Below are 230,686 nucleotides of genomic sequence, written 5' to 3' on the forward strand. Positions count from 1 at the left end.
ACATCCACTGCGAGTCGGCCGGGCTCAGATTGACGCAACCGTGCGAGACGTTCGCCGCGCCCTGCTGGCCCACCGACCAGGGCGCGGAGTGGACGAATTCGCCGTCGTTGGAGATGCGGAGGTCGTTGTAGACCGTCTCGCGGTAATAGCCGGGATCGCCCTGGCAGACGCCGTACGTGCAGGAGTCCATGATGGTCTGCGCCGCCTTCTCGGAGATCACGTGCGGGCCGTTGTGCGACGGGTTGTTGGGCTCACCGAGGCTCATCGGCATCTGTCGGACCTGCTGCCCGTTGTGGAAGACGGTCAGCAGCTCGGTGGCGCCGTCGGCCTTCGCGATCCACGAGTCGTGGACGGTGTAGTCCATCGCGGTGTCCTCGGCGCCGTAGACGCCGTCGCCCAGATCGACGCCGTAGATGTCGGCCTCGATGTGGATCTTGGTGCCCGGCTTCCAGTAGTCCGGACCGCGGTAGTGGATGTTCTGATCGTCGATCCAGTACCAGGCGCCCGGCTGCGCGGGAGTGGTCGTGATCTTGAGGTGCTTCAACACCTCCGACTTGTTGCTCACCGGTGCGGTGAACTGGAAGACCATCGGTTGTCCGACACCGATGCCGACGCCGCTCACCACGTCCGGCGCCGGGATCACGTTCGCGTAGGCGGTGGACGCCGGCGCAATGGTGGTGACGGTGAAGGTCTTGACGGTCGGCACCTTGTCCTTGTTCACCGCGGTCGCCTTGACGGTGTACGTGCCGCCGTAGCCGAGGTCCTCGGCGGTCGACCAGGTCTTGCCCTTGTCACCGGCCTTGGCCTTCACCTCTTTGCCCTCGGCGTTGGTGACGGCGACAGATGTCAGCGTTCCGCCGTGGGCGTCGACGACGATCGGTGTCGTCGGGTTGATCGCGGTGCCGTTCGCGACCGGAACGGCGATCGTCGCGAGCGGAGCGGGTGGAACGGCGTCATCGCCGCCCGAGCAGGCCGTGAGCACCAATGCCACGGCGAACAGACACGACACCAATGCGGTGATCTTCGAACGACTCACTGTTCTCCCTAGTGATCTCGGCGGCACCAGTCGCCACAGGTCAATTGTCCACCCCGGCAGCCGTCTTCGCCCCTATCGGTTTCCTGTGATTCACCTGGGGGACGACCCGACCACCGCCTCCTCACCCATCACGACCTGCGCATATATCGTCCACACCGAAAGATGTGACGTTCCGAACTCGTCGCGGCGCATCAACGACAAAACCGCCGTACTCACCACAGAATTGCGCGGGACTGTCCAGAAACTAGAACACGTTCTATCGTGGTGGGCATGGACGTTACCTACGAGGCAACCAGACGCGAGATCACCACGGACCAGGGAGTCATTCGCTACCACGAGGCAGGCGCACAGAACGACGCCGTCCTGCTGCTCCTGCACGGCTCGGGACCGGGCGTCAACGGCTGGCGCAACTTCCGCGGCAACCTCGAGTTCTTCGCGCAGACCCATCACACCTACATCATCGAGTTCCCGGGCTTCGGCGTCTCCGACCCCGTCGAAGGCCATCCCGTCCTCACGGCGGGAGCCTCGGTGATCCGCTTCATGGACGCCCTGAAAATCCCGTCGGCCGCGATGATCGGCAACTCGATGGGCGGCGTCGTCGGCATCAACCTGGCGATCAAGCACCCCGACCGCGTCGAGAAGTTGGTGACGATCGGCGGCGTGGGCCCCAACCTGTTCAGCTCCAGCCCGTCGGAGGGCATCCGCCTCCTGCAGGAGTTCACCGACTCCCCCGACCGCGACAAGCTGCTGCGCTGGCTCAACTCGATGGTCTACGACCCCGCCGTCATCACCGACGAACTCATCGAGGAACGCTGGGAGGCCGCGAACGATCCGGCCGCGCAGAAGACCGCCGCCATGATGTACGGCTCCAAGGCCTTCGCGATGATGCAGCAGTTCATGGCGAACTCCGACACCCCGCCCTACTGGGCGATGATGCACAAGGTGAAGTGCCCGACTCTGCTGACGTGGGGGCGCGACGACCGCGTCAGCCCGCCGGACATGTCGCTCGCGCCGATGCGACTGATCCCGGACGCCGAGCTGCACATCTTCCCGAAGTCGGGTCACTGGGTGATGATCGAGGCGAAGGACGCCTTCGAGGCGACGGTCCGCGCGTTCCTGACCCGCTGACAGATCAGGCGCGGGCGGCGATGACCGCGGGGGCCAGCACGGAGGCGAGGTCGTCGGCCACGTCGGAGTCGCCGTCCGCGCCCGGCGGCATCGCGACGTAGCTGAGTGCCATGCGGGCGATCATCCGCGCGATGCGCCCGGCCGTGGCCTCGTCGACCGCGATCCACGATTCGACGAGCATCACCTCCAGGTTGGCGCTGGCCGAGGTGATGATGGGTGCAGCGTCGGTGGTGATGAGTTTGAGCAGGTCGGGCTTCGCCTCACCCGAGAGCAGCGACTGGATCAGCGGATCGTCGGCGGCACCGGCGAAGAAGCGGGTGAATCCGGAGCGGAGGGCGCCTTCGACGTCGTCGACGTTCTCGTCGACGGCGCCCGCGATCTCCGCGGTGAACTCGTCGGCCAGCCGCAGCGCATACGCCTGCGAGAGTCCTGCGCGCGAAGAGAACTCGTTGTAGACGGTCTGCCTGCTGACGCCTGCCTGACGGGCGACGTCGGCCATGGTCACGCGTGCCCAGTCCTTCTCCCGGAGCAGGGTGCGCAGACCGTCGAGCAGCGTGCAGCGCAACAGGTGCTTGCTGGCCTCGGCGAAACTGGTCGGCCGGGCGGTGGTCGGGGCGCTCACACTCTCGAGCCTAGCGCCGTCGCGATTTGCGAGCGGCACTCACGAGCCGCGGCCGCACGTCCGACGGCCACCGCACCGATCACGGAGCCGTCGTCGCCGTGCGTGGTGACCAGCGCATCGCCGTCGGCGAGGGAGCCCTCCACACGGACGTCGTCGGACGCGGTGGGCCAGCCGACCATCTGCACGTTGACGCCGTACTGGATGGTCCAGGCGCGCGGAACCTCGGTGAACGACGGCGCGGGCGTTCCGGCGAAGTCGGCGAGGACCGACTTCGCCACGGCCTTCCCCTGGTCGGTGGCACCGAACCAGTGCTCGCCGCGGCAGGGCTCCCCGGTGCGGAGGTCGGGCAGGGCGGCCACGTCACCCGCGGCGTAGACGCCGGGGACTCCGGTGGCGAGGGATGCGTTCACGACGACGCCGTGCGCGCAGACCTCCGCGCCCGCCGCCTCGGCCAGAGCCGTATCCGGTCGCGCGCCAATCGCCGCGACGACGGTGCCGACCAGCTGGGCGCCGTCGGCCAGTTGGACGCGGCGCGCGTTCGCCGAGTCGGCCGCCGACGAGGTGCGCAGCCACACGCCGTTGTCCAGGTGGAGCTGTGCCAGGTAGTCGGAGACCGCCTGCGGCACCACGCGTCCGACAACGCGGTCGGACGCCTCGACGACCGTCGCGTTCATGCCGTGGGCGGCGGCCGAGGCGGCCAACTCCAGCCCGATGAGGCCACCGCCGATGACGACGAGCCGCTGCGACTGGTTGAGGTCGTCACGGATCGCGAACGCGTCCTCGCGGGTGCGGAGGGTCGGGACCGACGGGTCGAGCCAGCCCGGTCGAATCGGCTGCCCGCCGGTCGCGAGGATCAGTGCCCGGTAGGTGATGGTGGAGCCGTCGTCGAGGGTGACCGTCTGCGCGTCGGCGTCGATGTCGGCGACGCGGACACCGCCGCGGACGTCGATCTGCTTGGTCTCCCAGAAATCCGGCTTCTGCAGGGAGATCCGACCTTCGGTGAGGTCGGCCGCCAGGAGGTCCTTGGAGAGGGCCGTGCGGCGGTACGGCAGACCGGGCTCGGCGCCGATCAGCGTCACAGGTCCGTCGTACCCCTCGGCCCGCAGCGTGGCCGCCGCGGTGACGCCGGCGGTGCCTGCTCCGACGATGACGACGCCGGGTCCGGTCTGCGTGCTCATGAGCGGGCGACCTCGACCATCGTGAAGTCGGCCTTGGCGGCGCCGCAGTCGGGGCAGCTCCAGTCGTCGGGGATGTCGTCCCAGCGGGTGCCGGGCTCGATGCCGTCCTCGGGCCAGCCCTCGGCCTCGTCATACTCGAAGCCGCACTGCTCGCAGCGGAAGAGTTTGAAGTTCATGTCATTCTCCAATCAATTCGAAGTCGACCTTGTCGCGAACCCCGCAGTCGGGGCAGGTCCAGTCGTCGGGGATGGCACTGAACGGGGTGCCTGCCGGGAAGCCTTCGCGCGGTGCGCCCTTGGCCTCGTCGTAGATGTAGTCGCAGACCTCGCACTTGTAGGCGCTCATGCCGAGACCTTTCCGTACTTCGCCATCACCTTGGCCTCCTTGCCGGGTTGGATGTTGATCTTGCTGAGGTCGCCGTCGTAGTGGTCGAGGACGCGGTGGTCCATCACCTTGCGCCAGATCGGCGGGAAGTAGGCGAGGGTGATCATGCTGGCGTAACCGCTGGGCAGGTTCGGCGCCTCGTCGAAGCTGCGGAGCGTCTGGTAGCGACGCGTCGGGTTGGCGTGATGGTCGCTGTGGCGCTGCAGGTGGTACAGGAAGATGTTGGTGCAGATGTGGTCGCTGTTCCAGCTGTGCTGCGGGGTGCAGCGGACGTAACGGCCGCGCTCGTTCTTCTGCCGCAACAGACCGTAGTGCTCGAGGTAGTTGACGGTCTCCAGGAGCGAGAAGCCGTAGACGGCCTGGATGGCGACGAAGGGCAGGATCTGCCAGCCGAAGATCGCGGTCAGCGCGCCCCACAGGACGATCGACATGGCCCACGCGTTGAGGACGTCGTTGCTCGGATGGAAGACCGACTTGTCCTGGCGCTTGAGGCGAGTGGCCTCCAGCTCCCACGCGGACTTGAGGCTGCCGTACACGCTGCGCGGCAGGAACGTCCAGAAGTTCTCACCGAACCGCGAGCTCGCCGGATCCTCCGGGGTCGCGACGCGGACGTGGTGGCCGCGGTTGTGCTCGATGTAGAAGTGACCGTAGAAGGTCTGCGCGAGGGTGATCTTCGAGAGCCAGCGTTCCAGGGAGACCTTCTTGTGGCCCAGTTCGTGGGCGGTGTTGATGCCGATGCCGCCCATGGCACCGATCGAGAAGGCCAGGCCGATCTTCGAAGCCAGGCCGAGGCCGCCCTCGATCCCGAGCCAGCTGAGGTCGCTCGCCGTCCAGAGGTAGCAGGCGAAGACGATGCTGAGCATCTGGAACGGGATGTACACGTAGGTGCAGTAGCGGTAGTACTTGTCGTTCTCGAGCTGCTCCATCAGCTCCTCGGGCGGGTTCTGCCCGTCGGGCCCGAAGAAGATGTCGAGGATCGGCAGCAGGACATAGATCAGGATCGGACCGATCCACCACCACACCGGCGAGACGGTGGCGAGCCAGCCGGCGTCGAGTTGATCGGACGCCCAGTTGAACAGTGCGACGAAGCCGGCCGCGAGGAAGACCGCGGTGGGCGGAACCAGGCCGAGCAGCCACAGGTGGCGCTTCTTGTCACGCCATTCCGCAGCCGGGACGGCCGTGCCTTCGTCGATCGTGGGGTTCGCCATGTCAGTCCTCCTAGTCCGGCGAGCTCTTGCTGAACTTGACAGTAGACCGTTGTAAGTCTCTTGTCTATACATTTGAGTTGATTTGTACAGAGTCGCAGGTCACAGCGTCGTCTGGGCGCGTCCTATAATCACTTCCATGCGTTACTCACGATTCGTCGCGATCGGCGACTCGCAGACGGAGGGCATCGGCGACGGAGACGACGAACACGGCTACCGGGGCTGGGCCGACCGCCTCGCCGAACGACTGGCGTCGGACGACCCCGACTTCGGCTACGCCAACCTCGCGATCCGAGGCAAGAACACCCGCAACGTGCTCGAAGAGCAGTTGGAACCGGCGCTCGCCCTGTCACCCGACCTGATCGCCGCGCCGCTCGGCATGAACGATGTCATCGGGCGGGCCGATCTCGACGCCGTGCACGACGACCTCGACCGCATCTACCGGGCCCTCGCCGAATCGGGCGCGACGACCATCGTCTCGACGTTCCCCGACATCTCGGAGATCAATCCCCTGGGCCGGATCTTCCAGGATCGCCTACTGGACATGAACGGAATGATGCGCGACTTCGCCCGCGACTACGGTTTCGTCCTCGTCGACCTGTACGCGGCCCCGGTCCTCCGCGACCGACGGTCGTGGTCGTCCGACCGCCTGCACGCATCACCGTCGGGCCACGCACGGTTCGCGGCCGGCGCCGCTTTTGCGCTCGGGCTTCCCGAATCGTCCGCAGACTGGGGCGACGGCCTCCCACCGCTACCCGAACCGGGCCTCGCGACTCACGTCGTCGACGACGCCCGCTGGTTGGCACAGTGGTTCACGCCCTGGATCGTCCGCAAGATGCGCGGCCGGTCACTCGGCGACGGCCGTCTGCCGAAGCGGCCGACGGTCGAGCCGATCGGCCCGCTCACTCAGCCGACCGAGTAGGCGAAGCGGTGGCCTACGCCGGCAGGCGCCCTTCCGCGACGTCGATCACCCATTGATCCGGCTCCTTGCCGAGTCGCCGCTGCGCGGTCATCAAGGCCATCGCTGCGTAACGTCTCGCACGCGGTGTGTCACCGGCGAGCCGGTAGGCGGCCTTTCGCCGCGCTTCGGCACTCTCCTCCGATCGAGTCATCAGTGCCGCCTCCCGTCAGGTGCCTCAGGTTCACCGACCATCGTACTCGTCGCCTCGATGATCTCGATCTCGCTCGGAGTGATCAACGTCGACGTCGAAAGGGAGAAGAGCAGCGCATATCCTCGCTACTGAGCCTTGGGGCTCCGACTGTCCGACTGCTCCACCGCCCACTGATAACGCTTCCACCACTCGACGCGAGCCTCGTGCTGCAGTCGATGGAATCGGTCGGTCGCCTCCGACCGCTGTCGTTGCCACAGCGTCCCGACGACACCTGCGGTGGCGAGCAGTCCGACGACGAGCGCGACCCATGTCTGGGCCGTCATCGAAGTCGGCACTCAATGAGGTCCGCCGCCTCACCGGCGTCCTGGATATTGCGCAACAACTCCTCTTCCGCCGTCCCGATCGCCCGTTCACAATCCGCGACGGTGCGCAGCAGCGTCGGCACGGTCACCAGGGTCATCGGTGCGGCATCCCGCTGACGGAGTGCATCGCTCAACCATCCGAGCGCGGCGCGCACCTCACCGGCGGCCTCCAGAATCTCCTCGTCGCACAGTCGCGGCGAGAAGCCACCGCGTCCATCGCACCGATCCGGCCAGGCGTTCGGCTGCATCCGATGGCTTCGACTCCGCCCACAGCCACCAGTTCCACACCGGGAGCTCCGCTGCCGCCTTCGTGGCCAGCCTGCAGCGCTCCGTCTCGTCGTCCCGTTTCCGTCCGCTGTGTCTGCGTGACATCCCGTACCTCCCCCTGTCCGGTCCGGCCATCATGGCCCGACCGTGCCGCGGCGGCCAGCACGCAATCCACAGGCTCCGGCATCGCGGCGGATTTCATCCACAGGACGAGTACCGAATGCGTCCACCGTTGATCGGGCCCCGCTGCGGGGCCCGATCAACGGTGGAGAGAAGACCCGCGCAGCGTCACATCGCCAGTGTCAGCGCGAACAGCGGGATCAGGAACAGGAAGGGCACCAGCAGCATCACCAGCATGAGTCCCATGCCGGTGTACTGCTGCGGAGCGGGCCCCATCGCACCGTCGCTGAAAGCCCATGCGGGCGCGCAATACTCCAGTGCCACCGTCGATCCCGGCGCGATGGACACGGTCGCATCGGCCCGGCCCACCTTCGACGGCACCAGATACGGCACGTGAACGTGCACGTGATGTTGTCCGGGAGCCAGCGGGATCCGGTTCGCGCCCCACGCGGCGGACACGCGCTGCCCGTCCACTTCCACCACCGGCTTCAGAAAGTAGAAGAAGAAGCCCAGGGGGAAGAACTTGGTCGTGAGCTCGAGGCCTTCGACGCCGCCGTGCGCAGCCGGAGCACCGTGGACGACTGCGCCCGACACCTCGTCGTCCGCTGCGCTGGAGGCTGGACGCGAGACGGCCGCGACGACGAGCGTCACGACTCCTGCGACGAGAACCGCTGCCAGAAGGGAGATCGTCATCGGCGTCAACCACCAACGGATCATGCCCAATTCGGTGAGTTTCGAATACCCGATGGCGTACCACAGCGACATGAGCACCACACCCGCGAGAGCCGCGAGGCCGGTGACGACGGCGGGTCCTCTCGATCTCCGCGCGACGATCGCCACGACCGCGGAAACCAGGAGAACCGTGCCCGCAATCACTGTCGCCGTCCCGGGCTGGCTCACGAACCTCGACATCGGCACACCGCTGTGGCCGGTCGGCAGCCAGAAGCGGCCACCCCACATGGTCGGCGGCGCGAAGGCGAGGGCGAGAAGCACCACCGCCACCACCGCATCGACGACGAGCACCGCCGTGAGGCTCGCCGACCGTCCCCGATGGTCCGGGAGCTGCGGCGGCGGAAAGCCGGGAGGAAAACCTCCCACCGGCTGCGGCACCATCGCGGGCGGTGCCATCGGCACCGGTTGCGCCGTCCCCCGCTCCACCGCCTGCCGCAGGGCGGCAGCGAAAGCAAGACTCGACGAAAATCGCTGGGTCGGGTCCTTCGCGAGCGCCTGGAAGAACACCTGATCCACAGCGGGCGACAACTCGCGCCGCCGACCACTCGCCGCGGGAATCCGGTCCTGCGCGTGTGCGATCGCGATCGACGCCGGCGTGATCCCGTTGTACGGCTGCGTCCCGGTCAGCGCCGCAAAAGCCACGCACGCCAGCGAGTACTGGTCCGACCGCGGGTCGGCGCTGCCGCCACGCAACTGCTCCGGCGTCGAGAAACTGACCGAATCGAAGGTCACCGCTGCCGGCTGCTCCGCCGCGCCGACCACGACGGTCGCGTCCAGGTCCACCGGGGCGCCGTCGACGTCGGCCAGAACGGCGCGGCCATCGTTCAATCGAACCGTGGCAGGGCTCAACGTCCCGTGAGCCCGCCCCCGCGCCGCGCCCTCGTCCAGGGCGCCTGCGAGATCGTCCACCATCCGCAGCACCTGCGCCGACGGCAACGGACCGCGCGCGAGGACCTCAACCAAACCGACAGAACTCACATCCACTGCCTCATCTAACCAGCAAGCCCCGACGAACCTTTCGGTCCATCGGGGCTTGTCAGTCGAACAGCAGAGTCAGATCACTTCTTGACGAGGTTCTCGTTCGTCAGCTTCTCCACGCCCGCCTCGGCCTTCTCGACCAGCGAGGCCGGCGGCTCGAAGTGAGCGCCGTACTTCGAGGCCAGGTCGCGCGAACGCGCGACGAAGCCCTTCAGGCCGCCCTCGTACTGGTTGATGTACTGGACGACGCCGCCGGTCCAGGCCGGGAAGCCGATACCGAAGATCGAACCGATGTTGGCGTCCTCGACGGAGGTGAGCACACCCTCGTCGAAGCACTTCACGGTCTCGAGGGCCTCGGCGAAGAGCATGCGCTCCTTCATGTCCTCGAACGGGATCTCGGTGGAGCCCGAGTTGAAGTTCTCGCGGACGCCCGGCCAGATGAGGCCGCGCTTGCCGTCGACGTAGTCGTAGAAGCCCGCGCCGTCCTTCTTGGCGGTGCGACCCAGCTCGACCATCTTGTCGATGACCGCGTACGAACCGTGCTGCGGCGGCTCCTGACCGGCGGCGCGGATCGCGTCCTCGGTCTCCTTGCGGATCTTCTGCGGCAGGGTCAGCGTCAGCTCGTCCATCAGCTGCAGCGGCGGGGCCGGGTATCCGGCCTGGCTGCCCGCGTGCTCGATGAACGCCGGCTCGACGCCTTCACCGACGGCCGCGACGGCCTCGTTGATGAAGGTGCCGATGACGCGCGAGGTGAAGAAGCCGCGGCTGTCGTTGACGACGATCGGGGTCTTGCGGATCTGCAGGGTGTAGTCGATGACCTTGGCGAGGACCTCGTCGCTGGTCTTCTCACCGCAGATGATCTCCACCAGCGGCATCTTGTCGACGGGCGAGAAGAAGTGGATGCCGATGAAGTCCTCGGGACGGTTGACGCCCTCGGCCAGGATGGTGATCGGCAGAGTCGACGTGTTGGAGCCGAGAACTGCGTTCGGCTCGACGATGTCCTGGATCTCCTGGAAGACCTTCTCCTTAACCTCGACCGACTCGAAAGCGGCCTCGATCACGAAGTCGACGCCCGCGAAGTCCTTCGGGTCGACGGTCGGGGTGATGCGGGCGAGCAGAGCGTCGCTCTTCTCCTGCGTGGTCTTGCCGCGCGAGAGCGCCTTCTCCTCGAGCTTCTCCGAGTAACCCTTGCCGCGCTTGGCGGCCTCGATGTCGATGTCCTTGAGGACGACCTCGATGCCGGCCTTGGCCGAGACGTATGCGATGGCAGCGCCCATCATGCCTGCGCCGATGACGCCGACCTTCTTGGCCTGGTACTTCTCGAAACCGTCGGGACGCGAGCCGCCGCCGTTGATGTGGTTCAGGTCGAAGAAGAACGCCTTGATCATGTTCTGCGCCACCTGGCCGGTGACCAGCGACACGAAGTAGCGGGTCTCGACCTCGTCGGCGGTGTCGACGTCGACGTACGCGCCCTCGATGGCAGCGGCCAGGATGGCGCGCGGTGCCGGCATGTTGGTGCCCTTGATCTGCTTGCGCAGCAGTGCCGGGAAGGCGGGCAGGTTGGCGGCCACGGCCGGGTTGGTGACGGCGCCGCCGGGCAGCTTGTAGCCCTTGACGTCGAACGGCTGCTGCGCCTCCGGGTTGGCGGCGATCCAGGCCTTGGCGGCCGGGAGCAGCTCGTCGACGGTGCCGACGACCTCGTTGATGAGGCCCATCTCCTTGGCCTTGGCCGGCTTCAGACGCGGGCCCTGCAGCAGGACGCCCATGAGTGCCTGCTGGAAGCCGAGCAGGCGCACGGTGCGGACCACGCCGCCACCGCCGGGGAGCAGGCCGAGGGTGACCTCGGGGAGGCCGAGCTGGTTGCCCTTGACGTCGGCAGCGACGCGGTAGTGGCAGTGCAGCGCGATCTCCAGGCCGCCACCGAGAGCCGCGCCGTTGATGGCCGCGACGACCGGCTTGCCCAGGGTCTCCAGGCGACGCATGACCTTCTTGAGGCCGCGCGAACGCTCGGTGATCTCCTCGGCGATCTCCGCCTTGGTCTTGTCCTTCGGCTGGTTGGTCATGTCCTTGAGGTCGCCGCCGGCGAAGAAGGTCTTCTTCGCCGAGGTGACGACGACACCGGTTATGTCGTCCTTCTCGGCCTCGAGGCGGTCGACGGTCGCGGCCAGCGAGTCGATGAACAGCGAGTTCATCGTGTTGGCGCCCTGGTTCGGGTCGTCCATCGTCAGGATGACGACGCCGTCGGCGTCCTTCTCCCACGCAATCATGTTGTCAGTCATGAGGTAAGTCTTTTCCTTCGTTCCGAGGCGAATCAGAGGCGTTCGATGATGGTCGCGACACCCATGCCGCCGCCGATGCAGAGGCAGGCCAGGCCGTAGCGGCCGCCGGTGCGCTCGAGCTCGTCGAGGACGGTGCCCAGGATCATGGCACCGGTGGCGCCGAGCGGGTGGCCGAGTGCGATGGCGCCGCCGTGGATGTTGGTCTTCTCGTGGGGAACGTTGAGGTCCTTCATCCACTTCATGACGACGGCCGCGAAGGCCTCGTTCAGCTCGAAGACGTCGATGTCGTCGATGGTCAGGCCGGCGCGCTTGAGGGCGAGCTCGGTCGACGGGGTGGGGCCGGTGAGCATGATCGAGGGCTCGGAGCCGATCTCACCGTAGGAGACGATGCGGCCGCGCGGGGTCAGGCCGTTGCGCTTGCCCGCCTCCTCGGTGCCGACCAGGACGAGGCCGGAGCCGTCGACGATGCCGGAGCTGTTACCACCGGTGTGGACGTGGTTGACCTTCTCCACGCTCGGGTACTTCTGCATGACGACGTCGTCGAAGCCCGCCATGTCGGCCAGGCCCTGGAAGGCCGGCTTCAGCTTGCCGAGGCCCTCGACGGTGGTGCCGGGGCGACGGTGCTCGTCGTTGTCGAGCAGGGTGACACCGTTGATGTCCTTGACCGGGATGACGGACTTCGAGAAGTAGCCCTTGTCCCAGGCCTCGGCCGCGCGGCGCTGCGACTCGGCGGCGTAGGCGTCGACGTCGTCACGCGAGAAGCCCTCGATGGTGGCGATCAGGTCGGCACCGATGCCCTGCGGGGCGATGTAGTTGTCGTACGCGGTAGCGGGGTCCATGAAGAGTGCGCCGCCGTCGCTGCCCATCGGCACGCGCGACATCGACTCGACGCCGCCGGCCAGCACCAGGTCGTCGAAGCCCGACTTGACCTTGGCTGCGGCCAGGTTGACCGACTCCAGGCCCGAGGCGCAGAAGCGGTTGATCTGGGTGCCGGGGACGGTCTCGCCCAGGCCCGAGGTCAGTGCGGCGGTGCGCGCGATGACGGCGCCCTGCTCGCCGACCGGGGAGACGACGCCGAGGATCAAGTCGTTGATCTGCTTCGGGTCGAGGTTTTCGTGACGGGCCAGGAGGCCGTCGATCAGACCGGAGACGAGGTCGATCGGCTTGACGCTGTGCAGCGAGCCGCCGCGCTGCTTGCCACGGGGCGTACGGACCGCCTCGTAGATGAATGCTTCGTCGGACACCAGTGTTCCTTTCACACGAACCGAGTATCGAGTACCCCGGAATACTTACACTCCGTAGGCTAACCCGCAATAACGTCTTTGACCATACCTCAAGGTCAAGTTGTTAAATTTTAAACTCCTTTGGGCTATGGTCGGTTCATCATGACAGCCACCCGATCGACGCGACGCACACGGTCACTGGACCGTCGCCGACAGCTCATCGACGCAGCTACGCTGCTGTTCGCCGAGCGCGGCTACCCCCACGTGTCCGTCGCGGACATCGCGCGGAAGGCCGGGGTCAGCGCCCCGACCGTCTACCGCCACTTCGCCGACAAGCAGACCCTGCTGTTCGACGCCGTGCAGACGCGCGTCGACGAGTTGGAGGCGAGCACCGACCGCGCTCAGCTGGAGAGCAGCGAGCATCCGACGGAGGCACTCGCGGTGAGCGTCACCGAGATGTGCATCGCGAACCCGCACGCCACGTCACTGTGGCGGTGGTCCGGCCAGCATCTCTCGGCCGACGAGAACGCCGAGGTGGTCCGCCGCACGCGGACCGCGCTGCGTCGCTGGGCGGCGGCCATCCGCGCCGACCGTCCCGAGCTCACCGAACGCGAGTCGATGTACCTGGCCGGCGCCGTCCTCAGCGTGGTCGGCAGCGGCGCCGGACGCGCCGTCCGCGGCAACGTCGGCGACGTCGAGGCGATTGTCCTGGAACTCGTCCGTCGCACCGCCGCACTCCACCCCGCCGACGCCCTCCCGCCGCACGAGATCCTCGGCCTGCACGACGACGCCCCCACCCGCCGCGACGAGATCCTCGACGCCGCCGCCCGGCTGTTCGGCGAGCACGGCTTCGCGGGCGCAGGCATGGACGAGATCGGAGCGGCCGTCGGCATCACCGGCCCCAGCGTCTACAAGCACTTCCCGTCGAAGATCGCGATCCTGGTGGCCATCAGCCAACGCAGCGCCATGCGACTCGAAGCCGGAGTGATGGCGGCCTATGCGGTGTCGGGCGACCCGGCCGCGCGACTGACCGCCCTGGTGGACCACTACGTCGACGCCGTGACATCGACGCCCGACCTGCTCGTCGGCTTCACCAGCGCCTATGTGCTCGCCGGCGACCCGCAGGCCGCCGAGCTGCTCGCCGTGCAACGTCGCTACGTGGCACGCTGGGTGCACCTGCTGGTCGAGATCGACGCGCGCAGTACCGAGTCCGCCACCCTCGCGGTGCACGCCGCGCTGGCGATCGTGAACGACGCCGTCCGCCTCCCGCGCAGCACACCGCGACCGGAGTTCGCCGCCCGAATGGCGTATCTGATGAAGGGCGTGATGGGCGTTTGAACGACGGCCCTACCTGCTGCGCGACTCGTCGGTCTTGACGCCGATGAGCCCGAACATCGGAGTCGTCACCTTCTCGAGCGCGGCGACGGTCTCGGCCTGACGCTGTGCGAACTCGGCGACGATCAACGACAGCTCCGACTGCGCCTCCGCGAACTTCGCGATGGTCTCAGCCAGTTTGCGCTGCTGAACGATGAAGTCGTGCATCGGCTCGGCGACGACGCCGGCCAGTCCCGTCGCACTGCCCGCCAGTCCGGTGACCGCGCTGCTGAGCTCGGCGACCTGTTTCAGCAGTTCATCGGGGGCGTTGCCGCCTGCGGTCGCGACGGCGCGCACACGGTTGAGGGTCTCACTCGCGACGCGCAGCGCCTGCTCCTGCGATCGCGCGAACAAGCCCACCGGATCGTCGCTCTGCTGCCGAGAACCCTGCTGTCCCGACTTGTTCCGCTCAGCCATGGCAGCAGCGTAACCCGCTGGGGCAGTGCGCGTCCGCGAGTCAGGCGGTCCGAGCCAGCGCTTCCAGCGGATCGGCGTAGATGGCGTCGAGTGCGACGGCGCCTGCAGCCTTCTGCTGGACGGTGATCGCCGACCGGGCGACGCGGACGTCGCGCTGGGTGATGACCGTGGTGGCGCGCAGCGCCTTGCTGACGGCCGGGAGCGCCTCCGGGTAGTCGGTGAAGGCCTGACCGCCCAGGATGACATGATCGGGATTGAAGATGTCCGCGATCAGCGCCACCGTGCGGCCGAGCACCTCGCCGCGCTCGGTGAGGATGGCGTTGGCGACGGTGTTGCCGGTGCGGGCGGCGGCGCGCAGTTCGTCGAGCGAGTGCACGTCGACGCCGGCCTTCTGTGCGGCGTAGAGGATGCCCGAGTCGCTGACCGTCTGCTCCAGACGGCCGGTGTTGTCGGGATCCAGCAGCGTGGTGGGTCCGGTCGGGAAGTGTCCGATGGTGGGCGGACCCGCAGCGGGGGTGTGCACGGCGCCGTCGACGCTGAAGGCGATGCCGACCATCTCGCGGGCGTAGAAGTACAGGAAGTTCTGGTTCTGGTCGCCCGGGTTCACGACCTGCTCGGCGGCGGCCATGGCCTCGACATGCGACGCGACCGACACCGGAAGCTCCAGCGCCTCGGCGATCAAGCGGCCGACGGGCACACCCTGCCAACCCAGACGCGGATGGTCGACGACGCCGCCCTCGGCCACGCGGCCACCGATGGCGACACCGGCCCACAGGAGTCGTTTGCCGACCCAGCGGTCGGCGAACCGGCGAGCGCTGGCACCGACCTGCGCGACGACCTCTTCGGGCGTCGCGGCCTGCGGCGTCGGGATCGAGATGGCACCGGCGACGCGATGCTGCAGGTCGTGGGTGGTGATCGATGTGGCCTGGTAGCCGATGTGGATGCCGACGGTGAGGAAGCCGTCGGTGTTGACCTCGAACGGCACGCGCGGACGACCGACCGCTCCGGGCGGGGTCAGGTCGGCACGCTCACGGATCAGACCGGCCTTCAGCAGGGCGCTGACCTGACGGTTGACCGTGGAGATGGAGAGGCCGGTGATGGCGGCCGCGTCGTCGCGGAACACCGGGCCGGAGACGCGGGCCGCGCGCAGGACCAGGGCCGCCGCCTTGGTGGAGAACTGCAGGCTGGCGGTGGTCACGTGCAGGGGCGCGGGAGTGCGCGTCTTCGTGGCGGCTGCCGCGCGGGCGGCCGGACGAACCGCGCCGATCTTGGCGGTCTTCGACAGAATGGGGAGGTCAAGCGTGGAAGTCATGATATTCGGGTGTCCTGTTGCCTGGGCGTGGCCGCACGGTGGGGCCGCCGCTCGAATGGGCTCGCGCAGATCTGCGTGAGTCGGAGCTGGGTCAGCGCATTCGACGACAACAGAGGACCCGAGCCAGCGGCAGGCGACATCCCAGAGCGGTGGTCACATAGGTGACCTCCGGGACGGCGGAGAGCTGGTTGGTCATAACTACCGAAGTTAGCAAGCACCCTCGGGCGTGGCAAGCTCACCGCAACCGATAGCGTGGAAATGTGACGCCCGCCTCTGCCCTCAACAGTGGTGCGAGCGAACCGGATTCACCTGTCCCGCACGGGCGGCGACACTGCGGAGAGGCACGACGTGGGAGTTCTGTACATCGTCCGGCACGGTCAGGCGCCGTCACACGCCTACGGCCCCGACGCGGCCGCCATCGGCGGCCCCGGCCTCACTGACCTCGGCTTCGCGCAGGCGCGAGCCGCCGGGCAGGCACTGGCGCGCCGCGTGCCGTCGTTCCACGCCGCGTTCTGCGGCGACCTCCCCCGCCAGCGTGCGACCCTCGCCGGAGTCCTCGAGGCCTACCCGGACGCGCCGACGCCGATCGTCGACCCCGACTGGAACGAGTACACGACCCCCGAACTCCCCGAGTCCGACGACATCTATCGCGGGGGCGGCAAACCCTTCCAGGACGCCATCACCCGGGCGCTCGGCGAGTGGATCGACGGCGCCGACACCGGCCCGGAGACCTACGCGACCTATGCGGCGCGCACCCGCGCCGCCGCCGAGCGTGCCGCTGCGGCAGCCGGTTCGGGACAGAACGTGCTGGTGGTGTCGTCGGCCGGTTCGATAACTCAGTTGATCGCGCAGCTGTGGGGCGTCCCCGATCAGGGCTGGCCGGCGATGTCGCGCACGTTCGTCAACACCTCGATCACCAAGATCCTCGTGGGGCGACGCGGCATGACCCTCGTGTCGTTCAACGAGCACGCGCACGTCGCAGGCGAGGAGCTGTTCTCGTATCGGTAGGGCGCCCCGTCAGCTGATCGCGCGCAACCCGGCCGCGATGAAGGCGCCCGTGGCCTCCGCGGCACGTTCGGCACCGGCCGATCCGGACGACCCGCCGGCCAGCGCGCGGTGGGTGATGCCCTCGGCGATCACCCCGAGCTTCAGGTTCGCCAGGCCCAGGTAGAAAGCCCAGTCGCCGAGGTCGGCGCCGGTGGCGTCCACGTACCGCTGGGCGAGGCCGTCGGCATCCGGGTAGCGGTCGCTGGTCCACGCGGCCTCGAAGCCGAGGACCGCGGAGAACACCGGTTCCCGGTACACGCACATCAGGGCGACGTCGGTGAGCGGGTCGCCGAGCGCGGCCATCTCCCAGTCGACGACGGCCGCGACGGAACCGGCGTCGCCCGGAGCGAGGATGGTGTTGTCGATGCGGAAGTCACCGTGCACGATCGAACTCCGGGCCTGCTCGGGCACTCGTTCGGCGAGGGCGGCTGCGAGCCTCTCGACGTCGTCCATCTCGCGGGTCTTGACGATCCCCCACTGCCGCGCCCACAGCTTCACCTGTCGCGCCGCGAAGCCCTCCGGCCTGCCGAACTCGCCGAGGCCGACGGCCGTGTAGTCGACGGAATGCAGGTCGGCGAGGGTCTTCACGAGCGCGTCCGCGCTCGCGGTCACCTCGTCGTCGGAGAGGGCGGCGAGATCATCGACCGACCGGATCACCTGGCCGTCGACGAACTCGACCACGGTGCAAGGCGCGCCGATGTACTGGCCGTCGCGGTCGATCGCGACGGTCCGCGGCACCGGAACGGGGGTGTCGACCAAGGCAGAGGTGACATCCCATTCGCGGTTCATGTCGTGCGCCGACGGTGTGAGGCCGCCCATCGGCGGGCGCCGCGCCACCCAGTGGTGGACGTCGTCGCGGACGTCGAAGGTCAGATTGGATCGGCCGCCGCTGATGAGGTCGATCCGCAGGTCGCCGACCACCTCGACACCGGCGGAGTCCAGCAGTCGTCGCAGATCCGCGTTCGTGAGCCCGGACTGTTCGTTCATCGAATCCTCTCGCATCCCTCAGGCCTCACGCGCTCGACGAGCGCGTCCGACGGCGCGTTTCGCGATGGCCCACCGGTGGACCTCGCTCGGGCCGTCGTAGATGCGGAACGGTCGAAGCTCGTTCGCCAGGCGGGCGAGCGGCAGGTCCTCGGAGACACCGAGTCCGCCGCACATCTGGATCGCCCGGTCGGCGACGCGGGAGAAGGCCTCGGCGCCGAAGGTCTTGGCGATGGACGTCGAATCGGAGGCGTGTTCGCCGAGGTCGAGCTCGTAGCAGGCGCGGACCAGCAGTGCACGGGCCGCGGCGAGATCGATCTCGTTGTCGGCGATCATCTGCTGAATCATCCCGAGGTCGGCCAGACGTCCGCCGAAGCCTTCGCGCCGCTCCACGTAGTCGACGGCGATCCGATGCGCGCGGACCGCGCTGCCCATCCATCGCATCACGTGGGTCATGCGGGCCGGTCCGAGCCGGACCTGCGCGTACCGGTAGCCCTCGTGCGGTGCGCCCAGGACGTCCTCGTCGGGGACGAAGACGTCGGTGAGTCGGACCTCGCAGTGCCCGCCGATCATCGCCTTGTCGGTGGTGTGGACGTGGCGTTCGACGACGATGCCCTCCGTCTCGGCGGGGGCCAGGAACATGGTCACTCCGCCGCGATCGCCGCGCTGCCCCACCGTGCGGGCCATGATGATGAAGAAGGCGGCACCGTCGGCGCCGGTGATGAACCGCTTGAAGCCGTTGATCTTCCAGCCGCCGTCCACCTTGACCGCCGTCGTCGACAGCCCGTTGGGGTCGGCCCCCGCACCGGGGGCGGGTTCGGTCATCGCGAACGCGCTGCGCACGTCGCCGGCGGCGAGCGGAGCGAGGTACTTGACCTTCTGCTCGTCGGTCGCGATGTGCGCCAGCATGTGGATGTTGCCCTCGTCGGGTGCACCGATGTGGAGTGCGATGGGACCGAAGGTCGATGCTCCCGCCGCTTCGAAGACCGGCACGCGGTCGGACATGTTCAGCCCGAGGCCGCCGAACTCGACCGGCGCATGAGGCGCGAAGATGCCTGCGGCCTTGGCCTTGGCATTGAGCTCGCGCCGAATCGTGTCGCCGCCCGCGGCGGTGATGTCGCCCGCGAACTCCTCCTCGACGGGCAGCACCTCGTCGGCGATGAACGTCGCGGTGCGCGCCACCAGGTCCTGCACCTGTGCGCTGTAGGCAAGATCGACAGCCATGAACCCTCCAAGATCGGTACCGAACGAGCGCTCGGTCAGCGCTAGCGTGTCATGTTCGGGCGAAGACCGTCAAGGGTTCGGGGAAATCGTGTGGGTGCGACGCGTTCAGCGGGGACGGTAGTCGACGATCGACCGCGCGAACTCCAGGTTCTGCTTGATCAGCTCGTCGGCACTCATCGGGCCGTCGACCCGGTACCAGGTGGAGACACCGACGCACATGGTCGCGACGGCGCGCGCCGCGCCTTTCGGGGCGGGGGTCATGAACGAGCCGTCGGCCACGCCCGCGGCGACGACGTCGTCGACCATCCGCTGCTGCTTGATGCGGTGCCCGATGTAGACCTCGTGGTACTCGGGGTCCAGGCTGCGGAGTTCGGTGGAGCCGACGAAGGCCTGCTCGCGGCGGTACATGTGAAAGCGCAGCAGCGATTCGACGACGGCGTCGAACCGGTCGACGGGACTGTCCCCCGCTTCGATCAACGCCTCCTCCGACCTGCGGAGGAGATCCTGCATCGTCAGTTCCAGCAGCCCCTGCAGGAGCGACTGCTTGGACGGGAAGTGGTGGTAGAGCCCGGGGACCGAGAGCCCCGCCCGCGCCGCGATGTCGCGGACCGACGTGCCGTGGTACCCGTGCTCGACGAAGGCGTCCAACGCCGCGGCAAGCGGCACCGGCAGGTCGCTTGCGCCGTAGTCGCGCCAGTTCGTCATACAGCTAACTTAGCTTCGGACCCGACGGATCGACGGTCCGACTCTCGGGAAGAAGCATCTGAACGCAGATGCCGACCAGTTCGGCGCGGTCCAGATCGATCAGCCCTTCGGTCCACGATGCGAGCACTCGACCGAGGCCGCCGACCTGAAAATGCGCTGCGGCGAGGGTCTCCTGACCACCGCTGACCTTGGCCACCGCCGGTGCGCTCTGGAAGGTCAGATTGGTGAAGAGGGCGATCATCTCGGCGCGCTTGGCGGCGATCACCGGGCTGCGCAGCGTGTCGGAGAAGATGACGCGCCCCTTGCGCGGGTCGCTCTCGATCACGTCGACGATCGCCTCGACGGCGCCGACGACTTTGCCGCGCGGACTGGATCCCGCGTCGAAGCCGGCGAGAGCACGCTCGGCGATCTGGCCGATGATCAGGTCGTAGGTCTCGGCGACCAGAACGTCGGCGTTGGCGAAGCTCTCGTAGAAGTACCTCGGGGTCAGCGCGGCTCGTGCGCAGATGCCGCGGACGGTCACCGAGCCCGGCTCCGGTTCGGCGAGCATGTCGAGCGCGGCGTCGATCAACGCAGTGCGTCGTCGTGCCACGCGTGCGTCGCCCGACTCGCCGCCGTAGGCGCGCAGGCTCGCCGCATCATCGGAGTTGCTCACACCAGACATCTTGACACCTCGGCCCTCCCGGCGTTCAATCAAAGGGGAAACGAGCGTTATCACTTGTCGAACGGGGAAGTCCGATGACCGCCGAAGCGATCGATCCGCCACCGAGTCACGCGGCATCGCGCCGCACCGAGCTCGACGAGCAGACGGTTCCCGATCTGGACATGATCGGACTGGCCCTCCTCGGCGGGCCGGCCAACGTGATCATGCAGCTCGCGGTGCCCGCGGTCGGCTACGGCGTCTTCGAGAGCAAGGTCGATTCCGGCAACCTGTTCAAGGTGCCGATCAAGCGCACCCGAACCACGCTCGCCTACCTCGCGGTGGCCGCGATGGGCAGCGCCGAGGACCGTCGCCGGTACCGGCAGGCCGTCAACAGGGCGCACACCCGCGTGCGGTCCGACGCCGACAGCCCGGTGAAGTACAACGCCTTCGACCCGAAACTCCAGCTCTGGGTGGCCGCATGCCTCTATCGCGGGTGGGAGGATTCGCAGCGCTTCTTCGGCGACCCGTCGAGGATCACCGAGGAGGCCTACCGCCAGGGCGCCGTCATGGGCACCACCCTGCAGATGGCCCCGGAGATGTGGCCGGCCACGCGCGCCGACTTCCAGAAGTACTGGACCGAGACGGTGGAGGGCCTCGAGATCGACGACACCATCCGCGACTATCTCCTGCGGATCGTGCGCATGGACTTCATGCCCAGACCCGTCGCGCTGGCGATGGGCTGGTTCTCGGAGACCATGACGATCGGCTTCCTGCCGGAGGAGTTCCGCGACAAGATGGGCATCCACCCGTCACCGATGCAGGATCGGGTCTTCCAGGCGCACAACGCGATCGCCCGTCGGGCGCTGCGGGTCCTCCCCCGCCCGCTCAAGCAGTTCCCGTTCAACCTGCTGCTGGCCGACGTCCGGTGGCGGATGCGGACGGGGCGCCCACTGGTCTGAGTGCTCCCACTCACCCCAGCCGCTTCAGCGCGCTCCGGTTGAGGTCGTTGACGTCGCGGTGGCCCGAAAGCCCCAGCGTCAGGTCGAGTTCGCCGATGATGTTCGCGACCGCGTCGCGGGCGCCGTCGGTGCCGTCGAGCGCGAGACCGTACATGTGCGGGCGGCCGATGCAGACGGCGTCGGCGCCTAGCGCGAGGCCTTTGAAGACGTCGGACCCGGTGTAGAAGCCGGAGTCGACGAGGATCTTCATCCCGCGGTCGGATTTCCGCCCGCTCGCTCTGCTCCCGGCGCGGCCGCCGACGGCGTCGACGATGTCGACCAGGGCGTCGGTGGATGAGATGGAACCGTCGATCTGCCGTCCGCCGTGGTTGGAGACGATGATGCCGTCGATCCCCGCCTCGAGGGCGAGGAGGGCGTCGTCGGGGTGCAGGATGCCTTTGAGGACGATCGGCAGCGACGTGCGGTCGCGGAGAGTGGCGATGTCGTCCCAGTTCAGCGACGGCCGCGAGTAGATGTCGAGGAAGGTCTGGACCGCTGCGCGCGGTTCGGGCTTGGTGAGGTTCTCGCGCAGGTCGCCGGGCACGTTGCGCGCGATCGAGAACAGCGTCTTGATGGCGCCGAGCGAGACCTCCGGCTTCTCCGCTGTCGCCGCCTTGAGCCGCTCGCCGACGATCTCCCAGAACGACGGGTCCGACGTGTACTGGCTGATGCCCTCGGCTCGCGCGAAGGGGAGCGAACCCAGGTTCAGGTCCTGCGGCCGCCAGCCGAGCATCGTGGTGTCGAGGGTGACGACGAGCGCCGCGGCGCCCATCTTCTCCGCACGGTTGATCAGACTGGTGACGAGGCGGTCGTCGGTGGACCAGTACAGCTGGAACCACCGCGGCGCGCCGGGCTTCACCGCGTCCATCGCGGCGGCGACGTCCTCCATCGGCGCGCAGCCCTGGTTGGAGAAGATGTACGGGACGCCGAGCTGTGCGGCCGCCTCGCCGATGTGGACGTCGGCGTTCGGGTGCGCGAGGGCACCGGCACCGACCGGCGAGAAGAGCACGGGCGCGTCGAGCTTCTGCCCGAAGAGTTCGGTCTCAAGGTTGCGCTGGGAGGTATCGCGCAGCATGCGCGGAACGATCGCCCAGCGATCGAGCGCGTCGCGGTTGGCGTCCATGGTCCGCCCCTCGCCCGCACCGCCTGCGATGTACGCCCAGCCGCGGCGGCTCATCACCGCTCGCGCGCGGCGTTCGAGTTCCGCGAAGTCCGCAGGCACCGTGGGTTTACGCCCATGGATCCCCGAGGTGTAGATGTCGTTCTGCCGAGCTCTGCCGAAGGCGATCGAAACCATGGTGCCCATTGTGGCCCAGAGCACCGCCGGCACTCCCGTCGGCCGCCGGAATCGGACAGCTGTGGACCCCACGGATCAACGAGTCTGAGAATTGCCTTAACCTAACCTAATTATGATTAGCCTCACCATCATCGCAGCCGAGGCCGGCGGCACGATCCCTCCTGTCCGCCAGATCTTGACCGTGTTCGCCTACTTCGTCGCCCTCGCCCTGAGCATCGGACTCACCCTGACGTTGGCCTTCCTTCTGCCCGGTTACGCGAGAAACAGCCGCGTCGACGCCCGCCTCCGGTCGTTCGCGACACCCATCGGTGTCCTCGCCCTGGTAGCCGGCTACTTCCAGTACGTGCAGCGCATCGTCAAGGCCGACCTCGGCTACTCGTGGACGCAGGCGGTGGTGCCGACCCACGCGCTGGAGTTCCTGCAGATCCCGCGCGCCGAAGGCACCTGGGTGTCGGCCGGCATCATGGGCACCGTCCAACTGTTCGCCTTCGTCGCCCTCGCCGTCATCCTGGTCGGGATCTCCCGCACCACCGGCCGCGCGCTGCCGGTCGCCGGGTTCGCGGTCGCCGTCTTCGCCGCAGCGTGCCCGAGCCTGACCATCGCGACGCTCGAACTCGACGCCCTCGCCAACCGCGAACTCAAGCTCGCGCACATCCTCGGCGGGATGATCTGGGTCGGCGGCATCCTCGTCCTCGCCGCGGCCAGCCTCATGGGGCTGCGCGGTGAGCGGTCCGACGATGACGACGCTTCCACCGCCGGCGCGTGGGACCGGATGTGGTCGCGGTTCAGTCACTGGGCGATGGGCGCGGTGATCGCCGTGACCGTCTCCGGGCTCTGGATGACGTGGACGCACCTCGGCTCGTTCAGCCAGTTCGTCACCACGACGTACGGCCGGTTCCTTCTGGTCAAGCTGCCGCTCGTGGCGTTCATGGTGGCCGCGGGCGCCTACAACGCGCTGGTCCTGATCCCCGGGCTGCGTCGCGCACGACTGTCCGGCGATCAGCGCTCGTATGCACAGCTGGCGCTGGAGCGCTTCCCGCGCGTCGTGATCGGTGAGGCCGTCGCCGCGGGCACGGTCCTGGTGATCGTTCCGTTCCTGACCGGTTCCGCTCGAAAGCAGGCGGGCGGCGCAGCTGCCGGCCCGTTCGACTGGGGAACCTTCGGCATCGGAGCACTCCTGCTCGCGCTCGCCGTCGTGAGCTTCACGACGACGGTCCGGAGTCTGGAGCGCCGCGACCGACGGCTGGTCGGCGTGGCCGCCTGAGTCAACGCGAACTTCGTCCCCCTGAGGAGGGTTGCCGGACATATCGTCGGGGAACCCGGTTCAGGGGGACGAAGTTTTCAACAGCGGGGTTCGGGCGGCGACTGGTGACCGCCCGCGACGTCACTCCTTGACGAGGAAGAAGTAGAAGTGCCGGTCGCGGACGAGCGAGGTCTTACCGTTCATGATGCCCATGAGGGTGACGTCGTCGACGCGCTTGAAGTGGTCGATCACCGGCTGGCCGTCGTAGACCATCGACGCCGTCGACTCGCCGCGGAACTCCACCATCCACGCACTGGCCTCACCTTTACCGATCTCGGTGTTGGAGTAGAGGTTCCCGTCGTCGTCGACGCAGACCATCGGCTTCACGTCGTGCCAGGAGTCGAAGCGTTTGCCGTGCCACTTCACGACGGCCAGCTGCCCGTCCATCGGATGGCCGGACGGGAGTTCACCGCCGCGCCACGCCCCGATGAGTTCGTCCACGCGAACGGTCGGGAGCGCCGCCCAGATCGCATCGAGGTCGGCGGGGTCGCTAACCTCCTGCGACTGCGCACGGCGGAAGAAGTCGGCGACGGCGTCGTCGCGAGTCAGTTGAGACATATGGCCACACTACGTCTCAACCGGCCGGTCGGGTAGCCCTCGCGAGTCGACGATCAGGCGAAGATCATCTCCTCGTCGACCTGGTACTTGCGGGAGTCGATCGCATCGAGGATCAGGTTGTGGCGGACCTGCCACGGCGCGCGGTCGCCGGCTTTCGGCAGTCGGTTCCCCGCGCGCTTCACATAGCCCGAATCCAGTTCCAGCAACGGGTGCGTCTTCGGCGTCGCACCGTTCAACGACGGCATCGCGCGGGTGTAGCCGTTCTCGCGCATGTGCTTGAGGAGTTCGGCGACGGCCTGCGCGGTGAGGTCGATGCGGAGTGTCCACGACGCGTTGGTGTAGCCGACCGCCCACGCGAAGTTGGGGACGTCGTTGAGCATGTACCCGCGGTACGCGTACTTGTCGCCGGGCTGGAAGCTCACCCCGTCGACCGACAGCGACGCGCCGCCCAGCGCCACCAGGTCGAGTCCGGTGGCGGTGACGATGATGTCGGCTTCCAGGTGCCGGCCGGACTCGAGGTCGATCCCGGTCGGCGTGATCTGCTTGATCGTGTCGGTCGCGACGTCGGCCGTGCCCGCCTTGACGGCGCGGTAGAAGTCGCCGTCGGGAATCACGCACAACCGCTGGTCCCACGGCTCGTACCGCGGCTTGAAGTGGGTGTCGACGTCGAATCCCTTGGGCAGCATGCTCATCGCGATGCGACGGAACATCCGGCGTGACAGCTTCGGGAAGGCTCGGCAGAACAGGTACAGCATCATCGTCGCGAGTGCGTTCCGGTATCGCGTGATGTTGTGCGAGACCTGCGGCGGAAGCACTCGCTGGAAGAGCTTGGTGAGACCGTCCTCCCAGGGCAGCGGCATCATGTACGTCGGCGATCGCTGCAGCATGGTGACGCTGCCCGCGGTCGGCGCCATCGACGGGATCAGCGTGACGGCGGTGGCGCCGGAGCCGATCACGACGACGTTCTTGCCTGCATAGTCGAGGTCTTCGGGCCAGAACTGCGGGTGGACGAACGTGCCCTGGAAGTCCTTCTCGCCGGGGAACTCGGGTCGGTAGCCGGCCTCGTATCGGTAGTAGCCGGTGCACATGTAGAGGAAGCGGGTGACGAAGACGGTGGGCTCGCCGTTGACGAGGGCGTCGACGGTCCACAGGTCGACGCTGGTGTCGAAGTCTGCGGAGGTCACGTCGACGTCGAAGACGATGTGCTCCTCGATCCCGAAGTCGTGCGCGGTCTGCTCCAGGTAGTCGCGGATCTCGGCGCCCTGCGCGACGGTCCGCTTCCCGCGCCAGGGGTTCCACGGGAAGCTGAGGGTGAAGATGTCGGAGTCGGAGCGGACGCCCGGGTATCGAAACAGGTCCCAGGTGCCGCCGATCCTGCTGCGGCGCTCCACGATTCGGTAATTCAGTCCCGGGTTCCGCTCGCGCAACCGGTACGCCGTGTCGATTCCGGACAGTCCGGCGCCGACGATCAGGACGTCGAGCGGATCCTGCCTGGTACCACGCTGCTGCACATCACTCATCTCCGCTGGGCCTCCCCTGGCATCGCCTCTTCACTATAATGCGGATCACTCTACAAGTTCGACGGCCCGGCGGGCCGGGGTGCGACTCACCCCGCCGCGCGGCGCGGCGCGGCCTTCTTGGCAGTCGTCTTCTCGGCCCCCGTACTCTTCGCGGCCGTCTTCTTCGCCCCGGTCTTCTTCGCCCCGGTCTTCTTGGCGGCAGACTTCTTCGCTGGTGTCTTCTTCGAGGGCGTCTTCTTGGTCGTCGACTTCGGTTCGGGCTCGGCGGGTTCCTCGTCGACGTCGCGCCCGCGACTCTTGACGGAGGCACGGAGAGCCGCGAGCAGGTCTGCGACCTCGGAGTCGTCGTCGCCCTCGGGCTCGTCGGTCTCCGGGAAGGCCTCACCGCCGCCGGCGCGCGCCTCGATCAGCTTGGCGAGCTCCACCTGGTAGGTGTCCTCGAACTGGCTGGGATCGAAGTCGGAGGCCATGGTCTCGATGAGCGACGCCGCCATGTCGAGCTCCTGGTCACGGATCTCGATGTCGGAGTTCAGGAAGTCGAAGTCGGGGACGCGGACCTCGTCGGGCCAGAGCAGCGTCTGCAGTGTCATGACGCCGTCGATCACCCGCAGCGCCGCCAGCCGCGTCTTGTTGCGGAGGGTGAAGTTGGCGATCGCGAGGCGCTCGGTGGTCTCCAGCGCCTTCGCCAGGAGCACGTACGCCTTCGGCGACTTGGACGACGGCTCCAGGTAGTACGGCTTGTCGAAGTAGATGGGATCCACCTGGTCGATCGGCACGAACTCCAGGATCTCGATCTCGGGACTCTTGCTGACCGGCAGCGACGCGAGGTCGTCCTTGGTGAGGATCACGCGGTCGCCGGACTCGGATTCGTACGCGTTCGCGATCTTCGAGAACTCGACTTCGGTGTCGGTGCCCTCGCGCACGCGGCGGTACCGGATCCGGGCGCCGTCGGCCGCGTCGACCTGGTGCGAGGTCCGGTCGTGACTCTCCGTGGCGGAGTACACCTTGACCGGTACGTTGACCAGGCCAAAGCTCAGATCGCCTCTCCAGATCGAGCGCATGTCGGCCATTGTGCCAGCACCGAGGGAACAATGGCGTGCATGACTCGTTCACAACTCGAGGTCGACGGTCGTCGGATCGCGCTCTCCAACCTCGAGAAGGTGCTGTACCCGGAGACCGGCACCCGCAAGTTCGACGTCGTCGACTACTGCATCCGCATCGCCGACGCGATGCTGCCGCACTTGGCGTCGCGGCCCGTGACCCGCAAACGGTGGCCGGGCGGCACCGAGTCGGCACCCTTCTTCGAGAAGACCCTGCCCGCGGGGACACCCGAGTGGATCGCGCGGTTCACCATCGAGCACTCCGAACGCAAGACCGGCTACCCCGTGGTCCGGTCGGCGGCCGACCTGGTGTGGCTGGCGCAGGTCGCGGCCCTGGAACTGCATGTCCCGCAGTGGCGGATCGACCTGTCGGACGACATCGACCGCCGCACCGACCGGATCGTGCTGGACCTCGACCCGGGACCCGACGTGAGTCTCGACGAATGCGCGCGCGTGGCCGTCGACATCCGCGATCTGCTCGACGACGCGGGGCTGTCGTCGTTCCCGGTCACCAGCGGCAGCAAGGGGATTCACGTGTACGCGCGGCTCTCGACGCTGGTGAAGTCCGAGTCGGCGCGGGCCGTCGCGAAGCAGATCGCGACTGCGATGGCGCAGGCCGCACCGAGGACGGTGACCGCGACGATGGCGAAGGCGCAGCGTGAAGGGCGGGTGTTCATCGATTGGAGTCAGAACACCGCGGCCAAGACGACCCTCGCACCGTACTCGCTGCGCGGGCAGCCGAGACCGTACGCCGCGGCTCCGCGGACGTGGGACGAGCTCGCCGAACCAGGACTGTCGCAGCTTGAGTTCACCGAGGTGCTGGACCGCTACGACGAGGTCGGCGATCTCCTCGCGGGCTTGTCGGGCGAGGTCGCCGCAGTCGCGGTCGACCACGCGGCAGGCGGTAGCGACGTCATCGATCTCGGCGAGTACCGAAAGAAGAAGTCGTCGCGCCGGGCGTCGTCGAAGCCGACACCCGCGCCGCCTGGTCCCACCGAACGGCAGCCCATTCCCTCCGGACTGACGGAACTGCGGCCGATGCTGGCCACCGACGATCCGATCGACGGCCTGGACGACGACTGGGCCTACGAGGGCAAGTGGGACGGCTTCCGCGCGCTGGTCCGGGTGGTGGGTGGTCGCGCCCGGTTGATCTCGCGGTCGGGCAACGACCTGACCGGCGACTTCCCCGAGCTCTCGGTGATCGCCGACTGCCTGGTCCGCGACGGGAAGCCGGTCGACGCCGTGCTCGACGGCGAGATCGTCGCGCTCAACGCCGCGGGCATCTCCGACTTCTCACTCCTCGTCTCCCGCAAGCGCACGTCGGAACCGTACGAGCTCCGCCTGCACCTGTTCGACGTCCTCTATCTCGACGGCGTGGACCTGACCGAGCAGCCGTGGGAGGTGCGGCGCGAGATCCTCGACGCGCTGACCTACTTCGACGGCGAGTCCGTCATCGACATCCCGCCCCTGCTGCCCGGCCCCGCCGAAACCGCCGTCGCCGTCGCCCGGGAACGTGGATGGGAGGGCGTCGTCGCGAAACGGCGTGCGGCCCGGTACGTCAGCGGCCGCCGCAGCCCGGACTGGCGGAAGCAGAAGAACTGGAACAGCGTCGAAGTGGTGATCGGCGGCTATCGTCCCGGCCGAGGATCGGAGTCGAAGATCGGATCACTGCTGGTGGGGGTGCCCGCCGAACGCGGACTGCGGTACCTGGGCCGAGTCGGCACCGGGTTCACCGATGCCGAACTCGACGCCCTGTTGGAGGAGTTGCGGCCGCTCCGGATCAGCATGTGCCCGTTCGTGGACGACATCGACAAGCCCGTCGCAGGCAGTGCCACCTGGGTGCTGCCGAAACTCGTCGCCGACGTCGCCTTCATGGACTGGACGTCCACCGGGCACCTGCGGCACCCCACGTGGCGCGGAATCCGGCGCGACAAACTGCCGGGTGATCTGTAGCGCTCGCTGCGGGCGATCATGCTCCGACGAGAGTCCGGACGTCCTTCGCGGTGGCGTCATCCGTCACTGCTGTGACTGCGACTCCTGTTCGGTGAAGTGCCACGTAGTCGATGAAGGTGTCGATCAGCGCACCTTCCCCCGGAGCGTCGATACCGCTCAGATCATCGCCCGGCTCACCAAGGGCACACTCTTCGCGTACGACTGCAATGAATCGAACTCTTCCGCCAGGTGAAGACACGAAGACGTTCGCAGTGCCTCCAACCTCGCGCAGTCGATCGAACAGCGTCGTGAGAAGTTCATCTCCAAGTGCCACGACGACCTCGACGTGACCGTCATCCGATCGTACAAGGCTGTCATCAAGGTCTCGTTCCCAAGCCGCCACCGAGGACCGCAGTTCAGCCAGGCGCCTATTACGCGTGGCGACGTCCGCAAGAACCTGATGAACCCGCTGGTAGGAGATCCCCAGGGCAGCTGCAATGTCGCGCATCGCAGCTCCGGCGTTCCGCAGAGCAGACACCGCCACCCGTTGTGCCTCGCGAGCTGCGGCGTCGGCATCCTCTGCTGCCGATCGAGCCTTCACCAGATTATCGATCGCGGTGGACAAGTCCTTGGGAAGTTGAATGACGACGGTGATCTCATCGATGGGCCGATCAGTCATCACCTGAACGAGATCTCGTGCCATCTCCTCCACGTCTCGCAGGTGAGGAGTCCAGGTATGACGGTCGACCGCAGGGACGTAGATGGACCAGCCATCGTCGTCTTGATCAACGACAGCAACGTAATCCGTCACTTTTTCCACCAGTCCTTTCCCAGCTTGGGCTCGGCTTCCTTATAGATGTCCTCCGCGTGACGGTTCGGAATCTCTGTGTGACGTCCGACCGGCACACGCAAGCCATCGAGCGAGACGATCGTGTGGCGCCCACCTTCGGTTATTCGGCAGTCGACTCCCGCTTCTTTCGCAGCCTGCCTTAGCGCCTTAATGACGTCCCGCTATTTTGTCACCAAACTAGTCTATCGTTGATTGACTTTTCAAGTCAATCAACGATAGACTGCCGATTCACTCCAGGACGAACACCGGAATCACGCGCGTGGTCTTCTCCTGGTACTCGGCGTAGGGCGGGTACGCGGCGACGGCCAGCTCCCACCAGTGGTCGCGCTCGGCACCCATGGGCAGCTCACGGGCGGTCATCGTCTTGACGGTGTCGCCGTCCTGCACGTCGACCTGCGGGTTGGCCTTGACGTTGAAGTACCACAGCGGGTGCTTCGGCGCACCACCGCGCGAGGCGACCATCGCGTACTTGCCGTTCTCTTCCACGCGCATCAGCGGGGTGTACCGCTTCTTGCCGGACTTGGCACCGGTGGTCGTGAAGAGCACGATCTTCATGCCCATCAGTTCGACGGCGTCGGTGGTGCCTGCCTCGAGGACCTTCTCGGTCTGCTCGCGGACCCAGTCGGTGGGGCTCAGTTCGGGAGTTTCGCTCATGCCGTCGATCGTATGACCGATCGGAAGTCGGTGTCGGGGATCCGCAATCGCTACTGTGGCGATCATGCCTCCGAAACGTCGCAACCTCGGCATCGCGCTCGCGGTAGTGGTGCTTCTGCTCTGTGGCGCGACGGTCGTCGCGGTGCAGGCGGGCGGCGTGAACTTCGTGACGACCTGGTGGAACAACCGCGACCGCGCCTATCCCGACCTCGACACCGCGACGATGAGTCCGACGCAGCGGAAGATCGTCGACGTGACGCGCGCCGAGTTCGACGCCCAACCCGACGGCACCCGCTTCTCCGAGGGCGTCGAGGAGAACTGGTGCGCGGACTTCGTCAGCTGGGTGATGCGTGAGGCGGGCGTCCCGTTCGAGAACCCGCACTCCGGGCACTGGCGGATCCCCGGCGTCTACACGTTGACCGAGTACTACCAGGCTCAGGGCCGGTTCAAGGCCGCCGACTCCGGCTACACACCCAAACCAGGTGACGTGATGCTCTACAAGAAGGGCAGCGCCTTCGGGCAGCACACCAACATCGTCCTCACCTACTCCGACGGCCGCGTCACGACCGTCGGAGGCAACGAGTGGGGCGGGCACGTGACGGTCAACGAGTTCGAGATCCGCGGATATGTGGGGCTGGTCGGCTACGGGGTGCTGCCGTAGCGCAACCACGAACGCCTCATCCAAAACGCCCCAGGCGTCGAGGTTCGCGCAGACTTGAAGTCTGGGCGAAGATCTACGCCTGGGGCGTTCTCGTCGGGAGGGGACCGACGAAGCGGGGGTGATCTCGGGTCAGCTCAAGTGGTGCACCTCCTGCAGTCCGTAGACCGGAGTGTCGAGGCCCTCGAAGCGGGCCTTGAGCTGGAGCGCCAAGTACAGCGAGTAGTGGCGCGACTGGTGCAGGTTGCCGCCGTGGAACCAGAGGCCGGGCTGCTGGGTGGGCTTCCACATGTTGCGCTGCTCGCCCTCCCACGGCCCCGGATCCTTGGTGGTGTCCGAGCCGAGGCCCCACACCTTGCCGACGCGGTCGGCGACCTCCTGGCCCATCAGGTCGGCGGCCCACCCGTTCATCGAGCCGTAGCCGGTGGCGTAGACGACGACGTCGGCCGGGAGCTCGGTGCCGTCGGACAGGACCACCGAGTTCTCCGTCAGGTGGTCGACGCCGCCGTGGGCCAGCTTGATGGTGCCGTCGGCGACGAGCTCGCAGGCGCCGACGTCGATGTAGTAGCCCGAGCCGCGGCGCAGGTACTTCATGAAGAGGCCGGAGTCGTCGTCGCCGAAGTCGAGGTCGAAGCCGGCCTTCTCGAGGCGGTCGTAGTAGTCCTTGTCCTGCTCGCGGATCTGGTCGTACAGCGGGATCTGGAACTGGTGCATGATCTTGTACGGCAGCGACGCGAAGGTCATGTCGGCCTTCTTCGTGGTCATGCCCGACGCCACGGCCTCCTCGCTGTACAGCCCGCCGAGCGCGATCTTCATCAGCGACGCCGACTTCACCACGTGCGTCGACGACCGCTGCACCATCGTGGTGTCGATGCCGTTCTCGACGAGGGCCTTGCAGATGTCGTGCGCCGAGTTGTTGGCGCCGATGACGACGACCTTCTTGCCGACGTAGCCGTCCGGACCGGGGTGCCGGCTGGAATGGTGCTGGTCGCCGGCGAAGACGTCCTGCCCCGGGAAGGTCGGGACGTTGGCCTTGCCGGACATGCCGGTGGCGAGCACCAACTGCGTCGGATGCAGGGTCATCTTCTCGCCCTCGCGGACCACCTCGACGGTCCACTTGCCTGTGGCCTCGTCGTACGACGCCGAGGTGCACTCGGTCTTGCTCCAGTACGGCACCTCCATCACCTTGGTGTAGAACTCGAGCCAGTCGCCGATCTTGTCCTTCGGTGCGAACACCGGCCAGTTGGCCGGGAACGGCAGGTACGGCAGGTGGTCGTACCAGACCGGATCGTGCAGGCAGAGGGTCTTGTACCGGCCGCGCCACTGGTCGCCGGGGCGGTCGGACTTGTCGATGACGATCGACGGGACCCCGAGCTGACGGAGGCGGGCGCCGAGCGCGATGCCGCCCTGACCGCCGCCGATGACGAGGACGTACGGCTGCACGGCCCGGCCGAGCTCGGCCTCCTCGTCCTCCCGCTTCTCCGCCCACGACCGCGGGTCCGGATCGCTGCCGTGCACCGCGCCCATCGGTCGCGAGAAGCCGTTCCGCTCCTCGTGGCCCTTGAGCTCCTGCAGCGTGGTGAGCAGCGTCCACGCGCGGTCGATGCCGTCGTCGTCCTCGCGGATGCGCAGGTGCCCGTCGCCGCGACCGACCGCGGTCTCGAACTCGATGAACGCCTCCGCGACACCGTCGGCGTCGGTCGCATCCTCGGTGCGGGCGAAGCCGCCGGCCGCGGTCTCCTGCTGCCGTTCAGCGAGCATCGCGGTGATCTGCTCGTGACCCTCGACGGTCTTCAGGTTCCAGGTGAACGCGACCAGGTCGCGCCAGTACGAGTCTTCGACGAACAGCGCGGCGACAGCCGCGGGCTCACCCGACGCGAGTGCCGTGTTGAAGCGTTCAAGCCAGGCGTCGACGCGTTCGCTGGGGGTCTTCTCCCCGGTCCCGGCCGGCCGGTCGATGGTCTGCGTCATGGGAGTGTCCTTTCACTGCCGTTGAACAATTGCTGTGACACACAGCACACTCCGACCGGAAGGTGGCAGCAACGGTTGCAGGGGGTTGCAACATCCTTGACCGAACCGACGCGGCGACCGACGCTGGACGCAACACTATGACGCACGACACAGTGAGGGAGATCGGCGATGCATCTGGAAACCGTGGAGCCCGCGATCACCTCCGCCGACGATCCGCGCGAGTTCGCCGCCACGCTGTCGGCCATGTACGACGCGAAGATGTCCGGCAGCCGGATGCCCGCGCACCCGCGCACGGTGATCAGCGAATCGTGGGCGCGCGCCGCCGACGCCGGCGTCGATCCCGACTGCGGCTCCGACGACGATCCCCTGAGCTTCACCGCCGTGCAGCAGCGTCGCGCCGACTCCGGCCTGGCCGGCAGCCTCGACACGATCGTCGGCGGGCTCGGAGCGCTCATCACCGACAGCGACAACCTCGTCATCGTCGCCGACGCGAGCGGCCACGTGCTGTGGCGAGCGGGCGAACATCGCGCGCTGCGCCGCGCCGACCGGCTCAAGTTCTCCGAGGGCGCGTCGTGGGCGGAGAGGCAGGTCGGGACCAATGCGATCGGCACCGCCCTCGCCGCGCGCCGACCGGTGCAGGTGTTCTCCGCCGAGCACTTCGTCCGCTCGCATCACGCCTGGACGTGCACCGCCGCGCCCATCCGCGATCCCCGCACCGGCGAGCTCCTCGGCGTCGTCGACGTCAGCGGTCCCGCGCCGTCGATCCACCCCGCGACCCTCGCGCTGGTCAACTCCGTCGCGCTGCTCACCGAGGCGCGACTGCGGGAGGACCACCGCTCGCAGTTGGACCTCCTGCGCAGCGTCGGTGCCCCGATCGTCAGCCGGGTGGGGCAACCCGCGATGGTGGTCGATCAGCACGGCTGGGTGGCCGCGGTTAATCAGCTGCCCGCCGTCCAGCGGATCGCGGTCACGCGCCCGTTCGCGGCCGGTCGGTCCGTCATCGGCACCTTGGGGCTCTGCGACGTGGAACCGCTGCCGGGCGGATGGCTGCTCCGGACCGCGGACGACGGTCCGCGCGAGCGGAAGGTCGTCGTCTCGGTGACCACCGCGCCCGACGGCACGGCGTCGGTCCACGTCGACTCGGGGGCCGCGGCATGGACCTTCCGCCCGTCGCCTCGGCATCTGCAGATCATCGGCCTGCTCGCCGAGCACCCCGGCGGGCTGACGGCCGCCGAACTCGCGACCAACCTGTTCGGATCCCCCGATCAGACGGTCTCCGCGCGCGCGGAGATGTCACGCCTGCGACGACACCTGCGGGAACTGCTCGCGAGCTCCCCCTACCGCTTCATCGACGCCGTGGAAGTACGCCTGCCGACCCCGTGACACCGCGGCCGGAGTCGACGATTCGGTGACGTGCCGCTGAACACAGCAACACCTCGGACACGATCTGACCTCAGATCGTGTCGTGGTCTAGTGTCGTCACGAGCAGGCGGCGCTAGCCTAGATCAGGAAACGGCCGATGCCCTGAAGGAGTCGCATGTTCGTCGTCGCGCAGATCAGCGACCTCCATTTCAATGGGACCGCTGACCATCGCAAGCGCGTTGCCGCGGTGATGGACTATCTCAACGGTCGGTGCGGCGGCCCGCGGAACATCGACGCCCTCCTGGTCACCGGCGACATCGCCGACGAGGGCCTCCCCGAGGAGTACCGCGAGGCGGCGGATGCGCTCGGCACCGACATTCCCACGCTGATGACCCTCGGCAATCATGACGACCGCACGGCGTTCAACTCCGTCGCGCACGACGCCGAGTGCAGCGAACCGGTGAATTCTGCCCTCAAGCTCGACGGGCTCCTGGTCCTGGCGCTCGACTCCTCGATCCCCGGCCGGTCCGACGGCTACCTGGCGCGCGGAACCCTGGACTGGGCGCGCACGCAGATCGTCGAGGTCGACGCCGGCACGCCGGTCCTCGTCGGTTTCCACCACCCCGCGCTGACCGTCGGCATTCCGTTCATCGACGACCGCTGCCAGCTCGATCCGGCCCTGCTCGCCGAGTTCGTCGCCGAGCATCCGAACATCGTCGGCACCGTCGCCGGACACGCGCACACCCCGGCCGTCACGACGTTCGCGGGCCGCCCGCACGCGATCGCCCCCGGCGTCGCGTCCACACTGAACCTGCCCTTCGAGGGCACGGACGTCGTCAACACGGTGCAGCGGCCCGGCGTGGCCTTCCACCTGATCGACGAGGGGCGGCTGACGACGCACTTCCGCGGCGTTCCGTCGTAACGGCCTCGGTCAGCCGTTCCGCTGCTCCCACGCCGCACGGATCGCCTTTGGTATCCGCCCGCGCTCGGGAACGTCGAGTCCCTGGGTCGTCGCCCACTCCCGGATCTGCTTCGGCGACGCTTCGGGCCCCTCGGCCATGGTCGCGACCACCGCGTCGGTCCCCTTTCGCTGCCCGTACTCGTGCAGCGCGGCGCCCAGCCACCGGTACGACCACTCCTGGGCCAGGCTGCGGTTGTCGCAGAAGACGATGGGGACGTTCGGGAAGCGGATCTGCGCTTCGGCGACGGCTTCCGCGAGCGACGCGCCGCTCGCGTGCTCCTGTTTGAACGCCTGGCTGTACGGCGCCTCCACCACGACCGCCGCGCGGAACAGCTCGGACATCTCGGCGAGGCCGTAGTTCAGTTTTCCGGACAGGAGGCTCGACGCGAGGTCGCCCATGCTCTTGCGTTCGATGCTCGCGATCAGCTCGTCGCCGTCGAACACCCCGTAGTCGCCAACCTTCAGCTTGCGCTTCTCGACGTTGGCCTGCTGGTGGCCGAAGTTCCAGGCGTAGCGCTCGCCGGTGTCGACGACGATGTCGAGGACCGAGCCGTGGGCGCGCGCCGTCGGCAGCGCGACATTCGGTCGGGCCTGTTTCGCGGTCTGGCGCGACTGCCAGAAGATCATCTCTCGTCCGCGCGCCTGCGTGATGACGAACTGTGAGCGGGACTTGCGGGCGCGGTCGACGACGAGGTCGATGGCCGCCCCGCGCTTGCTGACAGACTTCACCGGCAGGGTCTCGACGATCTCCGGATCCGCCGGCCACTCGTCGGCGCGGTGGCAGTAGACCTTGGTCGCTCCGGGCCAGGTGTCGCGCACCTTGAGTACGATGCCTCGCGGCCCGATGGGAATGCGCACCAGGTACGGCAGCGTCGATCCCTCTTCGGGGTTCCGTGCGATCAGGAAATCGTCGGGCACACCGTGAGCCTATCCGCTCACTCCCGTCGACGCGTCTGACGGAACGGTGACACACCACCCTTGCGTTGCGCGAGAATGCAGGTCACGGCGAGCGCTCGGGAGGCTTGAATGCAATCGTGGTCGGAGATCGTTGCTGACTTCGGTCGGAACTGGCCCATCTATGCCACGATGCCCGTGATCGCCGCCCTCATCGGTTGGGGCACCAAGATCGTCGCGATCAAGATGATGTTCCGTCCGCACAAGTTCCGCGGCCTCGGCGTCCTCGGTTGGCAGGGCATCATCCCCAAGCGCGCACCGGAGATGGTCGCCGTCCTGCGCGAGACGCTCACCGGCAGACTCATCTCGTCGTCGGAGATCGTGGCGAGGGTCGACGGCCCCGAGCTGGCGGCGCTGATCGAACGTCCGCTGCGCGCGCAGGTGTCCACGATCGTCCGATCCGTGGCACCGGAGTATCAGCCTGCCGCATGGAATCTCCTGCCCGGACCCGTGCGCGACGCGGTGGTCGAACGCGCGCAGCGCGCCTCGCTCGACGTGGTGGTGGAGATGACGGATGCGCTGACCGAGCACATCGACGACGTCTTCGACCTCCAGGAGATGGTGACGAAGGAGTTCCTCGCCGATCCGGAGACCCTGGAGAAGATGTTCCTGGAGGTCGGTCGCCGCGAGTTCGCCTTCATCCGGCGCAGCGGTCTCGTGTTCGGCTTCCTGATCGGCCTGGTGCAGGTGGCGGTCTGGGCGCTGTTCCACAATCCGTGGGTCATGCCGTTCTTCGGCCTCTTCACCGGTTGGTTCACCGACTGGGCCGCGCTGCGGCTGATCTTCAACCCCAAGGAGCCGACGAAGTACTTCGGACTCATCACCTGGCAGGGCCTGTTCCTCAAGCATCGCATCCCGGTCTCCGAGGAATACGCCGCCCTCATCGCGAACCGCGTGCTGACCTCCGACCGACTGGTGCGGGGACTCTTCGAGGGGCCGCACCGCGACCAGGTGGTCGATCTGGTCGCCGAGGTGATCGAGGACTCAGTGCGCGAGCACCTGGGAAGTATGGAACAGATCGTCCGCGCCGAGGTCGGCGATCTCGGGGGCGTCGACAAGCTCGGGGTCGGCGGACTCACTCTCGGAAATCTGCTCGGCGTCGCATCGGGAACGCTGAGCGGCCCACTCAAGGGGGTCACGGGCATCGGCCTCGATGCCATTCAGGTGGGACCGATGTGCCAGGCTGCGGCGTCCGACCTCGTCGACGCTCTTCCCCGAGTCCTCGAGCCGGCGCAGGACTACCTGGAGAGGGCCCTCGACATCGCGGCGATCCTCGACGAGAAGATGAAGGCCATGACGCCGGAGGAGTTCGAGGGCGTCCTGCGACCGGCCTTCCAAGCCGACGAGCGGACCCTGATCATGGTCGGCGCGATCCTCGGCTTCCTCGTCGGCGAACTCCAAGTACTCCTCGTCGAACACTTCAGTGTCTGACCCGCATCGAATGTTATCTACATCACTACGCATTGCGTAACGATGATGCGATGCGTAATACTTTTATTACGCAACCGCGAACACCTCTCCAGAACCGAAGGAGGCCGTCATGGCCAAGGCAACCACCCCCGCGAAGACCGCCACCAAGTCCACCGTCGCTCCCGAAACGCAGATCACCGACTTCCTCAGTTCCGTCGTCGACTCCACTCGCACCCTGGTCGATGGGCTGCTCGAGTCCGCAGGCGACGTCGAGCGGACCGTCCGCGAGCACGCCGACGATGCCATCGAGAAGCTGACGCCGTCCAGCGACGACATCGAGGCACTGCGCAAGCACGTGAAGAACCTCGCCGAACAGGTGGAGAAGCTCGCCAACCTCCGCGTCTCGACCGACAAGGCCGATGACTCGGCGGAGTAGCCGACGAACCACACCACTCCTCGTCCGGGCAGCAGCCGCTGTCCGGACGAGTCGCGTGCCCCGACCGACTGCGTAGGCTGAGTTCGCCGGACTGCAGTCCCACTCGCACGCCGATCCGCCACTTCCCGAAGGAGCACCCCCTCATGGCCGACGACGATCCGTACCTGATCAAGCGGTATTCCAACCGCAAGCTGTACGACTCCGTGCGCCGCAAGTTCACCACACTCGACGAGGTAGCCAAGCTCCTCGAGTCAGGCGTCCGCATCCTCATCAAAGACCACGACACCGGCGCCGATCGGACCGATGAGGTCCTCGCACAAGTCTTGCGCCGACGTGTTCAGAGCTCCCCCGGGTCGTCCAACCTGCTCGCCGACCTGCTGCGCGGATCGGCCGGCACCGCGGCCGCCGTGGTCGACGGCGCCGCCGGCGAGGTCCTCAGGGCCGCAGGCGTGACCTCGCAGGACACCGCCCGCTCCGCCGCTTCGTCCGAGCCCACCCCGGAACCGACACCGACCCAGACGCCGCCGCAGGCGCAGCCACCCGCCAACGACGCGGCCAACGAGCAGATCGAGCGACAGGAGGCGGAGATCCGCGAATTGCGCGATCAAGTCTCTCAGTTGACCCAGGCGGTGTCCGCGCTGATCGCACATCAGGTGGACGCGGCGGAGAAGAACGCTGACACCGAGTCGTAGCACCCCGGGGTCGCCGCTCAGGAGAGATCCAGATCACATTGATTACGCATTGCATAATTGTCTACGCGATGCGTAAATTCGGTATTACGCAATCGCGTAATGAGGAAACGGAGAATCCCATGAGCACCGCCGCCACCAAGACCACCACCAAGAACTCGGGCAAGACCACCAAGAAGACCGCGAGCAAGAAGACCGCAGCCAAGAAGGTCGCCGCCGCGAAGAGCACCGCTACGAAGAGCACTGTCGCCCGCCCGCGCTTCTCCAGGATCTTGGCGTCGCTGGCCGATGGCACCAAGGACGTCGTCGACTCCGTCATCGACTCGGCCACCGATCTGGAGAACGGCACCGTTCGTCGCGTCGAGCGCCTCCGCGACCGCGTTCTCCCGACCGACAGCGACGTCCAGTCCATCGCCGACACCGTCGTGGAGCAGGTCGAGCGCCTGCCTCTGGTGCGCAAGAGCGCCTGACGCCCCGCCCCCGAAAGCGCTTATGCGGTACTTCCGTCCCACATAGCGGGTCAGAAGTGCGGCCTGAGCGTGCACCGGCCGCCGCACCAGCGGAATCACGGCCGTCGACCGCGGATGGCCGAACCATGTGCCGGTGACCGGCAGCGACCTGTCCGCGGAGTCGTGGTCCATGACCGAACAGGTCCGAACCATCGCCCGCGATCGGATCCGCGGGCACGCGGGCGGCACCGACGCGACGACGCTCCGTGGCGTCCGCATCTGGATCCGAGATTTCCTCGACCTCTGACCGTCACCCGCTCGCACTACCAACGCGTACGACGGCCTGACACCCTCGAATGTCCGATTCTCGGCGCCTATGGGTGGTGGCTGTGCGAGAAACACGTCGGCCCCTCCTCCCGAGCGGGAGAAGGGGCCGATGTGCGGAGAACTACAGCGCGGCGATGATGTCCTCGACACGGTCCTTCGCGTCACCGAACAGCATCTGCGTGTTGTCGCGGAAGAACAGCGGGTTCTGGACGCCGGCGTAACCGGCGGCCATCGAACGCTTGAAGACGATGACGTCCTTGGCGTTCCAGACCTCGAGCACCGGCATGCCTGCGATCGGGGAGCCCGGATCCTCGGCGGCGGCCGGGTTCACCGTGTCGTTGGCACCGATGACCAGGACGACGTCGGTGTTCTCGAAGTCGTCGTTGATCTCGTCGAGCTCCAGCACGATGTCGTACGGCAGCTTGGCCTCGGCCAGCAGCACGTTCATGTGACCGGGCAGACGACCGGCGACCGGGTGGATGCCGAACCGGACGTCGATGCCCTTGGCGCGCAGCTTCGAGGTCAGGTCGGCCACCGGGTACTGCGCCTGGGCGACGGCCATGCCGTAGCCCGGCGTGATGACGACGCTCTTGGCGCTCGACAGCAGCTCGGCTGCGGCGTCGGCCTGGATCTCGCGATGCTCGCCGTAGTCGGTGTCGTCCGACTTCGGGGCCTCGATGCCGAAGCCGCCGGCGATGACGGAGATGAACGAGCGGTTCATCGCCTTGCACATGATGTACGACAGGTAGGCACCCGAGGAGCCGACCAGTGCACCGGTGACGATCAGGAGATCGTTGTTGAGCAGGAAGCCCGACGCGGCCGCGGCCCAACCGGAGTACGAGTTCAGCATCGAGATGACGACCGGCATGTCGCCGCCGCCGATCGATGCGACCAGGTGCCAGCCGAGGAACAGCGCGAGCGCGGTGATGACGGCCAGCAGGATGAAGCCGGTGGTGTCGTCCTTGGCGTCGCGGGCGACGTAGATGCCCGTGAGGACCGCGAAGACGACCAGCGAGCCGACGTTGATGAAGTTCTTGCCCGGCAGCATCAGCGGCGCGGACTTCATCTTGGCCGACAGCTTCAGGTTGGCGACGATCGAACCGGTGAGGGTCACGGCGCCGATGAAGATGCCGATCGCGACCTCGGCCGAGTGGATGCCGATGAGGGCACCGCGGTCGGCGTCGGCGACGCCTTCGAGGTGCGCACCCTGGATGGCGCCGTTCCAGCCGATCAGGACGGCGGCGAGGCCGACGAACGAGTGCAGCAGGGCGATGAGCTCGGGCATGCCGGTCATCTCGACGATCTTGGCCTGCCACAGACCGATGAGCGCACCGACGAGCATGGCGCCGAAGAGCAGCACCAGCGGCAGCCACTTCAGGTCGATCTCATCGAGGTCGAAGATCTTCTCGACGACCAGCGCGATGGTGGCGATCAGGGCGAACGCCATGCCGACGATGCCGTAGGTGAGTCCGCTCTTGGCCGACTCGTGCTTCGACAGTCCCGCGAGGGAGAGGACGAAGAGCAGTGACGCGATGACGTAGGTCGCGATGGAGACTGCAGTGATGGTCATTGGGTCACGCCCCCTTACTGAACATGGCGAGCATGCGGCGCGTGACCGCGAAACCACCGAAGACGTTGATGGAGGCCACCAGGATCGCGATCGTCGCCAGGACCATGACGGTCACGTTGTTCGTCGCGAGCTGCAGCAGCGCACCGACGATGACGACGCCCGAGATCGCATTGGTCACCGACATCAGCGGCGTGTGCAGCGCGTGCGCCACATTGCCGATCACGTAGTAACCGATGACGATCGCCAGCATCAGCACGGTGAAGTGCTCGGGCAGCGGCGCGGGCGCAAAGGCCACGACCACACCGAACAGGATGATGCCGATCAGAGCCAGGCCGACCTTCTTGGCCGGCGACATCGGCTCCTTCGGCTCCGCGACCGGCACCTCGACGGCGGCGGCCTTCGGAGCTGCGGACACCTGCACGGGCGGCGGCGGCCACATGCCCTCGCCGTCCCGGGTCACGGTGATGCCGCGCTGGACGATGTCGTCCATGTCGAGCGTCAGCTCGCCGTTCTTCTCCGGCGTCAGCAGCTTCAACAGGTTGACGATGTTGGTGCCGTACAGCTGCGAGGTCTGCGCGGCCAGACGACCGGCCAGGTCGGTGTAGCCGAGGATGGTCACACCGTTCTCGGTGACGACCTTCTCGTCGGCGACGGCGCCTGCGGCGTTGCCGCCGCTGGAGGCCGCCATGTCGACGATGACCGAACCGTGCTTCATGGCGGCGACAGTCTCCGCGGAGATCAGTCGCGGTGCCGGACGGCCCGGGATCTGCGCGGTCGTGATGACGATGTCGGCGCCTCGAGCCTCCTCGTCGTACATCGACGCCGTCGCAGCCTCCTGCTCGGCCGTCATCTCCTTGGCGTAGCCGTCTTCGGACTTCTCCGCCTCGAAATCGACCTGGACGAACTCGGCGCCCATCGACTGGACCTGCTCGGCCACCTCGGGACGCACGTCGAAGGCGCGGACGACCGCACCCATCGCCGATGCGGCGCCGATGGCGGCCAGACCGGCCACGCCGGCACCGACCACGAACACGCGGGCCGGCGGGATCTTGCCCGCGGCGGTCACCTGTCCGGTGAACATCCGGCCGAACTCGTGCGCAGCCTCGACGACGGCGCGGTAGCCGGCGACGTTGGCCATCGACGACAGCACGTCCATCGACTGGGCGCGCGAGATACGCGGCACCGCGTCCATGGCCAGCGCCGTGACGCCCGCGTTCTGCAGCTTCTCGAGCAGCTCGGGGTTGCGCCCCGGAGCCATCATCGAGATCAGCACGGCGCCGCGGCGCAGACGCGCGATCTCCTCGTCGGTCGGTGCATTCACCTTCACGACGATGTCGGCGCCCCACACCTCCTCGACCGTGCCGATTCGCGTGCCCGCATCGCTGAACGCCTTGTCGGGCTGTTCGGCGAGCTCGCCTGCACCGGCCTGGACGATGACGTCGTAGCCGAGCGTTTGTAGTTGTGCGACCGTCTTGCCGGTCGCGGCGACGAGAGTCTCGCCTGCCTTGGATTCCCGGGGGATGCCGATCAGCATGTCACTGCCTCTCCCACACTCATTGCCTCACCTTGTCTCACAGAACGCGGCACACAAGGATTCGACAACGCGCTGAAGGACACCAGGGCAGAACCCGCCGGGATGTACGGGCGTCATGCCTGAGGCCGGCCAGTGCTTCATCGAACTCGCGCGACACGCCGCAGGAGTCATTAGACCTAGCCTGCTGATGGAAAACGTGGCATGAACTTAGCACGCGGCACCATGCACCCCCGGTGTCGGTTAGCTAGGTCACTTACTCTGGAGTAAGTCGGTTCTAACCCTTGACAACCTGAGCAGCGTGACGGCCCGCGCGTCGTCCGAAGTATGACCCCTCGCCCAGCTGCGTGCCGCTGGAATAGCCTTTTCCGTCCTGCGCGAGGTTCGCCGCGCAGGCTCCCGCGGCATACAGGCCGGGCACCGGCGAGCCGTCTTCGGCGAGGACTTCACCGTCGACCGAGGTCGCCATGCCACCGACCGTAAAGCCTGCGTAGAGGGCTTTTCCGAGGGTCATGTCGAAGGCCGCCCACGGGCCTGTGTCCTGCGGGGCGAGGAAGTCGGCGCTCTTGTGGAAGTCGGGGTCCTCCCCCTTGGCCGCGTACTCGTTGTAACGGTCGAGGGTCGCGGCCAGCGCGGCCCGATCCAGACCGAGTCCGTCGGCCATCTCCTCGACCGTCTCCCAACCGTCGATGAACGGCGCCAACGGAAATTCCGGACGCTGCATGTGGGCTTCGTCGACGATCAGATACGCGGCGTGATCGGTCTGGTCCATCACGAATCCCGACGTGCGGGAGTGATAAGAATCCTCCGCGACGAACCGCTTCGCCTCCTTGTTGACCACCAATCCGGTGAGGAGAATCGACGGCGGATACACCGGCGCGGTGATGAACGCTTGATCCATGTGCTTCAGCTCCGCCCCGACGGAGGCGCCCAATCGGATGCCGAGGCCGTCGTCGAAGGTGTTGCCGAGAGTGAAGGGCTTCTCGGCGAGCTGCGGCACCCACCGGGCGACCATGTCGGGATTCATCACGAAGCCGCCCGCCGCGATCACGACCGACGACGCCTTGATGAACCCGTCCTCGGGGCCGTCCTTCCAGTAGACGCCCGCGACGGCGCCCGCGTCATCGACGACAAGCCGGCGCGCTCCTGTCTCGTACCGGATCTCGACGCCGAGGTCGGCGAGCCGTTTGACGAGCAGCTCGATGACCATGCCCGCGCCGCCCGTGTCGCCGGGGACGGGCACCTTGTGTCCGCGGGGTGCCGGAACGGCCTGTTCACAGAACGGCCACACCTTCTCATTGCCGGTGTACATCAGCCCCTGCGTCTGCGGCTGGATGACGGCCTTCTCCGGGTAGTAGGAGCGCTCGAACTGGAAGCCGAGACCTTCGAGCCAATTGAAATGGTCGACGCTGTCGTCGCAGTAGGCCTTGATCTTCTCCGGCTCGGGTTCCAGCGAGACCGCCGTGAGGTACTTGGCCATCTCCTCGGGGCTGTCGTCGTGGCCCGTCGCCTTCTGCACCGCGGTCCCGCCGCCCAGATAGAAGTGGCCGCCGGCCATGCACGTGGTGGCGCCCGCCGCAGCGGAGCGTTCCAGGACGAGGACGGAGGCACCGGCCGCAGCGGCTTCGGCGGCGGCGCAGCAACCACCGATCCCGGCGCCGATCACGAGCACGTCGACGGTGTCGCTGTAGCCGGTGACGTCGGAGGCGTTGACGATGTCGGGGAGATCGAGTCCACTCATGCCGACCAGCGTAGACCAGAACTAGAACGTGTTCTAGGAACTGAAGTGCAGCGGACCGGCGCACCGACGCCTTCAACTCGAGATTTATTACTTATGAGTCCAGTCCGATTCGTTGACTAACTTTTTATATTTATGAATAATGGCAATCGTGGACACAGCCGACCTCATCCGTTCAGGCGAGAGCTTGGCCGTAGAGTTCAAGCGGGACATCACCGACAAGGAGCTTGCGAAAGCTGTCGCATGCCTGGCCAACGGTAAGGGTGGCACACTACTGATCGGCGTCGATGACGACGGAACCCTGGTCGGCGCAAAACCTCGCCATCCTGGTGAAACTGACCCGAACCGCGTAGCGGCATACATACAGGCCGCCACGGAGCCTGCACTCGCAGTCGCAGTCCGAATCGACATGGTCGACGGGTTCTCCATCATCCGCATCGACGTACCTGTCGCCGATCCCGGCCCCATAGGCACGAAGCTCGGAGTGTTCACGCGGCGAACACTCGACCCCACGGGGCGTCCCGCATGTGTTCCGATGACCCCTCACGAAATCGTCAGCATGGGCATGCTGAGCCGCGGCCAGGATTTCGCGGGCTCGATCGCACTCGGAGCGACTGAACTCGACCTCGACCCGAACGAGTTCGACCGGTTTCGACGGTTCGCTGCGATCGCCGGCGACAGCATCGCCAACCTCACCGACAACGACATCCTGAGAGCACTCGGCTTGGTGCCGCTGACAGCGCCGATCAGCCTGGGTGCCATCCTCCTGTTCGGTACCGGCGAGGCGATATCGCGATGGATCCCCAACGCCGAATGCCTCTTTCAAGACCTTCGGGTCGGCATCGACACCGCAAACGTACGTATCGTCGAACCTCTACTGAAAGCGGCGGAACACATCCAAGCCCTCATCGACGAGCGGAACACCATCACCGAGCTGACTGTCGGCATTCATCGTGTGGAGATCCCACTGATCCCGTCAGTAACCCGTCGCGAAGCCATTGCCAACGCCCTCGTCCATCGTGATTACGCATCACTCGGGCCGATCACTGTTCAGATCACCGACAGCGAGTTCGTTGTCTCCAGCCCAGGAAGCTTTCCGCCAGGTGTCACAGCCACCAACATCCTTGACCAGTCCCGCCCTCGCAGCCCGATTCTCGCGGCCGCTCTGAAACGAGCAGGTGTGGTCGAGCGTCGAGGAAAGGGGGTCAACGACATGTTCGAGCAACAACTGCGGGCCGGCCGCAGCGCCCCCGACTATGCCCGAAGTACCGACGCAGGCGTCATCGTCTCCGTACCACTCGGAAATGCTGACCTCGATCTCGTCCGCTTTCTCCTCACTTGGGAAGATGATCAACAGCACCCGCTCAACCTGGACGAACTCCGGATCGTCCATGAAGTCAAGTCCTCCGGCTCTGCGACCAGCACCGAGGTCACCGAAGCGCTCAACGCGCCGAGCGTGGCCACCAAGACCAATCTTGGACGATTGGTTGAGAAAGGAATCCTGGAGTCACGAGGAACGGGTCGGAGTCGGAAGTACCACCTGACAGCAAGGTTCTACGACCTGGCCCAGGACCGAAACGCCTACGTTCGCGTCAAGGGTGCAGACCCGCTTCAGCAGGAGCGGATGATCCTCGATTATGTGAGCGCCTACAGTTCAATCTCGCGCGCCCAAGCTGCTGAGCTCTGCCAGATCACACCGCCGCAGGCGAGCCGAATACTCAAACAGCTCGCCACCGACGGGCGTCTCGCACTGCGAGGTGAACGGCGCGGCGCTCACTACGTTCTACCCGGCACGCCGCAATAGGACGACTAACGGCCCGCCGGAGTCAGACTCCGACGGGCCGCTTCTCGAGCTTCGACGATCAGGCGGGAACCGCAGCCAGCTCGGCGTCCATGCGCAGCAGGCCGGGCCCGTCCTCGTTGACCATCCTCAGGCGGCCGACCACCTCGCCGACGTTCGCCTCTTCCTCGACCTGCTCGGTGACGAACCAGTCGAGGGTCGGGCGCGACTCGATGTCGCCCTGCGCCTGCGCCGCGAGGTACAGGTTGCGGATCGACAGCGAGATCTCACGCTCAGCGTCGAGTGCGAACTCGAACAGTTCGGTGACGGTGTCGGCCTTGATCGACGGAACCGCGATGTCGCCGATCACCGGGCGGTTGTCGCGAGCGACCAGGTGGTCGATCAGACGGTCGGCGTGGGTCAGCTCCTCGGCCGAGTGCGCCCGCATCCACGAGGCCATTCCGGGAAGGTCACGCAATTCCAGTTCGACGGCCAGCTGGCGGTACAGCATCGCGGAACTGAATTCGCGGGTGATCTGCTTGCCGAATTCGACTTCGAGGTCTTCGTTCATCTTCATTGTTTCGCTCCCCTGGGTAAGAATCATCGGCGATCGCTTCGCCGTCATGACTCCACGGTAGGCATTCGAAACAGTTCTGACCAGCAAGGAAAGGGTCACCACAATAGAATTAGGTTGGGTGCGCCTAAGTTATGGAGACCTTTGTCGATGAGCTCCGTCACCATCTGAAACTCGAATTTTTCGGATGATGCGTGTCGCTATTCTTCTCATCAGTGCGCTGCCTCACCGGAATGGATCCGACAGCACCTGAAAGCCGTCTCGGCCCCGACAGTCGGAACTGCCGGGGCCGAGGATTCACTCCGATCAGCTTCGTCGCGAGCGGAACCCGCGCAGGCGCAGGCTGTTGGCCACGACGAAGACCGACGAGAAGGCCATCGCCAGACCCGCCATCATCGGGTTCAGCAGAGCCGCCGCGGCGAGCGGGAGCGCCGCCACGTTGTAGGCGAAGGCCCAGAACAGGTTGCCCTTGATCGTCGACAGCGTCTTGCGGGAGAGGGCGATCGCGTCGACGACGGCCCACAGGTCGCCGCTGACGAGGGTCAGGTCGCCCGCCTCGATCGCGACGTCGGTGCCGGTGCCCATCGCGAGACCGAGATCGGCGGAGGCCAGGGCCGCGGCGTCGTTGACGCCGTCGCCGACCATGGCGACCACGCGGCCGGACTCCTGCAGCGAGGCGATCGCGGTCACCTTTCCGTCGGGCGTCACGTCGGCGATCACCTCGTCGATCCCGACCTGTACGGCAACATGGCGGGCGGCGCCGTCGTTGTCGCCGGTCAGCAGGACCGGACGCAGGCCCATCCGCTTCAGTTCGGCGATCGCCTCCGCGGAGGTCGGCTTCACGGTGTCGGACACGACGATCACGCCCGCGACCGCATCGAGGTAGGTCACCACGACCGGGGTCGCACCGGCCGCCGCGGCGGCGTCGATCCGCTGCCGCATGCGGTCGTCGAGCGGGACGGGGACGTCGCGCGGGCCGGTGACCGTGACGCGGAGACCGTCGATGAAGGCGGTGACGCCCGCACCGGCCAGGTTGCGGAACTCGGCGGTCCCCGGAAGGTCGAGTCCCAGGTCGGCGGCGCGACGGACCACGGCCTTGCCGATCGGGTGCTCCGAGTTCGCCTCGACGGCGGCGGCCCGCGCCAACAGGTCTGCCTCGTCGACGCCGTCGGCGGGAATCAGCTCGGTCACGGCCATCTCGCCGGTCGTGACGGTGCCGGTCTTGTCGAGCGCGACGGTGTCGACCCGGCGGGTGGACTCCAGCACCTCGGGCCCCTTCAGCAGGATGCCGAGCTGTGCGCCGCGCCCGGTGCCGACCATCAGTGCGGTGGGGGTCGCGAGGCCGAGGGCGCACGGGCAGGCGATGACCAGGACCGAGACGGCCGCGGTCAGCGCGAGGGTCACTCCCCCGCCGACACCGAGCCAGAAGCCGAGCACTCCGACGGCGATCGCGATGACGACCGGGACGAAGTACGCGGAGATCCGGTCGGCCAGCCGCTGGACCTGCGCCTTGCCGGCCTGGGCATCGGCGACCATCTTGGCCATGTGGGCCAGCGCGGTGTCCGCGCCGACGGCCTTGGCCTCCACCTCCAGGCGACCGTGGGCATTGACGGTGCCGCCGACCACGGCGTCGCCCTCGGCGACCTCGACGGGGATCGACTCACCGGTGAGCATCGACTGGTCGACGGCGGACGCGCCGGCGACCACCTGACCGTCGGTGGCGATCTTCTCACCCGGCCGCACCACGAAACGCTCCCCGACCTTCAGGTCGGCGATCGGCACGGTGATCTCGCGGCCGTCGCGAACGACGGTCACGTCCTTGGCGCCGACCTCGGCGAGGGCGCGCAGCGCGTCGCCCGCACGGAGCTTGGAGCGCTTCTCGAAGTAGCGTCCGGCCAGCAGGAAGGTGGTGACGCCCGCTGCGGCCTCGAGGTAGATGTTCGACGACCCGTCGCCGCGGGAGGCGACGAGATCGAATCCGTGGGTCATGCCGGGCACGCCGGCGTCGCCCCAGAAGAGCGCGTAGACCGACCACCCGAAGGCGGCGAGGGTGCCGACCGAGATCAGCGTGTCCATGGTGGTGGTGCCGTGGCGCGCGGTCGCGAGCGCGGCGCGATGGAAGGGCAGGGCGCCCCACACCACCACGGGCGCGGCGAGCGTCAGGGACAACCACTGCCAGTAGGTGAACTGCCAGGCCGGAACCATCGCGAGGACGATGACCGGCACGGTCAGGACCGCGGACACGATGAGCCGCTGTCGCAGGGCGGCGAGTTCGGTCTCGGCGCGCGACGGCGCGGGTGCGTCGTCGTCGCCCACGGGTTCGGCGGACGGCGGGACCACCCGGGTCGCGTCGTAGCCCGCCGCGCGGACCGCGTCGATCAGCGAGTCCGGGGTCACCCCGTCCTCGTACTCGACGTGCGCCTGCTCGGTCGCGTAGTTGACGGTCGCGGTGACGCCGTCGAGTTTGTTGAGCTTGCGTTCGATCCGGTTGGCGCACGACGCGCAGGTCATGCCGATCAATTCCAGATCGACTTCGCGGTCGGCGATCGACTGCGTCATCAGTGCACTCCTTCCTGATCGTGCTGCATCACGGGAGAGTGCGACGGGGCGGGAGCGTCGTCCCAGGGGCCGACGGCCGCGCCGATCCCGAAGGCGGCGCCGAAGACCACCGCGAGTCCGGCGGCGAACGCGGCGATCCGCGCGCCGGGTCTCGCCGAGACGGTCACTGGACCTGGTAGCCGGCTTCGGCGACCGCAGCGCCGACGGCGGCCGGATCGAGCGGAGCGTCACTGGTGATGTCCACGCGGCCGCTGGCCACGTCGACGTCGACCTGCTGGACGCCGGCGATCTCGGAGATCTCTTCGCGGACCGATGCGGCGCAGTGTCCGCAGGTCATGCCGGTGACGGTGATGGTGGTGTTCGCGCTCATGATTCTGGACTCCTCGGTGATGGTGACGGTTCTGGGACGGATCAGGATTTGACGAGTCGGGTGATGGCCTTCATGGCCTCGTCGACTTTGGCCTCGGCGGCCTCGTCGCTCTCCCGCGCGGCTTCGACGACGCAGTGGTTCATATGGTCGTGCAGCAGGCCGAGTCCGACGGACTCGAGCGCCTTGGTCATCGCGGAGACCTGGGTGAGGATGTCGATGCAGTACGCCTCCTCCTCCACCATCCGCTGCAGTCCGCGGGCCTGCCCCTCGATCAGCTTGAGCCGCCTGATGAACTTGGCCTTCTCGGGCAGGTAGCCGTGACCGGCGTGATCGTGGCCCGCGTGATCGTGCGCCGCGGACTGTTCCTTGTCGGTCATCTCGCCTCCTTCGATACCCCCGTTGGGTATCTCGAAGACAGTTCTACTCCGAATTTCGACGCATGTCTACCCCTAGGGGGTATCAATCCTGCGGGTAGCGCGGACTCGGATCAGCGGTTGCGCAAGATGTCGGAGAGACGCGCAAGCGCCTGCCCGACATCCTGCAACGCGGCGGAGACCTCACCGTCTGCTTCCGGCAGCGCGCGGAGCCGATCGGCCGCGTCCTCCACCGCCGACGTCACCGACTCCAGGTCGTCTCCATCGACGGCCAGGCGGCGGCGCGCCGTGGGCACCCCCATCCGGACCGGATCGTCGTTCGAGGAGATCACCTGCACCATCGGCGTGGTCAGCACCGATGCGGCTCCGGGCCGGACCTCCATCCAGCACGAACCGGGCGGCACGTCCTCCGCGGCGGGATCCGGCTCGGCCTCGACGACCGCACCGTGGCGTCCGGTCGTCGGCTCAGTCGAGCGATCACGCTTCGCACGACGACGGCCGCGAGCCGGATCCGGGACCTCCTCGACGTCGATGATCTCGTCGTCCTGCGCTTCGGCGGGTTCGAACCGATCCGGACCAGAAACGACCACCTCGCGGTCGACCGGATTCGCGAGGTGGTGCTCCGCCACGTACTCGCCGCGCGAATCGGGCCACGACGGAGCGACGCTGCGGAAACTCCCCTCCGGGAACGCGAGGAGTTCGGTGTGCGGCAGGTCCTTCAGCGAGGGCATGCCCGCAAAGAGCGCGTCGAGCGACGCCACGCTGATCGACTCGTCCTCGGGAGGCAACGGCGGCAGGTGCGCCGGACCCGCATGGGGACGAGGCGCCGTCGCCCCGACCGGATTCGGCGAGGCGGGTCCGGCGGCGGGCATCCACGGGGGCGCGACGGGCCGAGGCTCCGGCGGAACCGCCTGCGACGGGATCGAGTCTCGTCCGCCATGGCGTCCGACACCATCCGGTCCGGACGGCCTCATCTCATGCCTCCCACTGTCCGCCTGCGCCGGAAACGGCGGTGCCGCGAAGGGCTGCGGCGACGGGTTCGCGGGGAAGTCCTCCCCGAGCGGAGCCGCGTAGCGGTGGTGCCCGCCGTGTCCCGCGAAGAACATGCAGGGAGCGCCGTCGAGCGCCTGCGCGGAGCACTCGAACTCGTCGGCGAGGTTCTGGGCGCCGCGAGCGTAGTCACCCCAGAGCAGCCAGCGTCGTCGACCCGCGTGCTGCTGCGCGCCGTCGGAGGCGTGGGCACCGTCGTGACCTGCCGGAAGCACGCAGGCGACGAGCCAGTCATGGGTCGGAGTCAGCCGCAGCGCGGCGCGTTCCTGCACGGTGGCGACAACCGAAGACCAGCAACCGCCACTGCGCATCGCAACATCACCTTTCCCGGGGAACCTCTGCTGCGACGAGTCTACGGACGACCTCCGACAGAGGCCACACCCTGGCACGTCTCCGATTCAGCCGATCGGAACGGCGGCCACCATCTCGTCGTCGACGAACCGGAAGCGCCGGGGAACGCCGACGGCGGCGGTGTCGGGGAAGTCCGCCCGGTAGTGGCAGCCGCGCGACTCCTCGCGGGCGCGCGCCGCGGCGACCACCGCGCGGGCGGTCAGCGTCAGATTCGCGTCCTCGGCATCGGCCGCCGTGTCCAGTCTCCGAACGGGGGCGGCCTCGAGCAGCGCCGCGACCTCGTCCAGACCGGCCGCCGAACGATCGAGTGCGACCTTCGACGACATCGCGTCTTGAAGGGCCGTGCGATCGCACGCGGGCAGGGCCGTGAGCGACGGGACGTCGCCGATCGGGACCGCGGGCTCGGCGGCCGAGGCGCGAGCCGTCGCCCGGCCCATCACCAAGCCCTCCAGCAGGCTGTTGGACGCCAGCCGGTTGGCACCGTGCAGACCGGTCCGCGCCACCTCGCCCGCCGCGTAGAGGCCGGGAACGCTGGTGCGGCCGTCGCCGTCGGTCACCACACCGCCGCACAGATAGTGGGCGCCGGGGACCACCGGCAACCGTCCGTCGTCGATGCCGAGACCCGACGCGTGGACGCCGGCGGTGACGGTCGGGAATCGCTTCTCGAACTCGGCGACCGGCGAGAGGTCCAGCCAGACGTGCGGGGCACCGGTGCGCAGCATGGCCGCCGTGACGGCGCGCGCCACCACGTCGCGCGGGGCCAGGTCACCGAGCGGGTGCACGCCCTCTGTCACCGAGCGGCCGTCGACGTCGACCAGGACGCCGCCTTCGCCGCGGACCGCCTCGCTGACGAGAGTCCGACGACCGCGCGCACCCGGCACGTACAGCATGGTCGGGTGGAACTGGACGAACTCCAGATCGGCCACCTGCGCGCCGGCCCGCAACGCGAGGGCGATGCCGTCGCCGGTGGAGCCCGACGGATTGGTGGTGGCGGAGTAGACGTGTCCGAGTCCGCCGGTGGCGAGCAGCACCGCCGATGCCGCCACCACACCGCGCACTCCGTCCGTCACGTATTCGACGCCGACGGCCCTCCCCTCGGCGAGCAGGATCTGCGTGGCGACGGCGTGATCGAGGACGCGGATCGGCGCCTCCGCGACCGCGGCGGCCAGCGCCTCCTGCACCCGCGCCCCGGTCGCATCGCCGCCTGCGTGGATGATGCGGCGGACGCTGTGTCCGCCTTCGCGGGTCCGCAGGAACCGGCCGTCCGCACCGCGATCGAACTCCGCGCCCCACCCGACGAGTTGCGCGATGGCCGCCCAGCCGTCGGCCAGGATCGGCTCGGTCTCGACCGGATCGGTGAGGCCCGCGCCCGCTGCGAGCGTATCGGCCAGGTGCAGCGCGACCGAGTCCTCGGCGTTGTCGGGCTCGACCACCGCGATGCCGCCCTGCGCGTAAAAGGTGGACGTCGAGTGTTCGACGCCCGACGGCTCCCACGCCCGCCCCTTCGTCAACACGGTCACCGACCGCCCTTCAGCGGCGGCGACGAGCGCGGCGGTCAATCCGGCGACGCCCGCGCCCACCACCACGAGGTCACTGCGATCAGGCTTCGCCATGTCCACTCCCAACGGTTATCGACTTACGATCGAAAACTTTGCGTCGAGAGTACGCCCTCCCCCTCCGGATACCCACCTCACATCGATCGCCGACACGCCGCTGGGTCACCCGGACGGCTGTCGTCGACCGGTGAAAACCGCCTGGTCCATTACAATCTCGAATGGTGATGACCAAGAACGACGAAGAAGGAGCGGCGGTCCGCGACCGTCTGCCCAGGGTGTCTGCGCTCTCGGAGGTCACCCGATTCGCACGGACCGCCGGCCACACCGCATTCGGAACCGGACGACTGGTGACCACGTCGGTCACCGACCTGCTGCACGGCCGTCGGCCCGGAACCGCCACCCTCGCCCACGAACTCCGCCGCACCTTCGAGCAGCTCGGCCCCACCTATGTGAAGCTCGGCCAGTTGATCGCCTCCAGCCCCGGAGTCTTCGGCGCCACCATGGCCGACGAGTTCGAGAGCCTCCTGGACCATGTCGCACCGGCCGACCCCGACGCGATCCGCCGCATCTTCGTCGAGGACCTGGGTGCCGAACCCGAAGAGGTCTTCGCCGAATTCGACATGACGCCGATCGCGTCCGCGTCGATCGCCCAGGTCCACACCGCGACTCTGAAGTCCGGCGACCAGGTCGTCGTCAAGATCCAACGGCCCGGCATCGCCGACCGCCTGGCACCCGACGTCGCGATCCTCGAACGCCTGGCCGGCGTCGTCGAGTTCTCCGAGTACGGCCGTATGCTCAGCGCCCGCTACGTGGTGGAGGACTTCGCCGACGGCCTCGACTCCGAGCTCGACTTCCGCAACGAGGCCGCCACCATGACCGAGTGGTTCGAGTGCCTGCAGCAGGGACCGTTCGGCGATCGCGTCCGCGTCCCGAAGGTGTACGACGAGCTCACCACCGCGCGCGTGATGACCATGGAGCGGATCTACGCCACCCGCATCGACGACGTCCGCGCGGTCCGCGCCGCCGGGCACGACGGCGAAGCGCTCTGCCGCAACCTGCTGCTGTCGCTGCTGGACTCCGCCTTCCACGGCGGCCTGTTCCACGGTGACCTCCACGCGGGCAACGTCCTGGTGGACGACGAAGGCAAGTTGGTGATGCTCGATTTCGGCATCGTCGGCCGGTTCGACGCCCGCACCCGCCGCATTCTGCGTCAGCTGGTCGTCGACCTGATCGTCAAACAGGACTACGACTCCGCCGGCCGCGCCATCTTCCTGCTCGGCGCCGTGCACAAGCCGGGCTCCACCGCCAAGGGCGGCGACGATCTGAAGAAGTTGACGACACCGCTTTCGACCACCGAGATGGCGTCGATGTCGTACACCGACCTGGGACGACAGCTCGCGGCGGTCGCGAAGGCGCACGACGCGCGCCTGCCCCGCGAGTTGGTGCTGGTCGGCAAACAGCTGTTGTATGTAGAGAAGTACATGAAGCTGCTGGCTCCGCGCTGGAAGGCGATCTCCGATCGGGAGATCTACGGCTACATGGCGGGGATCATGAAGGAAGCCGAACGTGATCGCCGCGCCCGAGGCACCGCCCCGCGCGGCACGCCGAGCAACTGACCGACCGCACGATCGCACACCGACCCCGACCTGACTAGGAGACCACCGGATATGAAACGCGCCGCGCTGGCACTGCTCGCCTTCCTCGGTGTCGCGTGCATCGCCGCAGCCATCGCCGTTCCGACGTATCTGGTGCCGAAGCTGAAGGTGGTCCCGCTCGACCTCGACATCACCTCGGTCGCCACCAGCGTTGCCGCCGACGGCGACGCGGGCAACCGCTTCCCGGCGACGATCCTCGACCGCTGCTCCGTCACCGCGAAGAAGGCGGCGACCCTCCAGGCGCATCTGACGCAGCAGCGTCGTTCGGTGATCGTCGACCCGTCCGACGCCGAGCAGGCCACCCTCCAGTCCGGGCAGACGCTGCAGATCGACCGCACGCGCGACGCCAAGGGCAAGGAGCGCGACGTCACGATGGCGCCGGGCGACACCGAGCGCAAATGCGACGACGGCCTCCTGAACGCCACGGTGGACCGCGTGTCGGTGAACCGCAAGAGCGCCGCACCGAACGGCAACGTCAGCTCGCTGCAGACCGACCAGGTCGCCGAGGGCGGCAACGTCGAGGACGCGTCGGTGAAGTTGGAGGACCGCAAGGGCTTCCAGTACAAGTTCGGTTTCGACGTCAAGAAGACCGACTATTACTACTACGACACCACCACGCGTCAGGACGCGATCGCCAAGTTCGTCGAGGAAAAGACGATCAACGGCGTCAAGACCTACCACTTCCGCGCCGAGGTCCCCGAGCGCGATCTGTCCGACCTGCCGAATCCGCAGGGCGAGGCGACGCTCGGCACCATCTTGAACATGCCCGCCAGCTGGTGGGGCATCCGCGGCAAGGGGGTCAAGTCCAAGGACCTCATCACCATGCACCGGTACGGCAAGGCCGTGCGCAACGTGTACGTGGAGCCGACGACCGGCACCATCATCTTCGGTGAGGAGGAGCAGGAGCAGTACTTCCGCTCCCCCGATGACAGCGGCGACCTTCCCAAGGCCGTGAGCGAGTACCGCCTGACCGCGATGCAGGGCAAGTTCGCCTGGAACGACGAGACCGTCGCCCAGCAGGCCGAGCGCGCCGACAAGTACCTCGGCCAGCTGCGGATGGGCGGCGTGATCGTGCCGATCATCCTCGCCGTGCTCGGCGTCCTCATGCTGCTGGCCTGGGCGCTGCTCGTGTGGCGCGGCCGTCGCGGCAAGAACGACGCCGACCCCGAGGCGGCTCCGGTCCCGGAGGGTGACGACGACGGCCAGTCCCAGGCGGCCCCGTCCGAGGAGACCACCGTCCTCCCGCCGACCGCGGCAGCCATGCCGTACGACGCCGCGGACGACGGTCAGACCACGGTCCTGCCGCCGCTGCCCGACGAGTCGTCGACCCAGGCGATCCCGACGGCCTACGACGCACCGACCGCCTACGACGCACAGCAGGACCCGCCGACCGAGGCGTTCCCGCCGTCGCCGTACGCGCGGCCGGAGCAGCAGGTTCAGAGTCCCGCCGACGTCACCGACACCGAGGCCTTCCGCGCACCGGAGGCGCCGTCGGACGGTTTCACGCCGTACACCGCGGAGCCGACCCGGCCGATGCCGGACTTCGACAGGTACAAGCGCGACGAGTAGGGCGGATCCCCGTCCCCTGCCAATCGAGTCATATGGTGACTCGACCAGCGTGTGGACCGCCCCTAGTTCTGCTGCGCCACCGCACGACCGGCCGCGCGACCGGAGAAGATGCAGCCGCCGAGGAAGGTTCCTTCGAGGGCGTTGTAGCCGTGGACGCCGCCGCCGCCGAAGCCCGCGACCTCGCCCGCGGCGTACAGGCCGTCGAAGACCGTGCCGTCGGGGCGCATCACCTGTGAGTCGAGGTTGGTCTCCAGCCCGCCGAGGGTCTTGCGGGTGAGGATGTTGAGGCGCACTGCGATCAGCGGGCCGTGCGCGGGGTCGAGCATCTTGTGCGGCTTGGCGACGCGGACCACCTTGTCGCCCAGGTAGGCGCGGGCGTTGTGGATCGCCATCATCTGCGCGTCCTTGCTGTAGGCGTTGTCCACCTGGCTGTCGCGCGCGGAGATGGTCCGCTCCAGCGACTGCAGGTCGATGTGGCCGCCGCGCCCCAGCTCGTTCATCCCGGCGACCAGGTCGGCGAGGTTGTCGCGGACCACGAAGTCGACGCCGTGCTCGGTGAACGCCGCCACCGGGCCGGGCATGCCCTTCGCGAGCCTGCTCTTGGCGGCGGTCTTCAACGACTTCTCGGTGATGTCGGGGTTCTGTTCGGAGCCCGACAGTGCGAACTCCTTCTCGATGATCGACTTGGTCAGCACGAACCACGAGTAGTCGTAGCCGGTGTCGAGGATCGCTTTCATGCTGGTGTTGGTGTCGAAGCCGGGAAAGTTGGGCGCGGGGAGCCGCTCACCGTTCGCGTCGAGCCACAGGGAGGACGGTCCGGGGATGATGCGGATGGCGTGGTCGGACCAGATGGGATCCCAGTTCTGGATGCCCTCGGTGTAGTGCCACATGCGGTCACGGTTGACGATGTTGCCGCCCGCAGCCTCGGTGATCTCCAGCATCCGGCCGTCCACGTAGTCGGGGACGCCGGCGATCATGAACTTCGGCGGCTCGCCCAGCCGGTCGACGGGCCAGTTCTTGCGCACCAGGTCGTGGTTGTGGCCGATGCCGCCGGAGGTGACGATCACCGCGCCGCCGCGGAGCTCGAAGTCCTTGATCTCGGTGCGCGACGACGGCACGCCGCGCGCCGTGTCGGTCGGCTCCAGGACCCGGCCGCGCACACCGACCGCGACGCCGTCCTCGACGATCAGATCGTCGACGCGGTGCCGGAAGGCGAAGGTCACCAGACCGCGCTTCTCGGCTTCGAGGACGGGTTCGGCGAAGACTCGCATCACCTCGGGCCCCGTGCCCCAGGTCAGGTGGAAGCGCGGGACCGAGTTGCCGTGGCCGTCGGCGAAGCCGCCGCCGCGTTCGGCCCACCCGACGACCGGGGTGAAGCGTAGCCCCAGGTCGTGGAGGTATTGCCGCTTGATGGTCGACGCGAACTCCACATACGCGCGCGCCCACTGGCGGGGCCAGTAATCTTCGTCGTCCCGGTCGAAGCCGGCCGACGCCATCCAGTCCTGCAGCGCCAGTTCGGGTGAGTCCTTGATCCCCAGACGACGCTGCTCGGGACTGTCGACCAGGAACAGCCCGCCGAGCGACCAGAACGCCTGGCCACCGAGGTTCTGCCGGTTCTCCTGGTCGACGACGATCACCGTGCGTCCGGCCTGCGTCAGCTCGTAGGTGGCGACGAGTCCCGCCAGTCCCGCTCCGACGACGATGGCGTCCGCCTGCACCTGCTCCGACATGCCCAGCCTCTCCGCGGACACCGTTGTCCGTCGAATCCGTTGTGGCCCACCCCACAGGCCATCTCACGCCAGAGGATACCCGCGGACACCGTCGCCGCGGAGCGACGGATCCACGAGTTCGGTCGCCGCCCGAACGTCGGGTCGTACCATGCAGGAATGCCCCCGTCCGATCACGCGACCGCCGCGCCGCGCCGCACGCAGGAGCAGCGGTCGTCGCAGACGCGCGCCAAGCTCCTCGACGCGACCATCGACTGCCTGGTCGAGTTCGGTTATGCGGGTACGACGACGCCGCGGATCGCGCAGCGCGCGGGCGTGACCCGGGGCGCCCAGGTGCACCACTTCGGTTCGCGCGACGACCTGATGATCGCCGCCGTGAACCGGCTCGCCGAACGCCAGGTGGTGCGGGCGCTCGCCGAGGTGGAGGAGCTCTCGTCGGAGAATCCGTACGACGCGCTGATGGACCTGCTGTGGGAGTTCCACCAGGGACCGCTGGCGATCGCCGTCACCGAGCTCTGGGTGGCCGGCCGCACCGATCCGCAGCTCGCGTCGGAGATGCGCCGCGTGGAGCCGGTCGTCAATCGAGCACTCTTCGAGGCGATCGCCCGCGTCGCCCCGAACGAGGTGCACCGCAAGGAGATCCGCGACTTCGCGTACACGGCGATGGACGCGCTCCGCGGACTCCAGGTGGCCGGTTACATCGCCGACGATCCGGCGCGGACGCGTCGTCGTTGGGAGCGCGCGGTGAACCAGTTGCGCACCGTCGCAGGCGAGTCCTTCTCCCTCTGACGCACCCGCTGAACTGCGTCTTCCTCGTAGGCCTTCACAACATACACACATGTATGTATGTTGTTCGCGAGGCGGGTTCCATTCCCGCGCAATGACTTCAGAGCCCTGCCACGGAAGGTGCGCGATGGCGAACAAGGTGTATGTGATCGGCGTCGGAATGACGAAGTTCGAGAAGCCCGGTCGGCGGACAAACGACGACGGCTCGCCGTGGGACTACCCCGACATGGCCCGGGAGTCCGGGACGGCGGCGCTGGCCGACGCGGGCATCGCCTACAGCGAGGTGCAGCAGGCGTACGTCGGCTACGTGTACGGCGAGTCGACGTCGGGGCAGCGCGCGCTCTACGAGCTCGACATGACCGGTATCCCGATCATCAACGTCAACAACAACTGCTCCACCGGATCCACCGCGATGTTCCTTGCGGCGCAGGCGATCCGCGGCGGCCTGGCCGACTGCGCCCTCGCCCTCGGCTTCGAGAAGATGCAGCCCGGTTCCCTCGGCACCGTCTGGGACGACCGCGAGCAGCCCCTCGCGAACCACCTCCAAGCGCTCGCCGAGATCTCCGAGGTGCTGTTCCCGCCGGCCCCGTGGATGTTCGGGGCGGCCGGACGCGAGCACATGAAGGAGTACGGCACCACCGCTGAGCACTTCGCGAAGATCGGCCTCAAGAACCACCGGCACTCGGTCAACAACGCGAACTCGCAGTTCCAGGACGAGTACACGCTCGACCAGATCTTGGACTCGCGGATGATCTACGACCCGCTCACCAAACTGCAGTGCTCGCCGACCTCCGACGGCTCGGCCGCCGTCGTCCTGGCGAGCGAGGACTTCGTGGACCGGCATCAACTCGCCGGGCAGGCCGTCGAGATCGTCGGGCAGGCGATGACCACCGACTTCCGCTCGTCGTTCGACGGCACCTGCAAGGGACTGATCGGCCACGACATGAACGTGCAGGCCGCGCGTCAGGTCTACGAGGAGTCCGGCCTGGGCGCCGACGACTTCCAGGTCATCGAGCTGCACGACTGCTTCTCCGCCAACGAGCTCCTGCTGTACGAGGCGCTCGGGCTGTGCGCGCCCGGCGAGGCGGGCCGACTCGTCGACGACGGCGCCACCACCTACGGGGGCAAGTGGGTCGTCAATCCGTCCGGCGGCCTCATCTCCAAGGGCCACCCTCTCGGCGCCACCGGCCTGGCCCAGTGCACCGAACTCACCTGGCAGCTCCGCGGCACCGCGGGCCCGCGCCAGGTGGACGGCGTCACCGCCGCCCTCCAGCACAACATCGGCCTCGGCGGCGCCGCCGTCGTCACGGCGCTCCAGCGCGCCGAACGCTGACCTCCCACCCGATTCCACCCTCTCCCGTCACCCTCAAGGAGCCGAAAGACCATGGGACGCATCGAATTCAGCAAGACCGTCAGCGCCGACCCGGCCGCCCTCTGGACGGTGATGGCCAACCCCGCCACGTGGAGCGACTGGTTCTCGATCCACGAACGCTGGATGGAGGAGCCGCCCGCCACGCTCGAAGCGGGCAGCAGGCTGACCGTCAAGATCCTCATGCTCGGCATGGCGAACAAGCTCGAATGGACGGTCGACGCCGTCGACGCGCCCACCTCCATGACGTTGTCCGGCACCGGCATGGCCGGCGTCAAGGTGCAGTTCGCGTTCACCGTCACCCCGGTCGACGGCTGCAGCGAGATCCAGATCTCCGGAGACTTCGAGGGCGCACTGATCAAGGGAGCCCTCGGCAAGGCCGTCGAGAAGGACGGGCGGAAGCAGCTGGAGAAGTCGGTCACGGCACTCGAGAACCTCGCGCTCGCATGACCGACGCCGCCACCGTCACCGAGTTCGACGACGCCGGCCTGAATGTCTGGAGCGACGACGAGTCCTTCGAGGTCACCGCCGAGCGCATCGCCGAGTACGCGGCCGCCACCAACGACCCGGTTCCGGCGCACCGTGCGGGCGAGGTCGCGCCCCCGGTGTTCGCGATCGTGCCGGTCTTCGACTCGATGCTCACCCCGGTCATCGACGTCGCGCCCGTCGAGATCTTCGGTCGCGTGGTGCACGGCGAGCAGGACTTCCGCTTCCACCGCCCGATCCGCCCCGGCGAGACGCTGGTCTCCCGCGCCCGGGCGATCGGCTACGCGGGAAAACCCAAGGGCAGCACCATCGCGGTGCACGTCGAGAGCCGCGATGCCGCGGGCGAGCTCGTCAACGAGCAGTACCTGACGGCCTACTTCCGCGGGATCGACGCGGGGAGGACGGTCGGCGAGCAGGCACCCGCGCACCGGGTCGACGACGCGGTCCGCTCCGGCGAGCCCGTCGCGGTGGTCGACCAGCACATCGACGACGACCAGACCTTCCGCTACGCCCCGGCGTCGGGTGATCCGGTGCCTCTGCATCTGGACGAGGAGGTCGCGAAGGACGCCGGACTGCCCGGCATCATCGCGCACGGCCTGTGCACCATGGCGTTCGCGTCGTGGGCCGTGCTCACCGAGACCGCTGGCTCGGACGTCGCGCGGATGCGGCGCCTGGCCGTGCGGTTCGCCGGGATGGTCTTTCCGGGCGACGACCTCCAGACCCGGATCTGGCGCACCGGCACCGCCGACGGCGTCACGTCGTACGCCTTCGAGACCGTCCGCGGCGACGACGTGGTGCTGTCCGACGGCGTCGCGGAGATCGCCGACGCCGCATCAGGTTTCGACACGCAGCTCGGCTAGCGCCTCGCCGCGGCTCAACCAGCAAAAACGCTGGTTGAACCGGTCCGGAGCGAAGCGGAGGACCGTGTCGAAACCGCCGCGGGCCGCGTCGAAACCACCCCGCACTTCACAACGAAAGGAACCCCACCCATGGGTGCATTGGACGGAAAGGTCGCCGTCATCACCGGCGCAGGCGGCCGCGAGCACGCGCTGCTCTTCGCCGCCGAGGGAGCGGCGGTGGTCGTGAACGACCGCGGCGGCAGCAACGCGGGCGAGGGCGACGACGTCGGGCCGGCGCAGCAGACGGTCGACGACATCGTCGCCGCGGGCGGTCGTGCGGTCGTCAACGGCAACGACATCAGTTCATGGAACGGCGCGAAGGAACTGGTCGAGCAGGCGATCTCCGAGTTCGGAGCCCTGGACGCCGTGGTGAACAACGCCGGCATCCTGCGCGACGGATTCATCGCCGGACTGTCCGAGTCCGACTGGGACTCGGTGATCGCGGTCCATCTGAAGGGCCACTTCAACGTGCTGCGTCATGCGGCCGAGTACTGGAAGGCGCAGTCGAAGGCCGGCGCCCAGCCGACCGCGGCAGTCGTGAACACGGCGTCGGCGTCGGGGACCACCCTGCCGAACGCCGGTCAGGTGAACTACGGTGCCGCCAAGGCGGCGATCGCGGCGATGACGCTGGTCGCGGCCGACGAGCTCGGCCGGTACGGGGTGCGGGCCAATGCGATCGCCCCGATCGCGCGCACCCGACTCACCCTGGCCACCCCGGGGATGGGCGCGATGATTGCCGCCGAGCACGAGGCGTTGGAGGAGGGCGAGTTCGACGCCTTCAGTCCCGCCAACATCTCGCCGCTCGTCGCCTATCTGGCCTCGGACGCCTGCACCATCACCGGCAAGGTCTTCGCGGTGCAGGGCGGTGCCATCTCCGAGCTGGCGGGCTGGCACGACGTCAAGACCATCGAGACCGAGGGACCGTGGGTGATCGACGACATCGCCGCGCGGCTGCCCTGATCCCCCGACAGACCGCAGGAGAGACATATATCAGTGGTCCGACACCGACCTGATGGTCCGGGACGCCGCCCGGGAGTTCATCGACAAGAACTTCCGACCGAAGGTCGACGAGCTGGAGCACGGAGACCTCCCGCCCTACGACCTGATGCGCGAGCTGTGGTCGCAGTTCGGCCTCGAGGCGATGGCCGGCGAGGCCGTCGACAAGCTCCTCGCCAAGAAGCGCGCCAAAGCGGAGCGGTCCGACGGGCAGGCCGACGCCGCCCGTGACAGGGCCGCCCGCGACACGAAGGAGAAGCGGTCCGGCTCGTCGAATCCGCTCGGCGCGCAGGCGTCGATGGGCGCGGTGCTGTTCAGCGAACTCGCCGGCGTCTCGCTCGGCTCGGTGGCGTCGATCGGCGTCAGCCTGGGCCTGGGCGCAGCGACCATCCTCTCCCGCGGCACCCTCGCTCAGCAGGAACGGTGGCTGCCCGACCTGATGACCCTGCGCACGATCGCGTCGTGGGCCATCACCGAGCCCGACTCCGGCTCCGACGCCTTCGGCGGGATGAAGACGTACGTCCGGCGCGACGGCGACGACTACATCCTCAACGGTCAGAAGACCTTCATCACCAACGGTCCGTACGCGGACGTGCTCGTCGTGTACGCCAAGCTCGACGAGGGCGACGGCGCCGACAAGCGCGACCGCAAGGTGCTGACCTTCGTCCTGGAGAAGGGCATGGAGGGCCTCACCCAGAGCGCGCCGATGCGGAAGATGGGCATGCACTCCTCGCCCACCGGCGAATTGTTCTTCAACGACGTCCGCCTGACGCCCGACCGGCTGCTCGGCGAGACCGAGGACCATCGCAGCGGCGACGGGCGCGACAGCGCGCGCAGTTCCTTCGTCATCGAACGCGTGGGGTGCGCGATCCTGTCGCTCGGCATCATCAACGAGTGCCGCCGCCTGTGCGTCGAGTACGCGACCACCCGGCAGCTGTGGGGGCAGGACATCGGCCGCTTCCAGTTGATCCAGTTGAAGTTGGCCCGGATGGAGGTGGCGCGCCTCAACGTCCAGAACATGGTCTTCAGTGCGCTGGAGCAGATGACGGACGGTCGCATCCCGACGCTCGCCGAGGCCTCCGCCATGAAGCTGTACTCCACCGAAGCGGCGACCGACGTCGCGATGGACGCCGTTCAGCTCTTCGGCGGCAACGGGTACATGTCGGAGTACCGCGTCGAGCAGCTGGCTCGTGACGCCAAGTCGCTGATGATCTACGCGGGCAGCAACGAAATCCAGGTCACGCACGTCGCGAAGGGACTGTTGAACTATTGACACACATCGCCGAATCCGTGTCAGGATGATCGTGTGACCTCCACCGCAGCGTCGTCCCCGTCCACCGCGCCCTCCGCCGAGACCATCACCTGGGGGTCGATGGCCCGCGGCGTCCTCGGCCTGGTCCGCGACCTCCCGCTCCTCGCCCGACAGCGCACATCCCTCCTGATGATCCGCGAGAACCGGCGCTGGAGCATCGGAGCGAAGTTCGCCGACACCGCGGCCCGCCACCCGGACAGCCCGTTCCTCCGCGTCGGCGCGGAGATCCACACCTACGCCGAGTGCAATCGTCGTGCCAACCGGTGGGCGGCGGCGCTGCGCGACCGCGGTGTCCGGCGCGGCGACGTCGTCGCCGTCATGGCGCACAACAGTCCCGAATGCGTCATCGCGATGCTCGCGATCGTGAAGCTGGGCGCCGTGACCGGGATGATCAACTACAACCAGCCCGGCGATGCGCTGAACCACAGCTTCGGCGTCTTGGTGGACGCCAACCGCGAAGCACCGCTGGTCGTGGTGCACGACGCCGAGTGCGGGGAGCTCCTCCCCGGCCTCGATCCCGGCATCGCGATCAACGCGGTCACCTTCGACGGCCTCGACGACGCCGGCGACACGCTCGCGGCGAGGGGACGCCCGGTGGACGAGAACCCGCGGGTGACGAACGAGATCCTCGCGAGCGATCCGGCCTTCTACATCTTCACCTCGGGAACCACGGGGTGGCCCAAGGCCAGCGTGATGAGCCATGGCCGCTGGCAGATTGCGATGAACGGATTCTCCCTGGGCCTGCGACTGCGGCCCGACGACGTCCTGTTCGTGACGCTGCCCTTCTATCACAACAACGCGCTGACGGTCTGCGTCGCGACCGCCATCTCCGCGGGGGCCTGCCTGGCGGTGAGTCCCAAGTTCTCGGCGTCGCGGTTCTGGGACGAGGCGATCGCGAACGAGGCGACGGCCTTCTGTTACATCGGCGAACTGTGCCGCTACCTCCTCGCGCAGCCGCCGAAGCCGACCGACCGCGCGCACTCCGTGCGCCTCGCCGCGGGAAACGGATTGCGACCGGAGATCTGGGACCAGTTCCAGGAGCGCTTCGGCATCGACCGGATCGTCGAGTTCTACGCGGCCAGCGAGTCGAACATCGGCTTCGTCAACATCTTCGATCAGCGCAAGACCGTCGGCTTCTGCCCGCTGCCCTATGTGATCGTCGAGGCCGACGACGACACCGGCCTACCGCGCCGCGGCGCCGACGGCCGCGTCACCAAGGTCGCGAAGGGCCGTCCGGGACTGCTGCTCGGCAAGATCAGTCCGATCGCGCGGATCGACGGCTACACCGATCCGTCGGCCACCGAGAAGAAGGTGGTGCGCGACGCGTTCAAGGACGGCGACCAGTACTTCAACACCGGCGACCTGGTGACCGACCTCGGCTTCCGCCACATCGCCTTCGTCGACCGGCTCGGCGACACCTTCCGTTGGAAGGGTGAGAACGTGGCGACCACCGAGGTGGAGGCCGCGCTCAACGGCACGGCGGGTGTCGTCGAATCGGTGGTCTACGGCGTCGCGGTGGCCGACGCGGACGGTCGTGCCGGGATGGCCGCGATCGTCGTCGACGACGACTTCGATCCGGTGCTGCTGGCCGCCGAACTGCGCAGCCGCCTCCCGGAGTACGCGGTGCCGCTGTACCTGCGGGTGGTCCCCGCACTGACGCAGACGTCCACCTTCAAGAATCAGCGGGTCACGCTCCGCAATCAGGGTTACTCCGACGTCGGCGACGATCCGGTCTACACGCTGATGGCCGACGGTTACACCGAGATGTCCTGATTGTGCCCGGCGCGACAAATTTCACAGCGAGCGGTCGACGGTTATGGATTCGTTACCTGACCGCTGCAAACAGGTCGCGAAACAGCCACGACCAGCATCGAGACCGTCGCGAGCCTTTGCGGCGATGTCCTGAGTCCGATAACCTCACCACTCGTGCGAGGGTACTTTCGGGCCGAACGGCCCGGACCACGCCGCGAGTTCACCCCCGGTGAGACGGGCACGACGAGAACGGGTCGCAGCACGCGGCCGACGAACCGAAGGATCTTTATGCTGAAGAGCGTTGGCAAGCGCTTGCTCGTGGGTGTCGCCGCCATGGCCACCCTCGCGAGCACCGCGGTCGCGGTCGCACCGCAGGCCCAGGCCGCCGGAACCACCGAGTACGTGTACTCGGCCTCGATGCACCGGAAGATTCCGGTGCGGATCATCGATGCGGCGGGCAACAACAACCCGACCCTGTACCTGCTCGACGGCCTGCGCGCCCCGAACAACACCAGCGGCTGGCTGCAGAACACCGACGTCGACCGCTTCATGCTCGGCAAGCGCACCAACGTCGCCATCCCGTTCGGCGGCGGCGGCAGCTTCTACACCAACTGGGAGCGTCGCGACCCGAAGCTCGGCGTCCAGAAGTGGGAGACCTTCCTGACCAAGGAACTCCCAGCGTACATGGCGAAGAACCACGGCAGTGACAACCGCCGCAACGGCATCGCCGGCCTGTCGATGTCCGGCACCGCCGCGCTGAACCTGGCCTCGCGCCACCCGGGCTTCTACAAGGCCGTCGCCTCATACAGCGGCTACCCGACCGTCACCATGCCGGGCTTCACCCAGGGCATCCAGCAGTCGGTGGCCGTCATGGGCGGCAACCCGACCAACATGTGGGGCTTCTACCCCGCCGGTGAGTGGTTCGCCAACGATCCGTTCCTGAGCGCGGGCAACCTCGCCGGGCACTACGTCTACGTCTCGTCGGGCACCGGAGTCGGCAGCAAGTACGACTCGAGCGTCACGCCGGGCAGCGGCAACTTCAACCCGACCAAGTTCGCCCAGATGGTGCCGCTGGAGGTCGCCGCGTCGACCAGCTCGCAGCTGTACATCGCCCGTATGGCGACCGTGCCGGGCGTCCACCTGACCACGCACATCAGCCCCGACGGTGTGCACTGGTGGGACTACTGGCAGGCCCGCTTCAAGCAGTCCTGGCAGACCACCTTCCGGCCCGCGTTCTTCTGATCGCACAGGCTCAGCCGAAGGCCGGCACCCGCTCGGGTGCCGGCCTTCGGCATTGCCGGAGGTCATGTCCCGGTCTATTCCGGGACTCTTCTAACAACGAAAATGTCCGTGCTCGACGCTAGGCTTGTCGTGTGGACTCCGGACAGAACATCCTCACCGACAAGACTCCCTCGGCCCTGTTCCTGGTGCTGACCATCAACCCGGGCGGGGAAGGCGCCGTCCGCGACGCACTCGAAGGCCTCGAAGGCCTCGTGACGACGGTGTCATCGCGGGCTCCGGAAGCCACCCTGACCGCGATCATCAGCATCGGTTCAGACGCCTGGGACCGCCTGTTCTCCGGCCCCCGGCCGGCCGAACTGCATCCGTTCGTCGAGTTGACCGGCGACACCCACACGGCGCCCGCGACGCCCGGCGATCTCCTGCTGCACATCAAGTCCAGCCGCCCCGACCTCGCCTTCGAGGTCGGCCGACTGTGGACCGCCACGCTCGGCGACGCCGTCACGACCGTCGACGAGACCCACGGCTTCCGATACTTCGATCTCCGCGACCTCACCGGCTTCGTCGACGGCACCGAGAACCCCGCGGGCGACGACGCCGTTCAGGTCATCACCGTCGACCCTGACGACGACCCAGAATTCGCGGGCGGCAGCTACGTCGCCGTCCAGAAGTACGTGACCGACTTCCCGTCATGGAACGCCCTCCCCGTCCCCGACCAGGAGAACACGTTCGGCCGGTCCAAACTCGAGAACGTCGAGATGGACGACGACACCAAGCCCTCCAACGCGCACACCGCGCTGACCAACCTGCCCGACGTCGACGGCCAGTCACAGGAGATCTTCCGCGACAACATGCCCTTCGGCGATATCGCAGGAGACGGCGAGAAGGGCACCTACTTCATCGCCTACTCCAAGACGCCGGCGATCACGGAGCTGATGCTGCGCAACATGTTCATCGGCGATCCGGTCGGCAACCACGACCGCCTGCTCGACTTCACCACCGCCGTCACCGGCACCCAGTTCTTCGCGCCGTCCACCGACTTCCTCGCCGACCTGCCCGAGGCGCCGACCGCGCCCTCGGAGGAGCCGACGGAGGATGCGAGCCCGTCCGACGGGTCTCTCGGCATCGGCGCGCTGAAGTAGATCGAACCACCCACCCGCACCAGAGACAGGATCACAACGATGAACAATCTGCATCGCGAGCTCGCTCCCATCTCCACCGCCGCGTGGAAGGAGATCGAGGAGGAGGCCTCCCGGTCCTTCAAGCGCAACGTGGCAGGCCGCCGCGTCGTCGACGTCAAGGGCCCGCTGGGTCTGGACGTCGACTCGGTGACCCGCGGACACCGCACCAAGATCGACTCCCCCGCCGACGGCATCCAGGCCTTCCTGCGGCACACCCAGCCGCTCGTGGAACTCAAGGTCCCATTCACCGTCACGCGCGAGGCCATCGACAACGTGGACCGCGGCGCCTCCGACTCGGACTGGGACTCGGTGGTCCACGCCGCGCGCGAGCTGGCCCTCGCCGAGGACCGCGCGGTCTTCGAGGGATACCAGGCCGCGCAGATCACCGGCATCAACGGGGAGTCCGGCGTCAACAGCATCGCACTGCCCGACGACGTCCGCGACTATCCGGAGGCCATCAGCCAGGCCATCAGCAAGCTGCGGCTGGCATCGGTCGACGGCCCGTACTCGCTGGTGCTCTCCGCCGAGCACTACACGCAGGTCAACGAGACCTCCGACCACGGCAACCCGATCCGCGAGCACCTGCAGCGCATCCTCGTGGACGGCGAGATCGTCTGGGCGCCCGCGGTCGACAGCGGCTTCCTGGTCAGCACGCGCGGCGGCGACTTCGAGCTCGCCATCGGCCAGGACGTGTCGATCGGGTACGACTCCCACGACGCCGACTCGGTGAACCTGTACTTCTTCGAGTCGTTCACGTACCTGACCTACTCCCCCGAGGCCGCCGTCGCCTTGACCTGACGAGACCGGAGTCCCGGCCCCCGGAAACTGCGTCGCGCACCACACTCGCCGCACGTATTCTGAGATCCGTGCTCACTCGCCTGCTGCGGACCTATGTCCTGCGCTATCGCGGCGCCGTCGCCGCGGTCGTCCTCCTGCAACTGGTGTCGACCGCGGCGATGCTGTACCTGCCCACCTTGAACGCCGACATCATCGACTTCGGCGTCGCCCGCGGCGACACCGACTACATCCTCTCCACCGGCGGATGGATGCTGGCGATCTCGTTCGCTCAGATCGTCTGCTCGGTGGCGGCGATGTACTTCGGTTCGCAGGCCGCCCTCGGCGGTGGACGCGACATCCGCCACGACCTTCTGCACCGCGTCAACGGGTTCTCCACCCGCGAGGTCGGCCGCTTCGGTGCGCCGTCGCTCATCACCCGCACCACCAACGACGTCCAGCAGGTCCAGTTGCTCGCCGTGATGGCGATGTCGATCCTGGTGGTCGCACCGATCATGGGTGTCGGCGGCATCGTCATGGGCGTCCGCGTGGCCGCCCCGATCTCCTGGGTCCTCGTGGTGGCGGTCCCCGTCCTCGGCATCGTGATGGGCCTGATCATCTCCCGGATGATCCCCGGCTTCCGCGCCATGCAGACCCGGATCGACGACGTGAACCGAGTGATGCGCGAGCAGATCACCGGCATCCGCGTGGTCCGCGCCTTCGTCCGCGAACGCCACGAAGCCAAGCGGTTCGACGTCGCCAACGATCTCCTGGCCGACGCCTCCCTGCGCGTGGGCCGCATGATGGCGCTGATGTTCCCGACCGTCATGCTCATCACCAACGTCACGCTGGTGGCAGTCCTCTGGTTCGGTGCGCACGCGGTGGACGCCGGCTCGGTGGAGATCGGTGCGCTGACCGCCATGCTCAGTTACGTCATGCAGATCATGATGTCGGTGATGATGGCGTCGTTCCTGGCGATGATGGCGCCGCGCGCCGGCGTCTGCGCCGATCGCATCTGCGAGGTCCTCGACACCGACACCACCGTCACGGCCCCGGCCGACCCGAAGCCCATCGCGGGCGACCCGGCGGTCGTCGCCCTGAACGACGTCGAGTTCCGGTACCCGGGCGCCGACGAGCCCGTCCTGTCCGGGATCTCGTTCACAACGCAGCCCGGCACCGTCACCGCGATCGTCGGCTCCACCGGCTCCGGCAAGACCACCCTGATCAACCTGCTGCCCCGCATGCTCGACGTGACCGGCGGCGCCATCACCCTCGGCGGCACCGACCTCCGCGAGGCCGACCCTGACCGGCTTCGACAGCACTTCGGGCTGGTCCCGCAGCGGCCGTACCTGTTCTCCGGCACCGTCGCCAGCAATCTCCGGCACGGCAAGGCCGACGCCACCGAAGCGGAGATGTGGGAGGCGTTGACCATCGCGCAGGCCGCCGACTTCGTCCGCGCGATGCCGGAGGGCCTGCAGACGGAGGTCGCGCAGGGCGGCACCACCGTCTCGGGCGGTCAGCGACAGCGCCTGGCGATCGCCCGCGCCCTGATCCGCAAGCCGGCGGTGTACCTGTTCGACGACTCGTTCTCCGCGCTCGACCTCGCCACCGACGCGCGCCTGCGCGAGGCGCTGGTACCCGCGACCCGCGAGTCCGCGATGATCGTCGTCGCACAGCGGATCTCCACGATCACGGCCGCCGACCAGATCGTGGTCCTCGACCGCGGCACCGTGGTCGGTCTCGGCACGCACGCGGAGCTGTTGGAGACCTGTCCCACCTACGCTGAGATCGCCGAATCCCAGCTGGCGATCGGAGCGGGCGCATGACGCGCGGCGGACCTCCCGGGGCCACGCCGACCCTGGAGAAGGCGAAGTCGTTCAAGCCGTCGTTGAAGCGACTCGTCGCGCAGCTCGGCGACTACCGCGGCATGATGCTGGTGGTCGTCGGCTCCATCGTCGGTTCGGTGGCACTGACTTCGTACGCCCCGCGCGTCCTCGGTGACGCCACCGACGAACTGTTCAACGGAGTCATCGGCTCGCAGCTGCCGGCGGGCATCACCAAGGACCAGGCCGTCGAAGGTCTCCGCGAGCACGGCCAGAACACCTTCGCCGACATGATCGCGTCGATGAACGTGACGCCCGGCCAGGGTGTCGACTTCGGCGCCGTCGGCCGCATCCTCCTCACCGTCCTGGCCCTGTACCTGGCGTCGGCGGTCCTCGGCTGGCTGGGCGCCTACCTGCTGAACATGGTGGTCGTCGGCACCGTCACCAAGCTCCGCGCGCAGGTGGAGGCCAAGATCCATCGCCTGCCGCTGTCGTTCTACGACGCGTCGGCCCGCGGCGACCTGCTGTCCCGCGTCACCAATGACCTCGACAACCTGTCGCAGTCGTTGCAGCAGACCATCAGCCAGCTGTTGAACTCCCTGCTGATGGTGATCGCGATCCTCATCATGATGTTCACCATCTCCCCGCTGCTGTCGGTGATCGCGCTCGCGACGATCCCGGTCGCCGCCGTCGCGACCGCGATGATCGCGAAACGGTCCAAGCCGCACTTCATCGGGCAGTGGACGTCCACCGGCGCCCTCAACGCGCAGATCGAGGAGGCGTTCACCGGGCACGAGCTGGTGACCGCGTTCGGCCGTCGCGAGCAGGTGGAGGCCGACTTCGACGAGCGCAACGAGAAGCTGTACGCGTCGAGCTGGCGCGCCCAGTTCATCTCCGGGATCGTGATGCCGACGATCATGTTCCTCGGCAACCTGAACTATGTCGCCGTCGCCGTGGTCGGCGGACTCCGCGTCGCCTCCGGTCAGCTCAGTCTCGGCGAGGTGCAGGCCTTCATCCAGTACTCGCGTCAGTTCACGCAGCCGCTCACCCAGATCGGCTCCATGTTCAACCTGATGCAGAGCGGTGTCGCCTCCGCCGAGCGGATCTTCGACATCCTCGACGAGACCGAGGAGGATCCCGATCCGGCGCAGCCCGTGAGCCCGTCGGACGACCGCGGGCACATCGTCTTCGACGACGTCTCGTTCCGCTACCGCGACGACCGCCCCCTCATCGAGAACCTCTCGCTGGAGGCGCAGCCGGGCGACATGATCGCGATCGTCGGCCCCACCGGCGCGGGCAAGACGACGCTGGTGAACCTGATCATGCGGTTCTACGAGGTCGACGAGGGCGCGATCTTCGTCGACGGCGTCGACGCCGCACAGATGACCCGCGACGACCTCCGCGAACGCACCGGAATGGTGCTGCAGGACTCGTGGCTGTTCGGCGGCACCATTTACGACAACATCGCCTACGGCGATCCGTCCGCGAGCCGCGAGGACGTGATGGAGGCCGCGTGGATCAGTCACGTCGACCACTTCGTCCGGACCCTGCCCGACGGCTACGACACGGTGATCGACGACGAGGGCGGCGGCGTCAGCGCGGGCGAACGTCAGCTCATCACCATCGCGCGCGCCTTCCTCGCCAAGCCGACGATCCTGATCCTCGACGAGGCCACCAGCTCGGTCGACACCCGCACCGAGCTGCTCATCGGCAAGGCGATGGCGAACCTCCGCAAGGACCGCACCAGCTTCGTCATCGCGCACCGCCTCTCGACCATCCGCAACGCCGACCTGATCGTCGTGATGGAGGAGGGACGCATCGTCGAGCAGGGGAACCACGACGACCTGCTCCGGAAGCAGGGCGCGTACTTCCGCCTGTACAACGCCCAGTTCACCGAGCCCGCAGAGGAACTCGACGCACCGGTCTGAGGCCGGCCGTTCCTGCGGCCCGCCCCAGGCTCTGGTCGGGTAGCCCCGGGACGAAGTCACGGAGCGTATCGAGGCCGACGCACGCTGGGTCTACCCGCCACCCGAGCGGAGTCAGTCCGCTCCGATACCCGTCGCGATCCGGAGTTCCTCCGCATCGCGACCGTTGGCGGCGTTCATGTCGCAGCGGACCGACCCGTAGCCGCACGGGAGACTGCCGCCGCAGCCGACGGTGCCGTCGGTGTACTGGTGGGCGATCATCTGCCGCCGCACGTCCTGGACGCCGGCGGGGAACCGCGGGGCGCGGCCGTAGCTCGGCACGATGAACCCGATGGACGGCCGGACCCGCCACAGCCCGCGGTCCGCGACGGGATTCCAATAGCCGATGACGCGGCGGGGACGGCCGTCGATGTGCGGGCCGCGCCAGTCGCTGATCCCCCACACCAGGCGGTTGACGCCCGCGGAGTGGTCGCCGACGATCTGCCCGCCCCACGATTCGACGTCGACCATCGACACCACGTCGGGGCGGTTCTCGCCCTGCATCGAGCGATGCACGTCCAGGCAGTCGCGCCAGTTGGGCCGGTAGACGACGTAGACGATCAGGCCGCGCAGCCGCCCGGAGTCGAGCCAGCGGCGCGCGGTGTCCCAGTTGCGGCTCCAGTTGCGGTCGCGGTAGGTGCCGTCGTTGCTGCGGATGGACAGCCACTCGTACGGGTACGAATCGTCGAGCGGCGGCTGCCACTCGGAGATGTCGGCGAAGAGGGTGTCGGTCACGCGCCGTCGCGCAGTTTCTTGGCCGCGCCGGTCGCGAGGGTGTCGGCGATCTCGTTGTACTTGTCGCCGGCGTGCCCCTTCACCCAGCGCCACTCCACCTTGTGCCGCTCCTCTGCCTCGAGGAGGTCTTTCCAGAGGTCTGCGTTCTTGACCGGCTGCTTGCTCGCGGTCTTCCAGCCATTGCGCTGCCAGCCGGAGATCCACTTGGTGATGCCGTTCCGGACGTAGCTGGAGTCGGTGTAGAGGATGACCGTCGACGGCCGCTTCAGCGCGTTGAGCGCCTGAATGGCGCCCATCAACTCCATGCGGTTGTTGGTGGTGTCGGGTTCGGCGCCGGACAGTTCCTTCTCCACGTCGCCGTAGCGGAGGATCGCTCCCCAGCCGCCGGGACCGGGGTTGCCCAGGCATGCCCCGTCGGTCGAGATCTCCACTACCTTCGAGGGGGTTCCGGCGTCGCTCATGACGTACAACGCTACCGGGTGAGGAGATCCCCGTGACCGCTGACCGCATCGTCCTGCTCCGTGCCGTCAACGTCGGCGGCGCCAAGCTGCCGATGGCCCGACTCCGCGAGATCGCCACCGGTCTCGGCGCCACCGACGTCTCCACGTACATCGCGTCCGGCAACCTGCTGTGCACCCCGCCCGACGACCCGGAGGCCTTCGACCGCGCCCTGGAGCAGGCGATCTCCGCCGAGTTCGGCTACTTCCGGGAGGCGATCGGCCGGACGCCCGAGCAGGTCGCCCAGGCCCTGGCCGACTACCCGTTCGGCGACGCCCCGCACGGCCACATCTACTTCCTGACCGGGACACCGGCCCCCGACGCGGCAGCCGCCTTCTGCGCGCAGGACTTCGGCGGCGGCGAACTCCTTCGGGTGATCGGCGCCAACCTGCACATCGACTACCCGGGCGGCGCGGGCGCCACCAAACTCACGCCGGCCAAGATCGCCAAGGGTCTCGGCGTGACCGGAACCGGTCGCAACCTCCGGACGACGGCGAAACTGATCGAACTGGCGCACTGAACTACCAGAATCCGTGGTCGAACAACCGGACATACAATTGTCGCGACTGCAGACGGCAGATTGACGATCACGAACCGCAGAACCGGAGAAGTGGAGTACGAACGATGACCCCCCTGAACCTGATCGTTCTCTACGTCGCGGACATCGACTCGTCCAGGAATTTCTACGCTGCACTCGGGCTGCCCTTCACACAGGAGAAGCACGGCGCAGGGCCCATTCACTATTCCACCGAGTTACCGGGCGGCGCAGTCCTCGAACTCTATCCGCGAGGCGGATCTGCCTCATCGCGGGCTCGACTCGGCTTCACGGTGACCGATCTACCCGCCGCGATCGCCGCACTTCAAGAAGTCACACCCGGAGCACTGCTCAGAGCGCCTGCCGATCTCGCCTACGGGCATGTCGCCGTCGTGAAAGATCCGGATGGCAACAAGATCGAGCTCGTCGCTGCCTGACCGGCAGGAACGCACCGGCCTGATCGAACTCGCCCGCTGAACGGATCTTCAGTGTTCGTTGTGACCACCCGCTGGTCACAACGAACACCGTTGATTCACCGCACGACGACCGCGCTCACACCTCGATGGGCGGGAACAGCTGGACCATCGTGTACTGCCGGTTCCGTCGGGCCGCCCACGAGCTGATCGCGAGGCAGACCGCGGAGATTCCGGCGAGCACCGCGACGGCGATCCACAGGCGCGAGTCGACGCCGCCGCTGATCAGTTGTCGCAGACCGGTGACCGCGTAACTCATCGGATCGTACGGGTGGAACCACTGTGCGGGTTTCGCCGTCGTCTCCACCGGATAGATGCCACCCGACGCGACGATCTGGACCATGAGGAAGGCCAGGGACACCACTCTGCCGACGGCCACCCCCAACACCGCGTTGAACATCTGTATCAACGCCACGAAAGTGCCGGATACCAACAGCATGAACCCGAGCATGCCGAGCGGATGCACCGCATCCAGGCCGACGGCGAAGTGCGCGACGCAGAACATCACGACCACCTGCGCGACGGCCAGCAGCACGGCCGGCCAGTACGACGCCAGCACCGAGCGCAGGCCGCCGAGACCGTTGATCACCGCGCGCGACTGCAGTGGCTTCAGCATCATCCAGATGATGATGGCGCCGATGAACATCGCGAGCGGCAGGAAGAAGGGCGCGAAACCGGTACCGAAGGTCGGCGCCTTGTTGTGGGTGAACGAGCTCAGTTCGACGGGCTGCGACAGGTTGGTCGCGGTGGCCTGCCGCTGCTTGTCGCTGCCGAAGTTCGGTAGCTGCTTCACGCCGTCGGCCAGCCCGGTGGCCAGCTCCTCGGCCCCGGCCGACAGCTGCGGGGTGCCCTGGGCGAGCTCGCCTGCGCCGGTCGCGAGGCGCTCGCTGCCGTCGGTGAGCTGGACCAGACCGCTGTGCAGTTGCGCCGCACCGGTCTGCAGCTGGTTGGCTCCGTCCTGGAGTTCGCCGACCTTACTGGCGAGTTGACCGTTCTCGAGCATGACGAGCGTGGACCGGAGCGGCGAGTTCTTGTCGCCGAGCTGCGCCGACAGCGCGTCGGACTGCTTGGCCAGTCGGTTCACCTCGGCGGTGGTCGACGGGTTCACCCCCTGCGTCTGCAGGAAGTCCTGAACGGGTGCGAGAGCGTTGGCCAGCGCCCGCGCGTTGGGATCGTTGCTGCGTCGGAGGCCTGCGATCACCTGCGACACCGACTGCGCGGCCTGCGACTGCCCGGCGCCGGCGGCACCGATGACGCCGAGGACGTCGGAGAGGTCGGACGAGAGCTTGGCGGCGTCGGCGGCGTACTGCGACGGCTTGAGGCCCGACGCCTGCACGTTGTTCAGCATGCTCTTGAGCGGGACGACGGCCGAGTTGATCCCGCTCGCCAGCTGCGCGGTGCCGTCGGCGAGCTGGGCCGAACCGTCGCGCGCGGTGACCATGTTGGTCGCGAGCTCCTTGGAGCCCGAAGCGAGTTGCTGGGCGCCATCGTCGGCCTTCTTCAGCCCGTCGGCCAACTGCGCGGATCCGTCGGCGGCCTTGTGCAGACCGTCGCCGGCGGTGGTGAGGCCCACCAGGACCTGATCGACGGCCTGACCGCCGATGTTGTCGTTCAGCGCCTGCGTCACCTGCGCGGCGGCGCTCTGGCCGATGACCCCGGCCAGGTAGTTGTTCGCGTCGTTGAACGTGAACTGGATCTTCGCCTTGTGCGGATCCGGGGTGAGCGCCGACGCGATCGACGACGAGAAGTCCTTGGGGATCGAGATCGTGAAGTAGTACTTCCCACTCGCGAGACCGTCCGCGGCCTCACGCGAGTCGACTGCGTGCAGGTCGAGTTCACCCGAGCTCAGCAACTCATCGCGGACCTGCTGTCCGGCGTTCAGCGTCTTCCCGTTGGCCTCCACCGGCTGGTCCTGGTTCACCAACGCGACGGGCACCTTGGCGACCTCGTCGAACGGATTCCAGAACACCCACAGGTACATGGCGCCGTAGAGCAGCGGCATCAGGATCACGGTGAGGATCGCGATGCGCGGCATCGCACCCTTCGAATAGCGTTTCAGCTCGGTGCCGAGCGACATTCCCGCCAGCATCAGTTCTCCCCCTGCACATCAGTGCGGACAATCGGTTCGGTGGCCGCCCCGGCGGGCAGCATCGACGGCACGTCGATCAGCGCGCGATAGCCGAGCGCCGGATCGACGGGATTCACCGTGGTGGTCAGGACGGTCTGGTTGCGGCCCAGTTCGACGAGCCGCGAGATGAGGATCCGATGGTTCTCGTCGCTGGTCACCTGGTCGACGTTGCCGACCACCAGGAACGGCAACGCCTTCGAGTTGGCGAGCGCGACGCGCAGCAGCAGGCCGTCGAGTTCGGACAGCTCCTCCACGTAATCACCGAGCGCGGGCAGCGGCAGGTCGCCGAAGACCGGGCGGCAGATCCGTTCCAGATCGGCTTCGGTCGCCTTGCCGATGATGCGGTACCAGCGGGCGTCCCAGCGGACCTTCTCGGTCAGCAGGTCGACGACGCGCACCGAGGCGTAGACGTCGTCGAGCGCGGACATGCCGGCGAGCGTCGAGACGGCGAAGATGTCCTTGGCCTTGGTGCGACCGAGGACGTCGAGGGTTCCGGCGTTCGGCTTCATGCGTCCGGCGAGGGTCATCTGCAACGCGGTGCGCCCCGCACCGGCCTCGGCGCGCAGGATCGTGAGTCCGCCGGCCGGGATATCCAGATCGAGCGGACCGTAAACCCGCCCCCAGGGGCCCTTCTGCGAGATTCCGCGTGCGACGACGGCCATGGCGTCAGGCGCTGCGTCGTGGTGATCGGTCATGATTCAGCAGCGTAGTCGGGGTGGCACGTCGGTCCCGAGTCGATTCGCCGAACAGTCTGCGAACACACGTTATCAGATTAAGAGTGTCGCCAGTCACCGCCGATGCCGCCGACGGCAGCCGTTCCACACAGATCAACGGTCCCGACCTTCCCATTCACCCTTGCATCGCAATGTTTAACCACTAAGATGTTTAGTGAACATCGATCCACTTGGAGGAAACCGTGACGACGAGCGTCTCGCCCCAGCACCCGTACAGCCCGGCCTTCCGCGCCGGCGACACCGTCTATGTCTCGGGCGCCCTGTCCGTCGATTCCGACTACCAGCCCGTCGACGGCCGCGACGAAGCGCTCGACGCGGCCATCGTCCGCATGACCGAACGCCTGGCCACGGCCGGAGCGGCACTGAACGACGTGGTTAAACTGACGTACTACGTGACTGACCTCTCACTTCGCGAGGAGGCCAACCGCCAGTACGAGCGACTCTTCGCAGTCCCCCGCCCGGCACGGACCTTCCTCGAAGTGAAGGCGCTTCCGTACGGCGCCACCGTGGAGATCGATGCGATCGCCCACGTCGGCCTCGACAAGTAACACGGTCACCGCACCTCGACGGTGCACAACGTTTGCAGGAAGGGGGCGCGCCATGAAGGCGAGCAACGATCAGGACGCCGTCGACGACATCATCGGACAGTGGGGGCAGGAACGTCCGGAGATGGACGTCTCGGCTCTCCATGTGTTCGGCCGACTCCACCGCGCCTACCTCCTCTATCAGTCGTCACTGTCGTCGCTCTTCTCCGAGTACGACCTCAACATGGCATCCTTCGACGTCCTCGCGTCGCTGCGTCGCAACGGCGCCCCGTATCGAATGACGTCGGGCGAGCTCGCCAAGACGATGCTGGTCACCACCGGCGGCGTCACCCTGCGCGTCGACCGACTGGAGAAGGCCGGCCTGGTGGAGCGCAAGCGCGACCCGGACGACCGCCGGATCGTCTACGTCTGCCTCACCACCAGCGGTTTGAGCCTGATCGATCAGACCGCGAGCGCGCACTTCTCCAATGAGTTGCGCCTGCTGCAGGACCTTGACGAGAACGACCAGCGGCAGCTGGCGGATCTGCTCCGTCGGCTGGAGAACTCGATCATCGACGCCGAGACCGATCACGAGGCACACTCGGCCTGACGCGGATCTGTCAGGAACAGTGCGACCGCGAGCCGCTCACAGCGGCTCGCGGTCGCACTGTTTCCACGTGGTCTGTGTCTGCCTGATTCATCTCTTCGTGGTTCATCTCTTCGTGGTTCATCTCTGCGTGGTTCACGACAGACGACTGCGCCCCGTCCTCTCGGACGGGGCGCAGTGATCGTATGCGGCGACCTTCTTCGGGTCAGGCCTCGGCGAGCGCCTTGGCCTGCTCCTCCGCCTGGGCACGGTACATGCGGCGCAGTCGGATCACGCCCAGATCGTGCTGGTACAGGTTCTCCGCCTGGTCCGCGTCGGGAGCCATGCCCTCGAGCATGGCGCGGTCCTGTTGGAGCACGGCCCAGTGCCGCTCCTCCAGCGTGGTCCGGTAGAGGAAGCGCCACACGTCGCGCTCCCAGCCGACCACGCGGCGGTACCGCCAGAAGAAGATCGACGTGGTGCCCTCGTCGATCGGCGTCGCCATGCCGACGATGCCGAACGGGCCGCCGGGGCCGGCGGTGGCCGGGTACGGGATCTCCAGATCCACCCAGTCGACACCGCTGCGGCTGAACTCCACCCAGTCGAAGTTGACGCCGCGCTGATTGGTCTTCTCGAAGAAGAAGCCGCGGTCGGTCTCCCGGATGCGGAAGCGCGCCGACTGCTCTCCGCCGAACATCGAGTGCGATTCGTGGTGCAGGAACGCGCCGTGCATCGGGTCCAGGAGGTTCTCCACGGCGAAGCGCCACGGGGCCTTCCATTCGGTGTAGCAGAGGAACTCCGAGACGCCTTCGTCCGCGAGGGGGTCGGGGACGACGAGAGGGGTGGGTTCGGTCTCGGTGTCGAGGCCGAACCACGCCAGGATCGCGCCGCCGACCTCCTGCACCGGCAGGGCGCGGACGAGTTTCTTGCCCTCGAGATTGCAGCCGGGCATGCCGGGGACCGACAGGACCGTGCCCTCGCCGTCGACCTGGACGCCGTGGTACTTGCAGGCGATGCGATCGCCGAGGTGCATGCCGTGCGACAGCGGAGCACCGCGGTGCGGGCAGCGGTCGGCCAGCATGCGGACGGTGCCGTCGGACTGGCGGTACAGGACCCAGTCCTCACCGAGACGCTTGAGCTTGCGGATGGCGCCGCGCTCCACCCAGCTCGACGGGCAGACGGCGTGCCACTGATCGCGGAGACCGGTTGCGAAAATCTCGTCGGCCGAGAGAGCTCCCGGCTTGTAGACGCGTGCCATTACTGGTCCCCCAATCGTGCGATTTCGGTGGTGAAGGACTCGGCGGTCCACGTCTTGCCGTCGGGCGCGAAGACGCCGGCGGAGTTGAGGCCCTCGACGAGGCCTTCCAGGCTGTGTTCACCCTCGCCGAACACCCCCTCAATGGCGGTTGCGAGCTGACGCTCGTAGGGAGTGGGATCGCCGGTCCGCGTTTGGATCGGCACCATGTACAGACTCATCGCTTTATCTCCTAGAGGTCCAGTACTAATTCGGCTGTTTTGGCTCGCGAAACGCAGATCATCATGGTTTCGCCTGACTCCTGCTCCGCGGAGGAGAGGACGTAGTCGCGGTGATCGGGCATGCCGCAGAGCACGCGGGTCTCACAGCTGCCGCACATGCCTTCGCGGCACGAGTTCGGCACGTCGACGCCCGCGTTCTCCAGGGCGTCGAGGATCGGGATGTCGGGACCCACTTCGACGGTGACGCCGGAGGTCTCGCAGCGGACGGAGATCGGCGAATCGGCCGGCTCCTCCTCGTTCTCGGCGCGGGTCTTGGGCTTGAAGCGCTCCAGGCGGACGGCCTCGCGGTCCCACGCGTCGCAGGTTCCTTCGACGGCGTTCAGCAGCCCCTCGGGACCGCAGGTGTAGACCAGCGTGTCCGGGCGGGGAGTGCCGAGGAGCGCCTTCAGGTCGATGACGCCCTCCTTGTCCTCACTGACCACCGACACGTGGTCGCCGTAGGCGGCGAGGTCGGCGAGGAAGGCCATGGTGTCGCGACTGCGACCGCCGTAGTGCAGCTCCCAGTCGGCGCCGGAGCGCTGTGCGGCCGAGATCATCGGGAGCATCGGCGTGATGCCGATGCCGCCGGCGATGAACACGTACTTGGCGGCGTCGAGGAACTCGAAGTTGTTCCGAGGCAGGCTCACCGACACCAGGTGTCCGGGCCGAAGGGTCTCATGGACGTACTTCGATCCGCCGCGGGTCGACGGGTCGCGCAGCACCGCGATGCGGTACGACGTCCGGTCGGTCGGGTCGCCGCACAGCGAGTACTGGCGGACGATCCCCTTGCCGAGGTGGATGTCGATGTGCGCGCCCGGCTGCCACGCGGGCAGCGTGGCGCCGGTCGACTCCTCGAGGCGAACGGCGATCACACCGTCGGCCTCCCAACGCATCTCCCGGACCACCAGTTCGTAGGTTCCGGTTTCGAGGTTCACGGGTCCTGCTTCGAGGCTCATCGCTCACACCCTCCCAGCCATACTCATTTGCTTTAGTAGTTAATAGTTTAGCACTCAGTTGTTATCGGTGTCACATGAATTCTGAAAAATTTCCTGCGTCACTTTTCTGGTGCTGCTACTTCGGCACGGACACCGGCGGGGTGAACGGCTTCGGCATGGGACCGAACGACGCGAGGTCCACCTCGACCACGACGGGCCCCTGCTTGGCGACGGCGGCGGCCAGCACCTCGTCGGCGTCGGCGATGCTGCCGATGCGCAGGTAGTCGAGACCGATCGCGGCGCTGAGCTGCTGGAAGTCCGGCGTCGCGAGGTCGACGGCGTAGGTGGGGCCGGTGGCGGCCTGCATGTTGCGGAGCACGCCGTAGCCTGCGTCGTTGAAGACCATCAGGACCAGCCAGGGCTTCTCCTGGGCAACCGTCAAGAGTTCACCCAGGTGGACGGCCAAGCCGCCGTCGCCGGCGATGCCGAGCGTCGGATGCGTCTCGTCGGCAAGGGCGGCGCCGATCGCCATGCCCAGGCCCTGACCGATGCCGCCGCCGCGCGGGAAGATGTTGGTCCGCGGATCGGAGAACGGCAGCAGTCGGTTGCCCCACGAGCTCGACGCGATGGTCACGTCGCGCGCGACGGGCGACGAGGCGGGGAACGCCCGGCGCACCGCGTCGCACAGCAGTGCGTGATCGCCGAGGCCCTCACGCTGCGTGGCGCGGACGGCGTTGCGGGTGTCGGTGGCGCGCTGGGTCCACTCCGGATCCACCTGGCCGTCGAACTCGACGGTCGCCAGCAGCGCACCCAGGACGGCGTCGACGTCGGCGACCACAGAGACGGTCGCGTCGAACACCCGGCCGGGAGCCGCGGGGTCCAGGTCCACCTGGACGTGCTGGGCGGGCACCGGGATCGAGTAGTCACCGGTCTCGTTGCTGCGGAAGTGGGTGCCGAGGGAGACCAGCAGGTCGGCGTCGGCGAGCAGTTCCCGACCGCCGGGGGTGGCGCCGTAGTTGCCGATGCAGAGGCGATGGTTCTCGTCGACGGCGCCGCGACCGGAGTTGCTGGTCAGCAGCGGGACGCCCCACCGTTCGATGAGCTCGGTGAGCTGCTTGCCCGCACGCCCGGCGCCGCCGCCCGCCCAGATCACCGGGCGACGCGCCGCGGCGATCGCCGCGCGGATCGCGTCCAGGTCGGTTTCGGAGGGAGTCGGGAGTTCGACGGCCGGCGGGTTCGTCGCCGGCAACACGTCCTGCGCGGCGTACTGCAGGTCGATCGGCCATTCGATGGAGACCGGGCCGCCGCGCGGGGTCAGCGCCCGGCGGACGCCGTCGCGCAGGATCTCCCCCGCCGACGCCGCGTCGGTGATCGTCGCGGCGTGCGCCGAGACGGCCTCGAGCATGCCCAGCTGGTCCTTGGTCTCATGGATGAAGCCGCGCCCGGAACCGAGGTACTGCACCTGGACCTGGCCGGTGATGTGCAGGACGGAGGTGTCGGCGGCCAGCGACTCGACGAGCGATCCGGCGGCGTTGCCCGCACCGGTGCCGGTGCTGGTCAGTGCGCAGCCCAGCCCGCCGGTCGCGCGCGCGTAGCCGTCGGCGGCGTTGACCGCGCCAGCCTCGTGCCGCACGGGGACGAACCGCAGGTGCTTGGCGACGGCCTCGACGAGGGGCAGGTTGTGGACGCTGACGATGCCGAAGACCGTGTCGACACCGGCTTCGCGTAGGACCTCGACGAGCAGATCGCCGCCGTTGGCCTGTGACTTCTGGTTCATGGGAATCTCCGGTGGGGCTGTAGGGCTGATGAAGCGGTTGGGCTGCAGGGTTTCAGTGGACGGGGGTCAGACGTACCGCGAGACGCCGCCGGCCACCTCGACGGTGGTGCCGGTGACGTACGACGACCGCGGCGACAGGAGCATCGCGACGATGCCCGCCACCTCGTCGGCGCGGCCGAACCGGCCGAGCGCGACGCCGCGGTCGGTCACGATGTCGTGCTCCCACTCGGCGAAGGGACGCGGATCCTCGGAGGCGGCGTAGCGCCGCTGCCACTGCCCGGTGTCGATGAGGCCGAGCAGGACCGAGTTGACTCGGACGCGCGGCGCCAGTTCGAAGGACAGGGACTTGCTCAGGTTCAGCAGGCCCGCGCGGGCGGCCGACGTCGCGATCAATCGCGTCTCCGGCTGCCGCGCGAGGACCGCGTTGATGTTGACGATCGACGCCGCGTCCGACCGCCCGAGGTGCTCGCGGGCTGCGTCGATCGTGTTGAGGACGCCGGCGAACTTCAGGTCGAACTCGTCGTGCCAGTCGTCCATGCTGGTCTCCCACAGGGGAGCCATCCGAGAGCCGCCCGCATTGTTGACCAGGCCGTCGAGCCCGCCGAAACGATCGACGGCCCCGCTGATCAGGGCGTCCACATCGGTGCGGCTGCGCACGTCGGCCGCGACGGCCAGGACTCGCTCGCCCGTGTCGGGAGCGACGTCGGAGATCGCGGCCGCCAGCCGGTCGGCATCGCGCGCACAGGTCGCGACGTTGGCGCCTTCGGCCAGCAGTTCGGCGACGGTCGCCAGGCCGACGCCCGAACTGCCGCCGGTGACGACGTAGGTGCGGCCGGAGAGGTGGAGGTCCATGACGGGCTGCTCTCTGTGATGGGGCTAGTGGAAGACGAATCCGCCGTCGATGACGAGTTCCTGGCCCGTGATGTAGGAGGCCTCGTCACCGAGGAGGAAGGCCACCGCGCCGACCAGGTCGGCCGGTTGCTGGGAGCGGGCCAGCGCACGGTTGCGGCGGTACAGGTCGTGCCGGTGCTCGGGCACCTTCTCGGCGGACTCCGATTCGGTGAGGCCGGGCGAGACGGTGTTGACGGTGATCCCGTACTCGCCGAGGTCACGGGCCATCGCGCGGGTCAGTGCCGACACCCCGCCCTTCGACGAGATGTAGTGGCACAGCTTGCCCGAGCCGTACAGCTGCGCGTCGGATCCGATCGTCACGATGCGGCCCTCGCCGGCGTCGATCAGGTGCGGAGCCACGGCCCGACTGACGAGGAACGTGCCGCGCAGGTTCACGTCCAGGACGCGGTCCCATTCCTCGATCGGGAGTTCGTGCACCGCACGACCGCCGACACCGTCGGCCAGGGCCGCGTTGTTGACGAGCCCGTAGACGGGTCCGTCCGCGGCGACGGCCGCGACCATGGCGTCCACCGACTCCGGGGAGCGCACGTCGAGTGCGCAGAACCGGGCGTCGATGCCGTCGGCCACCAGTGCTTCGGTGGCGGCTCGGCCCCAGTCCTCACGGATGTCGGTGATCCACACCCGTGCGCCGTCCTCGCCGACGCGGCGGGCGATCGCCAGGCCGAGGCCGCGACCGCTGCCGGTGACGACGACGGTCCTGCCCTGCAAAGACTTGCGTTCTGGAGTCGACATGGGCGATCAGTCCCGCGTGATGCCGTGCATCACCGAGGTCTCCGGGTAGCTCGGGACCTGCGGCTTGCCGGTGCCGATGATGACGGCGAACAGGGCGGGCTTATCGGAGACGTTCTTGAGGCTGCGCGGGACGCCTGCCGGGACGACGATCATGTCGCGGTAGCCGAGCTTGCGCTTGGCGATCTCGGTGCCGCGGTGCACGGCCACCTCGATCTCGCCTTCGAGAACGAAGAAGGCCTCTTCGGAGTCGAAGTGGGTGTGCTCGGGGCCCTCGGCACCTGCGGGGAGCAGCATGTTCGAGAACGTGAAGCCCTGCGACTTGATGGTGCGGGTGTCGTTCGAGTGGTCACCGGTCGCGCCGGAGCCGACGTAGCGGATCTGGGCGCGGGCGAACTGCTCGCCCGCCTTGGTCTGGAAGCCGAGGGCGTCCCAGTCCTCGTAGCGGCTCTCGCGGGTGAGGATGATCGAATCGGCGTATTCGGCCAGGTCGGCGGTCTGGTAATCCATGACGGAACTCCTTTGATTCTGTGGTTCGGTTCGGTTGACGAGTTGGCGAAGGGTCAGTGGTTGCGGAGGCGCTCGGCGATCTGGATGAACGATTCGAGCCAGGCGTTGAAGGTCTCCGGGGTGTCGCGGTTGGCGAGGTGCCCCGCGCCGCGGAGCATCACGTAGACGGCGCCGGGGATGCCGCCGGCGAGGACCTGGGCCGGTTCGTGACCGGTGATCTCGTCGCGGTCGCCGGCCATGACCAGCGTGATGAGGTCGATGTTCGACAGGTCGCCGGTGTGGTCGGTGGCGGCCATCGATTCGACGGCACTCGCGTACCCGGCCGGGCGGATCGCGGCGAGCATCGCGGCGGCGGCCGCGTCGACGTCCTTCTTGCTCGCGCCCTCACCCACCAGGCGGGCGGCCCGCGCGGCGGCGAACTTCTTCGGGTCGGCGGCCATCTCGGCGGCGCGCTCGCGGATGGCGGCGGCCCCCGCCTCGGTGGCGCCGGAGCCCACCGTCGAACTGCCGAGCACGAGGCCGCGGATCAGGTCGGGTCGGCGGAGCGCGAGGCGGGTGGCGATGACACCGCCCCACGACATGCCGAGCACGTGGGCGCCGCCGGCACCGCAGCGCTCCTCGATGAGGGCGGCGACGCGGTCGGCGTAGTCGTCCATCGACAGCGGTGCGGCGGGGTCCTCGGACTCCCCATACCCGGGTGCGTCCCACGCGATCAGGCGCAGTCGGTCGCCGAGCTCGTCGTACTGCGGATCGAAGGTGGCCGAACTCCCGCCGATGCCGTGCAGCATCACCAGGGCCGGTCCGGTTCCCTCGTCGCGGACCTTCAGTCCGGTGGCCGGTGCGTTCATCGTGCGACTCCCATCAGTTCCGGGTGGCGGTCGAAGGCGCCGGCGTCCGGCACACCCGCCATGTGTGAGCGGACGTCCGCCGACGGCGGTCCCGCGGTCCCCCATGTGTCCGAGAGTTCGGGCACGCGCCTCCACACGCGGCACAGCCAGCGGTCCTCGTCCACCTGGGCGACGCCGGAGGTGTACTCGCAGACCAGGCCCGCCGGGTCGGCGAAGTACGAGAAGGTGTTGTCGCCGGGTCCGTGACGACCGGGCCCCCACAGCGGCAGGATCTTGTTGTGGCGGAGCCTGCCGATGCCGCGCATGAACTGGTCGACGGTCGGCATCTCGTAGGCGACGTGGTTCACCGACGCCCACTCGGCCTGATTGAAGGCGATGCTGTGGTGGTCGGAGTTGCAGCGCAGGAACGCCATCTGATGCTCGGACCAGTCGGAGACCCGCATGCCGAGGACGTCGCTGTAGAACGCGACGGACGCATCGATGTCGACGGTGTTGAGGACGACGTGGGTCACGCCGACCGGCACCGGCTCCTCCTGGCGCAGTGCCGGGACGGCGAGTGCGTCGGCCAGCAGCTGGATGACGCGGCCCTCGTGGTCGACGAAGCTGACGCCGTATCCGGCGGAGATCTCGCCGGTCGGTCCGGGGCCGGCGAGGATCGGGATGTTCCGGGCCTCGAGACGACGGGCCGCCTCGTCCACCTCGGCGGGGGTCGCCACGGCGAAGGTGATCCGTCCCAGGCCGTTGCGATCGGCCTCGGTCAGCTGGAGCACGTGGTGCTCCTGACCGGTTCCGCGGAGCCAGGCTTGACCGTCACCCTGTTCCACGGCCCGCAGTCCCCACACATTGGTGTAGAAGTCGGCGGAGTCGGCGCACGCGGTGGTGCGGAGTTCTACTGAGCGAAGCCGTCGGAGGCTCGCGATCGGCTGGTTCATCGGGTCTCCTCCTAAATCTTTGTGGTTGTTAGTTTAGTGCTTAACTATTTGAATTGTGGAGTTCTGCCGAAATTCGTTCGACGGATTCCCCCGGCGGCGTCAGATGCTCGGCGCCGGCATCACGAGGCGCTCGGCGCCGGCATCACGGGGCGCTCGGCGCCGGCATCACGGGGCGCTCGGCGCCCAGGGGTTCGGGGTATCCGACATGCCGAGGTAGATGCCCTTGGTCCGCGAGTACGCCGCGATCCCCTCGCGACCCTTCTCGGTGTCCAGGCCGCTCTCCTTCACTCCGCCGAAGGGCGTCGAGATGGAGAAGGCCTTGTAGGTGTTGATCCACACGGTGCCCGCCTGGATGCGGTCGGCGAGGCGCAGCGCGCGACGGTAGTCGCGGGTCCAGATGCCGGAGGCGAGACCGAAGACGCTGTCGTTGGCCTTCGCGACGAGGTCCTCCTCGTCACGGAACGGCATCGCGACCAGCACCGGGCCGAAGATCTCCTCCTGGCAGACGCGCGCCGAGTTGTCGAGACCGTCGATGATCGTCGGCAGGTAGTACGAGCCGTCGGCCAGGGCCGGATCGTCGGGCGTCGACCCGCCGCAGAGGACGGTGCCGCCCTCTTCGCGGGCGAGGTCGACATACGCGGCGACGCTGTCACGGTGCTTGGGGTGGACCAGCGGACCGACGCGGGTGGCGTCGTCGAACCCGTTGCCCACGGTCAGCAGCTTGGTGCGGGCCACCAGCTTCTCGAGGAACTCGTCGTACAGGGACTCGGCGACGAACAGGCGGGAGCCGGCGATGCAGCTCTGGCCCGACGAGGAGAAGATGCCGTACATGACGCCGGCGACGGCCTGCTCGATGTCGGCGTCGTCCAGGACCATGGTCGGCGACTTGCCGCCCAGCTCCAGCGACACGGGCATCAGCTTCTCGGCGGCGATGTGCGCGATGCCGCGGCCGGTCTCGGTGCCGCCGGTGAAACTGACCTTGCCGATCCCCGGGTGCCGGACGATTGCGTCGCCGACCACCGAACCGCGGCCCGGCAGCACCGACAGCAGGCCTGCCGGCAGACCGGAGTCCATGATCAGGCGGGCGAGCGCGAGGGACACCAGCGGCGTCCACTCGGCAGGCTTGAGGACCACGGCGTTACCCGCCGCCAGGGCGGGGGCGATCTTCTGCGCGTCGCTGGCGACCGGCGAGTTCCACGGGGCGATGGCGCCGACGACGCCGATCGGCTCGTGCTTGACCCAGGTGACGTAGTCGCCGCGCGAGGTGGTCTTGGCCTCGTCGGAGGTCTCGAGCACCGCCGCGAAGTAGCGGAAGGTGCCGATTGCACTGGCGACCAGGGCCTTGGTCTCGCGGAGCGCCTTGCCGGTGTTGAACGACTGCAGCTCGGCGAGGCGGTCGCCGCCGGCCTCGACGGCGTCGGCGATGGCGTGCAGGTACCGAGCGCGCTGATGCGGGAGCAGGTCTCGCCAGGCGGGGTCGGCGGCGGCTTCGGCTCCGCGGGCGACGGCTTCGTCGACGTCGGCGGCCGAGCACTGCGAGACCTCCTGGAGGACGGTTGCGGTCGCCGGGTTCAGGACCAGCGTCTTCGGGCCATCCGCCTGACGCCACTTGCCTCCGACGAGTGCCTCATCGGGCACGGGGGTGAATGCCGGGATCATTCCGAGATCTCCTCGAGAGTGCGCTCCTTGGTCTCGACCGCGAACAGGGCGACCGTGACCGCTCCGATGCCCGCGACCACCGCGAAGACGACGAACACCCAGCTCAGCGTGCCGTTGGCGAGGATCCAGCCGACGGACAGCGGGCCGATGATGATGCCGAGGCGACCGGCGGCGCCGCCGAATGAGGCGCCCATGGCCCGCATGCGGGTCGGGTACAGCTCAGCGGTGTAGACGTACAGCGCCATGTTGACCGAGAACACGAGCAGTGCGGCGGCGGCCGACCAGCCGAGGACCGCGAGGGCGCTGTTGGTTCCGAAGGCCGCGAGCAGGGCCAGGGTTCCGGTGCAGAGGGCCATGGCGCCGGCGATGCAGATGCGTCGACCGAGGTTGTCGATCAGGAAGGCGACCATGATGCAGCCGACCAGGCCGGCGAGCGTGGTGAAGATGCTGTAGTGCAGCGACGTTCCGACGCTGAGGCCGAAGTGGTTCTTGTACAGGGTCGGCAGCCAGGAGGCGATGCCGTAGTTGACGAAGTACGCACAGAGCCAGATCGTCGAGAGCATCAGCGTGCGACGCAGGTAGACGCCCTCGAAGAGCTCCCGGACGCGAGCGCGAGTCGGGGCCTCCGCCATCAGATCGGTCGGTCGCGGCTCGGGCAGCGGCTGTCCGGTGCGGGCGACCACCTCTCCCTCGATGCGGGCCATCGACTTCTCGGCGTCGTCGAGGCGACCGCGGGCGGCCAGCCAGCGCGGCGACTCGGGCAGGTGATGCAGGGCCGGGACCAGCAGGACGGGCAGGGCGCCGAGCATGAAGAGGACCTCGTAGCCCCAGCGCGGGACGACCCACGAGGAGACGATGGCGGAGACCACCAGGCCGATCGGGAAGATGGTCTCGTACAGGAGGACGAAGCGGCCGCGCTTGTGGGTGCGGGCGATCTCGCCGATGTACGCGGCCGCGACGGGGACTTCGGCGCCGAGGCCGATGCCCTGAACCACGCGCAGGCTCATGAAGACTTCGAGCGAGTTGGTGAACGCCATGATCAGGCTGGTGATCGCGTAGATGACGAGGGCCAGCTGGATGACGTTGAGGCGACCGATCCGGTCGGCCAGCCAGCCGCCGCCGAGGGCGCCCAGCAGCATGCCGATGCCGCCGACCGCGATCACCCAGCCGGTCAGGGCGGAGTTACCGAGGACTCCCCAGTGCCCCGGCAGGTCGGGCAACGAGTAGGCGATCATCAGCTGATCGAAGCCGTCGAAGAATGTCACCGCTCCGACGATGACGCGCGCTTTGATGTGCCAGCGGCTCATGGGGAGCCGCTCCATCCGCGCGTTGATCGCGTCAGCCGAGGGGCTGAGCGTCTGCTGGGTTGTGTTCATCAAGTGTCCTTCGAATCGTGCCAACGAGCCTCTGGGCTGAATATCTCGCTGCTTGATTGTTTAGACCTTAACTGTTTTATGGGTCACATGTCGAGTGTTTTGTGGTGCAGACTTGGTTTAGCCTGTTCAGACGACATTTCGATGTCTAGTCGAGCCCCCGACGCCCGCGTAGTTCAGCGGAGAACGCGTAGTTCCGAACTACGCGTTCTCCGCTGGGTTACGCGACCACGGCCGCCGGGCGCACCCCTACCCGACCACGCCCTCCGCTCGGAGCTCCGTGAGCTCGGCGTCCACGATCCCGAGCACCTCCGACAGCACGTCGGCCGTGTCGCTGCCGAGTTCGACGGCGGCGGCGGTGCCCGTGTACGACGAGTCCCAGCGCGCGGGCGAGTGCGCGGAGATCACCTCACCGATCCCGGGCTGCTCGAGAGCCGCGAGGACCGGGCGGCCGGCGGGACGTGCAGCGAAATCCGCAGCGACGTCGGCGGTGGTCCGATACGGACCCCAGAGCACGCCGGCTGCGGTGAGCTCCTCGCTGACCTGCGCCGATGTGCGCTGCGCGAACCACGGCTTCAGCACGGCCTCGATCAGCTCGCGGTGTTCGTAGCGACCCTCGTCGGTCGTGAGATCGGCATCCAGCGACGCGGCGAGCGCGTCGAAGACGGCGGTGGTTCCCGTCGCGGTGCGGATCGCCGCCCACTGCCGCGGCGTCAGCACGACCACCATCACGCGGCCGCCGTCGGACGCCGCGAAGTCGACGCCGAAGGCACCGTACATGTGGTTGCCGTGCCGGGCGCGCGCACCGCGTTCGGCGGCCTCGGAGTACCAGCCGAGGTTGGCAACGGCCGCCTGCGCCACGTCGGCGAGGGCGATCTGCACGTGCGACCCCTGCCCGGTCCGGTCGCGTCGTCGCAGGGCGGCGAGGACTGCAGTCACCACCTCCTGCCCGCACAGCAGATCCCAGGCGGGCAGCACGTGGTTGACTGGATCGCCGCTGTCGGCGGGGCCGGTCATGGACGCGACGCCGGCGTCGCCGTTCACCGTGTAGTCGACGGCCGCGCCGCCGTCGGCACGACCCTCCACTTTGACCGCGATGACGTCGGGCCGTCGCTCGACGAGCGCCTCGTACCCGAACCAGTTCCGTCCGACGGCGTTGTCGACGACGATGCCGGCGTCGGGACCGGGCGCGGTCGCGAGGGACAGCAGGAGGTCGCGGCCGCGCTCGGACTTGAGGTCGAGTGTCACCGACCGCTTCCCCCGGTTCAGCGAGTTCCAGTACAGGCTGGCGCCGGTCTCCGCGGACAGCGGCCAGCGTCGGTAGTCGACGTTGCCGCCGAGCGGGTCGACGCGGATCACCTCGGCGCCGAGCTGCGCGAGGGCCATGCCCGAGCTGGGTGCGGCGACGAAGCTGGCGAACTCGACGATGCGAACGCCTGCGAGCGGACGGTGTGCGGGATCGGTCATGGGAGGCCTCTGGGGACTGCTCATCGGTTCGGGGTCCGGTCAGATCTTGTTGCGGGCGATGTGCTGCGCGGCGATCACGTTCCGCTGAATCTCATTCGTACCCTCGCCGACGATCATCAGCGGCGCATCGCGGAAGTACCGCTCCACGTCGTACTCCTTGGAGTAGCCGTAGCCGCCGTGCACGCGGATGGCGTCGAGCGCGATCTGCATGGCCGTCTCCGACGCGAACAGCTTGGCCATGCCCGCCTCCAGGTCGGCGCGCTCGCCGCGGTCGAGCTTCTGCGCGGCGTCGAGGGTCAGCAGGCGGGCCGCCTGCTGTTTGGTGGCCATGTCGGCGATCAGGTTGCCGACGCTCTGGTGCTTCCAGATCGGCTTGCCGAACGACTCGCGCTCCTGCGCGTACTTGGTCGCCGCTTCGAGCGACGCCTGTCCGACGCCGAGTGCGCGGGAGGCGACCTGCACGCGCCCGACCTCCAGGCCGCGCATCATGTGTCCCCACCCCTTGTTCGGCTCACCGCCGAGGACCGCGTCGGCCGGGACGCGCATGTCCTCGAAGACCAGCTCGCACGCCTCGACGCCGCGGTAACCCAGCTTGGGCAGCTTCTTGGAGACCGTGAAGCCCTCCCCCGGCTCCACCAGGATCACGCTCATGCCGGTGTGCGCGGGCGACGCAGCACGGTCGGTCAGGCACAGCAGGCCGATCAGCCCGGAATGCGAGGCGTTCGAGATCCACGTCTTGGAACCGTTGATCACGTACCCGGCAGTGCCGTTCTCGCCGGGGACGGGATCGGCGTGCGTCCGCATGCCCTGCAGGTCGCTGCCGCCGCTGGGCTCGGTGAGCGCCATCGTCGCCCGGATCCGGCCGTCGGCCATGGCGGGCAGGTACTTGCTCTTCTGCTCGTCGGTGCCGAAGGTCTTGATCAGGTACGTGATCACCGAGTGGCCGCCGATCGAGCCGGCCAGGCTCATCCATCCGCGCGCCAGCTCCTCGCAGACGCGGGCGAAGCACTCCATGCTGACGTCCACGCCGCCGTGCTCAGCGGGTACCAGCAGACCGAAGAAGCCGAGCTCCTTCATCTGCTCGATGAACTCCTCCGGGTAGACGTCGTCCGCCTCGAACTCCCGCACCCGCGACGCGACGCGCTGGTCGATGAAGTCGCGGACCAGCGCGACCATCTGTTCCTCATCCTTGGTCAATGACATGTGCGTGCGCCTTTCTGTGTGTGACCGCGTGACATGCTCAGTCGCGGCATTCCTGCTGGTGGGCGACTGTTGCCGAGTTCGGTGCGACTCGTATACAGTCCATTTTCTAACAGGTTAATAGAAATTCTTAGCCGGAAGGTCGCCATGTCACAAGTCAGCCCCGAAGATTTCGCCCACATCCTCGACTCGGTCCGCGAGTTCATCGCGACGCGCGTCATCCCTCGCGAACGCGAGATCGCCGACAACGACGCGATCCCCGACGACCTCCGCCAGGCGTGCAAGGACATGGGCCTGTTCGGCTTCGCGATTCCGCAGGAGTGGGGCGGCCTCGGCCTCGACCTCGCGCAGGACGTCGAGCTCGCGATGGAACTCGGCTACACCACGCTCTCGCTGCGCTCGATGTTCGGCACCAACAACGGCATCGCCGGTCAGGTGCTGGTCAACTTCGGCACCGACGAGCAGAAGACCCGCTGGCTGGAGGGCATCGCGTCGGGCGACGTCGTCGCATCGTTCGCACTCACCGAACCCGGCGCCGGATCCAACCCGGCGGGCCTGCGGACCAAGGCCGTCCGCCAGGAGAACGGCGACTGGATCATCGACGGCTCCAAGTGCTTCATCACCAACGCGCCGACGGCGAACCTGTTCGTCACCTTCGCCCGCACCCGACCGGCCGACGAGAACGGCGCGGGCATCGCGGTGTTCCTCGTGCCCGCCGACGCCGAAGGCGTGTCCGTCGCCGAACACGATCAGAAGATGGGCCAGCAGGGGTCGTGGACGGCCGACGTCCACTTCGACGGCGTCCGCGTCCCGGCGTCGGCCCTGGTCGGCGGCTCCGAGGACGTCGGGTACCGGGCGGCGATGATCTCCCTGGCCCGCGGCCGCGTCCACATCTCGGGCCTCGCCGTCGGATCGGCGCAGCGCGCGCTCGACGAATCGCTGCGGCACGCGGCCGTCGCCACCCAGGGCGGCACCCCGATCGGCGACTTCCAGTTGGTGCAGGCACACCTCGCCGACATGCAGACCGGCGTCATGGCCGGCCGGGCTCTGGCGCGCGACGCCGCCGCCAAGTGGGTGTCCGAGGAGGACCGTCGCATCGCGCCGTCCGTCGCGAAGCTGTTCTGCACCGAGATGGTCGGGCAGGTGGCCGACAAGGCCGTCCAGGTGCACGGCGGAAGCGGCTATATGCGCGAGACTCCCGTGGAACGCATCTACCGGGACGTCCGTCTGCTACGCCTGTACGAGGGAACCAGCGAGATCCAACGCCTCATCATCGGCGGGGGACTCGTGAAGCAAGCGAAGAAGGACGCCACCAAATCATGACTCCGACCTCCACCGACCTCGCCCGGACCGCCACCACCGTGCTGTTCGTCCCCGGCGATCGACCCGAGCGCTTCGAGAAGGCGGCGGCCGCGGGCGCCGACCTCGTCATCATCGACCTGGAAGACGCCGTCGCGCACGACAACAAGGTCGCCGCCCGCGGCAACGTGACCGAATGGGTCGCCACCGGTCACCAGTGCGCCGTGCGGATCAACGCCGCCGACACCGGCCACTTCGCGGGCGACGTCGACGCCATCGCCGGTCTCGGTGCCACGATCATGCTGGCCAAGGCTGAATCACCCGACGTGGTGCAGCAGGTGGCCGAGATCTCCGGCTCCGGTGTCATCGCCCTCATCGAGACCGCGCGGGGCATCCTCAACGCCGCGGCGATCGCCGCCGTGCCGGGCGTCGTCCGCCTGGCCGTCGGCACCTTCGACCTCGCCGCCCAGTTGGGCGTCGACCCCACCGATCACGAGGCCATGGCCGCGAGCCGCGGTGCGCTGGTCCTCGCGTCGGCGGCCGCCGGACTGGTCGGCCCGCTCGACGGCGTCACCGCCGCGGTCGACGACCCCGACCGGATCTCCGCCGACGCGGGCTACGCCCGCCGGATGGGCTTCGCGGGCAAGCTGTGCATCCACCCGAAGCAGCTCGCCCCCACCATCGCGGCGTTCGCACCCACCGAGGACGAGGTCGCGTGGGCGCACCGGATCCTCGACGCGGTCACCGAGGAGGAGGAGACCACCGGCGGCGTCGCCGTGGTCGACGGCCAGATGGTCGACAAGCCCGTCTACGACCGCGCCGAGCGGATCCTGCAACGCGCGCAGTAGCGCACCCGAACACACCTATTCAGCAAGGAGCACACACCATGACCGGACTTCTCGCCGGTAAGACCGCCGTCATCACCGGCGGCGCCCAGGGCATCGGCTACGCGATCGCGGAGCGCTTCCTCGCGGAGGGCGCCCGCGTGGTGCTCGGCGACATGAACGCCGAGCAGGTCGCCCAGGCCGCACAGGACCTCGGCGACGACGACGTCGCCCGCGGCATCGTCTGCAACGTGACGTCCGCCGACGACGTGCAGGCCCTCATCGACGGTGCCGTCGAAGCCTTCGGCGTCGTCGACGTGATGGTCAACAACGCGGGCATCACCCGGGACGCGACCATGCGGAAGATGACCGAGGAGCAGTTCGACCAGGTCATCGACGTGCACCTGAAGGGTACCTGGCTCGGCACCCGCACCGCCGCGGCGCACATGCGCGAGCGCGGCAGCGGCGCCATCGTGAACCTGTCGTCCATCTCGGGCAAGGTCGGGTTCGTCGGCCAGACCAACTACTCCGCGGCCAAGGCGGGCATCGTCGGCCTGTCGAAGGCCGCCGCGAAGGAACTCGCCCACCTCGGGGTGCGCGTCAACTGCATCCAGCCCGGTCTCATCCGCACCGCGATGACCGAGGCGATGCCGGAACGGATCTGGGACCAGAAGATGTCGGAGATCCCGATGGGCCGCGCAGGCGAGCCGAGCGAGATCGCCTCCGTCGCCACCTTCCTGGCGTCCGACCTGTCGTCGTACATGACCGGCACCGTGCTCGAAGTGACCGGCGGACGATTGATGTGACCGACTGGCAGCCGCACACCGTCACCACCGACGAGGTCGTCGACGCGGGACGGGTCCGCGCACTGGCACAGCTCTTCGACGACGGCCTGCCCGCCCCGGAGGCCGGCGACCCGCTGCCGCCTCTGTGGCACTGGGCGGCACTGCCCGAGTGGGCCGCGTCGAGTGAGCTCGGCGTCGACGGGCATCCGCGGCGCGGATCGTTCCTGCCGCCGATCGACCTGCCTCGCCGCATGTTCGCGGGCGGCTCGGTGGCGTTCCCGGGGACAGTCCGCGTCGGCGACACCGTCCGCCGCGACTCGCAGGTGGAGTCGGTGACCGAGAAGCACGGGCGCAGCGGCACGCTGATCGTGGTGGTCGTGGCGACGACGCTGTTCGCACCCGACGGGTCGGCTGCCGTCGTCGAGAAGCAGAACCTGATCTACCGGGAGGCGGCGCCCGCCGCGAGCGGCCCGCCCGCCGATCCGGAACCGGCGGCCGCGTTCGTTCCGGTCGGTCCGCCGCTGCAGACCGCGGGCGACGACCGCTGGGACTTCCGCACCGACCCCACGCTCCTGATGCGGTTCTCCGCAGCGACGGCCAACGCGCATCGCATCCACTACGACTGGCCGTACGCCACCCGCATCGAGGGCTATCCCGGCCTCGTGGTCCACGGACCGCTGATGACGATGTCCCTCGCCGAGACCCACCGACTCCGAGCCGACGGCACGCGCATCGCCTCGCTGACGCATCGGAACATGAAGCCGCTGTTCTGCGGCGACCCCGCGCAGCTGGTCTACACCCCGTCCGACGACGGCGCGCACGTCGCACTCATCGGTGCGGCCGGCGACGCCCACACCGCCGTGGAGTTGGTCGTCGCCCCGTGAGCACCGGCCACCGGCTCACTCCGGCTCTCATCTACGCGGCGCTGACCACGTCGGTGGTCAGCTCGCTCGGCATGCTGCTGGTGCCGTCGATCTCCCGCGAACTGCACGTCGGCGTCGGCGCCGCGCAATGGATGCTGACCATCAACCTCATGGTCGGCGCCGTCGCGACACCGATCATGGGACGCCTCAGCGACGGCCGCGGCACCCGGCGGCTGCTGTTGATCTCACTGAGCGTGATCCTCGTCGGCTCGGTGGTGGCCGCGCTGGCGCCGAACTTCGGGATCTTCCTGATCGGCCGCGCACTGCAGGGCCTGTCCTACGGCATCGTGCCGATGACCATCGTGCTCGCCCGGCGCCATCTCCCCAAACCGGTGATCGACCCCGCCATCTCGAGCCTGTCGGTCACCGTCGCGACCGGCCTCGGCATCGGTTATCCGCTGACCGGCGTCATCGCCAGTCTCACCGACTTCCGCGCCGCCTTCTGGTTCGCGGCCGCTTTCGTCGCCACCGCGATCGCCGTCGTCTGGCTACGCGTGCCCACCAACCTCGAGGCCCGCTCCACCCTGAAGTTCGACGTCGTCGGTGCCACCCTGCTCAGCGTGGGACTCGCCGCGCTGTTGACCGCGATCAGCCAGGGACCGTCGTGGGGCTGGGCGTCGGCGGCGACCATCAGCACCGGCGTCCTCGCGGTGATCGCACTGGTCGCCTGGGCCCTGTACGAGCTCCGGAGCAGCCATCCGCTCATCAACCTGCACGTGATCCGGCAGTCGTCCGATGTCCTGCTCGCCAACGCCACGGCGATCGGCCTCGGCGCCACCCTGTACATGAGCCTGTCGATCGCCAGCATCATCGCGCAGGCGAGCCGCGACACCGGCTACGGCATCGCGCTGCCGCTGTTCTGGGCGGGCTTCGTGATGCTGCCGCTCTCAGCGGGCAGCCTCGCCGCCAACCGCTTCGTCCGCAGGCTGAACCCCTCGCTGACCGCGACGATGTTGCCCGTCGGCTCCACCGTGATGGCGGTGTCGGCCGTGATGCTGTGGCTCACCAACGACACCCTCTGGGAGATCCTGCTGGCGATGGCGCTCTTCGGCCTCGGCATGGGCGCCGCCTACGCCGCGATGCCGACCCTGATCACCCGGAACGTCGCGATCTCCGAGGTCGGCAGTGCCGTCAGCTTCAACCAGGTCCTCCGCACCGTCGGTGGTGCCGCGGGCAGCGCGATCGTCGGAGCCATCCTCGCCGCCCACCCCGGCCCCGAAGGCATCGACATCTCCCTCGGCGTGGCCGCCGTCGGCGGGACGGTCGTGTGCGTCGCGCTGATCGTGAACGTGCTGCGGAGCAGCATCCGCCGCACTTGACCAATCGTGAACACGCGTTCACACTGAAACCATGGGTCGTGAACAGCTGTTTACGCACACCGATCCGATCGTCGTCTCGGCGGTCGACAGCTTCGGTCGGCAGGGCTTCGGCGCCCCGTTGCGCGGCATCGCCGCCGACGCGGGCGTCAGCGCGGCGCTGATCATCAAACGGTTCGGATCCAAGGACGGCCTGCACGCCGCGTGCGACGCCTTCGTCCGCGAGTGGATCCGGATCGTGAAGTCGGAGAACATCGACGCCGCCGCTCGGGGGCAGTTCCTCACCGCGATCGTCGACGACGACGAGCAGCTGCCGATGATCGCGTACATCATGCAGTCCGTCCTCGCCGGCGGCGACGTCGGCCGTCAATTCGTCGAAGGCATGATCGCCGACGCGGAGACCTACATGGACCACGCCGTGGAGAAGGGGCTGGCGAAGCCCAGCCGCGACGAGCGCGCCCGCGTCCGCTACCTCGTCACCAGCTCGCTCGGCTCGCTGGTCCTCACCCTCCTGATGGACGGCCGCGCCGACGGAGCCGACCTCGCCGACGCCTTCCGCCGCATGCAACGCGAGACGGCCGTTCCGATGATCGAGCTCTACACCCAGGGACTCTTCACGACTCCCGACGTCCTCGACGACTACCTCCGACTCTTCGACGGGCCGCCGGGCTGACCCGACCCGTCCCCGAATCCACATCCCATCCAAGGAACTCCCACCCAGCAAGGACTCCGCCATGAACATCATCGACATCCACGGTCTGGTGAAGAAGTTCGGCAGCTTCACCGCCCTCGACCGGCTCGACCTCACCGTCGCGAGCGGTGAGGTCCGCGGCTTCCTCGGCCCAAACGGCGCGGGCAAGTCCACCACCATCCGCGTCCTTCTCGGACTCCTGCGCGCCGACGCCGGCGAGGTCCGCGTCTTCGACGGCGATCCGTGGTCCGACGCCGTCGCCCTTCACCGTCGCCTCGCCTACGTCCCCGGCGACGTGACCCTGTGGCCCAACCTGACCGGCGGCGAATGCATCGACTACCTGTCACGGCTGCGTGGCACCCCGAACCCGGCCCGACGCGCAGAACTGCTCGAACGCTTCGAGCTGGACCCGACTAAGAAGTCGCGCACCTACTCCAAGGGCAATCGGCAGAAGGTCGCGCTGGTCGCCGCACTCGCCTCCGACGCCGAGCTGTTCATCTTCGACGAGCCGACCAGCGGCCTCGATCCCCTGATGGAGACGGTGTTCACCGGGTATCTCGAAGAGCTCCGGGCGCAGGGCAAGGCCATCCTGCTGAGCAGTCACATCCTGTCCGAGGTGGAGAAGGTCTGCGACGCCGTGACCATCATCCGTGCGGGCGCCACTGTCGAGAGCGGAACGCTCGCCGAGCTGCGTCACCTCACCCGGTCTCGGGTGCAGGCGGTCGTGACCGCCACCGACGTCGACGCGATCCGCCGGGCACCGGGCGTCCACGACCTCGTCGCGGAGCCCTCCGCGGACGGACTGCGTGTCACGTTCGACGTCGACGACAGCGCCGTCGGCCAGGTCCTGGCGCCCCTCACCGCGCACGGCGTGCGGTCGCTGCAGGTGACGCCTCCGTCGCTGGAAGACCTGTTCCTGCGGCACTACGGGGACTCGGCGTCGCCCGAGGCCGACACCGTCACGGCGGGGCAGCGGTCATGACGGCCGTCCTCGCTCAATCGCGCGCCGTCACCCCGGCGCGCGGGTCGTCCCTCGCCGGAACAGCGACTCTGTGTCGCCACATCCTGCGGCGCGACCGCGTCCGCATGACGGTGTGGCTCGCCTCGGTCACACTGTTCCTCGTCTACTTCATGTTCGCGCTGACCACGGTCTTCGATGCCGCCGCGCTGCAGGGCCGCGCCGCCGTGATGCGCACACCGACCGGAATCATCATGGGCGGCCCCGGATTCGGGCTAGACAATTACACCGGGCCGGTCGCCGTCGCCAACGAGGGCACCGTCTACCTGGTGCTCGCTCTCGCCCTGATGAGCATCTTCCACGTGGTGCGGCACACGCGCGCCGAGGAGGAGTCGGGCCTGGCCGAGCTGGTGCGAGCCAGCGTCGTCGGCAAGCATGCGACCGCGGTCGCCACCATGCTCACGCTCGCCGCGCACCTGCTCGTGATCGGCGTCGTATCCGGGCTCGCGATGGCCGCGGTCGGCAAGGACGCCTCACTCGCCGACTCGCTCGCCATGACGCTCGGCGCGTGCGCGGTGGGCCTGGTGTTCGGTGCGGTGGCGCTGGTCGCCGGGCAGATCAGCGAGCACGCGCGCACGGCGACGGGCATCTCGCTCGGACTGTTCGGCGCCGCGTTCATCGTGCAGGCGGCGGGCAACGTACGCCAGATCGGCGGGTCCGCCCTGTCGTGGTTCTCACCGATCGCCTGGGCGCAGCAGTCGCGTGCGTTCGTCGATCTGCGGTGGTGGCCGATGCTGCTGTCGGTGGTCGCGACGGCGGTCGCGCTGGTACTGGCATCGGTGCTGTCGGCGCGGCGCGACTTCGGCGCAGGCCTCGTCCACGCCCGGCCCGGCAGACCGGAGGCGGCGGCGAGTCTGCGGTCGCCGCTCGCGCTCGCATGGCTGCAGCAGCGCGGTGCCCTGTTCTGGACCACGCTCGGCCTGGCGCTGATGTGGTTCGGCACCGGCACCCTGATGAGCACCATCGACGACATGGTCTCCGGCCTGGTCCGCGACAACCCCGCCTTCGGCGCCCTGTTCGGCGACGACCCCGCCGCCTTCACCTCGGCGTTCGTCGGGACCATGACGCTGTTCCTCGCGATCTGCGCGGCCGCCTATGCGATCGCAATGGCACAGCGCTCGCGCGTGGAGGAGAGCACCGGTCGTCTCGAAGTGGTGCTGGCGACCCCGGTCTCGCGGACTCGATGGCTCGGTGCGCAGGGCACGGTGGCCGCGGGCGGGACGGTCGTGCTGCTGGTGGTCTCGCTGCTCGCGCTGCGGCTCGGCGGCCTCTCGGTCGGCGTCTCAGATCCCGGCCTCGGCGGCTACCTGGCGCTGCTCGTCTCGTACCTGCCCGCGGTGCTGGTGTTCCTCGGACTGGCGGTGGCGCTGTTCGGCTGGGCCCCGCGGGCGATGGGTGCCGCGTGGCTGCTCGTCGCCTACGTGTTCGTCGTCGGGATGTTCGGGCCGATCCTGAAACTGCCCACGTGGCTGCAGGCGGTGTCACCGTTGCACTGGGTGCCGTCCGACGTCGGGACCGTCGAATGGCCCAACGTGCTGGTGTTGGTCGCGGTCGCCGCGGCGCTCGCCGCCATCGGTGTCGCGGGATTCCGGTCCCGGGACATCAGCGGCTGAGCAGCGATTCACCATCGACTTCGGGACATCCGATCACCGACCAGTGGGATTCCGCCCGAGTCGGTTCCTCTTCGGCCGTAGCGTGCGGAGAGGACACCGAACCTGCTCACAGGAGACCGCATGACCTCGATCGTTCCCGCTCGCTACGCCGACCGCCGCTGCGTCGTCACCGGGGCGGGCTCCGGCATCGGCCAGGCCACCGCGCTGCGCATGCTCGCCGAGGGCGGCCGCGTCGTTGCCGCCGACATCAGTGACGCCGGGCTCGCCGACACCGTCGCGAAGGCCGGCGACGTCGGCGACCGCCTCACCACCCTGATCGTCGACATCGGCGACGAGGACTCGGTGAAGGCCGGGGTCGCCTCGGCTGTCGAGACGCTCGGCGGCCTGGACGTGCTGGTCAACGCGGCGGGGATCCTGCGGTCGTCGCACACGCACGAGACCTCACTCGCCGACTTCGAACGCGTCGTCCGGGTGAACCTCTTCGGCACGTTCTTGATGATCCGGGAAGCGCTGCCCGCCCTCATCGCCGCCGACGACGCCGCCGTGGTGAACTTCAGTTCCACCTCGGCGATGTTCGCGCACCCGTACATGGCCGCGTACGCCGCGTCGAAGGGCGCCATCCAGTCGATGACCCACGCGCTGGCCGCGGAGTACGCCAAGCAGGGCGTCCGGTTCACGGCCGTTCAGCCGGGTTCCATCTCGTCCGGCATGACCGACGGCAGCGGTCGCAGCGGCCAGAGCGTGGGTCCCGGTCTCCCCGAGGACGCCGACATGATGCTGTTCGCCAAGCTCGCTCCGGCCCTCGGCCAGGGCTTCGCCGGACCGGAGACGGTGGCCGGTGTGGTCGCGATGCTCGCCAGCTCTGACGGCGCGTTCATCACCGGCACCGAGGTCCGGATCGACGGCGGCACCCACTTCTGACGGGCGAGTCCTGACGGGTCAGAGCCCGAACGACACTCCGGTCAGGTCCTCCGACGCGGCCCACAGCTTCTCGGCGAGCCCGAGGTCGGAGGCCCTGGCCGACCGTCCGGCGAGGGCCGGGTGGCCACGCATCTCGCGCATCTGGTCGGGGCCGACGTACGCACCGCCAGGCAGGTCCTGGCTCGCGGCGAACAGCGCGGGCCAGGCCCCCGCCTCGGCCGACTGCGCGATCACCTTGTTGCCGACGCGGCCGGCGGCGTCGAACAGGGGGTTGCCGGTGCGGGTCTGCAGGTTGGTCGCCGAGTAGCCGGGGTGCGCGGCGAGCGACCGGACGGTCGAGCCCGCCGCGGTGAGTCGTCGCTGCAGTTCCAGCGCGAACAGCAGGTTCGCCAGTTTCGACTGCGCGTACGCTCCGCCGCGGCTGTAGGTGCGTCGCTCCCAGTTCAGGTCGCTGAGCTCGATGGTTCCGCCGCGATGCATGATCGAACTCATCGTGACGACGCGGTCGCGCACATGCGGCAGCAGCAGGTTCGTCAGGGCGAAGTGCCCGAGGTGGTTGGTGCCGAACTGGGTCTCGAACCCGTCTGCGGTGCGCCCCTGCGACACGTTCATGACGCCGGCATTGTTGATGAGGATGTCCAGGTCGCCGGTCCAGGCGTCGGCGAAGGCCCGGATGGAGGCGAGGTCTGCGAGGTCGAGCTGCCGCACCTCGGTCTCACCGCGGATAGCCGTAGCGGCCGCTCTGCCGCGGGTCGGCTCGCGTACGGCGAGAACGACTCTCGCCCCGGCCTCGGACAGTTGTCGTGCCGCCACCTGACCCAGCCCGCTGTTGGCTCCGGTCACCACGACGGTCTTGCCCTCGAAGGACGGGAGATCGGCCGCTGTCCACTTCATCTCGTCATGTGCCATACCCATCATTCGTACACTTCTCAGTCGGCGTCTGCTTCGCCCATCAGCGTCGCGTAGATGGACAGGTCGGTTCGCGGCCCGCCCGGCGTGGTGGCCCCGTACTTGTCGATCTCGGCCTGCAGATCCAGCGGCCGGGTCGGCGGGACGCCCGGGACCAGCTCGTCGGCGACGAACTCGTCGGGCACCAGCCACGTCACCTCGAACTCGATGCCGTCCGGATCTTGCCCGTACAGCGCCTTGGTCGCGGCGTGGTTGGCTGCGCCGGTCAGTGCGCCGGCCGCGGACATCTTCTCCCCCACCGTCACCATGTCGGCGAGGGTCTCCACCTCCCATGCCAGGTGGTACAGCCCGACGGCCCGGTTCGACGGCCGCGTCGACGCCGCCTGGAACAGGCCGAGGTCATGGTCGTTGGCCGAGTTCGCGCCGCGGAGGAACGCCGCGCCCGGGAAGTCGACGGGGAGCTTCACGAAGCCGAGGACCTGCGTGTAGAACTCGACGCTGCGGTCGACGTCGGACACGTACAGCACCGCGTGGTTGAGGCTGCGGATGGACATTTCAGTTGTGCTCCTGGGAGATAGGGGTTCGGGCTGCTGACCATCTTCACTGCCGCGCCCGCAGAACGCACAACGCTGTCCGCGTGGGTGGGATTCCCGCGGGATCAGGCCGCGATCATCGACGCCATCAGGACGTACAGCGCAGTCCCGGAGAAGATGCTCAGCGTCATGCTGCCGCGCCACAGGTGCAGACCGATCGTCACCGCGAGAGCGACCACCACCGGCCCGATGGACGCGAAAGACGACGGCTCGGTGTCGCGGAGCGTGTAGGCGGCGAGGATGACCATGATGCCGACGGGCATGCGGTCGCCGAGGACGGCCAGCGGGCGGCTGTCGCGCAGCGGCGCGAGCATCGCGAACGGCAGCGCACGCAGCAGCCACGTGATCGACGCCGAGATCAGGACGGCGACGAGAATGTAGGTCGGGTCATGCATCGCGGTTCCTCCGCATCGTGACGAGGTGGGTGCCGACCAGCGCCGCGACGAACAGGCCCATCGCGATCACCAGCATGTTCTCTTTCGAGACGACGCCGGCGACGAGCGCGCACCCGAGGGCGAGGATCGGGATCGGCACCGACCGTCGAACCTTGTAGGCCTCCATCCCCAGGACCAGGAACAGTGCGGTGACCGCGAAGTCCAGTCCGACGACGCTCGACGGGATCAGCGTTCCCAGGCCGGCGCCCAGCGCGACCAGGCCGACCCACGCGGCGTGAAACGTGGCCTGAATGCTGATGATCCGCGCACGCGACCAGGTCGCCGACTCCGGGTTCGCAGTCAACGCGTAGGCTTCGTCGGTCAGCGAGAAGGTGCTGTACGCCTTCCATCCGCGGCCGGTGACCCGGTGCAGCGGAAAGGTCAACGCATAGAACACGTGACGGAAGTTCACCAGCAGGCTGCTGACCGCGATCTGCGCGAACGGGGCTGCCGCGGCGAGCATTCCGACGAGGAGGAACTCCAGCGAGCCCGCGTAGACCACCGCGGCGAGCACCGGTCCGAGCCACCACGGCAGACCCGACTTCACCACCAGCACGCCGAGCGCCAGTCCCAGCGGAATCACGGCGGCACACGCGGGAAGGACGATCCGCCACCCAGCAGCCACCTCGCTGCGGGTGTCGCGATCGTCGAGGACTGCGGTCTCGACATCGGTCGTGGTCATGCAGCAATGCTAGGAAAGATCGCTCACGCTTGGGTTGCCACTTCCCGCCGCTAGAATCTCCATATGCGCAATAAACCGACGATTGATGATCTGGATCGGGCAATCATTGCCGAACTCGAGAACGGCGGTCGTCTGAGCAACACCGAACTCGCTCGCCGCGTCGGCCTGACGCCCGCACCGTGCCTGCGGCGCGTGCAGCGGATGGAGCGCGACGGCGTGATCCGTGGCTACCGCGCCGTGATCGACCCGAAGAACGGCGGACGCGGATTCGAGGTGATCGTCGCCATCGACATCGCCGTGAACGACGGCGAGACCATCGAAGACTTCGAGACCGCCGCCACCCGAGTCCCGGAGGTCACCGAGATCCGCCGGATGTTCGGTCAGCCCGACTACTACCTTCGCGTTCAGGTCGCCGACCCGGAAGCGTACGAGGCCCTCGCCGTCGGCGTGCTGTCACGGCTGCCCGCGGTGAACCGACTGCTGTCGCATCAGACTATGCGTCTGGTCAAGGGCTGAGTCCGCATCGAGAATGACGGGCCACTGAGCGGGATCGGACGCCTCCGACAATGCTTTCATCCAGTGTGATGAGAACAGTTGTCCCCGCCCGGGCAGCCCCGCAGACTCAGATCATGATCGAGCAGGAGGCCCTGATATGACTGCCGCACCGTCACTTCGCATCGCCATCGAGTACCCCGACGGACCCGACTCCGCCCGCTGGGTGGAGTTGACCGACGTCGGCAGCCGCGGATCGAAGCGAGTCCGGGCCGCGACGCTGCTCGACGCACAGAAACGCACGGCGACGGCGTCCGACGACGTCTTCGTCGATCTCGACGTCCTCGTCGCCTCCAGCGTCAGCGAGGCCTACGACCGCTACCGGCGGATCCGTCCCGGCTGGCAGCCCGGTGCCCGAGTGCCCAGTCTGGTCCACCCCGGCACGGTCGACACGCTCGCCGGCCTGCTCGCGGACATCGCCGTCACCGGCGTCGCCGACGGCGTCACCCTGACCTCGAGGGACGCCGAGCAGCTCCTCGACCTGATCTACGGCGACCTCGCCGAGCGTCTCGCCGTGCACGGCACCGACGTCCACTTCCGTCCGCGCGACCGGGAGCAGGTCGTCCAGAGGGCCTCGTAGCCGATCCCTCGATGTCGGCGGTCGCCGATATACTTCGCCCGACCGACGATCGAGGGAATCGCATGGGCAAGTGGGTCACAGTTCAGATCGTGGGCGTCGCGCTCTTCGTCATCGGGATTCAGGGCGCGATCCGCGTCCTGGTCGACCATTCCAACCGCGGTCTGGTGTCGTGGATACCGAGCGGATTCGGCGGCGCGCTGACCGCCGACGTCGTACTGGTGGTCGTGGGGTCGGCTCTCGCCTGGCTGGGCGATGTGCGGCGCCGCGAGACCGCCGACGAGCAGTAGCCGGGACACCCCGCGATCATCACCGATCGCCCTCCGGCGCGTCCGGCAGATCCATCTGCGCCAGACGCTTCTGGTCGACGAGCGAGGTGATCGCGACCAGCCGACCGTCGGCGATGGAGCAGACCATGATGCCGAGCGGCTTCCCGCTGCGGCTCCACGAGATGATTCCCGGTCGGCCGTCGACGGAGACTCGGGCCGCCACTGCGTTGGCTCGATGTCCCCGGCGGACCGCATCGACGACCTGATCGGCGCCGGCGCCCACGACGTCCCCGCGCGCGGTGATCCTCCGCCACCGGACGTCGGGGTCCAGGATGTCCAGGAGCCGCTCGAAGTCGCCCGTTCGTGAGGTGTCGAGAAAGGCATCGACCACCTCCCGCTGCTGTCGTCGGGTCTCCACCGGCGGGGCGGCGCCGCGAACCTTGCGTCGCGCTCGGCTCGCCAACATCTTCGCGGCGTCGGGCGTCCGTTCCAGGATCGTCGCGATCTCGGCGAACGGCACCGCGAATGTGTCGTGGAGGACGAACGCCAACCGCTCGTCGGGTCGGAGCGTCTCCAGCACCACCAGCAGCGCCGCCCCGACGTTGTCCGCCATCACCGCGGCGTCCTCGGGGAGATCCTCGTCGGCGGTGATCACGAAGGCCGGATCGCCATCGTCGACCGCGAGCAGCGATTCGCGTCGCGCCGCCCCCGACCGAATCCCATCGATGCAGATCCGACTGACCACGGTAGTCAGCCACCCGGGCAGGTTGGTGATGACGTCGGTGTCACTGCGAGACAACCGAATCCATGCCTCCTGGACGGCATCCTCGGCGTCGGCGCGAGAACCGAGCATTCGATGGGCGATCGCCGTCAACCGGGGCCGTTCCGCGTGGAAGGCGGCGGTGACGTCGTCCTGGTGAGACATCTGTTACCTCTCGTCGATCCACTTCGTCATCAGTCATGACGGTTCACCTCGAATCGACGTAACCACGCAGGAGGTACTCATGAACACCACTCTCTGGATCCTCACGTCGGTGCTCGCCGGCGCGTTCACAATCGGCGGCATCGCCCAGATGACGATGCCGATCGAGAAGTACCGGTCGCTCGCGACCAGTCAGCACTGGGTCGACGACTTCGGCCCCGGAAAGCTGAAGGCGGTCGGCGCAATCAAGACGACCGGAGCCCTCGGGCTGGTCGTGCCCGCCATCGGCGACATCGCCCCGGTCCTCGTGCCGCTCGCAGCGTGCGGGCTCATGCTGTTCATGAGCGGCGCGGCGACGACGCGCCTCCGCTGCAGTGAATGGGGATCGATGGTCGGCGACATGGCCTTCATCGCGCTGTTCGCGTTCATCGCGTGGGGCCGCTTCGATCTCGCTCCGTTCGCCTGAGCCACACGTTCCGACATTCAGCAAATTTTGTTTGCTGAATGTCGAGCGTTCGGCTTACACTTCCTTCAGGAACGGGAACGTCGACGGTGGGGATTTGTGATGGCAGACAAGGCGCGTAAGCACGTCAAGGTCTTGTTTCTGGTGTTGATCGCGACGGTCGCCCTGGCAGCGGCCGTGGTCGCCACGGGCGGCAGCAGCATCCTCCTCGCAGTTCTCGCGACGATGGTTGCCATCGAGTTGCTGACCATAGGGCGGATCGCCGATCGCGGACTCAGCCTCGACTGCACTCCGCGGAGCATCGACGCCGCCTCCGAGGTCGCGCCGCTCAAGCGCGCCGGCGGTCTGCACCGCGCGGCCTGACCGACTTCTCCGACGTCAGGGCAGCGTGTGCCCTGCCGCCGAGAACAGGGCATACCACTCGGGCCGAGTCAGCACCAGGTCCGACCCGGCAGCCGCGTCCGCGATGCGCTGCGGCGAGGTGGTGCCCAGCACCACCTGGAATCCGGCGGGGTGCCTTGTGATCCACGCGGTCGCGATCGCCGTCGGAGTGACGTCGTACTTCGCCGCCAGCCGATCGAGTTCGGCGTTCAGCTCCGGGTGGTCCGGAGAATCGAAGAAGACGCCGTCGAAGAAGCCCTTCTGAAACGGCGACCACGCCTGCAGCGTGATCCCGTGCAGACGGGAGTAGTCGACGACGCCGCCACCGTCGCGGGTCACCGAGTCGTCGTAGCCGATCATGTTCGACGCGAGTCCCTGCGTGAAGATCGGCGCATGCGTCAGCGAGAGCTGGACCTGATTGACGATGATCGGCTGCCGCACAGCGGTTTTCAGCAGGTCGATCTGCCGAGGCGTGTGATTGGAGACGCCGAACTGTCGCACCTTGCCCGCTGCTTCGAGGTCGTCGAAGGCGCGCGCCACCTCCGCCGGTTCCACGAGCGCGTCAGGGCGGTGCAGCAGCAGGATGTCGAGGTAGTCGGTTCCCAGCGCAGTGAGCGAGCCCTCCACCGACGAGACGATGTGCTCGTACGAGTTGTCGTAGTGGAAGACCTTGGGCGCGATGATTCCGCATTTGCTCTGCAGCGTGATCTCCGACCGCTCCGTACCGCTGAGGTTCAGCGCTTCCCGAAAGCGCCGCTCGCAGTGGTGGACGCCGCCGCCCGGATGGTTGAAGCCGTACAGGTCGGCGTGGTCGAAGAAGTCGATCCCCGCCTCCCGCGCCGCGTCGTACAGAGCGCGAATCTCATCGTCACTCTTGTCGGCGATCCGCATCATGCCCGCGATGATGTTGGGCGCCGTCGCACCGCCGAAAGGCACAGTCTTCATCGGTTCTCCTCCGCATCCAGCCGTCGCAGGAAGCGTAGTTGACAGCGAGGACGCACATGCCGCTCCGAGAGTTTCACAGCCGACGCACCACCGCCATCTCAGCAAATCTTATTTGCTACAAGTCGTCCGATCGGCCTACACTCGGCGCGGAGGACTGAACGGACGGTGGGGAAATGAGCCCAATGGATCGACAGCGCAAGAACGTGACGATCGCGCTTCTGCTGTTGGCGGCGACGATCGCACTGACTGCGGCAGTCATCCTGACCGGGGGCGACGACATCCTCGTAGCCGTACTCCTCGGCCTGATTGCTGCCGAGTTGCTTGTGATCGGTCGGATCACCGAGGCGCGGGGCGACAGCGCACTGGCTCCGGACGACGCCGAGTCGGTGAACATGGACGAGGACGCTGTCAGCCGATAGGCGTCGAGGCGGGTCGCGAGACCGCTTGATGTAGGTTCCGCTGAGGTTTGTCAGTCGACGGACGCGCTACCTGCAGGTTTCCATCATGTGTCAGTGAACGATTCCGCGCCAGCCTGTCAGAAAATCCTCCCTCAGAGCTCATTCCATCCACGCCCTTCTCCACAACCTCGTTGAGGAGCCCTCTCATCGCTTCATCACAGTGACGTAACACGTGACCAATCCGTGTCGTGCCCAGAGGATGTGTCACTGCCGCGTGGGACGATGAATGCTGTGGCCGAAGACGAGATCAAGCTGATACGTGACCGCGGATCGATCGAGCCGGGGGAATACGACTGCGAGTGGACCATCGACGGTCAGCAAGTGCGCGGGTACGTCGAACTGCGTGCGGGGCGTCCACCAATTGGCTACGCGCGTACAGAGTTGTTCGACGGCGCGATCCCCAGTCAGCCTGGGCGCTACGCGCGGAGCTACCCCTCGAGCAGCAACGTTCCCGTCGTGCGCGGGTACATCGACAGCCAGATGAAGCACGTGACCTTCTTCGATGTCCGCCTCACCGCCGAGTTCACCGAACGCACCCGCATCGCTGGCGCTGTCGCACTCGTCAGCAATGTCGAGTTGCCGGACGACGTCGCGTTCACGTCGATGACGACTCAAGTCACACAGATCGAGCGGTTCAGCGGTCTTACTCCGATCGACAGTCGCATTGTGTCGGGCGGCGCTCCACGTGAGTTCGGAATCACCACAACCACGATGAAGCGGGAGTGGCGCGGTGAGCAGATGTCGGCGACCTTCTCCTACGGATACCGCAGCATCATCGACCCGTTCATCCTTTCGGTACGTTTCACCCCTTGGATCGAGTTCACCTCGTCTACCCCGATGGACGCGACGACATGGCTTCGCCAGTGGTGCCTCCCGCTGGTCACACTGATCTCCGTTGCGACTGGTGCACACGAGAAGCCAACTCTCGTACGCCTCGCTACCAGCGACGGCAAGGTCACTGCGGCAATCTTCGCCAGCCCGGTATCGCAGGAGCCCTATTACTGCATGAAGGAGTCATCGGACATCCTCGCCTTCACTGCCTCAGACAAGGACTTCTCGCTACCTCAAGTACTGACGTTATTGAACAACCTACGTAATGCAGGGCACCCGCTGATCGTCGGATACAACACGGTCGCTCTCGGAAACGACCAGCATCCCCAAGGCCGGCTCCTCCTACTGCTGCAGTGGCTCGAAGCAAGCTATGGGTTCGACCACCGGTCCGAGTTCGACGCACAGCAGGAGAAGCACACAGCGGAGCGGGACTCGCTGCTCGACAAGCTCAAGACCATGAAAGACAACGGCGAACTGACGTCTCAGGAATGGAAACTGGCCAAACGGATTCCGCGCTTCGCGCAACCAACCCTCAGCGAAGCACTAAGCCACTACTTCAAATTGCACAGCGAGCTCAACGTACGAGCCAAACTGGACCAGTCTACGCTCATCCGCGAGACCATCGCGACAAGCGAAGCAAACAACGTTATCGAAGCTCTAGTCAAGGTGCGGAATGGTCTCTCACACGGCACCTCGACCTACGACGTGTTTCAACTTCTCGAAACTGTCAACAACTTGCACCCGCTTGTCCGAGCCGAGTACCTGCACCTCCTCGGCGGGTCGTTCAACGCACATTCTCTCCGGTAGTGACGACTAATCCGGCGCGTCACAGGTGCGGCACATCGCGCCGGCCTCGGCCCCCCGCTTTCTGCCAACACCCGTTCCGCCATAGTAGGTGGCCAGATCTTGAACCAAGAGACTAGGCCCTGATGAACCGACCGCTGAGATAAGCCCCACAGAGCAAGGTCTCGCGACATTAACGTTCGACCCGAACGCCTGGATACACTACCGAACACACAACCAATGAGGAACCTATGGCCAGCCAACACGATACAGTCAGGGTCAGCGAGAATGACCTCCTTTCAACAAGCGAGATAATCTCCGTATCAGATGGATCTGTAACGTACATCCCAGTCTCTCCCGACCAAGGTAAAATACAGCCCCTGACCCAATTAATTAATGACAGACTATTGGGATCTACATTTCCGAACTTGCAGGCCAAAGGCCGCGGGCCAATTCGTGCATTAACCTGGGGGGTCTCTACGATTGCCGCAGCATCCATCACAGCCGCTTTCACAACCAATTTCATCCATTCCGACTGGTTCCCAGCTTCGGTAATTTCTTTCATTGCTTTTGCCGCTTTAGCGCTTGTTTCCATGTCGACTACCCATGTTTCCCGCATTACAGGACGGAGAGCCTCCTGGATGATGCTACGACCACCATTGATTGTTGCGTTAAATGCGTCTGCAACCGTTCTTGTTGGGCTCGTCGGATCCGCCGAAATAAAAGGAGTCGACACTAGCGCCCTCCGGACGATCATCTTTGCAAATGCGATCATAGTATTCATTCTTTTACTCGCAGCGTGCGCAACAGTACATAAGACCGTGCGCGGACGCCGAGAAAAGGCTAAGGCAGATCTTCTGATACTCTTCGTTGCGGTTGCTCCGGTTTCATCGTGGGCGATTCTTGAGTCTGCCAGCGATAAGGAAGTCAACGAGAACGGGTCGTTGCCAACGCTTGCAGTGGTTGCATTGTTATGGCTTGCACTGCAGTCTATGTTTGTGGCCAGCGCTTCTGGTCGAGACCTTGCTGGTGCCCAGTTTGTCGTTCTGGACGACAAGCCTCAGCGAGGAAATAATGCGGTGCAGGAATCTAATTCTGTTCCGATGAATAAGGAGATTACTGTAGGCACACCTTCTCGCCTCGGTACTGTGGCGGTGGGTGTTATTACGGGCGTTGTGGTAGGCCTGGCGCTGGGGCATGTCAAACATGCTAAATAAGTCGGCGATGTTCTCCGATTGAAAAGAACCGTATCTGTGACCATCGACGAGAATCTAACTGAGGAGAAGCCTGACTCACGTGGAGACTGCCGTATCTGTTAATCTGAGGACGTCAATTTGATCGGCCTGACAGGGCGTTGGACGGAGTGTCGCCCAGATCGATTCCGGGTAGCCGATCGCCAGCGAAGACGGCCTCGTAGGTCTGATATCCAAGACGGTTGTTTTCGCTTGAGGTGAGATGGTCGTGTTCGTGAGAACACTCGAGGTCTCCCGCAATATCGAGGACTAACTCGCTCGCGAACGTGCGACGATGGCTTCCGACCGGCGAGTCTCGACCACCTCATCGGGAGCGTGTTCCACCGCGCAATAGAAGACGGCCGAAAATTCTCGGCAATGGATCAGCCGTCGACTCCGTACGCCATCGCTCTGATAGCCACTTCGAGCTCTCTTGCGAAACCAGCACCGGGTGGCAGCCTTCGAATTGCCCGCGCTGGCGAGACATCGGCGAGGTGCGGGTTCATCCCCTGGAACCTCGCCTGGATCACCCTCTGCGGACTTCCGGTGGCTGCCAGCGACGCCGTAAGCGTCTCAGGCTTGATGGAGACAGGATTTACCGGAAGAGACAATTGTGTCATGTCTCGCCCCATCGAGGCACCCGAAAAGGCTGCGTGACCGTGCCAATTGCATGGTCATCGACACCCCGCGAGGATCCAGAGACCGCGCGCGGCGCGTTGGCTCGGATCGCCAAGCAACTCGATATCAACCCCGGAACCTGTGTAACTGGGTGCGCCGCGTTGACGCCGGCCAGGCTAAAATCCCTGTTGCGATCCGGGACGCAAGAGACAATGATCGCCCACCGGGCGTCGCCGCTCGGCGTTACCGTAGCCTAACCTCGAAATTTCATCGGGGTGATGTCCTGGCCTGTGCGGTTTCGGATTGAGGGCTGCGGGCTGATTATGCCTGTCGGGTACGACAAGGCCGCCGAGCGTCGGTGCGTCCGGGTTCCACATCACCGGAAGTGCAAGTTCTGTCATCTCGTGAAGTCAGGGCCCGGCGGTCGCGTCAGCCGGGTGCCGGGTAGGCGGTCAGCTGATCGAGACCGGCAGCGAGCAGGCCACTCCACGGATGCTGCCGGTCGTACCGAAGCCGGAGTTGTCGGGCGTGACGGGTCAGACGGGCCGCGGTCGCAAACAGTCGCATGCGCAGTTTCTTGGGTTCCCACAGGCGGGCGGCGGTACCGGCCAATGCCAGCATTTGGGTCCAGGCGAGCAGATCGCACGCCACCTCGACCAGGGCGAGCCAGATCTGATTCTGCGCGAACCCTTTCAGCGGAAGGTTAGTCAGGCCAGTATCTTTCGCGATCCGAATACGGTCCTCGCAGCGAGCCCGCCGCCGATGGCGGACCTCCAGATCGGCAAGCTGACCGCCGGTGGTGTTGGTGGCGAACGCGATCAAGCGCCACCCATTGCGGTCGGTGATCCGCAGTTGAGCACCCGGATGCGGCTTCTCACGGCGAACGATGACGCGCATTCCGGCCGGCCACCCCGCCAGGTCCAGGACACCGGTCAGTTCGGCAACATCAGCATTCTTGCGGGGTTCACCATCCGGGTCGTAGGCCGGAGTCCACGCCTGCTTCGGCAACTGGTCGATGAGGTCACCGATCGTCTCGTTCAACGGGAAGCCGACCGAATACGACAAGCGTCGACGGTTCAGGAAGGCGACGAAGTCGTGAGTGCCGCCGGCCGAGTCGGTGCGGATCAAGATCGAGCGGCCCGGCCGAGACCCGGCGCCCGGGACCTGATCGAGAATCTTCTTCGTCAGCGTGATGTGGTCGGCGGCGGTATTGGAACCCGCATTGCCGGGCCGCAGGATCGCCGCGGCGGCCTCACCAGTCCCGTCGGGTCCGTGGTCGATGAATGCCATCAAAGGATGAAACCCGAAGCCCCGCTTATAGGTTGGTTTCGCCTGCTCCTTGTCTGAGTGGGCGGTCACCAACGTCGCATCGATGTCGATGATCAACGGCTTCTTCGCCGATCGTCCATGATCGGGTGCCTGATCACCAGCCAGGGACCACACCTGCTGGCGGGCAGTGGCGCGAGCAGTCCGGATCGCATTCACCGCCCGCTCGGGATCGGCGGCCAGGGTGGTGATCAGGCGTGAGACCGTCGGATCGGAAGCCACCAGACCGAACACGTCGGGGCGACCGCGGAGCATGCTGATGTCGGCCAAACAGTCACCGCCGACGATCAAGCTGGTGGCCAGATCCAACAGGATCTTCGCTGGATCGTGCGTGGCGAGGGGTTTACGCCACGGTGCGAGAGCGGTCCGTAGCGCGTCGGTGAGGCCAGAGAGTTCGGCGGTGCGGGTGGCCAGGACGGTGCCGCCGTGGGTGAGGATCCCGCCGCCGTCGGCGGTGGCCTGAATCTGCGGGTAGAACACGGTAGAGTTCTTCACCAGAAAGGTGCTCCTCGCCTTGCATGTAATTGGAGTTTCGCAACAACAATTATTGCAGGTCAGAGCACCTTTCTTCATGAAATCCGCACGTCAGGCGAATTCAGTGATGAAATTTCGAGGCTAATGAGGCACTAATATCACCAGATGGCCGGAGGTACAGGATGATGACACGCATCCGCCTACTTGCGGCGTCGATGACGCCGCTCCTGGCCATCCTGGCGATCCGAGTCTGGTCCGCACAGTGCCTTGTGTCGGTGATTCTCGCTGGCATAGCGCTAATCTCAGTGGTGAGCCTCATCGGGTTCATGCACGCACGCAAGGGACTCGGAACCAACACCCAGACTCTGGCAGCAGTGGAGGACCAGACGGATCAGATCCCCGCGTACCTGGTCACGTACCTTCTTCCTTTCGTCATCTTAACGGTCTCGGGATGGCTGGATATTGTTGCGTATGCACTCCTCGCAGCGGTCCTTATCCTGGTAATCATCCAGACAGATCTAATCTATGTGCAACCGCTACTACTGATTGCGGGATGGCACCTCTATCGAGTAGATATATCCAATGGATATGGGCGGGAGTACATACTCATAAGTAAGAATAAACTATATCCAGGCCAGAGTGTAGACACCGTCAGCCTGGGCGGCAATTATGCCAAGGTCCTGGAAGTCAAGGAGTAAGAATGAGTAAGACTGAGCCCATAGATTTCAGCCAGTTCCACTTGAGTGAGAACCTAACCATCACAGTCGCATGGAGGTCCGGAAACCGCATCAAGCTCGGAAGGGTTGCAGCAACAGAACAGGTAAGGAGCGAGTTCCTCAATATAATATCGGGAACGGTCGAAAATATCTCGGAACGATCCGCCGAACCCTGGAGCGCAGAGGCAGATATAACTTCCGAAACCTACCTGGTTGCTGATGCAAATAACCTCGGGGATCACCCTGAGCTGGTATCTTCTTTTCAGGGAAGATCCTTATTCGAAGCACTAGGGACAGCAGAGTCGATACCGGTGCTAGATGCCGGGAAACTACCTGCTGCAGACATGACATTCTACGCACTAACCGTTGGTGACATAGGCCATCGAGTGACATTCCTAAGGAGGTCGAACCCTCGACGAGGATTGCGCAAAGGTCGCGTTTACACCAGCTTCAGAGACTCCCTAAGTCAAATCTCTGATCCAGTATTCGCATTTGATTATTTCACTGATATCGTCTTCATCGGAGACAAGGTAATCGTGCTTAGCACAACCGCATTCGGAGCACTGTTTCGAAGCCAGGAAGAGATTCAGGCACAGGTTCCCCGATGGACAGACGAACTAAGCTCTCACGTCCCCATAAGCGAGGACGCAAAAGTTCTAATAATAGACCGAGCTTTGAAGGTAACGAGGATTAGAACTCGTTTGGAGTCCATCGTAACAAGAGGTCACCTTCAGGGGATCGAGACAAGCACCCTCAGAGGGGCGATGAATCTAGTGGGAATGAACCCCGACGAGTTCCTTGATTCTGACGGAAACCTAACTTTGACCGATGACAATGTCGACCGCGCAATCACCTTCCTTAACGAAGATCTGTTCGCGGGGTCGATCACAGAAACACCATTTAGGGCAGATAAGAAGGCCATGGCATAGACGGAACCCCGTCTAGTGTCACGTTTCGTTAATAAGTTTATGGTTTTGCTTTCTTCAAAATTTCGTCAGCGGTCTTTGTCCATACGAACGGGTGCTTGCGGTCGTTCCAGCCGTTGATGAACGCTCGGATCTTCGCGTTGAGGTCCTTGACTGAGGTGAACACGCCTCTCCGGATCGCTTGGCGGTCGATGATGCCGAACCACACTTCGACGAGGTTGAGCCAGGATCCGGAGGTCGGGGTGAAGTGCACGTGCATGTTCGGGTGCGCAGCCAGCCAGTCGCGGACCTCGGCCTTCTTGTGGGTGGCGTAGTTGTCCATCACCAGATGCAACTCCTGGCCGGGGTAGGTGCGGTCGATCTGCTTGAGGAACGACAGGAATTCCTGGTGGCGGTGCCGCGGCTTGACCGCCGCGGTCACCTGCCCGGTCGCGATGTCCAGGGCTGCGAACAGGGTGGTGGTGCCGTGGCGTTTGTAGTCGTGGGTGCGGCGTTCGATCTGCCGCGGCTGCATCGGGAGCATCGGTGCAGTGCGGTCCAGGGCCTGGATCTGCGACTTCTCGTCCACGCACAACACGATCGCGTTCTCCGGCGGCTCCAGATACAAGCCGACGACGTCGGTGACCTTGGCGACCAGTTCCGGATCGGTGGAGAACTTGAACGTCCCCGACCGCCACGGCTGAACGCCGTACTCACGCCATGCACGGGCGACCGTGGCATTCCCGATCCCGAGGTGCCCGGCCAGCAACCGCGACGACCAGTGCGTGACCCCGTACTTGCGCGGCGGCGGCATCAACGTCGCGGAAACGACTTCCGCGTGATCGAGATGCCGTGGGCGACCGGGCCTTTCAGCGTCCAGGAGGCCGTCGAGTCCGTCACGGAGATAGCGGGAACGCCACTTGAGGACCGTCGGCACCGACGTCCCGACAATCTTACTGATCCGCGTGTTGGCCAGCCCCTCGGCAGCCAGGGCCACGATCCGCGCCCGACGCACCAGCCCTGCTGGCGTCGAGGTTGATCTCAACAATCGATCAAGTTCGTCCGCATCGCCATCGCGCAATTCCAGTGCCGGGGCTGGAGAATTCGCCATATCCATATTGTCTCAACCTGGCAACCATATACTAATTAACGACACGCGGCACTAGAGGTTCAGCAGTCGACTCCATGCGCCATCGCTCGAGTAGCCACTTCAAGCTCCCGCGTGAAGCCGGCGCCGGGTGAGAGGCTCCGAATCGCTCTCGCTGGCGAAACGTCGGCAAGGTGTGGGTTCATCCCTTGAAACCACACCTGGATCACCCGCGGTGGACATCCGGCGGGCCCTCTTGACCCCCTTCCTACGAGCCGGCAAGTCCTGCTGGCTCACCGCACGCGGTGAGCTCGTGGCCCGGCGCCCTTCGTTTCGGTGCCACAGTCCGGACTTCGCGCATGTCGATCGTTCGGACAGCGAGGCCGATCTGCACAATGAGATTCACTGTCACGCTGTTACTGGAGAGGTCGTTGACGTGGGTTCTGTGCATGAGGTCATCGAGGCGTTCCGCAAGGAGCGGTCGAACTCCGAGCGGGGTACGAAGTTCGAGGAGCTGATGGTCCGGTACTTCGAACTCGACCCGCTGCTGTCCCAGCAGTACGACGCCGTGTGGCGATGGATCGACTGGCCCGACCGCGACGGCCGACCCGACACCGGGATCGATCTGGTCGCCCGCGAACGTGATACCGGCGAGTTGACGGCGATCCAGTGCAAGTTCTACGAGCCGACCACCACGCTGTCCAAGAGCGACATCGACTCGTTCTTCACCGAGTCCGGGAAAATGCCGTTCACCAACCGGGTAATCATCTCCACCACCGACCGGTGGGGCCGCAACGCCGAGGAAGCCCTCGACGGACAGCGCATCCCCGTCCAACGCATCGGCCTGACGGAGATCGCCGAGTCGCCGATCGACTGGGATATCGCCTGGCCCGACGGCCATCTAGAAGTGTCGATGAGCGAGGCGACCCGCCACGAACCGCGCCCGCACCAGCGTGAAGCGATCGACGCCGTCTTCGACGGCTTCGCTACCGGCGCCGACCGCGGAAAACTCATCATGGCCTGCGGTACCGGTAAGACGTTCACCGCGTTGAAGATCGCCGAACGTACCGCCGCCGACCAGGGCGGGTCCGCTCGGATTCTGTTCGCTGTCCCGTCGATCTCGCTGCTGTCGCAGACCCTGCGCGAGTGGACTGCCCAGACCCAGTTGGATCTGCGGGCGTTCGCGGTCTGTTCGGATACGAAGGTCTCGCGCAGCGCCGAAGACATCGGCTCGGTCGACGTCGCGATCCCTGTCACCACCAACCCGGACACCTTGGCCGGCGAGATGGGGCACCGCAAGCGCGCCAAGGGTCTGACGGTCGTGTTCACCACCTACCAGTCCCTCCCGGTGGTCGCCGCGGCGCAGGCCGAGCACGGTGTCGACCCGTTCGATCTGGTGATCTGCGACGAGGCACACCGCACGACCGGCGTCACCCTCGCGGGCGAGGACGAGTCGAACTTCGTGCGCGTCCACGACGCCGACTACCTCAAAGCCACGCGCCGCCTGTACATGACGGCGACGCCGCGGATCTACGACGACAACGTCAAGGACAAGGCCGCCGAGCACGCCGCCGAGCTCGCCTCCATGGACGATGAGGACGTGTTCGGGCCGGAGCTACACCGCCTGTCGTTCGGGACCGCGGTCGAACGCGGCCTGCTCACCGACTACAAGGTGATCGTCCTGACCGTCGACGAAGACCTCGTCGCCGCCCCCATGCAGAAACAACTCGCCGGCGAGTTCTCCGAGCTCAAACTCGACGACGCCTCCAAGATCGTCGGCTGTTGGAACGGCCTCGCCAAGCGCGCCGGCAAGACGCCTGAGGGCACGGGGTTCGCTCCGGGTGAGGCGCCGATGCGGCGTGCGGTGGTGTTCGCCAAGGACATCGCCGCCTCCAAGCAGGTGTCTGAGGTGTTCCCTGCGGTCGTGGACGCCTATCGTGATCTGCTCACCGAGCACCAGGACGACGGCAGCGATGTCGACTCGACGAATCTGGATCTGCGGTGCGAGGTCCACCACGTCGACGGCACGTTCAACGCGCTCGAGCGGAACGCCGAGCTCGCCTGGCTCAAAGCCCCCGTCCCGGACGGGGACTGCCGTATCCTCACCAACGCCCGCTGCCTGTCCGAAGGCGTCGACGTCCCCGCCCTCGACGCGGTCATGTTCTTGAACCCACGGAACTCGGTGGTCGACGTCGTCCAGTCCGTCGGCCGCGTGATGCGCCGCGCCGAGCACAAGGATTACGGGTACATCATCCTGCCCGTCGCCGTCCCCGCCGGCGTTTCCCCGTCGCAGGCTCTGTCGGACAACCGTCGGTTCAAGGTCGTCTGGCAGGTTCTCAACGCGTTGCGCGCCCACGATGACCGGTTCAACGCCCAGGTCAACTCGATCGCCCTCAACTCGACCTCGGAACTCAAGACCGACCCAGGCAAGGGCTCGTCGATGCTGATGGGCGACCACATCGGCGCCGTCTCCGATGACCACGAATCCCTCGGCGACGGCACCACCCCGCCGGAATCCTCGGACAGCAGCGAGGCGGATGCTCATGCGCGGATGGCGCAGCAGATGGCGTTGTTCTCCCTGTCGGAGTGGCAGGAGGCGATCGTGGCGAAGATCGTCGACAAGGTGGGCACCCGCGCCTACTGGGAAGACTGGGCCGGCGACGTCGCTGACATCGCCGCCACCCTCATCACCCGCATCAACGCCATCCTCACCAGCGCCGACACCACGGTTCAGACCGAGTTCGACAAGTTCCACGACGCGCTGCGCGAGAACCTGAACGACTCGATCAGCCGTGACGATGCAATCAGTATGCTCAGCCAGCACCTGATCACCCGCCCGGTGTTCGACGCGTTGTTCGCCGACCACGACTTCGCCTCCCACAACCCCGTCTCCCGCGTCATGCAACGCATGGTCGACGCCCTCGGCGCATCCGGACTGGAAGCCGAAACCCGCAAACTCGAAGGGTTCTACGCCTCCGTCCGCGTCCGCGCAGCTGAGGTGACCACGGCTGAGGGCAAGCAACAGGTGATCTCCGAGCTCTACGAGAAGTTCTTCCGCATCGGCTTCAAGAAACAGTCCGAAGCACTCGGCATCGTCTACACCCCCGTCCAGATCGTCGACTTCATCCTCCGCGCCGCCGACGACGCCTCCCGCAACGCGTTCGGCCGCGGCCTCACCGACGAAGGCGTCCACATCCTCGACCCCTTCACCGGAACCGGCACCTTCATCACCCGACTCCTGCAATCCGGCCTCATCGACGACGACGACCTTCACCGCAAATACACCAGCGAGCTGCACGCCAACGAGATCATGCTGCTCGCCTACTACATCGCCGCCGTCAACATCGAATCCACCTACCACGCAATCCGCGGCGACCAAGCAACCGAGTACGAACCATTCGAAGGCATCGTCCTCGCCGACACCTTCCAAATGACAGAGAACGGCGACGCACTCGACCTGACCGTGTTCCGGCAGAACAGCGCCCGCGGACAAGCCCAACTCGAAACTCCGATCCATGTGATCATCGGCAACCCGCCGTATTCAGTCGGGCAGACCTCGGCGAACGACCTGAACGCGAACGTCGCCTACCCGACCCTCGACGCCCGGATCGCCGACACCTACGCAGCCAGGTCGACAGCAACCAACAAGAACAGCCTCTACGACTCCTACCTACGCGCCTTCCGGTGGGCCACCGACCGCATCGGAGACACCGGCATCGTCGCGTTCGTCTCCAACGGCGGATGGATCGACGGCAACACCGCCGACGGCATCCGCCTCTCCCTCGCTGACGAATACGACAAGATCTACGTCTACAACCTGCGAGGCAACCAACGAACCGCGGGCGAACTGTCTCGTAAAGAAGGTGGCAAGGTCTTCGGCGGCGGTAGCCGGAACACCGTCGCCATCATGATCGCCGTCAAAACCGCAAGCAGCGACACGTTCGACCTCAAGTACCGCGACATCGGCGACTACCTGTCCCGCGACGACAAGCTTCGCATCGTCACCGAGAGCACACTCGCCAACCTCGACTGGCAGACCATCGAGCCGAACCAGCACGGCGACTGGACCAACCAACGCAACGACGAGTTCGAAAGCTGGCCAGTCATCGGAGATAAGAAGGCATCAGGGTCGCAGTCGGTGTTCTCGAATTTCACGCGAGGTCTTGAGACCTCTAGAGACCCGTGGGTATACAGCTACTCCGAGCAGGGGCTCATCTCAAACGTTTGCCAACTAATTGCGAACTACAATGTTCAGATTGAACCATTCTCGAAGTACGCCCAGGAAACTGGCATATCTCGTCCTAACGAGTCGACAGTGAGCCAGTACCTCGCGAAACATCCAAACGGGACTGATCCACAGAAGATCAAGTGGTCACGAAGTCTCCGTGCACATCTTTCCAAGAAGAGGGAGGTTGTATTTGACCAGCGACAGATCGTTCCGAGTTTGTACCGACCGTTCAGCCTGCAACATACTTACTTCGATGCCTATCTGAACCATGAACGTTCACAACTCCCGTCCATGTTTCCGACAGCCCACCACAGGAACATCGGGATTGTTCTAACGGCACCCGCATCACACTTCGAGTTCACTCCGTTCATAACCGATCTCCTACCCAACCTACACCTCCTGGACACCGGACAGTTCTTCCCCCGCTGGACCTACGAGAAGGCAGAACCTAACGTCGACGAACTGAATCTCACGACATCTGGCGACAGCGAAGCTGATGAGTACGGGTACCGCCGCATCGACAACATCACCGACAGCATCCTCGCCCTGTACACCGACGCCATCGGCGGCCAGGTGACCAAGGACGACATCTTCTTCTACGTCTACGGCCTTCTCCACGAACCGGCCTACCGTGCGACGTACGCCGCTGACTTGAAGAAGATGCTGCCGCACATCCCAACCCCCGATTCACGTGAGCGGTTCGAGCAGCTCGCCGCGGCCGGTCGTGTGCTGTCGGATCTGCACGTCGGCTACGAGCATGTCGATCCGTACCCGCTTGATGTTCAGCTCAAGCCGAATGCTGATCCTGCCGATCGGGAGACGTGGCGGGTGACGAAGATGAAGTGGAAGTCGAAGACCGACCACTCGGCGATCGTCTACAGCCCGAAGGTAACGATCGCCGGCATCCCGGAGGAGGCCGAGCAGTACATGCTCGGCTCACGATCCGCGCTCGGATGGATCATCGACCGTTACCAGGTGAAGACCGACAAGGCGTCCGGGATCGTCAACGATCCGAACGACTGGTGCGACGAGCACGATGACCCGACCTACATCGTCGACCTCATCAAGAAGGTCACCACCGTCGCCGTCGAGACCGTCAAGATCGTGAACAGTCTGTAGCCGACGCGCGGGCTCGGCCAGTCACCCGGCCGAGCCCGCGCCCGGCGGCCTATCCCGTCACGCTGTGCGGGCTCGCGCCGCATCGTACCACGCCGCGAACAACTCCTGCGCCGTGTCCGCGAGAGCATCCAACTCGCCGACCTCGACCGGCTCCGACTTCGGACCGAGCGCCCAGTCGTAATAGCCCTGAGCCAACCACCCGTCACCAGGCAGAAACTTCTTCACCAACCCCGACTTGTTCTTCCCGACACCGCTACGCCCATTACTCGCACGCCCAGCACGCAACCGGTACCGGCCGCGATCAACGGCAACCACATCATCACGCAACACCTCGAGATACCGGACCCACCCGGGCGCGACCTCAGCGCGCTCAGCAGACGGGAAATCCGTCCGCGTCGGATCCGTCCCGATCCCGATATGGAACTCGTAGCGAATGTCCTCCACATTCACCGGCATGCCACGACCGACCACCTGGATCTGACCGCGCAACTGCCGCCCATCGGCGAACTCCGGACTCCCGATCGTGATCGCCGACATCCCACTCCCACCGCGATTCACCTCGCACGTCCAGCCAGTACCGAGACGCTCGGCAAGAGACGCAGCGATCGGCCGCAACGCACGCTCAACAGCCACCTTCTGCGCCGGCAGCGCCAGAACGTCCTCCAACCGCAGACGCGAATCGGGGAAACAGTACAGCAACCATTCCCAGGTCACCACAGACGCTCTACTAGCAAAACGCTCCGCATCGCTCTCATGGAGAACGAGCAAGACGAGCTCGTCGACCGCTTCCAGCTCCTTCTCGAACTGCTCCTCGGTGAGCTGGTGATTCACCTTGGCTTCAATCCCGATGGTGCGACCACTCGCCAGATGCACGACGATGTCGAGATTCGCCACACCCTCGCACTCCACACGGTCGACGACGTCGGTGCCCACCTCAAGCAGCACCTCTCGCAAGAACTGAAACGGCGCATGCCGGATCTCCGCAGCCAACGCCCGCGTCAACATCGGCTCGGTCGTGAACAACGCAGTCTCCCTCGTAACCGGAAGACCCCTGCGAGGACTGTCGAGCGTCGGGCACCGATCAGCGGCAGTAGCCCACGGACGAGCATCGATCGCTGCCGCGATATCAAGGATTTCCGGGTGCATTTCAGTCAAAGACTGACCATACGACGTGTGATAGTGGCTGCGCGCAAGGTAGAACGCCCAACCGCGAAGCACATCGATGCCCGCCCACTCCGGAATCGACCCCTCGCGCTCGTACTCCTCGATCACCCTGGCAACGACCGATCCGCGATCCCGGAGATTCTCGTCGAGCCTGGTGTAGCCGTTGTAGGAATGCGCCCATGAGTTGATCTTCTGCCGATCCGAATCCGTCATGGCGACGACAGTACTCAGCAAGTCAGACAACAACACACACAACGGACGAGCCACTTCCCAGCCCAGACACACGAGCGCTCATCGCCCAGGGCGTCTTACCCTCCGCGCTACTGACACCGAGCCCGGAATTCCGACCACCTGGCGGAATATCCGATTTGCGAACTGACACAGAACCCGGAATCCTGAGGCCTCCGGCGGAATGTCTGCTATGCGAACTGACATCGTGCCCGGAATTTCCGGCACCCACCGGAATCATCTCGCCGCTACTGACACACAGCCCGGAAAACACCCCGTTTACTGCCAAATCCACTGACAGCCAACCCGGAAACTGACAAACCTCAGCGGAACCTACACTTGACAGCAGGATGTCGAGATGCAGCGGAGATTAGCAGCGCTACCCCCGGAAGTCTGACAGAACATGCGTGCCTCGATGAGTCGTGTCAATTTTGATTCTCCATGTGGTCGGCCATCCAAGTCACTTTCGGCGAACATTTGGCGTAGATCGATCTCTTGCGGCGCCCATGCAGCGGCAACCCCTCTGCTCTGACGACCGAGCATCGCCTCACACAAGTCAGCATGTCGCACATATGCCAAGTACCATAACGCCAATCGGAGAAAGACTCATAGACAACTGCACAAGCCGGTGCTTTGTCCACGCTATCTTGCTCATCTCCACGAGCTGTTTCGACAGTACCGGAAGAAGAGTCGGGCCCTCGAGCCGATCCTGAACGGCTTCGGGCGTCAGGTGCCGCAGGTGTCCGAAATAGACAAAGTTGTCCGGCGCCTCAACCTCGAGGTTGGAGGCCCGTAGCCGGGGACGCACAACCCAGGCCGCACATAGGACGCTAGCTACTAAGAGGAGGATGCCAACGACGTACCAGACTACGGCCCAGCCCCCAAGGTCATGGAGCACCCGCCCCTCGCCCGACAGCGTGATAACTCCCACGAGGAGCGCGGTCTCAATTGTCAGTGCAAATGGCGCCTTCGTATCGGAGATATTGTCAAGACCTGTGGATGAGGTTGTTTCAGGCGGCCTCCTCTTGCGATGTTGATGGGGTGTCGGATTCGACGAGTTTGCCTTTCTCGAAGGTCTTGCCGGCTCGGACGAGGGCGACGACGTGGGGTGCGTTGAAGCGCCCTGGGTTCCGTTCCGAGTCTCAGCAAGGAGAATCGGAGTATGCCCAAGAAGTTCAGTCCAGAGCTGCGTGAGCGTGCCGTGCGCATGGTCTACGACCGCCAAGCCCGCGAGGGCGGCCCTCGCGCAGCATCGATCCGTGCCGTCGCGCCGCAGCTCGGTGTCGGCACAGAGACGCTGCGGATCTGGTGCAATCGCTACGGCGCCACCGAGCCGGTCGGACCGGGAGAGCCGCTCGAGGAGGAGAATCGCCGTCTCCGGCGGGAGCTCGCCGAGGCGCGACGTGCGAACGAGATCCTGAAGGCCGCCTCAGCGTTTTTCGCAGCGGAACTCGACCGCCCCACGACGAAATGATCGCGTTCGTCGACATGCATCGCGAGAAGTTCGGGGTCGAGGCCATCTGCCGCATCCTCAGTGCGACAGAATGTGGGTTCATCACCTCCCGCGGATACCGCGCTGCCAAGAACAGGCCGGCCTCCGCTCGCAGCGTTCGGGACGAGATGCTGGCGGAGGAGGTGCAGCGGATTCATCAGGCGAACTACAGCGTCTATGGGGTCCGGAAGATGTGGCACGCAATGCGCCACGCAGGATGGAACGTCGGTCGCGACCAGGTCGCGAGGCTGATGAAGATCGCCGGCCTGCAGGGCGTTCGCCGAGGTCGAAAGCCCGTCACCACCTGCTCCGCAGACGGAGATGACCAGCGCCCGGACCTCGTTGAACGGCGGTTCGTCGCGGATCGACCGCAGCAGCTTTGGGTCGCCGACATCACCTACGTCCGGATGCTCTCCGGGTTCTGCTACGTCGCATTCGTTACCGATGTCTTCAGTCGCAGAATTGTCGGCTGGGCGGTCGCGCCCACGCTCCACACGGAGTCTCTGCCATTGCTCGCACTGGAGCATGCACTGCAGTCCACCGGGGTGAGCAGGAACGAAAGCGGATTGATCCACCATTCCGACAGGGGTAGTCAATACGTTTCGCTCGCCTATTCGGACGCTCTGCTCGCCGCGGGAGTTACGGCTTCAGTAGGTACCGTCGGCGATAGCTACGATAACGCGCTGGCCGAGACAGTGAACGGCCTATACAAGGCGGAGTTGATCTACTCCAAGCGGATCTGGGAGTCAGTCAGCGAGGTTGAGCTCGCCACGATGGGCTGGGTCCACTGGTGGAACACCTCCCGGCTCCACGAAGCTCTCGGCTACCGCACCCCGGCGAACGTCGGAGCGACCTACACTCACACCACGACGACCGCGCCCGCGACCGTGTAACCACGGAACGAAACCCAGGGCGCTTCACGTTGACGGCTCGCCATTTCACTTGTGCGGCTTCGATGAGCTTGTAGGCCATCGCCAGTCCCGCGGCTCGGGAGCCGGGTCCCTTGGTCACCTTGGTCCGTAACCGCACGGTGGCGAAGGTCAACTCGATCGGGTTGGTCGTGCGCAGGTGGGTCCAGTGCTCGGCCGGGTAGTGGTAGAACTCCAGCAGCACATCAGCGTCGTCGACGATCTTGGCGACCGCTTTGGGATACTTCGCCCCGTAGGTCTTCTCGAAGGCGGCGATGGCCTTACGGGCGTAGCCGATGTCCTCGGCGTTGTAGATCTCCTGCATCGCTTTGATCGCATTCGGATGGGCCGACTTGGGCAGTGCGGCAAGCACATTGCCCTGTTTATGAAACCAGCACCGCTGCTCTCGGGTGTCCGGGAACACCTCGCGCAGCGCAGCCCAGAACCCCAGCGCCCCGTCCCCGACGGCCAGGTTCGGGGCCGCCATGCCGCGGCGTCGGCACGACCGCAATAGATCGGCCCATGATTCGGTGGATTCGCGGTACCCATCGGCCAGGGCGACGAGCTCTTTACGGCCGTCGGCACGCACGCCGATCATCACCAGCAGACACAGCTTCTCCTGCTCGAGCCGGACTTTGAGGTGGATGCCGTCGACCCAGAGGTAGACATAATCGCTGGTGATGTCGCGGTCGTCGAAGGCGGCCGCTTCCTTCTGCCACTGGCTGGCCAGTCGAGTGATCGTGGCCGCCGATAACCCCGCACCCGAGCCAAGAAACTGCTCCAGCGCCGGCCCAAAATCTCCCGACGACAACCCGTGCAGGTACAGCAGCGGCAACACCGCGCTGACCTCGGGGCTTTTACGTGCCCAGGCCGGGATGATCCCCGACGAGAACCGTTGGCGTTCACCAGTTTCAGGGTCGACCCGTTTGTCGTTGACCCTTGGTGCCCGCACCGGAACCGCACCGGCGGCGGTCATCACCTCCCGCGGGTTGTGGTAGCCGTTACGCACCACCAGCCGGCGCCCATCCTCATCGTGAATCGCCCCGGCGTGTCCGGAGACTCTGTTCGTTGGGAAGGATGGAGTCATGTCAGGAAGTGGGACGAAGAGGTACCCGGCCGAGATGCGTGAGCGGGCGATCCGGATGGTCGCTGAGATTCGGGCTGAGGATGACTCGGAGTGGGCAGCGATGGGCAAGGTCGCTGAGCTACTCGGGATAGGTACGCCAGAAACGGTCCGCAAGTGGTGTCGTCGGGCCGAGGTCGATGCTGGCCAGCGGCCGGGAACAACGACTGAGGAATCGGCCGAACTCAAGCGACTCAGACGCGAGAACACTGAATTGAAGCGGGCTAACGGGACTGCTGCACGTATAGGTGACATCTGATCTGGCTTGCCCGAGGGTGGGCCTGGAAGGATGACTATCGTGCCTAAGCCTTATCCGCAGGAGTTCCGCGACGATGTGGTCCGGGTAGCCCGAGACCGTGAACCTGGCGTGACACTCGCGCAGGTCGCGAAAGACTTCGGGATCCATGAGATGACCCTGGCCAAGTGGATGCGCCGCGTCGCCATCGACGACGGACACAAGCCTGGAACAACGTCGACCGAATCTGCCGAACTGAGAGAGCTTCGGAAGCGGAATCGGTTGTTGGAGCAGGAGAACGAGGTCCTGCGACGGGCTGCGGCATATCTGTCGCAGGCGAACCTTCCGGGAAAAGGCTCTACCCGCTCGTGAAAGAGCTCGCCGCCGACGGAATCCCCGTCACGGTGACGTGCCGGGTACTCAAGCTCTCCAGACAGCCCTACTACCGGTGGCTCAGGGACGCGGTCACCGCGGCAGACTGGGTCGAAGCGGAGCGGGCGAACGCCCTGTTCGACGCGCATCGTGATGACCCGGAATTCGGGTACCGCTTCCTCGCCGATGAAGCCGAAGCTGCTGGTCAGCCGATGAGCGGGCGGACGGCATGGCGGATCTGCTCGGCCAACCAGTGGTGGTCGAGCTTCGGCAAGAAACGTGGGAAGAACGGTAAGAAGCCGGGCCCGCCTGTGCACGACGACCTGGTCGAACGCGACTTCACCGCCGACACACCGGACCAAGTGTGGCTCACTGATATCACCGAGCATTGGACCGACGAGGGCAAGCTCTACCTCTGCGCGATCAAAGACGCCTGCTCGGGGCGGATCGTCGGCTACAGCATCGACTCCAGGATGAAGTCCCGTCTCGCCGTGACCGCTCTGGACAACGCTGTTGCCCGCCGAGAGGACGATGTTTCGGGTTGTATTGTCCATTCGGACAGGGGCTCTCAATTCCGGTCGCGGAAGTTCGTGTCCGCGCTCAACCGACACGGCCTGGTTGGGTCCATGGGCAGAGTCGGTGCCGCCGGCGACAACGCAGCGATGGAATCGTTCTTCGCGCTCCTCCAGAAGGACGTCCTGGACCGGCACCGCTGGAGCACCCGCGAGCAGTTGCGGATCGCGATCGTCACCTGGATCGAACGGACCTACCACCGACGCCGTCGTCAGGCCCGCCTCGGCCGGTTGACCCCGATCGAATACGAGACGATCATCAACACAGCCGCCTCAGCGGCATGACACCGAAACTGTCACCTGGTCGTGCAGCAGTCCCCCGGCTTTATGTTTGCTTTGCGGGGTGGGGTCGGTGGCGGCGTTGGGTGGGAGGGGTCGTTGGCTTTTGGGGCCACCAGCTTGCGTTGCCGAGGAGTGTGGCGATGGCTGGTACCACGATGGTGCGGACGATGAAGGTGTCGATGAGAAGGCCTACGCCGATGATGAGTCCGACTTGGGTCATGATGCCGATGGAACCGGCGATGAGGCCGAACATGCTGGCGGCGAAGATGAGGCCTGCTGAGGTGATAACTGAGCCGGTGTTGGTGACGGTGCGGAGCACTCCGACTCGGACGTTGTGATGTGATTCTTCGCGCAATCGTGAGACCAGCAGCATGTTGTAGTCGGCGCCGACGGCTACCAGGACGATGAACGCTAATAGGGGCACAGGCCAAGCGATGTCGGTGTGGAGTATGTGCTGAAAGATCAGGACGCCTATGCCCAATGCTGCGGTGTAGTTGAGTACGACGGTGCCGAGTAGGTAGATGGGTGCGACCAGTGAGCGCAGCAGGATGATCAGGATGATGCCGACGATGGCCAGGGTGGCCAGGGCCAGGAGGCGGAAGTCGTTGGTGAGCAGTCGTTGCAGGTCGGCGTTGATAGCGGGGAAGCCGGCGACGGAGACGGTGGAGTCGGTCAGGGTGGTGTTGGGTTTTGCGTCGTTGGCGACGGTGGCGATGGTGCTGGCCAGGCGCATGGCGTCCGCGCTGTAGGGGTCGAAGCTTGTCTGGACGGCGTAGCGCACGGTGTGTCCGTCCGGGGAGATGAATTGGCGCGCAACGTCGGCGAATTGCTGGTCAGCGAAAGCATCTTTGGGTAAGTAGAAGCCGGTGGCCGAGTCCGAGCCGCGGGTTTCGCGCGCGGTGGTCTGTAGTTGGGCGGCGAGCGTGGCCATGCCGGCGAGTTGTTGAAGGTTGCTGTCGACGAGTGCAGATACGCCTTCGGCGAGTGTTCGCGAGCCGGCGGCGAGTTGGGAGACCCCGGTCTGCAGTTGGGCGAGTTTGGTTGGCAGGTCTTGGGCCCCGATGGTTCCCAGCGTGGTCTCGAGGGTGGCGACGGTGGCGTTGAGTTGGTTGGTGACCGCGGTGAGGGGGGTGTCCATCTGCGCGAGCTGGGTGGACAGTGTCGTGATCTGGGTGAAGAACCCGCTGTCGCGGAGTGCGGCGAGATCGCGGGCTTGTTGGCGCAGGGTGCTGCATTGGGGTAGTTGAGTGCACAGCGCTGAGTTATCCAGTAATGGGAGCACTGAGGTGATTGTGGCTATGGCGGCTGATGACTGTTCGGCCAGGGCTGCTAGCTGAGGGGCGTTCTGCGCGGCTTGGTCGAGTTGGGGTGCGGCGGCGGTCAGTGTTTGTAGAAGTGGTTGGTATTGACCTATTTCGGCCCCGATGGTGGTGACTTGGTTAAGAATGCCAGCCAGTGGGGTGAGATTGGTGCGGATCTGTATGTCGAGTTGTTCGAGGCCGTCGGCGAGTTGGTCTGCACCAGAACGCAATTGTTCGAGGTCACCTTTGCGGGCTTGGCCCTCACCCACTGAGCCGGCCACCCGATCGCCGATCTGCCCGTTCTGCCAGGAGAGTTGGGCTTGTTCGAGTTTGGCTCCGGTCGGGCGAGTGACACCGACCACACGGGTGACGCCGGGGATCTGCGCAATCCGAGCTGCCATCTGATCAAGGTCGGCAAGTCCGTTGGTTGTTCTCAGATCGGTGGGCGAATCCACGACGACAAATTCCGCGATGGTGATGTCTTGCGGGAAGTGCCGGTTGAGCAGTGCGTAACCTTCGTTGCTGTCGGTGGTTGTGGGTTGACCGTCTCGGTCGTCGTAGGTGATCTGAATGCCCAGCGCGGTGACGCTCAGGATCGTCAATCCGACGAGGCTGACGGCCAGCAACGGCGCCGGGCGGCGTACGACGAGGACCGCGATGCGGTTCCAGTAGCGCCGCGTGAGGTCTTTGCGCGGGGCACCCCACCCCCATCGCGCAGCCCACAGCAGCACTGGCGGCAACAACGTGACGGTGGCGAGGAATCCGATGAGGATCGCCACTGCGCAGGCGGGGCCGAGGGTGGCGAAGACGCTGAGCTGCCCGAAGACCATGGCTAAGAACGCGAGAGCAACAGTGCTTGCCGACGCAAGGATCACCCGTCCGATGGTGGCGGTGGCATCGATGAGAGCGTCGGACGCGGCGGCGCCTTGGCGCAGCCTTTCGTGGTATCTGCTGATCACAAAGACCGAATAGTCCACACCGGCGCCGAGCAAGATGACGGTCATGAACGCAACGGTGAATTGCGAGACTGGCATGCCCAGTTCGCCTAACGCAGACATGACTCCGCGGGCTACGGCGAGACTGATACCGATGACCAGAAGCGGTAGCAACGCAGTGAACACCGACCGATAGACGATCAGCAAGATTATGGCGATCAGCACGACGGTGGCGATGGTGATGACCACCAGATCCTTTTCAGCGGTGACGATTTGGTCGCTGAAGGTCGCTGTTGGTCCGGTCACGTGGACTGTCGTGCTGGTGCCGGTAAAGACCTCTGCTGCGGTCTCGCGGATCGATTCCACAGCGTGGGCCGCCGTCGGCCCGCCGAGGCTGCCGCTGACCCCGACGGGCAAGTACCAGGCTTTGCCGTCTTCGCTGAGCGCTTGTCGGGCAGTGATCGGGTCGGCGAGCAGGTCGCGTACGGCCTGCACATCATCGCGGTCGGCGCGGAGCCGGACCACGAGGTCGTCATAGCGTTGGCGGGCGGGCTCGGTGAGTCCGGCCGGATCTTCCATTGCCACGAACACCGTGGTCTTCGCGCCCTTTTCGTCGAACGCCTCGCCCATGCGATCGAGCGCCTGAAACGACGGCACGCCCTTAGGAATTGGGTCCACCGATTGCTGGCGCACAACTGTTTCCAACTGGGGAAACAGCACAGCCAACACCACGGCAACAGCCACCCAGACGCCCGCTACCAGCGCTTTGTGCGACAAGACGAAGCGTCCCACCTGCCCCAGCGACCGGCTGTACTCACCGCGACCGGTCGATCGCCGAAGCTTCACCACTGCTCACGCATCCATCGCTGCGTTGGCATCGCACACCCTTCGACAAATGAATCAATCGGTATCACTACGCTACAGCATGTAGCGAAAGGAATGGATTGTTCGGCGACGCGGGACTATCGGATCAGCGGCGGTGGGCGGCGAGAAAGTCGTCGACAAGCTGTTCGCAGTCCGCGCCACTCATCGAGCGAAGGCCGGACAGCCGCGCGAAGACCAGCGGGCCCACGAGCTGGGTGATGGCCACGCCGGGATCGAACTCGTCGAGTTCCTTCTGGGCGGCGGCGCTCTGCAACACCTGATCGAACGGTTCCCGGTACTGCGCGATGACACGAGCGCGCAGCGGCGCGAGGGTGTTCTGCTGCTCCCCGGGCTCCTCCGGCACCATCGCCAGCCACGCCAAGGCGGTCAATTGCAGTGGCGCCTGCTCGATCAACGCAGCCTGAGCACGGACCAACCGCACCAAACTGTCGCGGATTGGTCCGTGCGCGTCAGGGACGTCGGCGTGGGGCAACAATCGTTCGAACGCCGCAGCCAACAAATCGGTGGTGCCATCGAAATGCCGGTAAAACGTCGTTCGAGCCACCCGCGACATCCGGGAGACCGCCCCGACCGTGACTGCATCAACCCCGCCGGTCTTCAACAGGGCAGATGCCGCATCAACCAACCGGTTGCGTGAACGAACCAAACGCGGGTCTTTGTCATCCATCACGTCCTTGGACCGAGGACCCGCGTCGCGCCTGGCCGCCATCACCGCACCCACACTCCCATCCCCGAGACTGCTCTCGGGCGCCTGGCGATCTTGGTTCGCACGAAGTGCTACTGATAATAGCGAAAGTCGAGGAGTGTCCGCCGGGCTAGTCGTGCAATTCACCTGTTCGACACCCCGACCCGGCAGGAAGGTCGGCGCCACGGTGCCCGCCTCCGGGGTACCTTCGGCGAAGGGTTGGTAGATCAATTCGGGGCTTGGCGGCAGGGCTGGGGTGGGTACTGCTGAAGGGTGAATCGCCCCGGGTCTGGTGGAGGCTCTGAATCCACGGGAGGATGAGGAGCATGGCAGCACCGAGGAAGTACCCCGACGAGCTTCGGGAGAGAGTCACGAGGATGGCTGTTCAGTCACGGCGCGATCCATCGACGAGGTCGGGCACGTTCCGCCGTGTGGGCGAGCAACTGGGGATCAATCCCGAGACTTTGAGGAACTGGGTTGTGCAGGCCGAGGTCGACGAGGGGCACCGTCCCGGGACCACGACCAGCGAGTCCCAGCGCCTGGTCGAGCTGGAGAAGGAAGTGCGTGAGCTGCGCAGGGCGAACTCGATCCTGAGGTCGGCCTCGGCTTTTTTCGCGGCGGAGCTCGACCGCCCACAGCGTTGATCGTGGAATACATCGACCAGTACAAGCATGAGTTCGGCGTCGAGCCGATCTGTCGGACGCTGACCGCAGCGGGCACGCAGATCGCGCCGAGCACGTACTACGCGTTCAAGACCCGACCACCCTCGAAGCGAGCACTGCGCGACGAGGAACTGCTGATCGAGATCCACCGCGTCCACTCGGCGAACTTTGGCGTCTACGGGGCGAAGAAGGTCCACGCCCAACTGCGTCGCGAGGGCGTCGTCGTCGCGCGCTGCACGGTCGAGCGGCTCATGCGCGTTGCGGGGTTACGAGGGATTAGCCGAGCCAAGGGCCCGCGCACCACGATCTCCGGTCGCGGCCCGGATAGTCGGCCTGACCTGGTCGATCGCGACTTCACTGCAACCGCTCCGAACCAGTTGTGGGTCGCGGACATCACCTACTGCCGCACCTTCGTCGGCTGGGTGTATGCCGCGTTCGTCATCGACGTGTTCTCTCGCCGCGTGGTCGGCTGGCAGCTCTCGAAGTCGCTACGGACCGACCTTGCGCTGGACGCGTTGGAGATGGGCATCTGGACCCGCGATCGCGCAGGCCAGTCGGTCACCGGGCTCACGCACCACAGCGACAAGGGCGTTCAATACGTCGCCATCCGCTACACCGAGCGTCTTGCCGAGGCTGGCGCGGCCGCCTCGGTCGGTTCCACCGGCGACTCATACGACAATGCCCTGGCCGAGGCCTTCAACTCGCTGTTCAAGGCCGAGCTGGTCCGCAACCGCGGGCCCTGGAAGAATATCGACGACCTCGAGATCGCGACCGCGGAATACATCGACTGGTTCAATCACCGGCGATTGCACGGCGAGATCGGCATGATCCCGCCCATCGAGCTCGAGGACACCTATCATCACAACCACCCCGCACCGGTACCCGCCGACGCGGCACTTGCGAGCCTCTGACAAACCCGGGGCGATTCAGTCTTGATCGACCCGCTTGGGTTCGACACCGGAATCCATCTCTGACTCCGCACACCGGAGCACAACGGCCAAGACCTCTGCGACAGCGGGGCCGCTCTGCGCGCTGGCGGGCGGCGAGACGCCCGCCGGGGCGAACGGCAACGTCATCATGCGAATGGCCTCAAGCGTTCCCAGAGGGTCGTAGCCAGCGAACCCCTCGACGAACTGCGTCGCCGCATCATCGATGCGCCGCTCAACCTCCGCTGCAGGGTCGGTCGCTTTCGAGACGTCTGAAAGCAACCCAGCAGTATCGAAGGCGCGCTCCAGCACTACCTGAACGTGTTGGTCGGCGTGCCCGGCTTTAGTAGCGTCCTGGCGGCGCTTCTTGTTCCGCCGTTTTCGGGAGGACTTGGATGCCATCAAAACGGCGCCTTCCCTTTTGCCCACTGCTTGGACCAATCGCCTCGGATGCCGGTGGCGTTGAAGTCACCGAGGTCGGTGGTGGCGAATGGGTTGTCGAGGTAGCGGACCTCGTCGTGCTGGGCGCCACGCGGGTCGACGCGGACGAGAGCGAGGCGGTAACGCGGGGCGGCGTTCTTACCAACCATCACCTCGTTGTGGGTGACGAAGAAGTCGGTCGCTCCTTCGATACGCGCTTTGACCTCGATGCGGTAGGTGTCGCCTTTGGCGTCTGTGGAGAGGATGTCGAAACCGGGATTGTTGAAGGCCTGCTCGACGGGCTTGCGTCCGAGTTCACGTTCACGGGCCATCACCAAGTCGACACCGCGGCGTTCGACCTCTTTGGTCTCCTTCGCGTGGATGGGCGCGGTCGCGGGTAGGTCGGTCTCCAGTATCCCGACGGGGAGCACCAGTGCTGCGGTGACGATGCGTGGTGGCTTGGTCGACATAAGCTGCTGGTGGTCAAGCAGTGCGAGCCTCTTGCGTAGACGGGCGTCGAGTTCGACGGCTTTACGATTCAGGCTCTCCGATGATTCTTTCGGTTTCTCACCGGCGCGTTCCTTTTCCGCCGCGACGGCGGCATCGAGGATGAGGCGGTCGCGTTCACCTTCGAGCCGCTTGATGACCAGGTCACGTGCCTTACTCAACTCCGCGAGGCGCCTCGGCTGAACGTCGTCGAGGTAGTCGGGGAGTTGGTTGGCGATAATCCAGCTCGTGGTTTTGTCTTCAGCACCTGCCAGCCACGGGAGGGTGCGGGCTGTATCGGTGACAGCGTTCTCGGGTGCCGCCACGCAGTCCAGGTAGGGCGCGGGGCCGGCAGGCGTCACGGTGCCGAAGCTGTCGACGTATGCGTAGCCGAAGCGGCGTGCGACGGACTCTCCGGTCGCGTCGGCGACCTCTTCGATCACGCCGACGAGCAGGTGTGTCTCCTCCAGCGTCGAGGAAACCAAGATCGTGCCTCGGTTGAGGGAACCACCGAACTGTCGCACGGACTCGTCCATGACCGCGTCGTGCAGCGGATGATCCGGGGCGAGAAGGTCGGCGCGGCTGAGTTCGTCGGCGTGGACCTTGCCAAGATCGAACGTGACTCGGTCGTACTTGGTTGCGATCGGCCCTGTGCCTGCGGCGCGTATTTGCTGGGGCACGTTCGCGATCTCGTAGCGACCCTGTTCGCGCCTCACGATGCGGCCGCCGAGGCGGGCGAAGGCGGCCTTGAATGCCATCTCGATGTAGTGCGGTTGAAGGCGGCGGGCGCGTGCTTCGTCCATTGCCGCGCGCAGTGCATGCAGGTCGGCCTCGGCCAGGTTCTCCGACGCCAATGCCCGTTCGTCGAGGAGATCCTTGAGTCCATCCCCGACCGACGCGTCGATGACCTCATGCATTTTAGCCTTGACGTCGGGGCGCTCGCCGTGCTGGATGGCATCGAGCAGGAGGTTGCGCAGCGGGGTCTCGGTGAACGCCTCGCCGAGGACGTCGAAGACTTTGCCACCGTATGTCTGACGCATCTGGTCGAGCTTCTCCAGCAGGCGGGTGAAGACTTCACCCTCGCGGGTGTTGGAGGCTACGAGGTTCCAGAGTCGGCAGACCTCTTCTTGGCCGATGCGGTGGATGCGGCCGAAGCGTTGCTCGATGCGGTTGGGGTTCCACGGCAGGTCGTAGTTGACCATCAGGTGCGCGGCCTGAAGGTTAAGCCCCTCTCCAGCGGCGTCGGTTGCGATGAGGATTTGGACGTCGCGGTTCTTGGTGAACTCCTCGGTGATCACGCGCCGCTCACCTCTGCGGACGCCACCGTGGATCGCCTTGACCGAGTCGGGCTTGCCGAGCAAAGAGCCGATCTTGGACTGGAGATAGTCAAGGGTGTCGCGGTGCTCGGTGAAGATGATGAACTTCCGTGGCCAACCGTTCGAATCGGTGACCAGCGCATTGTCCTGGAGGATCGTGGAGAGTTCGGTCCACTTGCGGTCGGTGCCAGCCTCGCGGACCTTCTTGGCGGTCGCAATCAGATCGGCGAGTTCGACAAGTTCTGCGTTGAGCTCCTCGACGGTCTGGGCGGCGGTGGCCGCGTCCATCACGTCTTCCTCAAGCTGCTCCAGTTCTTCGGCGTTGTATTCATCTTCGTCGAAGTCGCCCGAGCCGATGACGTCGTCGGGTTCCTTGTAGGTGCCGTTGAGGATCTCGGTCTTCTTGCGCTCCAGCCGTTCGGTGCGGCGGACGAGGCTCTTGTAGATCGCCTCAGGGCTGGAGGCGAGTCTGCGCTGAAGGACAGTCAGGGCGAATCCGACAGTGTTCTTACGCTTGCCGCCAAGCCTGTCGGCACGGTTCATGCCCTCGCGGACGTAGCGAGTGACGTCCTCGTAGAGGCCCTTCTCCCGCTCGGTCAACTCGTAGGGCACAGTTTCGGCGATGCGTTCAGGGAAGAGCTTCTTACCTTCGAACGTCAGCAGGTCTTCCTTGACCATGCGCCGCATGATTCCGGTGACGTCGACAGACTTCTTCTGCTTGCCCTCGAACCGATCGCGGTCGAGCAAAGTGAGGAAGAGCTGAAAGTCCTCTTCCTTGCCCGAGTGTGGAGTCGCGGTCATCAGCAGGAGGTGGCGGGTAATTTGGCCGAGCAGCTCCCCCAGCAGGAAGCGTTTGGTCTTCTCCAGCTTCCCGCCGAAGTAGTGCGCTCCCATTCTGTGTGCCTCGTCGACGATGATCAGATCCCACTCCGTCTCCTTCAGTTGGGCCTGGAGTGCCTCGTTGCGGGAGAGCTGATCCATGCGTGCGATCACGAGTGGGTTCGTTTCGAAGACGTTGAGGTTGATGTTGGCATCGATGAGCTGGTTGGTCAGCAGGTCGAACCGCAGCCCAAACTTGAAGAACAGTTCGTCCTGCCACTGCTCGACCAGTCCACCGGGAGCGATGATCAGGCACTGCTTGACGTCGTCGCGGAGCAGCAGCTCCTTGATGTAGAGGCCGGCCATGATCGTCTTGCCGGCACCGGGGTCGTCGGCGAGAAGGAACCGAAGCGGGGTCCGCGGTAGGAGTTCGCCGTACACCGCGCGAATCTGGTGCGGCAGCGGCTGCACGTCGCTCGTGGCGACGGCCAGCATTGGATCGAAAAGGCCGGCCAGCGAGATACGTTGGGCCTCGGCGACGAGCTTGAAGTCGCTGGCGGTGGCGTCAAACGCGCGGCTACCGCTGGTGGCGACGCTGAGGTTGTCCTGGTCCTTGCGGAACACAACCTGTTGGCCAAGTCCACCTGAGCCGTTCTGGTAAGTGAGTGCGAGTGCGTCCGTGCCATGCCATTGAGCAGCGATGACAGTGATCACCTCTGCGGGAATGAGACCCTCGACTCGCAGACCGGGCTTCAACTCTTCAAGCTGCACGCGTGGACCTCCTCATTGCCAGCCCTCGAACGCTACCCGCCGATACTGACAGGTTCGCCATCGCCAGGAATTCAACGAGACCAAGCCGAGTGGCATTGCCAGGCCTTCGAACGCTTGCTGAGAAGCTGTCGAAGACTTCGCTGAGGTGCCGCCCGACGCCCGTCACCTCGAGTTCCCATCGGCGAGTTCGCGCAATGCTCGCCCCAACTCCTCCGGAAGCGTGTCACGAAACACCCGATAAGCCGCCTTCGATTGTCGGGTCACCGGCGGCGGCCACGCCGGGCTGGTGTCCAACCCCCCTGAGCAACCTCGCACCACATCCATGTCACCGCGTACGGGAGTGCGGCCGCGCGCCTCCTCGGACTCGCCGACCGCGCCCAATCGGTGAACCACGTGTCGGGCGTACTCGCGAGCTCGATGACTCGTCGCTCGAGCGCCCGAAAATCCCGTCGACGCGATAGTTCCCTCGCTGCCGCGCTGGCGGCTGCCGCGATCTCTGAAGGACTCGCGGCCAGTCGCGTGCTCGCCGCTCGCGATGTCCGTCTGCCAATGTCCGGGTCGAGTTCGATACTCGCTGCAGCAGTGGACCACGTCGACCCTGGCCGTTGTGCGCGCGCAATACACAGGGAGGCGTACAGCCGCCCCGTGCTTTCCTGCGTTGTCAGCATCCCAGCGAAATGACGACGGTAGGTGTGCTCATCGAGGAGTTGAGGGATCGCAGACAGCGGCAGATCGATCAACGCGTCGTGATGATCGATCTGCAGGCCGACATGGCGGCGGGCTGAAAGCACCTGGACCACCAGCCAGCTCAACACCGGACTCTTTGCCGCGCGATTGACGATCCATCCTCTCGGGCCGCCCGGGACGTCCGGGATCAGATCGAACCACTCGGCCAACCGTGCGACGGCGTCCGCACTCTCCGGACTGGACAGAATCCCATCCGCCTCCGCCAGTGCTTCACCGCGGGTGACTGCACTTGTCGGCGGCTGAATACCCCACCGAGGCCCTCGAAGCTCAGTTGTGCGACCAGCGGCTTCGGCTTGGAGATCTCCGGCCCATTCGACGAAACCCCTTGCGCGAGACCGGGATGCGAGGTGAAGTAGAAGAGTGGTTAAGTTTCGGACTTCTGCGAGGTACGCGGGGGGCGCGAGAGCGCCATCGAGAACGCTCGTTTCTTCGCCTTGGATAGCGGCCGTAACCCGTGTTGCGGTCCGAATTGCACCTTCGGATGCAGCCGTCGGTTTCTCTCTCAGGATGGAGTGTCGGCAGGGAGCCGAGAATCCGAGCGGATTCCCGCACGGCTGGTGTTCATCGAGCCGAGGACGCAGCGGACTGTGGTGTCGCGTTCGAAAGCGCCGGCTACATCTTGAACACTCAGCGACCAGGTAGACGCCGTGGTCGGGACACACTGTCGACACCGGTAGCTTCCACGACAGCTGCCAGATTCCGTCGTGCGATAGGCAGAGTGGGCATAGTTGCGTCCCATGCTGCGGGAACCACCCCTGGCAAACGATGGCGCGGTAGCTCGCCCGATCGAGCGGGTCGAAGCCGTCGAGGTTGAGTGGCGCGCCTCCGTCGTAACGCAACAAGGTCGAATTCTCGACGGCCGATGCCCCCAGCCCAGTGAGATCCACTATTCGGCCGACGAGCTCATCGCTAGGCCGGACCAGCATGAAAGCCGTCGAGACCGACGATCCGTCCCGGTTCTCCTTGAGCATGCGGACAAGACTCTTGGTCGTCAGATCGTTCACAAGTGCAATCCGCTCGAGGTACGAATCAAGCGACTCGCGTGGATCGATTGCAACTCGAGCGGGGAGCATTAGCTCAGAGGCTCCATCGCCGTCGCGGTTTGGTAGCGCCCGCAGTGGGCGAGCGACTGGAAGTCACGCGCCCACACGAGTCCGGTCCTCTTCTGAGACTCGGTCCGAATCCACCACACCGAAGTCTCCACTCCCAACCTGACGCACAAGATCTTCGTCGGCGACGCAGATCGCTTCGGCGGCACTGCGGAGGATGAGACGGCCTTCGGGGTTGAGCGCAGCGTCAAATGCTTTCAGGTGTTCGGCGTCTGGCCATGTACGCGGGCTATCACAGGTTGCATCGAACCACATCCAAGATGCGGCGAGCCGGGCGCAGCCATCGAAGTTCCGGGCGGCTGCGGGCAGGGTGCCGACCAGGTCCGGCGGGGCGGCTTCAATCCGTCTTAACGCGTCGCGGCGCTCACGGTAGTTGACGAGCTCGTCGAGGCATAGAGCTCGCGCCAGATTCATCGCATGGGCAATGTCGCTCTCGCGGTGGAAGATCGGAGTCCATTTCGGCCACGCCCCTATGCAAATCGAGTAGCTACCAGCTTTCGTCAGACGGTAGGTCGGCTCGTCGGCAAGGCTCCAATGATCGCGCAACCGAACACATTGACTGAGAAGTAGCGCGACTCTGGAACGCCACAACCACTGGGCGGGGTCGAGCACGAACGGTTCGCCTTCTTGCCGGTAGATCCCTGGGATGTGGTCAAGCGTCAATTGCGTATGGCCAAGCGCCAGCCGCATCAGATCTTCGCCGCGTGGATGGCGGACTGAGCTCTTCGGTAACCGCATGGTCTTGACAGTCTTCGCGCCTGTGCGGAGTACCCGTCGAGTGAAGACCTGCGAATCGGGTATTTCAGAATTCTCTGGTCGGACAGGAGTGGGACGTGGATGTGGAGATACTCGTGGTGTCAGCCACGTTCGCTGTTCTTCCCAGGCCATTGCGATGGCCAGTGCACGAACGGCAGGAGATCGCGGTAGCTCTTCCTCGGACTCGTGACTCGTCGCAAGATCTGCCGTCGCAGTGGTCACCAACTGAGCATCAGCTGGGATCCAGTGTGCAGATCCTCGACTGAGCCGACGAGCCACCGAGGGTAGTTCCGCACGGAGACACTCAAGTCGGTCGAGTGCATCGAAGTCAGTCGTAGATCTGTGTGCAGCGGACGAGACCTCCTTGCAGACCGACAGAATCCGATTGGGAACTCTGGTCAACTGCGCAGTGCCACTACCGGGCATCCCGATGAGGTGCCCGCAGTAGAAGCAGACCGGAGACAGAGCCAAAGCCCACTCTCGCCGTGCCACTCCGTTTGGGGCGCAACGGCAATGCTGACCCCACTCACTTGCCAGCCAGCCTTCCTTCGCGAGCACTCGACTATGGCAGTCATCAAGGGTCATCGCCGAAATGCGCGAGAATGGCTGGCGCGTCAGCGTGGCCAGGTGCCGCAGAATCGGCTCGTAGTCAGACGCTGATCGCGATAACTGACTTCGACCAAGGATCTTGGTGACGGTGGTGCAATTCGCCGTCGCCGCGCGCAATACGAAGGACTCCAGCGATTCATCGTCGGCTGGAATCGGTCGAGCAGGCAGATAGCCGATACGAGGCTCTCGCATGGATAGCCCCCTTCCGTTGTCTGCCGGTGACATCACACCCTGCTCTGCTTGCTGCGGCGCCGAAGATCGATTTCCGCCTCTGCTGCGTGCGCTCGTTTACTGAGGCGGACTTCCTTCAGGTGTTCTGGGTTGATCGTGTGCGTGCCGTCGGCGATCGCTGCAAGTGTCGCAATGCGGAGGAGGCGTGTCGCGTCACCGACGTAGCCCTGAGATCGCTTCCAGATGGGCCCCGCGAGCTGTGAAGTGAGAAGCCCTTCGCTTGCCCGAGGGAGATGCGGAAGGAGATAACCTTCCAGCCCGTAGAGCAGTTGCTGCCACGCGTGTTGCTCCTCCGAAGTCTCGATTCCGTAAGGACTGAAGCTCATTGGCTGGAGGCGGCCGATAAGCTGGGCATCGCTCATGGCTTCACTGGATTCGAGGTCTGTCCCAACCAGAATTAAGCTGGCGTTGAATTCGCCGAGCTCGGTGTTCATGTACTTCACGTGATCGAGGACCTCCCGGCCGCCCTTCCAGTTGGTACGCAGTAGATGGAAGTCGTCGATGAGAAGGGTGCGCACGCCGTGGCGTGCCAATGCCCTGACCGCGGCGGTTGACGTCTGGTGGGCGGCGCCGCTGGCGGATAAGCGGAAGAAGTCAAGGACTTGGGAGTTGAATCCTTTGACCATCGAGCCAGATTGCAGGTTGACCCAAACGACGGGGCATAGGTCTGCGTCGATCGTTGGCTGAGGGTTCCACGTGGGCAGTTCTGCAGGGCCTTTCGGTGCGCCTACGATCCATTCCACGTATTTCCTTGTGGCCCAGCGGCGGACCGCCGTGCTCTTCCCGAGCGTGCTTGCGCCTGTGACCGACGCTATTGCCTTCGCACCGGGGCCCGTTTCAGAATTCTCCTGCACGATCTCAGTGAGTCGGTCTGCGACTGCGCGGGTCTCGGCCGTTTCGACGTAGAGTCCATTCATCCATTGACGCAGCGCATCGACCGCCCGCGAGCGGTCCTCGGATGTCATCCTGTCCCAACCAGCCGACGTGTACAGAGGTGGTTCTGGCAACTCCGTTTTGGTGCAAGCCAAATGCCAAGCGAGAGAGTCCATCAGGAGTCGGCCCGCATCGTCGGCCACGGGACGTCGAGGATGTCCAAGGGAACGTCGTCCTGGGGTGAATCGGTATGGGGCGTCTTGGTGCGTGCTTCGTTGCCGCCCGACTGAGTGGCTTCGTCGCGGGTTGCACCTTGGGCTGCCTGAGCTTCTTCGTGGTCTTTGCGCGATTGTTCAACTCTGCGGTGCGCGGCTGACAGTTTGGCAGTCCAGTCAGTTGGAACGGGCCCAGAGGTGAGTTCCGTGAGCTCGTCGAGGATCTGCCGCTGCGCTGAGCCCCGACTCAGAATGTGGTTGCCGCCGCGTTCGCGGACGCGCCGCCTAACAGCCTGAACGATCGTATCGGTCATCGGCGCGTCAGTGAAGAAAGATCCTCGCCACGCAACGGGGCGTACACGGCCGGTCTCGGGGTGCGGGAACCAGATGCTCGACAAGTCGTGCGGGTCGACAAGAAAGGGAACCTTGTTGTCGTCGTCCCTGAACTGGCCCCGTGCGACATTCCGAAAATCATCGAGCAGCTTGCCGTCGTAGACCATCTCAGCAAACTCGACACCTGCGACTCCGACTGTGCCCCACTTGACCGGAAGCATCTGATAGATCATGTCTGCACGCTGCGGTACGTCGATACGGCCGGTGACGTCGAGCATGATGTCCCAGAGCTCCAAAGGACTGGTGCGAGCGGTGGGCTCACCACCGATAACCAAGCCTGTGTGCCACGACCGGTGGTAGTCCAAGGCGACGAATCGCCGAAGGTGTTCTTCCAGTTCGGCGGCCGTGACCAATGCCTCCTCGGCGACCAATCGACCGCGCTCCGAGGTATTGCGACCTTTGTAGCCGGGGAGCTGTTGAACGGCCCGTTGTAGCGTCTCGTGCCAGCGTTCAACGTGGGGGTTGTCCGTTGGCTTCTTCCCGCGACTGAGCAACAAGTCAATCCCGAAGTCGCGCAGAATCGCGCGGAAGTGATCGGACACGAAGATCGAACCGTGGTCGGCGCGGATCGCGTCCGGCATGACGCCAGGGATGTGGTGCTCTCCTTGAAGCGTAGTGAAATCGGGTGCAACACTTCTGCGCCCAACGTTGACCGCGACATCAGAAGCGTCGACGACTTGGGGCAAACCGGCCCAGCGCCAGTGACTGATGGTGGTGCCCTCCACCATCATCGAGAACGGGCGGCAGATGTCGTAGAGAAGTAGCCCGGCATCGATTCCATCGGCGCTCTTCGGCACCACGCGCAGTGCGAGGACCACTCTGGTGGCGACGTCGATTGCAGTGAGGATTTCGACGCTGAAGGGTCGCCCGAGAAGCGGGTCGTATACGAGGTTGTCCGCCCTCGTGGCGTCGATGGCGACTATTTGCCCAGGCCTGATTGCGGGGAAGTGCTCTTTGCCCGACACGCGCTGTAGCGACCGGCTTCTCTGGGTGCGGGTTGTTGCGCCCGCGCCCCGTTTGAGGTGCGCGAGATACTCTGCCGTCAGACGCTGCGGCGTGGAGACATCCACGTGCCCTGCACGCTTGAGCTCAACCTTGATCCGCCGATCAAGCTCGCTGATGTTGGCGTCCGCCCGATCTCCGTCCAGGGTGGCGAAGACCAACTCAGCAACAGTCCGATAGCGCTCATCGATTCGCTCCCACGTCTGTTCGCGACGCAGGGATCTGGCATCGAGGAGCCCGAGTAGTCCGTCGCGTTTCCATGCACGCACCCAGTTGCGGATGGTGCTGTCGACCGGAGCCGATCGCTTGATCTCACCGTTCGCGATGCGGCGTTGTAGGGCACGATCTCCCACAGCTTCTTGCTGCAACGCGACCGCCATCGCGCGACAGCGCGCCGCCTCGGAGACGCCGAAGCCTTCGCCGAAGGGTGGGCGCGGTTCGCCATCGCGCGCGAGTTCGGCGTGACCGTCCCGGTAGCCGGTCAGTATCTCATGCACGATTTCAAGTTTGTCGAGGGCGGCTCGGCGCGTTTCCTCAGACAGGCCATCCCAGTACGGGCGGAGCGCCGGTCTGATTGGCGCTACATCGCCATCGACCACGACTCGCACCTCTGCGAGTTCGGGCCAATCGACGTGCAAGGAATCGCCGACGCTGGTGCGGAGGTCTACGCCGGCCGCTGATACCGCTGTCACCAGACCGGTTCCCCACTCAGTCAGAAGTCGGCCACCGACCTCAACCACTGTGCGACTTGTGTCCACTACGCCACCAGTCCCGCGCGCACTGGCGTTTCCATCGTCAATCGCTTCGAGAGGTTGGTATCCAGCTCACCGGACCAGACCATGTGCCAGACCACGGCGATGGCCTCCCCGTTTCCGGTATCCAGACGAAATAGGGAGCCCAGAGTCGCGGCGTCGTTACTTGCTTCCTTCCCGATCTCGCCAGCCACCTGGTCATACCAGGAAGGCCTTCGGCGGTAGCCGTGCAGCCACAGAAGGTTTAGGCGTTCTACGCGGTCGAGTCCGTTGAATACCTCGTGACGCCATCCCACATTCGCGCAGGCGGCCTCGACCATTGCGACCTGAAGCTTGAATTTGTCGTCCATCTTGTGCGGCAGGCGTGCATTCCAGAGCGTTACCGCCCGGTGTCGTCAAGGCTGAGTAAGTCGGGCGTGTTTTTCGCCGAGGACGATCCGCCCCGCTTCAGCTGACACGGTTGCGGTATCAGCGCGACGATATCGTTGAGCCGGTCCAGGCGTCGCAAGAGGTCATGCTCGAGGCCCGACTCGAGTTCTAGGTGGTCGCGCATGGTCAGTGAATACGCAGTGACAGGTATGTGCCGGTGACGTTCCGAGGATCGAGGCTTGCGAATCGGAACTACACGTGCGAGATCCGGCGGACCGTCGGACCGCCAGTTCAACACGCGGGACACCTTGTCGCCAGCGAATCGGAACCGCCACGTCACCGCCGCGCGGGAACTCTCGGTCAAGTGACACCTCCGCTTCCGCAGGAATTAGCACCAAATCTAGCAAGAAATCGAGGTCGAAGGGCTACTAAGGGAGCAAGTCGACAATCGGTCAGCGAGGCATTTCGGGTGATAGGCCGACGTCTCCTTCGCCCCATCAGCGGTCCGTGTCGGAAGGCTGCGATAGGTTGCTCCCATGGCCAAAGGCAATCAGGTCGCTCCGTCGACGAAGTTCGAGCAGACGCTGCAGGCATCGGCTCAGCTGCCGGGTGTGCAGATCAACCGGGAGGCCTTCCTCCGCAGAGAGCTGAAGCGATACTGCACCGACGAGCAGATCAAACTCGCTATCGCCACAACACCGGCCGAAGCAGGCGTAACACCTCAAGTGATCGACAAGATCGCCAACAGCGTGATCAAGTTCGAGACCGGCAAGGTGACGACACTTTCCACGGCAGCCGGCATCCCTGGAGGCCTCGCAGCGATCGGCACGGTCCCGGCTGATATCGCGCAGTACTATGGGCACCTTCTTCGCGTCGTCCAGAAGCTCGCCTACATCTACAGCTGGCCGGAGCTCTTCGACGACAGCGCCGACGGAATGGACTCCGCGACCGAAAGCATGCTCACGCTGTTCATCGGCGTGATGTTTGGCGTGAACGCGGCCCAGGCCGGCGTGGCGCAAGTCTCGAAGTTGATCGCAAGTGAAGTGGCCAGGAAGCTGCCGCAGAAGGCTCTCACCAAGGGTGCGATATATCCGGTGGTCAAGAAGGTTGCAGGGCTCCTGGGCATTCAGATGACCAAGCAGGTCTTCGCCAAGAGCGCAGCCAAGGTCGTGCCGCTGGTAGGCGCGGTTGTCTCGGGAAGCCTGACCTTCGTCACGTTCATGCCGATGTCGAAGCGGCTCCAGAAGCACCTCGCAACCCTTCCGCTGACCAAGCCCGGTCACGGAGTCACCGAGCAAGCGTCGAATCCGCCGAGCACATCCCCAAAACCAGCACCAACGTCATCTGCGAATTAGACGAGCTCATCCCACAAGCCAATCGCCGATAGCCTGCCGCCAGCCGCCGGTCACTTCAGCCCCTTCGTCGCCCGGTTTCACCCGCGCACTCGGCGATTTCCAGGAATAGATTCCCCGGCAAAATTAGCAGGAAATCATACCGAAACGCGGGCTACGGGCAACGCTCGCCTGACCATGTTTGCCCTAGTCAGGGCGATTCTTACGCCGTGATCAGGCTTGTTAAACAAGCGGGACCACCTTGCTAATCTTCGCTGCATCTCGACACAGGAAGAACTCAGCCCCGCGCCATGTCCACGAACCGAGACAGGTGGAGTTGATGCGCGACGGTGATCGTGGCCGTCGGACCGTTACGGTGCTTGCCCACGATGATGTCGGCCTCGCCGGCGCGCGGGTCGTCGCGCTCGATGGAATCGGGTCGGTGCAACAGGATGACCATGTCGGCATCCTGCTCCAGGCTGTTGTGGACGGTGATGCCGTCGGCGACGAAGTTGTGCGTGCCGGGAACCGTTGCGTCGAAGACCTCCTGCACACCGACGCTGTCGATCGCGACGATCTTGTCCCAGTACACGTCATTGGTCGCCAGCATCTCGATGTCGGCGTCGTGGAGAACCTTCGCGACTCTGGCGAGGCGAGACCTGCTCGGCGAGCGCTTCCACATCGCCGCACCGCAGAACTGCGTGCCCATCTCCGACGCGAACCCGCGATGCGTCATCCGCTGCTCCGCGAGCAGATCACGGACCCTGTTCCAGACCTCCTGCGGCACCGTGTCGGAGTTGGTGTTCGCGGTGACGTCGGCGAGCTTCTCCAGAACCTCGGCTGCCCCGACGGAACGCTCGCCGTAGACCCCCGCTTCGGTCAGGAACCTCAGCTGCGCCTCGACACCGCTGATGACCACGTGCCAGCACGTGCGGTAGCCCGCTTTGTTCGCCGCTGAGATCCGCGCATACACGCCGAGGCGCGCAAGCAGTTGGACCACGTCGTCGGCGAGACGACGCGATGTCGTCGCATAGTAGATCCGCGCCATGTGCGCCTTGTCGTCCCAGCGGACCGAACCGTCGGTCGCCCACAGATGACTGAGGAAGAGGCCGATCTGCGCGTTGGACAACCCGAAAACAGTTGCCGGGATGAACTTCTCGTAGCTCCGCAAGCCGAAGAGGCCGAGCTCGTCGAGCCATGCGGCGATCGGATTCCGCCGGCCGTGCGTGAGTCGATACGGTGAGGGAAGGCGCAGGGTCACGACACGTGCCTGCGGATGCTCGTCACGCACTGCCGTGATGCCGAAACCGGACGCAGCGGCTCCGACGGCCGCGAGGTTCTGTTCGTCGATGCTCGCATAGCGGATCGGCTGACGCTTGACGCACGAGCCGTCGCCGATCGTGTGCGCAAGCATGACGAGTTCGTGCTCGGCCATCGTGGTGGTCGCGGCCGGCTCCGGGACCGTGTGAGGCGCTGCGATGCGCGACCCCACCGACAGCTCTTCCAACGGAACCCAGCCGTCGACCGTCATCAACGGATGATTTCCCGTCGCTTCGACGACGCGCCCCGAGGCCATCCGAACGCGGAAGACCTCCTTCTCTCCCGTCGAGAACACATTGGTCATCGGTCGCGCGACCATTCGCATGCGTTCGTCCAGGCTCCAGACGAGCGGACGTTCACCGGTCTCAAGCAGTTCACCGATCGTCACCTGCGCTCCGGTGTCGGCACGCAGGATGCGGGTCGACGCAGGCAGGCAGCCAGATTCACGCAGGTCAGAGACTTGCGGCTTCTTATCGGTACGCTGCTCGGGACCACGGTTCAGCTGCGAGATCGCGACCACCGGGACTTCGAGCTCCTTGGCGAGCAGCTTGATCGATCGGGAGAACTCCGAGACCTCCTGCTGTCGTGACTCGACCTTCTTGCCCGAGGTCATCAGCTGCATGTAGTCGATGACGACGAGTTTGAGGTCGTGCTTCTGCTTGAGGCGCCGCGCCTTGGCGCGGATCTCCATCATCGTCAGGTTCGGCGAGTCGTCGATGAACAGCGGCGCATCGGTGATCTCGCCCATGCGGCGCGCGAGGCGGCTCCAGTCGTCGTCGGACATCTTGCCGGAACGCATGTCTCCGAGCTTCACCTTTGCCTCCGCCGACAGCAGACGCATGACGATCTCGGTCTTGCTCATCTCCAACGAGAACATCGCGGACGTGAGCCCGTGGTGGATCGACGCCGACCGCAGCCAGTCCATGGCGAGGGTGGAGTTGTGGGTCGGGATCATCGCTTCGCCCGCCAGGTACAGGTGACGGATGTTGTCGACCTGGACGCACCGGACCGGGACGCTCGGGATCGCCCGCACGGAGACGACGCGACGCGCACGAACGCTGCCGCGGAGCTCCTTGTGTCGCTGCGCCTTGTCGAAGACCGTGAAGACCTCGTCGGGCGCGTTGAGGCGCACCCAGCCGCTGCTGGCGCGACGGAACCGGTAACCGAGGCCTGCGGCGAGGTCGCCGACCACGGACGACATGTGGTTGGTGGCGGCGGGGACGGTGATCCAGCCGTCGTCGTCGACGCGAGCACGCGAATCGAGGATGCCGGCGAGGAGCGCGCGGCGCTGCGAAACCGAGCCGCGGAGGTACTCGTGCGGAATCCGGCCGCCGAGGTCGGTCATCAGCGTCATGACATCGACGGGACCCTCGGCCTCGATGCGAGCGCCGATCTCCGGGTCGTCGTAGGCCATGCCGGCGAGCGCACCGACCGTGTACGGCCCGTACGCGAGGGGCCGGTAGGGCAGTTCGAGCGGCTTGGTGTTGGTGATATTGGCACGACCGCCGTACAGCTGCAGCTCATCGGTGGTGACGACGCGCTGTTCGCCGTCGATCTCGACCGCCCACTGGTGCTGCTCGTCGGCGACGATGACGGCGCCGTCGTCGAACTCCACCTGGAAGCAGGGGCGACGCGTCATCACGTCGGTGGTCTCGACGACGGTGGTCGGACGACCGTCGGGGCCGAGCAGCTTGTCGCCCTTCGCGACGCGGCCCATGGTGGTCCACCCGGTCGGCGTCGGGAGCGGGGTGTCGAGCGAGAGCGCCTTGCCGACACCGGGGCGGGCGGCGACGATGATCATCTGGCCGGGGTGCAGGCCGTTGGTGAGTTCGTCGAGGTCTTTGAAGCCGGTCGGCACGCCGAGCGAGAGGCCGCCGCGCGACGCGATCGAGTCCAGCTCGTCGAGCGTGGGCTGGAGCAGTTCTTCCAGCGCCACGTAGTCCTCGGTGGTGCGGCGTTCCGTGACCTCGTAGATCTCGGCCTGCGCGCGATCGACCACCTCGGCGACGTCCTGGCCGTCGGCACCGGCGTAGCCGTACTGGACGATGCGGGTGCCCGCCTCGACGAGACGCCGCAGGATCGACTTCTCACCGACGATCTCCGCGTAGTAGCCGGCGTTCGCGGCGGTCGGGACCGTCGAGATCAGCGTGTGCAGGTACGGTGCGCCGCCCACTTTGCGGAGCTCGCCCTTGCGCTCCAGTTCCGCGGCGACGGTGACGGCGTCGGCGGGCTCGCCCTTGCCGTACAGCTCGAGGATCGCGTCGTACACGGCCTGGTGCGCGGGCTTGTAGAAGTCGCCCGGTCGAATGCGCTCGAGGACGTCGGCGATGGCGTCCTTCGACAGCATCATGCCGCCGAGAACCGACTGCTCCGCCTGCTGGTCCTGCGGTGGCTGGCGGCCGAACTCCTCGGTCGGCGGCTCCGGAGGCAGATCCGGCTCTCGACCGTGATCGGCATCGTTAGCCACGCACGCACCCCCTACGTCGAACAAGTCCAAATCGCCGGTTTCCAAACGGGAAACCGAACCCTTCAGAAAGGTTAGGGCGAGGAGCTTGCCACTGCCAAACAGGCCCTGTGGATAAACCTGTGGACGGGGTGTGGACAACTTCCGCCGTCGCAGGAGCAAATGTGGACAAGCTTGTGGAGCAGTCACCGATTTCATTGCGGATTCGTGCACTTCTCGCAGGTCATGGCATGTTGACGATATCCACAGAGAATCGATTTCAATTCTCTCGGCGTGTTGCCTTGCGCCACGCCGAGGGCCGCTTTCATGGCGTGTCGACGTCGTCTGGTTCGCCGTTTTCTGATAGACGAAGCGACCCCGATCACATGAACATCGGGAGACGGCCGACCGCCCCGTGTTCCAATGAGTGCATGCGTGCATCGAACCTGGCGCGGGTGGGCGCCACAACGATCGTCCTCATCGTCGCCGCTCTGATCGCGACTCTGATGCCGAGCAGTGTCGGTACCTCCGACGCCGCACCTCCGACCTCGTTCGACCTGTCCGGCTACCGGGCGGTGAACGCGACCCCATACCGTTCGCTCGCGTACGCCGACAACGGCAGGCACTTCTTCCGCACCGGCTCGGTGCTCTGTCAGATCGGCCCCTCGGCGAGCGCGGCAGCCTGCCGCGTGAAGCCGCGGACGGCACCTCCGGGCGTCGTCGGCGTGGCCTTCTCGGGCGAGACCCAGGGCCCCTACTGGGTTCGCCCGCGAACCACCTTCCGCATCGGACCCGCCGGCCGATTCCGCGTCCCGACGCTCAAGGCCGGCAGCCGGATCACCGTCGCCAACGTGACCTGCGCGGTCCCCCGGGCCGGAAAGGTGATCTGCCGCAACTGGAATCGCGGCTTCGCCGTCAGTCGCTCCGCCCATCGCTTTCTGTACCCGCGCGGGGACCGTGCGCACGACGGCAACCCCAAGGTGCGTGCCTGACATCCCTGATGCCCGCAGTTTTCTAACGAAACGGTAGGTTCTAGGGGACAGACGCAACACCCGGAGAGTCCCATGCCTGCTGACAAGACCACCGCCGCCGCTCCTGCCCGCCTCTCGAAGTCCGAGGTCACCCGAGCGCGGATCATCGACGCCGCGGGCAAGGTCCTCTCCGAGACCGGCTATCAGCACACCCGGCTGTCGGCGATCGCGGACGCTGCGGGCATGCAGGCCGGCAGCCTCTACTACTACTTCGAGTCCAAGGACCAGCTCGTCGAGGAAGCCCTCGCCGGGGCCACGCACGCCGTCCACGTTGCCGTGCAGGACGCCATCGATCAGCTGTCCGACGCCACCGCGGGCCAGCGGCTCTTCGCCGCGATGCGCGCCTTCATCTCCACGCGACTGGAGCTCGGCGCCGTCTCGCCCGCCCACATCCGCAACTACCGCGATCTGCCCGACGAGATGCGCGAACGACTCCGCCCCGAGATGGAGGCCGTCTCGAAGCTGTGGAACCGCCTCGTCCGCGACGCCGTCGCCTCCGGCGAGATCCGCGCCGACATCGACCCCGACACGCTGCACCTGTTCGTCTTCCACACCTCCGAGCAGATCGCGAAGTGGCCACCGTCGCAGCGGGAGTCGATCGCGGAGACCACGGACGTGATGTTCCGACTGATGGTCACCGGGCTGACGGGGCCGTAGGGCGTCCCACAGACACGAACGAGGCCGGCCTCCCGAAGGAGACCGGCCTCGTTCTTGGTTTCGCTACGTCAGCTGACGACGGCGAGGCTCAGCTTGGCCTCCACCTTCGGGTGCAGCTTGACGATGACGGGGTACTCGCCGAGAGCCTTGATGTGGCCCTTGGGGAGCTCCACGTTGCGCTTGTCGACGGCGGGGCCGCCGGCGGTGCGGATCGCGTTCGCGACGTCCGCAGCCGAGACCGAACCGAACAGCTTGCCCGAGTTCTGAGTCTTGACGGTCAGCGAGACGTTCTCGAGGCCCTCGAGGGCCTGCTTGATCTCGTTGGCGTGATCGAGGTCGCGCACGGCACGAGCCTCCTGCGAACGACGGATGCCGTCGACCTGCTTCAGCGCGCCGCGGGTGGCGACGATCGCCAGGCCGCGAGGCAGCAGGTAGTTGCGGCCGTAGCCGTCGCGCACCTCAACGGTGTCGCCGGCTTCGCCGAGGTTCTCAACAGCGGCGGTCAGGATCAGCTTCATTGTTCTGTTTCCCTTCCCGCTCAGCGTCCGGTCGACGTGAACGGCAGCAGAGCCACCTCACGCGAGTTCTTCACGGCCACGGCGATGTCGCGCTGGTGCTGCACGCAGTTGCCGGTGACTCGACGCGAACGGATCTTGCCGCGGTCCGACAGGAAACGACGCAGCAGCGCGGTGTCCTTGTAGTCGATGACGGTCTTCTTGTCCTTGCAGAAGGTGCAGGCCTTGGCCTTCGTGACCTTCTCAACGCGGGGCTTGCGGCCCTTTTGCTTTGCCATGTATTGCTCCAGTTAATGGTCTCCGGGTAGCAGCCCGGAATCAGAAAGGTGGTTCGTCGTCCCCGCCGCCGAAGCCGCCGCCCGCTGCGGGCGCACTGCCCCACGGGTCGTCGGCAGGCCGGTTGGCGCTCTGGGGGCGTCCCTGCTGCTGGCCGTAGCCGCCGCCGGAGTTTCCGCCGCCCTGATTGCCTCCGTATCCGCCGCCTTGGTTTCCGCCGAAGTTGCCTCCGCCGCCACCGTTGTTACGGGGCGTGCGGGTCACCTTGGCGGTCGCGTAGCGGAGCGAGGGACCGATCTCATCCACTTCGAGCTCAACCACGGTGCGACGCTCCCCTTCACGGGTTTCGTACGACCGCTGCTTGAGCTTGCCCTGAACCACGACTCGGGTGCCCTTCTGAAGGGACTCGGTCACGTTCTCTGCGGCGTCGCGCCAGATGCTGCAGCGGAGGAACAGCGCTTCGCCGTCCTTCCACTCGTTGGTCTGACGATCGAATGTCCGCGGAGTGGAGGCCACCGTGAAGTTGGCTACCGGTGCGCCGGATGCGGTGAACCGCAGTTCCGGGTCGGCAGTCAGGTTTCCGATGACCGTGATGACCGTGTCCGTCATGAGTCTCCCCTAATCGTGTCGAGGACGCTGCTGTCTGATGTGTCAGTGCGCACCTGTAGTGGTTGACACCACCCTATGTGCCATCACCGACAAATTCAGCGATGAATCCACACCGTCTGCAGCGGCCTCGTGGGCCTGTGGATTACTTGCGCAGGACCTTGGTACGAAGCACCGACTCGTTCAGCTTCAGCTGACGATCGAGCTCGTTCACGGTCGCCGGAGTCGCGTTGAGCTGAACGACGGCGTAGATGCCCTCGTTGTTCTTCGCGATCTCGTAGGCCAAGCGGCGCTTGCCCCAGATCTCGACGTCGTCCACCTTGCCGCCTTCGTTGCGAACAACGTTGAGGAAGGTATCCAGGGATGGGGCGACGGTGCGTTCGTCCAGGCTCGGATCGAGGATCACCATCAGTTCGTAATGACGCATAAGACCACATCACCTCCTATGGGCTTTCGGCCACGGACGTTCCGTGGCAGGAGGGTCGCCTGCGTCGGCAACCTGTCTAAGATACATGACCGCCGGTTGACCTGCGAAATCCCCGTCGACCCGTGACGGCGGAGGTCGGCGGCCTGCATTAGTCTTCTCGCATGCCACCGGCCCGCAATGCCTACGCCGCCAAGCGGCTTCACTTCGGCGAGACGACGCTGATCCTCGTCGTCGCGATGCTGTTCACCGCCGCCTCGTCGGCCCTGGCGTACGCGACGAAGGTCGGCTGCACCACCCCGAGCGAGCCCGGCGCCAAGCGCGAGTGGCTGTTCGGCCAGCGCGGCGACGTCATCCCCTGCTACTCGGACCTGATGACGATGTGGCACGGCCGCGGGCTCGCGAGCCACGTCTTCCCCTACATCCACGGCGGCATCACGCCCGACGGTCACCTGTTCGGCGGCGTCGTCGAGTACCCGGTGCTGTCTGGCCTGTTCATGTGGCTGTCGGGCCTGGGCGCGAACACCGACCGCGAGTTCCTGTGGCACAGTCTGCTGTTCCTCGCACCGTTCGCGTTCATCATCGCGATCCTCCTGGCCCTGATGACCCGCTGGTGGTCGATGCTATGGGTCGCGACCCCGCCGTTGATGCTGTACGCCCTCCACAACTGGGAACTGCCCGTGGTCGCCGCCGCAGTGGCGGGCGTCGCCGTGATGGCGTGGGGCGGCTCCGCCGACCCCGGGACCGGACACCGGCGCTGGTCGGTCCAGACGACGGCGATCATCGCAGCCATTCCCCTCGGCGTCGGCTTCTCGTTCAAGATCTATCCGGGCCTGTTCGTGCTGCCGCTGATGCTGTGGGTCCTGACCCGCGGCGAGGTCGGTGACCGACGCCGCGACCCACGGCGCGGCAGCCTCGACTGGTTGGGTGCGGGATATGTGGCGCTGTCCGCGATCGTCACCGTGGCGATCACCCAGGTGCCGTTCATGATCGCCGGTTACGACGGGTGGAAGGCCGCCATCGACTTCCAGAGTCTGCGGCAGGCCAACCTCTCCACCAACTCGATCTGGTACTGGGGCCTGCGGTTCTTGACCGGCGGCGAGACACCCATCTACAACAGCATCGTCGATGTCGCGTCTCCCCTGCTGATCGTCGTCGCGTTCGCGGTGTCGTGCTACCTCGGCTGGCGCGTCTATCGGCGCGACGGCGCCTTCCCCTGGCTCGGTGTCAGCGCGGCGATGCTGGCGGGTTTCATGCTCTTCCACAAGGTCCACTCGCCGCAGTACACGCTGTGGATCCTGCCCTTCTTCATCCTGCTGCGGGTGCGGTGGTGGTTGATCGCCCTGTACCTCGTGGCGGACACGGTTCTCGACCTGACGATCTTTCACCTGCTCCTCAACTACTCGCCCACCACGCACGGTTGGGTGATCGCCGGTGTCAACATCGGCGTCTGGACGCATGCCGTCATCCTGCTGGTCTTGATCGTGGTGTTCGTGCACGCCAAGCCTCGGGAGCCGCTGGCCTCCTATCTGACCGGGACCGTTCCGTCGCCCGGACCGCTGACTCGTCTTCGTGCGGTCGACGACACCGACGCGCAGAACTGGCTCGGCACGCCGACGCTCGTCAGCGGCCCGATCACCCTCCGTCCGCTGGAACTGTCGGACGCGGAGGACCTCGGAAAAGTCGCGAGCGATGCCGACCTCTACCGCTGGACCAGCGGCGTCCCGCACGACACCGCATCGGCGATCGCCTGGATCCGCTCGGCGTTGACCAACCCCCACCGGATCCCGTTCGCCGTCATCGACGCTGACGGCACCCTCGTCGGTACCACCAGCTTCTACGACGTGGACGCCGCGAACCAGACCCTGGCCGTCGGCTACACGTTCTACAGTCCGGCCGCGATGGGGACCGCCGTCAATCCGGCCGCCAAGCTGGCGCTCTGCGAGTACGCGTTCACCGTCGCCGACGCGGTCCGCGTCGTCTGGCACACGCACGAGGAGAACGCGCAGTCGCGCGCCGCGATCACCAAGCTCGGCGCCGTCGAAGAGGGCCTGCTCCGCAAGCACCGCCGCTTCCGCGGCGGGTGGCGGACCACCGCGCAGTTCGCGATCGTCGACGACGACTGGCCCGCGTCGCGCGAATTGCTGCAGGCGCGGGTCGCGAAATCAGCGACGAAGAGCTGAGCTACCCGAGGCTTCGAACAACTACGTCCCCGTGAGGGCCTACCGAGGGCAAATCGCCCTCGGCGCGCCCTCAGGGGGACGCAGATGTTCGTAGGGCCGAGTAGAACCCCTCAGGCGGCGACTGTCGACCGCGGGGAGCGCAGCAATCGGCCGGACGCGGGAGCATCGTCGTCGCGCCGGACCAGTTGCCACACCACGGCCGCACACAGTCCGACGAGAACGGCGCCGCGCAGCGTGTTCAGCGCGTAGAAGACGTCGGGCGGCAGCCACTTCCGATCGGCGTCCAGGAACAGCGCCATTCGAGGGATCCAGATGAGTGCGTCGAACGTCATCCACGCCAGGACCGCCCGCGGATACGGAACCGCCAGCACCGCGAGGGGCACCAGCCACAGCGACGACTGCGGAGTCCACTCCTTTCCGAACAGCAGGAACCCCGCCACCAGTAGGAACATCAGTTGCGCCAGAGTGGGCTCCACGGTGGCCCGCAGCCCGATGTAGACGACGGTCGCCACCACCGCCACCAGCAGGAGGACGACGAGCCCGCTGATGAGCGACGGCGTCGGATTCCATCCGGTCGCGAGGGAGATCAGCCGGTACAGCGTGTCCGGCTCCACCCCGCGCCCACGCCACGTCCGGTAGGAGGCACCCCACCCGGCCGGGTAGAGGATCAGCAGCGGCAGGTTCACCAGGAGCCAGCCGATCACGGTGGCGCCCACCATCACCCCGAGGTCGCGCAACCGCCGGTTGCGTACGCACAGCACGGCCACCGCGGGGATCAGCAGCAGTGGATACACCGCCGCGGCCGCGGCCAGGCCGGTGAAGAAGCCCGTCCACCCGGGCTTGCCGCGCGACCAGAACAGCATACCGACCGACAGCAGCGCGAGCGGCAGGATCTCGGTGGACGTGCACGCATGGAAGAGCAGGATCGGCGACAGCGCCATCAGGGCGCCCAGCCACAGTCGGCGGCGGTCGGTCATCATGGTCGCCCAGACTGCGAGCAGCCAGAACAGCGACAGCAGCAGCGCACTGATGTTGAAGTAATTGACGACGTCGAGGGTCGACGGTAGTCCGACCGCATCGGCGAACCAGGCCCACCCCCGTGCCGCCTGCGCACTGACGTACATGAACATCGCGGTCAGTGCCGGTTCCGCGAGGTAGGCCTTGACCTCGGCACCGTCGTTGTTCTTCACCATCCAGAAGGTCCGGTACGGGAAGGCGCCCCCGGAGAGGTCGTCGGGCGTCAGCTTGTCGCTGCGATACGACGCGATGAGATCCGAGTAGCACAGGCCGACGAACTGTCGCTGGTTGTCCCAGTTCAAGCGGACCTGCCCGGGTTGGCCTTCGACGGGTGCCTGCTGAATGCACCCGGCCTTGCCGAACCAGCTGATCGACAGTCCGATCAGCGCCATCAGGAAGACGACGCGCAGCGGAGTCCAGAGACGGCTCCGGCCGACTGCCGCGTGGAGTCCCACGGGTCCGCCGATCGTGTCGCTGGCGGTCCGCAACTGCGGGCCGACCCAGGACGGGAGAACGCGGTCGGTGTCGGTTCTCAGATCGGCGGAGAGCGGTTCCGGGGAGTCCGTCGTCGAATCCACTATGTCGTCGGCACCGGTTTCATCGGCGCCATCGGTATCGTCGGTACCATCACCGGATCGTCAGAGGGCTGTCGGCCGCGCGGGCCATTGGCGGCTCCGCCGTTGTTGCCACCGTTTCCGGCCGTCCCGTCACCGGTGCCGGTTCCGTCGCCGCCGCCTCCGGTGCCGTCGCCGGAACCGTCCGTCTGACCGCCGTTGTCACCCCCTCCGTTACCGCCGTTACCACCCCCGAAAGGGATGGTGACTCCCGGGGCGACGACGATGTCGCCGTTCTCGTTGGTTCCGGGCAGTCGCGGACGGTTACGCGGACGCGTCGTCTCGGTGTAGGTGTCGGTCGGGGTGTTGGTGACCGGCGGCGGCTCGTACGGGACGCCCGCCTGTCCGCCGACCGATTCCGGCGTCGGGAACTGCTCGATCGGCTCTCCTTCGAGGGCTCCGTCCATCGCGGCCTTCCAGATCTGCGCGGGGAGTCCGCTGCCGTAGATCATGGCGCCGTTGTAGTTTCGCAGCGCGGTGCCCTTGTCGGTGCCGACCCAGGTCGCGGTCGACAGCTGCGGCGTGTAACCGGCCATCCAGGCGTCCTTGTTGTCGCCGGTGTCGCCGAGCTGGGCGGTACCGGTCTTGGCGGCCGACGGGCGCGCACCGTACGTCGAGTCGTACAGCGAGTTGCCGTTCGAGTACGCCGCGATCGGCTCCATCGCCGCGGTCACGTTGTCGGCGACGGCCGCCGAGATGACGCGCTTGCCCTTGTCCTTCTCGCGCTCGAACAGGACATCACCGGTCGAGGTCTCGACCTTCTGGACGAAGTACGGCTTGTGGTAGATGCCCGACGCGGCGAGGGTCGCGTAGGCCGAGGCCATGTCCAGGACGCGCGACGGGTACTGGCCCAGGACGACGCCGCCCTCTGGGTGACCGTTCTTCTCCTGCAGGGTGTGCTCGATGTTGCCGAAGCTCTCCGCGATGCCCAGCTTGTGCGCGGCGTCGGCGACGGCATCGGCCTTGCCGTTCAGGTCCATCATCAGGCGGTAGTAGACGGTGTTCAGCGACATCTTCAGCGCGGTCGCCAGGTTGCAGGTGCCGCAGGTCTCGCCGTCGGAGTTCTCGATGGTGAGGCCGCCGGGCGCCTGGTACGGGTCGGAGCTGTACCGCTGCGACAGCGGGATGTCCTGCTCGAGGGCCGCGACGAGCGCGAAGACCTTGAAGATCGAACCGGTCTGCAGGCCTGCCGAGGCGTAGTCCCAGCCGGAGGCGTTCTCACCGCCGTAGTAGCCGCGGACGGCACCGGTCGCCGGATCTACGGAGACGCTGGCGGTACGCAGGTTCTTCGGTTCGCCCTCCAACTTGCCGCGCGACGCCGAGACCAGCGCCTTCTGCACCTGCGGGTCGATCGACGTGGTGATCTTCAGACCGGCGGTCTGGATCTCCTGCTCGGAGATGCCCTCCGCCTCGAGTTCCGCGAGGACCTGCCGCTTGATGAGCCCGTTGGGACCGTCGGTGTTGTTGGCCGCGGAGTTGTCCTTGACCTTGGCGATCTTGGGGAACTTCTGTGCGGCGCGATCGGCCTTGCTCAGCGCGCCGGTGGCGACCATGCCGTCGAGGACGTAGTCCCAGCGGTTCACCGCGAGGTCGGGGTTGACGGCCGGGTCGTAGATCGACGGACCGCGGACGACGCCCGCGAGCAGCGCCGCCTGCGAGACGGTCAGCTTCTTCAACGGGATGTTGAAGTAGGCGCGGGCGGCCGCGTCGACGCCGTAGGCACCGCGACCGAAGTAGATGGTGTTCAGGTAGGCCGCCATGATCTGTTCCTTGGACCACTGGCGGGACATCTTGGTGGCGATCGCGAGTTCCTTGAACTTGCGCTTGTAGCTGACCTCGTCGCCGACGATGGCCTTCTTCACGTACTGCTGGGTGATGGTGGAGCCACCGCCCGAGCCTTCACGGCCGGTGATCTTGCCGAGCACCGCGCGGGTGAAGCCGCTGGTCGAGAAGCCGGTGTTGGAGTCGAAGTCACGGTCCTCGGCAGCCTTGATCGCGTCGATCATGGACTGCGGGATGTCCTCGTACTTGACGTCGGTGCGGTTGCCCTCGGGCGGAACGATCTTGGCGATCGTGGTGCCCTTACTGGACAGGATCGTGGCCACCTGGTTCTGCTTCAGGTCGCCAGGCGACGGGACGTCGACGGTGAGATAGGTGAAGAGGAACGCCACCACCACGGCGACGGCGACCAGTGGCACTGCTCCGGCGATCAGACCGAGCACCCACGCCGTGGCCTTCACCGTCGTCGATTTATCCGACGTCGCAGCACCTTTACTGCTGGTCATCGCTCACCCACTCCTCTGCGCTCTCGCGCGGACGAAATCTTCACTCACAACTGTGACGCATGACTGCGGTGCAGCCAACTCTCGTCATGTCACTCGGCGACCCGACGGCGGCGTCGTGCGACGCCTCCGGGCAACCCGGCAACGTACGACTGCACAAGATAGTTCCAACGACAGGTACGGCACACCTCGACGACGTGGACGGTGAACTCGCGCGCTGTGGCGTCGAGCTCTTGGATCTCCGCGACCGATCGCGCTGATCCGTGCATCCGACCGAGGTGTTCGCCGAAGATCCAGGACACCAGCGTGACCTGTTCCTTTCGGCAGATCGGGCAGACCTCGTCGGTCTGCTTTCCGTGGAACTTCGCAGCTCGGACGAGGTAGGTGTCGGCATCGCACACCGACGCGAGGGAGGTTCGACCGGTCCGCACACGCGACAGGCACTCGCGTCGCGCGAGTGCGAAGTCCACGATCTGGCGGTGCACGTTCCCCAGCGTAGACGCGCGGACACCCCGACTCGCCGTGTGATGCAAATCAACCTCGGGACGCTACCGGTCAGTTGCACCCGAGTTATATCGATGCGATACATTGGTCAATGCATCACGGCGCGATAACGCAGCGAAAGGAGGTCGCGTCATGCTCGAAATGGCGATTCTCGGCCTCCTGCTCGAATCGCCGATGCACGGGTATGAACTTCGCAAACGGCTCACCGGCCTGCTCGGAGCGTTCCGCGCCTTCTCATACGGATCGCTGTATCCGACGCTGCGCCGCATGCAGACCGACGGACTGATCGTCGAGGACGAGCCCGAACAGGTCACCGCGACCAAGGTTCGCCGCGCACGTCGCGTCTACCGGCTCACGCCGGCGGGCGAGGAGCGGTTCGCCGAACTCGTCGCCGACACCGGGCCGCAGAACTACACCGACGACGGCTTCGGCGTTCACCTGGCCTTCTTCAGTCGCACTCCCGCCGTCGCGCGGATGCGGATCCTGGAGGGTCGCCGACGCCAGGTCGAGGAACGACGCGAAGGACTGCGCGAACTGATCGGACGGACCACCCGGTCCACCGACCAGTACTACACCCGCCAGATGCACGAACTCAGCCTGGAGACCAGCGAACGCGAGGTCCAGTGGCTGAACAAGATGATCGCCGACGAGGCCTCCGGTTCGGTCGGCTCCCCAGAACATCGCTCCGCGACGCCGGACTCGGCGACGCAGAACGACGCAAGTAAGAACTCGGCGGCACAGCAATCCGCCGTACCGCTGCAACAAGAAGGAGATCCCGACCATGGGTGATACCAACAAAGTGCGCGTAGCCATCGTTGGCGTGGGTAACTGCGCTTCATCCTTGGTTCAGGGCGTGCACTACTACAAGGACGCCGATCCCACCGCTGAGGTCCCCGGCCTCATGCACGTCAAGTTCGGTGACTACCACGTCCGCGACGTCGAGTTCGTCGCCGCGTTCGACGTCGACGCCAAGAAGGTCGGCTTCGACCTCTCCGAGGCGATCAACAACAGCGAGAACAACACCATCAAGATCGCTGACGTTCCGCCGCTGAACGTCCCGGTCCAGCGTGGCCACACCCTCGACGGTCTCGGCAAGTACTACAAGGAGACCATCACCGAGGCCGACGGTGAAGGCGTCGACGTCGTTCAGACGCTGAAGGACCTCGAGGTCGACGTTCTCGTCAGCTACCTCCCCGTGGGCTCCGAGCAGGCCGACAAGTTCTACGCGCAGTGCGCCATCGACGCGAACGTCGCGTTCGTCAACGCCCTGCCGGTGTTCATCGCCTCCGACCCCGAGTGGGCCGAGAAGTTCCGCGCCGCCGGTGTCCCGATCGTCGGCGACGACATCAAGAGCCAGGTCGGCGCCACCATCACGCACCGCGTCATGGCGAAGCTGTTCGAGGACCGCGGTGTCGCTCTGGACCGCACCTACCAGCTGAACGTCGGTGGCAACATGGACTTCAAGAACATGCTCGAGCGTGAGCGTCTCGAGTCCAAGAAGGTCAGCAAGACGCAGGCCGTCACCAGCAACCTGCACGGTTCGCTCGCGAACAAGGTGTACGACAAGAACGTGCACATCGGCCCGTCCGACTACGTCGCATGGCTCGACGACCGCAAGTGGGCGTACGTCCGCCTCGAGGGTCGCGCCTTCGGCGACGTGCCGCTGAACCTGGAGTACAAGCTCGAGGTCTGGGACTCGCCCAACTCGGCCGGCATCATCATCGACGCCGTGCGCGCAGCGAAGATCGCCAAGGACCGCGGCCTCGGCGGCCCGATCCTCCCGGCTTCGGCCTACCTGATGAAGAGCCCGCCCGTGCAGGTCGCCGACGACAAGGCCCGCGCACAGCTCGAAGCCTTCATCATCGGCGCCGACTAGTCGGTAGCGCTCGACCAACGCCCGCCCCGGTCTCTTCCCGGGGCGGGCGTTGTCGTGTCTGCGTACCAGGCGCACATTCCAGGCTGATCGAGTGCCGCCTGCGAGCGCAGCGATCCCTTGTCGGCCAGTCGTCTCATCAGCCGCCGCGCACAGCACGCAGCGCCTCGGCGACGTCCTCGCGCGACGGAGTCCGCGGCTCGAAATCCCGTCGGCGCAAATACTCCATGAAGTCGTCCGGCGGACAGAAGCAATGGTTCTCGACGAGATAGGTCAGCGAATCGTTCCAGATCCATTCACCGTCGGTCCGCAGGCTCAGCGGTAAGACCGGAGCGTCCGAGCCGGCCAGCGGATCGGGCATCTTCTCCGTATTACGGAACACGATGCCACCCGCTTTCAAGTAGGCGACGACGCGATCGGCCTCGGCACGCTCCAGCGGAGCCCGGGAGTCGTCCAACCGCAGTTCACCAGCCGGACCAGTGACGTCTCGCCACGGAGACACCGCTTTCCACTCCGCCATGATCAGGCACCGCCTTTCGGTTTGAAGGTCTTCCATTCTCCAGGTTCACCGGGGACCTGCAGCATGCCGCCGAACATCGATGTCGACTTCGACTCCGCGATCTGGGCTGGGTAGTCCTTACCCAACGGGTTCGGGCTCACTTCCTCGGTCGGCGCTGTCACCTCGACCCCGAGCTCATCGGCGAGTTGTTGCGCGAAACCGTTCGGGTCCTGTCCCGTCTCACACGAGAACAGCCTGATCGGCTCCCCGTTCCACTCCGTCGACTGTTGCACGATGTTCGCGAATTCCGCCGCATCAACGGTGTGGTCGACCCCGTCGGCCCCTGGGACGCTGACGGAATCCGGAGAACCATGCAGGTCCAGCACATATTCGCCCGGGTAGTCGGGGACGTCTGCAGTGCTCGAGAGGATGTCGTCGCCAGGTGCGAAGAATGCTGAGCCGACGTCGGTCTTCGTGTGGGCGGGCTCGAATGCGCCGATGTCGGTGGCATGCTCGACCGCATCTTCAGTTGCGGCCGCCGCAGAGTCCCAGCCCTCGTACACAGTCGCATCCGCGACTTCGTCCGGCATCGTCGGAGTGTCACTCGACGTGGCGAGCTTCTCCGCAACGGAAGCATCGAACACGACTTTCGCATCTGCGCTGTCCGTTGCCAAGGCTTCGGCCTCGAACAATGCCTTGGCCTGCTCACTGGACTGTGCCACCTCCTCGGCCTCGGCCACCAGGTCGGCTTCGTCCGGCGCATCTGCGAGAGCTTCGGCGTCACCGCTGTCGAGTGACCCGACATCTTCCGGCTCCTCGGTGACCTCGTCGAGAGGATCGGGCGAGGCCTCCACCGCATTGTCTTCGGGCTCGTCAGGTACTCCGAACTCGCCGACCTCGTCGGGACTGTCGAATGAACCGGGCTCATCGGTGTCGGCGACAGCATCAGAGGTGGGCAGTTGTTCGTCGAGCGCCGCATCGAGGTCGGCCGGCATCTCGTCGGCCGAGGTCACCGTCTCCTGCGCGTGGGCGACCACGTCCGTTGCCTCGGGAACCTCTTCCGCCGTGTCGTCACCCGCCGGTTTCACGAGGTCCGAAACCTGATCGTCAGGTTCGTCGACAGCCTCGTCGAGCGGGACGTCTGCATCAGCTCCACCGACGTCGGCAGTCTCGCTGTCGAGCGCCTCTGCAGCCGCCACGTCGACGACCTCGTCTTCAGCCCAGTCCTCCGGTGCCGGGTCAGGCGTGTTCACCTCAGGAGTCTCCGCAGCGATCTCCCCCCAGTCCTCGTCGGCGACTTCTGCCGCGTCGCCATACTCAGGGTCCTCCGAGGAGGACACGTCCTCGGCCTCGACCTCATCCCAGCCCGCAGGTTCTGCGTCCGCCGGCACATCACCGAGTTCGGGTATCGGTTCCTCGTCGACGTCGGAAGCTTCGGCAGACCAGTCCTCAGCGATCGCGCTGACATCGGCAGCCGAGGAATCCTCCGCGGGAACCTCTGCCGGCGCGTCGGCTCCCGCGTCGTTGAAACTCGCACCGTCGATGACAGGTTCATCGACGATCGACACGTCCGGTTCGACGAATGTCGCAGGCTCCGGAGAGTCGTAGAGGTCGCTCACCGTTCGGTCTTCACGATCCGGTTCCGCTGATCGATCAGTCGCGAGATCTTCTCCAACGTGGCTCCGCTCTCGCCGCGAGACGCTGCAGAGGCCAGCCCGTCGACTGCCAATTGCAGTTCCCATTCGGTACTGGCTGATCCGGGTACACCCTTGAACGGAGACATCGAAATCTGTTCGGCGACTTGCCGCGCCCGCTTCTTGAGCACCGGATCCGTCTCCTGCGCAGCCACGTTCTGTACGTGAAGTGCCATCCGACGCAGATCCGCGACGGCCGCCTTGTTCTCAGTCGTCAGCGCCGCGTCTCGCTCGGATGTCGACTTCGCAGACATCGCGATGCTGATGAACAACCCCAGCGTCACGATGTCCGCAGCCAGAATCCACTTCCACGAGATCACCGGCACGAGCGCGATGGCCGCGATAATCACCGCGGCCACGAAGTACGGCCACACCAGCAGTTCGTAGCTTCCGGAGTAGACCGTGCTGGCCTCTCGACCCGGGGCCTGGGTCGGGAACCACACCATCACGATGTAGAAGAGCAGGACGAATATCAACGCGATGATGACACCGGGACTGAACAGACTCGCGGGCAGCAGCAGCACGAGCAGGAGACCGACCACAACGGGCGGGATCACGGCTGCCAGCAAGAAGCGTTTCATCACATTCCTCCAATTCGGGTACCGCACTCACCACAGAACTTCGCACCTGGTGCTGCGCCCGCCCCACAGCCGGGACAGGACGCGGCCAGCCGCGTTCCACACTCAGAACAGAACTTCGCCTCCGCCGGCTGCCCAGCACCGCAGTTTCCACACGAGATGGAACCGGATGGAGGAGCGGTCGGCGCAGCGGGCATGAAGTCCGTCGGCACCGAAGCAGCGGGAGGCTCCGGCGCAGACTGCTGGCTCGCGGGCTGTGACGGCGGCACGATGAGATTGCGGGCCATGTCGTCGAAGACGCCGCTGGCGGCCATGCCGAATCCGATGCCGGCACCTGTCGATGCGATTCCGCCAGCGCCCGGGTTATTGGCCAGATCACGGAGAATCTCGGCGGATTGCAGGCGCCCCCAGTCCGCACCGAGGACATCCATCGCGCCCTTGTCACCGAGCGCAGTCTGTATCTTCACCTGACTGTCTGCGACTCCATGCTTGACCTTCATCGCGATGTCGAGTTCGTTCTGCTCGAACTGGGCGCGATACGTGTCATCCGGAATATCAATCGCGGCGATGTAGAAGTCGACCATCTCGACGCCGTAGTCGTCGAGCAGAGGCATCAGAGTCTCTTTGATTCCGCCGGCCAACTGGGCCTTCTTGTTCGCGACGTTGAGAATTTCTTCGTTCGCGTTCATGAGGTGATCGGCGATGGCGTCCTTGATGTACTGACTGAACGCCGACCGGTAATAGGAATTGAGTTCCTGGTCCGTCATCTGCCGAACATTGCCGACGAGCTTGATCAAGAACCTCTTCGCGTCGACGATCTGCAAGCTGTACGAGCCGCGGGCCGTGACCTTGGTCGGCACCCGCATGATCGGGTCACGCACCTGGATCGGACTGTCGGTGCCCCACTTCATCTCGAGTCGGTGCACCTTGTTCACAAAGTAGACCTGCGAGGTGAAGACGTTCTTTCCCGAAGACAGCTTGCTGCGGAGCTTGGTCAGGAACGGATGGTTGCGTGTGTCCAACGTGTAGCGGCCACCCTGAAACACCTCCATGGCCAACCCGTCTTGGAAGAAGACGGCTTCTTCAGACTCGTTGACGATCAACTGCGATCGGTCGAAGAAGTCCTCCCCGTCGAATTTCCAGGCGACGACCGAGTTGTCACCCGCGCCCCTCTCGTTCTGGATGACATCAAATACCCGCATTCGATTACCCTTCTCTTACCGCTTGAGCACTGAGGACTGCAGCTTCAAACCCGCTCGGGAGCCGAAGCTCCGTCTCGAATCTGACGAGCCTTAGAAAATACACTCGAATCATGTCCAGAAGCGTGTCGTCGACGTTGGAGTACCTCTTGTCGAGTGATCGAGCATGCGTTCGAATCCTGCGATAGACCGCCCGAACCGTGTCAAGATCCGAAGACACGGTGACATGCGCCCAAAAGATGCGGGACGCGAATTGCCTGGCCACCTCGGAGCGAGTGGCATCCCATTCCGGAATGAGGTCACACTCCGGGAACGGCTTCAGCAATTCCTGGCGAGAATCGAAGTAGCGCAACCTCGACTTCAATCGTTCGTCATCGATGCTGATGCTGATGCCCATTGTCGAGCGGTAGTCGGGCGTCACCAACTCCTCGGCCTCCTCAAGCCGATCATGAAAGAGAAACGCCTCGCCCGGACGCAGGCCACTGAGCCTCCGCACCTGTTCGGCACCCATGTTCATCGAGTTCCCGAGGATCTCTCGATCCTCGGCCTCAACGATGCGAAACGCCAACTTGATGTTGGTCAGTGCGATGACGTCTCCACCGACCTTTCGTGGCGACTGGTCCGCGATCGCGATTCCGACACCGTAGGACCGGATCTCGGCGAGCATGCGTTTCAAAATGCCCTGCGCGACGGCCGCGGGCGACGCGGCACCCTCCTGCCCCGTGTCGGACGCTTCGAAGAGGACGTGTGCCTCCTCCAGAAGCAGCACTTGCCGCAGATCACCCGTACCGACGGTGTTCGCGTTGTGATAGCTCAACTGTTGCAACAGAATCAGTGCGACCCAGAGCGCCTTCTCCGCCGAGTTCTCGATCGCTGACAGCTCGATGAGCGTGGGACGGGTACACAGGTCCTCGACCGGGATGCTCTTGTAGGTGTCGAATACGCGCACCATGCCGGCCAGGCGAACGAGGCCGGCACGCCCGATGTTCGCGGCCTCGCCGGTGTATCCGACTTGGTCGATGGCACTGCGGAAGGCATCAACGAAATCTCTCACGTTCGGCACCGGGTGCCCCACCCCCAGGTCGTCGGAGTCGAGCCATCCGAACTGGGAGTAGAGATTGTCGAGAGCCGCTTCGAACAGTCTGTCGAGCGGGGAGGCCATCGTGACGGCCGCGCCGAATGCACTCTTGAGCACCGTCTTGTGGTTCTCGCTTCGCACCCCTTCGCCTGGCCTGAACGGGTTCATCACCAGCGGCGAAAGCCAACTCTTTCCCGGAGTGAACACCTGCAGATCTGGGATCGACTCGATCAACGCGCGGTATTCGTTCTTCGCCGGCTCAATGACCAGGAACGGGATCTTGTGCTTGTGCCAGAGCGTGTCGAGCATGCCGACGTTGAAGGTGGTCTTACCTGATCCGGGCGTTCCCGTGACGAACATGTGCTTGGTGAGGTCGTTGAGCGTGAAGCCGAGCGGCACCCCGGCACCGGCCGCGCCGATCGCTCCGACCTCGAGGTCGTTGTCGACCACTCCCGCGAGATACGTACGGCTCCGTCGAACCGTGTGGTGCACCCGGAAACCCGCCCCGACGCGGTCCGTACCGAACGGTATGCGAAAAAGCTGGCTCGCTTCCGCGGCCGTTGCCAGCAAGGGAAGGCGACGGGCGGCAGACGGCGTCTCCGCAGGCCACACTCTGCCCGGAGCGGCCGCGTCGACGGCAGCGAAGACCCTCCACGGCAGGGCAGTCTCGTCGAGGCCGACGCCGAGGTTCCCGCTGTCCATCGGGAGTCGCACCACGTCGAAGAATCCACCGTCAACGCTTCCCGCCAGCGCTCCGGTCATCCGACTGGACAACTGCCGTCGACTGCTTGGACGCCCACCGATCACGACGCTGGTCTGGAACACCGACCCTGCGAGCCGATCGGCGTAGTACCCGTATGTCTCGGCGGGACGCTTCGCTGTCGCGAACGACATCCCGGCCATCGAAGGGTCCTGGATGCCCCTCTCTATCGCTCCGAGTCCAAGGGCCACAGTAGACACCAAGTCGGACTCGGCACCGCTGAATCCGTCGACGATGAGCTGGATCGACACGTGCGAACCGGGCGAGTCGACCAGAGTGTCGTACAGGCGATTCAGGTTGATCGCCTCAGCGGGGAACCGGTCGTACACCAGCGCCGCGGGAAGGGCCGCATTGTGAAATTGAACAATGCGCGCGCGACGGACGAGCGCTGAAAGTCCGTCTTCTGATGACTGCGAACGAAGCCTGGCGATGTCGCCGGTCCCCGTCTCGGACACGTCGAACCCGGACCCGACCAAGGCACTGCGGCCGAGGCTGAGCCCGTCGACCACCGCCGCCTCGCTGAGTTCCTCGGTGTCAGCGAGCGCGCGGACGATCAGGAACGTGCGGATCTCGCCCGTGTGGACCTGGCCGATCGCTGGATTGGACACGAAGAGCAGTTCGAGCGCCAAGCTCCCGGCAGATCCGAGCGCATTGTCCAGGCTCGCGATCTCGTCGAGGAACAGGGAGAACTCGTGACGAACGTGCTCTGTCAGATCACCGTCCGGATGCTGCTCCCGAATCACAGATTCCGACGGGATCCGCAGTATCTCGACGGCTTCGACACTTGCACAGCGCGAGTTGCCCAGCTTTCGTGTGTCCATTGACCGCTCTCCGCACGAGACGTTCCTGGGGCAGCCACGGCACCGAGGTCGGCGATGTGACTGCCCCAGGCAGAGTTCGTCCTAGTCCTGACGCTGCTGGATCACCGAGCGAGCAGAAGCGACGGCCTGATGCAGAACTTCGTCGTTGTAGGCCAGGAGCTCAATGGGTTGGCCGCCCGAGTTACGCAGCAGCATCAAGTCCAATCGCACCATTTCGTGCTCGCCGTTCCGGTCGCTTACCTCAAACTCTCGCTCTGAGGTGCTCACCGACACGATGTGCCGGTAGAAGTACTCTTCCGTGCTTCCCGCCCGATCCTGAGGCTTCAGAATGTTGTACCGATGACTGTAGAGGTGAACAGACTTCTCCGAGAAGAGGAGCACGTTCACGATGTTGCCGGCCGTCCGCCAGACACCGTCTTCGCCGCGCTTGCCCACAGACTTGAAGTCCTGGCCCACGAGAACGACCTCTTCGGCGACGAGAGACTCCGGGACCAGACCGAATCGCCTATACGCCTCATCCAGTGCCGGCCGCGCACCAGCGTCGATGACTTCCTGCACTTCGGCATCACTGACCCTGGTGGCGCTCTTGATCTGGTAGATCCAGAAGCCACCGGCCGCGATCACGAGCAGACCGACCAGGATCATCATCGTCGACGAGGCCGCTGCGCCGATCAGGAGCACAACCAGGCCACCCGCGATCGTCTTCACCGCGGGCGAGATGCTCTTGTCCGGTGCGAAATACTTTTCCAACTGGGAGACGTCAACCATTCGTTTCTCTTCCTTAGAGGGATTCCATGCCACTAGTCAAAGGGTGGGGTCCGAACGAGGCACCGCTAGGTCATCGGCGTCTTCGTCAGATCATGAATGAATTGGATGTCTTCTTGAGACACTCCGAACGACGAAGCGACGTCGAACTCTTCTCCCGAGGTCGGCAACTGCCGGATTCGCTTACGTTCGAAGAAGTCTGCCCGAATGAGTCCTGAGAGGTAGTAGAAGGCCCCGCGAGATTCCAGCATCTTCGCCGATTCGAGGTCGTTGAGCGATTCGCGCAGGACATCCATGGATCCGAGCGCCGGACGCTTGCCACCGAGCCGAGCGATCGCCGAGTAGAAGTACGCTTCCGGATTGTCCACGTTGTAACTGATGGCGTCACTGACCTGGACTAACGCCCGAGCATGCTGCCCGAGTTTCAGGAGACAGATGGCGAGCGCGAGCTTGACGTCGGGATCCATTCCCTCTTTCAAGAAGCCCTCGTACGCCTTGACATACTTCGAGACATCGGGACCGGACCAGTCACGAACCGAGGAGAACTGGGTGATCAGAACCGGCCGACCACAGTATTCGCACTCGTTCGCCGACAGTTCGGCGGGTGCGCCACACCCCGGGCAGACGGTGTCGTGGACGATTGCGGCCATTTCGCTTGGTTTCAATCCTTGCTCTATGCACCCGCTGACCATCACAATTTGACGATCCAACGCAGGTGAAAGTGATTCTCAGAACTCTGTGCAGAAATCGCCGCCCCCTACGACGACCACGACTCGACATCTTGCTGACGCAGCATAGGCACGACATTTCTTTTAGGGCAAGACAACTCGGACAGATTACTCCGTCTGGGCGACATCTCGACCAACCCCTGTCCCCAGAAAAGGGGCCAGCCTCTGTGCAGATCGGATCATTCAGCGACTACCCGATCCGATGATTGGATAGGGCTCGAGTATCCAACCGAGTGACTGGCTGGGCCGTGTTGCCTAGTAGGACCCACGCTCGGTTTGTGAATACCGTCCCCGGACCGTATCCCGATCCGAACCGCCACGTGTGTCCGGCAACCGAGCGACAAGGAGCGGGCAGGTAGCTCGCGCGATCGATCGGACCGCCTCGTCGACATCGCCCCGGCCAACGGCTGCGGCCGCGAGCGCCATACAGCACGCGTCCAGCGTCGCCGGCGCCACGTCCTCGGCGAACCTGTCCACCACCTGACGCATGACGTCGACAGTGAGCAGCCCTCCCGCATCATTCGCCACCACACCGTCGATCACCGTCGGCCAATCCTCGTCGGGGAGGCCCTCCAGGCGCTGGGCGAACCCAGCGGACCATGAGCCCTGCTCGTCGCTGTCGGCGCCCACGAGCAGGCTCTGCACGATCACGGCAACAACCACCACTCTGTTCCAGCGAGGGTGATCGTCGGCCGGTATCAAGGCCAACAGCTCTTCCATGCGTTCAGATCCACGATTTCCAGTGCAGCCGAGAAGTGCCGCAGAGGGGACGGTCAAGTCCACACGGACGTCGTACATCGCCTCGCAGAACGGACGCCCCTCCTGGACGACTGCGACATGCGCCCGCCGCGCCAGCGCAGCGATCGCAGTCTGCGCGGAGTCGTCCATCGTCACTCATCAGCCCGGACGCCGAGCGATCCATCGAGTCGCAGCCACCCATCGGACACCATCGCGAGCAGGAGCTGAGCCTTGTTTGCGATCGGTCGGCCGGCAGCCTCATACCGCCGAGCGACGCGCCGATAGTGGGTGCGGACAGTTGATTCGGCGATGTGGTGGTGCGTGGCCGTCTCTCTGACCGTGTCGCCGAGAACGTATGTCGCAAGCACCTCCTGCTCCCGACTCGACACCGTCACCGGTTCGATCGACGGAGTTCCGAGCATCCGGCCCAGGACGGCCCGGATCTCCGTTCCGGCGTTGCCACCGTTCTGCACGAGCCGGGCTGCACCCAACACCGGCCCAGAGTGCGGTCCGTCGACGAGGACGATCACACCCATGCGCGCGAGCACGGCGGGTTCTGCGGCGTTCACCGACTCCGCACCGTGTGCCAGAAGAATCCTCGGAAGTGTCCGCCGCGTCCTCAAGTCGTACGGTTCGACCGCCTCTGCCGCATACCCGAGGGACCTAACCCACGCAGCCGTCGCCTCCCGCTCGAAAGAACTCGGTGACATGACACCGATTGCATCGGTCAGAAGAATTTCGCGCCGCCGAATCGATCGAACAGAGCCGCTCACACTCGGCACGGGTCGCGCCGCACGATCATGCGCCCGGTACCCCGGGCCGTATGCAGCACTCCTACTCGGCACATTCATCATCCACAAGCCTCTCCGCTCTCCCCCAGGAGAAGTCTTCTGCGTCTGGGGGCTCGTTTCAGGTGGGTGGATGCCCTTTCCGACAGCCGATCAGGTTGATCCGCGCATGACGCCGACGCACTCCGTGTGTGATCACGCATGAGAGTCGGGTGATTCGGTAGAATCTGACCAGTGTCCACCGGCCTGCGCATCCTGATCGCCTCACCTCTCGGCCGGATCGTCGCGGCCCCTCTCGAGGCCGGATTCCCCGAAGTGACAGTCACCGTCGCCACCACCGAGTCCGAGTTCGACCGTGCCGTCACCGGTCGTGTCCGCTACGACGTCGTCGTCGCCGACCTCATCTGGAACCAACCGCAGATGGAATGGACTTTCGACGGGCTCGACGCCATCGACCGCCTCCGCGAGGTGGACCGTCTCGCACCGGTGATCCTCGCGACACAGGGGCACACCATGGAGCGCGACCACCTCGACGAGGCACGCCTCCGCCCAGAGGTGTGGGGCGTGTTCCCGAAGTCCGCGGGTCTGCACCCGTTCATGGACTCCATCCGCTCTGTAGCGCTCGGCAACCGCCTGCCGATGGCACCGCCCTCGCACTCTGCCGAACCGTTGTACAGCCATCTGCAGGGACGACGGGGCTCGACGGCCGGCCGCCTCGCCGGCGCGATCGCCGCAGGTCGCGCCAGTGACAACGCTTCCCTGGCGACCGCTGCTCGCGTTTCACCCAGCACCGCCAACAAGGTGACCAGCCACTATCTCGGGCCGATCATGGTCGCGCGCCACGAGCACGACGAATCGCTGCCGCTCACCCAGGGGTCCGTGTACCGCTGGTGCGGCCTGCACGCCCGCTATCTCGTCAGTTGGTGTCGTCGCAACGGCCACGCCGACGTGCTCGACGCCGACGTCTGATCCCAGCCCTGCCCCTCCCCGCCGCGTACGGTTACCCCATGGCAGTTCGGAACCACCAGTGATCCTTCGCATCTTCGGAACATCGGTCGTCATCTCGGTGGCGGCGCTCGTCGCCGCCTATCTGTACGGCGGGACCACGGCGCTCCTCCTGACGCTGATCCTCGGTGTTCTGGAGGTGTCGCTCTCGTTCGACAACGCGGTCATCAACGCGACGGTCCTGCGCCGGATGAGCCATTTCTGGCAGCAGATGTTCCTGACCGTCGGCATCGTCGTCGCGGTCTTCGGCATGCGGTTGGCGTTCCCGCTGGCGGTCGTGTGGATCACCGCGGGCCTCAACCCGGTCGACGCGCTCGACCTCGCGTTGAATCCGCCGACCGACGGCTCCGCGACGTACGAGAGCATCATCCTCGCCGCGCACCCGCAGATCGCGTCGTTCGGCGGCATGTTCCTGCTGATGCTGTTCCTCGGCTTCATCTTCCAGGACAAGGAACTCACCTGGCTCACCTGGATTGAGGAGCCGCTCAAACGCGTCGGCCGGTTGAAGGAGGTGTCGGTCGCGGTGGCCCTCACCGCGTTGGTCATCACCGCAGTGTTCATCGCCCCCGACGACGAGACGTCGACGGTGATGCTCGCCGGCTCACTAGGCATGGTCACCTACATCGTGGTCAGCGGCTTGGGCGACCTGTTCCACGTCGACGAGGAGGGCGAGTCCGACGGACCGTCGGCCCTGGTCCAACTGACCGGCAAGGCCGCCTTCTTCCTGTTCATCTACCTGGAGGTGCTCGACGCGTCGTTCTCGTTCGACGGCGTCATCGGTGCCTTCGCGATCACCGCGGACCCGATCATCATCGCGTTGGGCCTCGGCCTGATCGGCGCGCTGTTCGTCCGATCGCTGACGATCTTCATGGTCCGGCAGGGCACCCTGTCCGAGTACGTGTACCTGGAGCACGGCGCACACTGGGCCATCGGCGCGCTGTCGGTGATCCTCCTGTACTCGATCGGCACGCCGGTCCCCGAGGTGATCACCGGGCTGATCGGTGTCGTGTTCATCGCCGCCGCATTCGTCAGCAGCCTCATCTACCGCCGTCAGGAGTCGGTCGACGCCTGACGGCGCGCGCCCGCCCCGGACTGCGCTCGACCTGATGGATCCGTAGGATCCCGGGGATGGATTCCTCCGCGTCGACCCTGATCGTCGCCTTCCTCGTGTTGGCGGCCCCGGTCCTCACGCGCGCTGTCGCCCGCTGGGTCAAGGTTCCGATCCTCGTCTTCGAGCTGGTGCTCGGCATCATCGCGGGTCCCTCGGTCTTCAACTGGGTTCAGCAGTCCGACGTTCTGGCGAATCTGTCGACGTTCGGCGTGGACATCCTGTTCTTCGTCGCCGGCACGGAGGTCACGCGGTCCGCGATGCACGGTCGGACCGCGCATCGCGCCTGGCTGGGCTGGGTGATCAGCATCGCGGCGGGCATCGGAGCAGGCTTCCTCATCTCCCCCGGTCTGGGTGCCGTTATCATCGGCATCAGCCTCGCGTCGACGGCGCTCGGGACGCTGATGCCGATCCTCCGCGACTCCGGCGTCCTCGGCACGCCGCTCGGCGATTCCGTCGGCGCGATCGGAGTGATCGGCGAGTTCGGTCCGATCTTCGCGATCTCCCTGTTCCTCGGCAGCCGATCCTTCGGTGCCGCGGGCCTGGTCCTGATCGGCTTCGTCGTCGTCGCGGTCCTCGCACTCATCCAGGTGAGTCGGGCCTCGCATCACCGCCTGCACGACTTCGTCGAAGCGACCCTCCACACGTCGGCGCAGTTCGCGGTCCGCGCCGTCATCGCGATCCTCACCCTGCTCGTGTTCTTGGCCAACTTTCTCGACATCGACATCCTGGTCGGCGCGTTCACCGCGGGCATCCTCTGGCGGCTGATGATCCGCGACGCCGACGAGGACACCCGCCAGTCGGTCGAAGCGAAGATCGACGCCGTCGCGTTCGGCTTCCTGGTGCCGATCTTCTTCGTGTACACCGGCATCAAGTTCGACCTTCAGGCGCTGCTGCACGAGCCGCTCGCGATCGCTCTGATCCCCGCATTCCTCGTCGGCCTGCTCGTGATCCGTGGCATTCCATCCATGCTCGCCGCCCCGGAGGGATCGACGTGGTCCGAGAAGATCTCCGTCGGTCTGTTCGGCGCCACCGGGCTGCCGATCATCGTCGTCGTCTCCGAGATCGGCATGCAGCAGGACGTCCTGGACAGCGCGGATGCCGCGATCCTCGTGGGCGGCGGCCTGTTCTCCGTGCTGATCTTCCCGCTGATCGCGGTGTTCCTCCGGGACCGCGCAGCAGCGCCCGCCCGAACCTAACTGGTTTGTTCCCGGTGGAAATCTCTCTCGCCGGACTCAACTGCGTTGGGCAGCGACGAAAGAGAGGCGACCGAACACCTGAGCGCCGTCGCGGCCAGCAGGTCGGGCGACCCAGCCGTCGATATCGCTGAAATCAGGCCGACTGCGGCTGTCCGACGGCGATTTCGGGCTGTCGCAGTTTCGAAATCGATGATCGCTCTCCTCCCGCTGGCCGAATGAATACTCGGTCGGCGGGAGGTGGCCGGTCCCTTCATTGGCCTCTCATGCAGTGGCCAGGTGCCCTCCGGTGATGGCCTTGAGAATGTTGTTGACCAAGGCGTGGAATGCGAATTCGGAAGCGGCACGATCGATTCCACGACTGGTGAATCGCCGGAATCGGAGATTGTGCTTGGCCTGCCCGAACGGTGTTTCGGCGATGTGACTGCGCTGGGAGTACAGCGCTCGACCCTCCTGCGTGGCCAGCTCGTAGGTCATTTTCTCGATCGGCGGAGCATTCTTGGCAGGCGGACTCAACTCGCTGGTGTCGCGCGGGAGCTTGTGTGATTTCGCGGTGGCGATCAACCGTTTGGGGCCGGCCGCGGTGAGGTTGTCTTCGGCGAGGTACCCGGCATCGGCGAGCAGGGTCCCGATCTGAGCAGGGCCGGCCTCATACCCGGGTGGCCGGTGTTCGGTCAGGATCGCGACGGCCTTGACGGCCTTGTCCATCATCGGAATGAACGTCGGCGCATCGATCGGGCCGTCGCCGACGCCGGTGGCGATGATCAGGCCGTCGGAGGTGGTGACGGCCTGGCAGTTGTAGCCCTGCACCCAGCCGCCGCCCCGCAACGGCATCGGCCGCGACTGCGGGTCGGTGATGTTGCCGAGGTTGTCGGTGTTGGCGCGATGCGGTCTACTCGTCGCCCGATTGGTCAATATCCGCTGTTTGTACTCGCGCTGCTTCTGCCGTTCGGCATCCCGGCGGGTCTGCCAGGCGTGGGTTTCCGCGCATGCTTTGGCGAGGCGATCGTAGGCATCACGGACCTTCTTGGTGTCCTCGACCGGCAACGGCGGACGCCCCAACCCACTGGCTGCATGCCGATCGATCTTGGCCTGCTGCCGATCACGAGCCTTCTGCACGCCGGCTTCAGCGACTTCGATACGCATCTCGATCGGCGGGGGCCCAACACGTCGAGAACCGTTGGTCCACTCCTGTTTCCACTGCGTCACGAACTCGGCCCGCTCGGCGTCCTCGGCGGCCCGCTTGGCTTCGAGGGCCTCGAAATCAATGGGCGTGGACTGCTTGTCCTCGGCTGCCTTGTTCAATGCCCGAACATTTTCCAACGCTGCATCGATGCGTTTGAGGCGATCAGATTTGAGCAGCTCGTCGGGAACGGACTGGTTGTCATCGTCGTCGGCGTCGTTGGCCGCATGCTCGGCATCAGCCTCGCGCGCGGCTTTGTTGAGCTTTTCCCGCAAGGCGGCCACCTCTGCCTCGCGGGCCTTCACCAACGATTTCTCGGTGCGGTTCTTCGCCATCGAGGCGTTCGAAGCGATCTTGACCCCGTCCAAGGCGACCACGCCGACCTTGCCCATCCCGAGCTGAGCGCACGCGGCCAGCACCTGCGTGAACAACGCCGGCATCACCGGTGAGGCCTGCGCCCGGAACCGCGCGACCGTCGCGTGATCAGGCGGATCGCCGCCGCAGATGACGCGGAAGGCGATGTCCCGATGGCACAGGCGCTCCAGCTTCCGCGACGAGCGTTCCCCGTGCGCCCACCCCCAGATCAACAGCGTCAGCAGCATGTCCGGGTCGTAGCCGCGGCGCCCGACCCCACCGGTCTTACGCAGCGCATGCAGCCCCGAGGTGTCCAGGCGGTCGACCAGTGAGATCACCAACCAGACCGGATCATCGGCCGGCAACCACTCCCGCATGCTCGGAGGCAACAGAAACTGCTGATCGCGGTCGACCGCCCGATAATCCTTCGCCACACCACCATTATCGCAGGTCAGGACCACATTCTACGCAGATTTACCGACAAACCTCGTAAATCAAACTGCGACAGCCCGATTTTTCCCTCGGCGAGGCGCAGACGGCCTGATTTTGGCAGTAGGGCCTCACTGTCGACTGCGCACGGACGGACGGGGTGGCTGGCTGCACCCTGAGGGAGGTCGCCGCATCATTTGTCGACCAGTGGCACGGGGCAGGCCTCCTCGCCCGGCGAACTGCCGACGTCAGCCTTCTATCACCTGGAATCAATCATCTAGGCACCGACGACCAGCGGCCGGAATCCGCCCAGAGCGGCAGGCCACCCCGGACCGTGCGCGGCCATCGCGGCGACCGCTCCCATGCCGTCGTCGACGAGAAGCCAGTCGATCTCCCCGACCGCCGCGGCCATGCGCCGCCGGAAGGTGTCCCCGTAGAGCGCGTTCCGCATCATTCCCCCGCTCAGGACGACGCGACCCGGACGCGTCGCCGCGCCGATCGCCCTCTCGACGGTGCCGACGAGCTCAGCGATCTGCCGATCGACGATCCCGAGCGCGGCATCGTCACCGGCGGCCGCCGCGTCGCACACTCCGACAGCGAACCGCGCGATCTGCGCCTTCATCTGCGGACCGGCCACCGCGAGCTCGCGGAACCGTCCGATGATTCCAGCGGCGTCGACGTCGTACGTCCGGCAGAAGGCATCGACCAGCGCGGAACATTGATCGTCGTCCGCATCCCGTTTCACGCGGCGGATCCCGTCGAGCCCGATCCAGAACCCGGCGCCCTCGTCGGCGGCGACCCAATCGTGGCCGCCGCGCTGCACGACGCCGCCGGCAGCGGTGCGCATCAAGACGTTGGAGCCGGTCCCGGCGACGATCACCCCGTCCGCATCGTGACCGAGGAACAGCGCGACGGCGTCGTTCACGAAGGTCAGCGTGCTGACGGCTCCACCGAAGGCGTCCGCGACCACGGACTCGGCGGCGGCCCGGTACTCGGCGCGCAGGCTGTCGACGAAGCCGGCGGCGGCGATCACCACGGCGACATCGCTGCCGACGAGCCCGAGACCGCGGTACCGCTCCTCGACCGGCTCCAGGAGTTTGCGAAGAACTGTGCCGATGCGCGACGGTTCCAGGTATCCGGACAGCGATGCCTCGCCGTCGATCCGCGCCCGCTCTTCGCCGTCGACGATCAGCGCGATACGACTGCTGGTTCCGCCGCAGTCGACGACGACGCTGACGGCAACGCCCTCGCCGACTCGTCCCGTTTCCTCCGTCACGGCCCAACCGTACTGTGAGCGCCCGACACAGCGGACGCGGACAGCGGCGTTGGATTCACTGCGGTAACGATCCTGTCGTGAAGCCCCACGACTGTGTAAGCATGGGGAAATGAGCAGCGAACAGTTCGACGCGACACCGGAATTCACCGAGTCGACCGCGCCTGCCGACGGGGAAAAGACCAGCCGCTGGCCGACGATGTCGACCAAGACCAAAGTGATCCTCGGCATCGTCACCCTGTTGGTCGTGGTGATCGGCTACTACATCCTGCAGCGGTTCCTGCCCGAGTGGTGGGCGCGATCGATGTCGACGCGGATCGACGGCAGCTTCGCCACCGGCACGTCGTACGGCCTGCTCTTCGGCGTCCTCGGAGCAGCGGTGCCGCTGGTCCTCGCATTGATCGCGATCCTGCTCATCGGTCGCGGCCCCAAGAGCGTCTTCTCGTGGCTGCTCGGCGTCGTGTCGCTGGCGTTCCTGATACCGAACCTGTTGACGCTCGGCATCGTGATCGGCGACGGCAGCGGCGCGCGGATGGGCCGTAGGCTTCTCGACATCGGCACGCCAGGCTTCCGCGGCGCCACCCTGATCGGCGTCATCATCGGCATCGTGATCGGCGTGGCCATCGACTTCTACCTGCTCGGAAAGCGGCGGGAGAAGAGCAAGCAGGCCAAGATTGCGGCCAAGAAAGAAGCGCCCGCGGAGTGATTCCGCGGGCGGCCACCGACGTCAGCCGCGCAACATGTCGACGAACCTACAGATGTGCATCTGGTGCGCGACGGTCGTCTCGGTGGGCGTCCCGACCGGGTTCTTCACCAACGCCAGATCTGCTTCACCCGCACTGTAGTGGTCGGCATCCCACCGATCCGGGCGGTGGAGCATCACGACGGCGTCAGCGACGCGGGCCGCGGCACCCAAATCGATGAAGTCGGCGGTCGGCCCGGTGTCGTGGACCGACGTCGGCATGCCGCGGAGGTACGCGAACGTGGGGCCGAGCGGTAGTCGTGCCGTCACCAGAACCGCCGCGCTCGCCTCAGCGGCGACGGCCTTGACGTCTCGGAGGCAATCGGCGAACTCGGGCGCATCCAGATTCCGACCGCCCATCAGGTCGGCGCCGTCGACCACCACCAGCCGCGCACCCGCGGCGATCTCGGACCGGACGCGCGCGACGACGCCGGGACCGTCGAGCCGATCCGGACGCACGACCTCCAGCTCGGACTCGCGGAGAAGAGCACCGGCCTCAGCGAGACGAAAGCGATCCTCGTCGACGAGGCCGCCCTCCATCAGCTTCCGGTGGTTCACTCGCCCTTCCGCGCACATCGCACGAACCATCAGATCCTCGGGACGAACGTCGACGGTGACGATGCTCGCCGCCACCTTCTCGTGCACGACGGTGCGACGCACGATCCCCAGCGCGAGGGTCGTGGTTCCGGAACCGCTGGTCCCGGCCACCACGGTGAGGCTGCCGGGGAGCAGACCGCCGGCGAGTGCACGGTCGATGGTCTTGAACCCCGTCGGGATCGGCGTGAGGGTGCGGTCGAGGAAGCCGCTCAGCGTGACCCACGCACGGTCGACCACCGTGTTGCCTGACGACAGCTCTGCCTCCGCGAACACCGCCGTCATGTCGTCCTGATCCATGCCTGCTCCACTCTCCACTGCGACCCGTGATCATGTGACCACGGGGGTACGACATCGTTACCGATCCCGGGACCGGCCCGGTCACCAGTCCGAGAAGTACGACCGCTCGCTGAGGTCGCTGTCGATCTGATGGGGGTCGAGCAGGACCAGCGGCCCGAGCGAGACGAGCAGCAGCTCGACCTCCGCGCGGGCCTCGGCGACCGAGTCCGCGAACTCGGGGTACGGGCCGTCGTCGCTCGCAGCCCACGCGAGGACGCGCCTGCGTTGGATGCGGCGGGCGATGGACTCCATCTCGGACTCCACGCGACGCTTCATCCGCTGATCGCGGATCTTCCGTCGGGTGACGTCGGGGAAATCGTCGATACCTGCCATGTTGTGCTCCTCTCGTTGTGACCATCCGATTTCGGGCAGAGTTCGGCCCCGAAATCATTCAGTGTCACTTGTCGAGAAACACGCTCACGGCGTGGATTTCAGAGAGTAGCCCCGCGGGGCGGCCGACGCAAGGGGCAAAGACGAAACAGCCCGGACCCCCTTCGGGATCCGGGCTGTCGCGTCGATGACTGCTAGTCGACGCCGAAGTCGATGGCCGCGCGGTCGAGCGACTCGGAGGCCGCGTCCTCGGGCTGGCCGCCCGCGATGGCCTGCGCGCCGCCGGCCGAGAGCTCGCCGACCAGATCGGCGGTGGCGCCGCCGACGATGCCGAGCGAGGCGTACTGCTCGAGACGCGAACGGGAGTCGGCGATGTCGAGGTTGCGCATGGTCAGCTGACCGATGCGGTCGGCGGGGCCGAAGGCGGCGTCGCCGACGCGCTCCATCGACAGCTTGTCCGGGTGGTACGACAGCGCCGGGCCCGTGGTGTTCAGGAAGTGGTAATCGTCGCCGCGACGCAGGCGGACGGTGACCTCACCGGTGATGGCGGAGCCGACCCAGCGGACCAGGGCCTCGCGCAGCATCAGGGCCTGCGAGTCCATCCAGCGGCCCTCGTACATGAGGCGACCCAGGCGGCGACCCTCGTTGTGGTAGTTCGCGACGGTGTCCTCGTTGTGGATCGCGTTCACGAGGCGCTCGTAGCCGATGTGCAGCAGCGCCATGCCGGGCGCCTCGTAGATGCCGCGCGACTTGGCCTCGATGATGCGGTTCTCGATCTGGTCGGAGACACCGAGTCCGTGGCGGCCGCCGATCTCGTTGGCCTTGAGGACCAGGGCGACGGCGTCGTCGAAGACCTCGCCGTTGATGGCGACCGGGCGGCCCTGCTCGTAGCGGATGCTGACGTCTTCGGTCTTGACCTCGACGTCGTCGCGCCAGGCGGCGACACCCATGATCGGCTCCACGACGTCCAGGCCGTGGTCGAGGTGCTCGAGGGTCTTGGCCTCGTGTGTGGCGCCCCAGATGTTGGCGTCGGTGGAGTACGCCTTCTCCTGCGAGTCGCGGTACGGCAGCTTGCGCTCGACGAGCCACTGGCTCATCTCGTGGCGGCCGCCGAGTTCGTCGACGAACTGGGTGTCGAGCCACGGCTTGTAGATCTTCAGGTTCGGGTTCGCCATCAGGCCGTAGCGGTAGAACCGCTCGATGTCGTTGCCCTTGTAGGTGGAGCCGTCGCCCCAGATGTCGACGCCGTCCTCCTTCATGGCGCGAACCAGCAGCATGCCGGTCACGACGCGGCCGAGCGGCGTGGTGTTGAAGTAGGTCTTGCCGGAGCTGCGGATGTGGAAGGCACCGCACTGCAGCGCGGCCAGGCCCTCTTCGACGAGGGCGGCGCGGCAGTCGACGAGGCGCGAGATCTCGGCACCGTAGTCGTGTGCGCGACCGGGCACCGAAGCGATGTCCGGCTCATCGGCCTGACCGAGGTCGGCGGTGTAAGTGCAAGGGATGGCGCCCTTTTCGCGCATCCAGGCAACCGCGACAGACGTATCCAGACCACCCGAGAACGCGATTCCGACGCGCTCTCCCTTCGGCAATGAGCTCAGAACCTTCGACATATGTCCAGCTTAAACAGTACTTCCGGCGTTGACGAAACCCGGTCCGATTGCGCGCGTGGAGGTCGGTGCCGCGGACTGCCGCAAAGATCAGCACAACGACGGGCCTCCGAGGGAAGATTGCCCTCGGAGGCCCGTGTCGCGACTGATCTTGGCGGTACTACGCCTCGACCTCGCTGCGGTCGCCGCTCCACAGGGTGTGGAAGCTGCCGGGCTTGTCGACGCGCAGGTAGGTGTGCGCGCCGAAGTAGTCGCGCAGACCCTGGGTCAGTGCGGCCGGCAGCCGCTCGGCGCGCAGCGCGTCGTAGTACGACAGCGACGACGCGAACGCGGGCACCGGGACGCCCGCGGCGGTCGCGGTGATGATGACGCGGCGCCAGCTCTCGACGGAGGTCTCGACGGCGTCGCGGAAGTACGGCGCCAACAGCAGGGCGGGGAGCTCCGGGTTCTCGTCGTAGGCCTCGCGGATGCGGTCGAGGAACTTGGCGCGGATGATGCAGCCGCCGCGCCAGATGGTGGCGAGCTTGCCGGGCTGCACGTTCCAGCCGTACTCCTCGCTGCCCGCCTTGATCTGATCGAAGCCCTGCGAGTAGGCGACGACCTTCGACGCGTAGAGCGCCTTGCGGATGTCCTCGACGAACGCGGCCTTGTCCTCCGGCGTGAAGTCGGTCGACGTCCCGGCGACCAGGCCCTGCGCGCTCTTGCGCTGCGCGGTGGAGCTGGACAGGGCGCGGGCGAACACGGCTTCGGCGATGCCGGTGGTGGGGATGCCGAGGTCGAGCGCGGACTTGACGGTCCAGCGGCCGGTGCCCTTCTGACCTGCGGCGTCGACGATCACGTCGACGAGCGGCCTGCCGGTGGCGGCGTCGACCTGCGAGAGGACCTCGGCGGTGATCTCGATGAGGTAGCTGTCGAGGACGCCGGTGTTCCAGTCGCGGAAGACGTCGGCGATCTCGGTGACGGGCATACCGAGCACGTTGCGCATGAGGTCGTAGGCCTCACCGATCAGCTGCATGTCGGCGTACTCGATGCCGTTGTGCACCATCTTGACGAAGTGGCCGGAGCCGTCGGGCCCGATGTGGGTGCAGCAGGGGACACCGTCGACGTGCGCGGAGATCGACTCGAGGAGCGGGCCGACGGATTCGTACGACTCGGCGGGACCGCCGGGCATGATCGACGGGCCGTTGAGCGCCCCCTCCTCACCGCCGGAGATGCCGGCGCCGACGAAGTTGAGGCCGCGCGCGGCCATGGCGGCCTCGCGGCGGATGGTGTCGGTGTACAGCGAGTTGCCGCCGTCGATGATGATGTCGCCGGGCTCCATCAGGTTCGCGAGGTCTTCGATGACACCGTCGGTGGCGTCGCCCGCCTTGACCATGATGAGGACGCGGCGCGGCTTCTCGAGCGCGGCGACGAACTCCTCCATGGTCTCGGTGCGGATGAAGTCGCCTTCGCTGCCGTGCTCGGCGATGAGCGCGTCGGTCTTGCCGATGCTGCGATTGTGAAGCGCGACGGTGTGCCCGTGGTGCGCCAGGTTGCGGGCGATGTTCGAGCCCATCACTGCCAGACCGGTGACACCGATCTGCGCGAGACGCTGTCCTGCTTCGGCCATGACTCTCCTTGTCCGCCGCCCGCATGTTCGGCGCGCGGCCCGATTCGACAACCAGCTTTCAGTACTACCGGTTCGATTGTCCCTGCATCGGGCGATCGCCGCGACCGGCGGGGTGAGCCCGGCGGGGAATTCCCGCCGAGCTCTCCCCGATCACGTGCCGATCAGTCGTGCGCGAAGCTGATCCTGGGCAGCACCTTCTGCAGCCACCGCGGTGACCACCACGCCGCGCGGCCGGTCAACCGGAGCACGACCGGAAGCAGGACCAGCCGGACCAGGAAGGCGTCCAGCAGTACTGCGACGCCCAGGATCACGCCCATCTCCTTCGGCGGCAGCGGGCCCGAGAGGGCGAAGGTGAAGAACACCGCGACCATCACACCGCCGGCCGCGAAGATCACTCGGCCCGAGTGGGCGACGGCGCCGACCATCGCCCCCTTTGCCGATCCCTCCCTCTCCCAGTGCTCCTTGGCCGACGCCAGCAGGAAGACCGTGTAGTCCATGGCGATCGCGAAGATCATCGCAAAGAAGAACACCGGCGCCCAGGCGTCGAGGAAGCCCTGCGACTCGAAACCGAGGAACGACGCAGCCATCCCCTCCTGGAAGATCAATCGCGCCACACCGAAGGCGGCTGCCGTGGACAGCAGACTCACCAGGGTACCGAGCAGCGAGATCAGCGGGGCTTGCAGCGCGATCAGCAGGAGCAGGAAGCCGAGGATCATCACCACGGCGATGACCAGCGGTGTCGACGTGTCGAGCTGTGACTTCAGGTCCAGGTTCTCCACCGCGGCACCACCGACCAGAGCACCGTCGGGGAGTGCGGCTCGCAGGCTGTCGACTGTGTCGCCGAGCGTCTCATCGGACGGGTCGACGGTCGGCACCGCCTGAATCATCCGCAGGTCCGCGCCGTCGGTCGGCGTCATCGGCGGAAGGACCGCCGAGATGCCCGGTTCCTGTTGCAGGACCCGCTGCGTGTCGGCGACGTCGCCGGCGGGGACGACGATGGACAGCATGCCCGGGGCACCCTCACCGAGTGCGGCCTGGACCTGGTCGTAGCCCACCCGAGCACTCGAATCCTCGGGAAGGACCTTGATCGAGGGCATCGCGGTGGTCAGTCCGAAGAACGGGATCGCCAGGGCCACCAACAGAACCAGGGCGGCTCCACCCCAGCGCAGCGGCTGACGCCATAGACGCTCGGCCCAGCGTTCGAAGAGAGGCGACCGATGCTCGGCCGTCTTCGACCACGGCAACGAGAACTTGTTGATGCGGTGATCGAGCTTCGCCAACACGACGGGCAGCAGAGTGAGCGTGGCAGCGAGAACGAAGAGAACGGAGATCATGATCCCGCCCGCCATCGAGCGGAACGACGGCGACGGTACCAGCATCACCGCCGACAACGACACCAGGACGGTGACGCCGGAGAGCAGCACGGCCTTGCCTGCCGTATCCATGGTCTGCGCGATCGCCGTACTCATCGTCAGTTTCTGCCCCATGCGCGCGGCGCGGAAGCGAACGACGATGAACAGTGCGTAGTCGATACCGAGTGCGAGCGCGAACATCATGGCGAAGTTCATGGCCCAGATCGACACCGGAACCAGGGCATTGACCAGCACCAGCACGCCCGCGGACGCGATCAGTCCGGCCAGCGTCAACAGCAACGGAAGACCCGCGGCCACCAGGGCGCCGAAGGCCAAGACCAGGATGCCGAGCGTCACCGGCCACGAGATCATTTCGGAGGTCAGCATCGCCTCGAGGTTCGCCGAGTTGAAGTCCGACCACAGCACCGACGCGCCAGTCGGGGCGACCGTGACGGCGCCGGTGGACAGGTCCTGCAGCACCGGAGTCAGATCCGTTGCAGCACGGACCATCTCGTTGGTGTCGACACCGGCACCGGCCAGGACGACGCCGGTCTTACCATCCGGGGAGAGCGTCGCACCAGGCATCGGGGCGATCACCTGGCTGATCCGATGGTCGGCCGTGAGCTTTGCAGTGACCTCCGACAGCACGCGCGGTCCGTCACCTTCGGAGAGCGGCCGGTCCGAACTCAGGACCACCTGTATCGCGGACGATGCCTGGCCGCCGAAGTGTTCGACGGCGAGGTCTCGCGCAGCGACCGAATCGGATCCGTCGGCCTGCCAGCCGGCACCCGACAGGTTCTGCTCGACGAAGGGCGCGAAGATACCCAGACCCACCACCAGCAGCGCCCAGACGGCGACGACCCACCGGCCGTGCGCGGTAGCCCAGAGACCGAGCCGCGCCAGCGGCCCATGCCGCCTTCCCGCCGTCGGCGATGGGGCGACGTCCGGCGACTCCGGGACGTCGTCGGTATTCACTGACGTACTCATATCACTCCTCAATCATCCCCCTAGGGGGTTCCTGATGGGCGAACGTAGCATCCCCCTGGGGGGTTGTGCAATAGTGGTGTGACCAGACTCGACAAGGCAAAGGGCCGACGACATGCAACTACCCGACGACGAACTCAAGCCCGTTCTCACCCGACTCCGTCGCGCGCACGGTCACCTGGCGACCGTCATCCGGATGCTCGAGGAGGGCGCCGAGTGCGAAGACGCGTTGACCCAGCTCGCGGCCGTCAACAAGGCGATCGGCCGGGGTGGCTACGCCCTGGTCGCCACCGGTCTGCGGCATTGCCTGATCGAAGAGGGCCCGGACAACGTCGACCAGGCCAAGCTCGAGAAGCTGTTCCTCTCGATGGCCTGAGAGCACACGAAGCGCGCCCCCTCAACCGGTTCCGTTGAGGGGGCGCGATTGGCAGTCTTCCGAGTCAGAAACCTCCGTCGAGGAACTCGGCATAGGCGGGCAGGTCAAGCTGTCCGTGTCCGGACAGTCCGATCACCACGACCTCCTCCTTGTCACTGCCGGCCACATGGGCGGCGCAGGCTGCGATGGCGTGGGTCGATTCCGGCGCGGGGACGATGCCCTGGGTGCGCGCGAAGGTGACGCCGGCGTCGAACGCCGCGTGCTGTGCGATCGCGACGCCCTCGACGTGACCCAACTCGACGGTGTGGCTCAGGGCCGGCGCCATGCCGTGATAGCGGAGGCCACCGGCGTGGATGGGATCGGGCACGAAGTCCATGCCGAGGGTGTGCATCTTGAGCAGCGGCGTGAGGCCCGCGACGTCGCCGTGGTCGTAGCGGTATTCGCCCTGCGTGATCGACGGGCAGGCGGCGGGCTCGGCGGCGACGATGCGCGGGGTGGAGCGACCCTGCAACTTCTCGCGGATGAACGGGAAGGCGAGACCACCGAGGTTGGAACCGCCTCCGGCGCAACCGAAGACGACGTCGGCGCCGCCGGGCTCGACGGCGTAGAGCTGGTCGACGGCCTCGAGACCGATGACGCTCTGGTGGAGGACGACGTGGTTGAGGACGCTGCCGAGGGCGTAGCGGGTGTCGTCGTTCTCAGCGGCCACCTCGACGGCCTCCGACACGGCCATGCCGAGGCTGCCGGTGGTGTTCGGGTCCTTCTCCAGCATCGCGCGGCCGGCCTCGGTGAGGTCGGACGGGCTGGGGTGCAGGGTGCCGCCGTAGGTGCGGATCAGGAAGCCGCGGTAGGGCTTCGAGTCGTATGAGGCGCGGACCTGCCACACCTCGACGTCGAGCCCGAACTGCGCGCCCGCGAACGAGAGTGCGCTGCCCCACTGGCCTGCGCCGGTCTCGGTGGTCAGCTTCTTGACGCCGTCGATGCTGTTGTAATACGCCTGCGGGACAGCGGAATTGGTCTTGTGGCTGCCGACGGGGCTGACGCCCTCGTACTTCACGTAGATGCGCGCCTTGGTGTTGAGCGCCTCCTCGAACTTGCGGGCGCGGAACAGCGGGGAGGGCCGCCACATCTTGTAGATCTCGCGGACGGGCTCGGGGATCTCGATGTACGCCTCGGTCGAGACCTCCTGTGCGATCAGGCCCGAGGGGAACAGCGCGGCGAGATCCTCGGGGCCCACCGGTTCCCTGGTTCCGGGGTGCAGGTGCGGCGGGATCGGCTCGTCGAGCTCGGCAGCGAGGTTGTACCAGTGGGTCGGGACATCGACGGTGACCAGATCGGGGTTGGAAGCGTCAACATTGCTTGTCATGCAGGTCACAGTAATGGGCGACGTATTGTGCGTCACATGACGGGCATCAAGTGGGTGGCGAACGGCACGAGCGGACTCGACGACTTCGCGGCGGTGCCGTGCGACGTGGCTGATCCTGGGCTCGGCGAGCTGACGGTCCGGGTCACCGCGGCCGGGGTGAATCCGGCGGACTTGAAGCACGTCGCGCGGATCACCGACCCGGCGGCCTTCCCGGTCCCGATCGGCTACGAGTTGGCGGGTGTGGTGACGGCGGTCGGCCCGGACACCCGCGCGGCGAGCGGTCGTGTTCGGGTCGGCGACCGCGTCGCGGCGTTCCGCGTGCACGGCGCCTACGCGACGGAGATGACGATTCCCGCGGAGAAGGCCTTCGTGCTCGGCTCCGACGTCCCCGACGACCAGGCGGCCGGCCTGTTGCTGGCGGGGTGCACCGCGGCGGAGATGCTGACACGTTCGGGGGCGCGTGCCGGCGACACGGTCCTGTTCCACGGCGCGTCGGGTGCGGTCGGCGCGATCTTCCTGCAGCTGGCGACACTGAGCGACGTGGCGGTCGTGGGGACGGCAGGACCGGATCGGCAGGACGCGGTGGAGCAGTTCGGCGGGATCCCGGTGGTCTACGGAGACGGGCTCGTCAAGCGGGTGCAGCAGGCCGCTCCCGCACCGGTGGTCGCCGCGCTCGACGCCGCGGGGACCGCCGAGGCCACCGAGGTCTCGCTGAGCCTGGTCGACGACCGCTCGCGGATCATCACCGTCGCCGATCGGAAGGCCGCCGCCGAGCACGGTTTCGTCGCGCTGTCGGGAGCGGCGCCGGCGAGCGCCGCCTATCGCGACGGGGTTCGCGGTGAGCTGCTGAAGCTTCTCGCCACGGGCGAGCTCGTCGTTCCGATCGCCCGCACCTTCCCCCTTGACGACGCCGTCGAGGCGCTGCGCCTGGTGTCGTCGGGCGGAGCACGCGGGAAGGTGGTGCTGGTTCCCTGATGAGGACCGGCGAACTGGCGCGACAGTCGGGCGTGAGCGTGCGGTCGATTCGGTATTACAAGGAACAGGGACTGCTTCACCCCGAACGACTGCCCAGCGGTTACCGGGTCTTCACCGCCGACGACGTGGTGGCGGTACAGCGCATCCAGTCCCTGCTGGCAGCGGGCTTGAGCACGCAGAAGATCGAGCGGGTCCTCCCCTGCCTCCGCCTGCACGACGGGCTCGGGCTCACGTGCCCGGACCTGCTGTCGACCCTCGTCGCCGAACGCGACGGCATGCTGCAGCGGATCGACGCCCTGCGCGCATCCGTCGACGCGTTGGAATCGGTGATCTCCGCCAGCCCTCACCGCTGAGCCGCTCTCGGACTTGACTCTCACACCACTGTGAGGGTTTAGCGTCGGGCGCCATGAGCAAGAGAATCGAATTCGTCGAGTACGGCGGCCCCGAAGTCCTCCGCCGTGTCGACGGCCCGGTCGTCGAGCCGGGCCCCGGCCAGGTGAGGATCCGCACCGAGCTGATCGGTGTGAACCCGATCGACTGGAAGATGACCGCGGGCCATTTCGGCGACGCGCTTCGACGTCCCGCGGTGCCGGGGTGGGCGTCGACCGGCATCGTCGACGCCGTGGGGCCGCGGGTTCGCGCCTTCGCGGTCGGAGATCCGGTGATCGCAGGTCCGCGCGGCGGCTCGTACCGTGAGCACCTGGTCGTCGACGCGCGGCTGGTGGTGCCACGACCCTCGACGGTCAGCCCCGAGCAGGCTGCCGGTCTGCCGTCGTCCGGTGTCGCCGGATACTCCCTGATCCATCACCTCGGCGTGACGGCCGAGGACACCGTGCTGATTCACGGCGCTGCCGGGAGCGTCGGCGCCGCGGCCGTGCAGATCGCGGTCGCGTGCGGTGCTCGGGTGATCCGCACGGCGTCGCCCGCGAATCACGCCTACCTGCGGTCGATCGGCGCGGAGCCGGTCGCCTATGGGCCGGACCTGATCGACGCCGTGCAAGGCCTCGGCGATGTCACCGCCGTCGCCGATGCGGTCGGTGGGCCCGACCCCGTCGCGGCGACGACACACCTGCTCCCAACGATGCGGCGAGCAGTCACCGTCTGGGGCGATCGGTATTCGACGGCCGCGGGCATTCCGTGGGTCGACCATCCCGCCGACGAGTTGGAGCGGACCGTCGAACTCGCAGCGGCCGGCCGACTCACCGTCCGAATCGCCGAGATCCTGCCGCTCGACGACGCCGCGATCGCCTTCTCGCACAGTCGAAGCGGTCACTCACCGGGCAAGATCCTGCTGCGCCCCTGAGCGCGGGAGTAGCCCCTACGGCACCAGGATCGGCAACGCCTTCGGCCGCAGAGACACCGTGACCGGCGATTCGCCGAGGTAGTCGCCGTCGGAATGCACCGGGATCGGACGGTCGATGGAGAATTCGACGCGGGAGCCGGTGATGATCTCGACGTCGTCGCGGTGCTGGTGGGCGCCGCCTGCCTTCGCCTGGCTCATCAGGGCCGCGAGGCTCAGTCGAGGAGATCGTCCGTCGACGATGAAGACGTCGAGGTGGCCGCTGTCGACCGAGGCCGTCGGCACCATCCGGAGGCCGTGGCCGTAGTCGCCGGAGTTGGCGATCACCACGAAGTGCGCCGACATCTCGCGAGACACTCCGTCGACCGACAGCGCGATGCGCATCGGCTTCCACTTGGCGGCGGTCAGCACCGGTGCGACGCGGTAGGCCAGCGGGCCCATCCAGCGGATCTCGTTGATCAATTCGGTGGCCTCGGAGTCGAGTCCCGCGTACACGTTGCCGACGGCGAGCGCGGTGGTGCCGTCGGCGCGGGTCACATCGAGGACGTCGATCCGCCGCACGGTGCCCGCGGCGAGGACCGCGGCGATCTCGGTCGGGTCCGACGGCAGGCCCAGGTGACGCACGAGGTCGTTGCCGCGGCCGGCCGCCGCGATGCCCATCCGGGCGCCGGGAACGGTGAGCACACCGCGCGCGACGTCGCGGACGTGCCCGTCGCCTCCGACCGCGACGGTGAGTGCACCCCGCGCCGCCGAGCCGGCGGCGACATCGGTCGCGTGCTCGGACGACTGCGACTCGATCACCGAGATGTCCGTGGCACCACGGCGTTCCAGTTCGGCGGCGACGGCAGGCCACTGCTGATGCGAGGCGCCGCCACCGGAGATGGGGTTCACCACCGCCGTGATTGGCGGCAGCACGGGAGTGTCGGTCACGGCAGCAGGATCCCCGGGTTCAGGAGCCCGTTGGGATCGAGTGCGTCCTTGACGGCGCGGAGGGCGCTGCGCTGCACGTCGCCGATCTCCTCCAGGTAGGTGCCGCGGTGGTCGGTACCGACCGCGTGGTGGTGCGTGATCGACGCGCCGGCCGCACGGATGGCGGCATTCGCGGCGTTCTTGGCCGCGGCCCACTGCTCGAGCGGGTTCTCGAGCGCCTTCGCGATGACAGTGAAGTAAAGCGAGGCACCGGTCGGGTACACGTGCGAGATGTGGCACATGACGACGGCGGGCGTGCCCTGATCGCCGAGCGCACCGGTGATGGCGGCGGTGACGTCGGCCTTCAGCCGGTCGAGGTTGCTCCAGAAGGTGACGGTCTCCAGGGTCTCGACCAGCGCGCCGGCGTCGAGCAGCGGATCGCGCAGGTACGGGCCGCGGAAGCGGCCGACGCGCCAGGCCTCGCCCGGCTCGGTGCCGAGGGCGGTGCCGCCGAGCTTCTCCAGCTGCGCGGTGACGTAGACGTCGCGGCAGTCGACGTCGGCCTCGTCGCCCTCGAATCCGACAACCATCAGGCAGCCGCCGACGGGGCCGGCGGACGCGGCGCCCGCGCTCGACGGGTTGGCCAGGTTGAGGCCGGTCTCGGCCTCGTCCGAGAGACGCAGGACCGTGGGCTTCACGGCGCTCTGCGCGAGAGTGCGCATGGCGGCTTCGCCGGCGACGAAGTCGGGGAAGTGCCAGCCGTAGAAGCGGCGGACCGCGGGCAGCGGGTGCACGTGGACGCGCACCGTGGTCACGACGCCGAACGCGCCTTCGCTGCCGAGGATCAGCTGACGCAGATCGGGGCCGGCGGCGGACTTGGGCGCGGTGCCGATCTCGGCGAGACCGACGGGCGTCGCGACGGTGAGCCCGACGACCATGTCGTCGAAGCGTCCGTAACCGATGGACGACTGACCCGCCGAGCGCGTGACGGCACAACCGCCGATCGTGGCGCCCTCGTACGACTGCGGGAAGTGCCCGAGTTCGAAGCCGTGCTCGGCGAGGAGGCGTTCGGCCTCCGGGAGACGCGTGCCCGCGGCGAAGGTCGCGATCTGGGAGACCTCGTCGAGGTCGATCAGCCCGGTGAGACGACGCAGGTCCAGGCTGAGGACCGGACGCTCGCGCTCCGGCATCATGCCGCCGGTCACCGAGGTGCCGCCCGAGAAGGGGTTCAGGGAGAGGTCGTGCTGATCGGCGACGGCGAGGACGGCGGCGACCTGCTCCTGCGTGGTCGGCGCGACGACGGCGTCGGGTGCGTCGGTGCCGTCGCCCTCGCGGAACTTCAGCAGGTCGGGAGTCGAGAAGCCGCGCATCCGCGACCGTCGGGTGTCGTCGTCGGTGGCAACGGCTGCGCCGGTGCCCTCGAGGGCGGCGAGCGCGTCGGCACCAAGGCGCGTCGCGGGGACGACGACGTCGACGGGGGCGGGCGCGGGCTCGTTGATGCCGAGCATCGTGAGCGCGCCGATCACCGAGTCGGACAGGTGCATCGGGTCGGCCGGGTTGCCCCAGCGGCCGGGTACGAAGTCGACGACCTCGACGGTCGTTTCGCTCTGCGTCATTTCTCGCCTTCCGTTGAGCTTTGCTGATACAGTTATACACATGGTGTCGCAGCAGATCAACGAAGGCGAGAGAGCCTCCTCGAAACGGACGGCCGCGAACGCGATCCCGGAGGACGTGATCCTCGATGCCGCAACGCAATTGATGTCGACCATCGGAATCCGGCGGACCACGATGGCCGACGTCGCGCGTGCCGCGGACGTCTCGCGGGCCACCCTGTATCGGCGGTTCCCCAACGTGGAGGCCATCGCGGCCACCGTCACCACTCGGGAGTTCGAGAAGGTCGTCGCGGGTGCACCGATCGCCGACGGCGTCGTCGATCGCGCATCCCTGGTCCAGACCGTCGTCTACCTGGTTCGGGAAGCCCGCGCACACCCTCTGCTGCGACGGATCATCGAGCTCGATCCGGAGTTCCTGATGCCCTACCTGCTGCACCGCACCGGGCGGACGTCACGCGGACAACTGACCGTCATCGCCGGATTCATCCTCGCCGGTCAGGACGCGGGCGAGATCCGCGACGGCGACGCCCAGCGACTCGCGACCACCGTCCTTCAGATGGCGTGGTCGTTCGCCTTGACCGGCCCGGTGTTCGCCGACGGCGACCTCGGCTCCCTCGACTCCGAACTCTCCGACCTGCTCGAAAGGTACCTGCGCCCATGACCTCGCATATCCCGAACTCCCCGTCCTCGAACCCGGCCGAACTGCTCGCCGCACATCCCGCGGTCGATCCGTCGACGATGCTGTCCGCGGCCCGCCGCACCGCCGATCTGGAGCGCCTGACCGCCTCTCCCTCAGTCGATCTGGTCGTGATCGGCGGCGGCGTCACCGGTGCCGGCGTCGCACTCGACGCGGTCTCGCGTGGCCTGTCCACCGTTCTGATCGAATGCCGAGACCTCGGCTTCGGCACCAGCCGATGGTCGTCGAAGCTGGTGCACGGCGGCCTCCGGTATCTCGCGTCCGGTGCCGTCGGCATCGCGTATGAGAGTGCGGTGGAACGGGATTCGCTGATCTGCCGGATCGCCCCGCACCTGGTCCGGCCGCTCCCACAGGTGGTCGCCCTCCTGCCCGGCATGAAGGCCGCGGACACCGCGCTGACCCGCGTCGGCTTCATGGCGGGCGACGTCCTCCGCATGGCCGCACGCACGCCGTCGTCCACGCTGCATCGCTCGCGCCGGATCGGCGCAGCCGAGGTCGCGGCACTGGCACCGACCGTGCAGCGCGACGGCCTCCGCGGCGGGCTCCTGAACTGGGACGGCCAGCTGAACGACGACGCCCGCCTCGTCGTCGACATCGCCCGTACCGCAGCAGGTTTCGGCGCCACCGTCCTCACCCACGCGAGCGCGAGCGACGTCACCGGCACCTCGGTGCGGGTGACCGACGAACTGACCGGCCAGACCTTCGAGGTGCAGGCCAAGGCGGTCGTGAACGCGACCGGCGTGTGGTCGGCGGAGGTCGACTCCGCCATCGCGCTGCGCCCCAGCCGCGGCACCCACCTGGTCTTCAGCCAGGACACCTTCGGTGGTCTTCGCGCCGGCCTCACGGTCGCGGTGCCCGGCCACTTCGGTCGCTACGTGTTCGCGCTCCCGCAGCCCGACGGCCGCGTGTACGTCGGCCTGACCGACGAGGAGACCTCGGGCGAGATCCCCGACGTCCCGCGGGCCGACGAGAGCGAGATCGACTTCCTGCTCGCCACCATCAACCTCGCGCTCGGCACGCCTCTGACGCGCGACGACATCCTCGGCACCTTCTCCGGCCTGCGTCCGCTGCTCGACTCCGGTGCGGGCGAGACGTCTGACGTGTCGCGCAAGCACGCCGTCCTGACTCGCCCGGACGGCCTGGTCACCGTTGTCGGCGGCAAGCTCACCACCTACCGCCGGATGGCCGAGGACGCCGTCGACGCCGCCCTCGAAGCCTCCGGCCAGACTGCAAACCCCTGCCGCACGCGTACGTTGCCGCTGGTCGGCGCGCCCGCGGGCAAGAACCCGACTGCGGCGCTGGCGCGCGTCGCGGCGCCCGACCGACTCGTCGCCAAGTACGGCACCGAGGCGCCCGCGGTCGTGGCACTCGGCGAGGCCGATCCCGCACTCGCCGAACGCGTGGCCCCCGGAACCGAGATCACCCGCGCGGAGCTGGTCTTCGGCGCGCTGGCCGAGGGCGCCGTCGACGTCGACGACCTGCTGGAGCGACGTACGCGGCTGTCGTTGACGCCTCTGGTCGCGGAGGCTGCCCGGCCGCTGGCGGAGAAGGTGTTCGCCCGGTCCGTGGACTGAGCTCAGTCCGGCAGCATCGGCGTATCCGGCATCGCGCGGCGTCCCACCAGGACGCCGCGCGTCACCGCGCCCTTTCCGAAGCGGGTGCGGAGGGAGTCGATCGCGACATCGAGTTCCCCGGCGTGGTCGTCGCCGTCGAACGGGATGGCCAGCTGGACGGCGCTGTGATCGGACAGGTTGGTCAGCGACAGTCCGATCAGCGTGCAGCCACGCTCGCGGATCAACGGCATCGCCTCGTCGAGCAGACCCCGCGCGGTGGCGAGAATCGTCTCGGTGCCGTCGGTCGGCTCGAACAAGGTGCGGGACCGCGTGACGCGTTCGAAGTCATGGAATCGCAAGCGCAGCACGATGGTTCGGGTCAGGCGGTCGGCTGATCGGAGGCGCCTTCCCAGACCGTCGACGATGGCGACCAGGGTCGCTTCGATGTCGGCTTCGGATTTCACTCTTCTGCCGAGTGCACGTTGGGCCCCGATCGAGCTCCGTCGCTTTCCGGTCGTGACACGACGCGGGTCGTGCGCCATCGCGAGCGAGTACAGGTGGCGCCCGGTGCCGCGTCCGAGCAGCGCGCTCAGCCGTTCCTCGCCGAGCGACGCCATCTGCCCGACGGTGTCGATGCCTGCATCGTGCAAGCGCTGTTCGGTCTTCGCTCCGACACCCCACAGGCGCCGGACCGGCAGCGGGTGCAGGAACTCGATCTCCTTGCCCGCCGTGACGTGCAGCAGTCCATCGGGCTTGCCCGCGGCGCTCGCAACCTTCGCGACGAACTTGCTGGTGGCAACACCCACCGTGATCGGAAGGCCGACCTCGTCGCGCACCCGTTCACGCAACCGCCGGGCGATGGACACCGGTGTGCCGCTGATCTTTCCGAGACCACCGACATCGAGGAACGCCTCGTCGACGGAGATCCCTTCGACGAGTGGCGTGACGTCGTGGAAGATGCCGAAGACGTCTCGGCTGGCCTGCGTATAGGCCTCGAACCGGGGGCTCACCGTCACCGCGCGCGGTGCCAGCGCACGCGCCTCGTGTCCGGGCATCGGACACCGCACACCGAGCGCCTTCGCCTCGTAGCTCGCCGCCACGACGACCCCACCGCCGACGAGCACCGGCTGGCCCCTCAGCGAGGGATCGTCGCGCTGCTCCACCGAGGCGTAGAAGGAATCGAGATCGGCATGCAGAATCGACGCCTGCTGCCGGTTGCCCGCTTCGATCCTCATGGCCGCATGATGCCACTCGGGTACGACATCCTCGCCGCAAAACCCCTCGAAAAGATTTTCGATAAATCCCTTGACCGGGGTGAATAGTTGAGTAATATAGATCACATCATCAAGGAACGTACGAGCGACTTCGAAGGGAGGTTCACCCGATGCCCGCACCGCAGTCCACGCCCTCGTCGGTCGAGCTTCCCGACGACCCCGTCGCCCTGGCTCAGCTGCTGGTGGGCGTCACCGAAGCCCTCCGCACGGCGAACCTCGACGCCCTCACCGAAGACGAGCTGGTCACCGTCGCCGAAACCGCCGAACAGGCCCGCCGCGTCGCAGACGCCGCCGACGCGCAGATCATCACCGCCGTCTCCGACCGCGCCGCCTACCGCAAAGCCGGCTGGATCCGACTCAACCAATTCCTCGGCTTCGGCCTGCGCCTCGCCCCCGGCGAAGTCAAGCGCCGCACCCTGGCCGCCGCCAAGGTCGGGCGGCTGTCCAACCTCCGCGGTGAGGTCCTGGACCCGGTCCTCCCGGCCACCGCGGCGGCCCTGGCCGACGGTGCCGTCTCCGCAGCCCACGTCCTGGTCATCACCGACGTCATGCGGCTGATCCCCGACCGGGTTCCCGCCGACATCGTCGCCGACGCCGAAACCCACCTCGCCCAGGCCGCCCGCACTCTGGCCCCCGACCAACTACGCAAGGTCGGCCACCGCCTCCTGGCCCACCTCGACCCCGACGGCCAGGCCACCGATGAACGCGACCGGCAACGGACCCGCGAACTGACCCTGGCCCACCAGGACGTGCGCCTGATGTCCAAGCTCACCGCCTGCCTCACCCCGCAGGTCCGCGCCAAACTCGACCTCATCCTCACCGCCTGGGCCGCGCCCGGGTTCAACAACCCGGACGACCCCGACTCCCTGCACGGGGCGTGCGATGCCCCCGGCATCGACCCCGCCGCCCGCGAAGCCGCCGCCCAGCGGGACCTGCGCTCACCCGGCCAGCGCAACCACGACGCCCTCGAAGCCCTCCTGGACTTCGCCCTCACCCACCAGGCGCTCGGCGCCCCGGGCAAGCTCTCCAGCTCGCTGGTCATCACCGCCGACCTGACCGACCTCGCCACCGGCACCGGCATCGCCCTGACCGCCACCGGCACCCGCCTACCAGTCAGCGCCCTGGTCGACTTCGCCGCCGACGCCGTCCCCTACCTCGAAGTATTCGCCGGGGCCACCCGCGAAGTCCTCTACCTCGGGCGCGGCAAGCGATTCGCTTCCAAGGCCCAACGCCTGGCCCTGTTCGGCCGCGACCGCGGCTGCACCGCCCCCGGCTGCGACCGCCCCTTCTCCCAGACCGAGGCCCACCACATGCCCGACTGGCAACACGGCGGCCCCACCGACATCGACCACCTCGGCGCCGCATGCGGCGGCCACAACCGCGCCGCCAGCACCGGCCCCGCCCGCTGGGACACCCACATCCTCGACACCCAAGCAGGCGACGACGCCGGCCGCGTCGGCTGGAAACCCGCCGACCGCGACCTCCCGCCCGCGGTCAACCCCATCCACTACGCGGACCTCCCACTCCGCCGGCCACCACCGACCGCAGATCCTCCCACCGGGCGGACCTCCCCAGCGGAGTACCAACTCCTGCACCTGCTCGCAGGCCACCCCGCCACGCCCCTGCGCGCGACGGACCTGCAGTTCCCACCCGCTGCCTGACCACCCCGGTCAGGCAGCGGGCAGGAGCCGTTGCCCGACGATGACATCTGTCATGTCGAACCCGTGCAGAACCCACGCGAAGCGATGACTCGGCGCACTACTGGGTGCCGCCGCATCCGGCGAGAGTTGAAGGCATGAACTCCACGGCACAGCACCCCGACACCAACCGCCCCCGGCCCGAGGCAGGTCTTCGCGACGCCTCCCTCCACGACCTCTTCATGGACTGCTGCCGATTCGGCCCCGCACCGACGCAGTCCCGCGAGCTCTTCGTCCACGCGGTGACCCTCCTGCTGATCGCGATCGTCTTCGTGATCGTGAAGCCCGCCGTCGGGTTCATGATCGCCGCCGTCGTCCTGGTCGCGATCATGTTCGGCATCCGCTGGGCCATCGGCACACGCACCAAGTGGGCCACCCGATGAGCCCGATCATCTCCGCGCGCGGTGTCCATCGCTGGTACGGACACGGCAAGGACGCGTACCACGCGGTCCGGGGCATCGACCTGGACGTGCATCCCGGCGAGGTCTTCGCCCTGCTGGGCACCAACGGTGCGGGCAAGACGTCGTCGCTGGACCTGCTGGAGGGTCTGGCGAAGGTCGACGAGGGCACCATCGAGGTCTTCGGCCTCGACCCCGTCCGTGACCGGAAGTCCGTCCGCCCCGACATCGGCATCATGCTGCAGTCCGGCGGGCTGCCCGCCGAGTTGACGGTCGTCGAGACCCTGCAGATGTGGCGCGGGACGTGCACCCACCCGACGACCGTCGACGACGTTCTCGGCAAGGTCCATCTCGAAGACCGCGCCGACGTGCGCGTCGGCTCGCTGTCCGGCGGTGAGCAGCGACGCGTCGACCTCGCCTGCGCACTCCTCGGGCAGCCCAAGCTGCTGTTCCTCGACGAGCCGACCACCGGCCTCGACCCCGAGAACCGCCGCGCCACCTGGAAACTGCTGTCAGAGCTGAAGGCGTCGGGCGTGACGATGGTCCTCACCACCCACTACCTCGACGAGGCCGAAGAACTCGCCGATCGGATCGCGATCATGCACGCCGGCGAGATCCGCCGGGAGGGCACGCTCCGCGACATCGTCGCCGACCATCCCGCCACCATCTCCTTCGACCACCCCGGCCTCACCCTGCCGCAGCTGTCGGCAGCACACATCGACGCCGGTGCGCGGGTCGAGATCAATACGCACCAGCTGCAGGCACACCTGCTGGAACTGCTGTCGTGGGCGCAGGCCAACAACCTGCACCTCGAAGGCCTGGCCGCCCGCGCCGCCTCGCTGGAGTCGGTCTTCCTCGACATCGCCGACGACAACACGGGCGACGACCAGACGCCCGACACCGCCGAACCGATCGGAGCACTCTCGTGACCACCACGCTGACGGAGTTCCGCCGTCGCCCCCTCGCCGCACTCGCCACCGCCGAGTTCACCCAGTTCCGACGCAACAAGACCCTCGTCGTCACCGCACTCGTCTTCCCGGTGGTGATGCCGCTCGGCATGTTCCTGCTGACCAAGCGGTCCGGCATCACCCCGGAATCAGTCGGCGGCACCTTCGACATGTACGCCCTGTTCGCGCTGATGTTCGTGCAGTTCTACACGGTGCTGTCGTTGGTGACGACCCGTCGCGGCGAAGGCGTCCTCAAGCGACTCCGCACCGGAGAGGCCACCGACTGGCAGATCCTCACCGCCCCGGCCATGCCCGGCGTCGCCGTCACGACCGCCACCGCGATCGTCGTCGCCGCCGTGGTCTACGGCTTCGGCGCGCCCGCACCGGTGAATCCGATCCTGATGGTGGGCGGCCTCGCCGTCGGCAGCATCGTCTTCACCCTCCTCGCCCTCGCCACGAGCGCCTTCACCAAGAACGCCGAGGCCGCACAGATCACGTCACTTCCGGTGATCGCCCTCGCGATGGTCGGGTCGGGCAACATCCGCGCCATCCTCCCGGACCGCGCAGGTGAACTCCTCGGCTACACGCCCTTCGCCGCCGTCAGCGACCTGATGAATCTCGGTGCCGCGGGCAAGACCGCCATCGCCGGAACCGACGCGCCCGCGGCCGACTTCGCCGGGTCGTTCAGCGAGATCGGTCAGCCGGTTGTCACACTGGCGGTATGGACAATCGTCTCGATCGCACTCGTCTACAAGTGCTTCCGCTGGGACGATCGCGGATGACCCTGACGCCGGCCCGCTGGCAGCGTCTGTCCGGGCCGGCGAAGTACCGGATCTACACGCGGGTGACGCTCCAAGGCGTGCTGCTCGGACTCGCGCTCTTCTGGTTCGTCAGTTCACGCGACAGCATCGGCCTGCTCGCCGTGGCCTCCTCGATCGGCGGCGTCATCGCCCTCCAGGGCCGCCCCGAATTGACCGGATCCACCGACCCGGTCCGCGACCGCCGCCTGCTGATCCTCGGCACCCTGATCCTGATCGGATCGTGGATCGCCGGCCTGATCGGCGCCCACACCGGTGCGAGTGACACGGCCCGGATCGTCGGGGTCTTCACGGTCGTCGTCGCCGCGCTCGCGCTGCTGCCGTTCCTCCGTTTCCGCTGGGCGGTCCTCCTCGTCGTCTCCGCCGCCACGACCTTCGGGTACGGCTACGAGAGCAGACCCCTCATCGGCGTCGCAGTTCAGTTCGCGATCGGCGCGTTCATGATCGGCACCACCCTCGCCTCCCTGTGGACGCTGCGGATCGTCGACGGGCTCGACGAGGCTCGTCGCACCGAGGCGCAGTTGAAGGTGGCCGAGGAACGCCTCCGGTTCGGCCGCGACCTGCACGACGTGGTCGGCCGCTCGTTCTCCGCGATCGCTGTCAAGAGCGAGCTGGCGTCACGCCTCGCGCGCAGCCCCGGCAACGCCGAGCGGGCCGCCGCCGAGATGGACGAGGTGAAGGCGCTCGCCGTCGAATCGATGGAGGAGATGCGCACCCTGGTCCGCGGCTACCGCGGCATCGACCTCGCCGCCGAAGTCACCGGCGCCCAGTCGCTACTGGAGGCCGCGGGCTGCACTCTCACGATCGAGGGCAGCCCCGACAGCGTTCCCGCGCGGTTCCACAAGGCCGCCGCCTGGGTGGTCCGCGAGGGCACCACTAACATCGTTCGACACTCGTCGGCCACGACCGCGACGCTCGCGCTCGGCGGTTCCGGACTCACGCTCCGGAACGACGGCGCGCCGTCGACCGTCGGCGAGCGGTCCGGTCTCCGCGGCCTCGCCGACCGTCTGCACGCCGTCGGCGGCACCCTCGACACCCGATCCGACGATCACCACTTCATCCTCGAAGTCCGCTGGGAGAACGCATGATTCCGATTCTGATGGCCGACGACGAGACCATGATCCGCTCGGCCCTCGCCACGATGCTCGGTCTCGAGGACGACCTCGAGGTGATCGCACACGTCGGCTCCGGCGAGGAACTCTTGGACCTGTGGCGACGACGCGTCGACGCCGGCGAGCCGACCGCCGTCGCGGTTCTGGACCTGCAGATGCCCGGGATCGACGGCATCGAGACCGGCTTGAAGGTCCTGGAGCTCTCCCCCGACGCCGGGGTTCTGATCGTCACCAGCCACGGTCGACCGGGCTACCTGAAACGCGCGCTCGCCGGCGGCGTCCGCGGCTTCCTGCCGAAGACCGCATCGTCGGCCACGCTCGCGACGGTGATCCGCACCGTCCACGGCGGCGGTCGCTACGTGGATCCCGAGCTGGCGGCCGAGGCGATCAGCGCGGGCGACTCCGCCCTCACCGCCCGCGAGGCCGACGTCCTCGAATTCGCCCTCGACGGCGCCTCCGTGGAGGAGATCGCCAAGCGGGCCCACCTCTCGCCCGGCACCACGCGCAACTACCTGTCGGCGGCGATGTCGAAGCTGGGCGTCGCCAACCGATACGAGGCCGCGGTGAAGGCGCGCGAGCTGGGGTGGATCTAGCTGACAAGACTCACGTCCTTAGGGACGCCGCGTCAGGCCGTTGGTGACACAAGAACTGCTGCTCCTGGGTCGACATCGGATACGGACGCCAGGATCGGAAGGTCGGCTCCCTCAAGCCCGGCGAGCGCAAGCGCGGCTTGGCCCGACAAGTGCGACGACTTGATCGACTGTCCGTTCGCGATTGCGCTGTAAAGCGCGGCCGCGTAGACAATCGCATCACCGTCGTCGATTGAGTCCGCCATCCCGATTGCAAAGGGGATCCCCTGGCAGACGAGCTCGTCGATCTGTGACGCCGAATTGCATGAGTTCAGCACGACCAAGACAGGCGGATCGTCGGTCGCCTGGATTGCTCGCGCGAACGCCTGCGCTGAGACAACCGCACCTTCGTGATGGGCATCGACCTCGTCTTCGAGCACGATTAGGTCATGGTCGCTGTGCCCGGAGAAGTGCAGGATGTGGGGACGAAACCCGGTGATCCCATCGAGGAGGTCGGCGGCCGTCGCGGCTGGGCGTGCCTCCAAGGCGATCTGGTCACGGTGAAGGGCAGCCCGGACGGCCGCGCTGATGCGCTTCTGCTCTCGCCCGATTCGGAGATCGCCTTCCGACGACGCACCAAGCATCAGCACCCGGAGCTTCTCGGGCTTCGGATCAGGTAGCTGACGCATAACCGCCCGAAGTGCCTGCTCGGCCCCGACGATCCTGGACTCGAAGTCCGCACGTTCGGCCATCACCCGTCGTTCCGCTTGCTGCTGCTCGGTGCGGCGGCGACGCTCCAGTTCGTCGGCTTCAGACTTCTCCGCGCGTGTGAGTCGTCCTTGGATGGTTGACTCTTCCTTTGCATAGCCTGCAGCCTTCTGCTGCCAACGATTGGCTTCCTTGCCGGCCGAGGCGGTGTCCTTCTCCTTCCGCTCGGCCTCCCGCAACTTGCTACGTCGCGTCGACTCGCTTCGCGTCGTCGTTGCGGCGCTCTGCGCCTTGCCCGCCTCCGCTCGCTTCGTGGATTCCTTTGCGCGGTACTCCCCGGCCTTCTTCTCCGCAGTGAGCCGCTGTTCACGCTTTCGTTGCAGCTGCGCTCGATACTGATTGGCACTCACTTGTCTTCCTTTCCTGCGGCTACCGCCGCCATCGGCTTCGATGTCAGGTGCCAGCCGTTGCACTCACGGCATCGGTACGACCGGCACTCTCGCCGCCTGGTCGGTAGACCGGCAGCGATGTCTTCCGCCCGCGAGTTCGTGGCTGCATGGAGGGCCTGCACTGCTGCCAAGTGATCTCGAAAGCGGACCTTGCCACTTGCAGTGCATCGGCTGAGCGGCTGGCGGCTCCGCCTAGACCTGGTTTGGAGATGAGGTGTTCGCTGGTTGTGTCGCACTGGTGCACTCCGTTCCTCGTCCGTGGGGTGGTGGGTACCAACCATTCACCACGCCCGCGCCACCGCATTCGTGATACAACGATAAGCTGGCTTATCAATCCGTCGTTCTATGTGAACCTGCACATGTGTCAACCTAGACGGGTCGATGCGCCGCGTCGGCAACAACAACTCTGAGCGAAGGGAGGAATATGGAAGCGACTGTCACGATGCAGCAGATCGCGGACGTCACCGGCGTCCAGCGGGCTGTCGTCTCCATGTGGCGATCGCGTTACGCCGACGGCGACACGGCGTTCCCGGCACCGGTGAAACGCCGCGGTTCGACTTTCGAGTTCTCAGCATCCCAGATCGCGACATGGCTACAGCTCTCTGAGCTCGGCAACAATCCGCACGCGGCTGCGGACCTCGAATTGCACAGTTCGGTGATGGACGCCGCAGTTGTCGACGCTGAGGCAGCGTCCGCGTTGCTGCTCATCACTGCACGTACCAAGGGGACGGCCCACGACCTCGAGGACATCGAAGCAGCTCACGTCGCCATCGGCATTTCCGACGATCGACTGTTGTCGATCGACGACGTCGCCAACGCTCGTGAGCGCGCAGATCTCGTGCCCGTCGTCGATACACTTTCCGAGGCCGCGTTCGGCGCCGCCAACGTGCTTCCCCACCTAGCAAGTCGCGTTCAGCGGAATACCGAAGCCATCACAGATGAGTTACTGACTTCCGATGGGCGGACTCTACTGGCCTCGATTGTCGCCGAACTCGTCCGGACGAGCGATCGTGTCGTCATCCCTGAAGGCCCCGGCGGTTTGGAGCTGGTCCGCGCGGCCGCCGAGATGCTCAGTGAGGCTGAGCAACCCGTCTATGGATGCGCGGACTCACGATGCGCCTCGCTTGCGGATCGGGTCCAATGGCGCACGCTGCTGGCCGCAGACGCCAGCATCGAGTCCGTCGTTCAGGATTCAGACGACTGGGCTGCAGGGCTCGTCATCGCGCAGTGGGCCTCGGCGACAATGGACGATGCCGACGAGTTCTTCGATTGGCTCGACGACCTGACTCTGCAGATGGGCTCAGGCACACTCCTACTGGTGGGCCCGGCATCCTTGCTGATCGACGACCTGCCGCCGATGAGGACGAGTCGGCGAAGCCTGTTCCTTGGCACCGAAGGGTACGTAGCTCCGCTCCGCTACACCGCACCGCTGACACGTGGACTGCTGCGGTCAGGAAGCCGAAAGCAGCTCGCACTTTGGGTGTTGTCTCGCGCCGAGGACGACGCGTCGGCGGTCACCGTTTATGCGGACCACTCCGAACACAAATTGAACGCGTTCGAGACTCAGACATTGGCGGCCGACATCGCCGCTTCGGTTCGGGGCGACCGCGCGAGTAGCCAGCACGGCTACCTGCGCGGGACCGCCCGAAACTCCGGAGCGATGCTGACACGGGGCGTTATGCGTGTGGCGCCAACCTCGGACAGCAGTCTTGACGGGCGTGAGGTCCACGCACGCGTGTGGGCAGCCGATGATCAGGTCGATGTGCCCGTGCTGCGTGGGATCGAACTTGAAGCCGTCCAACGGGATTCAAAACCGAAGGTTCGGACCTGGCGATCAGCCACTACCGGCGTATCACGGCTGGCAAGAGGCCTGTCGGGACACCAGGTGCCTACGGAACTCATCGCCCCGATGGGCCCTGGGCGCGTGGCGGTGATCGGGCCCGAAGAGTTGCGTGGGGACGCTCTGCTCGATGCCCGCGGGGTCGACCGCCTGGAATTGGAGCGCGCAGCGCCCCGGGCACGATTCACCCATCCGAACGACGTCGTCTATCTACCTACGAAACAACGTGTCGCGATTGTCGACCGCACCGGTGGACACCTGGTCCTGTCTCCGGCGCGGATCGTCCGATGCAGTGACAACATCGAAAGCGATGTCCAGTTAGTTCCCCACATTGTCGCTGAGGACATCACTCAGCAGGCAGGTGCCGACACCGCAGGATGGGTTCTCAGGACAGTACCGACCGGCCAGGTCGAAGGACTGATGCGAGTCCAGGAGAGAATCGAGACCCGCAGAGCCGCCATCGCCGCCGAGGCCGCTGCACTCGATGCCATCCAAAGCGAGCTTGCCCGCGGCGTGGCCGCGGGTGTTTTGACCACACGAATCACACACTCCGGAGCCACGGGCTCCACTGATCAACAGGAGGACTGAGTGGCGAAAGCCAAATCTGACAAGAAGGCGCCATCGTCGGCGAAGGACTTGAAGGACACCCTGTGGAAGGCCGCTGACAAACTCCGCGGGTCGATGGACGCGTCGCAGTACCGCGACGTGGTCCTTGGCCTCGTCTTCCTCAAGTACGTCTCCGATGCCTTCGACGAGCGACGGGACGCGATCCGCGAAGAGCTCGCTGGTGAGTCAGACGAATACATCGGGGAGTCGCTGGAAGATCAAGACGAGTACCGCGCCGAGCGAGTCTTCTGGGTGGCTCCGAAGGCCCGCTGGTCGTTCATCGCGGCCAACGCCAAGGGCATCGCCGCGTCGGCGACGGACGACGCGCAGAGTGTCGGCGACCTGATCGACGACGCGATGCGCACTCTCGCCGAAGAGAACGAGTCTCTCGCCTGCACGCTGCCCACCGTGTACGGCCGCGACAACATGGATCAACGTCGCCTAGGTGAGCTCGTCGACCTGATGAACTCGGTTCAGTTCTCGGGACAGGGAGCCGGCCGCGCACGTGACTTGCTCGGTGAGGTGTACGAGTACTTTCTGGAGAAGTTCGCCAAGGCCGAGGGCAAGCGCGGCGGAGAGTTCTACACACCTGCATCAGTGGTCCGCACCCTAGTGGAGATTCTGGAGCCCACCGAAGGTCGCGTGTACGACCCGTGCTGCGGGTCGGGCGGCATGTTCGTTCAGGCAGAGAAGTTCCTGGAACGGCACCACCAGGATCCGACGAAGATCTCAGTTTTCGGCCAGGAACTCAACGAGCGAACCTGGCGACTTGCGAAGATGAACCTGGCGATCCATGGCATTGACACCCACGGCCTGGGCTCACGGTGGCAGGACACCTTTGCACGGGACATCCATCCGGGAGTGCCGATGGACTACGTTCTCGCCAACCCGCCGTTCAACATCAAGGACTGGGCTCGCCGTGAGGATGACGATCGCTGGCGCTTCGGTGTGCCACCGGTTCGAAACGCCAACTACGCATGGATGCAACACATCTGGTCCAAGCTGTCCCCGACCGGCGAGGCCGGCATTGTGATGGCCAACGGCACCATGACCTCGAACACCGGCGGCGAGGGTGACATCCGCAAGATGATGCTCGAGGGCGACATCGTCTCGTGCATCGTCGCACTCCCCGGCCAGCTGTTCCGCGGCACCCAGATCCCGGTGTGCGTCTGGTTCTTTGCTCGACAGAAGGGCAAGGGCGCCAGCGGATCCCAGGAGCGCAGCCGACAGGTTCTGTTCATCGACGCCCGCCACCTCGGTCACATGGTCGACCGGGTGGAGCGAGCGCTCTCTGACGACGACATCCAGCTGATCGCCAACACCTACCGGACATGGCGAGGCCGCCCGTCCGCAGACGGCGATTACGAGGACGTACCCGGTTTCTGCAAGAGCGCCTCGCTGGAGGAGATCCGTGAAGCCCAGTACGCGCTGAGTCCTGGACCGTATGTCGGAGCTGCGCCAACCCCCGAAGATGCCGAACCGATCGACGACAAGATCGTACGACTGACACAAGAACTGACCGCGGCGCTCGATGAGTCTGTGCGGCTCGACGCAGTGGTGCGGGCAAGGCTTGGTGATCTGAATGCGTAACGTTCGGCTAGGAGATGTCGCGATGGATCGCGGATTGATCGGCGGCCCGTTCGGTTCCGACTTGGTCTCGACCGACTACTCAGAAGCTGGGGTTCCGGTCATCCGAGGGTCAAATCTCCGATCAGGTTCAATTGACGGTGAATTTGCATTTGTCACACCAGATAAGTACAAAGCTGACTTAATCAAGAACACCGCTATCCCACGCGATCTAATATTCACGCAACGCGGCACTCTCGGCCAGGTTAGTATCGTCCCCGACGAGCCCTATGACAAGTACGTTGTTTCTCAAAGCCAAATGCGGCTCCGAGTCGATGAATCCAGGTTTGATCCGCGATACATTTACTACGCATGTACCACCGCAGCTTTTCGGAAGTCGATTCTCGACCACGCAATTACAACCGGCGTTCCCCACACCAACCTGACGATTCTCGCAGATTTGACGATCCCTGCGGTATCGCTGTCCGAGCAGTCCGCAATTTCTCGTGTTCTAGGCGCCCTGGACGACAAGATTTCCGTTAATCGTCGCACTGGCGAGTTGGTGCGCCAGCTACTCGATGCCCGCTGGACTCAGGTACAGCGATCCGCCACGTCAACCGTGGAATTGGATGAGATCGCTCAACTCAACCCCAGGACCATGAGAACAAACGGAGCAACCGCGCCCTTTGTCGATATGAAATCACTACCCCAAGGCGCTCTTCTGATTGACTCCTGGGGAGAACGCGAACCGCGTTCAGGTGCCCGCTTCATCAATGGCGACACACTCCTAGCGCGAATCACCCCCTGTTTCGAGAACGGAAAACTTGCGCTCGTCGACTTCCTTGACTCTGGCCAGACCGGGACCGGATCGACTGAGTTCATCGTGATGCGACCAAAGCCAGGGGTTCCTGCGGTCGTCCCGTTCCTCATCGCGCAATCGTCAGACTTCCGCGACCACGCTGCGAAGACCATGACCGGCACATCGGGACGCCAACGCGTACAAGCATCAGGTCTAGCTGACTACGTTCTCAGCTGGCCCGACAAAGCCGAACTGGATCAGTTCACAGCGTTCGCAGAACCCGTGACATCTCTCCTCGGTCGCCTTCGCTCAGAGAACCAAACCCTCGCCCGCACCCGTGACGAGCTCCTCCCGCTCCTCATGGATGGCCGCATCACGGTGAAGCAAGCCGAGGATAGTGCCGGCGAAGTGCTTTGAACAACCGCGCGGGCCGGTCTGTCCTCAGACCAGCCTCAGTCGGCGCGCCCCATTCGCTTCGGATCCTTCGATCGTCGAGTCCCGGTCCGAGAGCGCCACGTGCAGTTCGACGCCGAACGTCAACGCCCGCACATCGTCGAGCGGGGCGTGCAGATCGGCGGCGATATCCTTCGCGGACACCGCCTTTAGGACTTGGGGGAACACTCGGGACATCTCGTGCGCAGGCATACCGCCGGGCTCACCCGACCGGTATCCCCGACCCGAGAGGTCGATGCACAGCTGGCGGTAGTGCCAGTCGCTGACCCGCCCTGCCTGGTGCAGTGCGCGGGTCAGCGCCATCGCCGACACTTTCAGTCGCGAACGCGCTTCCAGGACTTCGGCCGTTGTCGGATTGCTCCGGATCTGGGTCGGCAACGCCTCCCTTGGCATCAGGAACTCGCTCGCGAACCGGTCCGCCTCACGTTCCTGCGCTGCGTCGTCCAGTGCTTGATTCTCATGCATCACAAGGTGACCGAGTTCATGCGCCACGTCGAATCGCATCCGTTCCGGCGACCGACGACGCGACAGGAAGATGTACGGCACGCCGCCATTCCAGCATGAGAAGGCGTCGACCTCTTCAGCGATCGAGGGCAGCATGTACACGCGCACCCCATGCGATTCGGCGAGTTGGACTGCATTCGGCAACGGCTTGGCACCGAGCGCCCAGTTCCCACGGAGTACACGCGCCGCCAGCTCCGGGGCGTATTCCAGTCGTGGCGGCACCGTGACTTCGGGAAGGTTGAACCGCGCGCTGATCCAGCGGTCGACCTCAATCCCGATCGTCCCGGCCGCAACAGCTGCGGCGCGTTGTCGAGCCCCCGCCCGGCGCGCCGCACGGAAGTTCACATGCCCCGGCTCGATCTCGACGGTGGGCGCGGCGAAGAAGAACTCGGCGGGGAACCCCAGGGCGTCGGCCAGGTCCGCCGCTGCGTGTGCAGGAGCACCGTCGGACTCGTATCGCGTGATACTGCGCGGCGTCACACCAAGAGCTCTGGCGAGGTCCGTTTTGGTGAGGCCCCGACGGGTCCGCGCCAAGGAGATACGTACCGGATCAACGAAGGAGTCAGGAGGCAAGCGTGACATCGAATCCAACATCGCCGCCGCCCACATCTTGCGGGGACACGTCGACAGCGTCGGGGGTGAAGCGTGGCAGCAGAATGCGAACCACCCAACCGTCGATCTGTCCGTCTGTCGACCCTCGGGGATACGACACCTCGACCTGCACCCCGGTTTCACCCCGGTGGTAAACAACGAACCACGCTCCGGACGGGGGCGGATCACTCAGAGTGACGCCGACGGGAGAACCGACGAGGTCGGCGCGAACATAGAGCACCAACTGCCCGTGGAGCGCCGCATCAGTCGCGGGTCCCTTGCGTCGCTGAGCTTTGGGCCCTAGCTCGGAATCCGGATCCCCAGTCGCCGCCGTCCCGCCCAGCACACCCACAAGAATCGTCCGCTCGGCGTTGGCACAGATCGGTCGATTCTCCGCGTCCTCCAACTGCCATCCGTCCCCGACCAGGCCCCGCCGCAAGGTCCCGACGGTCTCAATCCACCGCGACAGCCCCGCAGCGGTACGCGGGTACTCCGGGCCGCTCGCCTCCATCGCACGGCCTTCGCCTCGCTCGACCGCGAGGCGCACCAGATCGATGGTGATTCCGAGTCGGCCAAGGTACTCTTCCGCGTCGTCTTCGCCGACGACGAGAGTCTGCGGTACCTCGTTCTGCCAAGGCTGTGACATGTCAGATCCTCACTGTCTTCTACTCCTCATATTGTTGCACAAAACCAGACAAAACTGAGGTAGGCGCACCATCTCCGAGGTTAGAGGAGGCTTGCACGGAGATTCTGGGCTTCAACTAGCAGCGAGGAATACGCGTGTTTCCCTAATTGATAGCCCCCCTTATCGACGGATCATATGTCACGCAGTCTGAATGTTGGGCACAGTCGAGTCATCGCAACACGACACCAGCGAAACCCACTGAAGGAGAATGCTGACATGGCTGGAATCATGAACGAAGCCGACTGGGAGCAGTGGGCTCTGCACGAGCTCGCCGAGTCCGACTGGCTGCACTGCGAGGGCCGCGATGTCGCCCCAGGCACTGGAGAGCGCGAAACCTGGCGCGACATCATCTTGCGCGGCACCTTGCGCAAGGCATTGCGCAACCTCAACCCCGGGGTCCCCGACACCTACCTCGAGCAGGCGATGGCGGAGATCCTGACGCCCAAGTCGCAGGACGGCATCACCGAGAACTACCGACTGCACGAGTACCTCGTCAACGGGTACCGCGGCATCACCTACGTCGATCACGACGGGCAGGAGGTGACCCCCACCATCCGACTGATCTCCGGCGATCCGGCGCGGAACATCTACCGCGCGGTCAATCAGGTGACCATTCGCAGTCGCGAACACGAGCGTCGCTTCGACATCGTGCTGTACGTGAACGGGCTGCCGATGTCGATCATCGAACTGAAGCAGGCTGCCGCCGCAGGAGCCACCACCGAGGTCGCGTTCAACCAGATCCAGACCTACGTCTCCGAGTTCCCGATGGCTTTCCGGTTCGTCGACTTCGTCGTCGTGTCCGACGGGGTCACGGCGCGCTACGGCACCCCGTTCACCCCGTGGAACCACTTCGCCCCGTGGAACGTCGATGACGACGGCGCGCTGGTCGACTTCGACCACCCCCTCAGCGACGATGAGCCGCTCAACGAGCTCGCGGCCACCCTGTACGGGCTGTACAACACTGAGCGATTCGGCCAACTGCTCCGAGACTTCACGGCCTTCGACGAGACTGATACGGGGCTCCGCAAGCGAATCGCCAAGCCGCACCAGTACTTCGCGGTGACGAAGGCGGTAGCCAGCACGGTCACCGCGGTCGACTCCGACGGCCGTGCCGGCGTCGTCTGGCACACCCAAGGATCCGGCAAGTCGATGGAGATGGAGCTCTACACCGCCAAGGTGATGCGTCACCCGCGACTGGCGAACCCGACGGTGGTCGTGCTGACCGACCGCACCGAACTCGACACGCAGCTCTTCGACGGCTTCAAGGTGTCCACTCTGCTGCCCGAGTCACCGAGAAAGGTCGGGAGTCGAGACGAACTCCGCACCGAACTCACGCAGCGCCGTAGCGGTGGCATCTACTTCACGACGCTGCAGAAGTTCGGACTCACCAAGGACGAGCGCGAATCCGGAAGCGATCACCCATTGCTGTCGGATCGTCGGAACATCATCGTCATGGCCGACGAAGCGCATCGAAGCCACTACGACAACATCGACGGCTACGCCGCTCACCTCAAGCACGCACTGCCGCACGCGTCGCTCATCGCATTCACCGGAACACCGATCGCTGAAGCCGAACGCGATACGCGCAAGGTCTTCGGCGACGACATCGACATCTACGACCTCCACCGTGCCGTCGCCGACGGGGCCACCGTGCCGGTGTCATTCGAACCACGCCTGATCAAGCTCGCACGCGTCGATGGAGTCGACGACGAGCAGATCGATGACGCCGCCGAGGAACTCACCAGCGAGCTCGACGACGCCGACAAGGACCGGATCCAGCAGAGCGTCGCAGTTCTCGACACCATCTACGGTGCGCCCGAACGGCTTCGCGTCCTGGCCGACGACCTCGTCCTGCACTGGGAGACGCGTCGCGAGCTGATGACCCCGTTCATCGGCGGACCAGGCAAGGCGATGATCGTGTGCGCAACCCGCTCAATCGCTGCACGCCTGTACGAACAACTCATCGAACGCAGACCGGACTGGCACGACGACGCCGACGACAAGGGGAAGATCAAGGTCGTCTACACCGCTGCACCCGGCGACACCGCAGAAATCCGGAAGCACATGCGGCGCCCCAGCGCCACCGCTGCGGTCAAGCAGCGGATGAAGGATCCCGACGATGAACTCGAGATCGTCATCGTCAAGGACATGATGCTCACCGGCTTCGACGCCCCCGCGTTGCACACACTGTACGTGGACCGGCCGTTGAAGGGAGCCCTGCTGATGCAGACGCTCGCGCGCGTCAACCGCACGTACCGCGGTAAGCAGGACGGCCTGTTGGTCGCGTATTCACCGCTCGCAGACAACCTCACGAAGGCGTTGAGCGAGTTCACCCAGAACACGTCCGATACCGGTGATCGGATCGTCGGCCAGGACATCGCCGAAGCAGCGATGATCGTCCACACCCTGCTTGCCGAGATCGAGGCGATCGTCGGGTCGGAGTGGCGCGAGACCGTGCGCGCGACTGGCAACTACATGAAGGCCGTCTCCAACGTGACAAGCGCGCTGCGGTCGCCGCTCACGCCGGGAAACAAGGACGACGTGAATCCCGATGCGCGCCCCCTTGCCGACCGTTTCCGAGATCGCGCCGCCAAGCTGGCCAGAGCCTGGTCGATCGCAGCGGCAGCTACGTCCGGCGTAGTCCCGTCGGAGACCGCCGCCGAACTCGAGAAGTCCCGCCCCGAGGTGCGCTTCTACGAGGAGGTGCGCTCGTGGCTCGCCAAGATGGATGCTCAGGACCGCATCAGCCGCGGTGAACCTATTCCTGACGACATCAAACGCCAGCTCGGCGAACTAATCGTAGACTCCGCGACCAGCCCCGGAGTGCTCGACATCTACCGGGAAGCCGGCCTTGCCCTGCCCGATCTCCGCTATCTGACACCCGAGTGGGTCCAGGATGCGCAGTCTGAGAGCAAGGTCCACCTGGCGATCGAGGCATTGAAGACAAGCCTGCAGGATCAGGCTCGGACATCGACAAGCAACAACGACGTTCGCCGGAAGCAGTTCTCTGAGCGCATCAATGCGCTGATGCTGAAGTACACCAACCAGCAATTGACGGCTGCCGAAGTTCTCGCCGAACTGGCGGACTTGGCAAAGGACGTCGTCGCCGAGTCGGAGCGCGGAAAACAGTTCACCCCCCCGCTCACCGACGACGAACTCGCGTTCTACGACGTCGTCCACCAGAACGAGTCCGCCGTCGACGTGATGGGCGATGACGTCCTCGCACAGATCGCCCGCGACCTCGTCGCCACGATGCGCCGCGACACACGTGTGGACTGGACTGTTCGCGAGGATGTGCGCGCCAAATTGCGGACGTCGATCAAGCGACTGCTGCGCAAGTATGGCTATCCGCCAGACCAGCAGTCGGCCGCGATCGTCGAGGTGATGAGCCACATGGAGGCGATGGCACCAAAGATGGCCGAGCAAGGATGAGAAGGATTCGGAGGTCACGGAACACGGTCGACGTGACCTTCGACTTCCGATCCGATACTCCGCCCGGCACTGACCCGGACGCCACGAGTCCAACGCTGCGGAGGTACCACGCTGCATTGTGGAGTCGGCCGCTACCCGGTGGATCGGTATTCACTCTGGAGACGGACCATCGAGGGCGCTATCTGAGCCACACGTCCGAGTTGGGAGACTTCGCCTTGTCCAGCGACACCTGCGTACCGGCATTTCTCGGCTGGAAGCGAATGGAGAGCACTTTGCAGGAGATCCCGTTGCGCCAGCGGCGATCATTCCAGCAGCACCGGTACACAATCGGCAGCATGATGATCTGGCCCAGCACGAACATCAAAGGTGCCGGCACGATCAACGGGATGCGCGGCTTCAACAGTCGCGTTGCTGACAGGCTGGATCTGACGCTCGAATGCGTGCGACGGCACTATAGGGGCGAGGCGAATCCACTCTCGAAGGTGTTGACCGCGAACAGTGCATACTTCGATCTGTTCGATTCGTTCTGTGGATTCATCGAGTTCTTCGAGCTTCAAGACCTCGCGGACCCGAAGACCAACGATGTCCACTTCATGCTGCCGTTCGATGACTTCGATCGACCCGGTCACCCACGAGATGCGGATGAGTACAACATCTACATGCAAGCGGCTCGACGATTCCTCGACGCTCGAAACAAGAGAATCGACAACCTCCGGGTGCAAGTCTGACCTTTGCGATACCGACCGACTTACCCCTCCCGCACCATCCTCAGCACCACGTCGTTCACGTGGTGACCGCCCCCGGCGGGGATTCCGCGTGCCCGGTTCTCGTTGGTGACGACGGTCCAGCCGTCGCCGAGGATCCTGACCATGTCGTCGGGCCAGAGGAAACCCTCGGGACTGCGACCGTGAGCGCGCATCCCCTCGGGGTCGTGCATCACGACGAGGAGGGTGCCACCGGGAGCGACGGCGCCGGCGAGCTTGTGCAGCGTGGCCTCGTCGTCGCTCGCGATGTGGAAGTAGCTGGCGGTGACGAGGTCGTACTGCCGGTCGAAATCATCGACAGTCACGTCGAATGACATCCATGTAATTGTTTCACGTGAATCAGCGGCCTTCGCCCGCTCCAGCGCCACCCGGGAGATGTCGGCGCCGACCACCGTCCAGCCCTGATCGGCCAGCCACCGGACGTCGGCCCCCTCGCCGGATCCCAGGTCGAACGCGGATCCGGGTGCCAGACCGGTGATCTCGGCGATGACGGCCGGGTTGACGTTGGTGGTCCAGAGTCGGTCGGACGTGCGGTAGAGGTCGTCCCACTCGTCGGCGGTGACGGGGTGGACCGGCGCCTGCTGATCGTCGTTCCCGTGGTGTCCGTCGTGACTGTGCTGATGTTCGCTCACCCTTCGACGCTGTCACATCCGCAGACGCCGTGTCCCGGCGCTTTGCGCATATGGCAAGAACGGGCGCGGGTCGAGGGTGCGCGGCACACTGGTGACCATGACTTCGCGCATCCGCATCGGTGTCCAGCTTCAGCCCCAGCACGCTCCCGAGTACGGCCTGATCCGCGATGCGGTGATGCGCGCGGAGAACGCGGGCGTGGACGTCGTCTTCAACTGGGATCATTTCTTCCCGCTGTACGGCGACTCCGACGGCGCCCACTTCGAGTGCTGGACGATGCTCGGCGCGTGGGCGGAGCAGACCTCGCGCGTGGAGATCGGCGCGCTGGTGACCTGCAACAGCTACCGGAACCCCGACCTCCTCGCCGACATGGCGCGGACCGTCGACCACATCAGCGGCGGCCGCCTGATCCTCAGTCTCGGTGCCGGCTGGTTTCAGCGCGACTACACCGAGTACGGCTACGACTTCGGCACCAAGGGCAGCCGGCTCGACGCCCTCGGGGAGGCGCTGCCTCGCATCGAGAGCCGGCTGTCGAAGCTGAATCCGCAACCCGTGCGCGACATTCCGATCCTGATCGGCGGAGGCGGAGAGAAGAAGACGCTCAAGCATGTCGCGAACCACGCCGACATCTGGCATGCCTTCGTCGACGTGGAGACCTACCGCCACAAGTCCTCGGTCCTCGCTCAGCACTGCGCCGATGCCGGGCGTGACCCGGCGGAGATCGAGCGATCTGCGGAGGTGAAGTTCGACGGCGACGTCGACGCCATGCTCGGCTTCGCCGACGAGATCACCGCGGAGGGTGTCACCCTCTTGACCGTCGCGTCGGGTGGCCCCGACTACGACCTCACGGCGGTCGACGCGCTGGTTCGGTGGCGGGATGCGCGAGGCTGAACCGATCCGTGTCGAGTCCCGCGAAGTCATCTGATCGATCGATCAAGGTCGATATAGTCCGATCATGCGACACCTGGCACTATCCCGGAACAGACGTCGGAAGCACGCTCTCCGCGCCGCAGTCGCGGGTGCGGCAGCACTCACCGCGCTGACCCTGCCCGCCGTGCCGCAAGCCCACGCGGGCCCCGCCCCCTGCGTTCCGTTCGGCACCGCGCAGGCGCCGCCGGGCGTCCCGTCGACCGGCGATCGCACCGGGCTGAACACCTTCCCGAGGTACACGGGTACGCACGCGCCGGCGCGCGTCGACATGCGCACGGAGACAACGCAGTTCAACCGCTACTGGGAGTTCGCACTCCTCGACAGCGGCCGCCTGGTGACCCGACCGCGCGCCACCCGGACGTGGCGGACCGTCCGCCTGCCGTCGTGCCTGAGCGGCAAGCTGCGCGCCATCTCGCTCGACGACGACGAGTTGGTCGGCATCGACCGCGCGGGCTGGATCTACACGATGGACAACGTGAATCAGTCACCGCTGCTGTGGAATTGGACGTCGGCCTGGGGCGCGATGCTGTGGACGGCACCCGGCCGCAAGCTCCCCGACGACCGCACAGGCGGCTGGGCGCTGAGCGTCACGTCACCCAGGGACAACCGCGCGTACCTCGACATCGCCGGGCGCGTCCATCCGTCGGGCATGGCCAAGATGACGATGATCCCGGCCCTCACCGGCGACGGCAGCCGCATCACCTACGCCGACCCGTGGCTCCCCAACGACGACAGCTACGAGGTCGGCAGTCCCCTCGGCGGACGCTTCCAGTCGGTGGCGCTCGCCGCGTCGGCGTCGACGATGTTCGTGACGAATCGTTACGGCGACATGTTCACGCGCACCTTCGATTTCGACTCGTCCGGATCGGATTCGGTGTTCTTCCGGTACAGCTGGGAACCACAGACCGGCAAGCCGAGCGCCACCAACCTGATGCAGGAGACGTGGGACCGGTCGACGGCGGCCGTCCAACTCCCCGCACCCGACTGGACCCGCCAGCCCAAGATCCCCGGCGAGATCACCTCGGCGCTGACCGTCGTCTCACCGCGGCCCGGCCCCGAACAGCGCGAGCTCCGCGTCGAGGGACGTCGAGACGGCGCAACCGGCTTCTGGCACAAGGAGCTTCACGCGAAGGCCTGGAGCTTCACCCCGACCGGGACGCCGCTGCAGGGAACCGTTCTGGAGAACTCGGCGACGGACCGCTCCTCGGAGACCCTCGCGGCGCCCAAACCGTGGAACCTGTCCGCGTCGCTCCCGTCACGGTCGGCCGCCGTCGACGCGCAGACGCTGATCGACATCGGTCTCCCCTATTCGGTCGTCGATCCTCGCCTGCTCGACCGGGTGGGGCTGAAGGCCGCACCGTCCGGCTACCGGCTGTCGGTGGCGAACTTCGATCCAGCGGTCACCTCCCGTGCGGCCACCGTCACGACGCGGTCGGGCACCAGAATCCCCGTCCTCCTGCACACCGCCGACGGCATGCGGATGACGCCAGGTCATGTCGGTTTGACGAAGACTCCTCGGCACCTGATCGGTGCGATCGAGATTCCACGCGACGTCTATCGCGCGCGGGCGAACGATCCCGAGGTCCGACGGTTCGTCGACGCGTGGATGCGCGGAAAGCGGATCACTCCGATCACCCTGAGCGCGACGACCACCGACCTGGTGGTGCGCTGACCGTCAGCGGTCCCGCAGCGCCGTCCGTGCCGCTCGATAGCCGCACATGCCGTGCACTCCTCCGCCCGGCGCGGTGGCGGATGAGCAGAGGTACACCCCCGGAACCGGCGTCGCGTGGGGTCGCAGCGACGGCACCGGGCGCGCCAGCAACTGCGTGAGAGTGCTTGCGCCGCAGTTGATGTCACCGCCGATGTAGTTGGGGTTGTGCGCCTCGAACCCCGTCGCGGTGGTGACGATCCGCTCGACGATCACGTCGCGGAAGCCCGGGGCGCAGCGTTCGATCTCGGCAACGATCGGCTCGGTCATGTCGACGTCGCAGCCCGAGGGAACGTGGCAATAGGACCACGCGAGGTGCACGCCGTCGGGCGCACGCGACGGGTCGATGCGCGTCGGCTCCCCACCCAGGATCCACGGGCGGTCGGGCACGCTGCCGGCGTCCACCGCGGCCTCGGTCCCGCGGATCTGCGCTCGGTCCCGAGCGATGTGGAAGGTCGCCGTCCGGGTCGCGGCGTCGGCGACACCGTCGGCCCACGGAATCGGCTCATGCAGAAGGAAGTCGACCTTGCACACGCCGCCGCCGTATCGGTACCGATCGAGCGCCCGCGCATAGCGCGACGGCAGCCGCTCCCCCATGATCTGCGCGAGTGCGCGCGGTGAGACATCGAAGAAGATCTGGTCTGCGCGCGGCAACTCCGCGAAACGAGCTATGTGACAGTCGGTTTCGATGCGGCCGCCCCGCTCGACGACGATCGCGGCGAGCGCATCGGCCACCGACTGCGAGCCGCCCGCGGCGATCGGCCACCCGGGTTCGATCAACATCCCGAGGAGCAGCCCGGCGGCGGTGGAGCCGAGCGACGTGGTCGGCCGCCCGGCGTGAGCCGCGATCGCTGCGAATGCGGTCCGGGTGCGCTCATCGCGGAACGCGCCACGGACGAAGGCGTCGATCGGCGTCAGCGCCGCAGGCCCGAATCCGGCCATGGACAGCGGGTGCGCCGGGATCCCGGGCATGCCGAAGACATCGTGAGCGGCGTCCGCACCGAAGAGCACCCCTCGTCGCCACGCGGCGGCGTCGCGGCCGAAATCATCGGCGATGCGGTCGGTCCCGCGATGAATGCCGAGCCCGTCGTCGGAGTCGAAGACATGCGCGACCGACACCTCCGGGACCAGCCACTCGACGCGGTCGGCCAGGCCGAGTTCAGCGAACGCCTGCGACGAATAGCCGGTCGGATGCACCGCCGCGCACAGGTCGCGACGGATCCCGGCGCCGAACGCCTCATCGGTGCGGGTGCCGCCGCCGATCTGGTCGGCGGCCTCCAGAACCAGCACCGACCGTCCGGCACGTGCCATCACCGCTGCCGCGGTCAGCCCGTTCGGCCCGGCTCCGACGACGATGACGTCCCACCGCTCACTCACGGTCGTCCCCTCCGTCTGCGGTCTCGACCTCGTCGTCTACTCAGACGACAAGACGGGCATCGTTCGAAGCGGCGACACCGCCCCCATGATCGCATCCGATTCGTTACCCACCACGCGGTGGCCGAGGACCTGGAAGTGTCGGAATCACCGACTAGATTGGGTCCATGATCTCTGCGCGCACCCGACGCCCTGCCGGGGCGACCAGTCTCCTCCTGACCGTCGCCGCCGCGCTCGCCGCTCTCGTCACGATCGTCGCCGGTCCGGGCGTCGCGAACGCTCAGGCACCGCTCCGCATGGCGGACCGCATCGTCGACACCGCGGGCGTGTTCAACGAGGCCGACCACGAGAAGCTCGAGACCGCGCTCGACGAGCTCGACAGCAATCGCCACATCCAGATGTGGGTGGTCGTCGTCGACGACTTCGATTCGATGACACCGGCGGCGTGGGCGAACGCCACCACCGACCTCAGCGATTTCGGTGATCGGGACGTCCTCCTGGCGGTGTCGACCAAGACCGGGCAGTACCGGCTCACCGCACCCACTGCGATCGACGATCTCTCACAGGAGGAGATCGACGAGGTCGCGAACGACACCCTGAAACCCGAGCTCGAGAAGAAGCAGTGGGCGAAGGCCGCGGAGAACACGATCACCGGCATCGACGACGCCGCGGACAGCAATTCGCACTTCTGGCTGATCGTCGGCGTCATCGTCGTCGTGCTCCTGCTGATCCTGGCCGGCCTGGTCTACCTCGCCCGCCGCCGGACCGACGACGACCTCGACGACCTGACGCAGCCCGACGAGTCCCTGACCGTCGACCAGCTGACGGAGGAACCGCTCGACGACCTGCACGCGTGGTCACGCGAGGTGCTCGTCGCCACCGACAACGCCGTCCGGACCAGCGCAGATGAGCTCACCGTCGCGATCGACGAGCTCGATGACGCCGCCGTCGCACCGTTCGCCACCGCGTTGGTGGCAGCGCAGAGCGCACTCGCGACGTCGTTCGCACTCCGTCATCGACTCGACACCGAAGACGCCGTCGACAACGAGCAGCGCGCCCTGCTCGTCGAGATCATCACCGCCTGCTCCGATGCCGATTCGCGCCTGGACACGCAGGTGACAGCGTTCGACGCGAAGCGCGACCTCGTCGTCGACGCGAACGATCGGCTCGACGCACTCGCGGACCGGATCGCGGAGACCGCGGCGCGTCTACCCGGGACAGAGGCCACGCTCGCCGGATTGCCCGACGAGCGCGACGTCTCGGCGATCCACGACAACATCGACCTGGCCCGCACTCATCTGCAGTTCGCGGAGGACAGCGTCGACCAGGGCCGTGAAGCCGCCGCTCTGCCCGCCGACCAGCGCGGGCCGGCCGGAGCCGCCATCCGTTCCGCCGAGGTCGCGCTCGACACCGCCGACAAACTGCTCGACGCGGTCGACTCCGCAGACCACGACGTGGACGGTGAACTCGGGATCGCCGAGGCGAAGATCCAGCTCGCCTCGGACTTCATCGACACCCGCCGCGGCGCGGTCGGCGCCCGTGCCCGCACCCTCCTCTCGGTGGCGCAGGACCTGATCGCGACCGACGACGAGGTGCCCGACGCCGACGCACGGCAGGCCGCCGACTACGCGGACCAGACGCTCGACGCCGCGCTCGCCGACGTCGCCGCCTGGCGCGACCAGCAACCGGACGATCCGGCGACCGACGCCGTTCTGACCGGAACCCTGGTCGACAGCGTGCTGCCGGGGTCCCCGAGCGAGGCCGCGTGGCAGCCGGCGGGTCACCTCGGGTACAGCACCGGGGGGCGCAGCCCGGGCTCGTTCGGCGGGTCGTCGACGTCGGGCCGCATCGGCACCGGCGGGCGGTTCTGACCCGAGTACTGCCACGATCAGTCCCCCTGGCGACTCGCCGACCGCACACGCGGAGTGATCTTCGCCATTCTCAGCGGCCGTCTCCCCTGGTCACCACTCCGCGGCACGTCGCCGTCCCTTTTACTTCGTAACCCTAAGTATTAGCCTTATGAACTGTGAGCAACGATTCGACCTACGACCTCGCCTCAGGCCTGCGCCACTCCGTCACCCGCCTGTATCTGACGTTGCGCCGCAACGCCCCGATCAGCGAGCTGACCGCGGCACAGGCCTCGGCGCTCTCGGTCCTCGTCGATCACGGCCCGATGCGGATGGGCGAACTCGCAGAGCGCGAATCCGTCCGCATGCCGACCGCGACCGCACTGGTCGACGGCCTCCTCCGCGAGGGCCTCGTGACCCGCGAACCCGACCCGACCGATCGTCGCGCCGTCGTCGTCGCCACCACAGACAAAGCCGCCGCGCTGATCCGGAACATCCGGACGAGCCGTGACGACACCGTCATCCGGACTCTGGAGACTCTGTCCGACGAACACCGCGCAGCGCTGATGGCGGCCCTGCCCGCCCTGCGCGAACTGCAGACCAGAATGGAGAACGCATGAGCGCCGATGAGCACTCTCTGACAGCGGCCCTCAAGGGCCAACCCCGCACCGTGTGGGTGACCGCGTTCGCCGCGGTCATCGCCTTCATGGGCATCGGCCTCGTCGACCCGATCCTGAACACCATCCGCGAGGCGCTCGGCGCACCGGAGACCAAGCTGACGCTGCTGTTCGGCGTCTACATGGGCGTTCAGGTGGTGGCGATGCTGATCACCGGCTGGGCCGCGTACCGGTTCGGACCCAAGCGAACACTGACGGCAGGACTGGTCTGCATCGTCATCGCCGCCGGCGTCTCGGCCTTCGCGGCGAACATCGACCAGCTGATCGCCCTGCGCGTGATCTGGGGTCTGGGCAACGCGCTCTTCATCGCCACCGCGCTGGCGTTCATCGTCGGCCAAGCCAAGGGCGGCCAGCAGGGTGCGATCCTGCTGTACGAGGCCGCCCTCGGCGTGGGCCTGGCGGTCGGTCCCCTGCTGGGCGCCGTGCTCGGTGAATGGACCTGGCGCGCACCGTTCGCAGGCACCGCACTGTTGATGCTGGCCGGCGCCATCCTGTGCACCATGATGCTGCCCGCCGACGGCCCGCGCGCGCAGCGCCAGTCGGTGAACCTCCTCGATCCGATCAAGGCCCTGAAGAACCGCACCCTCCTGATCAACTCGATCGGCTCCGCGTTCTACACCGGCGCGCTGTTCACCGTCATCGCCTGGTCGCCCATCGCCATGGGTCTGCGCCCGATCTACGCGGGCATCGTCTTCTTCGGGTGGGGCCTGCTGACCGCGCTGGCCGGCGTCTTCATCGGCCCGCGCGTGGCCCAGGCCATCGGTGCCCGCGGGGGCGTCCTCGCCGCCATCGCCGCCTACCTCGTCACCATGGTGATGGCCGCGATCGGCGTCGTCGACCACGAGGTGTGGCTGATCGGCCTGGCGGTCGTGCTCTCCGGCATCCCGTCCGGCGTACTGAACACCCTGTTCACGGGCGTGGCGATGTCCGCCGCCGACAGCTCGACGCCGCGTTCGGTCGCCAGCGCCGGCTACAGCTTCCTGCGCTGGATGGGCGCCGCCGCGTCGGCCATCATGGTCGCCTACCTGGCCCAGTGGTTCGGCATGGCCGCACCGTTCTGGTTCGCCGCGGGCTACTGCGCGATCGCCGTCGCCGCCCTGCTCATCGCCGGCGAGGGCAAGCCCGACGAGCACGAAGTGACTCCCGAAGCCGTTTTGGTCGGCGCCGAGGAGTACTGAACGAAATAGGATCAGCGGTATGCCTACCGCTTTGATCACCGGAGCCAGTCGTGGCGTCGGTGCGCAGATCGCTCGCGCTCTCGCACCGACCCACGACCTTCTGCTGGGTGGCCGCGGCTCCGCGGAGCTCGACGCCCTGGCCATGGAGTTCGACGGTGCCGTGACCCTGCCCGTCGACATCACCGACTACGCCGCGCTGGAGACGGTCGTCGAGACCGTGGACGCGCTCGACGTGCTGGTCCACAGCGCGGGTGTGGCATCGAGCCTGGAGGCCGTCGCCGACACCCCCGTCGAGGAGTGGCGGCACGTGATGGACGTCAACGTGATCGCCGCGGCCGAGCTGACCCGGCTGCTGCTCCCCGCCCTCCGCTCCCGCAGCGGGCACATCGTGTTCCTGAACTCCGGTGCCGGAATGAACGTCCGTGCCAACTGGACCCCTTATGCCGCAAGCAAATTCGCACTTCGTGCGCTCGCAGACGGCATCCGCAACGAAGAGCCCACGCTCCGCGTGACGTCGATCTTCCCCGGCCGTATCGACACCGACATGCAACGTGACATCGTCGCCTTCGAGGGCGCCGACTACGACCCGTCGAAGTACCTGCGGCCCGAGACGGTCGCCGCGGCCGTCGCCAACGCCGTCAACACCCCCGCGGACGCGCACCCCACCGACATCGTCCTGCGCCCGCGGGCATCCCGGAACCGCTGAGTCCAGGCAGAGCTCGTCCGCTCAGACCTGTTTCAGGTCCTCCTGGCTCCACACGGCGCGCATGCTGACGATCTTGCCGTCGTCGTCGAAGACCATGATGTCGACCGGGGTGATCTCGAACTTCGAGCCCGCCACCCCGGTGACCAGCGTGAACTCGAAGACCGCGGTGTCGCCGGCGATCTTGGTCCACTTGAGCTCGGCGTCGCGGCTGTCGAGGCCGGTGATGATGCCGTAGAACTCGACCAGTTCGGCACGCGTGCTGCGAACGGGTGCGCCGATGGGGTCTTCGACGGTCGCGCCATCGGCGTAGAGGTCGGCGATGTCGTCGGCGGTGCCCGAGTTGAGGCCGTCGATGTACGCCTGGACGGTCGCGGCGATCTTGTCCGACAGACCGATCTCCTGCTGCTCAGCAGTCATTTCTTCTCCCTGAATTGGAACACGTTCTAGTTGGGAGGGTAGCAGCGACGCCGGTCTCAGGCGAGGGCCTGCACGAAGTCGTCGGGCTGGCATCATGACGGCATGACCGTGACCCGCTCGATCCTGCTGTTCGTCCTCGCCGCCGTCGCCGAGATCGGCGGCGCGTGGCTCATCTGGCAGGGGATCCGCGAGCACCGCGGTTGGCTGTTCATCGGCGCGGGAGTGGTGGCGCTCGGCCTTTACGGCTTCGTCGCCACGCTGCAGCCCGACGCCGAGTTCGGCCGCATCCTCGCAGCGTACGGCGGTGTCTTCGTCGCCGGATCACTGATCTGGGGCATGGTGGTCGACGGCTTCCGCCCCGACCGCTGGGACGTGATCGGTGCCCTGATCTGCCTCGTCGGCGTCGCCGTGATCATGTACATGCCGCGGGCGCTGGAGGGGTAGGGCGCGGACTCAGTCGAGCCGCGTCCACCCCGCGCCGGTGGTGTACGACGTCGAGATCGTCTTCCTCGACCCGTTCGCCTTGGGCCACTGGATGGTGACGATGGTGGGGCCGAGGTCGAACTTCGCGCCGTCGGACGTCGTGAACTGCATGGAGTTCGGGGTGTCGGTGAAGAACTCGCCGCGCATCGCGACGAACGGTCGGCGCGTGTCGCTGGTGCTCGACGGCTGAGCCCGCGTCCACGCCTTCAGGTAGCGGATGCCCTTGAGGTTCCGGCAGGCGACGAAACGGTTCTCGCCGGTCCACATCATGCGGACTGCGATGTCGCCGCCGTCGCAGCGAACCTCCTTCTGCGCGAAGCCGTTCAGGTCGGCGCCCCACGGCACGGTGCCCTTGGTGGGTGGCGGCGGCAGGGGAGTCTGCGACGTCGGAGCCGCCGTCGAACTCGGGTCGTCCGCCGGGGCATCGCTGCCGCACGCGGTGGTCAGCGCGATCGCCGCTGCGCACGCGAGGAGGCCGGCACCTCGCGATGCCGGCCCCAGCGCTGCACTGATGCGTCTCCTACTTGAGGTCGGCACTGTTCTTGCCCAAGACCTTGCGGGCGATGATCAGCTGCTGGATCTGCTGGGTGCCCTCGAAGATGTCCAGGATCTTGGAGTCGCGCGCCCACTTCTCCAGGAGTTCGGTCTCGGAGAAGGCTGCGGTGGAGCCGATCTCGACGGCCTTGTTGGTGAGCTCGGTGACCATGCGACCGGCCTTCGCCTTGCTCATCGACGCCTCGGCGGAGTTCGGCGTCTTGTTGTCGGCCATCCACGCGGCGCGCAGGGCCAGCATCCACGAGGCCTCCCAATCGGACTCCAGGCGGATGAAGTCGGCGACGGAGGCGTGCTGAGCTGCGGCGGGACGGTCGTAGTCGATCTCGTGACCGGCCTCTTCGAGCATGCGACGCAGCTCCTCGAGGGCGGCACGGCCCAGGCCGACTGCCATCGCCGCGACCACCGGACGGGTGTTGTCGAAGGTCTGCATCACGCCACCGAAGCCCTTGCGGACCTCGATGTCGGGGGAGCCGAGAAGGTTCTCGGCGGGGACGCGGACGTCGTCGAAGACGATGACGGCGGTGTCGGACGCCTTGAGACCCAGCTTCTCCTCGAGGCGGGCGACGGTGACGCCCGTGCTGTTCAACGGCACGACGAAGCTCTTGATGGCGGCGCGGCCGACGCTCTTGTCGAGGGTGGCCCACACGACCACGTGATCGGCGCGCGACCCGGCGGTCACGAAGATCTTCTCGCCGTTGATGACGTACTCGTCGCCGTCGAGCACCGCGGTGGTGGAGACGGCGGCGGAGTCGCTGCCGAAGCTCGGCTCGGTGATGGCCATGGCGGCCCAGACGTCGGCGAAGCGCTCCAGCTGCTCGTCGTTCGCGACGGCGGCGATGGCGGCGTTGCCGAGGCCCTGGTAGGGGATCGACAGCATGAGTCCGACGTCGCCCCAGCTCAGCTCACGTGCGTTGAGCACCGAGCGGATGTTGGCGCCGTTCACGGTCTCACCCTTGTCAGCACCCTTGTCGGCGTCCTTGTCGCCGCTGCGCGCCTGCTTGGCGATCTTGCCGAGTTCGTCGAGTTCCGTGGGGTACTCGTGCTCGGCCTTGTCGTACTTGCGGGAGATGGGCCGGAAGATGTGCTCGGCAGCAAGGCGGGCGCGCTCGACCGTGGAGTTCAGCTTCTCCGGGAGCTCAAGGTTAATAGCCATGACAAAACCTTACTACTGAGTAAGTTACTTGCCAAGCCCCTCCGCCACCGGTTCTCGCACCCGGCTATCGTCGAGGGCGATGAACACCGTGGTCTTTCCTCCCGCCGCCGTCGCGCCGCCGCAGTCGCTGGTCGCCCCGTCCGGGCACTACAACTTCGGCACGTACACCGGCTCCATCCCGACGATCAATCCACTCGACGCCGCAGGCACCGGAAAATTCGTCGGCGCTCGACGTCGCGTGCGAAACCTCGGCCTGAAGGAGTGGGAGGCGTTCCAGCTCGGCGACGACCGCCACTTCGTCCTCGGTGCCGTCTACAACGCGAAAGCCCTTGGGCTGCTGCAGGTTCTGATCGTCGACAAGCAGGCGGCGACCATCAAGCGGTTCGAGACCAAGCTGCCGTCGAACCTGCTCGACGTCGCGCGCGGCCTCGACGGCACCGTGTCGTCGGGGGAGTTCGCGGGCCTGAAGATCGAGATCGGCAATGACCTCTCGGGCCACGACGGCTCTGACGGCGTCCTGACCGTCGACGCGACCCAGCGCGGCACCGCGCTGCGCCCGGAGATGGGTCTGCACATCACCGGCGCCGCAGACCGTGCCGGCCACCTGGTGATCGTGCATCCCTTCGACGACACCAGGGCGCTGTACTCACACAAGGCGATGATGCCCGCCGCGGGCTCCATCGTCATCGACGGCGAGCGTCTCGGTCTGGCCGACGACCGCGGCTTCTTGATCCTCGATGATCATCACGGCGATTACCCGCGGCCGATGAAGTACGACTGGGTGACCGGTATCCGCCGTCGTGAGGACGGCGTCGTCGAGGGCTTCAACCTCACCGACAACCAGATCTGCAATCCCGGGGTGTTCAACGAGAACGCGATCTGGATCGGCGACCAGGTGCACCGACTGCCCGCCGTCACGGTCACGCGGCCCGAGGGCCCGTGGGGGAAGTGGTTCATCCGCGACGAGGCCGGCGCCGTCGACGTCACCTTCACGCCGACCGTCCGGTCGACGCAGCACGTCGGACCGCGCAAGGCGCTCGCCGAGTACTACGCGCCCTACGGCTGGTACGAGGGCACCATCGAGGCCGAGAACGCGTCGCTGAAGGTCGACGGCGTCTTCGGCGTCGGGGAGCAGAAGCGGATCTCGGTGTAGGCGTTGCGGCTGTATCCGCGGGGCGCCCGGTTCGATTCTTCCGCACATTTCCGCGTCCCCGCGCAGTACCGTCGTCCGTATGGACGACACAGCGGAGGGGCCCCCGAGGCGGAAGGAGCGGATGGGTGTCGCGATCGCCATCGGTGTCGCGATCGGCGTCGCGCTGTTCGCTGCGACCGGCAGCGCCGCATGGATCGCGATCGGCGTGGCGGTCGGCGTCGCCTGCGGTGCCGGATGGTCGAAGCAGTGAGCGCAGCGTAACGGCCGGCCATCCGCGTAGTTCGCCGTCAGAAGCGTGGTTCTGAATCCAGCTTCTGACGGCGAGTTACGCGGATGCGGCGGAACGCCCCTACGGGACGATATTCACCATCTTGCCGGGGACGAAGATGATCTTGCGGGGCTCGCCGTCGAGCAGGGCGGCGATCTTCGGATCGGCCAGCGCGGCGGCGACGACCGTCGCCTCGTCGGCGTCGACGGCCACGGTGATGCGGCTGCGCGGCTTGCCCTTGACTGCGACGGGCAGCTCGACGGTGTCCTCGACCAGCCACTTCTCGTCGACCTCGGGGAACGGGCCGTGCGCCAGCGAACCGTCGTGCCCGAGGCGGCTCCACAGCTCCTCAGCGATGTGCGGGGCGAGGGGAGCGAGCATCAGGACCAGGCCCTCGACCGTCTCCCGCGGCGCGCCCTTCGGGTAGTGCTTGGTCAGGAAGTTGGTCAGCTCGATCAGCTTGGCGCCCGCGGTGTTGGTGCGCAGGTTCGCGAAGTCGTCGCGAACGCCCTCGATCGCCTTGTGGAGCGCCTTGTTGGCGTCGTCCGACGGCGCGTCGTCGGTCACGTGGACGGTGCCGGTCTCCTCGTCGACCACCAGACGCCACACGCGCTGCAGGAAGCGCTGCGCGCCGACCACGTCCTTGGTGGCCCAGGGACGCGACTGGTCCAGCGGACCCATCGACATCTCGTAGACACGCAGGGTGTCGGCGCCGTAGTCGCGGGCGATCTCGTCGGGAGCGACGGAGTTCTTGAGCGACTTGCCCATCTTCCCGTACTCCCGGTTGACCTCTTGGTCGTTGAAGAAGTACTTGCCGTCGCGCTCCACGACGTCCGCGGCGGGCACGTAGACGCCGCGCGAGTCGGTGTACGCGTAGGCCTGGATCATGCCCTGGTTGAACAGGCGACGGTACGGCTCGCGGCTGGTGACATAGCCGAGGTCGAACAGGACCTTGTGCCAGAAGCGCGAGTACAGCAGGTGCAGGACGGCGTGCTCCACACCGCCGATGTACAGGTCCAGACCGCCGGGATCGTTCTCGCCGTGGATTGCGGGGCGCGGGCCCATCCAGTACGCCTCGTTGTCCTTGGCGCACAGGGTCTCGTCGTTGGTCGGATCGATGTAGCGCAGCTGGTACCAGGAGCTGCCCGCCCACTGCGGCATCACGTTGGTGTCGCGGGTGTAGGTCTGCGTGCCGCGGCCGTCGCCGAGATCGAGTTCGACGGTGACCCATTCGGTGGCCTTGGCCAGCGGGGGAGACGGTTCGCTGTCGGCGTCGTCCGGGTCGAAGGCGACGGGCTGATAGTCGGCCACCTCGGGGAGCTCGATCGGCAGCATCGACTCGGGCAGCGCATGCGGGGCGCCGTCGGCGTCGTACACGATCGGGAAGGGCTCGCCCCAGTAGCGCTGGCGGGCGAACAGCCAGTCGCGCAGCTTGTACTGCACGGTTCCGGTGCCTGCGTCGTCGGCCTCGAGGCGCTCGATCATGGCGGCCTTGGCGTCGTCGACGGTCAGGCCGTTCAGGAAGTCGGAGTTCACCAGCGGTCCGTCGCCGGTGTACGCGGCGTCGGCGACGCCCTCGTCGGAGCCGATGACCTCGATGAGCGGCAGGCCGAAGGCGGTCGCGAACTCGTGATCGCGGGTGTCGTGCGCGGGGACGGCCATGATGGCGCCGGTGCCGTAGCCGATCAGGACGTAGTCGGCGATGAACACGGGGACGGGCTGACCGTTGACCGGGTTGGTGGCGAAGGAGCCGGTGAAGACGCCGGTCTTCTCCTTGTTCTCCTGGCGTTCGACGTCGCTCTTGGCGGCGATCGACGCGCGGTAGGCAGCGACGGCGCTCTTCGGATCAGCAGCGTTTCCGGTCCAGCGCGGGTCGGTGTCGGCCGGCCATTCATCGGCGACGAGCGCGTCGACCAGTTCGTGTTCGGGGGCCAGGACCATGTAGCTGGCACCGAACAGGGTGTCGGGGCGGGTGGTGAAGACCTCGATGACGGCGGGGGAGCCGTCGACGGCCTCGACGCCCGGGACCGGGAACTTGACCTGGGCGCCGCGCGAGCGGCCGATCCAGTTGCGCTGCATGGTCTTGACCTTGTCGGGCCAGTCCAGCAGGTCCAGGTCGTCGAGCAGGCGGTCGGAGTAGGCGGTGATCCGCATCATCCACTGGCGCAGGTTCTTGCGGAAGACGGGGAAGTTGCCGCGTTCGGACTTGCCGTCGGCGGTCACCTCCTCGTTGGCGAGGACGGTGCCGAGCCCGGGGCACCAGTTCACCAGGGAGTTGCTCAGGTAGACGAGGCGGAACTCGTCGAGGACCTCGCGGCGTTCGACGGCGCTGAGCGCCACCCAGTCGCGGCCGTCCTCCAACTCGCGGCCGTTCTCGAACTCCTCGACCAGCTCGTCGATCGGACGGGCCTTACCCTGCTCCGGATCGAACCAGGCGTTGTAGATCTGCAGGAAGATCCACTGCGTCCACCGGTAGAACTCGAGGTCGGTGGTGGCGACGCGGCGACGCTCGTCGTGGCCGAGACCGAGGCGGCGGATCTGCTGCAGATACCGCTCGATGTTGGCTTCGGTGGTTGTCCGCGGGTGCGTTCCGGTCTGGACCGCGTACTGCTCGGCGGGGAGGCCGAAGGAGTCGAAGCCCATGGTGTGCAGGACGTTCTTGCCGGTCATCCGTTGGTAGCGCGCGAAGACGTCGCTGGCGATGAAGCCGAGCGGGTGTCCGACGTGCAGGCCTGCGCCCGACGGGTACGGGAACATGTCCTGCACGAACAGCTTGTCGTCGGCGTCGGGGCCGTCGCCTCCGGCGTAGGCGGAGAAGTCGCCGGCCAGGGGGCCGACGGGGTTGGGCGCGGCGAAGGTCTGGTTCTGGCTCCAGAACTCCTGCCAGCGCCCCTCGATCTCGCCCGCGGTCTGGGCGGTGTACCGGTGGCCCTCGGTGTCGGCCGGACGCGTCGTCGAATCAGCAGAAGTCACACGACCAGCGTAAATCCTCCCGTGATCGCGATGAAATCAGGCCGTCACCGATGTGGCCCGTGTGATGTCGACCGAGATGGTTAGGGCATTGCTACAGGTGGTCGTAGACTTGAGGCCGTGTCTATCGTGTCTGCCGTCATCGCGGTCTTCGCACTGGTGCTCGCGGTCGGATCGCTGGGAGTCGGCGTCGCCGGCCTGACCGGCGCACTGCGTCGCAATCGATGGGCGGGCGTCCGCTCGCCGGAGACGCTCCGCTCGGACGAGACGTTCGCCGTCGCCAACAAGGTCGCAGCCCCCGGGTACCTCGGTGCGGGCGCGATCCTCGCCGCGACCGGCGTCATCGGACTGCTGGTCGGATCCTGGGGCTTCCTGTTCGCCCTGTTCGGCATCATCGTCGCCCTCCTGGTCGTCTCGGCGGCGGGCGGCCTGGCGCTGCAGGCGGCGCGTGCGATCCCG

At 66.4% G+C, this 230,686-nt stretch carries 203 protein-coding genes, 4 pseudogenes and 2 other annotated features (2 of these 209 cut by a window edge); of the genes and pseudogenes, 95 read left to right on the forward strand and 112 right to left on the reverse strand.

From position 1 onward, the window contains the following. Positions 1-1,036, reverse strand: the 5' portion of a protein-coding gene (locus tag ACH46_RS19555) for a L,D-transpeptidase (protein ID WP_062394453.1). The gene continues 128 nt to the left of window position 1, outside the view; the window shows 1,036 of its 1,164 coding nt (coding positions 1-1,036); its start codon is at positions 1,034-1,036; the stop codon falls past the left edge of the window. Between the two features lie 270 nt (positions 1,037-1,306). Here ACH46_RS19555 and ACH46_RS19560 point away from each other — a divergent pair, with 270 nt between their 5' ends. Next, positions 1,307-2,164 (forward strand): alpha/beta fold hydrolase, encoded by an 858-nt coding sequence (locus ACH46_RS19560; protein WP_062394454.1) that lies wholly within the window; start codon positions 1,307-1,309, stop codon positions 2,162-2,164. A gap of 4 nt (positions 2,165-2,168) precedes the next feature. On the opposite strand, the gene ACH46_RS19565 is transcribed toward ACH46_RS19560, so the two are convergent. Genes ACH46_RS19565 through ACH46_RS19585 form a run of 5 tightly spaced genes read right to left on the reverse strand, consistent with a single transcriptional unit; the run spans position 2,169 to position 5,556 of the window. Then, positions 2,169-2,786 carry a TetR/AcrR family transcriptional regulator gene (locus ACH46_RS19565; RefSeq protein ID WP_062394455.1) on the reverse strand — a complete coding sequence of 206 codons (618 nt, stop codon included), beginning with the start codon at positions 2,784-2,786 and terminating at the stop codon, positions 2,169-2,171. Beyond that, positions 2,783-3,964 carry an NAD(P)/FAD-dependent oxidoreductase gene (locus tag ACH46_RS19570; RefSeq protein WP_062394456.1) on the reverse strand — a complete coding sequence of 394 codons (1,182 nt, stop codon included), beginning with the start codon at positions 3,962-3,964 and terminating at the stop codon, positions 2,783-2,785. The genes ACH46_RS19565 and ACH46_RS19570 overlap by 4 nt, the downstream gene beginning before the upstream one ends. Further along, entirely contained in the window at positions 3,961-4,140 is a 180-nt protein-coding gene (locus tag ACH46_RS19575) for a rubredoxin (RefSeq protein ID WP_062394457.1), read from the reverse strand. The genes ACH46_RS19570 and ACH46_RS19575 overlap by 4 nt, the downstream gene beginning before the upstream one ends. Position 4,141: 1 nt before the next feature. Then, entirely contained in the window at positions 4,142-4,309 is a 168-nt protein-coding gene (locus ACH46_RS19580) for a rubredoxin (protein ID WP_062394458.1), read from the reverse strand. Next, entirely contained in the window at positions 4,306-5,556 is a 1,251-nt protein-coding gene (locus ACH46_RS19585) for an alkane 1-monooxygenase (protein ID WP_062394459.1), read from the reverse strand. The genes ACH46_RS19580 and ACH46_RS19585 overlap by 4 nt, the downstream gene beginning before the upstream one ends. A gap of 136 nt (positions 5,557-5,692) precedes the next feature. On the opposite strand from ACH46_RS19585, the gene ACH46_RS19590 reads away from it, so the two are divergent. After that, a complete protein-coding gene (locus ACH46_RS19590; RefSeq protein ID WP_062394460.1) occupies positions 5,693-6,475 on the forward strand; it encodes an SGNH/GDSL hydrolase family protein in 783 nt (260 codons plus the stop codon). Positions 6,476-6,488: 13 nt separating this feature from the next. Here the strand turns inward: ACH46_RS19590 and ACH46_RS21395 are convergent, their stop codons facing one another. From ACH46_RS21395 to ACH46_RS19615, 6 genes are all read right to left on the reverse strand, one after another. Beyond that, complete coding sequence (locus ACH46_RS21395) at positions 6,489-6,665, reverse strand: hypothetical protein (protein WP_157851108.1); 177 nt, start codon at positions 6,663-6,665, stop codon at positions 6,489-6,491. A 125-nt stretch (positions 6,666-6,790) separates the two neighbouring features. Next, positions 6,791-6,988, reverse strand: coding sequence for a hypothetical protein (locus ACH46_RS19595; RefSeq protein ID WP_062394461.1), 198 nt, complete (start codon positions 6,986-6,988; stop codon positions 6,791-6,793). Continuing rightward, on the reverse strand, positions 6,985-7,275 hold the full coding sequence (locus tag ACH46_RS19600; protein ID WP_062394463.1) for a hypothetical protein: 291 nt from the start codon (positions 7,273-7,275) through the stop codon (positions 6,985-6,987). Before ACH46_RS19600 ends, ACH46_RS19595 begins: the two co-directional genes overlap by 4 nt. 307 nt (positions 7,276-7,582) lie before the next feature. Beyond that, complete coding sequence (locus tag ACH46_RS19605) at positions 7,583-9,124, reverse strand: serine/threonine-protein kinase (RefSeq protein WP_157851109.1); 1,542 nt, start codon at positions 9,122-9,124, stop codon at positions 7,583-7,585. Between the two features lie 80 nt (positions 9,125-9,204). Then, entirely contained in the window at positions 9,205-11,403 is a 2,199-nt protein-coding gene (locus ACH46_RS19610) for a 3-hydroxyacyl-CoA dehydrogenase NAD-binding domain-containing protein (RefSeq protein ID WP_062394466.1), read from the reverse strand. 32 nt (positions 11,404-11,435) lie between these two features. Beyond that, positions 11,436-12,647: an acetyl-CoA C-acetyltransferase gene (locus ACH46_RS19615; RefSeq protein WP_062394467.1), complete on the reverse strand. Its 1,212-nt coding sequence runs from the start codon at positions 12,645-12,647 to the stop codon at positions 11,436-11,438. 141 nt (positions 12,648-12,788) lie between these two features. On the opposite strand from ACH46_RS19615, the gene ACH46_RS19620 reads away from it, so the two are divergent. After that, positions 12,789-13,964, forward strand: coding sequence for a TetR/AcrR family transcriptional regulator (locus tag ACH46_RS19620; protein WP_062394469.1), 1,176 nt, complete (start codon positions 12,789-12,791; stop codon positions 13,962-13,964). Between the two features lie 9 nt (positions 13,965-13,973). On the opposite strand, the gene ACH46_RS19625 is transcribed toward ACH46_RS19620, so the two are convergent. Next, positions 13,974-14,417, reverse strand: a complete 444-nt coding sequence (locus ACH46_RS19625; protein WP_062394470.1) for a hypothetical protein — start codon at positions 14,415-14,417, stop codon at positions 13,974-13,976. 40 nt (positions 14,418-14,457) lie between these two features. Next, positions 14,458-15,729, reverse strand: coding sequence for an ROK family transcriptional regulator (locus tag ACH46_RS19630; protein ID WP_082399834.1), 1,272 nt, complete (start codon positions 15,727-15,729; stop codon positions 14,458-14,460). 348 nt (positions 15,730-16,077) lie between these two features. On the opposite strand from ACH46_RS19630, the gene ACH46_RS19635 reads away from it, so the two are divergent. Next, positions 16,078-16,737, forward strand: a complete 660-nt coding sequence (locus ACH46_RS19635) for a histidine phosphatase family protein (RefSeq protein ID WP_062395664.1) — start codon at positions 16,078-16,080, stop codon at positions 16,735-16,737. A 9-nt stretch (positions 16,738-16,746) separates the two neighbouring features. Here the strand turns inward: ACH46_RS19635 and ACH46_RS19640 are convergent, their stop codons facing one another. The 4 genes from ACH46_RS19640 to ACH46_RS19655 form a co-directional block, all read right to left on the reverse strand. Then, positions 16,747-17,763: a phosphotransferase family protein gene (locus ACH46_RS19640; protein WP_062395665.1), complete on the reverse strand. Its 1,017-nt coding sequence runs from the start codon at positions 17,761-17,763 to the stop codon at positions 16,747-16,749. Between the two features lie 18 nt (positions 17,764-17,781). Then, positions 17,782-18,984, reverse strand: a complete 1,203-nt coding sequence (locus tag ACH46_RS19645) for an acyl-CoA dehydrogenase family protein (RefSeq protein WP_062394472.1) — start codon at positions 18,982-18,984, stop codon at positions 17,782-17,784. A 105-nt stretch (positions 18,985-19,089) separates the two neighbouring features. Next, a complete protein-coding gene (locus ACH46_RS19650) occupies positions 19,090-19,689 on the reverse strand; it encodes a TetR/AcrR family transcriptional regulator (protein WP_062394474.1) in 600 nt (199 codons plus the stop codon). Positions 19,690-19,693: 4 nt separating this feature from the next. Next, a complete protein-coding gene (locus tag ACH46_RS19655; protein ID WP_062394476.1) occupies positions 19,694-20,353 on the reverse strand; it encodes a TetR/AcrR family transcriptional regulator in 660 nt (219 codons plus the stop codon). A gap of 74 nt (positions 20,354-20,427) precedes the next feature. On the opposite strand from ACH46_RS19655, the gene ACH46_RS19660 reads away from it, so the two are divergent. Further along, positions 20,428-21,291, forward strand: a complete 864-nt coding sequence (locus tag ACH46_RS19660) for an oxygenase MpaB family protein (RefSeq protein WP_062394478.1) — start codon at positions 20,428-20,430, stop codon at positions 21,289-21,291. A 10-nt stretch (positions 21,292-21,301) separates the two neighbouring features. Here ACH46_RS19660 and ACH46_RS19665 read toward each other — a convergent pair whose 3' ends face one another. After that, positions 21,302-22,627, reverse strand: a complete 1,326-nt coding sequence (locus ACH46_RS19665; RefSeq protein WP_062395667.1) for an alpha-hydroxy-acid oxidizing protein — start codon at positions 22,625-22,627, stop codon at positions 21,302-21,304. A 112-nt stretch (positions 22,628-22,739) separates the two neighbouring features. Between ACH46_RS19665 and ACH46_RS19670 the strand changes: the two genes are divergently transcribed. Beyond that, positions 22,740-23,891 (forward strand): copper resistance D family protein, encoded by a 1,152-nt coding sequence (locus tag ACH46_RS19670; protein ID WP_062394479.1) that lies wholly within the window; start codon positions 22,740-22,742, stop codon positions 23,889-23,891. A gap of 120 nt (positions 23,892-24,011) precedes the next feature. Here ACH46_RS19670 and ACH46_RS19675 read toward each other — a convergent pair whose 3' ends face one another. The 3 genes from ACH46_RS19675 to ku all read right to left on the reverse strand — a co-directional run bounded on the left by ACH46_RS19675 (position 24,012) and on the right by ku (position 27,069). Then, entirely contained in the window at positions 24,012-24,488 is a 477-nt protein-coding gene (locus tag ACH46_RS19675; RefSeq protein WP_062394481.1) for a DUF4334 domain-containing protein, read from the reverse strand. 53 nt (positions 24,489-24,541) lie between these two features. Next, positions 24,542-26,008, reverse strand: a complete 1,467-nt coding sequence (locus ACH46_RS19680; protein WP_062394482.1) for a flavin-containing monooxygenase — start codon at positions 26,006-26,008, stop codon at positions 24,542-24,544. 86 nt (positions 26,009-26,094) lie between these two features. Further along, positions 26,095-27,069: a non-homologous end joining protein Ku gene (ku, locus tag ACH46_RS19685; RefSeq protein ID WP_062395668.1), complete on the reverse strand. Its 975-nt coding sequence runs from the start codon at positions 27,067-27,069 to the stop codon at positions 26,095-26,097. Between the two features lie 39 nt (positions 27,070-27,108). Here ku and ligD point away from each other — a divergent pair, with 39 nt between their 5' ends. Next, entirely contained in the window at positions 27,109-29,061 is a 1,953-nt protein-coding gene (gene ligD, locus ACH46_RS19690; RefSeq protein WP_062395670.1) for a non-homologous end-joining DNA ligase, read from the forward strand. A gap of 16 nt (positions 29,062-29,077) precedes the next feature. Here the strand turns inward: ligD and ACH46_RS19695 are convergent, their stop codons facing one another. Together ACH46_RS19695 and ACH46_RS19700 are read right to left on the reverse strand one after the other, a co-directional pair. Then, complete coding sequence (locus ACH46_RS19695; RefSeq protein WP_157851110.1) at positions 29,078-29,860, reverse strand: hypothetical protein; 783 nt, start codon at positions 29,858-29,860, stop codon at positions 29,078-29,080. Positions 29,861-30,118: 258 nt separating this feature from the next. After that, positions 30,119-30,544, reverse strand: a complete 426-nt coding sequence (locus ACH46_RS19700; protein ID WP_062394485.1) for a nitroreductase family deazaflavin-dependent oxidoreductase — start codon at positions 30,542-30,544, stop codon at positions 30,119-30,121. A gap of 64 nt (positions 30,545-30,608) precedes the next feature. Between ACH46_RS19700 and ACH46_RS19705 the strand changes: the two genes are divergently transcribed. Continuing rightward, on the forward strand, positions 30,609-31,205 hold the full coding sequence (locus ACH46_RS19705) for a CHAP domain-containing protein (protein WP_062395671.1): 597 nt from the start codon (positions 30,609-30,611) through the stop codon (positions 31,203-31,205). Positions 31,206-31,334: 129 nt separating this feature from the next. Here ACH46_RS19705 and ACH46_RS19710 read toward each other — a convergent pair whose 3' ends face one another. After that, a complete protein-coding gene (locus tag ACH46_RS19710) occupies positions 31,335-33,173 on the reverse strand; it encodes an NAD(P)/FAD-dependent oxidoreductase (protein ID WP_062394487.1) in 1,839 nt (612 codons plus the stop codon). A gap of 168 nt (positions 33,174-33,341) precedes the next feature. On the opposite strand from ACH46_RS19710, the gene ACH46_RS19715 reads away from it, so the two are divergent. Then, entirely contained in the window at positions 33,342-34,556 is a 1,215-nt protein-coding gene (locus tag ACH46_RS19715) for a GAF domain-containing protein (protein WP_062394489.1), read from the forward strand. 154 nt (positions 34,557-34,710) lie between these two features. Further along, positions 34,711-35,457, forward strand: coding sequence for a metallophosphoesterase family protein (locus ACH46_RS19720; RefSeq protein ID WP_062394490.1), 747 nt, complete (start codon positions 34,711-34,713; stop codon positions 35,455-35,457). 9 nt (positions 35,458-35,466) lie between these two features. Here the strand turns inward: ACH46_RS19720 and ACH46_RS19725 are convergent, their stop codons facing one another. After that, on the reverse strand, positions 35,467-36,414 hold the full coding sequence (locus ACH46_RS19725) for an ERCC4 domain-containing protein (RefSeq protein ID WP_062394492.1): 948 nt from the start codon (positions 36,412-36,414) through the stop codon (positions 35,467-35,469). A gap of 108 nt (positions 36,415-36,522) precedes the next feature. Between ACH46_RS19725 and ACH46_RS19730 the strand changes: the two genes are divergently transcribed. The 5 genes from ACH46_RS19730 (at position 36,523) to ACH46_RS21160 (ending at position 39,741) form a co-directional block, all read left to right on the forward strand. Next, positions 36,523-37,881: a DUF445 domain-containing protein gene (locus tag ACH46_RS19730; protein WP_062394494.1), complete on the forward strand. Its 1,359-nt coding sequence runs from the start codon at positions 36,523-36,525 to the stop codon at positions 37,879-37,881. A gap of 109 nt (positions 37,882-37,990) precedes the next feature. Further along, positions 37,991-38,296: a hypothetical protein gene (locus tag ACH46_RS19735; RefSeq protein ID WP_062394496.1), complete on the forward strand. Its 306-nt coding sequence runs from the start codon at positions 37,991-37,993 to the stop codon at positions 38,294-38,296. 143 nt (positions 38,297-38,439) lie between these two features. Further along, positions 38,440-38,988, forward strand: a complete 549-nt coding sequence (locus tag ACH46_RS19740) for a polyhydroxyalkanoate synthesis regulator DNA-binding domain-containing protein (protein ID WP_062394497.1) — start codon at positions 38,440-38,442, stop codon at positions 38,986-38,988. 119 nt (positions 38,989-39,107) lie between these two features. Next, positions 39,108-39,455, forward strand: a complete 348-nt coding sequence (locus ACH46_RS21515; protein WP_062394499.1) for a hypothetical protein — start codon at positions 39,108-39,110, stop codon at positions 39,453-39,455. Positions 39,456-39,588: 133 nt separating this feature from the next. Continuing rightward, on the forward strand, positions 39,589-39,741 hold the full coding sequence (locus ACH46_RS21160) for a hypothetical protein (protein ID WP_236995107.1): 153 nt from the start codon (positions 39,589-39,591) through the stop codon (positions 39,739-39,741). A 141-nt stretch (positions 39,742-39,882) separates the two neighbouring features. Here the strand turns inward: ACH46_RS21160 and pntB are convergent, their stop codons facing one another. The 3 genes from pntB to ACH46_RS19760 form a co-directional block, all read right to left on the reverse strand. Next, complete coding sequence (pntB, locus tag ACH46_RS19750) at positions 39,883-41,331, reverse strand: Re/Si-specific NAD(P)(+) transhydrogenase subunit beta (RefSeq protein ID WP_062394501.1); 1,449 nt, start codon at positions 41,329-41,331, stop codon at positions 39,883-39,885. 4 nt (positions 41,332-41,335) lie between these two features. After that, on the reverse strand, positions 41,336-42,865 hold the full coding sequence (locus ACH46_RS19755) for a Re/Si-specific NAD(P)(+) transhydrogenase subunit alpha (protein ID WP_062394502.1): 1,530 nt from the start codon (positions 42,863-42,865) through the stop codon (positions 41,336-41,338). Positions 42,866-43,139: 274 nt separating this feature from the next. Continuing rightward, positions 43,140-44,603: an FAD-binding protein gene (locus ACH46_RS19760; RefSeq protein ID WP_062394504.1), complete on the reverse strand. Its 1,464-nt coding sequence runs from the start codon at positions 44,601-44,603 to the stop codon at positions 43,140-43,142. A 139-nt stretch (positions 44,604-44,742) separates the two neighbouring features. Here ACH46_RS19760 and ACH46_RS19765 point away from each other — a divergent pair, with 139 nt between their 5' ends. Beyond that, positions 44,743-46,404, forward strand: coding sequence for an RNA-binding domain-containing protein (locus tag ACH46_RS19765; protein ID WP_226995694.1), 1,662 nt, complete (start codon positions 44,743-44,745; stop codon positions 46,402-46,404). 58 nt (positions 46,405-46,462) lie between these two features. Here ACH46_RS19765 and ACH46_RS19770 read toward each other — a convergent pair whose 3' ends face one another. The 7 genes from ACH46_RS19770 to nadB form a co-directional block, all read right to left on the reverse strand. Continuing rightward, complete coding sequence (locus ACH46_RS19770; protein ID WP_062394505.1) at positions 46,463-46,957, reverse strand: ferritin; 495 nt, start codon at positions 46,955-46,957, stop codon at positions 46,463-46,465. A gap of 303 nt (positions 46,958-47,260) precedes the next feature. Next, positions 47,261-49,513 carry a heavy metal translocating P-type ATPase gene (locus ACH46_RS19775; protein WP_062394507.1) on the reverse strand — a complete coding sequence of 751 codons (2,253 nt, stop codon included), beginning with the start codon at positions 49,511-49,513 and terminating at the stop codon, positions 47,261-47,263. After that, complete coding sequence (locus ACH46_RS21520) at positions 49,513-49,680, reverse strand: hypothetical protein (RefSeq protein WP_193392923.1); 168 nt, start codon at positions 49,678-49,680, stop codon at positions 49,513-49,515. The genes ACH46_RS19775 and ACH46_RS21520 overlap by 1 nt, the downstream gene beginning before the upstream one ends. Next, entirely contained in the window at positions 49,677-49,883 is a 207-nt protein-coding gene (locus tag ACH46_RS19780) for a heavy-metal-associated domain-containing protein (RefSeq protein WP_062394509.1), read from the reverse strand. Before ACH46_RS19780 ends, ACH46_RS21520 begins: the two co-directional genes overlap by 4 nt. A gap of 41 nt (positions 49,884-49,924) precedes the next feature. After that, positions 49,925-50,260, reverse strand: coding sequence for a metal-sensitive transcriptional regulator (locus ACH46_RS19785; RefSeq protein ID WP_062394511.1), 336 nt, complete (start codon positions 50,258-50,260; stop codon positions 49,925-49,927). 110 nt (positions 50,261-50,370) lie between these two features. Continuing rightward, on the reverse strand, positions 50,371-51,618 hold the full coding sequence (locus ACH46_RS19790) for a hypothetical protein (RefSeq protein WP_062394513.1): 1,248 nt from the start codon (positions 51,616-51,618) through the stop codon (positions 50,371-50,373). An 87-nt stretch (positions 51,619-51,705) separates the two neighbouring features. Beyond that, positions 51,706-53,271 carry an L-aspartate oxidase gene (gene nadB, locus ACH46_RS19795; protein ID WP_062395674.1) on the reverse strand — a complete coding sequence of 522 codons (1,566 nt, stop codon included), beginning with the start codon at positions 53,269-53,271 and terminating at the stop codon, positions 51,706-51,708. Between the two features lie 167 nt (positions 53,272-53,438). Between nadB and ACH46_RS19800 the strand changes: the two genes are divergently transcribed. Further along, a complete protein-coding gene (locus ACH46_RS19800; protein WP_062395676.1) occupies positions 53,439-54,830 on the forward strand; it encodes an ABC1 kinase family protein in 1,392 nt (463 codons plus the stop codon). Between the two features lie 51 nt (positions 54,831-54,881). Continuing rightward, entirely contained in the window at positions 54,882-56,438 is a 1,557-nt protein-coding gene (gene pgfA / locus ACH46_RS19805; protein WP_062394514.1) for a cell envelope lipid trafficking protein PgfA, read from the forward strand. 62 nt (positions 56,439-56,500) lie between these two features. On the opposite strand, the gene ACH46_RS19810 is transcribed toward pgfA, so the two are convergent. Continuing rightward, positions 56,501-58,168 (reverse strand): FAD-binding dehydrogenase, encoded by a 1,668-nt coding sequence (locus ACH46_RS19810; protein ID WP_062394516.1) that lies wholly within the window; start codon positions 58,166-58,168, stop codon positions 56,501-56,503. Positions 58,169-58,324: 156 nt separating this feature from the next. Between ACH46_RS19810 and ACH46_RS19815 the strand changes: the two genes are divergently transcribed. From ACH46_RS19815 to ACH46_RS19870, 12 genes are all read left to right on the forward strand, one after another. Beyond that, positions 58,325-58,954, forward strand: a complete 630-nt coding sequence (locus ACH46_RS19815; RefSeq protein WP_062394517.1) for a TetR/AcrR family transcriptional regulator — start codon at positions 58,325-58,327, stop codon at positions 58,952-58,954. A gap of 124 nt (positions 58,955-59,078) precedes the next feature. Beyond that, on the forward strand, positions 59,079-60,284 hold the full coding sequence (locus ACH46_RS19820; RefSeq protein ID WP_062394519.1) for a lipid-transfer protein: 1,206 nt from the start codon (positions 59,079-59,081) through the stop codon (positions 60,282-60,284). A gap of 51 nt (positions 60,285-60,335) precedes the next feature. Beyond that, positions 60,336-60,770, forward strand: coding sequence for a type II toxin-antitoxin system Rv0910 family toxin (locus ACH46_RS19825; protein WP_062394520.1), 435 nt, complete (start codon positions 60,336-60,338; stop codon positions 60,768-60,770). Beyond that, positions 60,767-61,666, forward strand: a complete 900-nt coding sequence (locus tag ACH46_RS19830) for a MaoC/PaaZ C-terminal domain-containing protein (RefSeq protein WP_062394522.1) — start codon at positions 60,767-60,769, stop codon at positions 61,664-61,666. Before ACH46_RS19825 ends, ACH46_RS19830 begins: the two co-directional genes overlap by 4 nt. Before the next feature lie 129 nt (positions 61,667-61,795). Continuing rightward, a complete protein-coding gene (locus ACH46_RS19835) occupies positions 61,796-62,665 on the forward strand; it encodes an SDR family oxidoreductase (RefSeq protein WP_062394524.1) in 870 nt (289 codons plus the stop codon). 25 nt (positions 62,666-62,690) lie between these two features. Next, positions 62,691-63,974 (forward strand): acyl-CoA dehydrogenase family protein, encoded by a 1,284-nt coding sequence (locus tag ACH46_RS19840; protein ID WP_062394525.1) that lies wholly within the window; start codon positions 62,691-62,693, stop codon positions 63,972-63,974. A 99-nt stretch (positions 63,975-64,073) separates the two neighbouring features. After that, positions 64,074-65,786, forward strand: a complete 1,713-nt coding sequence (locus ACH46_RS19845; protein WP_062395678.1) for a long-chain-acyl-CoA synthetase — start codon at positions 64,074-64,076, stop codon at positions 65,784-65,786. Positions 65,787-66,053: 267 nt separating this feature from the next. Beyond that, positions 66,054-67,007 carry an alpha/beta hydrolase gene (locus ACH46_RS19850; protein ID WP_062394527.1) on the forward strand — a complete coding sequence of 318 codons (954 nt, stop codon included), beginning with the start codon at positions 66,054-66,056 and terminating at the stop codon, positions 67,005-67,007. A gap of 131 nt (positions 67,008-67,138) precedes the next feature. Beyond that, entirely contained in the window at positions 67,139-68,146 is a 1,008-nt protein-coding gene (locus tag ACH46_RS19855) for a Dyp-type peroxidase (protein WP_062394529.1), read from the forward strand. 39 nt (positions 68,147-68,185) lie between these two features. Beyond that, complete coding sequence (locus ACH46_RS19860) at positions 68,186-68,983, forward strand: family 1 encapsulin nanocompartment shell protein (protein ID WP_062394530.1); 798 nt, start codon at positions 68,186-68,188, stop codon at positions 68,981-68,983. Between the two features lie 68 nt (positions 68,984-69,051). Further along, positions 69,052-70,785, forward strand: a complete 1,734-nt coding sequence (locus ACH46_RS19865) for an ABC transporter ATP-binding protein (protein WP_062394532.1) — start codon at positions 69,052-69,054, stop codon at positions 70,783-70,785. After that, the gene (locus ACH46_RS19870; RefSeq protein WP_062394533.1) at positions 70,782-72,710 is read left to right on the forward strand and encodes an ABC transporter ATP-binding protein; all 1,929 of its coding nucleotides are present in this window, start codon (positions 70,782-70,784) and stop codon (positions 72,708-72,710) included. Before ACH46_RS19865 ends, ACH46_RS19870 begins: the two co-directional genes overlap by 4 nt. Positions 72,711-72,821: 111 nt before the next feature. Here the strand turns inward: ACH46_RS19870 and ACH46_RS19875 are convergent, their stop codons facing one another. Beyond that, positions 72,822-73,481 (reverse strand): hypothetical protein, encoded by a 660-nt coding sequence (locus tag ACH46_RS19875; protein WP_062394535.1) that lies wholly within the window; start codon positions 73,479-73,481, stop codon positions 72,822-72,824. Then, positions 73,478-73,942: a ribonuclease HI gene (rnhA, locus tag ACH46_RS19880; RefSeq protein ID WP_062394537.1), complete on the reverse strand. Its 465-nt coding sequence runs from the start codon at positions 73,940-73,942 to the stop codon at positions 73,478-73,480. The genes ACH46_RS19875 and rnhA overlap by 4 nt, the downstream gene beginning before the upstream one ends. 32 nt (positions 73,943-73,974) lie before the next feature. On the opposite strand from rnhA, the gene ACH46_RS19885 reads away from it, so the two are divergent. Then, complete coding sequence (locus tag ACH46_RS19885) at positions 73,975-74,499, forward strand: DUF1697 domain-containing protein (RefSeq protein WP_082399836.1); 525 nt, start codon at positions 73,975-73,977, stop codon at positions 74,497-74,499. A gap of 104 nt (positions 74,500-74,603) precedes the next feature. Then, the gene (locus ACH46_RS19890; RefSeq protein WP_062394539.1) at positions 74,604-74,951 is read left to right on the forward strand and encodes a VOC family protein; all 348 of its coding nucleotides are present in this window, start codon (positions 74,604-74,606) and stop codon (positions 74,949-74,951) included. A gap of 115 nt (positions 74,952-75,066) precedes the next feature. Here ACH46_RS19890 and ACH46_RS19895 read toward each other — a convergent pair whose 3' ends face one another. Next, positions 75,067-77,076 (reverse strand): YhgE/Pip domain-containing protein, encoded by a 2,010-nt coding sequence (locus ACH46_RS19895; protein WP_062394540.1) that lies wholly within the window; start codon positions 77,074-77,076, stop codon positions 75,067-75,069. Then, positions 77,076-77,810, reverse strand: coding sequence for a P-loop NTPase family protein (locus ACH46_RS19900; protein WP_062394542.1), 735 nt, complete (start codon positions 77,808-77,810; stop codon positions 77,076-77,078). Before ACH46_RS19900 ends, ACH46_RS19895 begins: the two co-directional genes overlap by 1 nt. A 221-nt stretch (positions 77,811-78,031) precedes the next feature. Between ACH46_RS19900 and ACH46_RS19905 the strand changes: the two genes are divergently transcribed. Both ACH46_RS19905 and ACH46_RS19910 read left to right on the forward strand, forming a co-directional pair. Then, positions 78,032-78,397, forward strand: a complete 366-nt coding sequence (locus tag ACH46_RS19905; protein WP_062395682.1) for a RidA family protein — start codon at positions 78,032-78,034, stop codon at positions 78,395-78,397. 52 nt (positions 78,398-78,449) lie between these two features. Next, complete coding sequence (locus ACH46_RS19910; RefSeq protein ID WP_062394544.1) at positions 78,450-78,983, forward strand: MarR family winged helix-turn-helix transcriptional regulator; 534 nt, start codon at positions 78,450-78,452, stop codon at positions 78,981-78,983. Positions 78,984-79,185: 202 nt separating this feature from the next. Here ACH46_RS19910 and ACH46_RS19915 read toward each other — a convergent pair whose 3' ends face one another. The 13 genes from ACH46_RS19915 to ACH46_RS19975 form a co-directional block, all read right to left on the reverse strand. Next, the gene (locus ACH46_RS19915) at positions 79,186-80,217 is read right to left on the reverse strand and encodes an aromatic ring-hydroxylating oxygenase subunit alpha (protein ID WP_062394545.1); all 1,032 of its coding nucleotides are present in this window, start codon (positions 80,215-80,217) and stop codon (positions 79,186-79,188) included. Beyond that, positions 80,217-80,435 (reverse strand): recombinase-like helix-turn-helix domain-containing protein, encoded by a 219-nt coding sequence (locus ACH46_RS19920; protein WP_062394547.1) that lies wholly within the window; start codon positions 80,433-80,435, stop codon positions 80,217-80,219. The genes ACH46_RS19915 and ACH46_RS19920 overlap by 1 nt, the downstream gene beginning before the upstream one ends. An 11-nt stretch (positions 80,436-80,446) precedes the next feature. Continuing rightward, complete coding sequence (locus ACH46_RS19925) at positions 80,447-81,430, reverse strand: PDR/VanB family oxidoreductase (protein WP_062394549.1); 984 nt, start codon at positions 81,428-81,430, stop codon at positions 80,447-80,449. Between the two features lie 115 nt (positions 81,431-81,545). Continuing rightward, positions 81,546-83,186 (reverse strand): thiamine pyrophosphate-binding protein, encoded by a 1,641-nt coding sequence (locus tag ACH46_RS19930; protein ID WP_062394554.1) that lies wholly within the window; start codon positions 83,184-83,186, stop codon positions 81,546-81,548. Between the two features lie 66 nt (positions 83,187-83,252). Then, positions 83,253-84,038: an SDR family oxidoreductase gene (locus ACH46_RS19935; protein ID WP_062394555.1), complete on the reverse strand. Its 786-nt coding sequence runs from the start codon at positions 84,036-84,038 to the stop codon at positions 83,253-83,255. Between the two features lie 24 nt (positions 84,039-84,062). Then, positions 84,063-84,830 carry a 3-oxoacyl-ACP reductase family protein gene (locus ACH46_RS19940; RefSeq protein WP_062394557.1) on the reverse strand — a complete coding sequence of 256 codons (768 nt, stop codon included), beginning with the start codon at positions 84,828-84,830 and terminating at the stop codon, positions 84,063-84,065. A gap of 6 nt (positions 84,831-84,836) precedes the next feature. Further along, positions 84,837-85,337 (reverse strand): cupin domain-containing protein, encoded by a 501-nt coding sequence (locus ACH46_RS19945; protein WP_062394558.1) that lies wholly within the window; start codon positions 85,335-85,337, stop codon positions 84,837-84,839. Between the two features lie 53 nt (positions 85,338-85,390). Next, positions 85,391-86,185, reverse strand: coding sequence for an alpha/beta fold hydrolase (locus ACH46_RS19950; RefSeq protein WP_062394560.1), 795 nt, complete (start codon positions 86,183-86,185; stop codon positions 85,391-85,393). Further along, positions 86,182-87,117: a VOC family protein gene (locus ACH46_RS19955; protein WP_062394562.1), complete on the reverse strand. Its 936-nt coding sequence runs from the start codon at positions 87,115-87,117 to the stop codon at positions 86,182-86,184. Before ACH46_RS19955 ends, ACH46_RS19950 begins: the two co-directional genes overlap by 4 nt. A gap of 165 nt (positions 87,118-87,282) precedes the next feature. After that, positions 87,283-88,776, reverse strand: coding sequence for an aldehyde dehydrogenase (locus ACH46_RS19960; protein WP_062394564.1), 1,494 nt, complete (start codon positions 88,774-88,776; stop codon positions 87,283-87,285). Then, positions 88,773-90,152 carry an MFS transporter gene (locus tag ACH46_RS19965; RefSeq protein WP_062394566.1) on the reverse strand — a complete coding sequence of 460 codons (1,380 nt, stop codon included), beginning with the start codon at positions 90,150-90,152 and terminating at the stop codon, positions 88,773-88,775. The genes ACH46_RS19960 and ACH46_RS19965 overlap by 4 nt, the downstream gene beginning before the upstream one ends. 246 nt (positions 90,153-90,398) lie before the next feature. Beyond that, the gene (locus ACH46_RS19970) at positions 90,399-91,616 is read right to left on the reverse strand and encodes a CoA transferase (RefSeq protein ID WP_062394567.1); all 1,218 of its coding nucleotides are present in this window, start codon (positions 91,614-91,616) and stop codon (positions 90,399-90,401) included. A 39-nt stretch (positions 91,617-91,655) separates the two neighbouring features. Beyond that, on the reverse strand, positions 91,656-92,819 hold the full coding sequence (locus tag ACH46_RS19975; protein WP_062394569.1) for an acyl-CoA dehydrogenase family protein: 1,164 nt from the start codon (positions 92,817-92,819) through the stop codon (positions 91,656-91,658). 144 nt (positions 92,820-92,963) lie between these two features. Between ACH46_RS19975 and ACH46_RS19980 the strand changes: the two genes are divergently transcribed. From ACH46_RS19980 to ACH46_RS20020, 9 genes are all read left to right on the forward strand, one after another. Continuing rightward, complete coding sequence (locus ACH46_RS19980; RefSeq protein ID WP_062394571.1) at positions 92,964-94,139, forward strand: acyl-CoA dehydrogenase family protein; 1,176 nt, start codon at positions 92,964-92,966, stop codon at positions 94,137-94,139. Continuing rightward, positions 94,136-94,963: an HpcH/HpaI aldolase/citrate lyase family protein gene (locus tag ACH46_RS19985; RefSeq protein WP_062394573.1), complete on the forward strand. Its 828-nt coding sequence runs from the start codon at positions 94,136-94,138 to the stop codon at positions 94,961-94,963. Before ACH46_RS19980 ends, ACH46_RS19985 begins: the two co-directional genes overlap by 4 nt. Before the next feature lie 38 nt (positions 94,964-95,001). Then, positions 95,002-95,745, forward strand: coding sequence for a 3-oxoacyl-ACP reductase FabG (fabG, locus tag ACH46_RS19990; protein WP_062394574.1), 744 nt, complete (start codon positions 95,002-95,004; stop codon positions 95,743-95,745). Further along, complete coding sequence (locus tag ACH46_RS19995) at positions 95,742-96,608, forward strand: HTD2 family dehydratase (RefSeq protein ID WP_062394576.1); 867 nt, start codon at positions 95,742-95,744, stop codon at positions 96,606-96,608. The genes fabG and ACH46_RS19995 overlap by 4 nt, the downstream gene beginning before the upstream one ends. Continuing rightward, on the forward strand, positions 96,605-97,966 hold the full coding sequence (locus tag ACH46_RS20000; RefSeq protein WP_062394578.1) for an MFS transporter: 1,362 nt from the start codon (positions 96,605-96,607) through the stop codon (positions 97,964-97,966). Before ACH46_RS19995 ends, ACH46_RS20000 begins: the two co-directional genes overlap by 4 nt. Positions 97,967-97,997: 31 nt before the next feature. After that, positions 97,998-98,636 carry a TetR/AcrR family transcriptional regulator gene (locus ACH46_RS20005; protein ID WP_062394579.1) on the forward strand — a complete coding sequence of 213 codons (639 nt, stop codon included), beginning with the start codon at positions 97,998-98,000 and terminating at the stop codon, positions 98,634-98,636. A gap of 61 nt (positions 98,637-98,697) precedes the next feature. Further along, positions 98,698-99,636 carry an ABC transporter ATP-binding protein gene (locus ACH46_RS20010; RefSeq protein ID WP_062394581.1) on the forward strand — a complete coding sequence of 313 codons (939 nt, stop codon included), beginning with the start codon at positions 98,698-98,700 and terminating at the stop codon, positions 99,634-99,636. After that, positions 99,633-101,285 carry an ABC transporter permease gene (locus ACH46_RS20015; RefSeq protein WP_062394582.1) on the forward strand — a complete coding sequence of 551 codons (1,653 nt, stop codon included), beginning with the start codon at positions 99,633-99,635 and terminating at the stop codon, positions 101,283-101,285. Before ACH46_RS20010 ends, ACH46_RS20015 begins: the two co-directional genes overlap by 4 nt. 120 nt (positions 101,286-101,405) lie before the next feature. After that, on the forward strand, positions 101,406-102,206 hold the full coding sequence (locus ACH46_RS20020; protein ID WP_062394584.1) for an SDR family NAD(P)-dependent oxidoreductase: 801 nt from the start codon (positions 101,406-101,408) through the stop codon (positions 102,204-102,206). Between the two features lie 18 nt (positions 102,207-102,224). Here ACH46_RS20020 and ACH46_RS20025 read toward each other — a convergent pair whose 3' ends face one another. The 4 genes from ACH46_RS20025 to ACH46_RS20040 form a co-directional block, all read right to left on the reverse strand. Next, positions 102,225-103,115, reverse strand: coding sequence for an oxidoreductase (locus tag ACH46_RS20025; protein ID WP_062394585.1), 891 nt, complete (start codon positions 103,113-103,115; stop codon positions 102,225-102,227). Between the two features lie 20 nt (positions 103,116-103,135). Then, positions 103,136-103,669, reverse strand: a complete 534-nt coding sequence (locus ACH46_RS20030; protein WP_062394587.1) for a VOC family protein — start codon at positions 103,667-103,669, stop codon at positions 103,136-103,138. 104 nt (positions 103,670-103,773) lie between these two features. Then, positions 103,774-104,103 carry a branched-chain amino acid transporter permease gene (locus ACH46_RS20035; protein ID WP_062394589.1) on the reverse strand — a complete coding sequence of 110 codons (330 nt, stop codon included), beginning with the start codon at positions 104,101-104,103 and terminating at the stop codon, positions 103,774-103,776. After that, positions 104,096-104,824: an AzlC family ABC transporter permease gene (locus tag ACH46_RS20040; RefSeq protein ID WP_082399837.1), complete on the reverse strand. Its 729-nt coding sequence runs from the start codon at positions 104,822-104,824 to the stop codon at positions 104,096-104,098. Before ACH46_RS20040 ends, ACH46_RS20035 begins: the two co-directional genes overlap by 8 nt. A 63-nt stretch (positions 104,825-104,887) precedes the next feature. Between ACH46_RS20040 and ACH46_RS20045 the strand changes: the two genes are divergently transcribed. The 3 genes from ACH46_RS20045 to ACH46_RS20055 all read left to right on the forward strand — a co-directional run bounded on the left by ACH46_RS20045 (position 104,888) and on the right by ACH46_RS20055 (position 106,243). Next, positions 104,888-105,340 carry an Lrp/AsnC family transcriptional regulator gene (locus tag ACH46_RS20045; RefSeq protein ID WP_062394590.1) on the forward strand — a complete coding sequence of 151 codons (453 nt, stop codon included), beginning with the start codon at positions 104,888-104,890 and terminating at the stop codon, positions 105,338-105,340. 136 nt (positions 105,341-105,476) lie between these two features. Further along, the gene (locus ACH46_RS20050; RefSeq protein ID WP_062394592.1) at positions 105,477-105,956 is read left to right on the forward strand and encodes a hypothetical protein; all 480 of its coding nucleotides are present in this window, start codon (positions 105,477-105,479) and stop codon (positions 105,954-105,956) included. Between the two features lie 62 nt (positions 105,957-106,018). Further along, positions 106,019-106,243: a hypothetical protein gene (locus tag ACH46_RS20055; protein ID WP_062394594.1), complete on the forward strand. Its 225-nt coding sequence runs from the start codon at positions 106,019-106,021 to the stop codon at positions 106,241-106,243. Between the two features lie 19 nt (positions 106,244-106,262). On the opposite strand, the gene ACH46_RS20060 is transcribed toward ACH46_RS20055, so the two are convergent. After that, a complete protein-coding gene (locus ACH46_RS20060; RefSeq protein ID WP_062394595.1) occupies positions 106,263-107,147 on the reverse strand; it encodes a sigma-70 family RNA polymerase sigma factor in 885 nt (294 codons plus the stop codon). Positions 107,148-107,226: 79 nt separating this feature from the next. Between ACH46_RS20060 and ACH46_RS20065 the strand changes: the two genes are divergently transcribed. Next, positions 107,227-107,610 (forward strand): DoxX family protein, encoded by a 384-nt coding sequence (locus ACH46_RS20065; protein WP_062394597.1) that lies wholly within the window; start codon positions 107,227-107,229, stop codon positions 107,608-107,610. A gap of 99 nt (positions 107,611-107,709) precedes the next feature. Continuing rightward, positions 107,710-107,970: a hypothetical protein gene (locus tag ACH46_RS20070; RefSeq protein WP_062394599.1), complete on the forward strand. Its 261-nt coding sequence runs from the start codon at positions 107,710-107,712 to the stop codon at positions 107,968-107,970. A 15-nt stretch (positions 107,971-107,985) separates the two neighbouring features. Here ACH46_RS20070 and ACH46_RS20075 read toward each other — a convergent pair whose 3' ends face one another. Beyond that, positions 107,986-108,933, reverse strand: coding sequence for an aldo/keto reductase (locus tag ACH46_RS20075; RefSeq protein ID WP_062394601.1), 948 nt, complete (start codon positions 108,931-108,933; stop codon positions 107,986-107,988). A 173-nt stretch (positions 108,934-109,106) separates the two neighbouring features. On the opposite strand from ACH46_RS20075, the gene ACH46_RS20080 reads away from it, so the two are divergent. The 3 genes from ACH46_RS20080 to ACH46_RS21400 all read left to right on the forward strand — a co-directional run bounded on the left by ACH46_RS20080 (position 109,107) and on the right by ACH46_RS21400 (position 112,222). Further along, a complete protein-coding gene (locus ACH46_RS20080; RefSeq protein ID WP_157851111.1) occupies positions 109,107-109,352 on the forward strand; it encodes a hypothetical protein in 246 nt (81 codons plus the stop codon). Positions 109,353-109,622: 270 nt separating this feature from the next. Continuing rightward, a complete protein-coding gene (locus ACH46_RS20085) occupies positions 109,623-111,029 on the forward strand; it encodes an ApeA N-terminal domain 1-containing protein (protein WP_062394604.1) in 1,407 nt (468 codons plus the stop codon). A 227-nt stretch (positions 111,030-111,256) separates the two neighbouring features. Then, entirely contained in the window at positions 111,257-112,222 is a 966-nt protein-coding gene (locus ACH46_RS21400) for a hypothetical protein (RefSeq protein ID WP_157851112.1), read from the forward strand. Positions 112,223-113,284: 1,062 nt separating this feature from the next. On the opposite strand, the gene ACH46_RS20090 is transcribed toward ACH46_RS21400, so the two are convergent. Then, a complete protein-coding gene (locus tag ACH46_RS20090) occupies positions 113,285-114,676 on the reverse strand; it encodes an IS1380 family transposase (RefSeq protein ID WP_062393282.1) in 1,392 nt (463 codons plus the stop codon). Between the two features lie 161 nt (positions 114,677-114,837). On the opposite strand from ACH46_RS20090, the gene ACH46_RS20095 reads away from it, so the two are divergent. Both ACH46_RS20095 and ACH46_RS21405 read left to right on the forward strand, forming a co-directional pair. Continuing rightward, positions 114,838-115,353: a hypothetical protein gene (locus ACH46_RS20095; RefSeq protein WP_062394606.1), complete on the forward strand. Its 516-nt coding sequence runs from the start codon at positions 114,838-114,840 to the stop codon at positions 115,351-115,353. Between the two features lie 2 nt (positions 115,354-115,355). Beyond that, positions 115,356-116,300, forward strand: a complete 945-nt coding sequence (locus tag ACH46_RS21405; protein WP_157851113.1) for a hypothetical protein — start codon at positions 115,356-115,358, stop codon at positions 116,298-116,300. 37 nt (positions 116,301-116,337) lie between these two features. Here ACH46_RS21405 and ACH46_RS20100 read toward each other — a convergent pair whose 3' ends face one another. Then, complete coding sequence (locus tag ACH46_RS20100) at positions 116,338-117,387, reverse strand: IS630 family transposase (protein WP_082399504.1); 1,050 nt, start codon at positions 117,385-117,387, stop codon at positions 116,338-116,340. Between the two features lie 412 nt (positions 117,388-117,799). Between ACH46_RS20100 and ACH46_RS20105 the strand changes: the two genes are divergently transcribed. After that, on the forward strand, positions 117,800-122,710 hold the full coding sequence (locus tag ACH46_RS20105) for a DEAD/DEAH box helicase (RefSeq protein ID WP_062394608.1): 4,911 nt from the start codon (positions 117,800-117,802) through the stop codon (positions 122,708-122,710). Positions 122,711-122,767: 57 nt separating this feature from the next. Here the strand turns inward: ACH46_RS20105 and ACH46_RS20110 are convergent, their stop codons facing one another. After that, positions 122,768-124,087, reverse strand: coding sequence for a hypothetical protein (locus tag ACH46_RS20110; protein WP_062395685.1), 1,320 nt, complete (start codon positions 124,085-124,087; stop codon positions 122,768-122,770). A gap of 571 nt (positions 124,088-124,658) precedes the next feature. Continuing rightward, positions 124,659-125,033 (reverse strand): Pycsar system effector family protein, encoded by a 375-nt coding sequence (locus ACH46_RS21720; protein WP_062394612.1) that lies wholly within the window; start codon positions 125,031-125,033, stop codon positions 124,659-124,661. A gap of 231 nt (positions 125,034-125,264) precedes the next feature. Between ACH46_RS21720 and ACH46_RS20125 the strand changes: the two genes are divergently transcribed. Then, a protein-coding gene (locus tag ACH46_RS20125; RefSeq protein ID WP_233500136.1) for an IS3 family transposase occupies positions 125,265-126,487 on the forward strand; the annotation gives its coding sequence in 2 pieces (ribosomal slippage) (positions 125,265-125,544 and positions 125,544-126,487; 1,224 coding nt in all). Further along, positions 125,534-125,667 (forward strand) — a sequence feature (AL1L pseudoknot). (Overlaps the previous gene by 134 nt.) Positions 126,488-126,515: 28 nt before the next feature. Here the strand turns inward: ACH46_RS20125 and ACH46_RS20975 are convergent. Continuing rightward, positions 126,516-127,535, reverse strand: a pseudogene (locus ACH46_RS20975) (IS256 family transposase); the annotation flags it as partial. 52 nt (positions 127,536-127,587) lie between these two features. On the opposite strand from ACH46_RS20975, the pseudogene ACH46_RS21725 reads away from it, so the two are divergent. Together ACH46_RS21725 and ACH46_RS20135 are read left to right on the forward strand one after the other, a co-directional pair. Continuing rightward, positions 127,588-127,854, forward strand: a pseudogene (locus tag ACH46_RS21725) (transposase); the annotation flags it as partial. A gap of 69 nt (positions 127,855-127,923) precedes the next feature. Continuing rightward, positions 127,924-129,089 (forward strand): IS3 family transposase gene (locus tag ACH46_RS20135; protein WP_371308121.1). Its coding sequence is split into 2 segments (ribosomal slippage): positions 127,924-128,208 and positions 128,211-129,089, totalling 1,164 coding nucleotides; the frame shifts between segments, so codons are not numbered across the junction. Between the two features lie 40 nt (positions 129,090-129,129). Here ACH46_RS20135 and ACH46_RS20140 read toward each other — a convergent pair. Both ACH46_RS20140 and ACH46_RS20145 read right to left on the reverse strand, forming a co-directional pair. Then, positions 129,130-132,171: an MMPL/RND family transporter gene (locus ACH46_RS20140; RefSeq protein WP_006896682.1), complete on the reverse strand. Its 3,042-nt coding sequence runs from the start codon at positions 132,169-132,171 to the stop codon at positions 129,130-129,132. A 121-nt stretch (positions 132,172-132,292) separates the two neighbouring features. After that, entirely contained in the window at positions 132,293-132,874 is a 582-nt protein-coding gene (locus ACH46_RS20145) for a TetR/AcrR family transcriptional regulator (protein ID WP_020173037.1), read from the reverse strand. Between the two features lie 344 nt (positions 132,875-133,218). On the opposite strand from ACH46_RS20145, the gene ACH46_RS20155 reads away from it, so the two are divergent. Then, a protein-coding gene (locus ACH46_RS20155; protein ID WP_223291304.1) for an IS3 family transposase occupies positions 133,219-134,465 on the forward strand; the annotation gives its coding sequence in 2 pieces (ribosomal slippage) (positions 133,219-133,504 and positions 133,504-134,465; 1,248 coding nt in all). Then, positions 133,497-133,625: a sequence feature (AL1L pseudoknot), on the forward strand. Its footprint overlaps the gene before it by 129 nt. Before the next feature lie 15 nt (positions 134,466-134,480). On the opposite strand, the gene ACH46_RS20160 is transcribed toward ACH46_RS20155, so the two are convergent. The 8 genes and pseudogenes from ACH46_RS20160 to ACH46_RS21745 all read right to left on the reverse strand — a co-directional run bounded on the left by ACH46_RS20160 (position 134,481) and on the right by ACH46_RS21745 (position 145,329). Further along, positions 134,481-134,882 (reverse strand): hypothetical protein, encoded by a 402-nt coding sequence (locus tag ACH46_RS20160; RefSeq protein ID WP_006896686.1) that lies wholly within the window; start codon positions 134,880-134,882, stop codon positions 134,481-134,483. Then, complete coding sequence (locus ACH46_RS20165) at positions 134,882-138,292, reverse strand: helicase-related protein (RefSeq protein ID WP_006896687.1); 3,411 nt, start codon at positions 138,290-138,292, stop codon at positions 134,882-134,884. Before ACH46_RS20165 ends, ACH46_RS20160 begins: the two co-directional genes overlap by 1 nt. Positions 138,293-139,734: 1,442 nt before the next feature. Next, positions 139,735-140,112 (reverse strand): annotated as a pseudogene (locus ACH46_RS21730) (TniQ family protein); the annotation flags it as partial. A 63-nt stretch (positions 140,113-140,175) separates the two neighbouring features. Then, a complete protein-coding gene (locus ACH46_RS21735) occupies positions 140,176-140,886 on the reverse strand; it encodes a hypothetical protein (RefSeq protein WP_223291355.1) in 711 nt (236 codons plus the stop codon). A 528-nt stretch (positions 140,887-141,414) separates the two neighbouring features. Beyond that, positions 141,415-141,738: pseudogene (locus ACH46_RS21740) on the reverse strand (TniQ family protein); the annotation flags it as partial. Beyond that, the gene (locus ACH46_RS20170; protein ID WP_223259049.1) at positions 141,738-142,709 is read right to left on the reverse strand and encodes a TniB family NTP-binding protein; all 972 of its coding nucleotides are present in this window, start codon (positions 142,707-142,709) and stop codon (positions 141,738-141,740) included. The gene ACH46_RS20170 and the pseudogene ACH46_RS21740, both read right to left, overlap by 1 nt. 83 nt (positions 142,710-142,792) lie before the next feature. Then, entirely contained in the window at positions 142,793-144,607 is a 1,815-nt protein-coding gene (locus ACH46_RS20175) for a DDE-type integrase/transposase/recombinase (RefSeq protein WP_020173033.1), read from the reverse strand. 377 nt (positions 144,608-144,984) lie between these two features. Next, complete coding sequence (locus ACH46_RS21745; RefSeq protein WP_226995696.1) at positions 144,985-145,329, reverse strand: hypothetical protein; 345 nt, start codon at positions 145,327-145,329, stop codon at positions 144,985-144,987. 555 nt (positions 145,330-145,884) lie between these two features. On the opposite strand from ACH46_RS21745, the gene ACH46_RS20190 reads away from it, so the two are divergent. Further along, positions 145,885-146,703 (forward strand): hypothetical protein, encoded by an 819-nt coding sequence (locus ACH46_RS20190; protein WP_006896694.1) that lies wholly within the window; start codon positions 145,885-145,887, stop codon positions 146,701-146,703. Between the two features lie 274 nt (positions 146,704-146,977). On the opposite strand, the gene ACH46_RS20195 is transcribed toward ACH46_RS20190, so the two are convergent. Further along, positions 146,978-150,466 (reverse strand): replicative DNA helicase, encoded by a 3,489-nt coding sequence (locus ACH46_RS20195; protein ID WP_062394615.1) that lies wholly within the window; start codon positions 150,464-150,466, stop codon positions 146,978-146,980. A gap of 407 nt (positions 150,467-150,873) precedes the next feature. Here ACH46_RS20195 and ACH46_RS20200 point away from each other — a divergent pair, with 407 nt between their 5' ends. After that, a complete protein-coding gene (locus ACH46_RS20200; RefSeq protein WP_226995697.1) occupies positions 150,874-151,434 on the forward strand; it encodes a hypothetical protein in 561 nt (186 codons plus the stop codon). Positions 151,435-151,506: 72 nt separating this feature from the next. Further along, positions 151,507-152,130 (forward strand): TetR/AcrR family transcriptional regulator, encoded by a 624-nt coding sequence (locus ACH46_RS20205; RefSeq protein WP_062394619.1) that lies wholly within the window; start codon positions 151,507-151,509, stop codon positions 152,128-152,130. Between the two features lie 68 nt (positions 152,131-152,198). Here the strand turns inward: ACH46_RS20205 and rplI are convergent, their stop codons facing one another. The 4 genes from rplI to rpsF form a co-directional block, all read right to left on the reverse strand. After that, positions 152,199-152,648 (reverse strand): 50S ribosomal protein L9, encoded by a 450-nt coding sequence (gene rplI / locus ACH46_RS20210; protein WP_062394621.1) that lies wholly within the window; start codon positions 152,646-152,648, stop codon positions 152,199-152,201. 20 nt (positions 152,649-152,668) lie between these two features. After that, a complete protein-coding gene (rpsR, locus tag ACH46_RS20215; protein ID WP_062394623.1) occupies positions 152,669-152,923 on the reverse strand; it encodes a 30S ribosomal protein S18 in 255 nt (84 codons plus the stop codon). Positions 152,924-152,963: 40 nt separating this feature from the next. After that, entirely contained in the window at positions 152,964-153,530 is a 567-nt protein-coding gene (locus ACH46_RS20220) for a single-stranded DNA-binding protein (RefSeq protein WP_062394625.1), read from the reverse strand. 142 nt (positions 153,531-153,672) lie between these two features. Then, a complete protein-coding gene (gene rpsF / locus ACH46_RS20225) occupies positions 153,673-153,954 on the reverse strand; it encodes a 30S ribosomal protein S6 (protein ID WP_062394626.1) in 282 nt (93 codons plus the stop codon). 161 nt (positions 153,955-154,115) lie between these two features. Between rpsF and ACH46_RS20230 the strand changes: the two genes are divergently transcribed. Beyond that, on the forward strand, positions 154,116-156,134 hold the full coding sequence (locus ACH46_RS20230) for a GNAT family N-acetyltransferase (RefSeq protein WP_062394628.1): 2,019 nt from the start codon (positions 154,116-154,118) through the stop codon (positions 156,132-156,134). A gap of 110 nt (positions 156,135-156,244) precedes the next feature. Here ACH46_RS20230 and ACH46_RS20235 read toward each other — a convergent pair whose 3' ends face one another. From ACH46_RS20235 to ACH46_RS20245, 3 genes are all read right to left on the reverse strand, one after another. Continuing rightward, positions 156,245-157,729, reverse strand: coding sequence for a glycosyltransferase family 87 protein (locus ACH46_RS20235; protein ID WP_226995698.1), 1,485 nt, complete (start codon positions 157,727-157,729; stop codon positions 156,245-156,247). After that, positions 157,729-160,050: a transglycosylase domain-containing protein gene (locus tag ACH46_RS20240; RefSeq protein ID WP_062394631.1), complete on the reverse strand. Its 2,322-nt coding sequence runs from the start codon at positions 160,048-160,050 to the stop codon at positions 157,729-157,731. The genes ACH46_RS20235 and ACH46_RS20240 overlap by 1 nt, the downstream gene beginning before the upstream one ends. 89 nt (positions 160,051-160,139) lie before the next feature. After that, on the reverse strand, positions 160,140-160,532 hold the full coding sequence (locus ACH46_RS20245; RefSeq protein ID WP_062394632.1) for a DUF5318 family protein: 393 nt from the start codon (positions 160,530-160,532) through the stop codon (positions 160,140-160,142). A gap of 151 nt (positions 160,533-160,683) precedes the next feature. On the opposite strand from ACH46_RS20245, the gene ACH46_RS20250 reads away from it, so the two are divergent. Together ACH46_RS20250 and ACH46_RS20255 are read left to right on the forward strand one after the other, a co-directional pair. Then, positions 160,684-161,340, forward strand: coding sequence for a PadR family transcriptional regulator (locus tag ACH46_RS20250; protein WP_062394634.1), 657 nt, complete (start codon positions 160,684-160,686; stop codon positions 161,338-161,340). Then, on the forward strand, positions 161,333-162,427 hold the full coding sequence (locus tag ACH46_RS20255; RefSeq protein WP_062394635.1) for an inositol-3-phosphate synthase: 1,095 nt from the start codon (positions 161,333-161,335) through the stop codon (positions 162,425-162,427). Before ACH46_RS20250 ends, ACH46_RS20255 begins: the two co-directional genes overlap by 8 nt. 136 nt (positions 162,428-162,563) lie before the next feature. Here ACH46_RS20255 and ACH46_RS20260 read toward each other — a convergent pair whose 3' ends face one another. The 9 genes from ACH46_RS20260 to ACH46_RS20990 form a co-directional block, all read right to left on the reverse strand. Then, positions 162,564-162,944, reverse strand: coding sequence for a hypothetical protein (locus tag ACH46_RS20260; RefSeq protein WP_062394637.1), 381 nt, complete (start codon positions 162,942-162,944; stop codon positions 162,564-162,566). A gap of 2 nt (positions 162,945-162,946) precedes the next feature. Further along, positions 162,947-164,542 (reverse strand): prolipoprotein diacylglyceryl transferase, encoded by a 1,596-nt coding sequence (locus ACH46_RS20265; protein WP_062394639.1) that lies wholly within the window; start codon positions 164,540-164,542, stop codon positions 162,947-162,949. Further along, the gene (locus tag ACH46_RS20270) at positions 164,539-165,198 is read right to left on the reverse strand and encodes a hypothetical protein (protein ID WP_062394640.1); all 660 of its coding nucleotides are present in this window, start codon (positions 165,196-165,198) and stop codon (positions 164,539-164,541) included. Before ACH46_RS20270 ends, ACH46_RS20265 begins: the two co-directional genes overlap by 4 nt. After that, positions 165,198-166,397 carry an SPFH domain-containing protein gene (locus tag ACH46_RS20275; RefSeq protein WP_062394642.1) on the reverse strand — a complete coding sequence of 400 codons (1,200 nt, stop codon included), beginning with the start codon at positions 166,395-166,397 and terminating at the stop codon, positions 165,198-165,200. Before ACH46_RS20275 ends, ACH46_RS20270 begins: the two co-directional genes overlap by 1 nt. 4 nt (positions 166,398-166,401) lie before the next feature. Next, a complete protein-coding gene (locus ACH46_RS20280; RefSeq protein ID WP_157851114.1) occupies positions 166,402-169,053 on the reverse strand; it encodes an ATP-binding protein in 2,652 nt (883 codons plus the stop codon). Positions 169,054-169,134: 81 nt separating this feature from the next. After that, positions 169,135-169,821 (reverse strand): hypothetical protein, encoded by a 687-nt coding sequence (locus ACH46_RS20285; RefSeq protein ID WP_062394645.1) that lies wholly within the window; start codon positions 169,819-169,821, stop codon positions 169,135-169,137. A gap of 65 nt (positions 169,822-169,886) precedes the next feature. Beyond that, complete coding sequence (locus ACH46_RS20290; RefSeq protein ID WP_062394647.1) at positions 169,887-170,468, reverse strand: tetratricopeptide repeat protein; 582 nt, start codon at positions 170,466-170,468, stop codon at positions 169,887-169,889. A gap of 333 nt (positions 170,469-170,801) precedes the next feature. After that, the gene (locus tag ACH46_RS20295) at positions 170,802-171,434 is read right to left on the reverse strand and encodes a hypothetical protein (protein WP_062394648.1); all 633 of its coding nucleotides are present in this window, start codon (positions 171,432-171,434) and stop codon (positions 170,802-170,804) included. A gap of 2 nt (positions 171,435-171,436) precedes the next feature. Further along, complete coding sequence (locus tag ACH46_RS20990; protein WP_226995699.1) at positions 171,437-172,066, reverse strand: helix-turn-helix transcriptional regulator; 630 nt, start codon at positions 172,064-172,066, stop codon at positions 171,437-171,439. A gap of 240 nt (positions 172,067-172,306) precedes the next feature. Between ACH46_RS20990 and ACH46_RS20305 the strand changes: the two genes are divergently transcribed. From ACH46_RS20305 to ACH46_RS20315, 3 genes are read left to right on the forward strand one after another with little or no spacing between them, the layout of a single operon-like run. Further along, positions 172,307-173,041: an MSMEG_1198 family transcriptional regulator gene (locus tag ACH46_RS20305; protein WP_062394651.1), complete on the forward strand. Its 735-nt coding sequence runs from the start codon at positions 172,307-172,309 to the stop codon at positions 173,039-173,041. A gap of 58 nt (positions 173,042-173,099) precedes the next feature. Beyond that, entirely contained in the window at positions 173,100-174,149 is a 1,050-nt protein-coding gene (locus tag ACH46_RS20310; RefSeq protein ID WP_062394653.1) for a DUF475 domain-containing protein, read from the forward strand. Between the two features lie 56 nt (positions 174,150-174,205). Beyond that, complete coding sequence (locus ACH46_RS20315) at positions 174,206-175,384, forward strand: cation:proton antiporter (protein ID WP_062394654.1); 1,179 nt, start codon at positions 174,206-174,208, stop codon at positions 175,382-175,384. A gap of 261 nt (positions 175,385-175,645) precedes the next feature. Here ACH46_RS20315 and ACH46_RS20320 read toward each other — a convergent pair whose 3' ends face one another. Together ACH46_RS20320 and ACH46_RS20325 are read right to left on the reverse strand one after the other, a co-directional pair. After that, positions 175,646-177,352: a transposase gene (locus tag ACH46_RS20320; protein ID WP_062391563.1), complete on the reverse strand. Its 1,707-nt coding sequence runs from the start codon at positions 177,350-177,352 to the stop codon at positions 175,646-175,648. 272 nt (positions 177,353-177,624) lie between these two features. Continuing rightward, positions 177,625-178,623 (reverse strand): BadF/BadG/BcrA/BcrD ATPase family protein, encoded by a 999-nt coding sequence (locus ACH46_RS20325; protein WP_062394656.1) that lies wholly within the window; start codon positions 178,621-178,623, stop codon positions 177,625-177,627. Between the two features lie 109 nt (positions 178,624-178,732). On the opposite strand from ACH46_RS20325, the gene ACH46_RS20330 reads away from it, so the two are divergent. Next, positions 178,733-179,326, forward strand: coding sequence for a hypothetical protein (locus ACH46_RS20330; RefSeq protein ID WP_062394658.1), 594 nt, complete (start codon positions 178,733-178,735; stop codon positions 179,324-179,326). Between the two features lie 21 nt (positions 179,327-179,347). Here the strand turns inward: ACH46_RS20330 and ACH46_RS20335 are convergent, their stop codons facing one another. The 5 genes from ACH46_RS20335 to ACH46_RS20355 all read right to left on the reverse strand — a co-directional run bounded on the left by ACH46_RS20335 (position 179,348) and on the right by ACH46_RS20355 (position 186,180). Continuing rightward, the gene (locus tag ACH46_RS20335) at positions 179,348-180,256 is read right to left on the reverse strand and encodes a DnaB-like helicase C-terminal domain-containing protein (RefSeq protein ID WP_062394660.1); all 909 of its coding nucleotides are present in this window, start codon (positions 180,254-180,256) and stop codon (positions 179,348-179,350) included. Positions 180,257-180,337: 81 nt separating this feature from the next. Further along, positions 180,338-180,628 carry a hypothetical protein gene (locus ACH46_RS20340; RefSeq protein WP_062394662.1) on the reverse strand — a complete coding sequence of 97 codons (291 nt, stop codon included), beginning with the start codon at positions 180,626-180,628 and terminating at the stop codon, positions 180,338-180,340. Positions 180,629-180,819: 191 nt separating this feature from the next. After that, on the reverse strand, positions 180,820-182,235 hold the full coding sequence (gene argG / locus ACH46_RS20345; RefSeq protein ID WP_062394668.1) for an argininosuccinate synthase: 1,416 nt from the start codon (positions 182,233-182,235) through the stop codon (positions 180,820-180,822). Between the two features lie 157 nt (positions 182,236-182,392). Further along, positions 182,393-183,841, reverse strand: coding sequence for an NADP-dependent phosphogluconate dehydrogenase (gndA, locus tag ACH46_RS20350; protein ID WP_062394670.1), 1,449 nt, complete (start codon positions 183,839-183,841; stop codon positions 182,393-182,395). A gap of 161 nt (positions 183,842-184,002) precedes the next feature. After that, positions 184,003-186,180 carry an MMPL family transporter gene (locus ACH46_RS20355; RefSeq protein ID WP_082399841.1) on the reverse strand — a complete coding sequence of 726 codons (2,178 nt, stop codon included), beginning with the start codon at positions 186,178-186,180 and terminating at the stop codon, positions 184,003-184,005. Positions 186,181-186,292: 112 nt separating this feature from the next. Here ACH46_RS20355 and ACH46_RS20360 point away from each other — a divergent pair, with 112 nt between their 5' ends. Next, complete coding sequence (locus tag ACH46_RS20360; protein ID WP_062394673.1) at positions 186,293-186,553, forward strand: metal-sensitive transcriptional regulator; 261 nt, start codon at positions 186,293-186,295, stop codon at positions 186,551-186,553. A 64-nt stretch (positions 186,554-186,617) separates the two neighbouring features. Here ACH46_RS20360 and ACH46_RS20365 read toward each other — a convergent pair whose 3' ends face one another. Then, a complete protein-coding gene (locus tag ACH46_RS20365; protein ID WP_062394675.1) occupies positions 186,618-187,919 on the reverse strand; it encodes a TrpB-like pyridoxal phosphate-dependent enzyme in 1,302 nt (433 codons plus the stop codon). A gap of 36 nt (positions 187,920-187,955) precedes the next feature. On the opposite strand from ACH46_RS20365, the gene ACH46_RS20370 reads away from it, so the two are divergent. From ACH46_RS20370 to ACH46_RS20380, 3 genes are read left to right on the forward strand one after another with little or no spacing between them, the layout of a single operon-like run. Next, positions 187,956-188,894, forward strand: coding sequence for a quinone oxidoreductase family protein (locus ACH46_RS20370; RefSeq protein WP_062394677.1), 939 nt, complete (start codon positions 187,956-187,958; stop codon positions 188,892-188,894). Beyond that, positions 188,894-189,247, forward strand: a complete 354-nt coding sequence (locus ACH46_RS20375) for a MerR family transcriptional regulator (RefSeq protein WP_062394679.1) — start codon at positions 188,894-188,896, stop codon at positions 189,245-189,247. The genes ACH46_RS20370 and ACH46_RS20375 overlap by 1 nt, the downstream gene beginning before the upstream one ends. 53 nt (positions 189,248-189,300) lie before the next feature. Further along, positions 189,301-190,197, forward strand: coding sequence for an NADP-dependent oxidoreductase (locus ACH46_RS20380; protein WP_062394681.1), 897 nt, complete (start codon positions 189,301-189,303; stop codon positions 190,195-190,197). Between the two features lie 15 nt (positions 190,198-190,212). On the opposite strand, the gene ACH46_RS20385 is transcribed toward ACH46_RS20380, so the two are convergent. Together ACH46_RS20385 and ACH46_RS20390 are read right to left on the reverse strand one after the other, a co-directional pair. Next, positions 190,213-191,124, reverse strand: a complete 912-nt coding sequence (locus ACH46_RS20385) for a diacylglycerol/lipid kinase family protein (RefSeq protein ID WP_226995700.1) — start codon at positions 191,122-191,124, stop codon at positions 190,213-190,215. After that, positions 191,121-192,719 carry an FAD-binding oxidoreductase gene (locus ACH46_RS20390; RefSeq protein ID WP_062394682.1) on the reverse strand — a complete coding sequence of 533 codons (1,599 nt, stop codon included), beginning with the start codon at positions 192,717-192,719 and terminating at the stop codon, positions 191,121-191,123. The genes ACH46_RS20385 and ACH46_RS20390 overlap by 4 nt, the downstream gene beginning before the upstream one ends. A 40-nt stretch (positions 192,720-192,759) precedes the next feature. On the opposite strand from ACH46_RS20390, the gene ACH46_RS20395 reads away from it, so the two are divergent. Together ACH46_RS20395 and ACH46_RS20400 are read left to right on the forward strand one after the other, a co-directional pair. Next, the gene (locus ACH46_RS20395) at positions 192,760-193,377 is read left to right on the forward strand and encodes a TetR/AcrR family transcriptional regulator (RefSeq protein WP_062394684.1); all 618 of its coding nucleotides are present in this window, start codon (positions 192,760-192,762) and stop codon (positions 193,375-193,377) included. Continuing rightward, a complete protein-coding gene (locus tag ACH46_RS20400; RefSeq protein ID WP_082399842.1) occupies positions 193,374-194,987 on the forward strand; it encodes a glycerol-3-phosphate dehydrogenase/oxidase in 1,614 nt (537 codons plus the stop codon). Before ACH46_RS20395 ends, ACH46_RS20400 begins: the two co-directional genes overlap by 4 nt. A gap of 2 nt (positions 194,988-194,989) precedes the next feature. Here ACH46_RS20400 and dinB read toward each other — a convergent pair whose 3' ends face one another. Then, on the reverse strand, positions 194,990-196,201 hold the full coding sequence (gene dinB, locus ACH46_RS20405; protein ID WP_062394686.1) for a DNA polymerase IV: 1,212 nt from the start codon (positions 196,199-196,201) through the stop codon (positions 194,990-194,992). Between the two features lie 149 nt (positions 196,202-196,350). Between dinB and ACH46_RS20410 the strand changes: the two genes are divergently transcribed. The 6 genes from ACH46_RS20410 (at position 196,351) to ACH46_RS20435 (ending at position 201,805) form a co-directional block, all read left to right on the forward strand. Next, complete coding sequence (locus ACH46_RS20410; protein WP_082399843.1) at positions 196,351-197,901, forward strand: HNH endonuclease signature motif containing protein; 1,551 nt, start codon at positions 196,351-196,353, stop codon at positions 197,899-197,901. 134 nt (positions 197,902-198,035) lie between these two features. Then, positions 198,036-198,320 (forward strand): hypothetical protein, encoded by a 285-nt coding sequence (locus ACH46_RS20415; protein ID WP_062394688.1) that lies wholly within the window; start codon positions 198,036-198,038, stop codon positions 198,318-198,320. Further along, entirely contained in the window at positions 198,317-199,264 is a 948-nt protein-coding gene (locus tag ACH46_RS20420; RefSeq protein ID WP_062395690.1) for an ABC transporter ATP-binding protein, read from the forward strand. The genes ACH46_RS20415 and ACH46_RS20420 overlap by 4 nt, the downstream gene beginning before the upstream one ends. After that, on the forward strand, positions 199,261-200,064 hold the full coding sequence (locus tag ACH46_RS20425; protein ID WP_062394689.1) for an ABC transporter permease: 804 nt from the start codon (positions 199,261-199,263) through the stop codon (positions 200,062-200,064). Before ACH46_RS20420 ends, ACH46_RS20425 begins: the two co-directional genes overlap by 4 nt. Beyond that, positions 200,061-201,188, forward strand: coding sequence for a sensor histidine kinase (locus tag ACH46_RS20430; protein ID WP_062394691.1), 1,128 nt, complete (start codon positions 200,061-200,063; stop codon positions 201,186-201,188). Before ACH46_RS20425 ends, ACH46_RS20430 begins: the two co-directional genes overlap by 4 nt. Further along, positions 201,185-201,805, forward strand: a complete 621-nt coding sequence (locus tag ACH46_RS20435; RefSeq protein ID WP_062394693.1) for a response regulator transcription factor — start codon at positions 201,185-201,187, stop codon at positions 201,803-201,805. The genes ACH46_RS20430 and ACH46_RS20435 overlap by 4 nt, the downstream gene beginning before the upstream one ends. A gap of 32 nt (positions 201,806-201,837) precedes the next feature. Here the strand turns inward: ACH46_RS20435 and ACH46_RS20440 are convergent, their stop codons facing one another. Beyond that, on the reverse strand, positions 201,838-202,899 hold the full coding sequence (locus tag ACH46_RS20440) for a CHAT domain-containing protein (protein WP_062394695.1): 1,062 nt from the start codon (positions 202,897-202,899) through the stop codon (positions 201,838-201,840). Between the two features lie 463 nt (positions 202,900-203,362). On the opposite strand from ACH46_RS20440, the gene ACH46_RS20445 reads away from it, so the two are divergent. The 3 genes from ACH46_RS20445 (at position 203,363) to ACH46_RS20995 (ending at position 208,166) form a co-directional block, all read left to right on the forward strand. Then, positions 203,363-205,366, forward strand: a complete 2,004-nt coding sequence (locus ACH46_RS20445) for a hypothetical protein (RefSeq protein ID WP_062394696.1) — start codon at positions 203,363-203,365, stop codon at positions 205,364-205,366. Between the two features lie 93 nt (positions 205,367-205,459). Further along, positions 205,460-206,974 carry a class I SAM-dependent DNA methyltransferase gene (locus ACH46_RS20450; RefSeq protein ID WP_082399948.1) on the forward strand — a complete coding sequence of 505 codons (1,515 nt, stop codon included), beginning with the start codon at positions 205,460-205,462 and terminating at the stop codon, positions 206,972-206,974. Between the two features lie 22 nt (positions 206,975-206,996). Then, the gene (locus ACH46_RS20995) at positions 206,997-208,166 is read left to right on the forward strand and encodes a restriction endonuclease subunit S (RefSeq protein WP_157851115.1); all 1,170 of its coding nucleotides are present in this window, start codon (positions 206,997-206,999) and stop codon (positions 208,164-208,166) included. 24 nt (positions 208,167-208,190) lie between these two features. On the opposite strand, the gene ACH46_RS20460 is transcribed toward ACH46_RS20995, so the two are convergent. After that, positions 208,191-209,300, reverse strand: coding sequence for an XRE family transcriptional regulator (locus ACH46_RS20460; protein ID WP_157851116.1), 1,110 nt, complete (start codon positions 209,298-209,300; stop codon positions 208,191-208,193). Then, positions 209,269-209,943 (reverse strand): hypothetical protein, encoded by a 675-nt coding sequence (locus ACH46_RS20465; RefSeq protein ID WP_062394701.1) that lies wholly within the window; start codon positions 209,941-209,943, stop codon positions 209,269-209,271. The genes ACH46_RS20460 and ACH46_RS20465 overlap by 32 nt, the downstream gene beginning before the upstream one ends. Before the next feature lie 264 nt (positions 209,944-210,207). On the opposite strand from ACH46_RS20465, the gene ACH46_RS20470 reads away from it, so the two are divergent. Further along, positions 210,208-213,414 carry a type I restriction endonuclease subunit R gene (locus ACH46_RS20470; RefSeq protein ID WP_062395693.1) on the forward strand — a complete coding sequence of 1,069 codons (3,207 nt, stop codon included), beginning with the start codon at positions 210,208-210,210 and terminating at the stop codon, positions 213,412-213,414. Beyond that, complete coding sequence (locus ACH46_RS20475) at positions 213,411-214,142, forward strand: DUF6994 family protein (RefSeq protein WP_417935261.1); 732 nt, start codon at positions 213,411-213,413, stop codon at positions 214,140-214,142. The genes ACH46_RS20470 and ACH46_RS20475 overlap by 4 nt, the downstream gene beginning before the upstream one ends. A gap of 20 nt (positions 214,143-214,162) precedes the next feature. On the opposite strand, the gene ACH46_RS20480 is transcribed toward ACH46_RS20475, so the two are convergent. Beyond that, the gene (locus ACH46_RS20480) at positions 214,163-214,810 is read right to left on the reverse strand and encodes a class I SAM-dependent methyltransferase (RefSeq protein ID WP_062394705.1); all 648 of its coding nucleotides are present in this window, start codon (positions 214,808-214,810) and stop codon (positions 214,163-214,165) included. A gap of 97 nt (positions 214,811-214,907) precedes the next feature. Here ACH46_RS20480 and ACH46_RS20485 point away from each other — a divergent pair, with 97 nt between their 5' ends. Then, a complete protein-coding gene (locus ACH46_RS20485) occupies positions 214,908-215,699 on the forward strand; it encodes an LLM class F420-dependent oxidoreductase (RefSeq protein ID WP_062395694.1) in 792 nt (263 codons plus the stop codon). A gap of 64 nt (positions 215,700-215,763) precedes the next feature. Further along, the gene (locus ACH46_RS20490; RefSeq protein WP_193392924.1) at positions 215,764-217,410 is read left to right on the forward strand and encodes a hypothetical protein; all 1,647 of its coding nucleotides are present in this window, start codon (positions 215,764-215,766) and stop codon (positions 217,408-217,410) included. A gap of 3 nt (positions 217,411-217,413) precedes the next feature. Here the strand turns inward: ACH46_RS20490 and ACH46_RS20495 are convergent, their stop codons facing one another. Then, entirely contained in the window at positions 217,414-218,823 is a 1,410-nt protein-coding gene (locus tag ACH46_RS20495; protein ID WP_062394706.1) for a phytoene desaturase family protein, read from the reverse strand. A 164-nt stretch (positions 218,824-218,987) separates the two neighbouring features. On the opposite strand from ACH46_RS20495, the gene ACH46_RS20500 reads away from it, so the two are divergent. The 4 genes from ACH46_RS20500 to ACH46_RS20515 all read left to right on the forward strand — a co-directional run bounded on the left by ACH46_RS20500 (position 218,988) and on the right by ACH46_RS20515 (position 223,228). Continuing rightward, on the forward strand, positions 218,988-220,691 hold the full coding sequence (locus ACH46_RS20500) for a TPM domain-containing protein (RefSeq protein ID WP_062394708.1): 1,704 nt from the start codon (positions 218,988-218,990) through the stop codon (positions 220,689-220,691). 155 nt (positions 220,692-220,846) lie between these two features. After that, a complete protein-coding gene (locus ACH46_RS20505) occupies positions 220,847-221,287 on the forward strand; it encodes a MarR family winged helix-turn-helix transcriptional regulator (RefSeq protein ID WP_062394710.1) in 441 nt (146 codons plus the stop codon). Further along, positions 221,284-222,522, forward strand: a complete 1,239-nt coding sequence (locus ACH46_RS20510; protein WP_062394711.1) for an MFS transporter — start codon at positions 221,284-221,286, stop codon at positions 222,520-222,522. The genes ACH46_RS20505 and ACH46_RS20510 overlap by 4 nt, the downstream gene beginning before the upstream one ends. Positions 222,523-222,541: 19 nt before the next feature. Then, entirely contained in the window at positions 222,542-223,228 is a 687-nt protein-coding gene (locus tag ACH46_RS20515; protein WP_062394713.1) for an SDR family oxidoreductase, read from the forward strand. Between the two features lie 21 nt (positions 223,229-223,249). Here the strand turns inward: ACH46_RS20515 and ACH46_RS20520 are convergent, their stop codons facing one another. Continuing rightward, positions 223,250-223,645, reverse strand: a complete 396-nt coding sequence (locus ACH46_RS20520; protein WP_062394715.1) for a nuclear transport factor 2 family protein — start codon at positions 223,643-223,645, stop codon at positions 223,250-223,252. A 102-nt stretch (positions 223,646-223,747) separates the two neighbouring features. Here ACH46_RS20520 and ACH46_RS20525 point away from each other — a divergent pair, with 102 nt between their 5' ends. Next, the gene (locus ACH46_RS20525) at positions 223,748-224,089 is read left to right on the forward strand and encodes a YnfA family protein (RefSeq protein ID WP_062394716.1); all 342 of its coding nucleotides are present in this window, start codon (positions 223,748-223,750) and stop codon (positions 224,087-224,089) included. Between the two features lie 9 nt (positions 224,090-224,098). On the opposite strand, the gene ACH46_RS20530 is transcribed toward ACH46_RS20525, so the two are convergent. Next, positions 224,099-224,665: a hypothetical protein gene (locus ACH46_RS20530; protein ID WP_062394718.1), complete on the reverse strand. Its 567-nt coding sequence runs from the start codon at positions 224,663-224,665 to the stop codon at positions 224,099-224,101. Beyond that, the gene (locus ACH46_RS20535; RefSeq protein WP_062394720.1) at positions 224,649-225,836 is read right to left on the reverse strand and encodes an acyl-CoA dehydrogenase family protein; all 1,188 of its coding nucleotides are present in this window, start codon (positions 225,834-225,836) and stop codon (positions 224,649-224,651) included. The genes ACH46_RS20530 and ACH46_RS20535 overlap by 17 nt, the downstream gene beginning before the upstream one ends. Positions 225,837-225,915: 79 nt before the next feature. Here ACH46_RS20535 and ACH46_RS20540 point away from each other — a divergent pair, with 79 nt between their 5' ends. Next, a complete protein-coding gene (locus tag ACH46_RS20540; RefSeq protein WP_062394722.1) occupies positions 225,916-226,989 on the forward strand; it encodes a DUF2804 family protein in 1,074 nt (357 codons plus the stop codon). Positions 226,990-227,068: 79 nt separating this feature from the next. Next, on the forward strand, positions 227,069-227,239 hold the full coding sequence (locus tag ACH46_RS21525) for a hypothetical protein (protein ID WP_193392925.1): 171 nt from the start codon (positions 227,069-227,071) through the stop codon (positions 227,237-227,239). 99 nt (positions 227,240-227,338) lie between these two features. On the opposite strand, the gene leuS is transcribed toward ACH46_RS21525, so the two are convergent. Then, a complete protein-coding gene (leuS, locus tag ACH46_RS20545; RefSeq protein ID WP_062394724.1) occupies positions 227,339-230,230 on the reverse strand; it encodes a leucine--tRNA ligase in 2,892 nt (963 codons plus the stop codon). A gap of 117 nt (positions 230,231-230,347) precedes the next feature. On the opposite strand from leuS, the gene ACH46_RS20550 reads away from it, so the two are divergent. Next, positions 230,348-230,686, forward strand: partial view of an SdpI family protein gene (locus ACH46_RS20550; protein WP_062394725.1) — the 5' portion only. 201 nt of this gene lie beyond the right edge of the window; only the first 339 of its 540 coding nucleotides appear in the window; it begins with the start codon at positions 230,348-230,350; its stop codon lies beyond the right edge, outside the window.

Origin of the sequence: Gordonia phthalatica (assembly GCF_001305675.1) — a bacterium.
Classification (GTDB): domain Bacteria; phylum Actinomycetota; class Actinomycetes; order Mycobacteriales; family Mycobacteriaceae; genus Gordonia; species Gordonia phthalatica.

Coding starts and splice junctions, on each gene's coding strand:
- ligD (WP_062395670.1), top strand. CDS start 27,109: ATGACTCGTTCACAACTCGAGGTCGACGGTCGTCGGATCGCGCTCTCC.
- ACH46_RS19800 (WP_062395676.1), top strand. CDS start 53,439: ATGACCAAGAACGACGAAGAAGGAGCGGCGGTCCGCGACCGTCTGCCC.
- ACH46_RS20030 (WP_062394587.1), bottom strand. CDS start 103,669: ATGTCCATCCGCAGCCTCAACCACGCGGTGCTGTACGTGTCCGACGTC.
- ACH46_RS20365 (WP_062394675.1), bottom strand. CDS start 187,919: ATGACAAGCAATGTTGACGCTTCCAACCCCGATCTGGTCACCGTCGAT.
- ACH46_RS20395 (WP_062394684.1), top strand. CDS start 192,760: ATGGTGTCGCAGCAGATCAACGAAGGCGAGAGAGCCTCCTCGAAACGG.
- ACH46_RS20995 (WP_157851115.1), top strand. CDS start 206,997: ATGGATCGCGGATTGATCGGCGGCCCGTTCGGTTCCGACTTGGTCTCG.
- ACH46_RS20010 (WP_062394581.1), top strand. CDS start 98,698: ATGAACATCATCGACATCCACGGTCTGGTGAAGAAGTTCGGCAGCTTC.
- ACH46_RS20075 (WP_062394601.1), bottom strand. CDS start 108,933: ATGAAGACTGTGCCTTTCGGCGGTGCGACGGCGCCCAACATCATCGCG.
- ACH46_RS19980 (WP_062394571.1), top strand. CDS start 92,964: ATGTCACAAGTCAGCCCCGAAGATTTCGCCCACATCCTCGACTCGGTC.
- ACH46_RS20430 (WP_062394691.1), top strand. CDS start 200,061: ATGACCCTGACGCCGGCCCGCTGGCAGCGTCTGTCCGGGCCGGCGAAG.
- ACH46_RS20015 (WP_062394582.1), top strand. CDS start 99,633: ATGACGGCCGTCCTCGCTCAATCGCGCGCCGTCACCCCGGCGCGCGGG.
- ACH46_RS19950 (WP_062394560.1), bottom strand. CDS start 86,185: ATGAACGCACCGGCCACCGGACTGAAGGTCCGCGACGAGGGAACCGGA.
- ACH46_RS19775 (WP_062394507.1), bottom strand. CDS start 49,513: ATGACGCAGTCGATCGCCGACCGCGAAGTCGATCTGGAATTGATCGGC.
- ACH46_RS20415 (WP_062394688.1), top strand. CDS start 198,036: ATGAACTCCACGGCACAGCACCCCGACACCAACCGCCCCCGGCCCGAG.
- ACH46_RS19860 (WP_062394530.1), top strand. CDS start 68,186: ATGAACAATCTGCATCGCGAGCTCGCTCCCATCTCCACCGCCGCGTGG.
- argG (WP_062394668.1), bottom strand. CDS start 182,235: ATGTCGAAGGTTCTGAGCTCATTGCCGAAGGGAGAGCGCGTCGGAATC.
- ACH46_RS20355 (WP_082399841.1), bottom strand. CDS start 186,180: ATGAGTACGTCAGTGAATACCGACGACGTCCCGGAGTCGCCGGACGTC.
- ACH46_RS20465 (WP_062394701.1), bottom strand. CDS start 209,943: ATGTCACAGCCTTGGCAGAACGAGGTACCGCAGACTCTCGTCGTCGGC.
- ACH46_RS20055 (WP_062394594.1), top strand. CDS start 106,019: ATGGGCAAGTGGGTCACAGTTCAGATCGTGGGCGTCGCGCTCTTCGTC.
- fabG (WP_062394574.1), top strand. CDS start 95,002: ATGACCGGACTTCTCGCCGGTAAGACCGCCGTCATCACCGGCGGCGCC.
- ACH46_RS19970 (WP_062394567.1), bottom strand. CDS start 91,616: ATGACCGATCCCGCACACCGTCCGCTCGCAGGCGTTCGCATCGTCGAG.
- ACH46_RS20025 (WP_062394585.1), bottom strand. CDS start 103,115: ATGGCACATGACGAGATGAAGTGGACAGCGGCCGATCTCCCGTCCTTC.
- ACH46_RS20460 (WP_157851116.1), bottom strand. CDS start 209,300: ATGTTGGATTCGATGTCACGCTTGCCTCCTGACTCCTTCGTTGATCCG.
- ACH46_RS20190 (WP_006896694.1), top strand. CDS start 145,885: ATGGCCAAAGGCAATCAGGTCGCTCCGTCGACGAAGTTCGAGCAGACG.
- ACH46_RS21395 (WP_157851108.1), bottom strand. CDS start 6,665: ATGACTCGATCGGAGGAGAGTGCCGAAGCGCGGCGAAAGGCCGCCTAC.
- ACH46_RS20255 (WP_062394635.1), top strand. CDS start 161,333: ATGGGTGATACCAACAAAGTGCGCGTAGCCATCGTTGGCGTGGGTAAC.
- ACH46_RS20445 (WP_062394696.1), top strand. CDS start 203,363: ATGGAAGCGACTGTCACGATGCAGCAGATCGCGGACGTCACCGGCGTC.
- ACH46_RS19825 (WP_062394520.1), top strand. CDS start 60,336: ATGGGACGCATCGAATTCAGCAAGACCGTCAGCGCCGACCCGGCCGCC.
- ACH46_RS19715 (WP_062394489.1), top strand. CDS start 33,342: ATGCATCTGGAAACCGTGGAGCCCGCGATCACCTCCGCCGACGATCCG.
- ACH46_RS19670 (WP_062394479.1), top strand. CDS start 22,740: ATGATTAGCCTCACCATCATCGCAGCCGAGGCCGGCGGCACGATCCCT.
- ACH46_RS19705 (WP_062395671.1), top strand. CDS start 30,609: ATGCCTCCGAAACGTCGCAACCTCGGCATCGCGCTCGCGGTAGTGGTG.
- ACH46_RS20065 (WP_062394597.1), top strand. CDS start 107,227: ATGAACACCACTCTCTGGATCCTCACGTCGGTGCTCGCCGGCGCGTTC.
- ACH46_RS19625 (WP_062394470.1), bottom strand. CDS start 14,417: ATGGCTGAGCGGAACAAGTCGGGACAGCAGGGTTCTCGGCAGCAGAGC.
- ACH46_RS20080 (WP_157851111.1), top strand. CDS start 109,107: ATGAGCCCAATGGATCGACAGCGCAAGAACGTGACGATCGCGCTTCTG.
- gndA (WP_062394670.1), bottom strand. CDS start 183,841: ATGGCCGAAGCAGGACAGCGTCTCGCGCAGATCGGTGTCACCGGTCTG.
- ACH46_RS19580 (WP_062394458.1), bottom strand. CDS start 4,309: ATGAGCGCCTACAAGTGCGAGGTCTGCGACTACATCTACGACGAGGCC.
- ACH46_RS19620 (WP_062394469.1), top strand. CDS start 12,789: ATGACAGCCACCCGATCGACGCGACGCACACGGTCACTGGACCGTCGC.
- ACH46_RS20095 (WP_062394606.1), top strand. CDS start 114,838: ATGATGACACGCATCCGCCTACTTGCGGCGTCGATGACGCCGCTCCTG.
- ACH46_RS19895 (WP_062394540.1), bottom strand. CDS start 77,076: ATGCTGGCGGGAATGTCGCTCGGCACCGAGCTGAAACGCTATTCGAAG.
- ACH46_RS21405 (WP_157851113.1), top strand. CDS start 115,356: ATGAGTAAGACTGAGCCCATAGATTTCAGCCAGTTCCACTTGAGTGAG.
- ACH46_RS19930 (WP_062394554.1), bottom strand. CDS start 83,186: ATGAACCAGAAGTCACAGGCCAACGGCGGCGATCTGCTCGTCGAGGTC.
- ACH46_RS20295 (WP_062394648.1), bottom strand. CDS start 171,434: ATGGACGACTCCGCGCAGACTGCGATCGCTGCGCTGGCGCGGCGGGCG.
- ACH46_RS19680 (WP_062394482.1), bottom strand. CDS start 26,008: ATGAGTGATGTGCAGCAGCGTGGTACCAGGCAGGATCCGCTCGACGTC.
- ACH46_RS20170 (WP_223259049.1), bottom strand. CDS start 142,709: ATGACATCCGAGGACCGCTCGCGGGCGGTCGATGCGCTGCGTCAATGG.
- ACH46_RS19785 (WP_062394511.1), bottom strand. CDS start 50,260: ATGACCGACAAGGAACAGTCCGCGGCGCACGATCACGCGGGCCACGAT.
- ACH46_RS19700 (WP_062394485.1), bottom strand. CDS start 30,544: ATGAGCGAAACTCCCGAACTGAGCCCCACCGACTGGGTCCGCGAGCAG.
- ACH46_RS20035 (WP_062394589.1), bottom strand. CDS start 104,103: ATGCATGACCCGACCTACATTCTCGTCGCCGTCCTGATCTCGGCGTCG.
- ACH46_RS20335 (WP_062394660.1), bottom strand. CDS start 180,256: ATGGATCAGGACGACATGACGGCGGTGTTCGCGGAGGCAGAGCTGTCG.
- ACH46_RS20520 (WP_062394715.1), bottom strand. CDS start 223,645: ATGACTGCTGAGCAGCAGGAGATCGGTCTGTCGGACAAGATCGCCGCG.
- ACH46_RS21515 (WP_062394499.1), top strand. CDS start 39,108: ATGAGCACCGCCGCCACCAAGACCACCACCAAGAACTCGGGCAAGACC.
- ACH46_RS20060 (WP_062394595.1), bottom strand. CDS start 107,147: ATGTCTCACCAGGACGACGTCACCGCCGCCTTCCACGCGGAACGGCCC.
- ACH46_RS20040 (WP_082399837.1), bottom strand. CDS start 104,824: ATGACCACGACCGATGTCGAGACCGCAGTCCTCGACGATCGCGACACC.
- ACH46_RS19630 (WP_082399834.1), bottom strand. CDS start 15,729: ATGACTTCCACGCTTGACCTCCCCATTCTGTCGAAGACCGCCAAGATC.
- ACH46_RS19600 (WP_062394463.1), bottom strand. CDS start 7,275: ATGCAGCCGAACGCCTGGCCGGATCGGTGCGATGGACGCGGTGGCTTC.
- ACH46_RS20515 (WP_062394713.1), top strand. CDS start 222,542: ATGCCTACCGCTTTGATCACCGGAGCCAGTCGTGGCGTCGGTGCGCAG.
- ACH46_RS19915 (WP_062394545.1), bottom strand. CDS start 80,217: ATGGCACGCGTCTACAAGCCGGGAGCTCTCTCGGCCGACGAGATTTTC.
- ACH46_RS19665 (WP_062395667.1), bottom strand. CDS start 22,627: ATGGTTTCGATCGCCTTCGGCAGAGCTCGGCAGAACGACATCTACACC.
- ACH46_RS19845 (WP_062395678.1), top strand. CDS start 64,074: ATGGCCCGCGGCGTCCTCGGCCTGGTCCGCGACCTCCCGCTCCTCGCC.
- ACH46_RS19570 (WP_062394456.1), bottom strand. CDS start 3,964: ATGAGCACGCAGACCGGACCCGGCGTCGTCATCGTCGGAGCAGGCACC.
- ACH46_RS20315 (WP_062394654.1), top strand. CDS start 174,206: ATGGATTCCTCCGCGTCGACCCTGATCGTCGCCTTCCTCGTGTTGGCG.
- ACH46_RS20500 (WP_062394708.1), top strand. CDS start 218,988: ATGATCTCTGCGCGCACCCGACGCCCTGCCGGGGCGACCAGTCTCCTC.
- ACH46_RS19830 (WP_062394522.1), top strand. CDS start 60,767: ATGACCGACGCCGCCACCGTCACCGAGTTCGACGACGCCGGCCTGAAT.
- ACH46_RS20535 (WP_062394720.1), bottom strand. CDS start 225,836: ATGGCTATTAACCTTGAGCTCCCGGAGAAGCTGAACTCCACGGTCGAG.
- ACH46_RS20540 (WP_062394722.1), top strand. CDS start 225,916: ATGAACACCGTGGTCTTTCCTCCCGCCGCCGTCGCGCCGCCGCAGTCG.
- ACH46_RS20045 (WP_062394590.1), top strand. CDS start 104,888: ATGCGCAATAAACCGACGATTGATGATCTGGATCGGGCAATCATTGCC.
- ACH46_RS20220 (WP_062394625.1), bottom strand. CDS start 153,530: ATGACGGACACGGTCATCACGGTCATCGGAAACCTGACTGCCGACCCG.
- ACH46_RS21400 (WP_157851112.1), top strand. CDS start 111,257: ATGGCCAGCCAACACGATACAGTCAGGGTCAGCGAGAATGACCTCCTT.
- ACH46_RS19960 (WP_062394564.1), bottom strand. CDS start 88,776: ATGATCCCGGCATTCACCCCCGTGCCCGATGAGGCACTCGTCGGAGGC.
- ACH46_RS19645 (WP_062394472.1), bottom strand. CDS start 18,984: ATGGCTGTCGATCTTGCCTACAGCGCACAGGTGCAGGACCTGGTGGCG.
- ACH46_RS20275 (WP_062394642.1), bottom strand. CDS start 166,397: ATGCGGGTATTTGATGTCATCCAGAACGAGAGGGGCGCGGGTGACAAC.
- ACH46_RS20070 (WP_062394599.1), top strand. CDS start 107,710: ATGGCAGACAAGGCGCGTAAGCACGTCAAGGTCTTGTTTCTGGTGTTG.
- ACH46_RS19710 (WP_062394487.1), bottom strand. CDS start 33,173: ATGACGCAGACCATCGACCGGCCGGCCGGGACCGGGGAGAAGACCCCC.
- ACH46_RS19740 (WP_062394497.1), top strand. CDS start 38,440: ATGGCCGACGACGATCCGTACCTGATCAAGCGGTATTCCAACCGCAAG.
- ACH46_RS20110 (WP_062395685.1), bottom strand. CDS start 124,087: ATGACGGATTCGGATCGGCAGAAGATCAACTCATGGGCGCATTCCTAC.
- ACH46_RS19765 (WP_226995694.1), top strand. CDS start 44,743: ATGGCAATCGTGGACACAGCCGACCTCATCCGTTCAGGCGAGAGCTTG.
- ACH46_RS19945 (WP_062394558.1), bottom strand. CDS start 85,337: ATGGATTACCAGACCGCCGACCTGGCCGAATACGCCGATTCGATCATC.
- ACH46_RS20260 (WP_062394637.1), bottom strand. CDS start 162,944: ATGGCGGAGTGGAAAGCGGTGTCTCCGTGGCGAGACGTCACTGGTCCG.
- ACH46_RS20005 (WP_062394579.1), top strand. CDS start 97,998: ATGGGTCGTGAACAGCTGTTTACGCACACCGATCCGATCGTCGTCTCG.
- ACH46_RS20020 (WP_062394584.1), top strand. CDS start 101,406: ATGACCTCGATCGTTCCCGCTCGCTACGCCGACCGCCGCTGCGTCGTC.
- ACH46_RS19985 (WP_062394573.1), top strand. CDS start 94,136: ATGACTCCGACCTCCACCGACCTCGCCCGGACCGCCACCACCGTGCTG.
- ACH46_RS20525 (WP_062394716.1), top strand. CDS start 223,748: ATGACCGTGACCCGCTCGATCCTGCTGTTCGTCCTCGCCGCCGTCGCC.
- ACH46_RS20250 (WP_062394634.1), top strand. CDS start 160,684: ATGCTCGAAATGGCGATTCTCGGCCTCCTGCTCGAATCGCCGATGCAC.
- ACH46_RS20420 (WP_062395690.1), top strand. CDS start 198,317: ATGAGCCCGATCATCTCCGCGCGCGGTGTCCATCGCTGGTACGGACAC.
- ACH46_RS19810 (WP_062394516.1), bottom strand. CDS start 58,168: ATGTCGGAGCAGGTGCAGGCGGACGCCATCGTCGTCGGAGCGGGACTG.
- ACH46_RS20240 (WP_062394631.1), bottom strand. CDS start 160,050: ATGACCAGCAGTAAAGGTGCTGCGACGTCGGATAAATCGACGACGGTG.
- ACH46_RS20285 (WP_062394645.1), bottom strand. CDS start 169,821: ATGGTTGACGTCTCCCAGTTGGAAAAGTATTTCGCACCGGACAAGAGC.
- ACH46_RS21745 (WP_226995696.1), bottom strand. CDS start 145,329: ATGGACGACAAATTCAAGCTTCAGGTCGCAATGGTCGAGGCCGCCTGC.
- ACH46_RS19815 (WP_062394517.1), top strand. CDS start 58,325: ATGCCCCCGTCCGATCACGCGACCGCCGCGCCGCGCCGCACGCAGGAG.
- ACH46_RS19900 (WP_062394542.1), bottom strand. CDS start 77,810: ATGACCGATCACCACGACGCAGCGCCTGACGCCATGGCCGTCGTCGCA.
- ACH46_RS19660 (WP_062394478.1), top strand. CDS start 20,428: ATGACCGCCGAAGCGATCGATCCGCCACCGAGTCACGCGGCATCGCGC.
- ACH46_RS20340 (WP_062394662.1), bottom strand. CDS start 180,628: ATGGCAGGTATCGACGATTTCCCCGACGTCACCCGACGGAAGATCCGC.
- ACH46_RS19560 (WP_062394454.1), top strand. CDS start 1,307: ATGGACGTTACCTACGAGGCAACCAGACGCGAGATCACCACGGACCAG.
- ACH46_RS20330 (WP_062394658.1), top strand. CDS start 178,733: ATGAGCAGCGAACAGTTCGACGCGACACCGGAATTCACCGAGTCGACC.
- ACH46_RS19780 (WP_062394509.1), bottom strand. CDS start 49,883: ATGAGCGCGAACACCACCATCACCGTCACCGGCATGACCTGCGGACAC.
- ACH46_RS19640 (WP_062395665.1), bottom strand. CDS start 17,763: ATGAACGAACAGTCCGGGCTCACGAACGCGGATCTGCGACGACTGCTG.
- ACH46_RS19770 (WP_062394505.1), bottom strand. CDS start 46,957: ATGAAGATGAACGAAGACCTCGAAGTCGAATTCGGCAAGCAGATCACC.
- ku (WP_062395668.1), bottom strand. CDS start 27,069: ATGCGCTCGATCTGGAGAGGCGATCTGAGCTTTGGCCTGGTCAACGTA.
- pgfA (WP_062394514.1), top strand. CDS start 54,882: ATGAAACGCGCCGCGCTGGCACTGCTCGCCTTCCTCGGTGTCGCGTGC.
- ACH46_RS19940 (WP_062394557.1), bottom strand. CDS start 84,830: ATGTCGACTCCAGAACGCAAGTCTTTGCAGGGCAGGACCGTCGTCGTC.
- ACH46_RS19760 (WP_062394504.1), bottom strand. CDS start 44,603: ATGAGTGGACTCGATCTCCCCGACATCGTCAACGCCTCCGACGTCACC.
- ACH46_RS19850 (WP_062394527.1), top strand. CDS start 66,054: ATGCTGAAGAGCGTTGGCAAGCGCTTGCTCGTGGGTGTCGCCGCCATG.
- rpsR (WP_062394623.1), bottom strand. CDS start 152,923: ATGGCAAAGCAAAAGGGCCGCAAGCCCCGCGTTGAGAAGGTCACGAAG.
- pntB (WP_062394501.1), bottom strand. CDS start 41,331: ATGACCATCACTGCAGTCTCCATCGCGACCTACGTCATCGCGTCACTG.
- ACH46_RS20435 (WP_062394693.1), top strand. CDS start 201,185: ATGATTCCGATTCTGATGGCCGACGACGAGACCATGATCCGCTCGGCC.
- ACH46_RS20400 (WP_082399842.1), top strand. CDS start 193,374: ATGACCTCGCATATCCCGAACTCCCCGTCCTCGAACCCGGCCGAACTG.
- ACH46_RS20280 (WP_157851114.1), bottom strand. CDS start 169,053: ATGGACACACGAAAGCTGGGCAACTCGCGCTGTGCAAGTGTCGAAGCC.
- ACH46_RS19585 (WP_062394459.1), bottom strand. CDS start 5,556: ATGGCGAACCCCACGATCGACGAAGGCACGGCCGTCCCGGCTGCGGAA.
- ACH46_RS20200 (WP_226995697.1), top strand. CDS start 150,874: ATGCGTGCATCGAACCTGGCGCGGGTGGGCGCCACAACGATCGTCCTC.
- rpsF (WP_062394626.1), bottom strand. CDS start 153,954: ATGCGTCATTACGAACTGATGGTGATCCTCGATCCGAGCCTGGACGAA.
- ACH46_RS19755 (WP_062394502.1), bottom strand. CDS start 42,865: ATGCTGATCGGCATCCCCCGGGAATCCAAGGCAGGCGAGACTCTCGTC.
- ACH46_RS20475 (WP_417935261.1), top strand. CDS start 213,411: ATGAGAAGGATTCGGAGGTCACGGAACACGGTCGACGTGACCTTCGAC.
- nadB (WP_062395674.1), bottom strand. CDS start 53,271: ATGGCGAAGCCTGATCGCAGTGACCTCGTGGTGGTGGGCGCGGGCGTC.
- ACH46_RS20175 (WP_020173033.1), bottom strand. CDS start 144,607: ATGGCGGTCGCGTTGCAGCAAGAAGCTGTGGGAGATCGTGCCCTACAA.
- ACH46_RS19730 (WP_062394494.1), top strand. CDS start 36,523: ATGCAATCGTGGTCGGAGATCGTTGCTGACTTCGGTCGGAACTGGCCC.
- ACH46_RS20380 (WP_062394681.1), top strand. CDS start 189,301: ATGAGCAAGAGAATCGAATTCGTCGAGTACGGCGGCCCCGAAGTCCTC.
- ACH46_RS19735 (WP_062394496.1), top strand. CDS start 37,991: ATGGCCAAGGCAACCACCCCCGCGAAGACCGCCACCAAGTCCACCGTC.
- ACH46_RS20450 (WP_082399948.1), top strand. CDS start 205,460: ATGGACGCGTCGCAGTACCGCGACGTGGTCCTTGGCCTCGTCTTCCTC.
- ACH46_RS20360 (WP_062394673.1), top strand. CDS start 186,293: ATGCAACTACCCGACGACGAACTCAAGCCCGTTCTCACCCGACTCCGT.
- ACH46_RS19655 (WP_062394476.1), bottom strand. CDS start 20,353: ATGTCTGGTGTGAGCAACTCCGATGATGCGGCGAGCCTGCGCGCCTAC.
- ACH46_RS19820 (WP_062394519.1), top strand. CDS start 59,079: ATGGCGAACAAGGTGTATGTGATCGGCGTCGGAATGACGAAGTTCGAG.
- ACH46_RS19870 (WP_062394533.1), top strand. CDS start 70,782: ATGACGCGCGGCGGACCTCCCGGGGCCACGCCGACCCTGGAGAAGGCG.
- ACH46_RS19720 (WP_062394490.1), top strand. CDS start 34,711: ATGTTCGTCGTCGCGCAGATCAGCGACCTCCATTTCAATGGGACCGCT.
- ACH46_RS19610 (WP_062394466.1), bottom strand. CDS start 11,403: ATGACTGACAACATGATTGCGTGGGAGAAGGACGCCGACGGCGTCGTC.
- ACH46_RS20100 (WP_082399504.1), bottom strand. CDS start 117,387: ATGGCGAATTCTCCAGCCCCGGCACTGGAATTGCGCGATGGCGATGCG.
- rplI (WP_062394621.1), bottom strand. CDS start 152,648: ATGAAGCTGATCCTGACCGCCGCTGTTGAGAACCTCGGCGAAGCCGGC.
- ACH46_RS20375 (WP_062394679.1), top strand. CDS start 188,894: ATGAGGACCGGCGAACTGGCGCGACAGTCGGGCGTGAGCGTGCGGTCG.
- ACH46_RS19675 (WP_062394481.1), bottom strand. CDS start 24,488: ATGTCTCAACTGACTCGCGACGACGCCGTCGCCGACTTCTTCCGCCGT.
- ACH46_RS20410 (WP_082399843.1), top strand. CDS start 196,351: ATGCCCGCACCGCAGTCCACGCCCTCGTCGGTCGAGCTTCCCGACGAC.
- ACH46_RS21735 (WP_223291355.1), bottom strand. CDS start 140,886: ATGCGGTTACCGAAGAGCTCAGTCCGCCATCCACGCGGCGAAGATCTG.
- ACH46_RS19925 (WP_062394549.1), bottom strand. CDS start 81,430: ATGAGCCTCGAAGCAGGACCCGTGAACCTCGAAACCGGAACCTACGAA.
- ACH46_RS20390 (WP_062394682.1), bottom strand. CDS start 192,719: ATGACGCAGAGCGAAACGACCGTCGAGGTCGTCGACTTCGTACCCGGC.
- ACH46_RS20370 (WP_062394677.1), top strand. CDS start 187,956: ATGACGGGCATCAAGTGGGTGGCGAACGGCACGAGCGGACTCGACGAC.
- rnhA (WP_062394537.1), bottom strand. CDS start 73,942: ATGAGCGACGCCGGAACCCCCTCGAAGGTAGTGGAGATCTCGACCGAC.
- ACH46_RS20290 (WP_062394647.1), bottom strand. CDS start 170,468: ATGGCCGCAATCGTCCACGACACCGTCTGCCCGGGGTGTGGCGCACCC.
- ACH46_RS19575 (WP_062394457.1), bottom strand. CDS start 4,140: ATGAACTTCAAACTCTTCCGCTGCGAGCAGTGCGGCTTCGAGTATGAC.
- ACH46_RS19920 (WP_062394547.1), bottom strand. CDS start 80,435: ATGAGTCTGTACATGGTGCCGATCCAAACGCGGACCGGCGATCCCACT.
- ACH46_RS19955 (WP_062394562.1), bottom strand. CDS start 87,117: ATGAACCAGCCGATCGCGAGCCTCCGACGGCTTCGCTCAGTAGAACTC.
- ACH46_RS19650 (WP_062394474.1), bottom strand. CDS start 19,689: ATGACGAACTGGCGCGACTACGGCGCAAGCGACCTGCCGGTGCCGCTT.
- ACH46_RS20050 (WP_062394592.1), top strand. CDS start 105,477: ATGACTGCCGCACCGTCACTTCGCATCGCCATCGAGTACCCCGACGGA.
- ACH46_RS19835 (WP_062394524.1), top strand. CDS start 61,796: ATGGGTGCATTGGACGGAAAGGTCGCCGTCATCACCGGCGCAGGCGGC.
- ACH46_RS20230 (WP_062394628.1), top strand. CDS start 154,116: ATGCCACCGGCCCGCAATGCCTACGCCGCCAAGCGGCTTCACTTCGGC.
- ACH46_RS19790 (WP_062394513.1), bottom strand. CDS start 51,618: ATGCGCAGTGGCGGTTGCTGGTCTTCGGTTGTCGCCACCGTGCAGGAA.
- dinB (WP_062394686.1), bottom strand. CDS start 196,201: ATGAGGATCGAAGCGGGCAACCGGCAGCAGGCGTCGATTCTGCATGCC.
- ACH46_RS20490 (WP_193392924.1), top strand. CDS start 215,764: ATGCGACACCTGGCACTATCCCGGAACAGACGTCGGAAGCACGCTCTC.
- ACH46_RS20145 (WP_020173037.1), bottom strand. CDS start 132,874: ATGGATGACAAAGACCCGCGTTTGGTTCGTTCACGCAACCGGTTGGTT.
- ACH46_RS19595 (WP_062394461.1), bottom strand. CDS start 6,988: ATGACGGCCCAGACATGGGTCGCGCTCGTCGTCGGACTGCTCGCCACC.
- ACH46_RS19890 (WP_062394539.1), top strand. CDS start 74,604: ATGACCCCCCTGAACCTGATCGTTCTCTACGTCGCGGACATCGACTCG.
- ACH46_RS19935 (WP_062394555.1), bottom strand. CDS start 84,038: ATGGACCTCCACCTCTCCGGCCGCACCTACGTCGTCACCGGCGGCAGT.
- ACH46_RS19965 (WP_062394566.1), bottom strand. CDS start 90,152: ATGAACACAACCCAGCAGACGCTCAGCCCCTCGGCTGACGCGATCAAC.
- ACH46_RS20485 (WP_062395694.1), top strand. CDS start 214,908: ATGACTTCGCGCATCCGCATCGGTGTCCAGCTTCAGCCCCAGCACGCT.
- ACH46_RS19910 (WP_062394544.1), top strand. CDS start 78,450: ATGAAGGCGAGCAACGATCAGGACGCCGTCGACGACATCATCGGACAG.
- ACH46_RS20270 (WP_062394640.1), bottom strand. CDS start 165,198: ATGAAACGCTTCTTGCTGGCAGCCGTGATCCCGCCCGTTGTGGTCGGT.
- ACH46_RS20160 (WP_006896686.1), bottom strand. CDS start 134,882: ATGGCATCCAAGTCCTCCCGAAAACGGCGGAACAAGAAGCGCCGCCAG.
- ACH46_RS20510 (WP_062394711.1), top strand. CDS start 221,284: ATGAGCGCCGATGAGCACTCTCTGACAGCGGCCCTCAAGGGCCAACCC.
- ACH46_RS20205 (WP_062394619.1), top strand. CDS start 151,507: ATGCCTGCTGACAAGACCACCGCCGCCGCTCCTGCCCGCCTCTCGAAG.
- ACH46_RS19975 (WP_062394569.1), bottom strand. CDS start 92,819: ATGTCATTGACCAAGGATGAGGAACAGATGGTCGCGCTGGTCCGCGAC.
- ACH46_RS21525 (WP_193392925.1), top strand. CDS start 227,069: ATGGACGACACAGCGGAGGGGCCCCCGAGGCGGAAGGAGCGGATGGGT.
- ACH46_RS19590 (WP_062394460.1), top strand. CDS start 5,693: ATGCGTTACTCACGATTCGTCGCGATCGGCGACTCGCAGACGGAGGGC.